Genomic DNA, 205152 nt, shown 5'->3' on the forward strand with positions numbered 1-205152 from the left:
TCATTCTACCGATCATAGCGGCGCTTCTCACGGCAGCGTGAAGAGCTACATGACAGGATTTATCCTGTCCATCATCCTGACGGCCATTCCGTTCGCCATGGTGATGAGTGGCTCCGCCTCGCATGCGGTTATTCTTGGCACCATTCTGGTGACTGCTGTGGTGCAGATCGTGGTACACCTCGTGTACTTCCTGCATATGAACAGCAAGTCCGATGAAGGCTGGAACCTGACCGCATTTATCTTCACCGTAATCATCATTGCGATCGTGGTTGTCGGCTCCATCTGGATTATGTGGAACCTGAACTACAACATGATGATGCACTAAGAGCGGCGAGTATGTTTAAGCAATACCTGCAAGTAACGAAACCAGGCATTATTTTTGGCAACCTGATCTCCGTGATCGGCGGTTTCCTGTTGGCCTCCAAAGGCCACATCGACTATCCGCTGTTCGTCTGGACGCTCCTTGGAGTATCCCTGGTGGTCGCCTCGGGTTGTGTATTCAACAACTATATCGACCGGGACATCGATCGTAAGATGGAACGGACGAAAAACCGGGTGCTGGTCAAAGGGCTGATCTCGCCAGAAGCTTCGCTGGTGTACGCCACCTTGCTGGGTATTGCTGGCTTCATGCTGCTGTGGTTCGGCGCAAATCCGCTGGCCTGCTGGCTGGGGGTGATGGGGTTCGTGGTTTATGTCGGCGTCTACAGCCTGTACATGAAGCGCCACTCCGTCTACGGCACGCTGATTGGCTCACTCTCCGGCGCCGCGCCGCCGGTGATTGGCTACTGCGCGGTCACCGGTGATTTCGACAGCGGTGCGGCGATCCTGCTGGCTATCTTTAGCCTGTGGCAGATGCCTCACTCCTATGCCATCGCGATTTTCCGCTTTAAGGATTATCAGGCGGCAAACATTCCGGTACTGCCGGTAGTGAAAGGCATTTCGGTCGCCAAAAACCATATTACGCTGTACATCGTCGCCTTTGCCGTGGCGACCCTGATGCTCTCGCTGGGCGGCTACGCCGGGTATAAATACCTGGTCGTGGCGGCAGCGGTCAGCGTCTGGTGGCTGGGCATGGCGCTGCGTGGCTATAAAGTGGCAGATGACAAAGTCTGGGCGCGTAAGCTGTTCGTCTTTTCCATCGTTGCCATCACCGCGCTGTCCGTGATGATGTCCGTTGACTTTATGGTGCCGGATTCACATAGTCTGCTGGCTTACGTGAGATAATCACCCACTCCAGTGCGATATAAAGCCCCGTTTTTACGGGGCTTTTTCTTTTCTGCTTCCTCACCGCTTTCTTTCTCAATTCATACTTCCCTCCCCTCCCCCAGGCCCTTCTCACTACCTTTTCGGCCAAAAAATGAGAAAAAATTGAGCCAGTACGCAGCGGACGTCACTCGCACCACACGGTATGGGGATGCTACCTTTCGCCTCGGGCTCATGCCCATTTGGGAAATAATCACAACAAGGAATTGCAATGAAAGAGTTAACACTGAACGAAATGGAGTACATCTCCGGTGGCTTTAACCTGTTCGGCGCGGCCAGCGGCTTTGCCAGTTTTGTTGCCAACTCGGGCGTCGGCTTCACCTCTTTTGTTCTCACCTCCGGCAGCGCGTTTGCCTCCTTCGTCGGCGACAGCGCGATGGCGTTTGGTTCCTTCCTGACCGGACAGTCAAACTGGGAAACCTTTGTGACCACCGGTAAGGAAAACTGGGGAAACTTTGTCCTCACCGCTGGCAAAAACTGGAACATCTTCGTGGATAACGCCGCCAGCGACTGGAATAGTTTCCTGAACAACGCGTCAGCGTAAGTAGCATCACTGAGGGCAGCGCATCGGCTGCCCTGTTTAGCTCACCAGCATCGCCTGCGCACTGTAGAGCAGATCGAGGTGGTCGCGACATAGCGCTTCCAGCGAGGTGCGCGATTGATGGCTGGTCAGACTCAGCGCTCCCCACCAGGTCCCTTCCCTGTCGGTTAACGGCACCGCCAGCACCAGCATGCCAATCTCAAACTCCTGTTCAATGATGGCATATCCCTGGCGCCGCACCTGCGCGATTTTCTCCATCAGCGACGCGACGTCGGTCACCGTATAGGGCGTGCGTTGTTCCCGGGTAATGCGCTGCAAGACCGCCTCGCACTCGGCTTCCGGCAGCGAAGCCAGCCACAATCGCCCCCCGGCGGTACAGAAAATGGGTACCCGCTCCCCGAGTCGCACCGACGTGGAGTTGAACGGCGTATGGCGGCTGCGGGCGATATAGACCAGTTCATCTTCATCCACCACGCCCACCGAGGCATGCTCCTCCGTCCGGCTGGCGATGTATTCGACAATCGGCCGCACCATGCGGGGAAACTGCGCCGAATCAACGTAAGCCTGACCAAGCCGCAGCGTTTTCGGAGTAAGCCAGTAATAGCGTCCGTCGGTTTGCAGATAGCGCTCATGCAGCAGCGTCAGTAGAAAACGCCGTGCGGCGCTTTGCGTCAGGCCGCTCATTTTCGCTGCCTGGGCGACGGTGAGCTTTGGGCAAGTTTTGGAAAAAAGCTGGATAAGCGCCAGCCCTTTTTGTAAACCGACGATCAGATCGCGTGGATGAATGGTGTTTTGCATATTCGCTCACATTTTTGCAACATCATTATCGATTTCCTGCGATTATCGCAGCGATCGTGCGATTAACAACCGACATGTCCGAATTCTGCGTTGTCGCTCTCAGCTTCTACTGAAATACTTTCACAACATTCATTTAACAAATGAGGTTTGAAATGGTCAGTGGAACTACCCAGGTTGTCGCCGTGATTGGTCATCCGATCGCCCAGGTGAAATCACCGGATAACTTCAACCGCTACTTTGCTGAACAGCACATGGACAGTGTCATGATCCCGGTGGATATCGCCCCGGAAGCGGTGGCCGCCTACCTCAACGCCTTGCGCGGCTGGCAGAACATGGCCGGCGTGCTGGTGACAGTGCCGCATAAGCAGCGCGCCGCCGCGCTGGTCGACGAGCTCACACCGCGCGCGCGCCGACTCAACGCCATCAATGTGATCCGCAAGCTGGCGGATGGCCGGTTACAGGGCGATATGCTGGACGGCGTCGGCTTTCAGCTCGCCGCCGAAGCGCAGGGTTTTCAGCCAGCAGGAAAACAGGCGCTACTCTCCGGGTGCGGCGGTGTCGGCAGCGCCATCGCCTGGGGACTGTGCGAGGCGGGGATCCGTCAGTTGGCCCTGCACGATCAAAACCCGGCCACCCGGCAACGCCTGCACGATCTCCTTGCCGAGGCCTTTCCGGCGGTGCAACTGAGCGCGCTGCCGGACACCCTTCATGGCGTCGATCTGCTGGTTAATGGCTCGCCGGCGGGCATGGCCGGATTTGATGAGCTGCCCCTGCCGCAGGCGCTGCTGGATACGCTCGACAGCGCTACCCACGTGGCTGACGTTGTCACCGCCCCGGTGATGACGCCGTTGCTCACTTTCGCCGCCGCTCGCGGCTGTCGGGTGCAGACCGGGCCGGAAATGGCGCTGGCGCAGATGACACTGATGGGCCAGTTTATCGGCGCCATCCCGCAGGCGCAGGGAGCGGCAGCATGAAGAGCTGGGATGTGATCGTCATCGGCAGCGGTGCCGCTGGCTTTGCCGCCGCGGTCACCGCCAGCTGCAAAGGGCTGTCGGTGCTGATGCTGGAGAAAGCCGGCCAGTTCGGCGGCACCTCGGCCATTTCCGGCGGCGCCGTGTGGCTGCACGATACCGATCAGGCTCGCGCCCTGGGCAAAAGCGGCAGCACCGAGGCGATCAAAACCTATCTGCGGACCATTATCGGCGAGGCCCACTATCGGGACGATATCGCCGAGGCGTTTGTCAGCGCCGGGCGGGAGGCGCTCTCCTTTCTGGAGCGCGAGGGGGCGGTGAAATACAGCCTGCGCCCGCTCTCACCTGATTACTATCCGGATGAACCCGGCGCGGTCGACGTCGGTCGGGCGCTGGAGGTGGTGGAGTATGACGGCCGTGAACTGGGTGACGCGTTTCGCGACCTGCGTTCGCCGCCGCCGGGGATGCTGCTCTTTGGCGGGATGATGGTCAACCGCGTCGATATTCAACATTTTCTCGACATGCGTCGCTCGCTGCGCTCCCTGGCCCATTGCACCCGGCTGCTGCTGCGCTACGCTCGCGACCGGGTGAAGTACCCTCGCGGCACCCGCCTGGCGATGGGCAATGCGCTGATAGCCCGCATGGCGACAACGGCGCTGCGTAAAGGCATGAACCTGCGGCTGAATGTCAATGTTCTGGCGCTGTGCGAAGCGCAAGGCGCGGTCACCGGGGTGGAGATTGAGTATCAGGGGCAAAAAGAGACGCTGCACGCCCGCCGCGGGGTGGTGCTGGCCGCTGGCGGCTTTGCCGCGGGCGCGCTGGCGGCGCGCTATCGGCCGCACACCCGCGAGCACTTCACCATGTCACCGCCGGCCAACGATGGCGCCGCGCTACGTCTCGCGGCGGCGCTTAACGCTCGCGAGGGAGCCGATCGGCAATCCAATTTTTTCTGGGCGCCTGTATCAGTGCTGACCCGTGCCGATGGCAGCGAGGAGCGCTTTCCCCATCTGGTGACCGACCGGGCCAAACCGGGCGTGATTGCCGTCAATCAGCGGGCGGTACGCTTCGTCAACGAGTCTAACTCCTATCACCATTTCGCCAGCGCGATGCAGCGCGCTGCGGAAAATGCCCCCTGCTTTTTACTCTGCGACGCCCAGGCGATGAAGCGTTACGGCCTCGGGCTGGCGCGCCCGGCGCCGGTCAACAATGACGCCCTGGTCGCCGCCGGCTATCTGTACAAAGCCGACACCCTGGAGACGCTGGCGCAACAGCTTGGTCTGGATGCCCAAACGCTGAGCGAGACGGTTGCCCGCTACAACCGCGACGCCGCGCAGGGCGTGGATCGGGAATTTGCTAAAGGCGGTAACAGCTATAACCGGGCGATGGGCGATCCAGGTCATCAGCCTGACGCCTGTAACGCCCCCCTGCTCAGCGCGCCGTTCTATGCCATCAAACTCTATACCGGCGATCTGGGGACGTCGCGGGGCCTGGTCACCACCGCCGATGCACAGGTCGTCAACGCGGAAGGAAACCCTATCGCGGGGCTGTACGCGGTGGGAAATGACATGGATTCGCTGATGGCCGGCACCTACCCGGGTCCCGGCATCACCCTCGGCCCGGGGCTGACGTTTGGCTACCTCGCCGGCTGCCATCTGGCACAACACTCCCCCCACTAATCAGGAAAACATCATGATCTACGAAAAACGCACGTACACCATCAATCCGCTGAAAATGGCCGACTGGCTGGCGCTGTACCAAAGCGATGCCCTGGCGGTGCAGACCGACCATCTCGGCAAACTGATCGGCTTCTTTTTTACCGAGATCGGCGTGGTCAATCAGGTGGTGCACATCTGGGCTTATGAAAGCCTGGACGATCGCCTGGTGCGCCGCGCGCGAATGGCGCAGGACGAACGCTGGCAGACCTTTTCGCGGAAAAATCGCGAACTGGCCGCCGTTGAACGCCTGGAGTCGGTGCTGATGCGCCCCACCGCTTTTTCACCATTGCAGTAAGGAGTCCATCATGAGCGGGCCTGTGAAGGTGGATGTGCTGGTGGTCGGCTCCGGCGCGGCGGGACTCTCTGCCGCGGTCACCGCGGCCATGCACGGCGCCAGCGTCATGCTGGCGGAGAAAGCGTCGGTGCTCGGCGGGACCAGCGCCTGGTCCGGCGGCTGGCTGTGGATCCCCCGCAACCCGCTGGCGCGGGCGGAGGGCATCGACGAAGCGGCCGACGCGCCGCTGACCTATCTGCAGCATGAGATGGGGGGCGAAGCCGCCGACGTTCGCCTGCAGACCTTCCTGCGCCACGGGCCGGAGATGGTGGATTTTTTCCATCACAGGACGGCGGTGCAGTTTCTCTCGGGCAGTACCATGCCGGACTTTCACGCGTCGCCGGGTGCGGCGAGCGGTGGGCGGTCGGTCACCGCTCAGCCCTACGATGGCCGTCAGCTCGGCGACTGGCTCCACCGACTGCGTCCGCCGCTGGAGACCATCAGCCTTGCCGGGATGGGCATCGCCGGCGGCGCGGATATGGCGCATTTTTTCAATGCCACCCGCTCGCCGCGCTCCGCGCTGTATGCCGTCCGCCGCCTGCTGCGCCACGGCTGGCAGCGGCTGCGCGCCGGACGAGGGCAGCATCTGGTCAATGGCAATGCGCTGGTCGCCCGTCTGCTGCGTTCCGCCCTCGACGCCGGGGTGCGTTTTCAGCTTAATGCCCCGGTGGTCCGGCTACTGCAGGGGCCGCAGGGCGTGTCCGGCGCGGTGCTGCGCAGCGACGGTGGGGAGATTCACGTCGAAGCAGGTGCCGTGGTGCTGGCCTGCGGCGGTTTTCCCCACGATCGGCAGCGGCTGGCGCAGGTGGTGCCCCACGCAGCGGAGGGTTACGGCCATTTTTCCGCCGCACCGCCGGACAATCAGGGCGAGGGGATCAGGCTTGGCGAATCCGTCGGCGGCCAGTTCGACACCCGCCTGCGTCACCCGCTGGCCTGGGCTCCAGTGTCCCGCGTCACCCTGGCCAGCGGTCAGCAGCTGATGTTTCCCCATCTGGTGGAACGCGCCAAGCCCGGGGTAATCGCCATCCTGCCCAACGGCAAACGCTTTGTTAACGAGGCCGACTCTTATCATGACTTTATCGCCGCCCTGCTGGCGGCCACACCCGCGGGCGACACGCCGCAGGCCTGGCTGCTGGCCGATCGTCGCGCGCTGCGTCGCTACGGCCTGGGCCATGCCAGACCGTTCCCCTTCCCCCCCACCGCCTGGCTGCGTACCGGTTATCTGCAGCGGGGAAACACGCTGGGTGAGCTGGCGAAGCAGTGCGCCATCGACGCCAATGCGCTGGCGGAAACCGTTGAACGCTTTAACCACTTCGCCAGCACTGGCGAAGACGTCGATTTTCACCGCGGGGCATCAGCCTATAACCGCGCCCAGGGTGACCATCAGGTGACGCTCGGACCGCTGCGCGAAGGGCCGTTCTACGCGGTGCGCATTCTGCCCGGCTCGCTGGGCACCTTCAGCGGATTGCAAACCGACGAACACGCCCGGGTGCTGGATGAACAGCAGCAGCCGATACCGGGCCTGTTCGCCATCGGCAACGACATGTCGAGCGTGATGCGCGGCTATTACCCCAGCGGAGGGATCACCCTCGGGCCGGCCATGACCTTCGGCTATCTGGTAGGCAAAAATCTGGCGGCAAACGTAATAAAAACAAAACAATAAAAAACAACCAGGGACGGCAATACCCATAACTATCCTCACCTGCAACTGTACCGGAGCCCTTTATGAACATGCGTACCCTATCGCTCGCCGCGCTGACCCTGCTCGATGTCCCTCCTCCCGAACAGGTGCGGATAGCGGCCAGAACCGGTTTTACCCACGTTGGTCTGCGGCTGCTTCCCGCCACACCGGCCGATCCGAACTACGACATGCTGGGCGATACCCCGGCCGTGCGCGCGACGCTGGCCGCGCTGATGGAAACCGGCATCCGCGTGTCGGACGTAGAGATCGTCCGCCTGACCCCCGGATTTACGCTCGACGATCGGCTGCAGCGGTTTATGGAGACTGCGGCGCGTCTTGGCGCCGGACAGGTGCTGGTCGCCGGCAATGACGACAACCTTCAGCGTAGCGCCGACAACCTGGCCATCCTCGCCGCGGCCAGTCGCCCCTATGGGCTGACCATGAACCTTGAGCCGATGCCCTGGACCCAGTTGCGCACTATCGCCGATGCGCAGGCGCTGATCGCCGCCAGCGGGCGGGAAGATATCGGTATCCTGGTGGACGCCCTTCATTTCTGGCGCGCAGGAGAATCGCTCGCCGCCCTCTCCAGCCTGCCCGCGCATCATCTCAACTATATGCAACTCTGCGATGGCGCGGCGCAGAGGCCGGAGAGCGAGCAGGAACTCATCCGCCAGGCCCGCTCGGCGCGCAACGTGCCAGGGGAAGGCGGTCTGGATCTGCACGGTCTGATGTCGGCACTGCCGGCAACGCTGCCGGTCTCCCTCGAAGTGCCGCTCGACGGTGAGCAGGGCGCCCTGCCGCCCCTCCAGCGGGCACAATTACTGTTCAATGCCGCGCAGCCCTACCTGCGCTCCTGCGCATAAGGAATACGCTATGACACAGACTCAACGCCTGGATGTCAGAGAGTTAATTAACCGTAACCCGCTGAGCCGCTTTCAAAAGCAGATCATTTTTCTCGGTTTTTGCGTTATCGCTCTTGATGGTTTTGATATCGCGATCATGGGGTTTATCGCCCCGACGCTAAAGCTGGAATGGGGAGTCAGCAACCACCAGTTGGGCCTGGTGATCAGCGCCGCGCTGATCGGCCTCGCGCTGGGGGCGATTTTCTCTGGCCCGCTCGCCGACTGGCTGGGGCGCAAGAAAATCATTATCAATAGCGTCTTTTTCTTCGGCTTCTGGACCATCGCCACCGCCTTCTCGCACAACATTGAGCAGATGATGTTCTTCCGCTTTATGACCGGACTCGGGCTGGGCGCCGCGATGCCGAACATCGGGACGCTGGTGTCGGAGTACGCCCCGGAACGCCAGCGTTCATTTATTATTACCGTCATCTTTTGCGGCTTCACCTTCGGTGCGGCGGCAGGAGGATTCTCGGCATCGTGGCTGATCCCGCAGTTTGGCTGGCACTCGCTGATGGCGCTCGGCGGCATTCTGCCGCTGCTGTTTGCCCCCCTGCTTATCTGGCGGTTGCCGGAGTCAGTTCGTTTTCTGGTGATCAAACAAGCGCCAGCGGCGCGCATCCGCGCCATTCTTAACCGTCTCTATCCCGGACAAATCAGCGACAACGTGACGTTTATCCTGCCGGCGCAGCCGGCGGCCGGCAACGCGATGCGTATTGTGCTCTCCCGCCAGTACGGCTTCGGCTCACTGATGCTATGGCTGGTCTACTTTATGGGGCTGTTCCTGGTCTATATCCTCGGTAGCTGGCTGCCAACGCTGGTTAAAGAGGTGGGAATGACCGTTAGCCAGGCGGCCATCATGACAGCGATCTACCAGGCGGGCGGCACCCTCGGCTCGCTGTTTGCCGGCTGGCTGATGGACAGGATCAACCCCCATCGCGCGCTGGGGATGATCTACGCCGTTGGCGGCCTGTTCACCATGGCGATGGGCTACGCCGCGGGCAGCTTTGCCCTGCTCTGTATGCTGGCGTTTATCAGCGGCGCCTGCCTGAATGGCGCCAATACCGGCATGAACGCGCTCTCCGCCCGCTACTATCCTACGCAGGCGCGAGCGACGGGATCCAGCTGGATGCATGGCGTCGGGCGCATCGGCGCCATTCTCAGCGCCTTTGCCGGCGCCGAGATGATGGCGCTCAACCTGCCCTTTGAAAGCGTCTTTTTGATCCTCGGTATTCCGGCAGCCCTCACCGTCGCAGGCCTGGCGGCGAAAGGCATCTTTGCGGCCGGTAGCCCCGCCGCCGCTTCACCTGCCCCTGCGTCTGCGCGCGGAGCGTAATGCTGTATTCTCCCTCCGGTGCAATCTGCGGATTGCACCGGGCTCAGCGGCTAAAAGAAGAAAATTTATTTCATATTTATCCAAAACGAAAAACCACCCACAACAACCTGGTCTGCCACGGGGGCGATAATCCCTCACTCACCTTTTCAATGAAGCCCAAAAGAAACTTTCGTTAATTCGATCCCCCTCGCATATATGGAAAATAAATTCCATATGGCAATTTAAACAGAACAAATATTTCCTTAAGTTTAAGTCAGTCTATCCGGATGCGCGTTGCCGCAGGCGTCGGCATTGAGCGCCTCAGAGTGTGAATGATTTCAAAAAGGAGAGCACCATGTTAAACGGCCTGAAACCCTTATCCCGCTCCCTGCGTTGGGGCATGGTCGGCGGCGGGGGCACCAGTCAGATCGGCTACAGCCACCGCTGTGCAGCGCTGCGTGACAATGTTTATACCCTGCTGGCCGGCGCGCTTGACGTCGATGCCGAACGCGGGCGCGCGTTCGGTGAGCAACTGGGCATCGCGCCGGAGCGCTGCTACGCCGACTACCAGACCCTGTTTCGTGAAGAGGCGCAGCGCCCTGACGGGATCGAGGTTGTCTCGGTCACCACCCCGAACAATACCCATTTCGCTATCACCAAAGCGGCACTGGAAGCGGGCCTCCACGTCATCTGTGAAAAGCCCCTCTGCTTTAGCGCCGAAGAAGCACGCGAGCTGGTGGACCTGAGCAAAAAACAGAACAAAATCGTCGGCGTCACCTACGGCTATGCTGGCTATCAGATGATCCAGCAGGCGCGGCAGATGATTGCCGATGGGCTGCTCGGCGAGATCCGCATCGTTAATATGCAGTTCGCTCACGGCTTTCATAACCAGGCCGTCGAGCTGCAGGCAGAATCCACCCGCTGGCGCGTGACGCCGAAGTTTGCCGGGCCCAGCTATGTGCTGGGCGATCTGGCCACCCATCCGCTGTTTGTCGCCGAAACCATGGCGCCGCAGCTTAATATCAAACGGCTGATGTGCTCCCGCCAGAGCTTTGTCCCCTCCCGCGCGCCGCTGGAAGATAACGCCTTTGTCCTGATGGAATATGACAACGGCGCGGTTGGCTCGATGTGGACCAGCGCCGTCAACAGCGGCGCCATGCACTCGCAAAAAGTGCGTATCGTCGGCGAAAAAGCGAGTATCGAATGGTGGGATGAGCATCCTAACCAGCTCAGTTATGAGGTGCAGGGCGAGCCGGCGCGGATTCTGGAGCGCGGGATGCCCTACCTGTCGCCGAACGCGCTGGCGGATGACCGCATCGGCGGCGGCCATCCGGAAGGGCTGTTCGAAGCCTGGGCCAACCTCTATCGCCGCTATGCGCAGGCGATTGACGCCACGGACCGTGACGATCGCGCCTTCCTGCAAGACTTCTGGTATCCGGACGTCGAAGCCGGGCTGCACGGCGTCTATTGGGTCGAACAGTGCGTCAAATCGGCTGACGCTGGCAGCCAGTGGGTTGACTTTACTTTACCTTAATTTTCCCCCTCGCCAGTGGAGTCCCCCTCCACTGGTTTATTGATTTTTACCAACTTGTCTCATCGCGCAACAGCCCCGTAATATCTGTTAAACAAACATTTATTTACGCTTCTTACCCCCCGCCGCTACACTAGGCGCAGTTTTTATATTGAGGTGGTAATGAACGATAACAAAATGACGCCAGGGGAACTGCGCGCGACCTGGGGTTTGGGGACGGTATTCTCCCTGCGCATGCTTGGCATGTTTATGGTCCTGCCGGTTCTGACCACGTATGGCATGGCGTTGCAGGGCGCCAGTGAAGCGCTGATTGGCCTGGCGATCGGTATCTACGGCCTGGCGCAGGCGGTTTTCCAAATCCCCTTCGGACTGTTATCTGACCGTATTGGCCGTAAGCCGCTGATCGTCGGCGGCCTGCTCATCTTTGTACTCGGCAGCGTCATCGCCGCGCTCACCGACTCTATCTGGGGCATCATTCTTGGCCGCGCCCTGCAGGGCTCCGGCGCTATCGCCGCCGCGGTCATGGCTTTGCTATCCGATCTCACTCGCGAACAGAACCGCACCAAAGCGATGGCCTTTATCGGCGTCAGCTTTGGCGTCACCTTCGCCATCGCCATGGTGCTGGGGCCGATTGTCACCCACCAGCTGGGTCTGCACGCGCTGTTCTGGATGATCGCCATTCTGGCGACCATCGGCATCCTGCTCACCCTGTGGGTGGTGCCCAACAGCCATAACCACGTGCTCAACCGCGAATCCGGGATGGTGAAGGGCTGCTTTAGCAAAGTACTGGTGGAACCACGCCTGCTGAAGCTCAACTTTGGCATCATGTGCCTGCACATCATGCTGATGTCGACCTTTGTCGCGCTGCCCGGCCAACTGGAGGCTGCTGGCTTTCCGGCCGCCGAGCACTGGAAGATTTACCTGGTCACCATGGTTATCTCGTTCATCTCGGTGGTGCCGTTTATCATCTATGCCGAAGTGAAGCGCAAAATGAAGCGCGTCTTCCTGCTCTGCGTCGCCATCCTGCTGATTGCGGAAATTGTCCTCTGGGGCGCTGGAGGCTACTTCTGGGAACTGGTGGCGGGCGTCCAGCTCTTCTTCCTGGCCTTTAACCTGCTGGAAGCGCTGCTGCCATCGTTAATTAGCAAGGAGTCGCCGGCGGGCTATAAAGGCACCGCAATGGGCGTCTACTCCACCAGCCAGTTCCTCGGCGTGGCGATTGGCGGCGCGCTTGGCGGCTGGGTCGATGGTTTCTTTGATTCGCAAACCGTGTTCTTGCTGGGCGCCCTGCTGGCAATGCTGTGGCTGCTGGTGGCCAGTACCATGAGCGAGCCGCCGTACGTCAGCAGCCTGCGGGTGGAGGTGCCGGACGGCGTGGTGGTCGACAGCGCGCTACAGACGCGTCTGCTGAACGCCAACGGGGTTCATCAGGCGCTGGTGGTGCCTGAGGAGCGCTCGGTGTATATCAAAATCGACAGCAAGGTCACCAACCGCTTCGAGATAGAGCAGCTCATCAAAGGGGTATAAAAAAAGCGGGGAAATCCCCGCTTTTTGCTGTCTGTCCGCCGCGTTAGTCGCGGAAGTTTTTGAACTGGAACGGCTGCCCCAGATCGCCACCGCGCACCAGCGCCATCACCGACTGCAGATCGTCGCGGGACTTACCGGTCACGCGGATCTCTTCGCCCTGAATCTGCGCCTGCACTTTCAGCTTGCTGTCTTTGATCAGTTTGACGAGCTTCTTCTGTACTGCGCTTTCAATGCCCTGCTTCAGCTTCGCTTCAACAAACCAGGTTTTACCGCTGTGCACGATATCTTCCGGCACGTCGAGGGAGGTGCCTTCAATGCCGCGCTTGAGCAGCTTGGCGCGCAGGATATCCAGCAGCTGGTTCACCTGGAAGTCAGACTCACTCAGTACTTTTATGGTTTTGTTGGCGTCGTTTAATTCAAAAGTGGCTTCAACGCCACGAAAATCAAAACGCGATTCGACTTCGCGGCTCGCGTTGTCCACCGCGTTACGGGCTTCCTGAAGATCAACTTCAGAGACAATATCGAAAGATGGCATCTTTTCCTCTCCTTCCGTTTCTTTTGCGTTGCATAATACCTGCAACGCGGCATAACTCAACTTGTTATCCCGGAAGCTTAGCTGATTACGCAACGCTCGCGCTATTTCCCCGTGCTGCCCGACGACGCCGAATCCCCCTTTCCGTCCGACAATGCGAAAAGCGACGAGATATACTTTAGCCATCAGCGCCTGGGGTAGCGGCAGATGAGGAGGAACAATGAAAGTAACCGTACTGGGATGCGGTGCACTGGGACAACTATGGCTGACCGCGTTGTGCAAACAGGGACATGAAGTCCAGGGCTGGCTACGCGTACCGCAGCCATTCTGTAGCGTCAATGTCATTGAAACCGACGGCTCGGTGTTCAACGAGTCGCTGACGGCCAACGACCCCGATTTTCTCGCCAGCAGCGAGCTGCTGATCGTCACCTTAAAGGCCTGGCAGGTGTCGAATGCAGTGAAGCACCTGGCCGGGATCCTGCCGGTCACCACGCCAATTGTGCTGGTGCATAACGGCATGGGCACCGTCGAGGAGCTGCGCGGCGTGAAACAGCCTTTGCTGCTGGCCTCCACCACCCAGGCAGCGCGTCGCGACGGGAACGTGATCATCCACGTCGCCCAGGGCACCACCCATATCGGTCCGGCGAAAAGCTACGAGGAGGACTACAGCTATCTCGCGGAAGTCCTGCAAAGCGTACTGCCGGATGTCGCCTGGCACAACCATATCTACTCGGCCACCTGGCGCAAGCTGGCGGTGAACTGCGTCATTAATCCCCTGACCGCCCTCAAAGGGTGTAAAAACGGCGATCTGCGCCACTCTCCGCAGGAGGTTGCCGCCATTTGTCAGGAAGTGGCGGCGGTGATGGAGCGCGAAGGTATTCATACCTCGGCGGAAAACCTGCTATTTTATGTCTGGCAGGTCGTTGAAAGTACAGCAGAAAACATCTCATCCATGCTGCAGGACATTCGCGCCCAGCGGCACACGGAGATCGACTACATCACCGGTTTTCTGCTCAACCGCGCCCGCGCCCACGGCGTTGCCGTACCGGAAAACGCCCGCTTATTTGAACTGATCAAGCGTAAGGAGAATGAATATGAGCGCGTCGGCACTGATTTGCCTCGCCCCTGGTAGCGAAGAGACCGAAGCGGTCACCACCATCGACCTGCTGGTCCGCGGCGGAGTGAAAGTGACCACCGCCAGCGTCGCCAGCGACGGCGGCCTGACCATCGTCTGCTCGCGCGGCGTCAAACTGCTGGCGGATGCGCCGCTGGTCGAGGTGGCCGATGGTGATTTCGATATCATCATCCTCCCGGGCGGTATCAAGGGCGCAGAGTGCTTCCGCGACAGCCCGTTGCTGGTGGAAACCGTCCGACAGTTCCATCTCTCTGGCCGCATTGTGGCCGCCATCTGTGCCGCTCCGGCGACTGTGCTGGTGCCCCATCAGCTATTCCCGATCGGTAACATGACCGGTTTTCCGGCGCTGAAGGAGCATATCCCCGCCGACCAGTGGCAGGATAAACGGGTGGTCTGGGATCCACGGGTGAATCTGTTAACCAGCCAGGGGCCGGGGACATCGATTGATTTCGCTCTGAAAATGATTGACCTGTTGGTGGGTCGCGAGAAAGCGTATGAAGTCGCCTCACAGCTGGTGATGGCCGCCGGCATCTATAATTACTACGAAGCCTGATAGCTGGTCCGCGCCGCGGACTGGTTCCCCTTTTTCCTGAGGAGTCGTAGCATGTCCCGTAGCGCAACCGATTCTCGCGATCTTGTCATCAGCCGCCTGCTCAGCGCGCCAGCCTCTGCCCTGTGGCGCGCGTGGGCCGACCCGGCATTACTCAAAACCTGGTGGTGCCCGAAGCCCTGGTATACTGAGGTTCTGGCCTTTGATTTTCGCTCTGGCGGGGCTTTTCACACCGTGATGCACGGCCCTGACGGTGAACGCAGCGATAACCCTGGCTGTTTTCTTGAGGTCATCCCGCAACAAAAAATCGTCATGACCTCGATGCTGACGGCGGATTATCGTCCTGCCGTGTCCCCTTTTGCCATGACGACCATCATCACCTTTGCCGACGAAAAAGACGGATGTCGCTATACGGCCACGGTGCTGCATGCGGATGATGAAACTCGCGAGCAGCATGAGCAGATGGGATTTTTTGAGGGCTGGAATATCGTCATCGATCAGCTGAATGACCTGGCGATGACCCTGCGCTAATGCGCTGACCCGGAGATGACAAAAAGGCCTTCCATCGGGGAAGGCCTTTTTCAATATGGATGGCAACCCGTTACGGGCGATAAACTTTCACGTTGCTAAAGCCCTGCTCGCGCAGATAGAGCGCCTGCAGACGGCTCATCACCCCGCGCTCGCACCACAGCAGCCAGGTTTTGCTCTGATCGAGATCGCCAAATTTGGTGCTCAGCTTGTAGAACGGCAGCGAAACGACCTCAACGCCCTCGACCTTCAGCGGCTTGTCTTCCTGCTCGTCAATGGAGCGAATGTCGAGGATCGCGTCGTTGGCGCCAAAGCCGGTCACGGTTTCCACTTCAACCACAGAGGCTTCCGTCTGCTGGGCGATATCGCGAATGTCGATATTGCTCGCCTCTTCCACCACTTTATCGAGGATGCTGAAATCGAAGTGTTCTTCTTCCGCTTCAATCTTCGCCTTCACCGCCTTCACGGTCGGGCTCTTCGAGATCACGCCGCAGTATTCCGGCATGGTGCGGGCGAAATCTTCCGTACCGATCTCACGCGCCAGGTCGATGATGTGCTCTTTATCATGTGAAATCAGCGGGCGCAGGATCAGAGTATCGGAGACATTGTCGATCAGGCGCAGGTTAGTGAGGGTCTGACTGGAGACCTGACCGAGCGCTTCGCCGGTGACCAGCGCCTGCACGCCGTAGCGTTCCGCGACTTTTGACGCGGCGCGGACCATCATACGTTTGAGCACGACGCCCATCTGGCCGTCGTCCACTTTTTCAAGGATTTCGCCGACCACGGGCTCAAAGTTAATCGCCACAAAGCGAACGCGGTGCGAGCTGCCGAAGCGGTTCCACAGGTAATGTGCGACCTGGCGGACGCCAATCTCATGGGCGGCGCCGCCAAGGTTAAAGAAGCAGTAGTGCACGCGGCAGCCGCGGCGCATCAGCATATAGCTGGAAACGCCGGAGTCAAAGCCGCCGGAAATCAGCGACAGCACATCTTCCTGGGTGCCGATCGGGAAGCCGCCGATGCCTTCATAGCGGCCTTTCACCAGCAGCAGGCGATCGTTTTCAATCTCGAGATTGACGGTGACGTCCGGGTCGGTCAGCTTCACGCGCGCCGTTTCAATATGCTGATTCAGACCGCCGCCGACGTAGCGTTCCACCTCAATTGAGGTGAATTCATGTTTACCGCGACGCTTCACACGCACGCAGAAGGTTTTGCCTTCCAACGCCTCGCGCCACAGCGGCAGCGTCTTTTCAAAAATATCGTGCAGCGAGGTGAACGGTACGTCTTCGACTTCCAGAATATGGTGGATGCCGGGGATACGGGTCAACGCATCGCGAATAGCCGGGCGCTGATTTTCATCTTTCGCGCGAACTTCGATATGATCCCAATGACGGACGACGGCCAGCGTCTCGTCATAGTTTTTGAGAACGTTACGAATGTTCCCGGTTAAGATTTTAATGAAGCGCAACCGCACAGATTGGCTTTTGATGGTGATTTCCGGGAACAATTTAATGATAAACTTCATAGCGACAATAGTTCGTTGGCAAGCCCGACAGGGCTATAAGCAAAAGTAGTAAAGCAGCGCACACCGGTGCCTGCATCCTGGGCGCGGAGTATATCACCATTGCGCGTTATTTGCTTACACGCGTGACTTCGTTACCATACCCGGTATTGCCGTCGCGACATAACAAGAGTCTACATTCACTATGCCAAAGAAAAATGAGGCCCCGGCCAGCTTTGAAACTGCTCTGGGCGAACTGGAGCAGATCGTTAACCGTCTGGAAAGCGGCGATTTGCCGTTAGAGGAAGCGCTAAGCGAATTTGAACGCGGCGTACAGCTGGCGCGCCAGGGGCAAAGTCAGTTGCAGAAAGCCGAACAGCGCGTGCAGATCCTGCTGGCGGATAGTGAAGATTCCCCGACCACGCCTTTTACGCCGGACGCTGAATAAAATGGATTTCCCGCAACAATTGCAGGCCTGTGTGGAACAGGCTAATGGGGCATTGCGCCGTTTTATCGCGCCGCAGCCCTTTCAGAACACTCCGCTGGTGGAAGCGATGCATTATGGCGCACTCTTAGGGGGTAAACGCCTGCGCCCCTTCCTTGTCTATGCCACCGGCGCGATGTTCGGCGTCAGCCGCACCACGCTCGATGCCCCCGCCGCTGCGGTCGAATGTATTCATGCTTATTCCCTGATGCATGATGATTTGCCGGCGATGGATGATGACGATCTGCGTCGCGGACTGCCGACCTGTCATATTAAATTTGGCGAAGCCAACGCAATTCTCGCGGGAGATGCCCTGCAAACGCTGGCGTTCTCTATACTCAGTGATGCGCCGATGGTCGACGTCTCTGACCGGGACCGGCTGGCGATGGTCTCCGAACTGGCGCAGGCCAGCGGCGTGGCGGGTATGTGCGGCGGCCAAGCGCTGGATCTGCAGGCGGAAGGACAGCAGGTGGATCTGCAGGCGCTGGAGCGTATCCATCGCCACAAAACGGGGGCGTTGATCCGCGCCGCCGTCCGGATGGGGGCGCTGAGTGCCGGCGAACGCGGCCGCGCCGCCCTGCCCGCGCTGGATCGCTATGCGGAAAATATCGGCCTGGCCTTCCAGGTCCAGGATGACATTCTCGACGTGGTAGGGGATACTGCGACCCTTGGCAAACGTCAGGGTGCCGACCAGCAATTGGGTAAAAGCACCTATCCCGCCCTCCTGGGTCTTGAGCAAGCCCGGAAGAAAGCGCACGACCTGATCGCTGATGCCCGCCGGTCGTTAGATGAGCTGGCCGCACAATCTCTGGATACTTCGGCACTGGAAGCGCTCGCGAATTACATTATTCAGCGCGATAAATAAACAATAAATGAGTCTCTGATGAGTTTTGATATTGCCAAATACCCGACCCTGGCGCTGGTAGATTCCACCCAGGAGTTGCGCCTGTTGCCAAAAGAGAGCCTGCCGAAGCTGTGTGATGAGCTGCGGCGCTATCTGCTGGACAGCGTCAGCCGCTCCAGCGGTCACTTTGCCTCTGGCCTCGGCACGGTGGAACTGACCGTGGCGCTGCACTACGTGTATAACACGCCGTTCGATCGCCTGATCTGGGACGTCGGCCACCAGGCCTACCCGCATAAAATTCTGACCGGCCGCCGGGACAAAATCGGCACCATTCGCCAGAAAGGCGGCCTGCATCCCTTCCCGTGGCGCGGTGAAAGCGAGTATGACGTGCTGAGCGTCGGCCACTCCTCCACCTCCATTTCCGCCGGTATCGGGGTGGCTATCGCCGCCGCGAAAGAGGATAAGCAGCGGCGCGCAGTGTGCGTGATTGGCGACGGGGCGATCACCGCCGGCATGGCGTTTGAAGCGATGAACCACGCCGGGGATATCAAACCCGACCTGCTGGTCGTGCTGAATGACAATGAAATGTCGATTTCCGAGAACGTCGGCGCGCTGAACAATCATCTGGCGCAGTTGCTCTCCGGTAAGCTCTACTCCACCCTGCGCGAAGGGGGCAAAAAGGTCTTCTCCGGGGTGCCGCCGATTAAAGAGCTGCTTAAACGAACCGAAGAACATATCAAAGGGATGGTGGTACCGGGGACGCTGTTTGAAGAGCTGGGCTTTAACTACATCGGGCCGGTCGATGGCCACGATGTGCTCGGTCTGGTCAGCACGCTGAAGAACATGCGCGACCTGAAAGGCCCGCAGTTCCTGCATATTATGACCAAAAAGGGCCGCGGCTATGAGCCCGCCGAGAAAGACCCGATCACCTTCCATGCGGTGCCAAAATTCGACCATACCAGCGGCGTACTGCCCAAAAGCAGCGGCGGTCTCCCTTCCTACTCGAAAATCTTCGGCGACTGGCTGTGCGAGACGGCGGCCAAAGACAGCAAGCTGATGGCGATCACCCCGGCGATGCGCGAAGGTTCAGGCATGGTGGAATTTTCGAAGAAATTCCCCGATCAGTACTTTGACGTCGCCATCGCCGAGCAGCATGCGGTCACCTTCGCCGCGGGGCTGGCGATTGGCGACTACAAGCCGGTAGTGGCGATCTACTCCACCTTCCTGCAGCGAGCCTACGATCAGGTGATCCACGATGTGGCTATCCAGAAACTGCCGGTGCTGTTTGCTATCGACCGCGCCGGGATTGTCGGCGCAGACGGCCAGACGCATCAGGGGGCGTTCGATCTCTCCTTCCTGCGCTGTATTCCGGATATGGTGGTGATGACCCCGAGCGATGAAAATGAATGTCGCCAGATGCTGTACACCGGCTACCACTACAGTGACGGCCCCTGCGCCGTGCGCTATCCGCGCGGCAGTGGCACCGGCGCGACGCTGGAGCCGCTGGCATCGCTGCCGATCGGCAAAGGGGTGGTGAAACGCCAGGGCGAGAAGCTGGCGATCCTCAACTTCGGCACCCTGCTGCCGGAAGCCGCGGCGGTAGCGGATAAACTCAACGCTACCCTCGTGGATATGCGCTTTGTGAAGCCGCTGGATACGGCGCTGATCCTGCAGTTGGCCGGCGAACACGACGCGCTGGTGACGCTGGAGGAAAACGCCATCATGGGCGGCGCCGGCAGCGGCGTGAACGAAGTGTTGATGGCCCATCGCCGGGTGGTACCGGTGCTCAATATTGGCCTGCCGGATTGCTTTATTCCTCAGGGCACTCAGGAAGAGATCCGCGCCGACCTTGGCCTCGATGCCGCCGGTATTGAAGCCAAAATCCGCGACTGGCTGGCATAATTGCCCCCCTGCTCCTGCTATGCTTAAGGGATACCCTTGATGAATAGCAGGAGCGCACTATGCACTATGTCCCCCTCGGTGATACTGCCTTACGTGTTTCCCGACTCTGCCTCGGCTGTATGACCTTCGGCGAGCCGGACCGCGGCAGACACGCCTGGACGCTTCCGGAAGAGAGCAGCCGCCCGCTTATCCAGCACGCCATTGAAGGCGGCATCAACTTCTTCGATACCGCAAACAGCTACTCTGACGGCAGCAGTGAAGAGATCGTCGGCCGCGCCCTGCGCGACTTTGCCCGCCGCGACGAGGTGGTTGTCGCCACCAAGGTGTATCACCAGGTCGGCGATCTGGCGGAAGGGCTTTCCCGGGCGCAGATCCTGCGCTCCATCGACGACAGCCTGCGCCGTCTCGGGATGGACTATGTCGACCTGCTGCAGATCCACCGCTGGGACTATACCACCCCGATTGAAGAGACCCTCGAAGCGCTGGACGAGGTGGTGAAGGCCGGCAAAGCGCGCTATATCGGCGCCTCGTCCATGCATGCCCGACAGTTTGCCCAGGCGCTGGCGCTCCAGCAGCAGAACGGCTGGGCGCGCTTCGTCACCATGCAGGATCACTACAATCTGATTTACCGGGAAGAAGAGAATGAGATGCTGCCGCTGTGTCAGCACAACGGCGTGGCGGTGATCCCGTGGAGCCCGCTGGCGCGCGGCAGACTGACCCGCCCCTGGGGAGAGACCACCGCCCGGCTGGTTTCGGATGAGTTCGGCAAAACGCTTTACAGCGCCAGTGAAGAAAACGACGCGCAGATCGCCGGGAATCTCGCGGACGTGGCGGAAGAACTCGACGCCAGCCGCGCCCAGGTCGCCCTCGCCTGGCTGTTAAGCAAACCCGGCGTTGCCGCGCCGATTATCGGTCCATCGCGTCAGGAACAGCTCGACGACCTGCTGCAGGCGGTGGATTTGACGCTTTCTCCGGAACAGATCGACAAGCTGGAGGCGCCGTATCAGCCGCATCCGGTGGTGGGATTTAAGTAACAGGTGTGGTTTCCCCGGCAGCAGGATGCTACCGGGGAGAGACGATTAAAGCAGACCGATGGGCCAGTGATGGCCAAGGACATACAGCACGCCGGCCGAGATCACGCCGGCGACGATATCGTCGACCATAATCCCCATTCCGCCGTGAATATTGCGGTCAAACCAGCGAATCGGCCACGGCTTCCACATATCGAAGATACGGAAAATCACGAAGCCGGCGGCCACCCACTGCCAGTCCAGCGTCGGCAGCGCCATCAGGGTGATCCACATCCCGACAAACTCATCCCAGACAATACTGCCGTGGTCATGAGTGCCCATATCTTTGGCCGTGCGATGGCACAGATAAACCCCAATACAGATGCTCATCATCACCACCAGCGAGTAGAGCTGCCAGGGGAGAAAGGTCATCAGATACCAGAACGGGATCGCCGCCAGCGACCCCATCGTTCCCGGGACCACCGGGCTTAAGCCGCTGCCAAAGCCAGTCGCCAGCAGATGCCACGGGTTACGCATGCTCAGGCGGCGTAGCGCCTCGTCTCGACTACGCAAAGTGATCGTATCCCTTTAAATCAAGCGCGACCGGCTTACCGTCGCGGATAAATTGCAGCCCTTCGCTCTCCGGCGCAATCTGTCCGATACAGGTAAAACGCGCGCCAAGATGGCCGAGCGCCACGTCCAGCGCCCCGCGGTTCAGCTCCGGTACGGTAAAGCACAGTTCGTAATCTTCCCCGCCGGCGAGCGCCCAGCGCAGCGCCTGCTCGGGCTCCACCTGGCGCAGCATCGCGTCGGAATACGGCATGGCATCGAGATCGATACGCGCGCCGCAGCCGCTGGCTTTAAGAACATGGGCCAGATCGGAAATCAGGCCGTCGGAAAGATCGATAGCCGATGTCGCCAGGTCACGCAGCGCCTGGCCCTGCAGCACGCGCGGCATCGGCCGCAGATGACGGGCCAGCAGGTAGTCGGCGTCAGACGGTTCATCCACCGTCAGCCGGTTCTGCAACACGGCCAGGCCGGCGGCGCTGTCTCCCGGAGTGCCGGTGACATAGATCCAGTCCCCTGGCTTCGCGCCAGCGCGTTTCATGGCGCGTCCCGGCGGCACAAAACCGTGGATACCCAGCGTCATGGAGAGCGGGCCACGGGTGGTGTCACCGCCAATCAGCTGCATATCGTAATAGTCCAGCTGGACAAACAGGCTGTCGCTGAAGGCTTCCAGCCAGGTTTCATCCACCTCCGGCAAGGTCAGCGCCAGCGTGAGCCACGCCGGTTCCGCGCCCATCGCCGCGAGGTCGCTCAGGTTCACCGCCAGCGCTTTATAAGCGAGGTCGGCAGGGTCGATATCGGGTAAAAAGTGATTGCCCGCCACCAGGGTGTCGGTGCTGATTGCCAGCGTTTTTTTCTCGGGGATATTCAGGAGCGCGCAGTCATCGCCGATGCCGGTTTCAACATCAAGGCGGGCGCTTTTAACGCGATCAAAATAACGGGCAATCAGGGAAAATTCGCCGCATGCCATACGTTATGCCTCAGCAAAGAAAAAAATAAGGCCGGGTTCGCTGGATGAGATCCTGCAAAGCCCGGCCTGGCGTTTACTTTTTGCGGGGACGAATTACCGGAGCCGCTTTGTCCAGCACGCCGTTGACGAACTTATGGCTATCTTCAGCGCCGAAGGTTTTCGCCAGTTCGATAGCTTCATTGATGGCCACTTTATACGGTACGTCATCACGTTTGGACAGCTCAAACAGCGCGATACGCAGCACCGCTTTTTCCACCTGGCCCAGCTCTTCCAGCTGACGGGACAGGTAGGGCTTCATCAGGCCGTCGAGGTACGCGCTGTTAGTCGCCACTCCGGACAGCAGTTCACGGAAATACAGAACATCAACATCTTTTACGTCCTGTTCCGCCAGGAACTGGTATTCGACATCAGCGATGTCGTTGTGGGACAACTGCCAGGAGTAGAGCGCCTGGACGGCACACTCACGGGCGCGGCGACGAGCAGCAGGTTTCACGGAATTCCCCTTACAAAAATCAGGCCTTGATGGCTTTCAATACGTTAATCATTTCCAGCGCGGTCAGCGCAGCTTCTGCGCCTTTGTTACCGGCTTTGGTGCCAGCGCGCTCGATGGCTTGTTCAATACTTTCAGTGGTCAGAACACCAAAGGCTACCGGGATTTCGCTCTCCTGAGCGACATGCGCCAGGCCATTGCTGGCACCGCCAGCCACATATTCGAAGTGGGCAGTACCGCCGCGAATCACCGTACCCAGCGCGATCACCGCGTCATATTTACCGGTTTTCGCCAGTGCGCCAGCCGCCAGCGGCAGCTCATACGCGCCTGGAACCCAAACAACGGTGATGTTTTCATCTTTTACCTGACCAATGCGTTTCAGGGCGTCAATCGCACCTTCCAGCAGGCTGTCATTGATAAAGTTGTTGAAACGCGCAATGGTGATGGCGACGCGAGCGTCCGGGGTAGCAACGTTAGCTTCAATAATGTTCATACTCTTCCTTCGGGTTCATGTGCCCCGCAAGGGGGGCGGATTTTATCATATTATTCTGAGCGCTGCTTCCTAATAATCAGGAAAGCCTCACGCAGTGGTTAAATGCAGGCAGACATCCGGGCCAACCTGACGTATCTCATTGAATTTGAAATGGGGGGCCTGGCTCAGTTCTTCAAGCCCCGGCAGCGCACATAATCCACGCGCCGCATTGCCTAACAGTTTAGGCGCAATATAGACGATAAGCTCGTCGACAAGGCCAGCCTGCAGCAGCGCCCCGGCGAGCGTCGCTCCCGCCTCCACCCAGACGCTGTTCACCTGCTGTTTGCCGAGCAGCATCATCAGCAGCACCAGATCGAGATGGCCGTTATGTTCCGGCACCAGCAGCGTACGAACGCTTTCCGGCCACTGGCGCTCATCTGCGCGCAGGCGGGCAAACAGCGTTTCTCCTGCCTGCTGCACAATACGGTGCTCAGGCGTGACGCGGTTCTGACTGTCGATGACGACGCGCAGCGGCTGGCGCAAATTCTCTTCGGGATAAAGCGCCTGGGTATCGGCGCTCAGCTCCTGCCAGCGCACGGTCAGCGCCGGATCGTCCGCCAGCACGGTGGCGCTGCTGGTGAGGATCGCATGACTCTGGGCGCGCAGACGCTGCACGTCGCGTCGTGCCTGCGGGGAGGTGATCCACTGGCTTTCACCGCTGGCCATCGCCGTGCGGCCGTCCAGCGAGGCCCCCAGCTTCAGCTGCACCCAGGGAAAACCGGTGCGCATCCGCTTTAGGAAGCCCTTATTCAGCGCTTCCGCTTCGTTCATCATCAGCCCGTGGCTGACGTCAATACCGGCCTGCTGCAAACGATACAGACCGCGCCCCGCCACCTGCGGGTTTGGGTCTTGCATCGCCGCCACCACGCGGCTGACGCCGGCGGCAATCAGCGCATCGCAGCATGGCGGCGTACGGCCATGGTGGCTGCAGGGCTCAAGGGTGACGTAGGCGGTGGCGCCCTGCGCCTTTTCGCCGGCCATTCGGAGCGCGTGCACTTCGGCGTGCGGCTCGCCGGCGCGATAGTGAAAGCCCTCGCCGACGATCTCGCCGTCTTTCACAATGACGCAGCCGACGTTAGGGTTAGGATGGGTGGTAAAGCGACCGCGCGCGGCAAGCTTAAGCGCACGCGCCATGTACATTTCGTCCTGCATGGCTTAGTCCTGTAAACGGGCGATCTCTTCGCCGAATTCTTTGATGTCTTCGAAGCTGCGATAGACGGAAGCGAAGCGAATATAGGCGACTTTATCGAGCTTCTTCAGCTGCTCCATCACCAGATTGCCAATCATTTTGCTGGCCACCTCGCGCTCACCGGTGCCACGCAGATGGGTTTTGATATGGTTGACCGCCATTTCCACGTCATCGGCGCTAACCGGGCGTTTCTCCAGCGCTTTCAGCATCCCGCTACGCAGTTTGTCTTCGTTGAAGGGTTCGCGCACATCGTTACTCTTCACCACCCGGGGCATCACCAGCTCCGCCACTTCGAAGGTAGTAAAGCGTTCGTTACAGACCAGACACTGCCGACGGCGACGCACAGAAGAGCCTTCCCCCACCAGACGAGAGTCGATCACTTTGGTATCCACGGCGAAACAGAAAGGGCAATGCATAGCGCGTCCTGACAGGTAGTTAAACTGAAGGGTAGTTTACCGCGAAGTGACCTGACTACAAAGAAAGAGCTTTTGAGACAAAGGATCTATGGGAGAGGCAGGCGGTTTGGCTACCATTAAGCATCCTCTGCAAACGGAATCCTGACCATGACAAGACGTTACCTGAAACTCGCCATCGTTGGCAGCCTGTTCACCCTGAGCGCCTGCGCCCAGCAAAGCGAAGTCCGCCAGATGCACCAGAGCGTGAGTACGCTGAGCCAGGAGATGACCCAGCTTAATCAGCAAACGATTAAAATCACCCAGCAAAATGCGCTGAACGCGAAATCCACCCGCGGCGTCTATCTGCTGCCGGATGCCAAAACCCCGGCGCGGCTGGAGAGCCAGATCGGCACCCTGCGCATGTCGGTGGGTAGCATTACGCCGGATGGCGACGGGTCACGCCTGACTTTACGCATTCAGGGTGAATCCAACGATCCGCTGCCGGCCTTTACCGCCACCGTCGCCTCCGGGCAGATCACCGGCACCACCCACAGCTATCAGGAAATCAATGTTCAGGATCAGCTGATTAGCGCCCCGGCCAGCATCCTCGCCCCCAGCGATGTGGATATCCCGCTGCGCCTGAACGTGACGCCGGACAAAGTTGGTTTTATTCGCGTCCACGATATCCAGCCAGCAGCCGCACAGTAAGCCTTCACGCCGGGCCAGCCCCTGCCCGGCGACGTCCTGCCCCCGTCGTTTTTATCCACTTACAACTTTTCACAAGAGTTCATTAGAAATCGTTCTGCCCCGCGATTTTCAGTAGCATTTTGTCAAGAAATGCATAGAATCGTGAACGCAATCGATTACGCATGTTCTGGTTATGTGAAACAACACGTATTTTTGTGAGCAATGATTCCTATAATAGACCCCCACAGAAAGACGAAATATTTAGAAACGCTTCGGCACTTCTTTTAACGCCTTCAGGCTCAAATTAAACAGTGGCATTACTATGAAAAAAATATTACTGGCAGCGGGTGCGGTTGTGGCGCTCTCCACTTCTTTTGCTGCGGGCGCGGCAGAAAACGATAAACCACAGTACCTGTCTGACTGGTGGCACCAGAGTGTTAACGTGGTGGGCAGCTATCACACCCGTTTTGGACCGCAGATCCGTAACGATACCTACCTGGAATATGAAGCGTTCGCCAAAAAAGACTGGTTTGATTTCTACGGTTATATCGATGCTCCGGTATTCTTCGGCGGCAACAGCACGGCAAAAGGTATCTGGAACAACGGCTCGCCGCTGTTTATGGAGATCGAACCGCGTTTCTCTATCGATAAGCTGACCAACACCGATCTGAGCTTCGGGCCGTTCAAAGAGTGGTACTTCGCGAACAACTATATCTACGATATGGGCCGCAACGATTCTCAGGAGCAGAGCACCTGGTATATGGGTCTGGGTACCGATATTGATACCGGCCTGCCGATGAGCCTGTCACTGAACGTCTACGCCAAATACCAGTGGCAGAACTACGGCGCGTCCAACGAAAATGAGTGGGACGGCTACCGCTTCAAAGTGAAATACTTCGTGCCGCTGACCGATCTGTGGGGCGGCTCGCTGAGCTACATCGGCTTCACCAACTTCGACTGGGGTTCTGACCTCGGCGATGACAACTTCTACGATCTGAACGGGAAGCACGCGCGCACCAGCAACTCCATCGCCTCCAGCCACATCCTGGCGCTGAACTACGCGCACTGGCACTACTCGGTGGTGGCCCGTTACTTCCATAACGGCGGCCAGTGGGCTGACGATGCCAAGCTGAACTTCGGCGATGGCGATTTCAGCGTCCGCTCGACCGGCTGGGGTGGTTACTTCGTGGTCGGTTACAACTTCTAATTGCTGATTCGGCAACACAGCGCCCGGGCCACCCGGGCGTTTTTATTTCTCCCACACGTCGCACCGCACCTTGCGCAGAAAATCGCTTAATGAGCGATCGGCACACTCGCTAAATCGACGCTCGGTCGCCCTGACCGCCAGACAACGGTCGAGGCGAAAGTTACGATAATCATTACGCAGCTCGCACCAGGCCACCAGCAGCCAGCGCTCCCCCCAGAAAAACAGCCCCAGCGGCAGCACGTCGCGCTCGGTCACCCGGCCAGACTCATCCTGATAGCGCAGCTGTAGCACCTGCTGGCCGGAGACCGCCTGATGAATGACGTCAAAATAGGTTTTGGCATAACGATGGGCGCCGAGATCGGGGGCAAACAGGCGGGTCTGCTCCGCCTGGCGCCGGCGCGCTTCCGGCAGGATCGCCAGCATCTTCTCCTGGGCGGATTCCAGTGATTGCGACAGCGCCTCACCACCCCAGGTTTTCAGCAGCCGAATCGCGGCGATCAGCGCTTCGGATTCTTTGGTGGTCAGCATCAGCGGCGGCAGATCGTAACCCGCCAGCAGGCGATAACCACTCCCCGCCTCGCCCTCCACCGGCACGCCGGAGAGGGAGAGATCGCGAATATCGCGATACACGGTGCGCTCCGACACGCCCAGCCGCTCCGCCAGCAGCGCGGCGGTAGTGAGCCGCCTGCCGCGCAGGATCTGCACAATCTGAAATAAACGGTCGGCGCGTCGGGTCATGTCTCACTTCACAAAACGTTTAGGTTAAGCCGGCTGGTGCAGGCCGACGCGGTTGCCCTCGCTGTCAGTAAACAGCGCGATGGTGCCAATATCATTCGGCAGCGTCAGCGGCCCGAAAACACACGCCCCACCCGCCGAGGCAACGCGGTCCAGCGTGGCGGCAAGATGGTCAGTATGCAGGTAAATAATAGCGCCCTGCGCTGAAGGCGCGATACCCTCAAATTTGGCCAGCGCGCCGCCAGGGGCCGGATCCTGATGCGGGAACACCGCCAGTTCGGCGCAGTCCATGGTTTCGCGACGCAGCGTCACCTGCATCACCGGCTCATAAAACGCGACGGCGCGATCCATATCGGCGACCGGAATTTCAAACCAGTTAATCACGTTATTCATACTTCCTCCTGCTCGTTAGTGAGTTCAGAAGTAGTGTATGGGAGGGCTCCTGACAGCATACTGTCAGCAGGTTTTATCGCGGACAAAAAAAATCCCGGCCACCTGGGCCGGGATTGCTTTATCTCAACTGAACCGTATTACGGCAGAATAGACGGCTGATCCGCCCCTTCTTTCTCGACCTTCTGCTGGATCAGATGCTCACGCTTCATACCCAGTTTCAACGCCAGCGCAGAGGCGACGTAGATAGAAGAAGCCGTACCGATGGAGACACCGATCAGCATGGTCAGCGAGAAGCCTTCCAGAATCGGGCCGCCGAACAGGAACAGCATCAGGATCACCATCAAGGTAGTCCCGGAGGTGATCAAGGTACGGTGCAGCGTCTGGGTCAACGACACGTTAAAGATCTCGTACGGCGTACCGCGGCGGATCTTACGGAAGTTTTCACGGATACGGTCCGATACCACGATACTGTCGTTCAGCGAGTAGCCGATAACCGACATCAACGAGGCCACGATGGTCAGGTCGATTTCGATATGGAACAGCGACAGTACGCCCATGGTGATCACCACATCGTGCGCCAGGGCGATAACCACCCCGGCGGCCAGACGCCATTCGAAGCGGAAGCCGACGTAGATCAGGATACAGACCAGCGCCGCAATCAGCGCCAGGGCGCCGGTTTGCGCGAGGTCCGCGCCGACGCTCGGGCCGACAAACTCAATTCGCTTCACCGCCGCATTCTGACTGGTCGATTCGTTAATCACCGTCACGACCTTGCTGCCCAGCTCCTGGCTGCCGTTGGCGTCATGCACCGGCGGCATACGTACCATGATGTCGCGGCTGCTGCCAAAGTTCTGCACCTGCGGCTCTTCAAAGCCCGCTTTCTGCAGGGAATCGCGCATCTGGTCCAGATCGACCGGCTTCTCAAGGGTAATTTCGATCACCGTACCACCGGTGAAATCGAGCCCCCAGTTAAAGCCGCGGACGCCAATGATGGCAATCGACACAATCAGCAGAAAACCTGAAATGCCGAAGGCCCAGTAGTCCCAGCGCATAAAGTCCCAGACTTTACGGCCGTGGTTCAATTGTTCAACAGTATATTCCTGTGCCACAACGCACTCCTCAGATAGACAGCTTTTTAACGCGCTTGCCGCCGTACAGCAGGTTCACGATGGCACGGGTGCCGACGATAGCGGTAAACATTGAGGTCGCGATACCGATACCGGTGGTAATCGCAAACCCTTTAATGGCACCGGTACCGACGGCGTACAGGATGATCACTTTGATTAGCGTCGTCACGTTGGCATCGAAGATCGAGCTGAACGCGCCGCGATAACCTTCGTCAATCGCCTGCTGAACGGAACGCCCGTTGCTCAGCTCTTCTTTGATACGTTCGTTGATAAGAACGTTAGCATCGACCGCCACCGCAAGGGTTAATACGATACCCGCGATGCCCGGCATGGTCAGCGTCGCCCCCGGGATCAGGGACATAATGCCGACAATCAGCACCAGGTTGGCAATCAGCGCCGAGGTCGCAATCAGACCGAACTTCTTGTAGAAGAAGATCATGAACAGGATAGAGACCACCAGACCGGCCAGACACGCTTCCAGGCCCTGCTTGATGTTCTGCATACCGAGGGTTGGGCCGATAGTCCGCTCTTCGACGATCTGAATCGGCGCAATCAGCGCACCGGCACGCAGCAGCAGCGACAGTTGACGTGCTTCGTTCGGGTTGCTGATACCGGTGATACGGAAGCTGTTACCCAGACGCGACTGGATGTTGGCGATGTTAATCACCTCTTCCTCTTTCGCCAGGATAGCGCGGCCGTTAGCATCTTTCTTACCGCTGTCTTTATACTCCACGAACAGGGTCGCCATCGGCTTGCCGATATTGTCCTTGGTGAAGTTAGACATGATATTACCACCCGCGCTGTCCAGCGAGATGTTGACCTGCGGCTGGTTGTACTCATCCATGCTGGAGGTGGAGTCGGTGATATGGTCACCGGTCAGGATCACCCGCTTGTACAGCACCACCGGCTGACCTTCACGCGTCTCTTTCACTTCCGAGTCGCCCGGCACGCGGCCAGAGGCGGCGGCGGACTGGTCCACGTTGGTATTGACCAGACGGAACTCGAGGGTCGCGGTTGCGCCAAGGATCTCTTTCGCCCGCGCGGTATCCTGGATACCCGGCAGCTCAACCACGATGCGGTCAGCACCCTGACGCTGAACCAGCGGTTCGGCGACGCCCAGTTGGTTCACACGGTTACGCAGAATGTTAATGTTCTGCTGAACCGCGTACTCACGGGCTTCTTTCAGGCGCTCATCGGTCATCACCGCTTTCAGGCTGTTGTCACCCTGAGAGGAAATCACCAGATCGCGATGGCGAGGGCTGAGATAAGAGATAGCCTGGTCGCGCGCCGCGCTGTCGCGGAAGACGATGCTCAGACCGTAGTTGTCTTCCTTGCGCACGGTCGCGTAAGGAATGCCTTTGTCACGCAGTTCGCTGCGCAGGCTGTCGATGTTCTGTTCCTGCAGTTTGCCTAACGCGGTGTCCATGTCGACTTCCATCAGGAAGTGCACGCCGCCGCGCAGATCAAGACCCAGCTTCATTGGCTCGGCATACATCGCCGCCAGCCAGCGTGGGGTTGCCGGAGCAAGGTTTAGCGCCACGACGTATTTGTCACCCAGCACGGTAAGCAGCGCTTCACGCGCACGCAGCTGGGTATCAGTGGTGTCGAAGCGCGCAAGAATAGCGCCCTCTTCCAGTGCCACAGACTTCGCGGTTATTTTTTCTTCTTGTAAAGTTTTCTGGACCTGGATCAGCGTTTGCTCACTGGCGGCGACGCCGCGCGCACCAGTGATTTGAACAGCCGGATCCTCACCATACAGGTTGGGAAGCGCATAGATCAGGCCGACGACAATGACGACGACCAGCATGACGTACTTCCACAAAGGATAACGGTTTAACACGGCAGTTCCCTTTGGGAAAAGTTAGATTACAGCGCCTTCATGGTGCCTTTCGGCAGAACGGCAGCAACGAAGTCACGTTTGATAACCACTTCAGTGGTATCGTTCAGCGCGATAGCAATGTAGCCAGTTTCCGCTACTTTGGTCACGCGACCGACCAGACCGCCGTTGGTCAGCACTTCATCCCCTTTGGCGATGGAGTTCATCAGGTTCTTGTGCTCTTTAGTACGCTTCTGCTGTGGACGCAGGATCATGAAGTAAAAAATCAGACCGAACACCACCAGCATCAGAATCAGAGACATCGGGCTGCCCTGCGCCGGTGCACCCGTTGCCGCTACCGCATCAGAAATAAAAAAGCTCATTGAAATTCCCTCATTATTAAAATTAATCAACGTTCAAAGGAGGCACGGTGCGCCCCTGACGTTGGTAAAAATCGGTCACGAAGCTCTCTAATTTACCCTCTTCGATAGCCTTGCGTAAACCAGCCATTAAACGCTGATAGTAGCGCAGGTTATGAATGGTATTGAGACGCGCGCCCAATATTTCGTTGCAACGGTCGAGGTGATGCAAGTAAGCGCGTGAATAATTGCGACATGTATAGCAATCACACTCGGCGTCCAGCGGTGCGGTATCGCTTTTGTGCTTCGCGTTGCGGATTTTCACCACGCCGTCGGTGACGAACAGGTGGCCGTTACGCGCGTTGCGCGTCGGCATGACGCAGTCGAACATATCGATACCGCGACGTACCCCTTCCACCAGATCTTCCGGCTTCCCGACGCCCATTAGGTATCGCGGCTTATCGGCCGGGATCTGCGGGCAGACGTGCTCCAGAATGCGATGCATGTCTTCCTTCGGCTCACCGACCGCCAAACCGCCGACAGCGTAGCCATCAAAGCCAATCTCTACCAGACCTTTCACCGAGATATCACGTAAATCTTCGTAAACGCTGCCCTGAATGATGCCAAACAGCGCGTTTTTATTGCCGAGGCCATCGAAACGGTCACGGCTGCGCTTGGCCCAGCGCAGAGACATCTCCATCGAGCGCTTGGCGTAATCCCAGTCCGCCGGGTACGGTGTACACTCGTCGAAGATCATCACGATATCGGAGCCGAGATCGTACTGAATCTCCATCGATTTTTCCGGATCGAGGAAAATCGGATCGCCGTTGATCGGGTTGCGGAAGTGGACGCCCTGCTCGGTGATCTTACGAATATCGCCAAGGCTGAATACCTGGAAGCCGCCGGAATCGGTAAGGATAGGTCCTTTCCACTGCATAAAATCGTGCAGATCGCCGTGCAGCTTCATGATCTCCTGACCTGGGCGCAGCCACAGGTGGAAGGTGTTGCCGAGAATAATCTGCGCGCCGGTGGCTTCCACCTCTTCCGGCGTCATCCCTTTGACGGTGCCGTAGGTGCCAACGGGCATAAAGGCCGGTGTTTCCACCACGCCGCGCTCAAACACCAGGCGACCGCGGCGGGCGCGACCGTCGGTGGTATCCAGTTCAAATTTCATGCTTGCTCCTGCGTCAGAAAAACAGTCCGACGTTTTCATACTCGCCACGGAATGATTCCGTGGCTAAAAAATGCGTCATGGCGTCCAAAAAGCCGGCGGGCCGGCCTTTTCAGGGACGCTCAGAAATAGCCTGCGGATTGTACGTGATAAACATCGCATCCCCGTAGCTAAAAAAGCGATATTTCTGCTCAACCGCCACCTGATAGGCGTTCATGGTGTGCTGATAACCCGCAAACGCCGACACCAGCATAATCAGTGTGGATTCAGGGAGATGGAAGTTGGTCACCAGCGCATCGATCACCTGGTACTGATAACCCGGGTAGATGAAAATCTGCGTATCGTCGAAGAACGGCGCGATCAGCGCGTCTTTCGCCGCCTGCGCCGCGCTCTCCAGCGAGCGTACCGAGGTGGTGCCAACCGCAATCACGCGGTTGCCGCGCGCTTTCGCCGCCAGCACCGCATCGACCACCTCCTGCGGCACTTCCGCATATTCAGAGTGCATGGTGTGCTCTTCAATACTATCGACGCGCACCGGCTGGAAGGTCCCCGCGCCCACGTGCAGGGTGACAAAGGCCATCTCAACGCCTTTGGCGCGCAGTTTGTCCAGCAGCGGTTCGTCGAAATGCAAACCGGCGGTCGGGGCGGCTACCGCGCCCGGCCTGGTGCCGTAAACGGTTTGATAGAGCTCGCGGTCGGCGTCTTCGTCAGGACGATCTATGTAGGGCGGCAGCGGCATATGGCCGATCCCGTTGAGGATCTCCAGCACTGGACGCTCGTCGTTAAATTCCACTTCAAACAGCGCGCCATGACGCGCCAGCATAGTGGCCTTAATGCTCTCGTCATCGCCCAGCAGCAGCTCGGCGCCCGGCTTCGGCGCTTTTGAGGCGCGAATATGGGCCAGGATGCGCTTATCATCCAGCATCCGCTCCACCAGCACTTCAATCTTGCCGCCGCTGGCCTTACGACCGAACAGACGCGCCGGGATCACCCGGGTGTTGTTAAACACCAGCAGGTCGCCGGGATTGAGCTTATCGAGGATATCGGTGAAGGTGCCATGCGTCAGCGCGCCCGTCGGCCCGTCCAGGGAGAGCAGGCGGCAGCTGCTGCGCTCAGGCATCGGATAGTGGGCAATCAGGGATTCGGGTAGTTCAAAAGCAAAATCGGTAACGCGCATGACGGTAACTCAGACTGAATAAAGAGGCGGGTAGTCTAGTGCCGGGGCGTTCCGCCTGCAACCTTTACCCCTCCGGATGAATGACATAATCTATATTCCAAATCATTCCGAATGCCGCCATGCGGCAGCCGAATGTCTTACCGGTGGCAAAGGTGCCGCGCGCGGCCAGACAGCATGCCATTCGGACACCGAAGCGCCGTTCAGCGCGACATCGGTGATTCCACCCGCCCGCTCGTATTTAAAGGATGTCGTTTTATGAATTTTCTCGCCCACCTGCACCTGGCCCATCTCGCCGACAGTTCGCTGCCCGGCAACCTGATGGCCGATTTTGTGCGCGGCAACCCGCAGGGCGACTATCCGGCGGAGATCATCGACGGCATCTATATGCATCGCCGGATTGACGTGATGACTGACAATCTGGCGGAAGTCAAAGAGGCGCGGGAGTGGTTTCGCCCGCAGACCCGTCGCGTCGCCCCCATCACCCTCGATGTCATGTGGGATCATTTCCTGTCGCAGCACTGGGCGCAGCTCTCCCCTGACCTGCCGCTGGACGAGTTCGTGCGCTACGCCGAGCAGCAGATCGTCCCCATCCTGCCCGACTCGCCGCCACGCTTCGTCAATCTGAATCAGTACCTGTGGTCGGAGCGCTGGCTGGAGCGCTATCAGGAGATGGATTTTATTCAGCGCGTGCTTAACGGCATGGCCAGCCGCCGTCCGCGTCTCGACGCCCTACGCGACTCCTGGCAGGATCTGGATACCCACTACGACCAGCTGGAGGGGCAGTTCTGGCGCTTTTATCCGCAGATGATGCGCCTGGCAGAAAACAAACAGCTGTAATCGTTGCGTCATTGATAGGTAAAAGCTGGCTGAACGATTGTTAGCGCCTCTTTGTGTTATTGCCGGGCAGGCTCTATACTTGCCCGCGTTGCGTTCCAAATAACCTTAGTAATTACAGGAGAATCAAATGGTTCTGGTCACTCGTCAAGCGCCGGATTTTACTGCAGCCGCTGTGCTGGGTAATGGTGAGATCGTTGAGAAATTCAATTTCAAACAGCACACCAACGGTAAACCTACCGTTCTGTTCTTCTGGCCGATGGACTTCACCTTCGTTTGCCCGTCTGAGCTGATCGCGTTCGACAAACGTTACGAAGAATTCCAGAAACGCGGCGTAGAAGTCGTTGGCGTATCCTTCGATTCCGAGTTCGTTCACAACGCATGGCGTAACACCCCAGTAGACCAGGGCGGTATCGGCCCGGTTAAATACGCGATGGTTGCTGACATCAAACGTGAAATCCAGAAAGCTTACGGTATCGAGCATCCGGACGAAGGCGTAGCGCTGCGCGGCTCCTTCCTGATCGACGCTAACGGCGTGGTACGCCACCAGGTGGTTAACGACCTGCCGCTGGGCCGTAACATCGACGAAATGCTGCGCATGGTCGACGCGCTGCAGTTCCACGAAGAGCACGGCGAAGTCTGCCCGGCGCAGTGGGAAAAAGGAAAAGAAGGTATGGCTGCCTCTCCGGAAGGCGTTGCAAAATACCTGACCGAAAACGTCTCCAGCCTGTAATCGGCACGCGTTTTTATAAAAGGCTCGCTCAGGCGGGCCTTTTTTGTTAACGGCGTCAAAATTTAAGAAAATGACCCGCCGATAATTGTGACCAGCAATACACTTCTGCCGAAAAAATTCGCCCTACCTCTCACTTTTTCTCTGTCAAATTTCAGCGTTTAAATACACAACCTGCATAATCTACTGAAAAATATATAAATTATTTATATCGTTTTCTGCCGGTACTTTCCTGCCGATGTGATCGCCATCAATATTTAAAACCCCGGATGTGATCTCATCCATCATTTTCATCAATGTATTTAGTCATGATTTTACTCAGGAACAGGAATACGTTCAGGAGCAGAGAATGGAGATTATTTTTGACCCGACGTTAATCGCCCTTAAGCAGAATATTTCCCGTGCGGAAGAGGCCATCGAACTGGCGGGTTCATTACTCGCCAGGCGCCAGATTTGCAGTGCCGAATATGTCAACGAGATGCTGACGGTATACGAAGATTTCGGCGCTGCCATCGTTATAGATGACGGGATTGCCATGCCGCATGCCCGACCGGAAAAAGGGGCATTGCAGACCGGATTTTCGCTTGTCACCACCGCCACGCCAGTGACTTTCGGCCATGATGAGTTCGATCCGGTTACCGTCATTATCGCTATCGCCGGCGCGGACGCTGACAGTCATATCAAAATGATCCAACTGATAGCCTCGCTGATCGAGTCAGATATTGTGACCTTCCTTCAGCAGGAAAATGACGTCAATTCAGTCTTACAATTCATCCAAAAACAAATGGAGTAGTCATTATGTTAGTTATCAGAACGGTTTGTGGTAACGGTATTGGCAGTTCATTGATGGCTGCGAATAATGTGAAAAAGATCTGTGAAGAATTAGGTATCAAAGCGGACGTCGCCTCGGTCGATTTTGCTAACGCCGTCGGGGAAAAAGCCGACCTTTACGTCACGATCAAAGAACTGGCAAATCAATTTCCGGCCCACTGTCATGTCGCCATCATTCGCAGCTACGTCCATAAAGCGAAGATCGCCGAGGATATTACCGACGCGCTGACCAAAATTGCGGCGACTCACTCTTAATCAACATAGAGGGAACGACCATGCAGGCTATTCTTAGTTTCTTAGCGGAAATATTCAGTCAACCTGCTTTTTTAATGGGGCTGATTGCTTTTGTCGGTTTAGTGGCGCTGCGCTCCCCCGGCAATAAACTCCTTACCGGCACATTAAAACCGATTCTAGGCTATTTAATGTTGAGCGCTGGCGCAGGCGTTATCGTTGCCAATCTCAACCCGCTGGGCGGTATTATCGAGGCCGGATTTAATATCCGCGGTGTTATTCCAAACAATGAAGCCATTGTCTCCGTCGCCCAGAAGATGCTGGGCGTGGAAACCATGAGTATTTTGCTGTTAGGTTTTATTTTCAACCTGATTATCGCCCGCTGTACCAAGTATAAATACATCTTTCTGACCGGCCATCACTCGTTCTTTCTCGCCTGCCTGTTTTCCGCCGTCCTGCAGGCGGCGGAGTTCCATGGCTGGATGTTGATCCTGATTGGCGGATTCCTGCTGGGATCATGGTCGGCCATCTCCCCCGCCATTGGTCAGCGTTACACCAAGCAGGTTACAGAAGACGGTGGGATCGCCATGGGTCATTTCGGCTCCCTCGGCTACTACCTCTCGGCCTGGATCGCCAGCCGGACCGGCAATCCGGCAAACTCCTTCGCGGATACCGAAATTTCAGAAAAGTGGGGCTTTCTGCGCGATACCACAGTCACCACCGGTATCGTGATGTTTGTTATCTACTTTGTCTGCAGCGCTGTCGCCGGGTCGGCATACCTGAGCACCATCACCGACCAAAACATGCTGATCTTCTCAGTGCTGACCGGCCTGCAGTTCGCCGTTGGCGTGGCCATTGTGTACAACGGTGTGCGGCTGATCCTCGGCGATCTGGTGCCGGCATTCCAGGGCATCAGCCAGAAGCTGATCCCGGACTCCATCCCGGCCGTTGACTGCGCGGTATTCTTCACCTTTAGCCCCACCGCCGTGGTGGTGGGATTCATCAGCTCCTTCGTGGGCGGGCTGGTCGGGATGCTCTTGCTCGGCGGGCTGGGCATGGCGCTGATTATTCCCGGCATGGTGCCGCACTTCTTCTGCGGCGGCACGTCCGGCGTCTTCGCCGACAAGCTGGGCGGTAAGCGCGGATGTATCATCGCCTCCTTTATCGGTGGGATCTTCCTCGCCTTCCTGCCGGCGATGCTGCTGCCGGCGCTCGGCAACCTCGGGTTTGAAAACAGCACCTTCGCCGATTTCGACTTCGCGGTATGGGGCATCATCATCGGCAATGCATTCACCCAGTTTGGCCAGGTCACTATCTATCTGATTTGTCTGGTGCTGCTCGTCGCGCTGCTGGCGCCTTTCTGTTTCCGTCAGGTACGGGTGGTGGGCGATACGCTCAGCTATGAGGAGCTCACGGCGAAGCAGAAAAATGAATAAGCGACGTCATTTTTCCCGGCGGGGAGGTCACGCTCCCCGCCGCTGACCAATAATCAGGAGTGGTTATGGCTATTTTGTCCATTGGATTTGCTTGTTTCGATCAGTTTTTCTTTCTCAATGAATGGCCCCAGGAGAATACCAAAAACTTTTGTCATGATTTTATAGAAAGCGGCGGCGGCCCAGCGGCCAATGCGGCCTGGCTGCTGGGATTATGGGGTGAGGAGGTCTATTACATTGGTCATCTGCATCAGGACCTTTACGGCCAGCGCATTATTGATGAGTTTGCCGAGGCGGGCGTGGATACCAGCCAGGTGGTTTTCTCCGATGACATGATCACCCCGCTGGCCTCGGTGCTGGTCAATCGCTTAACGGGTTCGCGGACGATTATTACCCGCAAGATGCAAACACCACCTTCCCTGACCTACGATCAAAAGCTCAAACTGGACGACCTCGCCGAGCGATTGATTGCCAGCGAGGAGCCGGTCACCATTTTAATTGACGGCCACGAGGCAGAAATCAGTGAATATTTAATTAAGAAACTTCCCACCGCCAGAGTCGTGATGGACGGGGGTTCACTGCGTGCCAGCAATATTAAACTGGCGGCCTGGACCGACTATTTTGTCGTAAGCGAACATTTCGCCCGCGATTATATGAGCTATCGTTCACTGAGCACCGAAGCAGAAATTAAAGCAGCCCTGATTGAGCTGAATAAAATTTGCCGCGGCGAGGCGTTTATCACCCTTGGTGAAAAAGGCTGTGCCTTCTTAAAGAGCGGTATGCTGCAGATCGTCCCTTCCTGGCTGTGCAATGCCGTTGATACCACCGGTGCCGGGGATGTTTTTCACGGCGCCTTTACCTATGGCGTCCATTATTCGTGGCATATTGATAATATTATTTTATTTGCCAGCCTGACCGCCGCTATTTCTATTGAGAAAAAAGGGGTACGGGAATCGATGCCGGATCTGGCGGTCGTCCACCACTCGCTAAATAGCTACGAGAGAAACTTAAAGCAATATTTTGAAGAATAACTGCGTTTAATACATATCAAGAGGTGAATATGTTAGTGTCGATGAAAGACATGCTTCAGCATGCCCTAAAGAACGGTTACGCCGTCGGTCAGTTCAACATTAATAATCTGGAATGGGTCGGCGCCGTATTAAGCACCGCCCAGCAGTGCCGCTCACCGGTTATTTTGGGCGTGTCCGGCGGCACGGTTAAGCATATGCTCGGGCTAAAATGTATTCATGATATTGTGGTTAATGCCATAGATTATTTACATATTGATATTCCGGTGGCCCTGCATCTGGATCACGGCACCACCCAGGAAGCCTGCGAAGCCGCGATCGCTGCCGGCTTCAGTTCCATTATGTTTGATGGTTCACATCTGCCGTTCAGGGAAAATCTGGCCATCACCCGCCACCTGGTGGCGCTGGCGCACAGCAAGGGCATCTCCGTGGAAGCCGAACTGGGGACCATCGCCGGCAGTGAAGACGGTATCGTTAACTCCGAGGTCATTTACGCCGATCCTGAAGAGTGCTACACCCTGGTGACAGAAACGCAGGTGGATTGCCTCGCCGCCGCGCTGGGGTCCACCCATGGTCTGTATAAAGGTAAAGCCCGGCTGGGATTTACTGAGATGAAAGCCATTGCCGATCGCGTGAAGGTCCCGCTGGTGCTGCATGGCGGCACCGGTATTGCCGATGAGGATATGCGCCGGGCGATTGCCTGCGGCACCGCCAAGATTAACGTCAATACCGAAAACATGTACGCCTGGTGTCAGCAGGTGAAAGCGATCTTTGCCGCCGATACCGGGCACGATGTGAACGATCCGCGGAAAGTCATCACCCAGGGACTGCAGCCAGTACGCGAGATGATTGCCCGCCGCATGGCGCTTTTTGGCTCACAGCAGCGCTATTGACGCCGGGCCTGCAGCTGAAACCTCCGCCCCGAAGCTGCCGGGGCGGAGGCGTCAGGTATCAGAAGGCAAAGCAGGAGCAGCCCAGCACGCCCCAGAAAGCTTGCTCATCGGAGACCGGAATCGACGACTTGCGCGCAATATCATGTTGGTGGCCGTGAACGCCGCAGCTGCCGCAGCACTGGTGCATCTGGACCATGGCGCCGATTTTAGCCGCCGCCGGCGGAGCGGAACGGTAATGACCCGGGACCTTCACCACCGGTGACCACTCCGGCAGCACCGGAATGGGCGGCGGCGCCAGCGGCGAGAAGTGACCGGCGGCGTACACCACTTTGCCATCAACCACCGTCAGCACGGACTCAATGCCTTTGATCTCCTCTTCCGCGACACTGAAGTAGTCTTTCGACAGCACCACCAGATCGGCAAGCTGACCGGCGGCCAGACGGCCTTTCTTGCCCTGCTCGCTGGAGAACCAGGCGCTGCCCGCCGTCCACAGCTCCAGCGCGACATCGCGCGGCAGGCGGTTGTCGTCGTCATACATCGCCATCCCGCCAACGGTGCGCCCGGAGACCAGCCAGTACAGCGCAGTCCACGGGTTATAGCTGGCGACGCGGGTCGCATCGGTGCCCAGCCCCACCGGCACGTCCAGTTCCAGCATTTTCGCTACCGGCGGAGTATGTTTCACCGCCTCTTTGCCGTAGCGATCGACAAAATATTCGCCCTGGAAGGCCATCCGATGCTGCACCGCAATACCGCCGCCCAGCGCCTTCACCCGCTCAATGTTACGCTCGGTAATGGTCTCGGCATGATCGAAGAACCAGTGCAGGCCATTAAACGGGATATCGCGGTTCACCTTCTCAAACACGTCCAGCATCCGGCTGATGGACTCGTCGTAGGTGGCATGCAGGCGGAACGGCCAGCGATGCTCCACCAGATGGCGCACCACCCGCTCCAGCTCATCCTCCATGCCTTGCGGCAGATCCGGCCGCGGCTGCAGGAAATCTTCAAAATCCGCCGCCGAGAACACCAGCATCTCGCCGGCGCCGTTGGCGCGATAGAAGTCGGTGCCCTGCCCCGGCTTCAGCATATCGGTCCAGCGTTCGAAGTCCTCCAGCTCCTGCTTCGGCCGCTGGGTAAACAGGTTGTAAGCGATGCGCACGGTCATCTGCTCTTTCGCATGCAGCTGTTCGATAATTTCGTAATCTTCCGGATAGTTCTGGAAACCGCCCCCGGCGTCGATGGCGCTGGTCAGCCCCAGTCGGTTCAGCTCGCGCATAAACTGGCGGGTAGAGTTCACCTGCAGATCCAGCGGCAGCTTCGGCCCTTTGGCCAGCGTAGCGTAGAGGATCATGGCGTTCGGCTTGGCGATCAGCATCCCGGTCGGGTTGCCGCGGCTATCGCGGACGATCTCTCCGCCCACCGGATCCGGCGTCTCTTTGGTATAACCCACGGCTTTCAGCGCCGCGCGGTTCAGCAGCGCGCGATCGTAGAGATGCAGCACAAACACCGGTGTATCGGGCGCCGCGTCGTTCAGCTCTTCCAGGGTTGGCATCCGCCGCTCGGCGAACTGGAATTCGCTCCAGCCGCCGACCACCCGCACCCACTGCGGGGAGGGTGTGCGATCGGCCTGATCCTTAAGCATTCGCAGGGCATCGGCCAGCGAGGGGACGCCCTCCCAGCGGAGCTCAAGGTTGTAGTTCAACCCGCCGCGGATCAGGTGCAGGTGAGAATCGTTGAGGCCCGGGATCACCGTATGCCCTTTGAGATCGACGATTTGCGTCCCCTCGGCGGCAAAGCTCATGATCCGATCGTGGCTTCCGGTAGCAACAATTTTTCCGTCGGCGATGGCCACGGCTTCCGCCAGGGGATTCGCGCGATCGAGGGTATGAATCTGACCGTGGGTCAGAATCAGTGTGGCAGTTTGCGACATAACGCACTCCTTGAGGAGGCTGACTCAGTTTTTCTTTAACCAGCCAGCAAACAGGCGGGTCACGATGGGCATCCAGAACCAGACCACCAGCGCAACCACGCAGGCATCATTGATCAGGTGCAGCAGCAGGCTCCCTTTGAGCGACGGCAACAGCATACCGGTGACCGCAGGCACCAGGTTGGTGCTGGGAAAAATCACCAGCAGGGTGATCAGAAACTGTTTCCAGCGCCGCGGCTGGCGCACGTTCGCCGTCGGCGGGGTAAACCAGAAGGCCGGCTCGGTCCGCACCTCCGTCCGATCGCCTTCCGTCAGCAACGGCGCAATCTCTGCCACCAGCTGCCGGCGGGTTTCCGACTGCGTCCAGGCGTAGAGGTGCTCCAGGGTATCGAAGCGGATTATGACACTCCACAGATTCTGCCCTGCGGCGGGCCGGATCACATTCGCGCCGAGATGGCCGGGAAACTCGGCCGCAATGGGCATAATTTTACCGAGCCACTCCTCGTAGCGCTGGCCGTGTTGCGGATCGAGCAGATGGCTGATGACCAGGGTCACCGATTTTTGCTGCGCCATAGAGAGTTCCTTGCTTCAGGGGAATGGCGGGATTGTTCCCGCCATTAGCCACAGATGACCATACACAACATCATTCATGCTACGTCGAGGCGGCAAGCCGGCACGTCCCCCTGAGCGGAGATAAGTCAGCGACCGGGGACGGGTAAACGCAGCCGAAGATCAGGCAGCCTGAAGGATGAAGTGATTTACGCTTTACGCTCCGGCGCGCCATGCACCATGGTATAAGCGTAATCCACGCCCATCCCGTAGGCGCCGCTGTGTTCGCGTACGAGGTCCATCACCGCATCGTAGGTCGCTTTGCGCGACCAGTCGCGCTGGTACTCCAGCAGCACCTGTTGCCAGGTCACCGGCACCGCCCCCGCCTGCACCATCCGATCAATAGACCGCTCATGGGCGTCGACAGAGGTGCCGCCGGAGGTATCCGTCACCACATAGACCTCGTAGCCCGCCTCCAGCGCCATCAACGCCGGGAAGGTCAGGCAGACTTCGGTCCACAGGGCGGAAATCACCAGCTTTTTACGGCCGGTCGCTTTCACCGCCGCCACAAACGCGTCGTCTTCCCAGGAGTTCATTGAGGTACGTTCAATCGGCTTGACGTCAGGATGCACGGCCAATAATTCCGGCCAGATATAACCGCTGAAGCTTTTGGTCTCTACGGAGGTATAAATCACCGGCACATTAAAAATTTTGCCCGCTTTCGCCAGCGCCACGGTGTTATTTTTCAGGGTCTGGCGATCGATATTCGCCACGCCAAATGACATCTGCGGCTGGTGGTCAATAAAGATAAGTGCGGAATTAGTGGGATCGAGCAGTTCACGAATAGACATTAAATACCTTCTTAATCAATGAGTTAAAAAGATGACATGATGGTTAATGCGTCGTGTGGATCCTGACTGATAAAGCATGGTGAGTATAGCCAGTTATTTCTAACAAGTTATTAAAGTTTTTTTGTGGTTTATTTTTTTGCCCGTAGCAAGGATTTGCTCGCATCCGCATTAATCAAATTTTTACGCCAAACTGTTCTGATTTATTCACTGGCATTGATTATTGCGCTTAGGTACAACAAGGGAAAATAAATTAATGGATAGCTCCCCCATGCGTGTGAATTTTGATGTACTCATGATCCTTGATGCCCTGGACAGACACGGGTCCTTCGCCACCGCCGCGGAGTCGCTGTATAAAACCCCCGCCGCCCTGAGCTATATGATCCAGAAGCTGGAGAGCGATCTGGATATTGTGCTGTTGGATCGCTCTGGCCACCGGGCGAAGTTTACCGATACCGGTAGGCTGATGCTGGAGAAGGGACGGCAGCTATTGAGCGCCGCCAGAGATCTGGAAAAGCAGGCGCAGCAGCTGAGCGCGGGCTGGGAGCGAGAGCTGGCGATCGCTCTCGATGCTTCGTTTCCCTTTTCTGCCCTGCTACCGCTGATCGCCGAATTTTATGCGCAAAACCCGCAGACGCGGCTGAACTTCAGTCATCACACCCTCGCTGGTTCGTGGGAAGAGCTGACCCACCATGGCGCGGATATTATCCTCGGCGCCATCAATGAGCCTCCGACCTCTGCAGAGTGGTCATGGCAAACCCTCGGCGCACTGGATAATATTTTCGTGGTTGCCCCCGCCCACCCGCTGGCTCAGGCGAAGGAGCCACTGACCAATAAACAGCTCAGCCAACATCGGGCCATCGTGATCCGCGACAGCGCCCGTTATTGCCATCCGCTAAACAGCAATCTCCTCGACGAGCAGCCGCAAATCGGCGTCGATGATTTCGCCAGTAAAGTCGAACTGCTGTGCGCCGGGTTGGGCTGCGGCTTTCTGCCGCGCCATATCGCTCGCCCGTGGCTGGAAAAAGGCAGTCTGGTGGAGAAAAGCGTCGCCTGCTGGCGGGAAAAAGATATCACCTACATGGCCTGGCGCAGCGGGAATGACGGGCTGGCTCAGCACTGGTGGCGGGAGGCGATCCTCCGCGACGACCTGCTGAGCCAGCTCTACCGTTAACGGCCGGACCAGACGCTGGCGGAGATGGCCGGGAGGGTCAGTACCCCGTGCTGGAAGGCGCCGGCGCCTTCCAGCAGCGTCCACCCGGCCACGTTCAGCAGTGGGGAATCCTCGATAACCACCTCGCAGGCTTCCCCGCGGTTAATTGCCACCAGCACCCGCTGCTGTTTGTAGACCCGGACAAACACCACTACGTTATCCTCGGCGTAAATCACCTGGCAGCCGCCGTAGCGCAGCGCCTGCTGGGCCTTACGCAGTTTTGCCATCCGCTGATACAGCGCCAGCAGTTGGGTATCCTGCAGCGCCGGATCCCACGGGAACGGTTTGCGGCAGAACGGATCGTTATTGCCATCCACACCCACCTCGTCGCCGTAGTAGATGCACGGTACGCCCGGCCAGCTAAACAGCCACACCACTGCCAGCGGCAGGCGTGCTACGTCTTTGCCAAGGAGAGATTTAAAGCGCGCCGTATCATGGCTGTCGAGCTGGTTGAACATCCGCAGCTGCTGCTGATGCGACAGCCCGGCGCGATAATTATCCATCCACGCCATACAGGTCTGGGCGTCTATCTTCTGCGGATCGTAGGAAATATCAGTATTGGCGAGGAATCCCCAGATCGGGAAGGTAAAGCCGCGATAGTTCATCGCCGAATCTTCGGCATCCGCCTGCAGCCACTGTCGCGCATCGCCAAAATGTTCGCCAAAGACAAAGGCTTCTGGCTGCGTTTGCTTTGCCGCCTGAGTGATGCCGGCGATATGCTGCAGGTTATTTCGCGCCCCGCCACCTTCGCCCAGCATATGGACCACGTCCAGACGCCAACCGTCCATGCTCCACGGCGCCTTCAGCCAGTGGCGTACGATGCTGTCCTCGCCGGCATAGATCTCGTTGACCAGGCTGGTCGACCGATAGTCGAGCTTCGGCAGACTGGCATAGCCCAGCCAGTTGTGCGCCTGCCCCTCCTCTGAGAAGGTGAACCAGTCGCGCCACGGGGAGTCCGGATAGTGGCCGGCGCCGCCGCTGCCCTGCTGGTGTCGGTCGAACCAGGGATGGGAATCGCCGGTATGGTTGAACACACCGTCGAGGATCATACGCATCCCCGCCCGCTGCGTATTGTGGCGCAGCCGGAGCAGCGCCGCGTCGCCGCCAAACTGCGGATCGACGCGCCGATAATCCTCGGTATCGTATTTATGCACGCTGGGGGCGGCGAAAACCGGGTTCAGATAGAGGGCGGTGACGCCGAGCTGCTTCAGATACGGAAGTTTTTCGCTGATGCCGTCGAGATCGCCGCCGTAGAACGTCGACCCGCCCGCTTCGCCGGTTAGCGGTTCGTCCCACGCCTTGCGCACAATCTCCCGTCCCGCCGCGTGATGGTAATAGACTGCATCCTGGCCAGCCTCACGTGCGGCGCTGCGGGCAAAGCGATCGGGGAAAATCTGATAGAAAACCTGATCGGCCACCCACTGCGGGCCGGCGTCCGGCAGGTCAATGGCAAACTGTTCCAGCCTGGCCGGCGGGAAACGGGTGAAACCTTGTGGCGTAAACCAGCGCTGATGGTCAGCCCACAGCAGCTTAAAGCTGTAGCGGCGGCGCGGCTGGCCGCTGGCGAGAGAGATTTCACCGCGCCATGCCACCACGCCGGGCTGCGGCGCCTGGCGGAGCCGCTGCATCGGCAGCGACAGCTCTTCGTTATCTTCTTCCGCGCGCAGCGTGATCCGCTGCGGCAGCGACTCACCGCTTAACCACAGGGTAATAAACAGTCGGTCCTGTTGCACCTTGATAAAGGGTGCAACCGGAAGGTGCCATGCCTTCAACATCGTGAATCCTCATTGTGCAGAATGGGCACACCTTGCCATAGCCGTCAGGCGCAGAACTCATCATCACAGGATTTTTTGGGGGAGGATAACGGGGGAGGACGCGGGACTGCAAGCCACCCCGGTCGCGTGATGCTGACCGGGGCGGTGTCATTTACTGAGCCTGCGCCAGGCGGCGATCGCGACGGGTCTTAAAGACCCAGCCCAGCAGCAGCAGGCCGATCCACGCCATACCGACATACAGCGAGATACGGGTATCCGGATGATAGCCGATCAGGGCGATAATAAAGGCCAGGAACACCAGGCCGACTACCGTGGTCACCACTCCGCCAGGGACTTTGAATTTCAGCGCCTTGACCTCTTCGGGCGACAGACGGCGGCGGAAGGCAATCTGTGACAACAGGATCATAATCCACACCCACACCGTAGCGAAGGTGGCCAGGGAGGCGATCACCAGGAAGACGTTTTCCGGCATGATGTAATTGAGATACACCGCAAACAGCAGCGCAATGGTCATCACCATCACCGTCACCCACGGAATACCGCGACGCGACGTTTTAGCGAACACCTTCGGCGCGCTGCCCTGCTCAGCCATACCATGCAGCATACGACCTACGCCGAACACGTCGGAGTTAATCGCCGACAGCGAAGCCGTCAGGACCACGAAGTTAAGAATACTGGCCGCGAAGGTAATGCCCAGATGCTGGAAGGTCAGAACAAAGGGGCTGCCGTCGGTTCCCACCTGGTTCCACGGATAGATGGACATAATGACGAACAGCGTGCCGACGTAGAACACCAGAATACGCATCGGCACCGAGTTGATCGCGCGCGGAATGGATTTCTCCGGGTCTTTCGCCTCACCGGCGGTAATACCGATGATTTCGATGCCGCCGTAGGCGAACATCACCATCTGCAGCGACATCACCATCCCCAGCCAGCCGTTGCTGAAGAAGCCACCGTTGCTCCACAGGTTATGAATGCCGGTCGGCTGGCCGCCGTTGCCGATCCCCCAGATAATAATGCCGAACCCGGCGAGGATCATGATGATAATGGTGGCCACTTTGAAGAACGAGAACCAGAACTCCAGCTCACCAAACACCTTGACGCTCATCAGGTTGACGGCGCAGATGATCAGTACCACGCTGAGCACCCAGATCCAGTGCGGCACCGTCGGGAACCAGACGCCCATGTAGATACCGAAGGCGGTGACGTCGGCGATGGCGACGATCAGGATTTCGAAGCAGTAGGTCCAGCCGGTGATATAGCCCGCCAGTCCGCCGAGGTTTTCCTGGGCATAGCGGGAGAATGAGCTGGCGGAAGGGTTATGGACCGACATCTCACCGAGCGCCCGCATAATGATATATGCCGCGACGCCACCGATAATGTAGGCCAACAGCACGCTGGGTCCGGCCATTTTAATGGCGTCGGCTGAGCCGTAAAAAAGCCCGGTGCCGATGGCGGAACCCAGGGCCATAAAGCGGATGTGCCGGGTGCTTAGCCCGCGCTTAAGCTTGTTACTACTTTCCATCGTGGTTTTTTCAATGCCGTTTAACACAAAAAATAAAAAACCACGGAACCCGAAGTCCCGTGGTTAAACGCTTTTCCTTAACGCCTGTTAATGGGCGCTGGAGGTCACCTGACGTCCGGCTGCGCGATCCCAGATCACCGCGAGGAACACCATCACGGCGGTGGGCATCAGCCAGGCCAGGCCCTGCTCCGCCAGCGGCAGACGCGCGGTCCAGGCCGGCAGGATCGCGGCAAACGCCGATGACTTAATCCCGTCAATGATACCAAACATCAGACTGATAAACATGGCCGGCGCGATAACGCGGGACGAATTATGCCACCAACTGCGGGTAAAGCTTAATACAACCAGTGCGATACACGGCGGATAGATAGCGGTCAGCACCGGAATTGACACCTGAATCAGATGGCTCAGGCCCAGATTGGAGACCGCCATCGAGAACAGGCCAAGGATAAAGACCAGCGTGCGGTAGGAGAACGGCAGATACTGGGCAAAGAACTCGGCGCAGGCGCAGGTCAGGCCCACCGCCGTCACCAGGCAAGCGATGAAAATCAGCGCCGCCAGCAGGAAGCTGCCTGCCCCGCCGAAGGTATGCTGCACGTAGGAGTGCAGAATGGTCGCGCCGTTGGCGGACTGGTCCACGAGAGTGGCGCTGTCAGAACCCAGACGGAACAACGCCAGGTACAGCAGCGTCAGGCCAACGCCTGCCATCAGGCCAGCCCAGACGGTGTAGCGGGTCAACAGACGCGCTTCGCTGACGCCGCGGGAGCGTGCCGCATTGACAATCACGATCCCGAACACCATCGCGCCGAGGGTATCCATGGTCAGGTAGCCGTTAACGAAGCCATTGGAGAATGGCGCCGTGCGATACGCTTCCAGCGCGTCGCTGATCGGGCCCGCTGGCCAGACAATGGCCGCTACCGCCAGCACAATCAGGGCGATAATTTTCAGCGGCGCAAGGAAATTGCCCACGGTGTCCAGCAGTTTGCCCGGATAGAGGGAGACCAGAATCACCAGCGCGAAGTAGATAACGCTGTAGATCAGCAGCGGCAGCGGGCCATCGCCGGTCAGCGGCGCAATCCCGACCTCAAAGGAGACGGTCGCGGTACGCGGGGTCGCGAACAGCGGCCCCACCGCAAGATAACACACCACCGCCAGCAGGATACCCGCCACTTTACCAATGGGGGTGCTCAGGCTTTCAACGCCGCCGCCGACTTTCGCCAGCGCCACCACCGTCAGCACCGGCAGACCCACCGCAGTGATCAGGAAGCCGATCGCCGCCGTCCAGACGTGCTCGCCCGCCTGTAAGCCAACCATCGGAGGGAAAATAATGTTGCCTGCGCCAACAAACAACGCGAAGGTCATAAAGCCCAACGCTATGATGTCGCGAGATTTTAACTGATGGGTCATAAATTCATTACTGCCTGTGGATGTGGTGTTGTAAAAAAATGGAAAAATACCGCGCTCCCCTCTCAGGGACGATACAGCGGCTATTGCCGGTAAACTCAGCGAGATATGCTCCCGAAGCGGCGTGGGAAAGAATTGTTTTTGGTATTACCACGCAAAAGCAGTCTGTCATCGACTACGCAGGCGCAATTTAAACGCTTATAACGTTTTAAAGCAAGGCACGATCGTAAAAGCAGATGATTATGCTGGTTATCAGTTACAGCCCGGAATCATTTACCATATTGTTGGAAAACCCGTGGCTTATCATGCGAACAAAAAAGCAGCATGCGTTCATTAAATAGGCGAGAAAAAAAGGATGCCAACGAAAATGACCAGCCGAAGCTGGTCATTGGCAAGATAAGCTGACAGCACGCCGTTCAGGCGTCGTTTCTGGCAATTAATCGTTCCGGGAGCAGGAAGCTAAAACGGGTTCCCTTGCCCACCGTGCTGGCGATCTCCAGCCGGCTGTCATGATGGTTGACCGCGTGTTTGACGATCGCCAGTCCCAGGCCGCTGCCCCCCGTTTGCCGTGAACGGGCTTTATCCACCCGATAAAAGCGCTCGGTCAGACGGGGAATGTGCTCCGGCGCAATACCCGGTCCATTATCCTCAACGCTGAACAGCGCCCCCTGCGGGGTCCGCTGCCAGCTGACGCGGATTTCGGTCCCCGGCGGGGTGTGGTTCACCGCGTTATAGACCAGATTAGAAATCGCGCTGCGCAGCTGTTCCTCGTTGCCAAGCACCTTGAGCTGCTCGTCAACGGTGAAGATCAGCGTCTGTTTCTCCTGGCTGAGGGTCTGCGCCTCGCGCTCCACCACCCGCAGCATCATCGGCACGTCAATGCGGTCATTCATCACCAGCGCCGGCGCGGCTTCAATGCGCGACAGTGTCAGTAGCTGCTTCACCAGCCCTTCCATACGCTGAGTTTGCTCCCGCATGGTGTGCAGGGCTTTTTCCCGCGTCGCCCCCTCCAGCACCTGCTCCTGCATCATCTCCAGATAGCCCTGCAGCACCGTCAGCGGGGTGCGCAGTTCATGGCTGACGTTGGCGAAAAAGTTCCGCCGCGCCCCTTCCAGTTGATGCATCTGCGTCACGTCACGCGCCACCATCAGCCACTGCTTGTCGGTGTAAGGCATCACGCGAATTTCCAGATGGCGAGCGTTATTCAGCACCAGGTTGAGTGGCTTAGAAAAATCACGCTGTTTCAGATAGTTGGCGAACTCGGGATAACGCAGAAGGTTGAGAATATTTTGGCCACTGTCGTCCGGCCAGCGCAGGTTTAAAATCTGCTGCGCCAGGCCATTACACCAGAAAATGGCCCCCTCTTCTGTGGTCAGTACGACCGCATCCGGCAGCGATTCCGCTCCGCTGCGAAAACGTTTAATCAGGCTTCCCAGCTCGCGTCGACGCTTTTTATTACGCATCTGCATCTGATGCAGACCATACAGCAGCGGCTCCCAGCTGCCACGGCCAGGCGGAGGAGTCATGCTCCGATCCACCCACAGCCACCACGACAGGCGCATCAAATTCCAGAAATGCCAGATCAGCAAACCGGTCACTGCCGCCAGTAAAAACCACGGCAAATGCCCCCAAAATGCCCCCAGAATCAGGGCCGGAATACACGCTAAAAAGAGCTCCAGCGCCAGCCTTTTCCATGACAGCCGTTCCAGCACGGGTCACACTCCTGTCAAAATTCAGAAACGGGCGGAGAAACGATACCCCGTGCCGCGAACCGTTTGCACCATACGATCATGGCCACTGTGTTCCAGCGCTTTGCGCAGGCGGCGAATATGGACGTCCACCGTGCGGTCTTCCACATAGACGTTGGTTCCCCAGACGTGGTTCAGCAGCTGCTCGCGGCTGTACACTCGCTCAGGATGGGTCATAAAGAAGTGCAATAACTTAAATTCCGTCGGCCCCATGTCCAGCGGACTGTCGCCGGTCATCACCCGGTGCGACGAAGGGTCGAGGCTCAGACCCTGCATTTCGATCACCTCTTCCACCGCCATCGGCGAAATACGGCGCATCACCGCCTTGATCCGCGCCACCAGCTCTTTCGGTGAGAAAGGCTTGGTAATGTAATCATCCGCCCCGGTCTCCAGGCCGCGAACGCGATCCTCTTCTTCTCCACGCGCGGTCAGCATCACGACCGGGATATCCCGCGTCATCGCCTCGCGCTTGAGCAACTTAATAAACTGCAGCCCCGAACCACCCGGCAGCATCCAGTCAAGGAGAATCAAATCAGGCCAGGGTTCATTGAGTTGATTCACCGCGCTGTCATAATCTTCCGCCTCGACAGGCTGAAAGCCATTTTGCTCCAGAACAAAGCAGACCATTTCGCGGATTGGAGCTTCATCTTCAACGACCAGAATTCTTCTCGCCATTATTTACCCTGTGTTTTTTAGCCATCAGTATAGAAGTGCGGCGTCATTATGCGTCACTTTTGTGACAGATTTATGAAAAAAATGACGGTCTGATGATCGGGTAATTTGAAGCATGACGCGGACTTACCCCCCGCCGACAAATGATATACTGCCGCCCATGCTTTTTTCGCTAGGGAAGATTTATGCGCCTCCTTCACACCTCCGACTGGCATTTGGGCCAGAATTTTTACAGCAAAAGCCGTGCGGCCGAACACGACGCTTTTCTTACCTGGCTGCTGGACCGCGCGCAGGAGCATGAAGTCGACGCCATTATCGTGGCTGGCGATATTTTTGATACCGGCTCGCCGCCGAGCTATGCCCGCGAGCTGTATAACCGTTTTGTCGTCCAGTTGCAGCAGACCGGCTGTCGCCTGGTGGTGCTGGCGGGCAATCACGATTCAGTGGCGATGCTCAATGAGTCCCGCGATATTCTCGCCTTTTTACACACCACCGTGGTGGCGAATGCCGGCTACGCGCCCATTGAGCTACCGTTGCGCGACGGCACCCCGGGCGCCATCTTCTGCCCGGTGCCGTTTTTACGCCCGCGCGAGCTGGTCACCAGTCAGGCCGGCCACTCCGGTCGGGAAAAACAGCAACAGCTCCTGCACGCTATTAGCGACTATTATCAGGAGCAGTATCAGCAAGCCTGCGCGCTGCGCGGCGATCGGCCGCTGCCCATCATTGCCAGCGGCCACCTGACCACCGTCGGCGCCAGCAAAAGCGATGCCGTCCGCGACATTTACATCGGCACGCTGGATGCCTTTCCGGCGCAACACTTCCCGCCTGCCGACTACATTGCGCTGGGCCATATTCACCGCGCGCAGGTGGTCGGCGGTTGCGAACACATCCGCTACAGCGGCTCGCCGCTGCCGCTGAGCTTCGATGAAACCGGCAAAGCGAAATCGGTGCACCTGGTGAGCTTTAACGACGGGCGACTCAGCGCCGTGGAAACCCTGGAGGTGCCCGTGACCCAGCCGCTGGCGGTGATCAAAGGCGATCTGGCCGCCATCACCGCCCAGCTGGAGCAGTGGCGCGGCGTCGAGCAGGACCCGCCGGTGTGGCTGGATATCGAAATCACCACCGAGGACTACCTGCACGATATTCAGCGTCATATTCAGGCGCTGACGGAGGATCTGCCGGTGGAAGTGCTGCTGGTGCGCCGCAGCCGTGAGCAGCGCGAGAAAATATTGCTCAACGCCCAGCGGGAGACCCTCAGCGAACTGAAGGTGGAAGAGGTGTTCGAGCGCCGGCTGGCGCTGACCGAGATTGACGATGACAAGCGCGCCCGGCTGCACGAGCTGTTCACCCATACGCTGCATACGCTTACCGCGGAGGACGAAAACGCATGAAAATCCTCAGCCTGCGTCTGAAAAATCTCAACTCCCTGAAGGGTGAATGGAAGATAGACTTTACCGCCGAGCCGTTCGCCAGCAACGGCCTGTTCGCCATTACCGGTGCTACCGGCGCCGGCAAAACCACCCTGCTCGATGCCATTTGCCTGGCGCTTTATCACGAGACGCCGCGCCTGAATAAAGTCTCCCAGTCGCAAAATGACCTGATGACCCGCGATACCGCCGAGTGTCTGGCGGAAGTCGAGTTTGAAGTAAAAGGCATCGCCTACCGCGCTTTCTGGAGCCAGAACCGGGCGCGCAACCAGCCGGATGGCAATCTGCAGGCGCCCCGCGTCGAGCTGGCGCGCTGCGCAGACGGCAAAATCCTCGCCGATAAGGTCTCGGACAAGCTGGAGCAAACCGCGACGCTCACCGGCCTCGACTATGGCCGCTTCACCCGCTCGATGCTGCTTTCCCAGGGGCAATTTGCCGCCTTCCTGAACGCGAAGCCGAGCGACCGCGCGGAGCTGCTGGAGGAGCTGACCGGCACGGAAATCTACGGCCAGATTTCGGCCATGGTCTACGAACAGCACAAAGCCGCTCGCCACGCGCTGGAGAAATTCGAAGCCCAGGCGGCGGGCATCGTCCTGCTGACGGAAGCGCAGCAGCAGGCGTTGCTGGAAAGTTTGCAGGTACTCACTGACGAAGAGAAAACCCTGCTGACGCAGCAGCAAAACCAGCAGCAGCTGCTTCAGTGGCTGACGCGCCGCGACGAGCTGACGCAACAGCACCAGCAGGCGGTCACCCGGCAGCAGCAGGCCCGCCAGGCGCTGACCGACGCCGCCCCGGCGCTGGCGAAGCTTGAGCTGGCTCAGCCCGCCGCCCAGCTGCGCCCCCTGTGGGAGCGTCAGCAGGAACAGGTGGCTGGTCTGGCGCAAACCCGGCAACGGATCAACGAAGTAAATGCTCGCTTACTTGCCTGCACCGCGCTGCGCGCGCGCATCCGCCGCAGCGCCCTGCATGCTCAGCAGCAGCGTCAGACAGAGCTGACGGAGCTGGCGCAGTGGCTGGCCGCCCATGATCGATTCCGCTTATGGGGTCAGGAGATTGCCGGCTGGCGAGCGCAGTTCTCGCAACTGACGCGGGATAAACAACAGCTAACGGCTCAGACCACCCGCCTGGCCGCGCTGCGCCAGAAACTGATCGCTCTGCCAGTCAGTTCCCTGTCGTTGTCCGCAGAAGAAGTCACGGCGGCGCTGGCGCAGCAAACGCAGTCGCGGCCGCTGCGCCAGCGGCTGATCTCCCTGCATGAACAGCATCAGCAGTTGCACAAACGCCTGCGTCAGCACGCCGAAAGCATCCAGCAGGCGCAGACGGAGCAGGCAAAACTCAACGCCACCCTGACGCAACGTCGGGAACAGTATAAAGACAAAAACCAGCACTATCTCGACCTGAAGGCGCTCTGCCAGCGGGAAGAAACGATTAAAGATCTGGAAGGTTACCGCACCCGGCTCGAGGCGGGTAAACCCTGCCCACTGTGCGGCTCCTGTGAACACCCGGCGATGGCGCAATACGCCTCGCTGACGGTCACGGATAACCAGCGTCGCCGCGATGCGCTGGAAAAAGAGGTCGCTGCACTGAAAGAAGAAGGCCTGCTGATCCTCGGGCAGGTCAACGCCCTGACGCAGCAGATCCAGCGTGAGACCGAAGAGACCCGGCAGCTCACAGAGGAAGAGCAAGCGCTCACTAAAGCGTGGCAGGAAACCTGCGCCTCGCTGCAGGTCACGCGGGATATTGCGCAAGAGATAAACGACTGGATGCAGGAGCAGGAGCGCTACGAGCAGCAGCTCTATCAGCTCAGTCAGCATCTGATGCTGCAGAGCCAGCTCAACGATCAGGAGGCGCTGGAACGCCAGGCTCACCAGCAGCTGGAGACCACGCGCCAGGGACTGGAGAACGCCCTGCAGACGCTGTCACTCAACCTGCCGGAAGAAGGCGCAGAAACCGCCTGGCTGCACGCTCGCGAAAGCGAATTTGCACAGTGGCAGGCGCAACAGACGCAGCATGGCATGATTCAGGAGCAGATCGCCGCCCTGAAACCGCTGCTCGATACGCTGCCGCCCGGCGACGAGGATGACGCGGAGGCTGAGCCGGTTATCCCGGACAACTGGCGCGAAATACACGAGGAATGCCTGTCGCTGCACAGCCAGCTCGTCGCCCAGCAGCAACTGGAGACTGAAGAAACGGCGCGCGTGCACCAGTCACAGACGCAATTCACGGCTGCCCTGGCCGCCAGCCGCTTTAACCATCGGGAGGCGTTCCTCGCCGCGCTGCTGGATGACGAGACCACCCAGCGGCTGACGCAGTTAAAACAGACGCTGGAGCAGCAGCTTCAGCAGGCGACGGCGCTTTGCGAGCAAGCGACCCAGCAACAACAGGCGCATCTGGCGCTGCGTCCGCAAGGATCAGACGCTGACGGCCCCACCCTGCAAACGCAGCTGCATGCCCTGGCCCAGCGGCTGCGGGACAATACCACCCGCCAGGGTGAGATCCGCCAGCAGCTCAGGCAGGACAATGAAAGCCGCCAGCATCAGCAGGCGCTGGGACAGCAGATTGCAGAGGCGACGCAGCTGGCGGACGACTGGGGCTATCTGAATTCGCTGATCGGATCCAGCACCGGCGACCGGTTCCGCAAATTCGCCCAGGGGCTGACCCTCGATAATCTGGTCTGGCTGGCAAACCAGCAGCTCAACCGCCTGCACGGCCGCTATCTGCTGCAACGCAAGGCCAGCGAGGCGCTGGAGCTGGAGGTTGTCGATACCTGGCAGGCCGACGCCGTGCGCGACACCCGCACCCTCTCTGGCGGCGAAAGTTTCCTCGTCAGCCTGGCGCTGGCCCTGGCGCTGTCTGACCTGGTGAGCCATAAAACGCGGATTGACTCCCTGTTTCTCGATGAAGGTTTCGGCACCCTCGACAGCGAAACGCTGGATACGGCGCTGGACGCCCTGGATGCCCTTAACGCCAGCGGCAAAATTATCGGGGTGATCAGCCACGTGGAGGCGATGAAGGAACGTATTCCGGTGCAGATCAAAGTGAAGAAGATAAATGGCCTGGGCTACAGTCGGCTGGACAGAGTGTTTGCGGTGGAGTGAGGTCTGAATTATTGCGATGTCCCCTCACCCTAACCCTCCCCCGGAGGGAGAGGGAACCGTCCGGCGCCGGTCTGTAATTTCGCATGCTATTGCGATTCCCCTCTCCCTGCAGGGTGAGGGGTTCCCGGCCACTGCCTCTACCACCCGCACCGTACCGCTTTTCTCCCTCTCCCTGCAGGGAGAGGGCCGGGGTGAGGGGGAGCGGTTCAGGTCCCCTGGAGCGGCCACAGCCAGGCCGCGCCGCGTACTCCGCTGGAGTCACCGTGCAACGCTTTGCGGATCGGTGTTTCACACTCGCCGCCGAAGACCCACTGCTTCACCAGGTCCGGTACCGTTTGATACAGACGCTCGACGTTGCTCATCCCGCCGCCCAGCACGATAACGTCCGGGTCGAGGATATTCACCACGTGGGCCAGCGATTTCGCCAGCCGCTGTTCATAGCGGCTCAGCGCCAGTTCGGCCTTTTCATCACCTTCACCCACCAGGCGCATAATCTCGCTGCCGGTTAACCCCTTGCCGCTCAGCCGCTGGTAGTCGGTGGCAAAGCCGGTGCCGGAGATAAAGGTTTCGATACACCCCTGTTTACCGCAGTAGCAGGGCACTTCCGTACGATAGCGCAGCTCATCGTCGTCCATCCACGGCAACGGGTTATGCCCCCACTCGCCGGCGTTACCGTTGCCGCCGATATGCGCCCTCCCGTTGAGCGCCACCCCGGCGCCGCAGCCGGTGCCGATAATCACCGCAAACACCGTTTGCGCCCCCGCCGCCGCGCCGTCCACCGCTTCCGACACCGCCAGACAGTTGGCGTCGTTGGCCAGCCGGACTTCACGCTCAAGGCGCAGGCTGAGATCCTTATCAAAGGGCTGGCCGTTGAGCCAGGTCGAATTGGCGTTTTTCACTACCCCGGTATAGGGCGAAATTGAGCCAGGGATGCCCATCCCCACGGTACCCTGCTGTCCGGTCGCCTGCTCGGCCATCGCCACCAGGGTGGCGATAGTCTCGATGGTTTGCCGGTAGTCCTCACGCGGCGTGGGTAACCGGTGGCGAAACAGCTGCTCTCCCTGGTCACTCAGGGCTATCACTTCGGTTTTTGTTCCACCTAAATCAATACCAATACGCACGCTCAGCTCCTCACCCCGATTAACAATGCAAGCATAGCGACAATTCGCTATCATGCCCGCCTGATTTAACGACAAAGCCGTGGAAATTATCATGCTGTGGTTCAAAAATTTAATGGTTTACCGTCTCAGCCGCGATATCGAATTGCGCGCCGAGGAGATGGAAAAACAGCTGGCCGAGCTGACATTTACCCCGTGTGGCAGCCAGGATATGGCGAAAACCGGTTGGGTGTCGCCGATGGGATCGCACAGCGACGCGCTGACGCATACGGCAAACGGCCAGATCGTTATCTGCGCGCGTAAAGAAGAAAAGATCCTGCCGTCGCCGGTGATTAAACAGGCGCTGGAGGCGAAGATCCAGAAGCTCGAAGCCGATCAGGGCCGCAAGCTGAAGAAGACCGAGAAAGATTCCCTGAAAGATGAAGTGCTGCATTCGCTGCTGCCGCGCGCCTTCAGCCGCTTCAGCCAGACGATGATGTGGATCGACACCGTTAACGGTCTGATCATGGTGGACTGCGCCAGCGCGAAGAAAGCGGAAGACACCCTGGCTCTGCTGCGTAAAACCCTCGGTTCGCTGCCGGTGGTGCCGCTGACCCTGGAGAATCCGATTGAGCTGACGCTGACCGAGTGGGTCCGCTCCGGCACCGTGGCGCAGGGCTTCCAGTTGCTGGATGAAGCCGAGCTGAAAGCGATGCTGGAAGATGGCGGCGTGATCCGCGCCAAGAAACAGGATCTGGTCAGCGACGAAATCGCCGTGCACATTGAGGCCGGGAAGGTCGTCACCAAGCTGGCGCTGGACTGGCAGCAGCGTATTCAGTTTGTGATCTGCGACGACGCATCGATTAAGCGTCTCAAGTTCTGCGATGAATTACGTGACCAAAACGAAGATATCGATCGGGAAGATTTCGCCCAGCGCTTTGACGCCGACTTTATCTTAATGACCGGCGAGCTGGCCGCCCTGATCCAAAGCCTGGTAGAAGGGCTCGGCGGCGAAGCACAGCGCTAAGCGCCGCTTTCCTTCCTGGCTGGCAGGAAGGAAAAAACAACCCGGCGGCAGGCGCCGGGTGTCACACTGGCTTACAGATAGCGGCACAGATAAGAGGTTGGCTCAGCCACCTGCAGATGAAATTCGCTGTTGCCTGGCACATTGAAAACTTCGCCGGCGGCGTAAACTTTCCACTCAGTCTCACCCGGCAGCAGGACATTCAGCGCCCCGCTGACCACCGTCATCTCTTCCGGCTGCGCCGTACCAAAGGTATATTCCCCTTCCGCCATCACGCCAACGCTGGCGCGACCGGTACTGCTGCTGTTGAAGCCAATGGATTTCACTTTTCCGTCAAAGTATTCATTGCTTTGAAGCATAAACAAGCCCTTCTGATCGTCGGTTAAAGGCTCAATATAGGGGGCGCTCCTTGCCCCTGTCACGTGAAATTAACACATTAGACCAATAGTTCTGCCGCCAGTCGGGAAACCAGCACATTCGACAGCAAAACCGGGACGTCCAGGGCTTTTTGTAACACATCGCGGTGATGTTGATAGTAACCGAGACAATCGAGCACCAGGACGTCGGCGCCCTGTTCCAGCAGCGCTTTACCGGCGCTTAATAGCTCACTGTCGCTGCCGGTAAAGGGGTTGGCCAGCGCGTAGTACGGCGACTTTTCCAGCGAGAGCCACTTTTGCCGCTGCATGGGCATGATCTCTTCCACCGGCACGATCACCCCCACCTGATGCCCATCGACGATCGACGCCACCAGCGGCGGGATGATCCGCTGCGGCTCAAGAAGGATCGCATGGTGGGTCGTAAAACCACTCAACTGTTCGGAGCTGAGCAACAGGATCACATCATAGTTCTGCCGATCCAGCATCGCGATCACACTGCGGATATCCCGTTCAATTTTCTGCCGCGATATCATCACCAGCTGGTTATCACTGAGCAAGGTCAGCAGGCCCTGCTCGCCGTCACCCACCGTGTACTCTTTGCTTACCTCAGCATGGGTCATATCGCCCAGCAGACTAATGTGGGTGATCTGTTCTTCCCTGATATGTTCGGTCAGGAGCGGCAACACTCCCGCCAGCGGCACAACGCCGATGGTCAAAATTGCCATCGTTGCACTACTCATATCATGTACCTTTTCACTACCACTGCTTCAAGACAGACTTACCACACACAGCATCCGCCCCCCTGTTGAGTAAAAATCAACCGTCGAGAAGCGTAGCAGCTCCGCGCCGCCGTTGAATGTAAAGATTGCCGGGCGACAGCGGCGTGCCTGAAAAATCCGTGTGTTAGATATTCATTAGTACGACTGATAAATAAAAAATGTGAGATACGCCCGATATTGCCAGTATGGCAGGCAATCCGGGCTCAGGGGTTACGACTTGTCAGGATCTTCATAGCGCCGCTTGGCATCCACGGCTTCCTGCTCGGTAGGATGTTCGCTGATCAGCGAATTGGGTTCAGGATAATCCGCGCGGAGTTGATACCAGGTGACGGTCTGACCCTGCGGGCCTTTCTCTACCGCCACAACGCGGGCTTCTCTCGGATAAGGGGGCCTGTTTGGCATAGTTCTTCCTTCTTCTGGCGTCAGAACTATCAAGTATAGGCGCCCCTCACCGTCTTAATGTAAGTAAATTCTTAACTTACCGGGGTCGCCGTCACGCCACACAGCATGGTCATAATCTGCTCCACCACCCGATCCGGGGAGGCCGTGGCATCCACGATGTGATGGGCGGCGTCACGGTATAAGGCTTCGCGCTGCGCCAGCACCTCGCCCACTTCTTCACGTACCGGTTTCCCGGTCAGCGTCGGCCGCTGCTCGGCTTTTGGGTAGGCCTCCAGACGATCAATCAGCGCCGACACCGAGGCCTGCAGATAGATCACCACGCCATTCTCCCGCATAAACTGGCGGTTACCTTCCGCCAGCACAATGCCGCCGCCGGTGGCGATCACCGTATTCGGCAGAGTCACGGCCTTCAGCGACAGGGTCTCCAGTTCGCGAAAACGCGCCCACCCTTCTGCCTGCACGATCTCTGCCACCGTCCGCTGCTCATGAGCCTGCAGCCGATGATCGGTATCGGAGAACTGAAAATGCCGCGCTCGCGCCAGCGCATGGCCGACGGTGGTTTTACCGCAGCCCCGTGGCCCGATGAGAAAGATTGGCTGTGTCATGACCGAAGACCCCCTGGTTCCGCCTGTCGTAAAAAATGAAAACGAAAGAACGTATTATCGCTGTTTGTTCCGCAACGCATGCGTAAATTAAACGTTACACAACTTCTTTACACCCCTATTACCACAGTGAGAAAAGGGGCTCTTGATGTAAACTTATCATTGCATTAAGTGTTTAACCAGCTTTACTTTCGGCTGGGCGTTATTTTTTATCCAACGCTGGCGTAAACGGTAACACATTTATGCATAGCTTTACGAAGCAACATATTTACAACATCGTGTTTCAGACGCACCCTGATGCCAATTCAACAGTGTGACAGAGGAATGTAACATGCAATCTGAAGAACAACGCCTTATTGATGGGCTGTTTTCCCGGCTGAAAGAGGCTGAGACACACAGTGCATCGCGCGATACCAGCGCCGAGGAGCGGATTGCCCAACATGTGAGCGCGCAGCCGGCGGCACCCTACTATATGGCGCAAACCATTCTTATCCAGGAAGCCGCGATTAAACAGCTTAACGATCGCATCCAGGCGCTGGAAAGCCAGGTCAGCCAGCTGCAGGCGGCGAAGCCCAGCAGCGGCGGATTCCTCTCCGGCTTGTTTGGCGGAGGCGGCTCGTCACGCGGTTCTGACCCCATCCCGGGCGCGGAGCAATACGGGCGCCCGCAGGCCAGCGCCCAGCCGCAGTATGCCCCGCCGCAACAGCAGCAGAACTATGCCCCGCAGGCAGCCGCACGCGGCGGCGGCTTTATGGCGGGCGCGCTGCAAACGGCCGCAGGCGTAGCAGGCGGCGTGGTACTGGGCAATATGCTGACCAATATGTTCAGCGGCTCGCACCCGCAGGAGATCGTCAATATCATCGAAGAGAAGCCGCAGCCTGATGCCACTCCCGCGCAGGACGCCACCGCAGGTGACGATCCGTTCCGCCAGGGAGACGATCAGTTCCTTGCCGACAACACCTGGAACGACGACTTCGACGCCGGCTTTGGCGACGATGATGTTGGCAGCGACGACGATAGCTGGGTTTAACCCTGCTGACGTTTAACCGCCAGCAACCACTTCTCCAGCTCGGCGGCAAACTGTTGCCGATCGCGCTGCGATAAACTATCCGGGCCGCCGGTCTGAACGCCGCTGGCCCGCAATGTCTCCATAAAATCCCGCATTGTCAGCCGCTCGCGGATCGTCGCCTCACTGTAGCGTTCCCCGCGCGGATTCAGCGCCGCACCGCCCTTCGCCAGCACTTCCGCCGCCAGCGGGATATCGGCGGTGATCACCAAATCCCCCGGCGCACACTGGCGGACGATTTCGTTATCCGCCACGTCAAAACCTTGCTCAACCCGCAGAGTGCGGATGAAACGCGACGGCGGTACGCGCAGCGGCTGATTCGCCACCAGCGTCACCGGGATCTGGGTTCGCTCTGCCGCGCGGAACAAAATCTCTTTAATCACGTTCGGACACGCGTCCGCATCTACCCAAATAGCCATGCCAGCTCCTGTTACCTGCAATAAGTGACGCCAATGTTACCTGCTTTTCTCCCCCATGAAAGCGCCAGGATGGTAAGCTAATCAGATCGTAACGAAAAAAGCAGAGGGGAATGGTGATGGATAAGAAAATTGGCTTTATCGGCTGCGGCAATATGGGTAAGGCCATTCTGGGTGGACTGATCGCCAGCGGCCAGGTACAGCCGGGACAAATCTGGGTCTACACCCCGTCGCCGGATAAGGTTGCGGCTCTGCGAGACCAGTATGGCATCAACGCCGCCGGGAGCGCTCAGGAAGTGGCGCAGATTGCCGATATCGTCTTCGGCGCGGTTAAGCCGGGGATCATGACCAAAGTGCTGGGCGACGTCGCCTCAAGCCTGAATAAAGAGTCGCTGGTGGTCTCCATCGCCGCCGGGGTCACGCTTGAGCAACTGGCGCGCGCCCTCGGTCACGATCGCAAAATTATTCGCGCGATGCCCAATACGCCGTCACTGGTCAACGCCGGTATGACCTCCGTCACGCCTAACGCGCTGGTGAGCAGCGAAGATGTGGCCGAAGTGCTGACCATTTTCCGCTGCTTTGGCCAGGCGGAACAAATTGCCGAGCCGATGATCCATCCGGTGGTGGGCGTGAGCGGCTCCGCGCCGGCCTATGTCTTTATGTTTATCGAAGCGATGGCCGATGCCGCCGTCCTCGGTGGAATGCCGCGCGCCCAGGCCTATAAATTCGCCGCCCAGGCGGTAATGGGCTCCGCCAAAATGGTGCTGGAGAGCGGCGAGCATCCGGGGGCGCTGAAAGATATGGTCTGCTCGCCTGGCGGGACCACTATCGAAGCCGTCCGCGTGCTGGAAGAGAAAGGGTTCCGCTCCGCCGTGATCGAAGCCATCACCCAGTGTATGGAGAAATCAGAGAAACTGAGCCGCTCCTGAGCCTGAGAGGGTAGGCAGCAATGCCCTGAGTGTTCAAAGAAGAAGGGAGCGGATAAGCGCTCCCTTTTTTTCAGGCTTTCTTCAGGCAGGTACTCATGAAGGTACTGCGTTCATCACCCTTCAACGCTTTTGCCGAGGCCGCTTTGTTGCAGTCGCTCATCTTCTGCTGCTGAGGGGTGAGCGCTTTTCCTTGCGACGTGGTGGTCTCTTTTTTCAGGCACTGGCTCATAAACGTTTTGCGCTCATCTCCTTTCAGCGCTTTGGCTGACGCTTGCTGATTGCAGTCCGTCATCTTTTGCTGCTGTGGAGTGGGCGTTTTTTCTGCCGCGCCAACCGCGCTGATAAAGATCAAGCCAAACAGTAGGGTCATTAGTAAGGTTATTTTCATCGCACCATCCTTCTGTGAGTGGATCGTTGTAAGTCTGGACGCAGATAGAAAAAAAACCAGCCGGTGACGCAATTTCGCCACCGGCAGCGACTTATTTCAGACTCAGGGCAGCTTTCATGGTCGAGAACAGGTCGGTCTGGTCGGTCAGGCCGACGACGTTAGCCGCGTGTGGACCGTAGGCCGCAATGCGCAGCTGGGTGCCGGTATGCTCCATCGACTCTTCCTCAGAGTTGCCGTAGCTCATGACCATCACTGCGCCATCGTGGGTATTCAGGGCCTGGGTCAGTCCCGGGGCTTTGCTGTCCGCCGGAATGATCTGGCTGGCGTGCGCATGGTCGGCGGTGACGATCACCAGGGTATTGCCATCTTTTCGCGCAAACTCCAGCGCCTTCTGCACCGCTTCGTCGAGGTCAACGGTTTCACCGATCTGGCCGCACGGATTCGCCGCATGATCCTGTTTATCGATGGAAGCGCCTTCCACCTGCAGGAAGAAACCTTTCTCGTTGCGGCTCAGCAGGTCAATCGCTTTCTCCGTCATCTGCGCCAGCGTCGGCACCGAGGCATCGCGTTTAGGGTTTGGCGTACAGGTCACCGGCGCCTTATCGATATTGCCGTGATAAGACGCCTTCGGCCCTTCCCAGCGTACCGGCATATTGCCGTCGGCGAAGAGTCCCAACAGCGGCTTAGCCTGACTGGCGTCAGTCGCGGCGGCAAGAGAAGCCGCATCGGTCACTATCTGGTAGCCGCGGGCTTCCGCCTGCTCGCGCAGGGTTTTGCCCTGCCACTCGCCCGCCGTCGCCGTTTCGGCAAAGGTCTTCGCCCCGCCGCCTAAGGTGACATCCGGCCGGGCGTTCAGCAGCTGTTCAGTAATGGAGCCTTTGCCCCCTTTCTCCAGCGCATTGCTGGGGCATTTTTCGCTGGTGACCGTGGGGCCGTAGCATTTACGCGATGTCACATGCGCTACCAGCGCCGCGGGGGTGGCATCCTGCAGCTCGGCGGTGGAAACGTTGCCGGTGGCCAGCCCCGCCGCTTTCGCCAGCTCGAGGAGGGTCTGATGCGCGTTCTCATGAATATCGACGCCCAGCGCGCCGTTATAGGTCTTGACGCCGGTGGTCCAGGCGGTGGCGGACGCCGCCGAGTCGGTCACGTAGTCCGGTTTACCGGTTTTTTTATCCAGCGAATAGTGCGTGTACTGCCCGGTTAGCGGCAAGGCGTCAATCCCTTTAAAGAAACCGCCCGCCCCTTCCGCATAATTTCGCGCGGCGGTAATTTCTGAATCACCCATGCCATCGCCAATCAGCAAAATAACGTTTTTAGCCGGCTTATTGATTAACGAGGCGCGCAGCGCTTCGGTTTGATCGCCTGTTAAACGACGCGCGCCGCCTGGAGTAGTGATATCTCCCTGCGCAGCGCGATTTTCCAGAACCGGCGCAGCAGTCGTTTCTGCATGAATAACCGGCGAGCCCAGCAGAGGAACCAGGGCAATAAACAGGGCGCTTAATTTCACTTTTGTCATCTCCATGTAAAAAATACTTAAAAAAAACAAAACGAGGGAGACTTTATAAAAGGGAGATGACAGAAAAATGACGGCATCCTTGTCGTGTCACAAAGACTAGCTACGAGGATGCCGCAACAGCTTCTTTAGATATTGCTGCAGCAGCATCGCATCCTGGTCGTTGACCGGCGGATAGGGCGTCACCTGGTCTATTGCCTGCTCAATATCCTGAATCAATGCCTGCTGGGCATCATGCTCCATATGGCGCAATAATGCGGTGACCACGATCTCCAGCGCTTCAACCTGCACCGTCAGTTCCTTTGCTTCTTCTTCCTTTTGCGCCAGTTTAACCAGTAACTCGGCAATGAGATTCTTCACAATGCGTTATCCTTAATGTGAGGTCCGTAGGCTGCTATTTATGTCATACATCAGCCATCGGACACCAGTATTATTTTAAAAATAATATCTCTTTCCATCCCATATTAAGCGAAACGTTTTGCTCCTTGAGTATTTCTACGATGGAATTTACTCAACAGCTGATTAATAAGCCTCATAACCAAATTTAATAGATAAGAATAAAATGGAATATTGCTATTCCATCGATAACTATAACGTATCACCATAATATATCTGGTAGGCCAGATTAACGCTGTCCGGCGCGTCTTTACCTGCCAATCGGGCAATCAGTATTTCACTTGCTGTTTTACCGATGTCATAACGTGGGGTAATGACGCTGGCTATTTTCTGCAAGCGTGCGCGGCCAATTTCCAGCCCATGAAAACCGGCTATGGCTATCTCTTTTGGTACCGCTTTGCCCTGTGACTGACATTCCAGCAATACCCCCACCGCCAGATCGTCATTGGTACAAAAAATGGCGTCGATATCCGGGCGCGACTGCTGCGTTTGCAGGAACATCTGCCGGCCAAGGGCGACCGAGGAGATGGTGCGCGGGGCCATGTGATACGCCTTCAGGCCATGAACCTCCAGCGCCAGCTCGGTGCCGCGAAAACGACTAAGATCGCGAGGGTCGTCCATTGAACCAAAAAAGGCAATTGACCGTTTGCCGCTTTCGAGAAAGGCGTTAGTCATATCCCACGCCGCCTTTTCGTTATCGAACCCCACCTGAATATCAAGCTGCTGGCCGCCGAAGTCCATCAGTTCCGCAACCGGAATACCGCTGGCGCGTACATATTGAATCATGCGATCGCTATGCTGCTTGCCGGTCAGGATCAGGCCATCAATATTATAGGAGAGCAAATTGAGCACTTCGCGCTCTTCGCGCTGCGGGTCATATTCGTAGTTGGCGATCAGGGTCTGGTACTGGTGCGCGGAGGTTACCGATTCAATACCGGCCAACACATCGGCGAAAATCTGATTGCGAAAAGAGGGGATCAGCACGCCTATCGTTTTGCTGCGCGCGTTGAGCAGAATTTCCGGCGCCCGATTAGGGATATAGTTATTCTCTTCCATGACCTTTGAAATCAGCTCACGGCTGCGCTGAGAAACCTGGCCAGGGTCGCGTAAATAACGGCTCACCGTCATCTTATTCAGCCCTGCCAGGTTGGCGATATCCTGTAATGTCATCCGGTTGTTTTTCATCGGGTTCTCTGCGACAAACGACTTATGTACTCGCAGAGAACCTTACCACAGCAGCTACGGTTTATGTTAACCCGCGACCTTTTTTGCCGTGACCGATGACGAGGAAGGTTCGTTATTGGCACGCACGTTGTACATCAGCACCACCGAAGCCAACAGCGCGATCGCCATAAATGTATAAGAAACGCCAGGCCCGCCCATAATCCCATTCAAATAACCTACCAGCCACGCGCCGAGGAAAGCACCGAGCGCGCCGAAGCTGTTAATCAAGCCCATCGACACGCCGGAGACGTTACGCGGCAGCAGTTCCGGGATCAGCGCGAAGAAAGGACCGTAAGGCGCATACATACAGGCAGCAGCGATCACCAGCAGCGCATAGGAGAACCAGAACGCCTGGTCACCCACCATCCAGGAACCAAAGAAGGCGATAGCGGCAATCAGCAACAACGGCCAAATAAACAGCTTACGATTCTGGAACTTATCTGACAGCCAGGAGACCGTCAGCATCAGACAGATCGCCGCCAGATATGGCACCGCCGCCAACCAACCTACCGCCACAATATCCATCTGCGCGGCGTTTTTCAGAATCGACGGCATCCACATCATGAAACCGTATACGCCAATACTCCACAACGCATGCACGGCGCACAGCATAATCACGTTGCGCGAGCGCAGCGCTTCGCCATAGTTACGTACCGGCTTGATATTGCTTTGTTCGCTATCCATCGCCTTCTGCAGGGTCTCTTTTTCCTGCTCATTCAGCCAGGAAACCTCGGAAGGTTTATCGCGGACCAGGATCCACCAGCATACTGCCCACAACACCGCCGGAATACCTTCGATGATGAACATCTCACGCCAGCCCCAGGACTGAATCAGGTAGCCGGATACGATAGACATCCACAGCACGGTCACCGGGTTTCCGAGGATCAAGAAAGTATTGGCGCGCGAACGCTCGGTTTTGGTAAACCAGTTGCTGATGTAAATCAGCATCGCGGGCATCACCGCCGCCTCAACCACGCCAAGAGTAAAGCGAATCACCATCAGCATCGGAATATTACTAACAAACCCGGTCGCCGCCGCGCAGAAGCCCCATAAAATAAGGCTGAAGAAAATCATTTTGCGCACGCTGCGTTTTACCGCATATATCGCACCGGGCACCTGGAAAAAGAAATAGCCGAGAAAAAAGAGTGCGCCAATCAGCGACGCGGTGCCTTTAGTAATGCCTAAATCACTTTCAATTCCCGCCGCAGCGGCAAAGCCATAATTCGCGCGATCAAGGTACGCCAGACTATAGGTAATAAAAATAATCGGCATTAAATACCACCAGCGACGCACTGGTAATTTCGCGAGCATTTGCATAAGCAATCCTCAGATAATGAATATCATCACACGGGTTTAATATATCGTCTTTCAGGTATCGCGAGCGTGCCAGTTTCCCGAAAGACGCAAAGTTATTTAAACGGCAGCAAGCATCCCACCATCCACAAACAACAAATGACCGTTAACGAAGTTTGCAGCAGGTGAAGCCAGATACACCGCCGCGCCAATCAACTCTTCCGGTTTTCCCCAGCGTGCTGCCGGGGTGCGCTGATATAGCCAAGCGGAAAACGCCTCGTCGTTCACCAGCGCGGTCGTCATCTCGGTGGCAAAATAGCCCGGCGCAATCCCGTTGACCTGAATATTATATTCCGCCAGCTCCACGCACATTCCGCGAGTCAGCATTTTAACTGCCCCTTTCGATGCGGCGTACGGAGTAATGGTTTTGCGACCTAATTCACTTTGCATTGAACAAATATTAATTATTTTTCCCGCACGGCGTGTCATCATATATTTCGCCACCTGCTGCGAGACCAGGAAAACGCCTTTCTGGTTAACTTCAATAACCCGATCCCACTCCTCTTCAGGGAATTCAGTGAAAGGGTAACGGCGCTGGATCCCGGCGTTATTAATTAAAATATCAATTGCACCGAATTCCTCTTCGATACGGGCAATCGCCTGCTCAACCTCCGCCGCCTGAGTCACGTCAAACGCATAACCTACTGCGCGGTGGCCCTGAGCCACCAACGCCTGCGCCGCCTGGTCTGCCCGCTCCTGAGTACGGTCGTTAATGATTATCTCTGCGCCATACTCTGCAAGGCCACCGGCCAGCAGATTGCCAATCCCCTGAGCAGAACCGGTGATGAGCGCACGTTTCCCTGATAAATCGAATAAATTTCTCATAAAACCTCTTTTTTCCATAACTGTTACGCGTAACTGTATACGCGTAACAGTTACAAATAGAAGGGGGTAAGAGGTGAAAATGATCGTTTTGTGATCGGTGATGCATTTACAGATGAGGAAGATCAAAAACCGGCATTGACGTAGTGACGTCAATGCCGGTCGAAGAGAAAGAAAGGGGTCAGGCGGCGGTACGGCGGCTACGACGCAGCATGATAGCCAGCTGCCAGATATTGATCAGCACAATAATCGCCGTAGCGATAAACACCCAGCGGAAGCCGGCCATGGCGGATACAGAGGCGCCAATCAGCGGCCCGGCGACATTGCCCAGATACATAAACGACTGGTTATAGCCAAAGATGCGCCCGGTGACGCTGTCGCTACTGTATTTCAGCAATAAGGTCTGCACCGCCGGGAGCATCGCGCCATCGGCAAAGCCAAGCAGGAAACGCAGCGTCCCCAGCTGCAGCGGGGTGGTGACAAAGGACATGGCGAAGAACATCACCACTGCGCAGCAGAGCGTCGCGAGCAGGATCCGCGAGGTACCGATGCGATCGCCTAACTTACCCAGCCGTGGTGCAGAAATCAGCGCCGACACGCCGGGCACCGCGGCGATCATCCCGGCCAGAAAGGCGATATTATTGCTGTCCGGCACCATCGACTTGATAAACAGCGCCAGAATTGGGCCAATTGAGCCGTTGCACAACTGGATCACCAGGGTGGTGAAAAAGAGGCTGATCACCAGCCCCGGGTAGGGCAAGGAGGCAAAGACTTGTTTCCCGGTGAGGCGCTCGCTTTTGCTGACCTGCGGGCGGGCGCCCTCTTTAATCAGAAACAGCGTCACCAGGAAGCTTACGGTCAGCAAAATCGCGGTGATGATAAATACGGCGCGCAAACCGACATGATCAGCCAGGAAGCCGCCGAGCAGTGGGCCGCCGATCACGCCGCTGATTTGCGCCGTTGATAGCGTGCTCAGCGCCCAGCCGCTACGCTCGCGCGGCACCTGAGAGGCCACCAGCGCCATGGCGTTGGGGATATAACCGGAGGTTAAGCCCATGATCGCCCGCAGGATAAACAGCTGCCAGACGTTAGTGGCGAAGGCCTGTAGTAAAATAGCAATCGCCATCCCCAGCGAGGCGCGCAGCAGCATCAGCTTGCGGCCTTTGCGGTCTGCCAGGCTCCCCCACATCGGCGAAACGATCGCCGAGACAAGAAAAGTCACGCTGAAGGTCAGCCCCGACCACATCGACAGCGCTTCATGCGAGGTGACGCCCAGCTGGGAGACGTAGAGGGGCAAAAAAGGGAGAATTTGACTGATCGCCAGGCCGGTAAAAAAGCAGCCAAACCAGACGGAGATGAGATTAACCTTCCAGGATTCCATAACTACGCGTATTCATTAATGATTTGCCAATTATTACCTAGCTTATCAATTTCATTCCACTGGTGTACTACCATAGATGCGCTGGCGGTGAGTTTGGTGTTTTATGAGTGCGGATGAGAACCTGACGAAGCATTTTCTGGTCATTTAGGCTGCTCACAGCGCTTTATGCTCAAAAGCAGAAGCCCTGTCCGCGCATCCCCAGATGAAAATGATTGGCGTGAGCCGCATTGTACTCTGGCCCCAGTGCGTTGCCGAAGTAATGGCAGCTGTTACTCAACAGCGCCGCCAGCCAGGGATGCGAGGTCTCGTTCCGCCAGCCCTGCAGGACGCTGACGCGTCGGCCATCCGCCAGACGGAAACCGCTGACGTCCAGCGCGTCCGCCGTGGCGTGTTCACTGCGCCGCGCCTGTTGCCGATGGTAGATATTGCGGCAGGCGAAGCTGCCGAGATGATCGATCTGGCGCAGGTCGCTCGCCATCAGCTGGCGGGTCAGCGGCTTCGCCTGCTGCTCGACATACAGCGCAGCGCTCAGCGCCAGCGGGCAGCTGGCGAGGAAGCTGCTGCTCAGCGTCACGCTGCCAAAATTCGCCACTCGCACCACGTTATGCAGCGGGCAGCTTCCCTCGCTGTCGGCCACCGGCCGGCTGGCGATAAGCCGCCGGCGATTGGCTTCCGCCAGCAGGGAGGCGCACTGATCTGCCGTCAGCCTGCGCAGCTTGAATGACGTCAGCCAGCCCGGGGGATCGTCCAGCGCCAGCGGTACCAGAGGATTCAGGTGCGGCGGCAGATAGCGGTATCCCAACAGGCCCGCGCCGAGCAGCCCGGCCAGCACCAGCAGCGTCTTTCCTCTCACGCCCACTCCCGTCAATTGATCAGGTAAATATTATGGCAGGCAGGCAGCGGTTTCACATGGTATGTTATGCCCTTTGATGTTATCTGGATGGAAGTTGAAATGGCAAAGATGAGGGTTGGGATCGTTTTTGGCGGCAAGTCGGCGGAGCATGAAGTGTCGCTGCAGTCAGCGAAGAATATCGTGGAAGCGATTGATAAATCGCGCTTCGATGTGGTTCTGTTGGGCATTGATAAACAGGGGCTATGGCACATCAACGACGCCGGCAACTACCTGCTCAATGCTCAGGATCCTGCCCGCATTGCCCTGCGCCCTTCCACGGTGACTCTGGCGCAGATCCCAGGCCGCGAAGCACAGCAGCTGATTAACGCCGACAGCGGCCAGCCGCTGGCGGCTATCGATGTGATTTTCCCCATCGTCCACGGCACGCTGGGCGAGGATGGCTCCCTGCAGGGGATGCTGCGCATGGCGAATCTGCCTTTCGTTGGTTCCGATGTGCTGGGCTCCGCGGCCTGTATGGACAAAGACGTGACCAAACGTCTGCTGCGCGATGCCGGGCTCGCCGTCGCCCCGTTTATCACCCTGACCCGCGCCAACCGCGCGCAGTTCAGCTTTGCCGATGTCGAAGCGAAGCTGGGCCTGCCGCTGTTCGTGAAGCCGGCCAATCAGGGCTCATCGGTTGGCGTCAGCAAAGTTAAAAATGAAGAGCAGTACCATCAGGCGGTGGCCCTGGCCTTTGAATTTGACCATAAAGTGGTGGTGGAACAAGGCATTAAAGGGCGGGAAATTGAGTGTGCCGTGCTGGGTAACGACCACCCGCAGGCCAGCACCTGCGGTGAAATTGTCCTCAACAGCGAGTTTTACGCCTACGACACCAAATATATCGATGACCAGGGCGCGCAGGTGGTGGTCCCGGCCGCCATCGCCCCTGAGATCAACGACAAAATCCGCGCTATTGCGGTGCAGGCCTACCAGACCCTGGGCTGCAGCGGCATGGCCCGCGTCGACGTCTTCCTCACCGCCGACAACGAGGTGGTGATCAACGAGATCAACACCCTGCCGGGCTTTACCAACATCAGCATGTATCCGAAGCTGTGGCAGGCCAGCGGCCTCGACTACACCAGCCTGATCACCCGGCTGATTGAGCTGGCGCTGGAGCGCCATGCCGCGGACCGGGCGCTGAAAACCTCCATGAACTAAAACGCGTTTATCGCGCCTGGCAGCAGGGGTCTCAGGCCTCTTCTGCCGGGCGGCGGCGGATCACCAGGCCCGCGGCCCAGAAGCTAATGACCCAGGTGACCAGACCGACGGCGTAGGATTGCCAGCCCTGCGTTTCAAACCCCAGCAGCCCCACCACCCCATTGAGAATAAAAATTAGCCCCAGCGCCACCGCGTAGTAGTGCCAGTCGCGGCGAATTTTATCAGTGAGCTTCATGCGACCTCCAACAGCAAAAAAACGCATCTTCGCATAGCCGCCCGCGGCGGTCTGTAGCGCCAGGGAGAATGTTGCTGGATTGCGACGCCGCTCTCCCTTTTGGATCCTGTGGCGCGGTTAACACACCAGCGAAAACAGGATTATTCCTGGACGGCAATTACCAGCAATCTGATACTGACAACGGCCCCTCACTGCCAGAATACCTGCCATAGAGCTGGAGAAAAAACCAGCAGCGCAGAGGTGGGAGGGCCTATGGCTGAATTCAGTTTTTCAAAATCGCTTTTGGGAAATAAAAAAAGAGGGGCGCTGACCGGCAGCCATGTCGCCTACGGGCTGTTCGTCCTGGTCTGCTGCTGGGCCGGCGCGCAGATGCTCAGCATGCTGATCCACGCCCCGGGGGTATTTGAACGCTTGATGCAAACGCAGGACGCCAGCCGTCCGCAAGTCGACATCAGCCTCGCCGTTGGCACTCTCTTTGGACTGATCCCTTTCGCGATCGGCTGCTCGTTCATCGGGCTGCTCGCGCTTATCGTGCGCTGGCGTCAACGCCGTTAACGCCGCGCCATACAGTTTGCCCGCCGCTCATCAACCCGTTTTGCAAACCACGCCGTCGTCAGATTTCGGGTAATTTTCGGACTCTCCAGCTGGATCCCTGGCAACATTTCCCGCGGCAGGGTCTTGCCCGCCTTTTTCTCGGCGAGGCGGAAAACCTGCTGATAAAGGTCGGTCTTCTCAAACGCCAGGCTGTCACCCTTTTTCAGCTGGCGGTGGATCTCGCTGTCGCTCATTCCCAACTGGCCCGCCAGGCGACGCACCGCCAGTTCGGTGCTGCCCGGTTCATCGCTGTCGTATCGGATAAGGTCGCCGTCGAGCGCTAGTTTTACCCCGCTGGCTTTCACCACCGCGTTCTGGAAGGCGGCGTTACGGCTGGCATACCAGCCGGCGTTGAAGTCGGCAAAGCGGTACAGCGGCGCACTGTAACTGGCCGGGTAGTTCAGCAGATGATAGGTGCCAAACCACAGGCCACCGCGCAGGCTGAAGACCTCCTGGCGCACCGTACCGCTCATTTTCCACGGGTAGCCGGAGGTGTGCTGCTCGGCAAAGGCAATGCTGACCTGCATTGGGCCTCCGGTATGCACCGGGTTAAGCGAACCGAACAGCTTCTGCCCCATCGGCACCATCCCGATAAAGTCATCAAAAATGGCGCTCAGCTGCTTTTCCGTCTTCACGTTGTCCAGACGGTCGCTGTAGCTTTTGCCGTTTGGCGAAGTGATCTTCAGCGCGGTATGGACCAGAAACGGCGGAATGTGCATTTTTTCCGCCCGGCGGTCAATTTCCTGCCAGGCGATTTTATTTAGCCCCGGCACCACCGGATCGGACTGATAGTTAGACTCCTGCTGCGCGACCGCCAGCACCGAACAGACGTTCTCTTCCGTCGGCGCCAGCTTCTGGCTGTCAAACGCGGTGGCGATGGCTTGCGCCCAGGCCTCCCGATCCTTGACGCTGGCCGGCATTTTCTGCCGCACCACCGACGCCACGTCAACGGGCTTCTCGCCCTCTTTCAGCGTCGGGGCCTGCTGGCTGGTACAGGCGCTCAGCACCATGGCCGCCAGCAGCGTCAATGAACCGGGAATAATGCGCGATAAACGTGCGGCCATCATGCTTCCTTGTCTTGATTAACGTAATGTCGGGATCGCTTCCTGCAGCGGCTTGCCGTCCAGCTCGCGTTCAAAACTGCGCAGACGTTTGTAGATGGACATCAGTTCCACCAGCGTCGTCCACGAGCTGATCAGGTACTGGAACGAGCCGCGCACCTGGCCGAAAACGTTGGTAATTTGCGTCATCAGCCCGAGGGTAATCGTACCGGCAACGATCGACGGAAACAGCAGGAAAAGGCCGAAAACGTTATCCACCTGCAGATAGAGAATGCGGGCGATGTTGAAATACATATAGTGGAAATAGAGACGGAAATAGTTGCGACGCACCGCGCTGAACAGCTCACGCACCGTCGGCGGCGTGGCGCGGGTTTCATCGTCCTCACCGTAGACCAGCTCTTTACGATAGGCGGCTTCCACGCGCTGGTTTTTAAACTCCAGGCCCGGCAGCTTAATCCCCACCACCGCCAGCAGGCCGGTTCCCATCAGCGACCAGACGATAGCGGCAATCACCAGGCCATACGGCAGATGACCGACGATGGGCAGGTCGGGAACGTGTTCGGAGAGTGTCACCAGCACCGGCAGGAAGGCGATCAGGGTCATCACCGCGTTGATAAAGCTCACCCCCATATCTTCCAGGGTGGAAGCAAAGCGCATGGTATCTTCCTGCACACGCTGCGCGGCGCCTTCTATATGGCGCAGATGCTGCCAGTGGGCCATATAGTGTTCGTTCATCGCCGTACGCCAGCGGAAGACATAGTGGCTGACGAAGAAGTTGTTCATCACGCCAATGATCACCGCGATGATCGCGATGCCGAGAAAGATACCGATCTCCTGATAAAACTGGTTGATACTGACCTTATGCGGGGTGGCCAGCGCGCTCTGGATCAGGTCGTAGAACGGCGCATACCAGGCGTTGATCGCCACCCCGACTTCCACCAGAAACCAGGTGACGAAAATGATGAGCGACGTGCCGAGAATCGACCAGTACTGCCAGCGGTGCGGGCAGTAGACAAACCAGAACAGTGCAAATACGCCGACGCAAAACAGATAGTAAGCGTAGAACACCAGATAGTTGAGCGACCAGAAGCGCGCCGCGCTGATCGCCACATTTTGCGATGCCCCGGTGACCCGCAGCAGCCAGTCGCCGCCGCCCGCCTGCCAAAAGATCACGGCCAGCAGCGACCAGATAAAGGCAGAAATAAAAAACGGCCCCGGTTTGGGGAAAAAAGATTTAAACATTATTGTCTCCTGCTAACTTCTTATCGTTCTGCTATTGCTGTGTACGACGCATACGTCGACCGCCGCGTGGATGCGCTCTCGCGGGGCAGACGAATGATGAGACCGGATATCAACAGCTTAGTTCTGCTGCCAGGCGTGCAGAATTGTTTCTGTGGGTTTCACCTGTAAAGGATTGCCAGGAACGGTCAGCGTACGCCACACCTCATTGTAGTGGGCGATAAGCGTCGCGGCCTGCGCGGCGGGGCGGTTGGCGGTGGTGTGGGCATCTTCCGCGATCACAATACCGTACCCGCGGCTGGCGCCGTTTTTAATGGTGGTGTCGAGGCAGTAGTCGGTGGCGCAGCCGCAGATGACGAACTGCTGAATGTCGTGTTCGTCCAGCACCTGCGCCAGCGAGGTGTGATAGAAGGCGTCGCAGGCGGTTTTGGTAACATACAGCGCGCCGGCTGGCTGTTCCAGCTCGGGAAGCAGGGCGAAGCCTTCGCTGCCAGCTTCGAGGCCCCCGGCTTCATCATGCTGAATGAAAATAACCTTGTCCGCCGCGCGCACCAGACGATTAATTTGCGCGACGCAGCGCTCGCGCGCCAGACGCGGCGTGGCGAACACGCCGTTTTGCATATCCACGACCATCACTACCCGTTGAGCCGTCATTGTTCTCTCCCACGAACTTTCAGCCAAACGGTCATCATACGCGGCAGCGGAAAAAGCCGATATCTGAAAGCGTAAAAAAGTCTTTTTTACGCACCGTTACCTTTTTCCTGCAGGAATGTCGTGAATCCCACTTTGTTCTGCGCCACTTCGTAGTATAAATACCCTCTTCTCTTTTATTTATTTAATGGATGATCTCCGTTGAAACGTAGTTTGCTCATTTTTGCTGCGCTGTGCGCGGCGTCGTGGACCTCGGTACAGGCCGCACAGCCCACCGTTGATCCGGTTTTCGCCTCGGATGTGGTCGATCGTTACGCCAATCATATCTACTACGGCAGCGGCGCCACCGGTATGGCGCTGGTGGTTATCGATGGCAATCAGCGCGTTTTTCGCAGCTTTGGCGAAACCCGCCCGGGGAATAATCAGCACCCGCAGCTCGACTCGGTGATCCGTATCGCCTCCCTCAGCAAACTGATGACCAGCGAGATGCTGGTGAAGCTGCTCGATCAGGGGGTGGTGAAACTCAACGATCCGCTAAGCAAATACGCCCCGCCGGGTACCCGGGTGCCTGACTGGCAGGGGACGCCGATCACGCTGGCGAACCTCGCGACCCATACCAGCGCCCTGCCCCGCGAGCAGCCTGGCGGCGCCGCTCATCGTGCGGTGTTTGTCTGGCCGACCCGCCAGCAGCGCTGGAACTGGCTCTCTACCGCGACCCTGAAGACGGCACCCGGCTCGCAGGCCGCCTACTCCAACCTGGCCTTCGATTTACTGGCGGACGCCCTCTCCAACGCCGCCGGCAAACCTTATCCGCAGCTGTTCGAAGAACAGATCACCCGGCCGCTGGGGATGAAGGACACCACCTTTACCCCGTCACCGGATCAGTGCCAGCGACTGATGATCCCGGAGAAAGGCGCCAGCCCATGCAACAACACCCTGGCGGCGATCGGTAGCGGCGGAGTCTACTCGACGCCGGGGGATATGATGCGCTGGATGCAGCAGTTCCTGTCATCCGATTTCTATACCCGCAGCCAGCAGGCCGACCGGATGCAGACGCTGATTTATCAGCGTAACCAGCTGACCCGGGTGATTGGCATGGACGTGCCGGGCCGCGCCGACGCGCTGGGACTTGGCTGGGTGTATATGAAGCCGAAGAATGGCCATCCGGGGATTATTCAGAAAACCGGCGGCGGCGGTGGGTTTATCACCTATATGGCGATGAATCCGCAGGCTAACGTCGGCGCTTTTGTGGTGGTGACCCGCTCGCCGTTAACCCGCTTCAACAATATGAGCGATGGCATCAACGACCTGGTCAGCGAGTTGAGCGGCGCGCAGCCCAACATGCAGACGGCCAGCCAGTAAGCTCGCGGGGGTTTCGCCGACACGACATAACGATCGTTTTGGCGAAACATCCCTATGCCATTTCAGTTACACTAACGTCTTTCATTTCACAAAATCAGGCAAACCATGACAGATTTAATCACTCGCCCCCGCCGCCTGCGTCAATCCGCTGCGCTGCGCGCCCTGTTTGAAGAGACAACACTGAGTTTGAACGACCTGGTGTTGCCGATCTTTGTTGAAGAAGAAATTGATGATTACAAAGCGATCGAGGCCATGCCCGGCGTGATGCGCATTCCGGAAAAATATCTGGCGCGTGAAATCGAACGCATCGCCAACGCCGGTATTCGCTCGGTGATGACCTTTGGCATTTCTCATCACACCGATGCCACCGGCAGCGATACCTGGAATGAAAATGGTCTGGTGGCGCGTATGTCGCGGATCTGCAAGTCAACGGTGCCGGAGATGATCGTCATGTCCGATACCTGCTTCTGCGAATACACCTCCCACGGCCACTGTGGCGTGCTGTGCGACCACGGGGTGGATAACGACGCGACCCTGGAAAACCTCGGCAAGCAGGCCGTTGTCGCCGCCGCCGCGGGGGCGGATTTCATCGCCCCTTCCGCCGCGATGGACGGTCAGGTACAGGCGATTCGCCGCTCGCTGGATGCCGCCGGTTTCACTAATACGGCGATTATGTCCTACTCCACCAAGTTCGCTTCTTCCTTCTACGGCCCGTTCCGCGAAGCGGCCGGTACCGCGCTGAAAGGCGATCGTAAAACCTATCAGATGAGCCCGATGAACCGCCGGGAAGCCATTCGCGAGTCGCTGCTCGATGAAGCCCAGGGCGCCGACTGCCTGATGGTGAAACCGGCTGGCGCCTATCTGGATATTCTGCGCGATATCCGTGAACGCAGCGATCTGCCGCTCGGCGCCTATCAGGTCAGCGGGGAGTACGCGATGATCAAATTCGCCGCCCAGGCGGGCGCTATCGATGAAGAGAAAGTGGTTCTGGAAAGCCTCGGCGCTATCAAACGTGCAGGCGCCGACCTGATCTTCAGCTATTTCGCCCTCGATCTGGCTGAGAAAAAAATCCTCCGTTAACCCCGCCCCTCCCCGGTGGCGCTTCGCTTACCGGGGCTACCAAACCTCATCCCCGGTGCGCTGTATTTATCGCGACCACCACACCGTAGCCCGGATAAGGGGCTTGCGCCGCTATCCGGGGACAGGCGCTAACCAATATCTGTAGCTAAAATTTTGCGCGCCGCTTTCCATCTTCTGCGCCTTCTCCTTGGCGTACCGGATTTCGCCTTCTAACGTGTTAAACCACATCATAAATACCGAATTCCAGGAGATCCTGTGGTTGCTTATCGACGTTATTACATTAAGGGGGGAACCTGGTTCTTCACCGTTAATCTTAAAGACCGTAGAAGCATGCACCTAACTGAAAACATAGAATTATTGCGCTACTCTGTCGCCGTTGTTAAACAACATCGACCCTTTACTATTGATGCCTGGGTGGTGTTGCCTGAACATCTCCATTGCATCTGGACACTACCTCATCATGATGACGATTTTTCTTCACGCTGGAGAGATATCAAAGGCTGTTTTACCAGAACGTTAAAACGACGACCCCTCTGGCAACCGCGCTTCTGGGAGCATGCCATACGCGATGAAGATGATTACCGCCGACACGTTGATTACATCCATATCAATCCACTTAAGCATGGCTGGGTCACCCGGGTGATCGATTGGCCATTTTCAACCTTTCATCGCGATGTCCAGCGCGGTCTATATCCCCCAAATTGGGCTGGCGATAGCTTTGATCTTATCTGTGGTGAACGCCGATAGCCTCTCCCCGGTGGCGCTGACGCTTACCGGGGCTACAAATCGGCGCCAACCGTAGCCCGGATGAGGCGTTAGCCGCTATCCGGGAAACCTCCCCCGCTGCGACCGAAACTTCACCCAACTGTAATCTGAACGACATCTCCACCTTCTACTGTCTGGGCAGGACGGAGGAGGAGCCACTATGTTTAGTCTCGACAACGTACTCGATGACCTGTGGCCTCAGGCGAGGCCCGCCCCCTGGCAAAAGAAACTGTTAAAAAAGCTGTTTCATGAGGAAGAGTTTCAACAATTTGCCGATCGTCATCGCCACCTGAAGGGGCTTGATACGGTCGAACAGGTACTGGAATACCTCAATATCCGTTGTGCCATCCCGGCGCACGATCTCGAACAAATCCCCGAATATGGCCCGCTGGTCATTATCGCCAACCACCCCACCGGCACCCTCGACGGCCTGGCGCTCCTGTATGCGGTATCCCGCGTGCGCCGCGACGTCAAAGTGGTCACCAACCGCATGCTCACCCACCTTGAGCCCCTGAGCTCGCTGTTTATCCCGGTGGATAACATTCATGGCCGCACCGCTAAAGCGGCGCTGCAGCAGATGGACCAGCAGCTGCAGGCCGGCGGGGTGCTGATCTTCTTCCCGGCGGGAGAAGTCTCCCGCCTCACCCGTCGCGGTATCCGCGATAGAAAATGGCACTCCGGTTTTATTAAGCTGGCGGCAAAATATCGCGCCCCGCTGCTGCCGGCGTGGATTAACGCCCACAACAGCGCCCTGTTTTATGCCAGCACGCTGATATCAGACAACCTGCCGCTGCTCCTGCTGATGCAGCAGATGTTTCGCCGGCGCAACAGCAGCCTGCCGGTGCGCATCGGCCAGCAGATCCCCTGGTCGAACTGGTTCGATGCGCAGTCCAGCGCTCGCGATCTTACCAGCCGCTGCTATCAGCATCTTGAACAGCTGCGCAAAGGACTGCCGGGGCAGTTCAAAACCGCAAGCGCCATCGCCCGCCCGGAAGATCGGGCGCGGCTCAAACGTGAGCTGAACAAGGCCGAATGCCTGGGCCGTACCGCCGACGGCAAAATGATTTACCTCTGGCAGCGCAACGGCCAGGAGGAAGCGCCGCTGCTGCGCGAGCTGGGACGCCTGCGGGAAATCGCCTTCCGCGCGGTCGGGGAAGGCAGCGGTAAACGGCGGGATATCGACGGGTATGACGATGACTATCTGCATCTGATCCTGTGGGATGAAGACGATCTGGAAATCGTCGGCGCTTACCGCTTTATGCCGACGGCCATCCAGCTGGCAAAGCGCGGCCTGGAAGGGATCTACAGTTACAGCCTGTTCCATTACGACGGGCGGATGGACGATGTCCTGCAGCACGGCATTGAGCTGGGGCGCAGCTTTATCCAGCCGCGCTACTGGGGGCGTCGCGGGCTGGATTATCTGTGGTCCGGCATCGGCGCTTATCTGGCGCGCTATCCGCACTATCGCTATCTGTTTGGTCCGGTGTCGATTTCTGGCGGGTTGCCGCCCGCCGCCCGCGATCTGCTGGTGGCGTTCTACCGGCTGTGGTTCCCGGCGACGCATCCGCTGGCGGAGTCGCGTCGACCTTATCCGGCGTCGCTGCCCGACGTGCTGGCGCAGTTTGGCGGGGAGGATTATAACGACGACCTGGCCCGGCTGAAGTCCCTGCTCGGCAATCTCGGCTGCGCGATCCCGCCGCTGTATAAGCAGTACTCGGAAGTGTGTGAGCCGGGCGGCGTGCAGTTTATCGATTTCGGCAGCGACCCGGATTTCAATAACTGCGTGGATGGTCTGGTGCTGGTGGATCTCACCTACCTGAAGGCCAATCGCTATCAGCGCTATATTGGCGCGCATCTGAGTGCGCAAAAATCGGCATAAACGCTTTTTCCCGGCTTGCGGCGCGTTGCGCCTTCGCCGGGCTACGGTTCACCGTTTCCGGCGGTTCGGTAGCCCGGAAAAGGCGCGTCAGGCGCCGCCTCCGGGAAGCAGCGGGCAATGCAGCATCCGCTTTTCTCCGCGGCTCACGGCTGATGCCTTAACCGGCTACAAGCATTACCCCGCCCGGTAATACGGTTTATCGCCGAGGATCGTCGCCCGGTGCATGATCCGCCGCTGTGGCAGATAGTCGGCGTTGGCGTAATGCTGGGTCACCCGGTTATCCCAGATAGCGACATCGTTCGGCTGCCAGCGCCAGCGCACCTGAAACTCCGGTTTAGTCACATGGGCAAACAGGAAGTTCAGCAGCGCCGCGCTCTCTTTCTCGCTCACCTCGACAATTCGCGTGGTAAACCCTTCATTAACGAACAGCGCCTGCTTGCCGGTCACCGGGTGGGTACGCACTACCGGATGCAGCAGCGGCGGATGCTTCGCCACCGCTTCCTGCCAGCGCCGATGCTCGGCTTCAGTCTTGTTGTACTTATACTCCTGGAACGATTTGCGGAAATCGTGTTCGGCATGCAGGCCGCTCAGCAGCTGCCGGAAAGGTTCTGACAGCGCTTCCCAGGCGGCGATGCCGCTGGTCCACAGGGTGTCCCCGCCGGTCGTCGGCAACTCTTTCGCCGCCAGAATGGCGCCAGCGGGCGGCGTATCGATAAAGGTGACATCGGTATGCCAGTTGTCATTGTCCGGGGGATTATCGTTGTGGGTATCGAGGACGATAATCTCTTCCACGCCAAGGGCGTGAGGGTAGACCGGATGGATATGCAGGTCGCCAAACCGCAGCGCCAGGTCGCGCTGTTGCGCCGGGGTGATATTCTGCTCGCGCAGGAACACCACCTGATGACGCAGTACCGCGTGATACAGCTGTTCAAACTGGTTGTCGCTCAGCGGACGGGTTAAATCCGCCCCGGTCACCTGCGCGCCAATATACGGCCCCAGCGGGGTAATGCTCAGACGTTCACTCATTGTACTTCTCCATGCCAGGGCGTCAGGCGGCGCTGCAGCGCGCGCAGACCCAGTTCCAGTAAAAAGGCGATAATGGCAATCACCGCGATCCCCGCCAGCACCACATCGGTCGCGAGAAACTCGCCAGCAGACTGCACCATAAACCCTAACCCGCGAGTGGCGGCGATCAGCTCAGCGGCCACCAGCGTTGACCAACCCACCCCGAGACCAATGCGCAACCCGGTGAGGATCTCCGGCAGCGCGCCGGGGAGGATCACCAGCCACAGCACCTGCGCCCGGCTGGCGCCCAGCGAACGGGCGGCGCGAATGCGCACCTGCTGTGCGCTTTTTACCCCTGCCAGCGCCGACATCGCTACCGGGGCGAAAATCGCCAGGTAGATCAGCAGGATCTTCGAGGTTTCACCGATGCCAAACCAGATCACCATCAGCGGTAGGTAGGCCAGCGGCGGCACCGGACGATAGAGTTCGATCAGCGGATCGAGGATCCCGCGCACCGTCGGGTTGAGCCCCATGGCGATCCCCACCGGTACGCCAATAAGCACTGCCGCCAGCAGGGCGATGACGATCCGCGTCAGGCTCGCCGCCAGATGCTGCCAGAGCGTCGCATCCATAAAGCCCTGCGGCCCGGCGATAGTGATAAGCTTCTGCAGCACCTGGCCCGGCGGCGGCAGAAACAGCGGGCTAATCAGCTGCAGCGCCGCGACCGCCCACCAGACGACCAGCAATACCGCCAGGGTCGCCACGCTGAGGGTGAGCTGACGGGAGAGCGGCCAGCGCCACTTCAGCGTCGACTGACGCGGTTTGTCGTTCAGTAGCACGCTCATGAGAAAGCCTCCCGTTGGTCAAACACCCGGCTCAGAATGTATTCCCGCTGTTCAATAAAGCGCGGGTCGGATTTGATGCTGCGGCAGGGTTCTCCTGCGACAAAACGACGGCTGAAATCAAGCGGCAGCCGCTCCACCACCCGACCCGGCCCCGGCGACAGCAGCACCAGCTCGGTCGCCATGAAAATGGCTTCTTCAATGTCATGAGTGATCAGCAGCACCTGTTTGCCGGTCTCATGCCAGAGCGTCAACAACAGCGTTTGCATCTGCTCGCGGGTAAAGGCGTCAAGCGCGCCGAAGGGCTCATCCAGCAGCAACAGCTGCGGGTTAGCCGCCAGCGCCCGGGCGATACCCACCCGCTGGCGTTGACCACCGGACAGCTGCCAGATAAAGCGCTTTTCCGCCCCTTCGAGGCCCACCTTCTTCAGCATCTGCGCCGCCGCTTGCCGGCGCTGCGCTTTATCCACGCCCGCCAGCTGGAGGCCCAGCGCCACGTTATCCTGCACATTGCGCCACGGCAGCAGGCCTTCATTCTGGAAGACCACGCCGCGCTCTGCGCCCGGCCCGGTCACCCGCTGACCTTCGAGGGTGATGCTGCCGTGCTGATAGGGCACGAATCCGGCAATCAGGTTCAGCAGGGTAGTTTTACCGCAGCCCGAGGGCCCCAGCACCACCAACAGCTCCCCACTCTCCAGCGTCAGGTTGATATCCGCCAGCGCCGGTTTACCGCCGTAGTCGGCGGAAAGATGCGAGATTTGCAGCATCGCCGCCTCCTTTACTTCACGAAACGGTCAGTGACGTACTGACGATAATCGGTTCCCGCCGCAGGCACTTTGCCCTGCTCTTTCAGGAAGCGCGCGGTATCGACGATGGCCTGATTGACCGGGCCGTTCAATGCCTGCGCCTGCTCAGCGGCGGTCAGATAGGTGTTCCCCTTCACCAGCCCCGGAACATCGGCTTCCGGCACGCCGCTCAGGCGCGCCAGCTTGCTGATGTTGTCCGGCTGTTTCAGCCATGTTTCCGGGTTGGCGATGTAGGGCTGCTGGGCGTCGATGGCGCTTTTAGCAAAGGCTTTGACGATCTCCGGATGCTGCTCGGCGAAGTCCTTACGGACCACCCAGACGTCGAGGGTTGGCGCGCCCCACTCCCCAACCTGCGCGGAATCGGTCAGCACCTTGCCCTCTTTTTCCAGTTCGTTAACCGCTGGCGCCCAGACGTAAGCGCCATCGATATCCCCGCGCTGCCAGGCGGCGATAATCGCTGGCGGCTGCAGGTTAATAATCTGCACCTGTCCCGGCTTGATGCCCCAGTGTTTGAGCGCCGACAGCAGGCTGTAGTGGGTGGTGGAGATAAACGGCACGGCAATGCGCTTGCCGATCAGATCTTCCGGTTTGGTAATGCTTTTTTTCACCACCAGCGCTTCGGAGTTGCCGAGCTTTGAAGCGAGCAGGAACACTTCAATCGGCACCTGCTGACTGGCAGCCACCGCCAGCGGGCTGGAGCCGATATTGCCGATCTGCACATCGCCGGAGGCCAGAGCACGCACCACGCTGGCGCCGCTGTCAAATTTCCGCCAGTCGACGGTCGCGCCGCTGGTTTTGGCGAAGGTGTTGTCCGCCTGGGCGACTTTCGCCGGCTCAGCGGAGGTTTGATACGCCACGGTCACGTTGACCGCCTGCGCCTGGAAGGCGGCGACGGCCAGCGCCGCCAGAAGAGTAATTCGCGATGTGAATGCCATAGTGTCTGCTTCCCCTGAGTTGTTATAGGTGCAGTATTTCCGGCATCAGGAGGGAGATGAAGTAATTAAAAATTCTGGCTAATAGCGAATCGTTTTTAGAACAAAAGCGGGAAAGGATAGTTGGTTTTGTGCGGTGGGTTGGTGCCGGGTGCCGGCGACGGATCGCGCAATGTGTAGGCCGGGTAAGCGCAGCGCCACCCGGCACAAAACTCAGCGCTTCGCGTTAAGCGCAGCGATGTCCTTCGGCGTGGTGCGGCAGCAGCCGCCAATCAGCTTCGCCCCGGCCGCCAGCCACTGCGGCAGATAATCCGCCAGGGTGGCGCAGGCTTCGCCATGATGGTGCCAGGTCTTGCTCACCGCATCATAATGTTCGCCAGAGTTAGGATAGACCACCAGCGGCAGGGCCGTCAGGCTGTGCAGATGCGCCAGCGCCGCGGGCGTATTTTCCAGGGCGATACAGTTGATGCCCACCGCCACCACCTGTGGGTTATCCGCCAGGGCAGCCATCACCTCGCGCAGCGGCGTGCCATCGCTGAGATGTTCGGCGTCGCGCAGCGTGAAAGAGTACCAGGCGCGGGCGCGGGGATAGTCTTGCAGCAGGGCCGTCAGCGCCTGGATCTCAGCGAAGGACGGCAGGGTTTCACAGGCCAGCAGGTCGGCGCCCGCATCCAGAAGGGCTTCGACGCGCGGGCGGTGGAAATCCTGGAACTCTGCCGCGCTGCGCTGATAATCGCCGCGATACTCCGAGCCGTCGGCGAGAAACGCGCCATACGGCCCTACCGAACCGGCCACCAGCAGCGTACCAGCCTGCGGGTTCTCAGCGAGGTACGCCTCGCGTGCTTTGCGCGCCAGTTCGACGCTTTTGCCGATCAGCGCCCGGGACTGCGCATCATCCAGTCCACGCGCGGCAAAACCCGCCGGGGTGGCCTGATAGCTGGCGGTGATCGCCACCTGCGCCCCGGCGCGAAAGTAGTCGAGATGCACATCGCGGATCAGCTGCGGGTTCTCCAGCAGCACTTTCGCCGACCACAGGCTGTCGGCCAGATCGCAACCGCGCGCCTCCAGCTCGGTGGCCATAGCGCCATCCAGCAGGACATAAGGCTGGGCGGCCAGAAGGGCAGTGAACGGATTAATCTGCGACATGTTGGGACTCCTGAGTCATATTCCGTGAACGAGTGAGATACCAGGCACCATAGCACAGGGCCACAAAGGGGATCCCGCACCACAGCGCAATTCTCTGGCTCGGGTCAAAGGCGAGGCCCACGCAGGCCACCAGGCACAGCACAAAGCCCAGAACGGGCACCACCGGATACCAGGGAGCGCGATACTGCAGATCGCTCAGGGCCTTACCCTGCTGCAGATGGCGGCGGCGGAACATAAAGTGCGAAGCGCAGATGCTCAACCACACCGCCACCACCGCAAAGCCGGAGATCGCCGACAGCGCCACAAACACCGTATCGGGCGCCACCACGCTGGAGAACAACGCCAGCACGCCACCCAGCATACTGACCGACAGCGCAGTCACCGGGACGCCCCGTTTATTGACTTTGGCAAAGCAGGTCGGAAGCGTCTTCTCGTTCGACAACGACCACAGCATCCGCCCGGAAGCGTACAGGCCGGAGTTTGCCGCCGACAGGATCGCCGTCAGGATCACGAAGTTGAAAATGTCCGCCGCGTAAGGGATGCCCACCTTTTCAAACACCAGCACGAAGGGGCTTTTCTCCACCCCCGCCTGCTGCATTGGGATCAGCGCCGCCAGCACAAACACGGTGCCGATAAAGAAAATGATCAGCCGGGCGATGGTAGTGCGGATGGCGACCGGAATGACCTTGTGCGGGTTTTCCGTCTCTCCGGCGGCAATGCCGATAAGCTCCGTTCCGGAGAAGGCGAAGTTCACCGCCACCATGGTCATCAGGATCGGCAGGCCGCCATGCGGGAACCAGCCTTCGGCGGTGATATTATGCAGGCCCGGCGCCGGGGAGCCATCCTGCATCGGAATGAAGCCGAAAATGGCCGCGCCGCCGAGAATAATAAACGCGATGATGGTGATCACTTTCACCAGCGAGAACCAGAACTCGCCTTCGGCGAAGAAGCGCGTCGAAATGATGTTAAGGCCGAAGATCACTGCGCAGAATACCACGCACCAGATCCAGACCGGCACCTGCGGGAACCAGTACTGCATGCAGAAGCCCGCCGCGGTAAAACTCGACCCCAACGCCACCGTCCACGTCAGCCAGTAGAGCCACGCCACGGTATAACCCGTCGCCGGGCCAAGATAGCGCGCCGCGTAGACGTGGAAGGCGCCGGTCTCCGGCATCGCCACCGACAGTTCACCGAGACACTGCATCACCAGCCAAACCACCAGAGCGCCAATCAGGTACGCCAGCAGCGTCCCGGCCGCGCCGGTGGTAGAGATGATATAGCCGGTATTAAAGAATAAGCCGGTGCCAATCACGCCGCCGAGCGACAGCATGATCAGATGGCGCGTTTTCATGGTGCGCTTCAGTTGCCCACCTTGTTGTTGTGTTGTGCTTTGCATTTTATTTTCTCACGCCAGCCCGCTTGCCCGGGTCATGATGCGTATAAACGTATAGACATCTAAACATCCAAAAGAAGAAGAGTTATACCGTGACGCCGCGGAAAAAGCAAAGCCGCTGCACCAGAGCACGCGCCGACAGCGTGCAGCCTGCCCCATTTTTGCGCAGCGCCGGCTGGCGCGCCACGGACTGACGCCTCATCGCGACAGACAACGTTCTGGCACTCTCTTTGCAGCCTGTCGTTCAGAACCTTTCTATCTGGCGAGGCAACACGTATGGCAGAGCAAACCACCACCTTAAAAAGAACGCTCGGCAGTTTTCGTTTATGGGGGATCGCCGTCGGACTGGTGATATCCGGGGAGTACTTCGGCTGGAGCTATGGCTGGTCACAGGCGGGCACGATGGGGTTTATGGTCGTCGCCCTGGCGGTCGCCGCGATGTACTGCGCCTTTATTTTCAGCTTTACCGAGCTGACCACCGCCATCCCGCACGCTGGCGGCCCTTTCGCCTACGCCTACCGCGCCTTCGGGCCCACTGGCGGCTTTATCGCTGGTTTTGCCACCCTGATTGAATTCGTCTTCGCCCCGCCGGCCATCGCCATGGCCATCGGCGCCTACCTCAACGTGCAGTTTCCGGCGCTGGATCCGAAATGGGTCGCCTGCGGCGCTTACGTGATCTTTATGACGCTCAATATTCTCGGCGTCGGCATTGCCGCCACCTTCGAGCTGATCGTCACCCTGCTGGCCATCTTCGAGTTGCTGGTGTTCATGGGCGTGGTCGCGCCCGGCTTCTCCTGGAGCCACTTCACCACTAACGGCTGGGCGGGCGCGGAAAGCTTCAGCGGCCTGGCGCTGCCGGGGATGTTCGCCGCCATTCCGTTCGCCATCTGGTTCTTCCTCGCCATTGAGGGGGCCTCCATGGCGGCCGAAGAGGCCAAAGATCCGCAGCGCACCATTCCGCGCGCCCTGGGCGGCGGCATTCTGACGCTGACGGTGCTGGCGATCGGCGTGATGGTCTTCGCCGGCGGCGTCGGCGACTGGCGCGCGCTGTCCAATATTAACGATCCGCTGCCCCAGGCGATGAAGACGGTCGTGGGCAATGGCAGCGGCTGGCTGCATATGCTGGTGTGGCTGGGGCTGTTTGGCCTCGTCGCCTCCTTCCACGGGATCATTATGGGCTATTCGCGGCAGATCTACTCCCTCGCCCGCGCCGGCTATCTGCCCGCCGGGCTGGCGACCCTCAACCGCCGCACCCGTACCCCGCATCTGGCGATCCTCGCCGGCGGCGTGGTCGGTATCGCCGCGATCTTCTCCGACTCGCTGATCACCATCAGCGGCATGCCGCTGACCGCCTGTATCGTCACCATGTCGGTATTTGGGGCTATTGTTATGTATATCACTTCCATGGCGGCGCTGTTCAAACTGCGCCGTAGCGAGCCGAAGCTGATCCGTCCGTTCCGCGCCCCGCTCTACCCGCTGGCGCCGGCCTTTGCCCTCGGCATGGCGGTGATCTGCCTGGTGGCGATGGTCTGGTATAACCTGCTGCTGGCGCTGATTTTCGCGGCGATGATGCTCGGCGGCTACCTGTGGTTCCGCAAAACCGCAGCAGCCCGTGAACGGGCGCCAGTGGATCCTCAACTGCGCACGGTCTCCTGAGGAGGCGGCATGTATAAAACCACGCTATCGGGCCAGGTATGGCGCTTTGATAGTCTGAAAACGTTGATGGCAAAAGCGTCGCCGGCTCGTTCCGGCGACGCCCTCGCGGGGGTTATCGCCACCTCAGCCGAAGAGCGGATGGCGGCGAAAATGGCCCTCGCCGAGGTGCCGCTGACCGACATTCTCGACAACCCGCTTATCCCTTACGAGCAGGATGAAGTGACCCGCCTGATCCTCGACACCCATGATGCGCAGGGCTTTGCCGCCCTGCGTCACCTGACGGTCGGCGATTTTCGCGACTGGCTGCTGGATGATGCCACCGATACCGCCACGCTGCAGCGGGTCGCTCGCGCCATCACCCCGGAGATGGCGGCGGCGGTCAGTAAGCTGATGCGCAATCAGGATCTGATCCTTGCCGCCAGCAAATGCCAGGTGGTGACGCGCTTTCGCAACACCATCGGCCTACCCGGCCACCTCAGCGTGCGCCTGCAGCCCAACCATCCCACCGACGATCTGAAAGGCATCGCCGCCAGTATGCTCGACGGGCTGCTGTACGGCGCTGGGGACGCGGTGATTGGCATCAACCCGGCCAGCGACAGCTTACCGGTGCTGGCGCAGCTGAACGTCATGCTGGACGATATTATTCAGCGCTTCGCCATCCCCACCCAGTCCTGCATTCTGACCCATGTCACCAATACGCTGCAGCTGATTGAGCGCGGCGCGCCGGTGGATCTGGTGTTTCAGTCGGTAGCCGGAACCGAAGCGGCCAACAGCGGCTTCGGCATCAATCTTGCCATGCTGCAGGAGGCCCGCGAGGCGGCCCTCAGCCTCAGGCGCGGTACCCTCGGCAACAATGTGATGTATTTTGAGACCGGCCAGGGAAGCTGCCTGTCGGCCAACGCCCACCACGGCGTCGACCAGCAGACCTGTGAGGCGCGGGCCTACGCGGTCGCCCGCCACTTTGAACCGCTACTGGTCAATACCGTGGTCGGCTTTATCGGTCCGGAGTATCTCTACGACGGCAAGCAGATTATTCGCGCCGGGCTGGAGGATCATTTCTGCGGCAAGCTGATGGGCCTGCCGATCGGCTGCGACGTCTGCTATACCAACCACGCGGAAGCGGATCAGGATGATATGGACACCCTGCTGACTCTGCTGTGCACCGCCGGGCTCACCTTCCTGATTGGCGTGCCTGGAGCGGACGATATCATGCTCAATTACCAGAGCACCTCGTTCCATGACGCGCTGTACGCCCGACGCCTGCTGGGCTTAAAGCATGCCCCGGAGTTCGCCGACTGGCTGGCGAAGATGCAGATTATCGATCCGCACGGCGCGCTGCGGCTCACCGACGCCCGCCATCCGCTGTTGTCCGTCCTGCCGCAAGGAGCCCCCGTATGAACCGTCCCGATGCCTGGAACCCGCTGCGTGAATTTACCGATGCGCGGATCGCCCTGGGGCGCAGCGGCGCCAGCCTGCCGACCCGCGAAGTCCTCAACTTTGGTCTGGCCCACGCCAGAGCGCGGGATGCTATTCATCAGCCGTTCGCCAGCCAGCAGCTGGTGGCGCCGCTGGCGGCGCTCGGCCTCGACGCCCTGACGGTGCACAGCGCCGCGCCGGACCGTCACACCTATCTGCGGCGTCCGGATCTCGGGCGGCAGCTCGCCGACGAGAGTCGCGCCGACCTCGCCGCCAGCGGCGTCCGCCCCGCCGATCTGCTGCTGGTGATCGGCGATGGCCTCTCTTCCTGGGCGGTAGAGCGCCAGGCGGTGCCATTGATCCGCGCCCTGCTGCCCTATCTGCAGACGCTGGGTATCGGCCTGGCGCCGGTAGTGCTGGCGCATCAGTCGCGGGTGGCGCTGGGGGATGATATTGGCGAAACCCTTAAAGCCCGCGCGGTGGCGATCCTGATTGGCGAACGACCGGGTCTCTCCTCGCCGGACAGCCTCGGCGTCTACCTCACCTGGCAGCCCCATCGTCAGCGTCTGGAATCTGAGCGAAACTGTATCTCCAATATTCGTCCGGAGGGATTAAGCCATGACGCCGCCGCCTTTAAACTGGCCTGGCTGCTGGAGCAGGCTTTTTTACGCCGCGTCACCGGCGTGCAGTTAAAAGATGAAAGTGATAATCCAGCGCTGCATGGGAAAATAAAACCGTTGACCCCTTTAAAATAATAAGTCACGTGAGCAGCAGAATAGATTTTCAATATGACCTGGCGCACCTGAATATTATATTCGGGTGCGCGCAAAAATTGCCCGGCGACGCTTCGCTTGCGCGGGCCTACGGAAACCGTTCAACCGGTTTATATGGCCTATTTCCCAGACTGGGTAAGGCGTCAGCCGCCCGCCGATAAAATCCAAAAACCGTGTTGTCGCCAGCCTTATGCCCTTCCCTGCAGGTAATAAGAATATTGCATGAGTAAAAACGAAACGGACGTTGTAAGGTAAATCAGCGCATTAAAAATATCCGTCATACTTCAAGTTGCATGTGCGTTGGCGGCGTTCTCTCCCCCCAGTCACTGACTTCTGTAAGCGCCTGGGGACTCGCTCACTTGCCGCCTTCATGCGACTCGAATTATTTAGGGTATATATCTCGTTATCTATTCAACATAACAGCCAATAATTCGCCGGACACGCTGGCGAATTATTCCTCAATGTTATGCAGTCATTGATGGTTAAAGATAAATAATCGACCGACGGAGAAATATCAATGAAATCGTTTTCCGGGAAAGCGTCTTTAATGGCCACGCTGGTTGCCGCGCTGGTCGGCGCCAGCAGCGCGCAGGCAGCGGAAATTAAAATCGGGGTGGTATTACCCCTGAGCGGCGCCCTCAGCGGCTACGGCCAGCCGTCGCAGAAAGGGCTGGACATTATTCAGGCCATCACCCCGACGTTAAAAAATGGCGATACCATTAAGCTTATCGTTATCGATGATAAAAGCGACAAAGTCGAAGCGGCCAACGCCATGCAGCGGCTGGTCTCCAGCGATAAAGTGGATGCCGTGATCGGTGAAGTCACCTCCTCCAACACCCTGGCGATGACCAAGATCGCCGACGACAGCAAAACGCCGCTGGTCTCCTCCACCGCCACTAACGACCGCGTCACCCGCAACCATCCGTACGTCAGCCGGGTCTGCTTCTCGGACAGCTTCCAGGGGGTGGTCGGGGCCAATCTGGCCTCCCGCGATCTGAAAGCCAAAACCGCCGCCATCGTGTTTGACAGCAGCAACGACTACTCCGTCGGCCTGGCAAAAGCGTTCCGCACCCAGTTCCTGAAAAACGGCGGTACCATTCCCATCGAGGTACAGGCCCCGGGCGGCAGCAAGGACTTTAAAGCCCAGCTGGCGAGCGTCAAGGCGAAGAATGTCGACATGATTTACATGCCGATCTACTACACCGAAGGGGCGCTGATTGCCGTGCAGTCTAAACAACTGGGGCTCAACAAACCGGTGGTGGGCGGCGACGGTCTGGCCGCGGATCAGGTCTTCTTCGATGTCGGTAAAGACGCGGTCAACGGCTATATGACCACCGATTATTACTCGCCGAACGCCAAAGAGCAGACCCCGGCCGGGGAAACCTTCATCAAAGCCTGGGAAACCAAATACCAGCAGCCGACCCATACCTGGGGCGCAATGGCGGCGGATGCCTATAACGTCATCGTCAACGCCATGAACCAGTGCAGCGATCCCCATGATCGGGTCTGCGTGAATGAAAAAATCCGCGCCACCAAAGGTTTCCAGGGCGTGACCGGCACGCTGACGTTACAGAACGGCGATGCCATTCGCAGCGCGGTCATCAACGAAGTGAAAGATGGCAAGCTGGCGTTTCGTACCGTGGTTAACCCTTAAGTTGCGACGAGGCTACAAAATGGACGGCGCCATTTTTCTCCAGCAAGTGGTCAATGGAATGAGTCTTGGGGGCATGTACGCCCTGATTGCCATCGGTTATACGATGGTTTATGGCGTGCTACGGCTGATCAACTTCGCCCATGCGGACGTCATGATGGTCGGCGCGTTTAGTACGCTGTTTTTATTTTCTTCAGTTGGGCTACCCTTCGGGGTAGCCGTTTTCCTGACCCTCGGGCTGTGCGGCCTGTTTGGTATGCTGATTGACCGGGTCGCCTATCGTCCGCTGCGCCAGGCCTCGAAAATCTCCATGCTGATCACCGCCATCGGCGTCAGCTTCTTCCTCGAAAACCTGTTTAACGTACTGTTCGGCGGCAGCTCACGCTTCTTCTCCGCCCCTGACTTTTTCAACCAGACCCGCGCCTTCGGCAGCGTCATCATTACCAACGTGGCGTGGATTGTGCCGCTGATCACCGTCCTGCTGCTGCTGGCGATCCTCTGGCTGCTGTACCGCACCCGCTATGGGATGGCGATCCGCGCGGTGGCCTTTGACGTCAACACCGTGCGCCTGATGGGCATTGACGCCAACCGGATCATCTCCCTGGTCTTCGCCCTCGGCAGTAGTCTCGCGGCGCTCGGCGGCGTGTTCTACTCCATCAGCTACCCCACTATCGATCCCCTGATGGGCGTGCTTATCGGCCTGAAGGCCTTTGCCGCCGCCGTACTGGGCGGGATCGGCAGCGTCACCGGCGCGGTGCTGGGCGGCTTTATCCTCGGTTTTACCGAGGTGGTCGCCGTGGCGATCTTCCCCGAACTGGGCGGCTATAAAGACGCTTTCGCCTTCCTGTTCTTGATTCTGGTCCTCTTGTTCCGCCCGGTCGGCATTATGGGCGACGAACGTCTGGAAAGGAGCCGTTTCTGATGCTCAACGCGACGACGACCGCCGGGGCGCAACTGCGCAACCTGGCCATTATTGTCATCTGTATCGCGCTGCTGGCCGGAATCAACGTGGTTTTCAATGACTACATTGTTCGCGTCATCAGCACCATTTTTATCTTTATGATCCTCGCGGTCAGCTACAACCTGATCAACGGCGTGACCGGCCAGCTGTCGCTGGAGCCGAACGGCTTCGTGGCGGTGGGCGCCTACGTGACCGCCCTGCTGATCCTCTCCAGCGACAGCAAGGTAGACATGTTTGAAATGGCCGCCCCCAGCCCGTGGATCCTCAACCTGCACGCGGGCTTTCTCCCCGCCCTGCTGATAAGCGGCCTGTGCGCAGCGGCGCTGGCGGTGTGCCTCGCCGTGCCGGTCTTCCGGGTACGTGGCGACTACCTGGCCATCGTCACCCTCGGCTTTGGGTTTATCATCAAGATCCTCGCCATTAACAACCCGCAAATCACCAACGGCGCCATCGGGCTGAACGATATTCCGCAGCAGCCGCATCTCCTGTTCTGGTGCGGGCTGTTCGCCCTGCTGGCCACCGGCATGATCCTCCAGCTGGTGTGGTCGAAGTATGGCCGGATGATGAAAGCCATTCGCGACGATGAAGATGCGGCGATCGCCATGGGGGTCAACACCTTCCGCATCAAAACCTGCGCCTTCGCCACCAGCGCCTTCTTCGAAGGGATCGGCGGTGGTCTGCTGGCTTCGCTGCTGACCACCATTTCCCCGGGGCTGTTCGACTTTATGCTCACCTTCCAGCTGCTGATTATTATCGTCCTCGGCGGACTCGGCAGCACCACCGGCGCCCTGCTCGGCACCGTACTGGTGGTCGGCAGCGGCGAATGGCTGCGCTTTCTCGACCAGCCGCTGCAGTTCTTCGGTCACGATCTCGGCGCGTATCCGGGCCTGCGAATGGTGGTTTTCTCCCTGCTGTTGCTGATCATCATGCTCTTCGCCCGCGAAGGGCTGCTGGGGAAAAAAGAGATTTGGCAGATGGGAAGAAGGAACAGCAGCTATGGCGGAAAATAACGTTATCCTGCAGGTGCAGGACGTCACCATGCAGTTTGGCGGCCTGCGGGCCATCGACAATGTCAGCTTCCATGTCGACGAGGCGGAGATCTTTGGCCTTATCGGCCCTAACGGCGCGGGCAAAACCACTTTGTTTAACGTCATCACCGCCAACTATAAACCCACCAGCGGCAACGTCACCCTGGCGGGTACGTCGCTGAAGGGGCTGAAGCCCAACCAGGTGGTGAACGCCGGGATCGCCCGTACCTTCCAGAATATCCGTCTGTTTAACTCCATGACGGTGCTGGAGAACGTGATGGTCGGACTCGACCGCGCCAGCCGCTACTCGCTTCTGGAGGCGGCGCTGCATATTGGCCGCTACTTTCCGGCCGAGCGGGCGGCGAAAGCCAAAGCCATGGCCATTCTGGAGGACATCGGCATCGCCCACTTCGCCCATATGCAGGCCACAAACCTGAGCTATGGCAACCAGCGCAAAGTGGAGATCGCCCGCGCGCTGGCCACCGCGCCGAAGCTGCTGCTGCTCGATGAGCCGGCCGCCGGGATGAACCCGAAGGAGACCGAGGATCTGGCGGAGCTTATCTTCCGCATGCGCCATGACTATCAGCTCAGCGTCCTGCTGATTGAGCACGATATGCCCTTCGTCAACCGCCTGTGCGAGCGGGTGATGGTTCTGGAGTACGGTAAGCCGCTGTTCAGCGGCCTGATGGCCGAGGCGATCCAGCATCCGGACGTCATTTCCGCTTATCTGGGAGAAGCCAATTATGCTTAACGCCCGGGGACTGAAGGTCTTTTACGGCGTGATCCAGGGGCTGAAAGGCGTTGATATCGACGTCTATGACCGGGAAATCGTCACCCTGATCGGCAGCAATGGCGCCGGTAAAACCTCCACCCTGAACGGGATCGTCAACCTGGTGCGCTCCAGTGGGCGCGTCAGCTTCCTCAACGACGATATCTCACGCAGCCAGACCCACCAGATTGTGCGCCGCGGGCTGGCGCTGGTGCCGGAGGGACGTCGGGTCTTTACCAACCTGACTATCGAAGAGAACCTGCGCATGGGCGCCTACAATAATCTCGCCGGCTACACCCGCCTGCGCGATCGCATGTATGCCCTCTTTCCACGGCTCAAGGAACGGCGCCATCAGATGGCGGGCACCATGAGCGGCGGCGAGCAGCAGATGCTGGCCATCGCCCGGGCGCTGATGAGCGAGCCGGTGTTATTGATGCTGGATGAACCGAGCCTCGGACTGGCGCCGAAAATTGTCGGCGAGCTGTTCGGCATCATTAAGCAACTGCGCGAAGAGAATATGACGGTGCTGCTGGTGGAGCAGAATGCGACGGCAGCGCTGGCTATCGCCGATCGGGCGTATGTCCTGGAGAATGGCCGGATCACCTTGTCAGGCGCGGCGCGGGAGATGCTGACTAACCCGGAAATTAAGCGGATGTATCTGGGGGGATAAGCGTGGTCAAAACTGCCTGGGCTGCGGCGGCGCATCCTGTGATGCCGCAACCTCAGGCAGTCTCTTGCTACACAAAGCACACCTCGTTCCAGTAGGCTTCTCGCGTCCTGCGTCGCTCAGTATGTCTTATCATGACGGAACCACCGGGTTTCCACGTTACCAATGTCCACGCCGTAGAGGCTGGCCACCGGCAGTATCGCCTCCATGACGCGCTGGGTATCCTGCTGTCCGGCTTCGCCGTTGGACATCAAAGCCAGCCAGCCCGTTAATCGTTGCCACAATGCCACTTTCATTTTCTCCTCTGTCGGGAAGCGAATCGCCTGGGTCTATTTCAACCACAGTTGGCCGGGCGCGGGAAATACTAATTCCGAATTTGCAATCCTGGCTGGCGCATATTACGCCCGCTCCTATCCCCTCACCCTAACCCTCTCCCTGAGGGAGAGGGAACCGCCCGGCAATCGTTGCAGCCCCGGTATACACCGCGGGGCTAACGCCCATGCGCACGATGAACGGAAAATTACCCCTATCCCCTCTCCCTCACCCTCTCTCCGGAGGGAGAGAGGGCCGCCCGGCAATCGTTGCCGCGCCGGTAAAACGCCAGCGCCGCATAAAGAATACCCACATGTTTGTTAAGTTCTTTTTCGTTATAGATAAGAATTTTTTCTTCTTTGCCGCCGACGGGGAATTTGTGGGAGCGTGATGTCCACAAAACAAAACAGGGATTCAGGGGAAAAAATATGCGCAATAAAACCACAAAAATTGCACTGGCGCTGGGTATGCTGCTGCTCGCGTCTCAGGCACAAGCAGACCAGCTGGCTGACATCAAAGCCGCCGGCGTCGTGAAAGTCGCCACCTTCGACGCCAACCCGCCGTTCGGCTCCGTGGATGCCAAAACCCACCATATCGTCGGCTACGATGTCGACTTTGCCCAGGCGCTGGCGAAAGCGCTCGGCGTCAAACTCGAGCTGGTGGCGACGAACCCGGCTAACCGTATTCCGCTGCTGCAGTCCGGCAAAGCCGACCTGATCGTCGCCGACATTACCATCACCCCGGAGCGTGCCCAGGTCATTGATTTCTCGACGCCGTATTTCGTCACCGGCCAGCAGTTCCTCGTGCCGGCCGGCTCTCCGGATAAGCTCGATGAGTACAGCAAAGCGCGCATCGGCGCGGTGAAAGGCACCACCGGCGAACAGGCCCTGCACCAGCGTTTCCCGCAGGCTCGCGTCCTCTCCTATGACGATATTCCGCTGGCCCTGACCGCCCTGCGCAACGGCAACGTCCAGGCCATCACCCAGGACAGCACCATCCTCGCCGGTCTGCTGGCGGAAGCGCCGGATAAAGCCAAGTTTAAAATTCTGCCCGACCTGCTCAGCAAAGAAGAGATTGGCGTGGGCGTGAAGAAAGGCGAACCGGCCCTGTTGAAAGCCGTTAACGATGAGCTGGTGAAGCTGGAGAAAACCGGCGAAGCCGCGAAAATCTATGATGTCTGGTTTGGCCCTGCCACTAAAACGCCGCAGCCGCGCGCCTTTACCATAGAAGCGAAATAATATGTTCTCGGGTTTACTCTCCCACTCCGCGGCCCCGGCCGCGGATTTTTCACGTCTGCAGCGCGCCAGCATTACGTTTCGTGATGTGGCCAAGCGCTACGGCGATCATCAGGTGCTAAACGCGATCAACCTGCAGGTCGAACCCGGCGAAGTGGTGGCGATCCTTGGCCCTTCCGGTTCGGGAAAATCGACGCTGATCCGCTTGATCAACCAGCTCGAATCCTTAAGCGGCGGCGAGATCCTGATCGACGATAAACCGACCAGCCGGCTGAGCGGCAGCGCCTTGCGCCAGCTGCGCAGCCGCGTCGGTTTTGTCTTCCAGCAGTTCAACCTTTACGCCCACCTGACGGCGCAGGAGAACATCACTCTGGCGCTGGAGCGCGTCCACGGCTGGGGGAAAAGTGCGGCTCAGGAGCGGGCGCTGGCGCTGCTGCGCCAGGTCGGACTGGAAGAAAAAGCGCAGCAGATGCCGGCGCAGCTCTCCGGCGGCCAGCAGCAGCGGGTGGCGATCGCCCGCGCCCTGGCCTCCTCGCCGCAGATTATCCTGTTCGATGAGCCCACCTCGGCGCTCGACCCGGAGATGATCGGCGAAGTGCTGCAGGTGATGAAAACCCTCGCCCACAGCGGGATCACCATGCTGGTGGTGACTCATGAGATGCAGTTTGCCCGCGAAATTGCCGACCGGGTGGTGTTTATCGACGGCGGCGACATTCTCGAGGTCGCCCCGCCGGCTGAGTTTTTCGCCCATCCGCAGCATGCCCGCGCACGGCGTTTTCTGCAGAAGGTGCTGGATCCGCTGCACCAGGAGAGCCTCGCGTGACGCCGATGCTTGACTGGCACGGCGTCCTGAGCGGGCAGCCGTTGCAATGGATCATCTCTGGTTTTCTCACCACCGTCTGGGTCAGCGTCGCCGGGATCCTGCTCGCCACCCTGCTGGCGGTCCTGCTGCTGGCCCTGCGCCTCGGCGGCGGCCGCGCGGGGCGCGGACTGGTGGCCGCGTGGGTCTCGTTGTTTCGCAATACCCCGCTGCTGGTCCAGCTGCTGTTCTGGTACTTTGCCGCCTGGAATCTGCTGCCGCTGGCGGTGAAGGAGGTGGTGAACGACGAACACGCCTGGTCCATTCTGCCGGGTAACGTCTGGTGGCTGACGCCGGAGTTCCTCTGCTCAATGTGGGGGCTGGGGGTCTTTACCTCCGCCTTTCTGGTGGAAGAGATCGCCGCCGGACTGCGCGCCGTCAGCCACGGGCAGCGGGAAGCCGCGCTGTCGCAGGGCTTTACGCCGTGGCAGGAGCTGCGCTTTATCCTCCTGCCGCAGGGGCTGGCCAACGCCTGGCAGCCGATTGTCGGCCAGTATCTTAACCTGATGAAACTCTCATCGCTGGCCAGCGGCATCGGCTTTGCGGAACTGACCTATCAGGTACGACAGATTGAGAGCTATAACGCGCACGCGCTGGAGGCGTTTGCCGTGGGTACCGCGCTGTACCTGGCGCTGGGGGTGGCGATGGGCGTGGCGCTAACGCGTCTCGGCCCGGGAAGAAAACTGCAACGGAGCGCCCAACATGAACGCTAATCTGGCGGTGATCGCCGATAACCTCGATTACCTGCTGTGGGGCCGACTGGCGGAGGGCCAGCCCGGCGGCGTGGCGCTGACCCTGCTGATGGCTATCGGCGCCACCCTGCTGGCGCTGCCGGGAGGCATTGCGCTGGCGGGCCTGGCCTGGCGCTACGGCGGGCTGGTGCGGCGTCTGTTGTTTCTGTGGGCGGAAATTATTCGCGGCATCCCGCTGATATTTGTCATCTTCTGGCTGTGGTATCTGTTGCCGATGCTGACCGGCGGCGATCTGCCCGGCGCGGTGACCGTGACCCTGGCGCTGGCGTGGTTTACCGCCGCCTCGGTGATGCACTCGGTGCTGGCCGGGCTGCAGTCGCTGCCGAAAGGACAGTATGAGGCGGCGCTGACCCAGGGGTTCGCCCCCGGGCAAACGCTGCGCCTGGTGCTGCTCCCGCAGGCGCTGCGCAATGTTCAGCCCTCGCTGGTGGGGATCTTTATCGGCCTGCTGAAAGACACGTCGCTGGCGTTTATCGTCAACGTCCCGGAGCTGACCACCGTGGCCGGCCAGGTCAACAACCGGGTGCAGATCTATCCACTGGCGATCTTCGTCTTCACCGGCGCGGTGTACTACCTGCTGTGCTGCGGTCTGAGCCTGCTGGCCAGCCGGCGTTTTACCCGCCGCGCGACCGCCGGATAAGGCTCACTCCGCGGGACGGGGCTTCACCGGGCAGGTATCGCTGATCTTAATAAATTTGTCGTTATAAACCAGATAGTGGTTCCCCGGCTGGCGCAATGCCGGCTGGCGAACCACGTCGCCAGGACGCAGATACCACGCGTCCCCCTCCTCTTCGGTCGAATCGCATCCGGGTTTAATCAGCAGCTTGAACCAGGTATTGCCGGTGTTGCTCACCGTCCCGGCCACCTTATCGAAAGACCATTTAAACTGCACCTCGCGTGGGCGCACCACCAGAATGGTATCCATCACCACCACCGGCTCCATGCTGACCTCGCCGCCGGTTGGGCTGCGCCTCGTCAGGTTACGCGTGGGGATTTCGCGAAACGAGACCCGATAGTAGCGCTCGCGGTTATCCCGCGGGCCATGATAGTAAAATTTGAAGTACTCGCTTTCACCTGCCTGCAACGCCAGCTGGCGGGGGGCGAACAGCAGCTCACCATCCACCGGCCGGGAGCGTACTTCGCTGCCGCCCGGGCGATCGATGGCGCTGATGGCGATGCGGTACAGCCGCGCGCTTTTATTGTTGTTGACCACCCGTTTGCTGGCGAAATCCGCTTCGGCCGGCAGGGAAAAGGTCAGGTTGCCGACCGAGATCGCCTGAGCCAGCGGCGCTGCCAGCAGGCAGCCCACCGTCAGCAGGGCCTTAGTTAATGTTGCGCCACGTCGCCTGGACATGAATCTCTCCTGAAGCGCTGACTTCGCCAAACCAGCCGTTATCGTCTACCGTCCGCAGCGAAATGGCGTTATCCATCGGAATCGAAAATTTCACCGTGGTCTTATCCATCTGCCCCACTTCGCCGGAGATATCGGTCCATGGCGTGGTCAGCCACAGCGCATCGGTCATATCCCGCCAGCTGTCATCGCACCCGGCATCGTAGGTCTGCGTCGTGCCGCTGCGGGTGATAAAAGAGAGCGTCGCCGGGAACGGCACTTTCGCCGTACCGTCATCAGAGCTGAAGAGACAGTAGGAACGCCCGCCAATCACCTGCGCCGGTCCGGTCACCTTGATCAGCACTTCATCGGCGGCCGTTTTACCGCTGGTGGTGACGATGTAGCCGAAATCGAGCGCCGGTTCGCCGCTGCCGACATATCCCTCGCGCGACGGCGCCGAGGTATATTCGTCGGAGATAATGCTGATGCTGAAATCACGGGGCTTGATAATCAGCGTGTTGGAGGTGGAAAACTCATACCAGCCTGACTCCGGCGAGGTGGTGTTCTGAAAGCGAAAGTTGAACAGATCCTTGGTGTTGATATCGCTGATCCCGAGATTCACCATCTGTTTAAAGAAGTTGCTGGAGAAGAAAACATAGATCGAGTCTGAGCTCTTCATCTCGTTGAAAGTGTAGTAATAAGCGGTATTGCTCACCGGCTTCCAGGAGCTGCCGTTGAGGCTGAACTGCATATCGTACGCCCCGACGGCCGAGGCCAGCGACGAGTTGGCGATCGCCGGGAAAATATGGATCGAGGTGTTGCTTAAGCCGTTGGTCTGTAAGGTATAGTTGACCATCTTACAGCTTAATCCTGCGCGGCTGCCGATGGTCTGCGTCTGGCAGTCGGCGTTCCCTTCTCCCAGGGTCGGCACGCCGTCGCTGTTGATAAACACCTCCGCCAGCGAGTGAGTATTAATCAACCGCAGGTTCGCGGCTTTGGTGTGGGTGACGTTGCGCACATACCAGTTACCGGAGGCCTGATCCTTACAGCGCGCACCGCTGCTGGCATCGTAGTTCACCGAGGTCTGACAGGCATTGATGGTCATTGTAAAGCTGCCGCCGACCGGCATCTGCTGCAGATATTGATAAAACGCGTCCGACATCATGCCGTGCATCCACTTCGCGCCGCCGCTGGTCACCGTCGCGCCATAAAACCCGCTTGCGTCGGTGGATTGCGGCAGGATCAGGCTGGTAGCCATATCGCAGCCGGCGTACCAGTTGATGCAGCGCAGGCCGGTTAAGGGGTGCGAAACCGGCGAGTTTTCCAGCCACATATCAAACTTCCAGTTGGCATTGAGCCCGGTGTTGTAGCCGTTATCGATATAGCCGAGGCTTTGCTGATAGATGGTGCCGGAGCCGGTGTATTTTAAGCCGGTCCAGCGGTTAGCCCCGGTCATACGCGGATCCAGCGCCCCACCGGGGGTGACGAAAAAGTTGTCGTCGGAGTTGTTTTCAACAAACACAAACTCGCGCGCCGGCGCATCCGACCAGGTGGTCTTGGACACCGCCGCCCTGAGCGCGGCTGCCGGCCAGAGCAGCGCGAGGATCGCCAGCGCCATCAGTGCATTAACTTTCATTCTCTTCTCCTGTCTGCTGCACCGCCGCCCACGACGAGAGGCCGCTGCAGACCACATCCCCGACCCAGACGGCGCCGCGCGCCTGGCTGAGCTCCAGCGCCACTTCGCAGGTTTTATTGCCGCCGTAGCTGAAATCGATAGTGGGGTATTTCTTATCCACGTCCATGACAAACTCGCCGTTTTCATCGGTGCGGGTACGGCCGATATGGTTGTTAATCCGCGCATTCGCCAGCAGCGTGCCGTCTTCCGCACGAATACGACCGGAGACGGTGACCATCTGCTTCACCTCTGGCTCAATCACCGCGACGTTGCCCGGATAGAGAGTCAGATGACTCTTGCGCCCACTGACGATGTCGTAACTGTCGAGCGAGTTTTTGCTGTTCTGCAGCTCCACCTCATAGCGGCCATAGGGAGAGAGCGGCAGGTAGTTACGCTTGCCGCTGAGCGGGAAAATCCGCCCGTTAACCCTGGCGCTGATCTGACCATCGTCCTCCAGCCCGGTGTTGAAAATCACCCCGGCGTTACCGTCGGTTCGTCCGCTGGCGGCGATATTTTTGCCCTGCCAGCCGACGCTGCCGCTGGCGGTAAGGTTGGTGTTGACGTAGCCGTCTGCCGCGCTGTTGACGTTCAGCGTGCCGCTGGCGTAGCGGGCGTCGAACTGGGCATACGCCCCGCCGCTGAGGGTTTTGTCATCCCCGGTATCGCCGGAGATGGCCCGCGACAGATTGGCGCCGATGGTGCGAATAGTGCCTTCATCAAACTGCTTGCGCGCTGAGAGGTTAGCCATGGTGTAGCCGTTCTGATGGGTCATCCCGGCACTGAACCAGTTGCCCAGCGGCAGCGAGAGATCGAGAGCGATATATTTCCCGGTGTTGGCGCTGCTGTCGCCATTGTTATAGCGCTGGATCCCCGCCCGCAGGCCGAGCGATCCAAAGGCGCCGCTGTAGACCGTCTGATAGTAATCCGCGGTGTAGTAATGACTGTTGTAGCGGCGGTCATCGTTGTAGCTGACGCTGAACGTCCCCAGCTTCGACCACAGCGCGTTGAGGTTGAGGGTGCCGCCGATCGCTCGGTTGTCGGCATCGCTGCGCCGCAATTGATCGCCAATGCGGGTTCTCTCCTGGTTGACCCACACTGAACTGAAGCCCCCCGGCAGCGTGGCGCTGATGCTGCCGACGCTGCTCCAGGAGCTGTCGCTGGCCAGCATATTCTGCAGGTTAACGTTGATCGACTCGCCCAGCGGCAGCGTCAGGCGGGTTTCCCCCACCGCCTGATTGTCGTAGCCATAGCCCGTTGCCGCCCAGCTCAGGGTGCTGAGCGACCCGGAGGTCGAGAGGCCTGCCAGCCAGCTCTCTTTTGCCGGCCGGGTCTTTTTGCCGCTTTCCGACCAGCGATCCATATGGAAACTGCCGCCCCATACCTGCCACGCCAGCGGCGCGCCGATGCCGCGACCGCGGCTGAACAGCTTATTGACACGCTGGGTGCGTTTGCTGACCACCCGACCGTTGACGATCACCTCCACCTCGACATCGTAAATACCGTACGGCAGGCCGCGGGTATCCACTTCGTGGTTGCCCATGGCGAAATTCTGGACGCTCAGCAGCCTCCCCTCACGGGAAAGATGCACTTCGCCCGCTGCCGGTAAAAAGGCAATCACCGGCGTGGCCGACTGGCTGCTGTCGAAGACGGTGGAGCTGGCCTGGTTCCCCCAGGAAAGGCCGTAAATCTTGCCGGCCGAAATGGCGGTCATCGGTCCCAGGGACTGCAGGTTCCAGGTGTCGAGCATCCCACCGGCAAAACGGTGGCCGGCGAAATCGCGCTCATACATGGCCTTATATAATTCGCTGTCCTGCTGACCGCTGCCGATCCCGTACAGCGAGCCGTCGAGCACCACGTGATGCTCCCGCAGCGCCGTGACGTTGTTCAGCGACAGGTAGCTGGAGGTGTTGCTCCCGCCATTGCGCATCTGGTTGTTATAGACGCCGAGGTTATAGCTCAGGTTGCTGCTAAGGGTGTTCACGCTGGACTGGCCGATATCTTCGCTGCGCGAGCGCAGGACGGTGCCCAGCGCCTCGCGCTTGACCACCAGCTGCAGCAGCAGTTGGCGCAGGCTGAGATCCAGCTGCGCGCTGTCGGTCAGGGGAATGGTGAGTGCCTCGCTGAACGGGGCATTGGCCAGGCCGATCAGCTGCTGTCGGGTCTGTTCGCTGACGCTGGCGTTACCCTCGCTCTCCTCCAGTTGGATCTGCCGGACGCGCAGCTGGCCGTCGTCCAGCCAGATAAAGGCGCTGCCGATCCGCTGATCGTCCCGGGTGTCCTGGCTGCCGGCAAGATGAATATAGAGCGGGACGCTCATACCGTCCTGCAGCGCCCGACTGAAGGCCTGCGGAATAATCACCCCACCAATCTGCTGAGCTCGTACGGCAGCAGCGCTGGCGTCGGGCTGAACGAACAAAAAGATCATGCCGAAGGCAAGCTGCGTTTTCAGTCCTGGGGAAATCCGTCGTAGAGGCATCGTCGTTATCCATCTGCACAACTGTCTATTTCACGGGAACAAACTGCTCACCCTGCCAAAGCGCAACCCGTCCTTTTTTATTCGCCGTGTCCACCTGCGTAAAACGGCGCGATTTACCCGGCATCAGGTAGTAATTCTCTTTACACTCCTTACCGTCGGCAGCCTTCAGGCAAGGGCCGTAGGCGAGGATCCGCAGCGTCGCATTCCCGGTGTTGGTCAGGGAGCCGTTGGCGTACTGAAAGCGGTAGTTCACCTGGCGTGGCGCCACCACCAGGATGGTGCCGATGCGGGCGGACGCCGTCGCTACCGCGCTGCGGTTGGCGTTATCGCGCTGGGCATCGCTGAGTGCCTGATCGAACCAGACAATGCGGTAGTAGCGCTCTTTGTCGTCCGCCGGGCCTTTATAAAAGAAGCGGATGACATCGCTGGCCTGGGCGGGTAGCAGCAGGCTGGCGGGGGTGAGCAGCACCTCATCCGGTTTATCCATCGGGATAACCTGCCCGTCGTCCAGCGGTGAAGAGAGCCGTTCGAGATGGATATTGATCAGTCGACCGCTGTCTGTGCTGTTCTTGATCGTTTTGCTCAGCGTGCTGCTGCCGCTGTTCATAAAGGATGAAATATCGCCGACATCCAGCGCCTGCGCCGGCGACACCCCGGCAAGCAGCAGCCCGAGGGCCAGAAGGTGCTTTTTCATAACAATTCCGTCCGTGAAAAAAGCAGGGGAAGCTCCCCCTGCTGGTGCATCAGAAGGATCAGCTGGTCCAGGTGGCGTCGAACTGGACGCTGACGTCGCCGCTCCAGATCCCTTCCGGCAGGGTGCTGTAATCGGTCACTGCGGTAGTGCCGTTAGTGGTGCCGCTGATGATGGAGAAGGTGAAACCATCCTGCGCGGTGGTACGGCCGCTGGCGTTGTAGCCATTTGCCAGCGCGCTGAGGTTGCCGCCCAGTACGCCGTTAGCGGTATCGATCATCACGGTATCTGCGGTTTTTTCGACCGCGGCGCCGTTATAATCCACACCCACGCTCAGCGTGGAGCCGGAGGTATCCAGCTGGGTTAAGGTGTTAGTGATAAGACGCGAGGTCAGCTTAAAGGCGGTCGCCGTTGCGTCACCTTGAATCGCCACGTCAAACAGACCTTTCTGCGAGTTAAAACCTTTAATGCCTTCGGCGTACTGGAACGCCAGGCTGCCGAGCGGGGTCACAACCAGCTTGCTGGTGGTGTCTTTTTTAGCGGTCGCCGACCAGGTCGCAACAGCCTGAGCCGTTACATCAGCAGCCTGCGCCACACCCATACCGGTAAACGCTGTTACCAGAGCTATTGCCAGAACCTTTTTTTTCATCGCTTTTTCATCCTGAGTTGAATTAAGGACATGATGTCCCGGTGAACCATTTGAAAAACAAATTTGCCTGGGTGTTACTGAACTAACTTATATATTTTGGAATACAGTTTGGCCTCAGCATTGCGCCGATGGGTATATACTGTCTTCACGCTACAATTTTCAATTCTGGCGATCGATTTCGGCTGCATGCCCTGGGCGGTCATGCGGATAATTTTCATTTCGCGGTCTGTAATTTTATCTTTCTTAATATCTTTACGGAGAAATCTGCCATTAATGACGTAAGCCAGTTCTTTTCGAATATCGCGGCTCAGGCCAACATATACCACGCCGCGAATATTGCTATTGTAATACCAGTAATTTGCTAAGGCTTCTGATTTCCTGGCCGCAATCAATACGACCTGTTTCCCCTTTACCGCGGATAGCCATTCGCTATCGCGCCTGATAAATTCGTTTAAAGAAGCCGTATTGAGATTGATAAAAACAAAATCTTTTCTGATTTTTTCCAACGACAGATAAATTAATTCGTCGATATCCATAATCAGTTCGGATAGCCCTTTATAGAAGTAGGAGTCATGGGCAGACCAAATGTACTTATCGGAACAGCATTTATATTCCATATAGTTTTTAACCTCATAGTCCTTGAAGTAATCATTTTTACAACTTCACTGTTTGCCAGGCCTACAAAGTTAACTGGCGTATTCGCTTCCTTTAATAAATCGCCATTAAATAAGACACACATTACTTATCAATATTTGATAAGCCGGGTTTAATTTTAATTATTTTCGGCATGGAGTTGAATTTAAGTTTTTTCCTATGGAGTGTCAACACGCGGGCAGACAATCAATTTCGTGCCTGGGTCAATATTTACAAAAACTGAAAATATCGGATTTTTGAGAAGATGAAAAAGACATTTATTTTCATGAGGTTATTGGCAATATAACCCTCAATTCTTACTTGTGCTTTATATTACCCAGGATCTTCGCCCTATTATGTTAGGAATATTCTTAATGATGCGCAGGATGAAGTTATCAAATAGGCTAAATTTATATAAAAATAAAGAATATAAATCTGGAAATTAGCAATAACCAGGATGATTCACCAATACATAAGACCGATGAATAGATTAACCTGCCGCACAAAATAGTTATACATATGTTAATTCTGCGGAATGATGAATGCTAAACAAAGGCAGACGCATTATCTATTCGATTAAACAGACCTCATTAGCAAGATAAAACGAGTTTTGCCGATGGGTTCCTGCCGTCACGGGTGCACCTGCCTCTGCGTCCCCCGAAAGCATAGCCGCTTTTCAAGGCTTCGCCAGCGGCCAGCGAGCCGCGCGGTCGGCCTGTCATCCCCGCCCTTTCCCGCCTGTTCACGGTTTGTTCGCAATACCGTCATCGAAATTTCATATAAAGACCTATTAATAGTGCCCAGTTAATGACGAACCTGGACACTCTTATGAACAGCTCTCTTGCCGCGGTGGCCGAAACTGATTTCCAGCCGTTCACCGATCTCGATGCAGGCCTGCAGCGGAAGGTCTTAAGCGTGCGTAACCTGACTAAAGCCTATCATGCCCAGCACAAGGTGCTGGACGGCATTAGCTTTGACCTGCACGCCGGCGAAATGGTCGGGGTCATTGGTCGCTCCGGCGCCGGCAAATCGACGCTCCTGCATGTCCTTAATGGCACGCACAGCGCCAGCGGCGGTGAAATTCTTAGCTATCCGGAAGTCGGTACGCCACACGATGTCTCAAAGTTGAAAGGCCGCTCACTCAACGCCTGGCGCAGTCAATGCGGAATGATCTTTCAGGACTTCTGTCTGGTACCGCGCCTCGACGTGCTCACCAACGTCCTGCTTGGCCGCCTCAGCCAGACCTCAACCCTGAAGTCGCTGTTTAAGATTTTCCCCGAAGCCGACCGGGCGCGCGCCATTGCGCTGCTTGAGTGGATGAACATGCTGCCGCATGCGCTGCAGCGGGCGGAGAACCTCTCCGGGGGACAGATGCAGCGGGTGGCAATCTGCCGGGCGCTGATGCAAAACCCCGGCATATTGCTGGCCGACGAACCTGTCGCCTCGCTGGATCCGAAGAACACCCAGCGCATCATGGATGTGCTGCGCGAGATTAGCGAGCAGGGCATCAGCGTGATGGTAAACCTGCATTCGGTAGAGCTGGTGAAGGCCTACTGCACCCGGGTTATCGGCGTCGCCAGCGGCCAGCTTATTTTTGACGATCACCCCTCCCGGCTGACGCAGGATGTGCTGCAGCAGCTGTACGGCGATGAAGTTAGCCAATTGCATTAATTTCACTCACACGGGCAACATAATGAAAAAATATATGACTGGCGCAGTTCGTTTATCCGCAGTGGTCGCGGGCATGATGATGGCATGGCAGGCGGCGGCAGCGCAGCCGAAAGAGCTGAATCTGGGCATTCTCGGTGGCCAGAACGCCACCCAGCAAATCGGCGATAACCAGTGTGTGAAGACCTTCCTCGATAAAGAGCTGAACGTGGATACCAAACTGCGTAACTCTTCCGACTATTCCGGGGTGATCCAGGGTCTGCTGGGGGGCAAAGTCGACGTGGTGCTGAGCATGTCCCCTTCCTCTTACGCCTCGGTTTATATCAATAATCCGAAAGCGGTGGATATCGTCGGCATTGCCGTGGACGATAAAGATCAGTCTCGCGGCTATCACTCCGTGGTGATCGTCAAAGCTGACTCCCCGTACAAAACGCTGGACGATTTAAAAGGTAAAGCGTTCGGCTTCGCCGATCCGGACTCCACTTCCGGTTATTTAATCCCTAACCATGCGTTTAAAGAAAAATTTGGCGGTAACGCCGACAACAAATACAACAATACCTTCTCCAGCGTTACCTTCTCCGGCGGCCACGAGCAGGACATCCTCGGCGTGCTGAACGGCCAGTTCGCGGGCGCGGTCACCTGGACCTCGATGGTCGGCGATTACAATACCGGCTACACCACCGGCGCGTTCAACCGCCTGATTCGCATGGATCATCCGGATCTGATGAAGCAGATCCGCATTATCTGGCAATCGCCGCTGATCCCGAACGGCCCGATCCTGGTGAGCAATGCGCTGCCGGCGGACTTTAAGGCGAAGGTCGTGGCGGCAGTGAAAAAACTGGACACCGAGGATCACGCCTGCTTTATCAAAGCGATGGGCGGTACCCAGCACATCGGTCCGGGCAGCGTGGCTGACTTCCAGCAGATTATCGACATGAAACGCGAGCTGGTGAGCGCGCGTTAATCCTGCCTCAACGCCGCCTGCTTGCCCCCAGGGTGAGCGGCGGCGCTACGTTGAAGATCCCCGACGCATGAAGACGACCCACACCGAATTTGAACGCTATTACCAGCAGGTACGCTCGCGGCAAAAGCGCGATACCGTCTGCTGGTCGTTACTCCTGCTGGCGCTCTATTTTGCCGCCGGCAGCGCCGCAGAATTTAATCTGCTGACCATCTGGCACTCGCTGCCCCACTTCTTTGACTATATGGCAGAGACCATTCCGCCTCTGAGTGCCGGCAACCTGTTCGCCGATGTGCAGACCAAAGGGTCGCTGGCCTGGTGGGGCTATCGCCTGCCGATCCAGCTGCCGCTCATCTGGGAAACCCTGCAGCTGGCGCTGGCCTCGACGCTGGTGGCGGTCGCCATTGCCACCGTCTTCGCGTTCCTCGCCGCCAACAACGCCTGGACCCCGGCGCCGGTGCGCTTTGCCATTCGCGTACTGGTGGCGTTTTTGCGCACCATGCCCGAGCTGGCGTGGGCGGTGATCTTTGTCATGGCGTTCGGCATCGGCGCGATCCCGGGCTTTCTGGCGCTGATGCTGCACACCGTCGGCAGCCTGACCAAACTGTTCTACGAGGCGGTGGAAAGCGCGCAAAACAAACCGGTACGCGGCCTGGCGGCCTGCGGCGCGTCGCCGCTGCAGAAAATCCGCTTCGCCCTGTGGCCGCAGGTGAAACCGCTGTTTCTCTCCTACGGCTTTATGCGGCTTGAAATCAACTTCCGTTCGTCGACGATTCTCGGCCTGGTGGGCGCGGGCGGCATCGGCCAGGAGCTGATGACCAATATCAAGCTCGACCGCTACGATCAGGTGAGCATCACCCTGCTGCTGATCATTCTGGTGGTGTCAGCGCTGGACATGCTGTCCGGTCGTCTGCGCCTGTGGGTACTGGAGGGAAAAAAATGAGTGTCTGGCACATACAACCGGATATCGCCGCCAGCCGTCGACAGCATAAGCAGCTCTATCAGGTCCAGGGGCGCTACCTGCGCTACGTCGGGCTGGTGGCGCTGGCCTGCGTGCTCTATTACGTCTGGTTTTTTCTGCAGTTTGGCATCAGCGGCGAGCAGCTGACCACCGGTCTGCAGCAGATTGGCCGCTACCTGGCGCGGATGTTCGTCTGGCACGACTTCTGGAACTGGCCCTTCGGCTATTACTTCACGCAAATCGGCATCACCCTGGCTATCGTCTTCGCCGGGACGCTGACCGCCACGGTGCTGGCGCTGCTGCTCTCCTTCTTTGCCGCCCGCAACATCATGCGCGGCATGGTGCTGGGGACCCTCGCCCTGCTGATGCGCCGCCTGTTTGATGTGCTGCGCGGGATCGACATGGCTATCTGGGGGTTGATTTTCGTGCGCGCGGTAGGCCTCGGGCCGCTGGCGGGGGTGCTGGCGATCATCATGCAGGACACCGGTCTGCTGGGACGGCTGTACGCGGAAGGACACGAAGCCGTGGACCGCTCCCCCGGGCGCGGGCTGACCGCCGTGGGCGCGAACGGCCTGCAAAAGCATCGCTTCGGCATTTTTACCCAGTCGTTCCCGACCTTCCTCGCCCTGAGCCTGTATCAGATTGAATCCAACACCCGCTCCGCGGCGGTGCTGGGCTTCGTCGGCGCCGGCGGTATTGGGCTTATCTATGCCGAGAACATGCGCCTGTGGAACTGGGATGTGGTGATGTTTATCACCCTGCTGCTGGTGGCGGTGGTGATGATCATGGACACCCTCTCCGCCTGGCTGCGCCGTCGTTATATCGGCGGCGCCGCGGTGCCGCTGTATCGGGGCGGACGCTAGCGCGCCTTTGCGCCGGATGGCGGCTTATAAGGCCTTTTATGCCGATATTTTGTCGGGTGGCGCTTCGCTTACCCGACCTACAACCCCAAATCACCGCCGGGCCTGGGGCAACTGAAACTGCCGGTGCTGGCGGCCTCAACATCGCTGAGACATTCCCGGAAGTCCGGGGGTACAGGGGGGGCGGCAACTGGCCGCCCCTGTGCGCTCCCTGCACCGTAAGGGACATAACGCAGAAAAAATATTGGGAGCGCAATCTGCCCGGAAATAACACAGGAGTGGTAGCCCTGCTAAGCGCAGCGCGAGCAGGGACATTTCCGGTTGCGCCGATATTTCGCCGGGTGGCGGCTGGCGCCTTACCCGGCCTACAGGGCTTATCTGGCCTGGAACGGCTGAACCCGCAGAAGCATTTATCCGCTCCGCTATTCCAGCCGCCAGGTCAGCACCGGCCAGCCGTATCCGGCACCCGCCGCCTGCAGCTGCGGACAAGGATTGACCAGCCGCACGCGATCCGCATGCAGGCACAGCGGCAGATCGTTAATGGAATCGGTATAGAACGTCACCTCGCCGTCATACTGCGGATGCGCCTCGCGCCACTGCGCCAGACGCGCCACCTTCCCCTGCTGATAGCTGGGGATCCCGGCAATGACCCCGCTGTAGCCGCCGTCGACCATCTCCACGTCAATGCCCAGCGCCTGATCAATCTCCAGCGCGGCGGCCACCGCCTGCACCAGCAGGCTGACCGAGGCTGAAATGATCAGCATCTGCTCCCCCTCGGCCCGCAGACGACGAATACATTCCCACGCCTGCGGATAGACCCGCGGCAGGATCGCCTCGCGCACGCAGCGGGCCACCATCGCGTCAACGTCCGATTTCGGTATTCCGGCCAGCGGCGCCTGGATCAGAGCCACATAATCGGCGATATTCATCTCCCCCCGGTCATAATCCGCCATTAGCCGCGCCTCGCGGGCAAGATACCCCTTCTGCGTCGCTAATCCTTCGCGAACCATAAACTGGCTCCAGACCGTACTGCTATCGCCCTGTATCAGGGTGTTGTCGAGATCGAAAATCGTCAGCGTGTTGCCCATCTGCTTTCCCTTGTTGATCAAAATAAGCTGCCGGGAGCATGCGTAAAAAACATGACAGGAAAATGAACCGGACGCCACAGCGCCCGGCTCGCCATCAGCCGGCGCGGACCTTCTCGGTGCGGAACACCAGCACGATCCCGCCGATGATCGCCACCATACCGACCATCGCCGCCGCCGGCAGCCGGTTGCCCAGCAGCAGATAATCCAGCAGCGCCGTGATCGCTGGCACCAGATAAAAGAGGCTGGTGACATTGACAATATTTCCCGCGCTCAGCAGACGATACAGCAGCAGCTGGGCGACCACCGAAATCAGCAGCCCGAGAAACAGCACCGGAATAATCAACCCGGCGTTAACGGTAAACTGGAAGCCGCTGACCGGGGCAATCAACAGGCACAGCCCCAGACTGACGGCGTACTGCAGCGGCAGGACATCCGCCGGCGCCTGACGGCTGCGCTTTTGCCACAGCGCGCCAAAGGTCATCAGCAGCAGAGCAGCCAGCGCAAACAGGATCCCCACCATCGCCATCGGCGAGGCCGCCAGACTGCGCCACACCAGCAGCACCAGCCCCGCCAGGGCAATCAGCAGTCCTGACAGCCGCCGCCCCTGCAGGCGACGCTCCACCACGCAAAGCGTAAGGATAGGCTGGATCCCCATGATGGTGGCGATAAGTCCCGGCGTCACACCGTTAGCCATCGCCTCGAAGTAACAGACCGAATAGCCGCCAATCAGCATCAGACCGGTAGCCGCTGTTTGCAGGCGGGTACCCGGCGCGGGCAGCCAGCGCCGACGGACGATGGCCAGCGGCGCCAGCGCGACCAGGGCAATCAGAAAACGAAAGACCAGCAGCGCCATCGGCGAAGCGTTGTCCAGTCCCCAGCGGGTGAAGATGGCCGCGCTGCCCCACAGCAGCACAAAAATGGCCGTTGTCGCCTGCGAGGCGAGCAGAGAATAGCGAACGTGCATAGCATGCTCCAGAACGTCAAACACAAGGTATCAAGCGTCATACCGGCAGGTAAGCGCCTGCTAAAGACGGCGTTAAGCGCCGAAAACAACCCGGTCTGGAGGGGGAGGCGGTGGGCAGAGCGTGGTGAAGCAATGATGAGGCGCAGACGTCATCCACCCCGCGTCGAAAGCGGCGCCAGGCAAAGTCTCACCAGAGATGGCGTAATGCGTCATGGAATGCCTCGTCAAATGTTTAATCAGAATCCTGGCACAGGCCGTTCGGAAGTGACAACTGCCTTTTATGGGTGTTCTCTCGCCTGATTGTTTATTTTTAATCGTAAATAAACGTAAAGGCGGCCTCGGCTTATTTAGCCGTTCTTTTTAATCGGCTATAAAACAAAGCAGTCTGCTTGCTACTTCGAAAATAACGATATGAAGCCAAAACTGACGCATGCTCTCTTTTTAATTCCTTTTTTGTTGTTGGCAGGATGCTCCTCCTCACCGAAACAGGCAAAGAACACAAAATCTCATGCGGATATGACCATTGACGGCGGATCGGACGATCTGATCCCGGTGGTGGCGGCCCTGCATGACCAGATGCACACCTGGCAGGGTACCCCCTATGAATGGGGCGGTACTGAACAAAGCGGCGTCGACTGCTCGGGTTTCGTCTGGCGCACGCTGAAGGATCGCTTTAACCTGCCGATGGAGCGGATCACCACCCGCGAGCTACTGCACATGGGCGTGCGGGTCAATAAGCGCGATTTACGTCCCGGCGATCTGGTTTTCTTCCGCACCCGGGCCGGGATGCACGTTGGCTTTTACGATACCGATCATAATTTCCTTCACGCCTCGAGCAGCCAGGGCGTGATGCGCTCTTCGCTGGACAACCCTTACTGGGAGTCGGCGTTCTACCAGGCGCGCCGTTTGCCGAAGGAGTATAACGCGCAGATCACCATGAACAGCGACACCCTGCATCTGGCGAAGAATCGCCGCTAAAAAAAAGCCGCAGCCAGGGCTGCGGCGGGTGGTTCTGCGGTTAATCAGAACTGGTAGGTCATGCCCAGCGCGACGATGTCGTCATCGTTGATGGCGAGTTTGTTATCGCTTTTCAGCTGGTTGATTTTGTAATCCACGAAGGCGTTCATGTTTTTGTTGAAGTAGTAGGTCAGGCCCACGTCAATGTAGTTAACCAGATCTTCGCTACCCACTCCTTCGATGTCTTTCCCTTTCGACAGCACATAGCCGAGGGACGGACGCAGACCGAAGTCGAACTGATACTGCGCCACCGCTTCAAAGTTCTGCGCTTTGTTGGCAAAGCCGCCGCTGATCGGGGTCATCTTGCGGGTTTCAGAGTACATGGTCGCCAGGTAGATATTGTTGGCGTCATATTTCAGGCCGGTCGCCCAGGCTTCCGCTTTGGAACCCTGACCGCGGGACAGCAAGTTCTGCGCGTCGGTACGGTCAGAGCTGGTGTAGGCCGCGCTGACGGCGAAGTCGCTGCCGCCGAAATCATAGCTTAATGAGGTACCAACGCCGTCGCCGTTCTGTTTCTTCGCTTCACGGCCTTCGTTTTTACCCTGGTACTGCAGGGTCATATCCAGACCATCCACCAGACCGAAGAAATCGGTGTTGCGGTAGGTCGCCAGGCCGCTGGCACGCTTGGTCATAAAGTTATCGGTCTGAGCAGATGAGTCGCCGCCGAATTCCGGGAACATATCGGTCCAGGCTTCCACGTCGTACAGGGCGCCAAGGTTACGACCGTAGTCAAAGGAGCCGTAGTTCTTCAGCTTCACCCCGGCGAATGCCAGACGGGTTTTCTGACTGGAGTCGCTCTCGGTTTTGTTACCGGAGAATTCAGATTCCCAACGGCCATAGCCGGTCAGGTCATCGTTAATCTGCGTTTCGCCTTTAATACCGAAACGCACGTAAGTCTGATCGCCATCTTTGCTGTCATAATCGCTGAAGTAGTGCATGGCTTTGATCTTACCGTACACATCCAGCTTGTTAGCATTCTTGTTATAAACTTCCGCTGCCTGCGTCGCCGTTGAAGCCACAAAGCCCATCATCATTAATGCCAGAGTACTCTTTTTCATTATTCAGTCCTGGTGATTTATTTATACGCGCTATTCAATTGCGGGCACTCGCCCATCAAAAACAGGAGTTTTTTTAACGCCGGGATATTAAATATTTATGACAATGTGGAACTTTTTATAAAAAAGAGTATTTAAATGTATCTGACATATTTTTGTCACATACCCTCTCCAGAATGCCCGATCCCGCGCAATAAAATGGCGCGCCCGCCGCCCCGGGTGTTGGCAAGCGGGCCGACTCCTGCTACAACATCAGCTCGATATCGATATTCCTTTTGAACGGCAGAGAATCATGAGTGAAAGCCAGACGCTGGTGGTAAAACTGGGCACCAGTGTTTTAACAGGCGGGTCCCGTCGCCTGAACCGCGCCCATATCGTCGAGCTCGTGCGCCAGTGCGCACAGCTGCACGCCATGGGACACCGTATTGTCATCGTGACCTCCGGGGCCATTGCCGCCGGGCGCGAGCACCTTGGTTACCCGGAACTGCCCGCCACCATCGCCTCCAAGCAGCTGCTGGCGGCGGTGGGACAAAGCCGTCTGATCCAACTGTGGGAACAGCTGTTTTCTATCTATGGCATTCACGTTGGCCAGATGCTGCTGACCCGCGCCGACATGGAAGACAGAGAACGGTTCCTCAACGCCCGCGACACCCTGCGCGCGCTGCTGGATAACAGCATCGTCCCGGTCATTAACGAAAACGACGCCGTCGCCACCGCGGAAATCAAAGTGGGCGATAACGACAATCTCTCCGCACTGGCCGCGATCCTCGCCGGGGCGGATAAGCTGCTGCTGTTAACCGACCAGCCAGGCCTGTTCACCGCCGACCCGCGTAGCAACCCGCAGGCGGAGCTGATTAAAGACGTCTACGGCATCGACGACGCGCTGCGCGCCATCGCCGGCGACAGCGTCTCCGGACTCGGCACCGGCGGCATGGGCACCAAGCTGCAGGCCGCGGACGTCGCCTGCCGCGCGGGGATTGATACCATCATCGCCGCCGGCAACCGTCCGGACGTCATCGGCCATGCGATGGAAGGCCTGCCGGTGGGCACCTGCTTCCACGCGCAGGAGTCTCCGCTGGAGAACCGTAAGCGCTGGATCTTCGGCGCGCCGCCGGCCGGTGAACTGACCGTCGATGCGGGCGCGACTCAGGCGATCCTCGAAAGAGGCAGCTCGCTGTTGCCAAAAGGCATCAAAATCGTCAGCGGCAACTTCTCCCGCGGCGAAGTGATCCGCATTCGCAATAGCGAAGGACGCGATATCGCTCACGGCGTCAGCCGCTACAACAGCGACGCGCTGCGCCTTATCGCCGGCCAGCACTCGCAGCAAATCGATGCCATTCTGGGCTATGAATACGGCCCGGTGGCCGTCCACCGCGATGATATGATCATCCGTTAAGGAGCTGAAAATGCTGGAACAAATGGGCATTGCCGCCAAAGCGGCCTCCTGGCAGCTGGCGTTACTCTCCAGCCGGGAAAAAAACCAGGTACTGGAAAAGATCGCCGATTATCTGGAAGCGCAGACCGACGATATTCTGCGCGCCAACGCGGAAGATTTAGCCGAAGCTCGCGCCAATGGCCTGAGTGAAGCGATGCTTGATCGCCTCGCGTTGACCCCGGCGCGTCTGAGCGGCATCGCCAACGATGTGCGCCAGGTGTGCAATCTGGCCGATCCGGTCGGCCAGGTGATCGACGGTGGACTGCTGGACAGCGGTCTGCGTATTGAACGTCGCCGCGTCCCGCTGGGGGTGATTGGCGTGATTTATGAAGCGCGACCCAACGTGACGGTCGACGTCGCCTCCCTGTGTCTGAAAACCGGCAACGCAGCGATCCTGCGCGGCGGGAAAGAGACCTGGCGCACCAACGCCGCCACGGTGAAGGTGATCCAGCAAGCGCTGCAGGAGTGCGGTCTGCCGGCCGCCGCGGTACAGGCCATTGAGAGCCCGGATCGCGCGCTGGTGGGCGAAATGCTGAAGATGGATAAATACATCGATATGCTGATCCCCCGCGGCGGCGCTGGCCTGCACAAGCTGTGCCGCGAGCAGTCAACGATCCCGGTGATCACCGGCGGGATTGGCGTATGCCATATCTTCGTTGATGAAACCGCCGAGATCGCCCCTGCGCTGAAGATCATCGTCAATGCCAAGACCCAGCGGCCGAGCACCTGCAATACCGTGGAAACGCTGCTGGTGCACCGTAACATCGCCGACACCTTCCTGCCGGCGTTAAGCAAGCAGATGGCCGAGAGCGGCGTCACCCTGCATGCCGCCCCTTCCGCCCTCCCCGCGCTACAAAACGGCCCGGCGAAGGTCGAGCCGGTGAAAGCGGAGCAGTATGACGACGAGTATCTGTCGCTGGATCTGAACGTCAAAGTGGTGGCTGATATGGATGAGGCTATCGCCCATATTCGCGAACATGGCACCCAGCATTCCGACGCCATCCTGACCCGCACCCTGCGTAACGCCAACCGCTTTATCAATGAAGTGGACTCTTCCGCCGTTTACGTGAACGCCTCCACGCGCTTCACCGACGGCGGCCAGTTCGGCCTCGGCGCGGAAGTGGCAGTCAGTACCCAGAAGCTGCACGCCCGCGGCCCGATGGGGCTGGAAGCGTTAACCACTTATAAGTGGATTGGTTTCGGCGACGATACCATTCGTGCGTAAATGAGAACGGGCGATGCAAAAATAGGCAGTTGATTCCACTGGCTATTGACGCATCGCCCGCTAAGTTCTAACCTTTTGCCTCGTGATTCACGCTCGTGAACACCTCTTGCAGGGCCGATATAGCTCAGTTGGTAGAGCAGCGCATTCGTAATGCGAAGGTCGTAGGTTCGACTCCTATTATCGGCACCATCAACAGAAAATCCCGTAAAAACAGCATTCTTTAGACTGTTTATCTAACGGTTTGTAACTTCTGTTCTAACGTCTGTTAGCACTGGTAAACGCCTTTGCGTTGTATCGGCTCAAGTATTGTACAACGTACTGGCGGGTAGTTACCAGGCTCAAGCCCGAACAGCATAAGAAATTATGCCACCCCTTGAAGCTGAAAGAGTTGCCGGACTCTCTAAACACATCACTTGAACCCTTAGCGATACGTTCCGCGCTTCGTGCGGCGCTCAATGATGCTACACCTTGTGAAAGGTTGCAGAGAATAAACAGGCGTAATGTTGGGAAGACTAACCGGATCGGGAAAGAATCCGGCTCTGCCACGGCTTCGATCACCGGACTATAACGATCACCTGATAAGAGAACGTACTAAGGCTTTATCACCCCTGCGAAGGGGGCCACATCCAGCGGAAGCGCTACGCGCCGCCTTTTCTTATGTGCCCAACACGGCACGTAATGGTCTTCTATTACCTGCATCTTTATAACTATCTTTGTAATGTTACTTTGCTATACGGTTTAACCCATTGAAGTTAGATGATTTATGCGAGGTGATACCATGTCAAAAGCCAAGAATACAGCAGCCACCAAGCGCAACAACCGTAAAATTCATGCCCGTAAATTCCTGGCTACGCCAGAGGGGAAAGCCTGGCTTGCGAAGAAGCAGGAAGAAGAGGCAGAGATCAAATTAGCCAGGGCAGCTAACATTATGTTTTAGCGGATGTGAGATAGTCCCCAAATGACCAGGCCAACCAATACGAGAGCGCCAATAATGTTAATCACGTTAATCGTGCTCTTCGTCGTTTGGGTGTAGCCTTTTCCCTTGCCAACATTGGCATGACACCAGTCATTGAAAGCCTGATGATGTTTTAGCTGTGTTTCAGAGGCTGTCTTTGTGAATTGTCCGTTGCGGGGTTTATAGAGCAAAACCATGTCTTCGACGATCACGGTAGCATCTGGCGGGAAGTCTTGCGGAATGTCATTCACCTTCTCAGGGTAGAGCTTACGAAACTCTTCGGCTAATAGCTTCCTTTCACCATAAGCGTAAATTTCGTGCTGGTTTCCATACCTTAACTCAATGTTGCTGAACCCACGGCGCACCATGTCATCAAGTTTCGGGGCTATCTTCTCGTAGGTTCTCGTGATGGTTGCCATTAAATGCACCCGCTTTACGTTAGCATAGTATTGATAAACTGGTTTTAAAAAATACGCTATTACTACAAAAGAGGGGATTCCCCTCTTTGTATTTTATTATTGATTTTCCGTGTGCTGTTCTACTATATTTATATGCTTTTCAAGAAACTTTGTGAATAGCTCTGTTGAGCCAAAGTAGTTAGGGTATGCGCGTTTGAGTGATTTACCATCTTCAGCAGATAATAACACGGAAATTATTATTTCGTCATTTGCTTCGCTTTCTGCCAAAGCATCCAGTGCAGCCGCCGCAGAAGCCATTTTAAAGGGCTTAACTCTAACTGGGAATTTATTGTCTGTGAATTTTCTGATCTCAACCAAATAATGACCCTTGAAGTATTTAGGTATTTTCACTCCAGGCATACCATTATTTGTAATGTGCAGGGCCAATGTATAACGCGCTAACTTAGGAATTAATTGTAATTCAGCATGTAATCCAGATAGTTCTTGCCTGTATGCTAATAAAGTGTCAGCAGGAAGTAGGCTGGCTCCTTCATCATGGGCAACTAAGCATCCTGCTAAATAAAATAATCTACGCCAGTCTTCATGCCCTTCCTGAGATGTTTTCAGCTTATAACCTTCGAGTGTATCAATGATCTCCAAGCTTGTAGCCCAAGCATGTTGTAGTTCTGTCCGAAGTTGAACCTCTATCTTCGTTTTTTTCCATGCGTTATTATCGTCACCTTCATGGAAACAACTATAAATTAGATGAACTCCACCGTATCCACTTGCTTTGGGTGTCAGATAATTTGCAGTATGAACAATGGTATGTATTGAACGACTCTTTTCGAGTCGAGTTTGTAATAATTTTAGATGCTCAAGATTTTTTACGATTGCTCTACAGCCACCAATGTCCTGCATACGTGTTAATTTTATCGAGTTTTCGTGTATTCCATCAAGGGTTGGGCGTTCAAGTTTATCTATAATAGTAGGGAGACGCTTTAAACGCCGAGCAACAATTATTTTCTTATTCACTTTTGCGGATGTTCTCGCTAAATGATTTTTCATTAACATTAACGGGTAAAGGTGTAATTCCCTAAAATTTTGGATCATCTCAATAGCAGCCTGACGTTCCTCATTAACACAACCATGTCTGATTGCTTGAGCGGATCTGTCGATAGCTTTTTTTGAGAAGCGCAAAGTGCATTTCTGGCTTTGATAAACGTCGTTAGCCATAGAGAAGTCCATTGTGAGTTTGAATAATAGTCAAGCATTATAACTGTATAACAGCTTTGCCTGAAATCATTTTCTCTGGTTGAAACTGTGATCTTAATGCACTTATTTAAGTTATCGACTTTGCTCATTCTTCAATCGTTATTCCTCCTCGAATGTCCGAGTGTATTTGCACGGCTCGGATGGTCAGATCGTCATTGTCTCCGTGTAATTGGCGTTGGAATAAACGCAGATTTTCGCGTTGTCTGTCTCCTGTTCGTCAGTCAAAGTTAATGTGATCGCTGCATGGGCGAGGGTAGGCAGTAGCGCCAGCGTCAGCGCAAGGTGTTTCATGTTGATCACCATTCTAAAGAAAACTCCTCTGTTAAATCGTCCTGCACGTCCTGACCATACCCGATGTAATACATGGTTGAGCGTGGATCTGTCTGTCCCAGGAAATGGGCGATTGTCTCTATAGCCACCCCTGCATCGAACATTACACGCCCACGGCTTTTACGTGGTGTATGGCATCCCACATTAGAGAATCCTGCTCTACGTCCCATCTTCCCAAATTCAGCAAACACGGTGTTACGTGTGACGGCGTGGCCTTTGCTACGGAGATCGCCCTTGCTAAAGATAAAAGCCGTCTTCACAGGCATAGCGGCTTGTTCTGCCTTGCGTTGTGCCACTACTGACAGCATCGCAGGTGTCACTTTTGGCCTTACCACGTTTCCGGTTTTCTCCTGCTTCACCTTGAGGTGAGACTGTCCCTCTACATCCTCATACTTGAGCTTGAGCACGTCAGAGATACGCAAGCCCGATTCATACATAAACACCCACAGACAATAGAACAGGTTGCTTCTGGCGTTCCGTTGTAGCTCTGCCGCCACTGCCTTAACATCGTCTGCACTCTTTAGCGCCTGGCTAATGCCTTTCATCTTTATCCCTCCTCATGTTCGTTTCGTTGAAATCATCATTGATCAGAAAATGATCATTTTCAACATGTTGCACGATACGTTTATTGATGAAGAGCACAAAATGATCAAAGTATGTGCGCGGTTGCTTGAGTTGCTGAACGGCGTGATCGAGGCCGCCCCAATTCCAGGCGTAGAAATGCCGAAATATCAATAATTGATTGAAAAATAAAGAAAATTTTAACAACTAAAAAGGTTCATGAAACGGTTGTTCTGTCAAGAGATTTATTTTCGATGACGGGGAGTTACCCCTGTTTGCACTGTGAAGTGATGGTAAAGTGTGCTGAGTTAGTTAAATCAACAGGTTACAGGATACACTTTGCTAAAGTGTATCGAATCGAGAGGGATTTGCACGGTAGATGATAGTTATTCTCATTTGTAGCGATGCGATTTGAAATGATGAGAATTATTATCATTTGCGGGTGTTTTGGCATGAAATAATCAGCGGCGTTTCATTTCGTGAAAACTCGTTCAACATTCTTGCATGTGACCAAAGTAGTTTGTCATGACAAACAGCCCTGTAAGCAGCATGGCGTAAGGATTCCGCAAAAGTGAGGGTAAAGTGTATTGATAGATTGAAAGATGATCATAGAGCGTTACAGGGGATTGTTTAGGGTGGATTAACCCAGGATTAAGCAGGGCTTTAATTATGGTTTGGCATGTATTTAACGTGGGATTTTTCCGGCGCTATGGAGTGTTGTTTCATCGTGAGCACTGCGAACATGAAAAGATTACTGCATGTGTAGCATGTAATGCGGAGCATGAAAGAGTTATACAGGAGATGATCACTGGATAAAGATAATTTGGTTAAATAATTTCTCCTGTAATAGTCATTTGTCATGCTCGCTACGCTCACCGACAATTAACACCTAACTACTAACCTTTAATTAAATTAAGGTTATTAATTATACCTTTATGTTCTCGTACTCCTCGAACATACATCTATTGTGCAAGATGGCTTTGTGCAATCACATTTCATGCAACATTCACCCGCTGATCGCTGGTTCATCGTGAGCCTACTATCTCAACACATCAAAATAAATGTAAAAGGCTTATCATTTAAAATGATGTGTTAACAGATTGATTGTGCAATGTAGCGTAGCTACAAAATCGGCTCACTTGCATGAAGAGCCGGAAATGATACCCTCGCTTGAGTTGCCGTCTTCTCTAATTCATAAAAAATGATTGACAGTAAATTTATTTCGTGGTAGGGGTTGACAAATAGGTAAGAAAAATGTTATAGTACCCGTGTAGCATAAAACTTTATCCACACAATCCAATCAATCAACGCACTTTGAGCCGTCAGGCTGCAAGGTGTCTTTTTTATATACGCAAACTACAGGAGACTGATATTGAGATACTTCGACATTGAAGACACACTTCAACAATTAAAAGACGGAACCACCACCCGTTACCACATCCGAGCATTACGAAACGCCTGCCGCGCTCGCGGATACCACGAAAGGGAAGCCTTTCTTACAGAAGTGTTGAAGCGTTGGGATGAAATCCGTGCTTCGACCACTGAATAAACTTTGAGGAATAGATAATGAAGATCAACTTTACCCCTGAGACTTATCAGGCACTGATCAAACGTGCAAATCGTGAAAATAAAGCCGCCGCCGCACTGGTGAGCGAATTATTAACAGAAATCCTTAACAAAGAGGAAACCAATGAGCCAAAGAAGAAAAGTAGTAGCCTACGTTGATGCAATTTGCGGATCTGGAAAATCCACCACATTACAGCACTACATCAAGTCAAATTTATTAACTAATTCTGATGCAATTCCCCCTCGTTATCTTCTGGTAATGCCAACACATGAATTATGTAAGCAAGTTAAGGAAGAACTTGAAGAGCGAAGGGTAAAGAGTTTTCATGTAGACACTGAAACGGAAGCGGTAAATCACCTTATTTCCACCCTGGAATACGATTTTCAGCATTCAGTGATTATCTGCACACATCAATGCTTCATTCATTACTGCTATCGTGCAGCGCTTGAAACGGAACTACAAAACCTTCTTCGTAATTTCAGCGTATTTGTTGATGAAATCCCTGATGCAATGTTTGGCGCTTACATCAAAGTGCAGCATACAGATCGGACAGCAGAGAATTTCCCGTTCCTGGAATGGCTGGAAGAGCAGGACGGATTGTTATTCCTGCGTGAAGATTGCCGGACAGAATTCTATAAATACTGGCACGAAAGACAGGCGAGCGGTGTGGAATTGAAGCGCCTACTCTGGGCGATAATGCAAGGTGCTGGACTTCTCTACGAAGAAAATAAACACCTGTTTGCATTTACTGCATCACCAATAATCAGATCGGTAGAATGGGCTGAACAATTTACACTCTTAGGTGCTGGCTCTTCTCGTAGTTTGTTTGTCTGGACTGCTGAACACTTGGCAGGGTATGCCGTAGAGGAAGTTGGTGAACATTTACAGCCACCACTTGAAAGACGTAAGCACAAGAGTGTGCCGATCTCTCTGGTAGCCGTATGTGAGAACAGATGCACTTTGACAGCATTACAGAAAGTGTTTCACGAACATCTACAGGAAATTATCCAGCGTGTTCCAGGTGAATTTATCTTCGCTACCAACAGGGATAAAGCCTTGTGCCAGTTTACGACTATTGGAGATGAAATTCTTTCAAATTCTGCCCGTGGTGAGCGTGTTTCAATGGCTTCCTACGGATTAAACCACTACCAACACATTCACAATGCTGTGTTTCTTGGATGCAGTAATCTTGACAGAGATTTCCAGGGTAAATGGCGGCAGTATGCAGAGCTTAACGGATGGGACGTTGAAGAATTTGAACAGAAACAACGAGCCGCAATGAATTACGAACGGTGCTACCAGTTTATTAGCCGTACATCTGTACGTAATGCTGACACTAATCACCCTCTGGTGTTCGTCGTGCCGGATCTGGCAACTGCTGAATACATCAAAGAGCATTATTTCCCAAGTGCAAAGATTGAATGTCTCAACTTTGGCAAAGTGAGGAAGAAGCGAGATACATCGAAGGGTGACAATACCCGCGCCGAAGTGCAGAAACATAAAGCCAGTGGGCTTACTCAGAAACAAACGGCTGAACTCATGAAGAAGGGGATCGCCACAATACAAAGAAACTGGAACTAAATAGGAGAAACAATTGATACAATACATAAAACTGAATAATACAAAACAGATTCAAATCAACGATAGCGGGAAGAGCGTTTATTACGCGCTTGTCTGGTTCTGGAAAGGTAAGAAAACAAAAATTAGCTACGGCGAATTATCTGATAAATCCGGTGTAAGTGATAACGGGATCAGATTCTGGCTTCGTGCTCTGCGCAACATTGGCGTAATTGAGATAGATGATGAAAGCAATTATTTATCTTTCACGCTAAAACAAATCGAGCGCGACAATGTAGAATTTATTTACACCAATTTCTAAAACACACTACGGGAAATTTTTATGATCATCGCTATCTATTGGCTATTTGCATTTTACGCAGTATGGACATTAACGAGAAAACAGGGAGTTTCCCCTCTACGAGGAATAAATGGGACGAAAAGAACGAAATCCGATTAAACGGATAGAACAAGCGACACGCGCCAGCAAACGTAAATACACCTGTTCTCTACAAGATCTCGCACGAGAGTCTATTCCTGGAGAATGGAACACCGAAGTAATAGAACACCCTCCAACGGTTCCAACCGGATCAGAGTTTGAATTATTGCAGGATGTTTTAGCCTCTTCTGAAACTGTCTTTTACAAACCACGCCGCCGCCGTGAATACCGTGTTGATTCATCCAATCTAAAAAAATGGCAACTATTCTCAGAAAATTACATTGACTACGTAGGCTATTCACAAACTAACGGCCTATCTAATCACACTCAAGATTTAGATTTTTTATTTCATGACGACAAGGAAAATTATAATGACTAATACATACAGCACTATCCAAACTAAAATTATCAGCTTTGAAGACAATTGGCATTTGCCAACATTATCTTTGGTCAATCAGGCGCATCGATCAGGAACGCCCTCCGCTCTCCTGGAGGCGGTGAAGCACACGGATCAGGCAATCACAGCGCTTGAGCACCTGCAAACGTCTGTAGCGCTACTGGTGCAGCGTGACGGCAGCACGATCACACCGCAAGAGGCCTGGCGCATTGCGAATGACCTCGAAGAGCTGGCTTGCTCCTTCCAATACATCACGCTTGAGCTTGGAGGGCTGGCGCAGGACATAGCCGAAGAATACGCAGCACTTGGAAGTGAATAAAAATTCATAATTGGTGAATAAAATGCTGTTTTGGTATTGACAAATTAACGGAAATGTTATAGAATAGGAAGTAGGAAATGAATAAACGTATCGAATCACGTTCCTCTCCCTTGTATGTCAATACGACTTGCAAACACTATCCCATAGTGTGAGCACTCCAGAGAATGCCGTCTCCCATAGCGGCGCTCTTTCCCTGCAATGTCTTTCCGTAAAGAATGGGTATGTTCTTTAGCTACGGTTGTTTTCTTTTTTGTCGTTCCGAAGGATGCGCGGGCGCTTCTGCTTTGTCGGGCAGTGGCGGCAATCTCCGCGCTCTCCTCTCTTTACGGAAAAGCATTGTGCTTTTTGCTCATTCGCTCCGTTAGGGTGAATGTTGTCAGACTTAACTACCTTGAATTGTTAGAGGTTCAGGAATTACGTTAAGGCTGGCAATCTCTTATTACTATTCCAGTGGTGATACTGAGATTCCATAGCCTATTATTGCCAGCGTGAAGGGCTTCACGTTTAATAGGCTGCAATGATAGGGCGATCCTACTTTGTAATAGCATCTGCTATCGCATTGCGCCCTTCATTTTTTAGATGATAGCTTTATGCCCGTTTCGGAATGTGCATACAGGTATTTTCTAACATACCTTGAGAATTATTTTCTCTCCTCCCAATGGGCTACTTAGGTAGCCCATGTTTTTTACGCTTTGCGTAACGAAATAGTTAATGCAAATAAGGAATCGAATAATGTTTCTTATGAACTATGACCGTGTAATAACTCACAAATCCTCTTCACTTGTCCTCACTGAAAAGATGATGCAACAAGCCGCTAACGCTTTCGGCGTAAGCATTGATGAAATTCGAGAGGCTACAGAGAAATTCTGGCCTACAGCCACGATCACAAAATCAAATACCCCTCACCCTTCATCAGGGCTTGAGGAACGATTAAAATTATTAGTTAAAGGAAAATAACCAATGCAATTTGGAACATTTCAGACATTAAACGGGAATAACAGCCACGCCCGTTACAAAGTGGTGGCTTACGTCTCTGATGCAATTATGCAAGACAAGCTAATTAAAACAACTTCCGCTATTCCTGCCGATCTTATTGTTGGCGATCTTGTTGACGCTACAGGCGCGAAAGCTACCGCCCCCGGTGACATTGCGTATGTTGTCGTAGAACCTGCAAGCGCTGGCGCTAAGGCGTTTATTGTGGCTTCTCCAGAGCATACTATTTTAGCCCTGATTGGCGTTGAATTTGGCGAATTGGATCAATCTCTGGCCCAGGCACAATTAGCAACTCTTGGCTTTACTTTCACTGACTACGACACAGTAGCTCTACGCACAACCTAATTAAGGATAATAATAAGAATGGCTTATTCAGATCTATTTTCTGGCAACATGTATGATTTTGCCAGCCCGTTTACATTCTCTACCCAGTTAAACCAGATTGTAACCAATCTTGGATTATTCAAAATTGAGAACCACGATGTTAACTCAATCGCCCTTGAGAAAATAACGGATGTGAAAAATCTCGTTGCACCTGAAAAGATGCCCTATGCACAAAGCGATTGGAACAGTGCAGAACGTCCAGAATTTACAAACGCTCTCTATCAACTTAAATACACTAACTCTTTAAACTCTGTCACCTCTCGTGATCTTGAGCAGTATAAAGCGCGTGGAACGGTTGACACTGCTGATCAAATTACCCTCGCTATTAGTGATTTCAGCGATGCGCAGTATTCACAGGTGAGTAACACGGTAGAGGTTGACCTTGTAGAGGCGCTGTTAGGGCTTCGTGTTAATTCTCAATTCGCCGGACAGGGCGATCTTGATTTCCTTGCTGGCGGTAGCAAAACCACATACACGATGGACATTAGCGCAGACGCTAACGTATTCCAGCAACTAAGCGAGATCGGACGCATTCAGAATGTGAAACTTGGCTCAGGACTGGCACAAGCCAAACAAGGCGCGGTGATCCTGGCTTCTGGCAAAGCCGCCGTAGCGCTACGCTATCACCCATCAGTGAAAGATTTCATGGTGTATACGCTGCCTCTGGAGTCCGGTGATAACTTCTACACCCGCACTAAAGGCGCTAACCCTGCTTTCGAAACCTGGACACTGAACGGCGTAACCGTGATCGATGTGACAGGCTACTCTCTGGTTACTGATCGTATTGGTGTTGATTCGTTCGTGAGTATTCCGGTAATGGCTCCTGAATCTAACGCTTACGTTCTTCACTCTGGTGTTGGTGTTCGCCACGTGACACAAGGCAAAGGCGCATCACTGTATCACCAGTATGTGATCGTAGATCAGCGTTGGGGCTTCCCAGAAGTAGCTACCGAGTGTAGTTACCTTCCTATCGTGGCGATCCCGCAAGCGATCATTTTCGGTAGAGTCTCAGAATAGTGAGCGATAGACGTTAGCTCTTCACGTCTGGAAATAACAGAAGAGCTTTTAATCAGGGGGCGTAGGGAACTGGAACACGCAAAGCAAATGCGCCAGCCCTTGCTCCTTTTTTATTTCCAGAGTGAGGAAAGAGTATGCAATTAATTTTAAAATCTAACAGAGGGCTGCATGTTCAATTATCGGCCTCTGATGCTGAAGGGCTATTAAATGTTGCTGCAATGTGCAGGTTATTAGATGTTGATTATAACAGCGTGAGGCAACGCATTTTTCGTGGTGAAACAGTGGAGCAAGCAATTCACCATTTTTTAGATCAGAAAGGCGGTGAATAATCATGCTTGAGATTAACACATCTAAAATTAATAACACGGTGACATTCACCGTTGATCGTAATTCAATGAAGCAAGCTATGGACTCTTTCGATCAAATTCAGAAAAAAGCGAAAGGTATGAAAGACCCCACTTTGAACATGAAAAAATTCAATCAGGGGTTAAAGTCTGCTGAAAGAGAATTAGATAAGCTGAATAAGAAAGCCTCTAAGCCACGTAATAGCGATGAACGAGAAAAGGCAAGGGCAGCTAAGGCCGCGCTTCGTGTAGAGCAACAGGCAGCGAAAGAGGCCCAAAGAACAGCGGTACGCAGAGAACGTGCTGAATTGAAGCTACTCGACACGGCAAGCAGCTTTAAGAGTATGCAGCACCTTACCAATGTTGAACTAACACAGGCAGCGCTACAGGCGAGCAAGATCACTAAGGCTTATGCCAGCGGCACGATCTCCCTACAGCGTCAGAACAGCGAGATTAAGCGCTTACAGCAGAGCTACAGACGCATTAACGCAGAGCGTAGAGCAGCAGCAAAGGCGGGAGGGGCTAACGCTCTTGCTGGCGGTGGTAAAGCTACAGGGGCGATCTCTGGCTCTCTGATGGGCTTAGGTGGCGGGGCGATTGCTGGCGCTGGTATCGGTGCAGCGGCTTATGGCGCTTATTCATGGGGCAAAGATGCAGTAACGGCACAGGAAGAGCGCAGCGAGGTTGTGCAGCGTGCGAAGTTGGGGAACGTTGATTACAACGTTTTACAGGCACTTTCGCAGTATGCCACGGCTAACGGTATTGATTCCGGTATGGGGCTGCAAGGGCAGCGTAAGCTACTGGATAACGGAAAAGACATTTCAGAAAAGCTGGCAGACAGCTACACCAACAGCACATTTGATAAGAAGTCTGGACAATGGAAAGGCGGATCAGCCCCTGTGGATGCAGCCCTGAACATGGGGTTCACTAAAGACGATCTGAAATCCTACCAATCCAATCCGTTTGGCTTCGTCTCTGCTTACACCAACACCATGCAGGGAAAAGGCTATTCACAAGAGCAAATCCTTCACAACCTGGAAGACCTTGCAGACGATTTGGGCTTGTATCACAAGGCATTTTCTAATCAGGGCAAAGCGATCACTGATCAGGTGGATGTGCTCAAGCGTAACGGGCAGTGGTTGAACCAGGAACAACAGGATCAGCTTGTTGCATACCGTAAGTTTAATCAGGAAATGGACATTCTCACTGATAGCCAGAAGTTGGCATTCTTTGAAGGGTTTATGGACTCTCTCGACCCTGAAACGGTGAAAGAGTGGAAACAAGCCATGCAGGACGCTTTACCCTTCTTTGAGGGTGTCGGACGAGCGGCGGGGGATGCTGCCGTAGGATTGCTGAAACTCTCCAACTGGATCACTGGAAAGCTGAACCTCCTGAACGGTGATAACACCACTAAAGAGGCGGTGAGCCAGCACTACGGCACGACCTCTGCACCTGCACAGCCTGGTGATAATGCCGTAGCTAACGCTTACGGAGCCAGCCAACCTAACCAGGACGGCACACATCCGCATAACGTGTTTGATACGCTTCGCGGTTGGTGGAACGGTACAAGCGGGGCGCAGGATGTTACCAGCTACGCACCGAGCGCTAACGGTGATTATTCTCCTGTTTCTATGTTGAAACAATCAGCAACCACTACAGCGACACCGCCAGCTAATAATACAGTGGTGCAGCCAGTGGTATTACAAAATAATCTACCGGAAGGAATGATCTCTCTCACTATTGCCCCTGATCCGACATTCGGAAACATGCTAAATGCGAGCGTAGATCAGCGTATTAATCAGAACAATCAGCGTATGGTGCTTGCTGTTTCCTCTGGACAATCATCAACGGGCGGGTAATACCGCCTATTCTCAAGGAATAAGGATAAATGGCAACACCAGGTAGTTTAACTATTGGTAATTCCTCGCAAGGAATTAATTCCACATCAAACAGTAATAACAGCAGTGCTACCCGTACCAAAGGTGAAAACGGATTCACTATCCTTGCATCTGTTTATAATTCAGCCTCAGATAACTACATTCAGAATTATCAGGCTATTGTGTTTGATGCTGTCACAGATACGGGAATACGTAGACAGGCAGACATTACAAGCTATCCCGTAGAAAGCGGGGCAGAGGTCAGCGATCACGTTCAGATTAAGAACAATACATTCAAGCTGACCGGTATTATTACCGAAACTCCGATAAGGTTAGAGGAAGACCTCTTATACAGTGCTGGTGTAAATGGTACTCGTATTTCTCAGGCTATCGAGTATCTTGATAAAATCTTTGACGGCAGACAACCTATTACATTAGTGACAGAGCATAAAGTGTATGAGAATGTCATTCTTTCCGGTATCAGTTACGATTATAAATCTGAATTTGCTATGCAATTTGATCTTGAATTTGAACAGATCAGGCTTGTCAGTAAAGCAGAGGTGAATGTAATAGCTACAAAGACGCAAAGTAATAGATCAGTTGGTGGTACGGTGAAGCAGAAAGTTGTTTCTAATTCTAAGAAAACTGAATCCGACACGGTGACAACTGAATTTAATAAAAAATAAGGGGCTTACGCCCCTTTTTTCATTTACGCCCTTTGTTCGATTGAGAGAGAACAGAGGCGGCAAGTTCTTTGGTCAATTCACTTGAGCGAGGGTTGTTGAGGGCAGCAGATGCTCTGTGTTCCATTGCACCGCTTGTTTGATTCGAAGAACCCTTTTGAGACAGTGCTGAACCAGCAAGGCTCTTTTGGATTCCAGATGCGTTAGGGTTGTTCAATGTTTGTGCTGCGACTGATGCGACTTTGCTTGAGGTCTGCTTCGAATTATTAGCCATTATCAACACCTATTCAGAAAGTGAATTTTTACACATGTTGTACTCGTTACGTCAATGAGTACAACATATAGTGTTTATGATAATCTTCACCGTTTCGCTGTGCAACAATGAATCAGCATTTAACTGGATAAATTCACAGTTGATAAAACGTGCGGTATTTTATGCTGCGAGACCTGTTTATTTAGTATCAGAATTGGTTGATAACACTGGTTTTATTGATCGCTATTTGTTCATAATTCACCATCTCCACATACCCAGCTAACACCTTCACGATACGCTCAGGGACGGACTTAGAATACGTCTTGAAAGACTCCGTTTCTCCAGAAGAGTGACCAACCAACAAGGCAATACGTCCTTCTTCAACTCCTGCGGCGTTCAGCTTAGAAATCACGGCATGTCTGAAACTGTGGAACACCTTATTTTCACTGTTTGGCAGAATGTCACGCTTCAACACTCCAAAGCGGTTAACGTGCCATCCTGATCGCTTCTGGTCTGCCCGTTTGGTGATGCTGGCACGGTAGAACAAAAAGCCGTTATGTGGAGTATTACGACGCTCTAACACCATCGGCAGGACGTGAGAATGTATAGGAATAATCCTGGCGGCGTTTGAGGTTTTCCCTTCCTGCACTTGGAAGCACATCACCCCGTTAACATTGACGATGTGATCCGGCTGCAAGTTGCAGATTTCCCCGATCCTCATCCCGCTATAGGCGGCAATGCTTGCCACGTCGAATAACTCCACCTCTCCAGCTTCCTGTAAGCCTCGTAACAGCGTTACAACTTCCTGATCGGTGAATGCCTCATAGCTTCGCCTGGAAGCGGCTGTGTGGAGCTTATGCCCTCTGAACGGGTTCCGCTCAAGCGGCGGGGCATCGTGGTAACGGGCTGCGGCAAGATCGAGGATACACGCCATTGAAGAGAGGAAATTAGCCTGTGTTTGAACGGCTCTACCATTCTCTTTCATAGCGTCGATCCATCCAGTGATGGTTGTCCTGGTTATGTCGTTTAACGCTATGTCAGAACGCTTTAGATAATCGAGAAACACCGTAACCGCTCGTTTATCCTTTGACAGTGTTCCGAGCTTCTTCACATCGGCATTCTGCAACAAATACACATCCAGCATCTTGACCAGTGAAGGGCAGGAGGGCGCGAGTTTATTAGCCTTATTATTGGGTGCTGTGGAAGGTTCCAGCCTGTTATCTCTTTGCGCCACTGGTGACGCTTTGGCATACTTCGCTACGCTCTGGAGGTAGCTGATCGTGTCCTGCAAGCTATCCGGTTTTGGCGGTTCAGCAATTTCTCTTACCCGGTGATACTCATCGGCTATAACATCGCGTTTCCTACGTGCCACACGTAGATCGGAAGTGTTCAGGCTACGAACAAGCGTTTTCTTTCCACCAAAGGCACTACGCAGCCATTCAGGAATGGCGATCCTGATGTAATAGACCCCGTAACTGTCAGAAGTAATGTACTGATCCGGCTTGTATTTCATTTTTCACCCCGTTAAAGTTAAGGGGCGTTTATCATGTGCATGATGAATGCCTGATTACGAGTGTGCGTAAAAAGCGCTAAATCAAGTAGTTGCGAAGGTCGTAGGTGAAGACCCGAACACAAGATTTATCGCGTGTTTCACTCCTATTATCGGCACCATCTAAATCAAATAGTTATATAAGCCACTGTCTTTAAAAAACTCTTTGGGGTTACGCCTGGGTTACTTTTTCCCCCGCAACCAACACACTTAAGCTCACTGTTCTTATCGCTGAACCAGGGCATCAAAACTGCCATACACTGTTCTGGATAGAGACCCCCACGATGCGATGTTTAAAAAGATTGTAGCTTCGATATGAAGTGTCTTATGGCATGCATACGCTTTTACATATCCAGTCTAAAAAAAATTCTTATTTATATCAATGTATTAATAGCTTAAAACCTTTTTAAAAAACCCGTTAAACATGTTAAGAATTATTAAGGTTAAATCGAGTTTTTATCGCAGATAACGCCCTCTATCGTATTTCTCACAAGAGAGTTTGGGAGTGCGTCAGCGGGATAAACGCCAGAATGGCGGCCAGTGCCGTGAGTAGCACTGGCATAGCCCGTTGTACCGCCGCCTCCACCACTGCATGGAAGGGTGCCCCCAGCACCAGCCCATGCTGAGAAAACAAACCACCATGACGGTAAGCAGGGCTGCAAAGAATTTCATCATGAACTCATCAACGGCGGAGCTGATGTTGACGGACTGATCGGTAACGTTGCGAGTTTCCCGCGGAAGCGGGTGGTCCGAAAAGATTAAAAAAAGCGCCGGTGATCGATATCAACCGGCGCAAAGAGGCATTAGTTTTTGACGGTATCTTCCAGGAAGAAGCGCCCCAGGGGATTTTGATAAAAACCGTCGATATTCTTGCGGCTGACGTTGCGGTATGGGCTGTAATACAAATCAACCCAGTTCACGTCGGCTTTGGCCATTTTTTGCAGGTCGATATACATCTGCTCACGCTTTTCACTGTCCATTTCGATGCGCGCCGAAGCCACGAGCGCTTTAACCTGCTCGTTATGATAGCGCGTCATATAGTTCATATTGGCGTCATGACCAAGCACAAAGGTGGTTTTCTGGTCAGGGTCAAGAATATCGTTCGTCCAGTACATCACCGAAATATCGTAATCCCCGGCTACCAGCATATCCCAACTCTGGCTCGGGTCGACTTTTTGTAAATTCACCGTCACCCCAACTTTTGCCAGCTGTTGCTGGAGCAAAATCGCGATTTGCTCATCCACTTCATCTCCGGCGTTAACCACATAGTTCAGCTTCAGATCGGCCGCCCCCGCCGCTTTCAGTATCTCTTTGGCCTTTTGCGGATCGTATGGCCTGCGAAGATTGTCCGCGTAGTGGTATAGCGCCCCGGCGGGGATATAGGAATTCGCCACCTGACCATAGCCAAAAGTCACGGTCTTCACGATCGCGTCTTTATCAATCGCAAAGTCCAGCGCCTGACGCACTTCCACCTTGCCCAGAGCACCGTGCGAATGGTTAATCAACAGATGGTCTTCACGAGTGGAAGGATCCAGTTCAACCTTTAGATTGGCGTCTTTCTGTAACGATGCAATGCGTGAGAAGGGCACGGTCAGCGCGGCGTCAAGCTCACCGGCCTGCACTTTCAGCATTCGGGTATTATCATCCGGAATGGTTAACCACTCCACGCCATCCAGGCTGACGTTCTTCGCTTGCCAGAAATTCGGGTTCTTAACCAGCACGATTTTTTCGCCACGCAGCCACTCTTTAACGCTGAACGCGCCGGAACCTACCGGTTTTTCGGCAAAGGCCTCTTCACCTTCCGCCTTCATCGCCTGCTGTGAAACCACCGAGGCGTTCGGCAGCGCCAGCTGAGATAAGAATGGCGCTGAGGGCGATTTCAGCGTGACCACCAAGGTGCGCGGGTCCGTGGCCTCAGCTTTGTCGATAATGCTGTAGGAATCGCGCCACAGCGAACCTTTATCATCACGGATACGCATCAGGCTAAACGCCGCATCGCTAGCGGTCAGAGGTGTGCCGTCAGAGAATTTGGTATCGCGAATTTTAAAGGTGTAGACCTTGCCGTCCGGGGAAATCGTCCAGCTTTCTGCCACACCAGGCTCCAGCTTAGTCCCGGTTTTATCCACCCGCACCAGCGGGTCGAAGACGTTCGAAAAAACCCAGTTATCGGCATTTTGCGCCGATTTTATCGGATCAAAAGTGGTGCTGTCCTCTCGCCGGCCAATGGTCAATACCCCTGCCGCCTGTGCTATTTCGCTCACCACGCTGAGCGCCAGAAAAACGCTTGCCGCCAGTAACTTAACATGCCTGTGCTTCATCAATAGATCCCCCTGTCAAAGGATAAAACGGTCTCATCGCCTTCGTGGTTCAATACGCAGGCATAAGCGTGGTCGGCAATCTGCCGGGTTGGTGGTGGTTCGCCGGTGCGGCACTGCACCTGCGCATGAGGGCAGCGCGGATGAAATGCACAACCTGGTGGAACAGCGACGGGGCTGGGCGGCTCGCCCCCCAGCAAATTTTTTGGCAGCGGTTTATCCGGGTCAATTTCCGGGATCGCGGATACCAGCGCGGCAGTATAGGGATGCAGGGGCCGTGTAAAGACCGTTTCCGTAGGCCCCTCCTCCACGATCCGCCCGAGATACATCACCGCGACGCGATCACAAAGCCGACGCACAATCGCCAGGTCGTGAGCAATAAACAGAATCGCCAGCCCCATTTTCTCCCGCAGATCCATCAATAAATTCACGATCTGCCCCTGAATAGAGACGTCCAACGCCGCGACACACTCATCCGCCACAATCAGCCGCGGTTCGATAGCCAGCGCTCTGGCAATACCGGCGCGCTGACACTGACCGCCGCTAAGCTGAGACGGTTTCGCGTTGGCCTGCTGCGTACGCAGGCCAACCTGGGTGAGCAGTTCCGCTACCCGCTGAGCAATTTGCGCGCGCGGTATCTTCTGATGAACGCGCAGTACCTCCGCAATACTTTCTCCCACGGTCTGTCGCGGATTTAATGACGCAAAAGGATCCTGGAAAATCATCGCGCTTTGCTGGCGCAGACGGACGATGTCGCTGGTTAAGCCATGTGTAATACGCTGACCATCGAACCGCACCTCTCCTGCCGCAACCCGTTCGAGCTGCAACAGCGCCCGTCCAAGGGTACTTTTACCGCTGCCGGACTCGCCGACCAGGCCCAGCGTCTCGCCGGGATAAATTTGCACCGTGACCTGGTTAACCGCATGCACCACTTTTTTCTCTCGCCAAAACCCGCCGGAAACCGGAAAGGTGACGGAAAGGTTATCGGCCTCAAGCAGCGGCCAGTTAGGGTAAGCCATTATCTCTCCCGCCGGATAGGTGTCGGCAATGTGTGATGGCAGGCTGCCGCATGGCTGCGGCTATCCTGCCTGTAGCGAAGCAACGGCTGGTGGAGGCAGGCCTCATCGGCGCATCGACAGCGCGGATGAAAACGGCAGCCCGATGGAAAATGGTCGGCAACTGGCGGCTGGCCGTCGATGGTCGTCAACCTCCCCTGCCCACCTTCGCTGACCGGCTGGCAATCAATAAGTCCGCGAGTGTAAGGGTGCAACGGGCTGGCCAGCACTTCTCGCTTGTCGCCCACCTCACACAGTCGACCGCCGTACATCACCGCAATCCGGTCACAGGTTTGCGCCACCACGCCGAGATCGTGAGTGATCATAATGACCGCCAGCCCCAGCTCAGCGCGCAGGTCACTCAGCAGGCGTAAAATCTGCATCTGCACGGTCACGTCCAGCGCGGTCGTCGGTTCATCGGCAATCAACAGCGTGGGCTCCGGTGCGAGGGCGACGGCAATCATCGCCCGCTGACGCATGCCACCGGAAAATTCATGTGGATAGTTATTGAGCCGATTCTGCGGGTCAGGGATCCCCACTTGTCGTAGCAGCGCCAGCGCATCCTCTCGTGCCTGACGACGGTTAGCGCCAAAATGAAGGCGGCGACTTTCTGCGATCTGTTCCCCTATAGTCATCACTGGATTCAAATGGCTGGAGGGGTTCTGGAAAATCATGCCGATTTCCCGTCCGCGCACCGCCGACATTTGCCCTTCACTGAGGGACAAAATATCGCGCCCTCCCAGCAAAACTTCGCCGCCAGTAATCCGCAGTCCAGCCCCCGGCAACAGGCGCATCAGCGCCCGGCAGGTTACGGTTTTTCCCGACCCGCTCTCACCGACCAGCCCGAGCATCTCACCAGCTTCCAGACTTAATGAGACGTTATCTACCAGCGCGATATCTTCACCACGCGTGACTGTCAGGTGATTCACCGTCAACAAACTCATACGCGCTCCCCTAACTTATCCCCCAACCCATCGGCCAGCAGGCTGAACCCCATTGCCAACAACACAATGGCGATCCCCGGAAAGGTCGTTATCCACCACGCAGTGGTGATAAAGCTCTGCCCTTCGGCAACCATCACGCCCCATTCCGCGGTTGGTGGCTGCACGCCGAGCCCGAGATAGCTCACCGAGGCCCCGTTAAGCAGTACCAGTACGCAGTCGGACATCGAAAAAACGATCGCGCCAGTTAATGCGTTCGGCAGCAAATGGCGGAACAAAATGCGCAGGTGTCCATAGCCCAGGCTGCGGGCCGCCAGAATAAAATCTCGCTGTTTCAGCGTCAGTACCTGAGCGCGCACCAGCCGAGCGTAGGAAACCCAGCCCACTATCGCCATCGCAATATAAAAGCTGCTCAGTCCTGGTCCGAGGATGGCAATAATCGCTAACATCAGTACCAGAAACGGAAAAGCCAGCACAATATCAATCACCCGCATCACCAGCGCGTCCACGACGCCGCCAAGATAGCTGGAGAGCGCACCCAGCGTGGTGCCAAGCATAAAGGGGAACAGGACTCCCAGTATGCAAATTTGCAGATCGACTCGTGCGCCCCATAGCACCCGGGAAAAAACATCGCGACCAAAGTTGTCAGTACCGAACGGGTGCGCGCCGCTCGGCGACAGCAGGCTGGAGGATACGTCCTGAGCAATCGGATCAAACGGCGCTATCCATGGTGCCAGGCAGGCCACCAACAGCCACAATCCGACAATGGTCAGCCCGGCATATAGCGCCTGCTGGCGCGGAATAATCCGCTGACGCAGACGGGAAAACGTCGCCGTTACCTTCATAGCTTTATCCTCGGGTCCAGAGCCACGGTCAGAATGTCCGCCAGCAGGCTGACCGCCACGGTGGCAAGGGCAAAGACCATGACTACGCCCTGAACCACCATGTAGTCGCGGCTAAAAATCGCCTTTACCAGTAGTTGTCCGAGGCCAGGGATGGCAAACACGCTTTCGATAACCACCGTACTGCCGATTAACCAACCGATATTCACGGCCAGAAGATTGATGGTTGGCACCAGCGAATTGGGCAGCACATGTCGCCAGAAGATGCGTCTTTCCCGTTGCCCGCGCGCTCGTGCCGCCACGACATAGTCACTATTCATCTCCATCAGCAGGCTGGCGCGCAGGTTACGAATCAATACCGCTGAAAGCGCCAGCGCCACGGTCAGGCACGGCAGAACCATATGGCGTAACTGGTCTAAAAAATCGCTGCCGTAGCCGGAAACCGGGAACCAGCCAAGCACAATGCTGAACAGCAGAATCAGCATGATACCGAGCCAGAACGCCGGAAACCCCAGCCCGGCGGTGGTAAAAAGACGAATCAGCCGATCGGCGAGACGTCCACGCTGGCGTGCAGCAATCGCCGCTAGCGGCACCGTCAAGGCAATGGCCAACAGGACACTGCCCAGTACCAGCCACAGCGTTGGCTCAAGACGCGAACCAATCAGCTTCAGAGTATCCACGCGATACACAATCGACTTCCCCAGTTCTCCTTGCAGCAGGTTGCGCAGAAAAAAGCCGTACTGTACCCATAGTGGCTCATCGAGACCAAACTGCGCGCGGATGCGGGCCAGCGCTGCCGGTGTGCTGCGGACTCCCAGCAGAATGCGCGCCGGATCGCCGGGGATCGCCCGCACCATCATGAAGGTGATCAAGCTAATGCCGAGCAGAACCGGCAGCAGCTGCAGCGGGCGAAAAAGCAGAAAGCGGTAACGATGCATCAACAGCCTCCCGTATCGCGCTGGCGTGCCAGAAAATCGAGCAGCACCGGGTAGTAAGCCTGCGGCTCTTCGTAAAACGGCATATGGCTGCTATTGGCAAAAACTGCTATTTCGGCATTCGCCAGTCCCTGCTTCATTTTCAGGGCACAGGCGGGTGTAAGTTCATCATGCTGTCCACTGACTATCAGGCACGGCACGCGGATCGAAGCTAGTTCCGCGCTGCGGTTCCACGTTTTTAAATTACCGGTATAAAGGAATTCGTTCGGCCCCTGCATTGTGATGTACGGCCCCATATTCCAGTCCTCAAGCGACCGCTTAACCGGTTCGGGCCACACATCAAGGCGGCAGACGTGGCGATAATTAAGCAGGGTAATCGCCGCTTGATAGGCCGGGTGATCCAGCCAGTCCAGCGCTTCATAGCGCTGCATCATGGCGACGGTCTCTGGTCCCAGCGCACCGCGCAGGCGGTTCAGTTCCTGCACCAGATGCGGCATATCGGCGACGGTGTTTTCAAGAATCAACGAGCGAATTGCGCCAGGATGGTGCAATGCCACTTCTATCGCCAGCCATCCGCCCCACGAATGACCAAGCAGATGCACCTTACCGAGCCCCAGCGCCTGGCGGACGGTTTCCACTTCACGTACGTAGCGCGCCATGGTCCACAGACTGGCGTCATCCGGTCGGTCCGATTTCCCGGTTCCCAGTTGATCAAAGGCAATCACCCGGTAGCCGTGCTGTTTCAGGCAGGAGTGAGCCTCACGCAAATAGTCGCTGGGCAGCCCGGGTCCGCCGTTGAGGCAGAGGACGGTCTCATCGCCGTCACCAAATTGATAAGCCACGACGTTATAACCATCCACAGCAATGTTATGGCACTGATCGGGCGCTACTTCACTCCACATGGTGTGTTCCTCGTCGTCGATGCTGCTGGTGTGTCGTTGCCTTAACGCTAACGACAACGTCGGAAGCTGAACAGTTAGCAAAAATACTAGTTTTGCGCTGCGCCGGAACGGCACCGGAATTGCATGCCTTGAAGCGAGCTATTGACGGTTTTGCACAAATCGTGCCCGTCTCAGGCCTCGTTTAACGTAAAGGGGGTTATATGCGACTGGAGTTTGAACGCCCCGAAAGCACCCGGGCAACCAGCCTGGATGACGCATTCAGTGGGCTTTTCCAGCACACCAGAACGCTGGGATTTGACGCGGTTATTTACGACTACACGCCAGTCCCGCGTTCGCTGGAGGGAGAGCTGATTACGCCGTCGCTGTTGAAAACGTACAATGTACCGGAGGATATGCGCCAGCTATGGTGCGAGCGAGGATATTACCAGGTTGATCCGGTCCAACACTGTGCGCTGGAGAGCTGCGCACCCTTTATCTGGTCTTATCAACGGCCGGACAGAAGCATGCTGCGCGGCAGGCTGGACGATCACGCTACCGCCGTCACCGACTATATGCGTGAACACAATATGCCCTGTGGAGCAACGGTTCCCCTGCATCTCCCAAACGGCGGATTCGTTACTCTCACCGGCATCCATACCGGCCAGCGTCAGGAACGGGAAATCAGCGCGACCCTGGCGCAACTGATGCTGATTGCCCACCAGTTCCAGGAGTCAGCCTTTCCACTATTCGACAGCACCATGCTGACCTGTCTCCACGTGAAGCTAAGCAATCGTGAACGCGAATGTCTGACGTGGTCTGCTGAAGGGCTTACCGCCAAAGAGATCGCCCGCAAACTGCACCGCTCGGTGGCGACGGTGACGTTGCACCTGAATACCGCGGCCAGAAAACTGGGCGCCAGCAATCGCGTACAGGCGGTGGTACGCGCCCTGCATTACCGTCTGCTCGACAGCTAAGAACTAGCATTTTTGCTAGTGTTCAGCGTTGGTTACGACCCTTTACCCTGAAAGCCGGTCCACTTAGCAGGATAAAGATCATTCATGTACACCATTAGCGAAGGCTACGCCCCGTTTCGGGAATACCAAACCTGGTTTCGTATTTGCGGCGATATCCATAGTGGACTGACGCCGCTGGTTATTGCCCACGGCGGGCCGGGATGTACGCACGATTATGTCGATGCGTTCCGTGATATCGCCCTCAGCGGGCGAGCGGTGATCCACTACGATCAGCTAGGTAACGGCCGCTCAACTCATCTACCGCAGCAGCCTGCCGACTTCTGGCAACCGGCATTGTTCCTCAACGAGCTGGATAACCTGCTGCAGTATCTCGATATTGCCGATAATTACGCCTTACTGGGTCAATCGTGGGGCGGCATGCTGGGCGCAGAACATGCCGTGACCCAGCCAACGGGCTTAAAAGCGCTGATTATCGCCAACTCTCCGGCCTCAATGGCGCTGTGGCTACAGGGCGCAGCAGAACTCCGGGCGCAGCTCCCTGCCGATGTCCAGAAGACGCTGCTGGAACATGAGGCGGCGGGTACACTGGATAGCGCAGAATATAAGGCGGCAAGCGCAATATTTTATCAACGCCACGTCTGTCGGCTTGATCCCTGGCCGCCGGAAGTACGGCGCACCTTTGATGCTATGGATGCCGATCCAACGGTCTATCACGCGATGAATGGCCCCACCGAATTCCACGTCATCGGCAGTATGAAAGAATGGACGATTATCGACCGCCTCGCGCAAATTCAGATTCCGGTGCTGCTGATTTCCGGGCGCTACGATGAAGCCACACCGGAAGTGGTACAGCCCTTTATGGACCATATCGTTGGCGCGAGGTGGGTCATTTTTGACGCCTCAAGCCATATGCCGCACGTGGAAGAGCGCGATCTATGCATGAAGACGGTGAGCGATTTTTTAAGCAGCGCGATCTCCTCAACATAATTTCTACCGTTCACCGAGGCAGCCCACAAAATTGGCCTCGGTAAACGGTGCTTTTTAAGCATCGAATTGCCTGCCCCACCGTCTGATGGCTGAGTTCACCATTATTCCAGGCCTGGCGGCGATTGACCTACGCCTTATCAATACTCTCTGCGGGGTTGCCTTGGGATTACACTCCTGGTCAAAAACAATACGACGATGAAAAACATCACAAAAGCAAAAAAATATTTTTATTTCATAAGGTTATAAAGATAAATTAAAGTTGATAGTAACGGATTTAATAATACCTTCTCTCATTCGTAATGCTAAGGCCGTAGGTTCAACTCCTATTATCGCCACCACGCTAAATCAAAGATAAAAGCCTCTCTAAGGTTACACCAGGGTTACTTTCCCCTGGCGTCGCCCCCTTAAACTCAACGCACTTATCGCTGAGTCAGGGCATCAAAACTGCCGTCACTGTTCAGAGTGAGAAGCCCAATGGTCTCAGAAATGCCGGGATTATCCGTGGCTCATAGCCCGTTAAGAAAGTGGCTCGTCTTTATAATATTTTGTATCCAGCCCTCCCTCTTCAAACCGTTAATCCAGTAATTTCATCTCCAGCGCCCGACTCATCGCTTGAGTGCGGCTATTCACTTTAAGCTTCGCGTAGATGTTTTTGATGTGCCATTTGACCGTCTCGGCAGAAATAGCGAGGGAGCGAGCAATTTCTTTATTCATCTGACCTTCAGCGATCAGTTGTAATATCTGCAACTCTCGCTCGCTCAGCTCGCCATGAATATCGGGGCTTCCACTATTAAACGGTGTTCCATCTGCAGGCGCGCGCTTGTCTGCCCAGGGACTATGGATTATCCCTTCCTCTGTACAAGCTGAAGAGGATTCATTCATACCGGCAAGCAAAGGTTGCAAGGTATCGCCAGCGTCAAGAAAGAGGCCCGTGAGATGCTGTTGTTCAGCCAGCTGCACGACTGGCTGAAATGTCGTGCGCGCTGCCGCAGTTTTGCCACTGTTCCACAAGGCTAATGACCAGAGCGTACGCAGACGCGCTGCGGTTAACCCGTCCCCCCGGCTTTCCTGATCAGAGACCATGTCAGCCAGGAGAATACAAGCTTGCGGCGCCTGGCCTCTGGCGAGAAGAAGGCGACAGTGGCTAAGGGATGCAGACAGAGCGATAGCGCGTTGACAGGGATGTTCGGCATCCATTCGGAAGCTGGCGGCCATTTGTTCAAGTTGTCGCTGCAGTTGCTCTGCGCCTGTGACATTGCCGTGCTGCAGTCGCACCCTCACCTGCTCGGCTAACATCATGGCCTGGAGCCGTTGCCAGCCGCGAGACACGGCAAGACGCTGCGCATGCTCCAGCAATCGCTCGGTCTCATACGGCATATCGCCATCCAGGGCCTGACGCGCGAGATAGGTATAACAGCGACTCAGCGCGTCGGGTGGACTGAATCGGTCGATGAATTCGAGCCGGTCGGCTAACAGATGATCGGGCGAGTCACCACTCTGACATTCATAGGCTATCTCCGCCAGCAGCGGCGCCAGCGTCGCGCCACTGGTCGACTGGGTACCGGTATAACATTCAGCCTGACGCAACGTTTTCTCTGCGTACCACCCGGCTTTCCCCAGATCGCCCTGACAAAGATGGCACTGGGCAATGATAAAAGCGCGATATACCGAGACAAACAGATTATCTAAAGGACTTTCCGGAGAGGGCATATGCTGTTGAACCTCCAGCGCGTCGTGATAGCGCTGGTTAACAACATGGCAATAGCTGAGAATATTGCATATCAGACCATCAACCCAGGTGTCGCCGCAGGGCACTTCGGCCAGCAACGGCTGAACAATAACCAGACTCTCCGGGATGTTTTCCGCAAAGGCTTCGCAAATTGCCCGCACAACGCGCAATTTACACCAGGTACTGCGGGTTAAATCCTCACGATGATGAAGTACCATCTGATCGAGGTTATCAAGCAGCTGCCTCGACTCATCAAAGTGGAAATAATGCGCCAGTGCCCAGGCCAGATTAATTTGCAGGTCAATGCGCGAAGGATCGGTGCTGGGTGGTAAATGATGCATCCATGAAATCAGGGTATCGATATCCCCTTCTTCCGCCAGTGACTGAGCGCTTGCGCCATCCTGCCCGGGGCTATGCACCGGCTTGCCTGCGCTGAGCGCATGGCGTACCGCCTCAGACCACAGCTTCTGTTCGACGAACCAATGACTGGCTAATTCATGTAGCTGTTTGCGATCAATATCGTTGTTCTGCTGCAGCATGGTCCGAAGATTTTCCTGCAACAGAGGATGGTAGCGGAACCAGTAGCCTTGTTCGTCAAGGGCTGACAAAAAAAGGTTGTGTCGCTCAATCCATGCCAGCATCGCTTTACTATCATCACGTCCAGTCACTGCGTTGCATAATTCGGCATTTAACCGACTGAGGAAGGACGTTTTCACCAGAAAATCGAGAACCTCTTCCGGCAGCGGATCCAGGACCACCTCTTTCAGATAGCGGGCAATAGACCGTGTTCCTCCATGCATATTGCGCAACAGATGCTCAGGATCATGCTGTAATTCTGCGGACAATGAAGCGATCTTCATCCCTGCAATCCAGCCCTCTGTCACGGACTGTAGCCGCTGTGCATGGTGGTTGCTGAGGGGTAGCGCAACCGTGCGGCTAAAATAGTGTTTTGTTTCTTCGAGCGTGAATTGCAGGTCTCGATCATAGATTTCCACCAGTTGGTCCTGGGCCTGCAGCTGGCTCAGCGCAAGATTCGGGTGGAAACGGCTGCCAATGATCAGATGCAAGGCGGCAGGCGCATGCTTGATTAAATACCCCAGCGCTTCATAGACCCCACGATCGTTAATCACGTGGAAGTCGTCGATAATCAGGTACACGTCATGCGGGCAATAGTGTAGCTGGTTAATGAGCCCGGCCAGCAGTTGCTCGGAGCTGGAGAGCTTCTGTTCTTCCATGTCACGCCAGAAATCGGCGTCCCAGTCAGCATAGAGAGGACGCAATGCTTGCAGCAGATAAGGAATAAACTGCCATACGTCATCATCATCCTCATCGAGGCTCAGCCAGGCGATACGTTCACCCTGGGCGACCATCTGCTGATGCCATTGTGCCAACAACGTGGTTTTGCCAAATCCAGCGCCGGCGCAGACGACGCCCAGCCGGCACTGCTGAACGGGACTGAGAAGCTGAAGAAGCCGGGGGCGCTCCAGCAATTGTATTGAAGAGCGAGGTGGGACGAATTTGGTCAGGATTAACGGCAAGCCTCGCGTCAGCCGCAATGGCCCGGAGACCAGTGAGGGTGATTGGCGACCTTCTAAATCCAATGGCTTCATCCGTGGTGTCTACTCGTTTTGTTTTTTTCAATTGTACGCCAGCCCCCGGGATGACATGGGGCGGCCAAACTTTATTGCTACACAAAATTTAGAAAGTTTGACCTCAAGCATGAAAACCCCCACCTACCCCCCCATGAAGGTGGCTTCGCACTCCCTTTAACCGCTCGTAGATTCATTGCATGGGTGTGGCCAGGGTTATCCGCCTTGTCTGTTGGCCCCGCCTGGGTGACCTTTATTGAGGAGAATTAAACGATGCTCAGCAAACAGGCGTTATTGCAGGCTTACCGCAAGATGCGGGAGATCAGGACCTTTGAAGAGCGGTTACATCAGGAAAATACCAGCGGTGATATTCCGGGCTTCATTCACCTTTATACCGGTGAGGAGGCCATCGCGGTGGGGGTCTGCGAAAATTTAACGAGCGCAGATTTCATTGGTTCAACACACCGTGGACATGGCCACTGTATTGCTAAAGGTTGTGACATTCACGGCATGATGGCCGAAATATTCGGTAAGGACAGCGGGTTATGTCGCGGTAAGGGTGGCTCGATGCACATTGCCGATCTGTCGAAAGGAATGCTGGGGGCGAACGCTATCGTTGGGGGAGCCCCTCCACTGGCCATCGGCGCCGCGCTAACGGCAAAAACGCTAAAAACCGGCAACGTCGGTGTCTCTTTTACGGGCGATGGTGGTTCTAATCAGGGCCTGGTCTTTGAAGCCATCAATATGGCCGTCGTGCTCCAGCTTCCAGCCGTCTTTATTTTCGAGAACAACGGTTACGGCGAAGGGACCGGCCATGACTACGCCGTGGGTGGGCGTGATATCGCCCGGCGCGCCGCTGGCTTCGGCCTGCCGGCAGTGACCGTCGATGGCACCGATTTCTTTGCCGTTTATGAGGCAACCTCAGAGGCGGTCAAGCGTGCGCGAGAAGGCGGTGGCCCAAGCGTCATTGAGGCCAAAGCCTTCCGCTGGCATGGTCATTTTGAGGGCGATCCCGCGCTATACCGCGCAGAAGGTGAAGTGCAACGCCTGCGTGAACAACATGATCCGCTGAAGATTTTCACCGCTAAGGTCAAACAGCATATCACCCAGGAAGAACTGGCGGCGATTGATGAGGAAGTAGAAACCCTGGTCAACGATGCCGTATTGAAGGCCCGCGCCGCTGCCTACCCGGCTCCGGAAGACCTGCTGACAGACGTGTACGTCTCATACTGAGGGTGATAACCATGACAATAAAAACCTATCGTGAAGCGGTCAAGGAAGCCCTGGCTCAGGAAATGGAACGCGATGAACGCGTGGTGCTCATCGGTGAAGACTTGCGTGGCGGTCATGGCGGAAATGCGCCCGAAGAGGCGAAGATTGAAGCCTTTGGCGGTGTGCTGGGTGTCACTAAAGGGCTGTGGACGCAGTTCGGCTCCGATCGGGTGATCGACACACCCATTACCGAGTCGGCCATCATCGGTATGGCGGCCGGCGCCGCAGCAACGGGTCTGCGGCCGGTCGCGGAACTGATGTTCATGGATTTTTTTGGTGTGAGTCACGATGCACTGTATAACCAGGCGGCTAAGTTCCGCTACATGTTTGGCGGCAAAGCCAGAGCTCCGCTGGTGATGCGAGGGATGATCGGCGCGGGGTTTTCCGCCGCGGCCCAGCATTCACAGTCACCCTATAATATCTTTGCCACCACGCCAGGACTGAAGGTGGTGGTGCCCTCGACGCCTTATGACGTCAAGGGTCTGTTAATCCAGTCCATTCGCGACGACGACCCGGTGGTATTCTGCGAGCATAAAATGCTGTACGACCTCAAGGGCGAGGTACCGGACGAGATCTATACCATCCCGCTAGGTGTAGCCAACTACACTCGCGAAGGGGAGGACGTCACCATCATTGCGTTGTCGGCAATGGTACATAAAGCAAACCAGGTGGCGGACAAACTGGCCAGAGAGGGGATCTCGGTCGAGGTGGTCGACCCGCGAACCATTTCGCCGCTGGATGAGGAAGGTATTCTGGAATCGGTGGCTTCCACGGGGCGGGTAGTGATTGTCGACGAATCCGCTGCACGCTTCGGTTTTGCTCATGATGTCGCGGCGCTGATTGCGTCCCAGGCATTCCATTTCCTCAAAGCGCCCGTTCTGCTGGTGACGCCGCCACACACGCCGGTCCCGTTCTCCCCTGCTCTCGAAAAACTCTGGATCCCTGGCGTTGAACGTATCGAAGCCGCCGTCCGTCAAGTGCTGGAGGATTAACCTATGAGCGAAATCAAGACGCTTGAAATGCCAAAGTGGGGGCTTTCCATGGAGGAAGGCTTGCTCGCTCGATGGGCAATCCAGGAGGGTGACGATTTCACCAGAGGGCAGGAAATCTGTGAGATTGAAACCAGTAAAATCGTCAATGTCCTGGAGGCACCTTTTGCCGGTACATTACGCCGGATAATCGCCCGGGAGGGTGAGACGCTTCAGGTTGGCGCCGTGCTGGCTCTGGCGGCTGACGCTTCGGTCAGCGATGCTGAACTGGACGAATTTGCTGCCAGTCTGGCGACGGTGAAACCCGCAGCGCCTGGCACGGAGGCTGCCGCGCCGGACGTAGCGGCACAGGCAGGCGCTAAGCCACCTTCCGTTGTTTCGCCCCCATCCAACAACCCCGTGGCCCCCATTGGGCAGATCGACATCCCCGCCAGTCTGCAAGGCGTGACCGATGTGACTCAGGTTAATGCCACGCCCCATGCGTTACGACTGTCCGCCCGCTGGGGTGTCGACCTGAAAAAGGTCCGCGGCAGCGGACGCGGGGAACGTATCTCTGTTTCTGATCTGGAAAGCGCGATCGTTGCCGCCGGCGGTCGCCTGGCCTCTCCGACGCCCCCCGTTCGTCCCAGCAAAGCGCCCCGCTCGCATGCCGATGATAGCCAGGTATCGGCCACCCCGCTGGCCCGCCGTCTGGCCGGCAAACTGGGTATCAACTTGCATGACTGCCGAAGCAGTGGTTCACGAGGTCGGGTGAGTCGCGATGATGTGCTGGCTGCGGCGTTGTTGCTCGACGGGCACCCGCCGGTCAGCCCTGTGCAGGAGAGTGCCCCGGCACCCTTTGAGAGCATCCCGATGTCCGGTATGCGGCGGGCTATCGCTTCTCGTCTGCAAACGTCCAAGCAACAGTCTCCCCATTTCCGTTTGAGTGTCGATCTCGATCTGGAACGACTGTTAGCGTTACGTCAGGAAATTAACCGCGAAGTACCCGGCGTCAAGATTTCGGTTAATGACCTGCTGGTGAAGGCTTGTGCCCTGGCGCTGGTGGCCGTGCCAGACGTCAACATCCAGTTTGATGAGGCGACACAAAGTATCCGCCGCTTTGCGGATGCCGACATTTCGGTGGCCGTTGCGCTGCCTGACGGGCTAATTACCCCTATTGTTCGCTCGGCGAACCGGAAATCGATCAGCGACATATCGGCCGAAATTCACACCCTGGTGACCAAAGCCAAAGCGGGCACGCTGAAGCCGGAAGAGTTCCAGGGGGGAACCTTTAGCGTGTCAAATCTGGGTATGCTCGGTGTACGGCAGTTTGACGCCATCATCAATCCACCGCAAAGCGCAATCCTCGCCATTGGCACCGGCGAGATGCGGGCGGTAGTACGCGACGGGCAAATCGTCGCGCGCCACCAACTGACGGTATCGCTATCCTGCGATCACCGGGTCATTGATGGGGCGGCAGGTGCAGCTTTTCTCCGGGAACTCAAGCGACTGACTGAAACCCCTACCCTGATGTTTATCCAGGAGACGAGCTATGCACGATAATTACGATGTGCTGATCATCGGCGGGGGTCCTGGGGGGTATGTTGCCGCCATCCGTGCCGGTCAGCTAGGACTTCGTACCGCCTTAGTGGAAAAACAACATCTGGGCGGCATCTGCCTGAACTGGGGATGCATTCCAACCAAGGCGCTGTTGCATGGCGCTGAGGTCGCGCACAGTATCACCCATGCCAGTCAGCTGGGCATCAGCGTGGGTGAGGTGAATGTCGATCTGCAGAAACTGGTGCAGTTTAGCCGTGCCGTTTCGCAACAGCTCACCGGCGGGGTTGAGTATCTGTTGAAGAAAAATGGCGTGAGGGTGATTGATGGTACCGCGCGGCTGCGCGGTAAGGGACAAATAACGGTAGCGGATGCCCAGGGGGAAGCGCACGATTACCGGGCCGATCACGTGATCCTGGCCACGGGCGCCCGACCACGCGCATTACCAGGCATAGAGCCAGATGGCGAACATATCTGGACCTATTTCGAGGCACTACAGCCTAAGCGATTGCCCAGGTCGCTATTAATCATCGGTTCAGGCGCGATTGGCGTCGAGTTCGCCAGCCTTTATAACGATCTGGGCTGTAAAGTGACGCTGGTCGAGCTAGCGTCGCAGATTTTGCCAGTGGAGGATGCCGAAGTGTCAGCGGCGGTGCGTAAGTCATTCGAAAAGCGCGGGATTCAGGTCCATACCCAGACCCAGATAACGCAAGTACAGCTCACCGATACCGGGGTGCGCTGTACAATGAAAAATACGAGTGCCGAATCTTTCCTGGAAGTCGAACGTGTGCTGCTGGCGGTTGGCGTACAGCCGAATATTGAAGATCTGGGGCTGGAAGCACTGGGCGTCGAGTTAGACCGCGGTTTTATCAAGACGGACGCGGCTTGTCGCACTAACGTATTTGGGCTTTATGCCATCGGCGATGTAGCCGGCCCGCCATGTCTGGCGCACAAGGCCAGCCACGAAGGCGTGATCTGCATTGAGACACTGGCTGGTGTCGAAGGCACCCACCCGCTTGATCGCGACTATGTGCCCGGTTGCACTTATGCCCGGCCCCAGGTTGCCAGTCTGGGCCTGACGGAATCGACGGCCCTGGCCAGGGGACGGCCCGTCAGGATCGGTAAGTTCTCTTATCAGAGCAATGGTAAGGCGCTGGCCAGCGGTGAGACAGAGGGTTTTGTGAAGACTATTTTCGATGCTGAAACGGGTGAATTGCTGGGCGCGCATATGGTTGGCGCACAGGTCACGGAACAGATCCAGGGGTTTGGTATCGCCCGTCACCTGGAGGCCACCGATGAAAGTCTCCTGTCGATGATCTTTGCGCATCCGACGCTTTCCGAAGCGATGCATGAATCCATACTCGCGGCCTGTGACCAACCGTTGCATCAATAAGAAAATGAAAATAAGGGAGGCGATAGCGTCGTGATACGGAGTAAGTTTCCCGTTATCCCTCCTGTATTTTCCTTGAAACGTTCGGTAAGGTAACACCCCGTCGTTAGGTAAGTATCTCGCATCATTGATCTCCAGCCTCTGGCAGTCATCTCACTTTATTGAAAGTGAGCAAGACTAAAGCAAGACAAATGGCGCTACCGACAGTGAGGCGTGTAATCAGCTACGACGAACTGAAGGTCTGAAGGTGGTCGGTAGCGCCTTACGACGCTACCGACATGCCGGTTAACGCGCCATCAGAACAAACACGCCCCAGCCGAGATATTCCCGGGCCCAGGTGACGTGGTGCAGCGGCGCAGTGGTCAACTGCTGGCGAACCTCCGGCGCGAAGTCATCGTGCGGATTGGCCTCCAGCCAGCGGCGCATCGTCAACCATTTCGCCGCTTCATAACGATCCCAGCCCTCCTGGTCGGCCAGCACCATCTCCACCACGTCATAGCCCAGTTCACCAAAGTGGGCGACCAGCGCCCGCAGCGTCAGGAAGTCATCAGGCGACTGCGCGCCGCAGGCAACCGCCTCTTCCGCCGTGGCCGGACGTTTACGCCACCATGGCTCGCCGATCAGCAACATGCCGCCGGGCCGCAGGCTCTGCTTCAGCAACTCAATCGTGCCGGCCACCCCGCCGCCGATCCACGTGGCCCCCACGCAGGCGGCAATATCGCACGGCTGGCTGGTGACATATCCGCTGGCATCCTGATGCACAAAGGTTACCCGGTCGCTTACCCCGAGTGCTTCTGCACGGGCGGTCGCCTGCTGGCTGAACAGCAGGCTCATGTCCACTCCGGTGCCGACGATCTGATGATCGCGCGCCCAGCTACAGAGCATCTCGCCGGAGCCGCTGCCGAGGTCAAGAATAGCGGTGCCCGGCGCCATCCGCAGCGCCCGTCCCAGGGTGGCGTACTTTTCAGGGGTAAAAGGGTTATGAATACGGTGTTCGCTTTCACTGATAGTAAAAATGCGAGGGATATCGATCATGGGTGTTTCTCCTTGAGAGCCATACGCCCGGGCAGCGACCCTGCCCGGGTCGCTGTATCAGCGGTTGTCCGCCTGCGCGCGAACGTTATTCAAACCAGTGGTGTTGATCCGGTACGGCTGGCCATTCACCGACTTAATCAGCTTTTTGGTTTTGAGCTTTTTGAAGACCGCGAGGGTGCAGTCGTTCAGCAACAGCCCTTCCCGGGTGTAGCATTCGACGGCGGTAATGCGGCCGGAGGTATCGCGGACGTGCGCAATACGGCCACCTTTGGCGAGAACGTGTAAGGTACGTTGTTCCTGACGGGATAAATTCATACTGAAACCTGTTCATTATCATGTGCGAAAACATGCCTACACCCGCAGGTGTGTGCGTAAGGTTTAAGCGCAGCGATAATCAGTCCGGCCTGGGCAGGTCGGGAAACTGATTATCTGATAATGACATTCTCCAGCATCGAAGCCTCGGTAAGCATTGAAAGGTATTAACGCGCTGAATACTAACACCCTCACTTCATAAGGGTATGGCGCAGATTAAAAACTGTGACCGGTATTACGATTTACCCTCAGCCTTCCCCGCATTTTGCGCTTTCCGCCACCCGCTCTGTCCCTCAAGGTTAACCACCACCTTATCTCCCCCCCATGTTGTTAAATAATTGTTGTCAGATCACAAAATAGAAACAAAAAGGCCATTTCGTACGCATTTTATAAAAATGTAGATATTTTTAATTTATGGCTACGAAATGAACATCACCCTGACCTGACAGCGAGGAACGATCCTGATGAACGCCCTGACCGCAGTAAAACCGACACCCGCGCCATTAGCCCAGCAATACCCTGGCTTTTCCTTCGCCCCTTCCTCCCAGTCGCCGCGCCTGCTGGAACTCACCTTTTCCGCCGAAACAACCTCCCGGTTCCTGCAGCAGGTCGCGCAGTGGCCAGTGCAGGCGCTGGAGTACAAATCTTTCTTACGCTTCCAGGTCGGCAAGATCCTCGACGATCTGTGCGACAACCAGCTGCAGCCGCTGCTGATCAAAACATTGCTCGATCGCGCGGAAGGCGCGCTGCTGATCAACGGCGAAGGCATCGATAACGTCAGTCAGGCCGATGAGATGGTCAAGCTGGCCACCGCCGTCGCGCACTTGATTGGCCGTTCCAACTTCGACGCCATGAGCGGCCAGTATTACGCCCGCTTTGTGGTGAAAAATGTCGATAACTCAGACAGCTACCTGCGCCAGCCGCACCGCGTGATGGAGCTGCACAATGACGGTACCTATGTCGAAGAAATTACCGACTACGTGCTGATGATGAAGATCGACGAGCAGAACATGCAGGGCGGCAATTCCCTGCTGCTGCATCTCGACGACTGGGAGCATCTCGACGAATTTTTCCGCGACCCGCTGGCTCGCCGCCCGATGCGCTGGGCCGCGCCGCCGAGCAAAAACGTCAGCAAGGATGTTTTCCACCCGGTGTTCGACGTCGATTCGCTGGGCCGCCCGGTCATGCGCTATATCGACCAGTTCGTCCAGCCGAAAGATTTCGAAGAAGGCACCTGGCTGAGCCGCCTTTCCGACGCGCTGGAGACCAGTAAAAACATTCTTTCCGTGCCGGTGCCGGTGGGCAAATTCCTGCTGATTAACAACCTGTTCTGGCTGCATGGCCGCGACCGGTTTACGCCGCACCCGGACCTGCGCCGCGAACTGATGCGCCAGCGCGGCTACTTTGCGTATTCCACGAATCATTACCAGACTCATCAATAAGGGTTCTCAGGCGAAGGAATTGAGCGGATGTATGATTTCGTGATTATCGGCGGCGGCATCATCGGCATGTCGACCGCCATGCAGTTAATTGAGATTTACCCGGACGCGCGCATTGCGCTGCTGGAAAAAGAGACCGGTCCGGCCTGCCATCAGACTGGCCACAACAGCGGCGTGATCCACGCCGGGGTGTACTACACCCCCGGCAGCCTTAAGGCGCAGTTTTGCCTCGCCGGCAACCGCGCCACCAAAGCCTTTTGCGAGCAGAACGGCATCCGCTATGACGTCTGCGGCAAAATGCTGGTCGCCACCTCGCCGCTGGAAATGGAGCGGATGCGCGCCCTGTGGGATCGCACCGCCGCCAACGGCCTGCAACGCGAGTGGCTAAGCGCCGGGGAGCTACGCGAGCGCGAACCGAACATTACCGGGCTCGGCGGGATCTTCGTCCCTTCCAGCGGCATCGTCAGCTACCGCGACGTGGCGGCGGCAATGGCGAAGATCTTCGAATCGAAAGGCGGAACGATCGTCTACGACGCCGAAGTCAGCGCCCTGAAAGAACATGCCAGCGGCGTGGTGATCCGCACCCGCCAGGGCGGCGAATATGAGGCCTCCACGCTGATCGCCTGTTCGGGCTTGATGGCCGATCGGCTGGTGAAAATGATCGGCGTCGATCCCGGCTTTATCATCTGCCCGTTCCGCGGCGAATATTTTCAACTGGCGCCGCAGCACAACCAGATCGTCAATCATCTGATCTATCCGATCCCCGATCCAACGATGCCGTTCCTCGGCGTCCACCTGACCCGCATGATCGACGGCAGCGTCACCGTCGGCCCCAATGCGGTGCTGGCCCTCAAGCGCGAAGGCTACCGCAAGCGCGATATCTCGCTGGCCGATACCCTGGAGATCCTCACCTCGCCCGGCATTCGCCGGGTACTGCAAAACAACCTGCGCTCCGGACTGGGCGAAATGAAGAATTCGCTGTGCAGAAGCGGCTATCTGCGGCTGGTGCAAAAATATTGCCCGAGCCTGACGCTGAGCGATTTACGCCCGTGGCCCGCCGGCGTGCGGGCGCAGGCCGTGTCGCCGCAGGGCAAGCTGATCGACGATTTTCTCTTCGTCACCACCGCGCGTTCGATACATACCTGCAATGCGCCATCGCCAGCGGCCACCTCCGCTATCCCGATCGGCGCGCACATCGTCAGCAAGGTACAGACCCTGCTGGCCAGCCAGAGCAACCCCGGACGCACGCTGCGTGCGGCACGTAGCGTGGAGACACTACACGCCGCTTTTACCCGTTAACCCCCTTAAGACAGGAAGCGATTATGCAACTCAACGATATGACACTGTTTCGCCAGCAGGCGCTGATCGATGGTCAGTGGCGCGATGCCCCCAATGGCGACGTGATTGTGGTGACCAACCCGGCCAACGGCGAGCAGCTCGGCAGCGTACCGAAAATGGGCGCCGATGAAACCCGCGAAGCAATTGAAGCCGCCAATCGCGCCCTTCCCGCCTGGCGAGCCCTCACCGCCAAAGAGCGGGCGAACATTCTGCGCCGCTGGTTCGATCTTATGATGGAGAACCAGGACGATCTCGCCCGCCTGATGACCCTCGAGCAGGGAAAACCGCTGGCGGAAGCCAAAGGCGAAATCAGCTACGCCGCCTCCTTTATTGAGTGGTTCGCCGAAGAAGGTAAGCGCATTTACGGCGATACCATTCCCGGCCATCAGGCCGACAAACGCCTGCTGGTGATTAAGCAGCCGATCGGCGTTACCGCCGCCATCACCCCGTGGAACTTCCCGGCGGCGATGATCACCCGTAAAGCGGGCCCGGCGCTGGCCGCCGGCTGCACCATGGTCCTGAAACCGGCCAGCCAGACGCCGTTTTCCGCGCTGGCGCTGGCCGAACTGGCGAATCGCGCCGGGATCCCCGCCGGGGTGTTTAACGTGGTTACCGGCTCCGCCGGCGCGGTCGGCGGCGAACTGACCAGCAATCCGCTGGTGCGCAAGCTCTCCTTCACCGGCTCGACCGAGATTGGCCGCCAGCTGATGGAGCAGTGTGCGAAAGACATCAAAAAAGTCTCCCTGGAACTCGGCGGCAACGCGCCGTTTATCGTCTTTGACGACGCCGACCTCGATAAAGCCGTCGAGGGCGCGCTGGCGTCGAAGTTCCGCAACGCCGGGCAGACCTGCGTCTGCGCCAACCGACTGTATGTGCAGGACGGGGTGTATGACCGTTTCGCTGAAAAACTACAGCAGGCGGTGGAAAAACTGCGCATCGGCGATGGCCTGCAGGATGGCGTCACGACCGGCCCGCTGATCGACGAGAAAGCCGTCGCCAAAGTTGAAGAACATATTGCCGACGCCATCGCCAAAGGCGCGAAGGTCGTCACCGGCGGCAAACCGCATGCCCTGGGCGGCAACTTCTTCCAGCCGACCATCCTGGTCAATGTTCCCGACAGCGCCAAAGTGGCGAAAGAGGAGACCTTCGGCCCGCTGGCGCCGCTGTTCCGCTTTAAAGATGAAGCCGACGTCATTGCCCAGGCCAACGATACCGAATTCGGCCTCGCCGCCTATTTCTATGCCCGCGATCTGAGCCGCGTCTTCCGCGTCGGCGAAGCGCTGGAGTACGGCATCATCGGCATCAACACCGGCATTATCTCGACCGAAGTCGCCCCGTTCGGCGGCGTCAAGGCCTCCGGCCTTGGCCGCGAAGGGTCGAAGTACGGTATCGAAGATTACTTAGAAATCAAATATATGTGTATTGGCCTTTAACAGGAGCGATGGATGAACAGCAATAAAGCAATGATGGCGCGTCGCAGCGATGCGGTGCCGCGCGGCGTCGGCCAGATCCACCCTATCTTCGCCGAACGCGCGGAGAACTGCCGGGTGTGGGACGTCGAAGGGCGGGAATATCTCGATTTTGCCGGCGGTATCGCGGTGCTGAACACCGGCCATCTGCACCCGCAGGTTGTCGCCGCCGTCGAAGACCAGTTGAAAAAGCTGTCGCATACCTGCTTTCAGGTACTGGCCTACGAGCCCTATCTGGCGCTGTGCGAAAAGATGAACCAGAAGGTGCCTGGTGATTTTGCCAAGAAAACCCTGCTGGTCACCACCGGGTCGGAAGCGGTGGAGAACGCGGTGAAAATCGCCCGCGCGGCAACCGGGCGCAGCGGCGCCATCGCCTTCACCGGCGCTTATCACGGCCGTACCCATTACACCCTGTCGCTGACCGGAAAAGTGAACCCGTACTCCGCCGGTATGGGGTTAATGCCGGGCCACGTCTATCGCGCCCTCTACCCGTGCGCGCTGCACGGCGTCAGTGATGATGAGGCGATCGCCAGCATCCATCGCATCTTCAAAAATGACGCCGCGCCGGAAGATATCGCCGCCATCATTATTGAGCCGGTGCAGGGTGAAGGCGGGTTTTATGCCGCTTCCCCGGCTTTTATGCAGCGCCTGCGCGCCCTGTGCGACGAACACGGCATCATGCTGATCGCCGATGAGGTCCAGAGCGGTGCGGGCCGTACCGGCACGCTGTTCGCCATGGAGCAGATGGGCGTGGCGGCAGATATCACCACCTTCGCCAAATCCATCGCCGGCGGTTTCCCGCTGGCGGGCGTCACCGGACGGGCGGAAGTCATGGACGCTATTGCGCCGGGCGGATTGGGCGGCACTTACGCTGGTAACCCCATCGCCTGCGCCGCCGCCCTGGCGGTATTGCAGATTTTCGAGCAGGAGAACCTGCTGGAAAAAGCCAACCAGCTCGGCGACACCCTGCGCCAGGGCCTGCTGGCGATTGCGGAAGATCATCCGGAGATCGGCGACGTTCGCGGCCTCGGGGCGATGATCGCTATTGAGCTGTTTGAAGAGGGCGACCACAGCAAACCTAACGCCAGGCTGACGGCGGATATCGTTGCCCGCGCCCGCGACAAAGGCCTGATCCTGCTCTCCTGCGGGCCGTACTACAACGTGCTGCGCATCCTGGTGCCGCTGACCATCGAAGAGGCGCAGATCGAGCAGGGTCTCAAGATCATCGCCGACTGCTTTACCGAGGCGAAACAGGCATAGAACAGAACACATGCGGAAGCGAAGTACGTTCGTAAAGGAATGAAGACGAGACCTGCAAAACAACAATAATACGCGTGCCCCGGCGCGGGAATGTCGGGGCGCTCTCCCAGGTGACACACTTCGAGAGGGTAAATGATGGGGCAACTGTCGCAATCACAGGATTTAGGGGCGGGGCTGAAGTCGCGCCACGTCACGATGTTATCTATCGCCGGGGTGATCGGCGCGAGTTTATTTGTCGGTTCCAGCGTCGCCATTGCCGAAGCGGGCCCGGCGGTGCTGCTGGCCTATCTGTTTGCCGGGCTGCTGGTGGTGATGATTATGCGTATGCTGGCCGAAATGGCCGTCGCCACGCCGGATACTGGCTCCTTTTCCACCTACGCCGATAAAGCTATCGGCCGCTGGGCGGGGTATACCATCGGCTGGCTGTACTGGTGGTTCTGGGTACTGGTTATTCCGCTGGAAGCCAATATCGCGGCGATTATTCTGCATTCGTGGGTGCCGGGCGTCCCGGTGTGGTTGTTCTCACTGGTCATCACTCTCACCCTCACCGGCAGTAACCTGCTGAGCGTCAAGAACTACGGTGAATTCGAGTTCTGGCTCGCTATCTGTAAAGTCATCGCCATTCTGGCCTTTATCGTGCTGGGTGCCATCGCCATCACGGGCTTCTACCCCTATGCCGAAGTGAGTGGGATTTCGCGTCTGTGGGATCACGGCGGCTTTATGCCGAACGGCTTCGGCGCGGTACTCAGCGCGATGCTGATCACCATGTTCTCGTTTATGGGCGCGGAGATCGTCACCATTGCCGCCGCCGAATCGGATACCCCGGATAAACACATCGTCCGTGCCACCAATTCCGTTATCTGGCGTATCTCTATCTTCTACCTGTGCTCCATTTTCGTGGTGGTCGCCCTGATCCCGTGGAACATGCCGGGACTGAAGAGCGTGGGGTCCTACCGCTCGGTGCTCGAGCTGCTGCATATTCCCTACGCGAAGCTGATTATGGACGGTGTGATCCTCCTGTCGGTCACCAGCTGTCTGAACTCGGCGCTGTATACCGCCTCGCGGATGCTCTACTCCCTGAGCCGCCGCGGTGATGCGCCGGCCATCATGGGCCGAACCAACCGCAGTAAAACCCCGTACGTGGCGGTGCTGCTCTCCACCGGCGCAGCCTTCTTAACCGTGGTGGTGAACTACTACGCCCCCGCCAAGGTATTTAAATTCCTCATCGACAGCTCCGGCGCCATCGCCCTGCTGGTTTATCTGGTGATCGCCATTTCTCAGCTGCGGATGCGCAAAATCCTGCTGGCGAAAGGGGGGGAAATTCGTCTTAAGATGTGGCTCTACCCGTACCTGACCTGGCTGGTTATCGCCTTTATCACCTTCGTGTTGGTGGTGATGCTGTTCCGCCCGGCGCAGCAGCTGGAAGTGATCTCTACCGGGCTGTTAGCATTAGGAATTATTTGTACAGTACCGATTATGTCACGCTGGAAAAAGCTGGTATTGTGGCAAAAACTGCCGCTGCAAAATACGCGTTAACCCTGTTCCCGGCACCCGCCGGGAAGAGTATTCAGGAGTAAGAACATGACCGCCATTCCCCAGGCGACGGCCATTGACGGGTACCGTTGGTTGAAAAACGACATCATCCGCGGGGTCTACCAACCCGATGAGAAGCTGCGGATGAGCCTGTTGACGTCGCGCTATGAGCTCGGCGTCGGGCCGCTGCGGGAGGCGCTCTCGCAGCTGGTGGCGGAAAGGCTGGTGACGGTGGTTAATCAGAAAGGCTATCGGGTAGCGCCCATGTCCGAACAGGAGCTTCTCGATATCTTCGATGCGCGCGCCAACATGGAAGCCATGCTGGTGCGCCTCGCCATCGAACGCGGCGGCGACGAGTGGGAAGCCGAGCTGCTGGCCCGCGCCCATCTGCTCAACAAACTGGAGTCCTGCGACGCCAGCGAGCGCTTACTCGATGAATGGGACCAGCGCCATCAGGCGTTTCACACCGCCATTGTTGCCGGCTGCGGCTCCCAGTACCTGCTGCAGATGCGTGAACGGCTGTTCGATCTGGCGGCGCGCTACCGTTTTATCTGGCTGCGCACCACCGTGCTGTCGGTGGAGATGCTGGAGGACAAGCATGTCCAGCACCAGACCCTGCTGGACGCCATTCTGGCGCGCGATGCCGAGCAGGCCAGCGCATTGATGCGCGAGCACTTACTGACCCCTATCCCGATTATTCAACAGGCGATGGCCGGCAAGCTGTCGTCATCCTGAGTCAGGCGGCCGTATTTTATAATCCGGCTGCGGCCTGCCAAGGCGTGTCTTTCTCCCCTAACTTCCCCGGCACGCTCAAACGCTGAATTAAGTATCATGAATCGCGCAAAACATCGCAATATTCATGGTTATTTTATTCATTGATAAATCTATATATTTTTTAACTGTCAAGTCGACATCTTATAACCTATCATCTATAGTTATAGATAGTTTATTCAAAATCACGTTAATAAATAATTTTTCCTTTCCCCTCTACTGAATGATAAGAAAACATTATTTAATTGACGATAAAATGAGCGAAAAATGACAGATAGCAAAATTAAAATTTATAGCACCCGCTATAGCAACATAATGAAATTGCTTGATTTTTTCTCTGTAAACATTTTTATCTATGTCTACCTTATCGTTCTTGATCTTGTCCCCACCCCTTCGTCTATATTACTTGGGATTATTTATTCATTAATATTTATACGTACCAATGAGTATTTTCAGCTCTATTCGGGGCAAATGAAAGGAAGATACTTATCCACTTTCGCTAAACTGCTTATTAGTGCCGGCGTGGGGGGGGTGTTATCTTTTCTGTTGATTGTCATCGCTGAACAGCTGGCCAGCCGCCCCCTCTCGCTTCATCACCTGGCATTAGCCAAAACGATCGCCCTGTGCTCCGTTGCCGTTTTCATCAGTATGTTTCTGATCCGTGTCGTAACCAGTCGCTATTTCTTTAAGAGCAAACGCAGAGTCGCCATTCTGGGGATAACGCCTGCGGGGCTGGCGATCCTTCAGGAACTGCATAAAGAATTCTCAGCTGAGGGTATCGATATTCGTTTCTTCGAAGACCGCACCGTGCAACGCGACAGCCGCCTTATCAATATCGAGAAGTCGGGTAACTCAAGAGATCTACTGGCGCTGGCGAAGAAAGGCGAGGTAGATGAAGTGTATATTGCACTACCGATGGTTGCCCAACAGCGTATTCGCCAGTTCCTGAACGAATTTTCCGATACCACAGTGGATGTCTTTCTGGTACCCGATCTCTTCTCGTATAGCGCACATATTTCCCAGTTACGCATGTTTGGCAACATCCAAACCATCAGTATTTTCACCTCGCCGTTTGATGGGGAAGGCGCGGTACTCAAACGTATTGAAGACATCATTCTTGGCCTCTTTTTTACCTTACTCAGCCTACCGGCGATGCTGATTGTGGCCATAGGGATTAAACTCACCTCGCCTGGTCCCGTGTTGTTTAAACAAAACCGCTACGGTCTGAACGGTAAACAGATACAAGTGTGGAAATTTCGAACCATGCGCGTGATGGAGAACAGCGCCGTGGTCACGCAAGCCACGCGTAACGATCCACGAATCACCAAATTCGGCGCTTTTTTGCGTAAAACCTCACTGGATGAGTTGCCACAATTTATTAATGTCCTGCAGGGACGAATGTCTATTGTCGGCCCACGTCCGCATGCCGTCGCACATAATGAGCAATATCGCGTACTCGTCGAAAACTACATGATTCGTCATAAGGTGAAGCCTGGTATCACCGGGCTGGCGCAAATCAATGGTTTTCGCGGCGAAACGGATACGCTTGATAAGATGGAAAAACGTATCCAGTTTGATCTGCAATATATTCAGTCATGGTCACTGTTACTGGATTTAAAAATTATTTTTCTGACTTTCTTCCGCGGTTTTGTGAGCAAAAATGCGTTCTAAAGGGATGGCTCTGACGATGCTGCTTTATATCCCCTGGGTCCATGCTGACCTGCAGGGGAAACCGCATACCGGTATTGCCGGCATCGATTTCGAGAGCCAACTGGGTTATGACATTGGTTACAACGACAACGTGACCTGGCAGCGGTATGACCAGAATAAAATCGGCTCCAGCTACCAGAACATTAAACCGATCGTCAAAGCCATCGGTGAACGCTATGAAGACCGCTACCTGCTGATGTACTCCGGCGATTATCGCAACTATGCCAACGATAGCGCGGACAATCGTAATAATCATTTTTTCATGTTCAATGGTAAATGGCGCTTCGGCAGCATGCACGGGCTCTCGCTGGACCTTGATGAGACGCTGGGTCACGAAGAACGCGGTCAGGACACAACCGAAGGTTTTTTACCTGAGCAGTTTAAAGAGTTTGGTATTAATAAACCTATCGGCACCCGTTTTTTCAACAGCGAGCTACGCTACAGCTATGGTGCCCCGGAGGGACGCGGTAAAGTTGAAGTCGCGTTGCTGCATAAGCAGTTGCGCTTTCGCGACCTCGATAGCATTAAAGCCGCCAGCGATGACTTTGACTACTACATGCACGACCAGGAGTGGAATGAAAACAGCCTGGTGGCCGAGCTGTTCGATCAGAAAGCTAAAACGCTGCGCTACCGCTATAGCTTTATCACCAACCAGCGCCGTTACGAGCTGAATCCGCTAAAAGACAGCAATGAGTATTATCTGCTGTTTGGGATGAAAAACCGATTGTCGGGCAAAACCGAGATTAATGGTAACGTTGCCTGGCTGTACAAAGACTTTATCCATAACCCGAACTCACAGGGTTTCAACGGTCTGAACTGGGATATCACCGCCGACTGGAAACCGCTGGAGCAGATGAAGTTTAACTTACACAGCTCCCAGCGCATCAAAGATCCTACCGACTCCGGCGGCTATATCCTGGTTTCTAATTTTGGCGTTGGCTATGAGCATCACTGGCTGGTGGATCGATTCTCAACCCTGGTCGATTATTCATATATCACTGAAGACTATAAGCATCAGAGCAATAAGCGCAAAGACCAGAGCAATCTACTGTCACTGACGCTTAACTACGATTTCCGACCATCGATTAACTTTAAGCTGAAGCTGCAATGGAACACTATGCACTCGAATAAAGACACGGACACATTTTATATTGGCCCGGACTACTCGCATGCGGTTGACCGCACCCTGGGCTACGACGATTCGGCCATTATTTTTATGACGCAGGTACAGATATGATCCTTTTCAACAGAAAACTGGCGATGCTTTCGCTGTTGGCGTTGTTGCTGGCGGGTTGTTCCACTCCGCCGCAGACGATCAAAACGCCGCCGGACGCGGTTTATCTTCTGGACCAGGGCGATGAAGTGAATATTGCCGTCTCCGGGGAACAGGATCTTACTATGCGGGTAAAAATCGATAACAGTGGCAGCATTGATTATCCCTACATCGGTTCGCTGTTGTTGAAGGGCAAAACCCCCGAACAAGTGAGTAATGAAATCGCCGATAAGCTGCGCGGTAACTACCTGCAGGCACCGATGGTCACGGTGAGCATTGCCGAATACCGCAAAGTTTACCTGCTCGGCGAAGTGAAAAAACCGGATGGATATGCCTGGGAGCCGGGATTAACGGCGGAAAAAGCCATCGCCCTGGCTGGCGGTTTCACCGACCGCGCCGACCGTCGTGATATTCAAATTCGACAGGCCCGCGGCGGTAGGCTGCTGGAAAATGTCGCCGCCGACTCCTCCGTGCAGGCTGGAGATACCATCATTATTGGCATGAGTTTCTTCTGATATGGCAATTTCATTGGTCGAAAATGGAAAAAAGAAAGAAGGTTTTATCGACTTCACGCCTTATTTCAACAAAATTAAGCACAAGCTTATCTGGTGCCTGGCGGTAGTGATTGTCGCCGCGGTGGCATCATTTATTCTGACGCGCTTTATGTCCTCAAGCTACACAGCGACGGCCACCGTGCTGTTTAAAGCGCAGTCGCAGGACATCTCTCCCCTGCCGCGGCTGGAAAACTACGACTCCACGCGCAGCGATTATTACGAGACCAAGTACGCATTAATGGGTTCTCGCGTGGTGCTTGATGCCGCGGTGCGCAAATTAAAGCTGTATCAGGATAGCGAATTTAACGGCGGTGATAATCTCGACGAAGCCACGCGCATCCACAATGCCATTCAGGCGCTGGAAAGAGGTCTGACAATTTCTGGGGTGCGTACCACCCAGCTGGTTTCCGTATCAATGGAAGCCAAATCACCGCAAAAAGCCGCTGATATCGCCAACGGCGTCGCCCAGGCTTTCATTGACTACAGCCTGCAGCAGAAGCAAAACACCTTGCTTCAGGCACAGGGCTGGAATGAAAAAATGATGGCCGACCTGAAGAGCAAAATGGAGCAGCAAAAGGCGGACATCGACCATTTTCTCAAAGAGAATGGGCTACTGACCTTCCGCAGCATGGATGGTTATGAAACCGAACGCCTGGGGATTGTGATAAACCACCTCGCCGACGCCACCCAGCGCCGCCTGAAAGCGCAGACGGTGTGGGACAAAGTCCGCCGCCAGCAGGGTAAACCGGTAGAACAAATTATCTCACTGCCGGAAATCTCCGGACATCCGCAAATTCAGGACTTACGCATTGCGCTCATCCAGACCCGGCGTAATCTCTCTGAAGCCGCTAAGCATTACGGGCCACAGCATCCGAAATATCTGCAAGCCCAGGCGCAGTTGCAGGCCGTTAACGTGCAGCTCGGCCAGGTACTGGGCGAGCTATTTAACGGTTTGCGTCAGCAGTATCAAATCGCTCTCGACGATGAGCAGCACTATCAGAAAATGCTCAACGATCAGAAGGCTGATTTCCAGGCGCTCGGCGCCAAACGCGACCAGTACAACACCATGACCACCGCGCTGAACAAAACCGAAGAGTTGTATAAGTCGCTGTACCAGCGCGCCAACGAGCAAAAATTGTCGGAGAGCTTCTCAGTTCCGGATGAGGTCATTTACGACGCTGCGGTACCGCCGGATCGGCCGTCTAAACCGCAGCGCGGCCTGCTAATTATCATGGTTACGATGCTGGCGCTGGCGCTCTATATCATGTACCTGATCGTCAGCACCGCGCTGGATAAAACGGTGAATAGCCTCAGCGAGCTGAAAGCGAAAACCGCCCTCGATGGCAGCGGTGAATTTCCGCAGCTGACGCATCTGGAGAATGTCAGGCAGATTTTCCATAACGTGCTGTATGCCGATATGATCCACAGTCTACGGCTGGCATTACTTAATCAGCGCGATAAGCCCGCTACCATTCTGGTCACCTCGGTACAATCCCGTTCCGGCAGTTCACTTATTGCTGAACTTCTGGCCTGGTCCGCCAGCAAATCGCGCAAAACCCTGCTCATTGACCTCGATTATCTGGCGTCTCAGGGATTGTCGGCAAAATTTCCTCAGCATAAGCAAGGCTTTAATCAGTTGTTGAACGGCAACTGTACGCAGGAACAGGCGATCGTCAAACTGGATGAGAAACTGGATTTTATGCCACGCGGCAAACTTCAGGACTCATCACTACTGCTGCTGACTGCCGAACGTTTACCCACCCTGCTGGCGGATCTGCATCAGACTTACGATACGCTGATCATCGACACCCCGGCGCTCAGTCAGGCGCAGGATAGCTTACTCCTGGCGGCGCAAAGCGATATCAGTCTGCTGGTGGTGAAAGCGGGCGAGCAGGCGGCACACATCCGTGAGGCAGAACGTCGCCTGCAAGGCGCTGGCAAGGTCCAGGTGGCGAACGTGCTCAACCTGGTACAAGAAGAGCACCTGGAAACGCAGGAAGGTAAACGCCTGCTCGATCGCCAGATGCGCGAACTCATTGCCCCGAAATAGCGCCTATGAATCTGATTAAGAGTATTTCATCCATCGCCAGTTCATCCGTGCTTTCGCAGCTGATCGGCGCCTTTTCGGTCTGGCTTATCTCCCATCGCTACGGGATGGCTGAGGTCGGCCATTACGCGATGATTTACAGCAATGTGCTGATCGGCGCGCAGGTCTGCACCTTTGCCTCGCAATTGCTGCTACCCCGCCAGGAGGATCACGAACTGGGGCAAAACGTGGTGTTTTGCCTGCTGCAGAGCCTGCTGATGGCAATCCCCTGGGCGGTGATCACCGGGCTTATCTTCGGGCTTAATATTGCGTTTCTCTATTTGCTGACCTTCGGCTATGCGCTGGTGCTGGTGGCGGAAAACCTTTCCCTGCGTGGCGGCAACTATCCTTTCCTCACCTTCCAGCGCATTGCGGTGTCGCTGGTGGTCGCCATCGCGCTGCTGGTGATGCCCAACCCGACGCAGTTCTATCTGGCGTGGATGGTCGGGATCCTGCTACTGCTGCTCGTCTGCCTGATTCGTCTGTTTAACTTCAAGAGCTTAACGTTGCACCACTTTTCCCCTGCGGCAAATCTGCGTTTTCTACGCGAACACTGGCAGCATATCAGTCGCGTCGGCAGCGCCGAGGTGCTGGCGATGGCCAGTAATAACCTGCCGACGATGCTGATTAACGTCTGGTTTTCGCCGCTGGTCGCCGGCTACTTTTCGGTGGTCAGCCGCTTCTGCCTGTCGCCGGTGATGATTATCGGTAACGCCGTGCGCAACTCTATTTTTTCTAAATGGTCGATGGATTTTCGCAACCACACCTTTAACTATCCGGAATATAAAAAGGTTCGCCTGCTGCTGCTGGGCGCCGCCGCGGTGTGCATCCTTGGCATCTGGATTTTCTATCCGCTGGTGATGCGCCTGGGTTTTAGCGAGGAGTGGCTGAATTCGATCCCCACCTCGCGCTACATGCTGCCTTATCTGTTCGCCGCGCTGGCGGTCAGTCCGTTGACGGTGATCGAACTGATCTTCGGCTCCCGGCGCTACTTCCTGCGCATTCAGATTGAGCAGTTGATGATTATCGTCATCACCTTCATCGCCTTGCCGTACTTTGGCGTCAATTATGAAATCGCCCTGCTGGCCTTCTCATTCCTGACCTTCGCGCGTTACCTGTTCATTCTGCTCAAAATGAATCAGCGGGCGAAAACGCTTTCGCTGCAGGAGCAGAAAATATGCAGCTAAATACCGGCCGCTATCTCGAAGCCTATGCCCTAATGACGCTGGTGTTCTGCGGTACGGTCCAGTATTTCACCGGTGTCGCGGCCGTGCTGTGGCTGCCATTTTTTATGGTGCTGGCGATGGCGGTGCTGCTCCTGATGCAGAGCCGCCCGCAGCCACTGGCACTCACCGGGCGTGAAAAGCTGATACTGGCGCTGTATCTGACGTTTATCGCTCTCGGACTAGTCTCCACCGTTCTACAGTCGGGTATTGTCACCGCCATCGTCGGTTTTAAAAACGAGCTGGCGCTCTCGCTGCTGATGTTGTGCATGCTACTGGGGATGTTTAGTGAATCGCAGCTGTACCGTCTTACCCGGCTTTTCTACTGGATCTACTATGTGCAGATCCCGGTCGCTATTTATCAGGTGATTTTCGTGGTGCCTAAACGGGTGGCGTTTCGCGGCGAAGATGAGAAGTGGGACTCGGTGGTCGGCACTTTTGGCGGCGATCCGATGGGTGGGGGCAACACCGCGGCGATGGGGATGTTCTGCCTGCTGATCATGCTCATGAAGGTGTCGGAGTTTAAGCACGGTATCTGTTCATTCAAATCATTGGTGATACATATCGCGCTGGGCTTCTTCCTCTGCGTAGTCGGCGAAGTGAAGTTTGTCATTCTTCTGTCGCCGTTCCTGCTGGCGCTACTGTGGATCCTGCCCGGCTATGTGAGCGGCGTAAGTAAAGTCAGCCTGCGATCGCTGCTGATCATCGCCGCCGGCATGGCGCTATTAATTTTTGTCGCCATTACCGTGCTGGCCTCCAACTATTCCTCGGCCTTCGGCGGCGACCCGACGAAAAGCGCACTGTCGGTATTTATCGATTCGCTGGGCTATATTTTTGATACCAACTACATTATGCCCAGCGGTGAACTGGGACGCTTTACCACCGTCTTCTTCTGGTTGCAGCATAACGAACTGTTTGGTCCGGGCGGCATGCTGTTTGGTTACGGCCTTAACGCCACCAACAGCGGCAGTACGGTCTCACCGGGCTATATCGGCGCCTGGTATCACCTGATCCTCGATTCTACCGCCTTGAGCATGCTGCTGTGGGAAGTGGGTATTATCGGCATCATTCTGTTTATCGGCACCATTGCCTCGGTACTGGTCGCCATGCGCCCCAAAGAAACCTTTTCGCGTCACGATCTCAAGCTTGAGGATCTCCAGCTTCTCAGCTCAGCGCCGGCATTCTATGTTTTTGTCATCGGCTGTCTGCTGAGCCTGCCGTACAGCCAGATCCTGATGATCATTCCCATGCTACAGTTTTTATTATGGTTATCCCTTGGGGCGCTGATTATCATCCACCGCGCTGTCCGTCTTAACTCCGGTACCCACTATGAATAAAACACCATCAATTACCGTCAGCATCAAGACTCTGAACGAAGCGCAGGGCATCGAGAAAACGATCGATAGCGTGCGCAAACAGCTGCAACCGTACCCGCATCAAATCATCGTCGCCGATAGCTTATCGACCGATAACACCCGCGAACTGGCTATCGCGAAAGGCGCGATGGTGGTGTGCCTGGATAACGCCGCCGACCGCTGCTGCGGTATCGGCCACCAGCTGGGCTGGCTGTATAGTGAAGGCGATTATCTGCTGTTGCTGGATGGCGATATGGAACTGGAGCCGGGCTTTCTGGATACCGCCATTGAGTTTCTGCAGACCCACCCGGAGTATGCGGGTGTGGCCGGTAGCGTCGAGATGGATGATGCCTCCAACTACGAGTTCAAATCGCGCAAACAGCGCCTGCATCTGATCTATCCGCAGGGAGATACCGATCACCTGGGCGGCGGCGGCCTGTATCGCCGCGAGGCGATCGAGAAAATCGGCTATCTGACTAACCTCAACCTGCACGGTTACGAAGAAGCGGAACTCGGCATTCGCTTGCAGGCGGCGGGTTACAAGCTGCATCGCCTGACGGCGCCCTACTTCAGCCACGCCTCTTACACTATGCCGACCTTTAAAATGCTGACCTACCGCTGGAAGAATGGTTTCCTGTGGGCGCCGGGCGAGTTGCTCCGAAACTGCTGGGGGAAAGCCCATTTTCCGGCGGCGCTGCGGATTGTGCGTAATGAGCTGATCTTCACCCTCTATCTTCTGGTTTTACTGATCTGCCTGCTGACCTTCAACGGTAAAGTTATCGCCATTGCCCTGCTGCCGCTGCTGGCGTTTATCGCCCTGAAGGCCATTAAAAATAAATCGCTGCGCGATGGGGTGCAGAGCGCCATTAACTTATCGCTATTTTCAGCAGGGCTTGTGCGCGGCGTGATTAATTCAGTGCGCGATCCGATGAAACGCCCGGCGGTGACCGTCTCGAATCCACAGCATATTGATACTGAAAATGAAAATTCTCTTCGTTAACAAATTCTTCTTTATCAAAGGCGGCGCGGAAACCGTTTATTTTCAGGAGCGCGACGCGATGCTGCAAGCCGGCTACCAGGTCGTCGACTTCAGCATGCAGCATGCGGAAAATAAACCGTCGCCGTGGGAGGAGTTTTTCGTTCATAACGTCGATTACCACGACAGCCACGGCCTGATGAGCAAAATCAAAGCCGGGGTGGACTTTATTTATAATGCCGAGGCCTGCGGGAAGCTCAACACGCTTTTGTTGCGCGAGCGGCCGGACATTGTTCATTTTCATAATATCTATCATCAACTTACGCCTGCCGTTATCGGCGTAGCTAAGCGCTTTGGCTGCAAAACGGTACTCACCGCCCACGATTACAAAATCGTCTGCCCTTCCTACACCATGCTGCGCGATGGCCATGTCTGCGAAGAGTGTCTGACCGGGTCGGTGATCAACGCTTTTCGTCACCGCTGCCAGCAGGGCGATACTTTCAAAAGCCTGCTGCTGTCGCTGGAAGCCTACTGGCAGAAGTTCGCCAAAAATTACGCCATGCTCGACTGTATCATCGCCCCGAGCGAGTTTATGCGCCAGACCTTGCTGCGTAAGCTGCCCAACGCCCGCATTGAGGTGATTGTCAACGGTATTGATGCCAACAGCACCGTGCCCGGCGAAACCGCGGGCGACTATTTTCTCTATATTGGCCGCCTGAGCCGGGAAAAAGGCGTACCGACGCTGGCGCAGGCGCAGCAAAAAATGCGGGAGACGATGCCGCTTAAAATTGTCGGCGACGGCCCATTAGGCGCAGACCTGCGCGCACGTTTCAGCGGCCCGCAGTTCCTCGGCTACATGAAACACGGCGAGGAGCTGAATAACCTGATCCGCGGGGCCCGCGCGGTGGTCGTCCCCTCCGAATATTATGAAAACTGCTCGATGTCGGTGCTCGAAGCCATGGCATTTGGCCGCCCGGTGATCGGTGGCAACATTGGTGGCATCCCGGAACAGATCCGCGACGGCGTCGATGGCTATCTGGTTGAGCCCGGCAATAGCGACGCGCTGGCGCAACTGATGGACAAACTGGCTGCAGACCCTGAGCTGGCACGCACTATGGGCATTAACGCCCGCCAGCGGCTGGAAGAAAAATACGATCTTGCCCGCCACATGCAGGTGCTGCAGGCGCTTTATCAGCAACTTGTCGGGGAGAAAAAATGACCACCAACGTCACGGTATTAGGCACTCGCGGGATCCCCGATGTGCAGGGCGGTGTCGAAACGCACTGCCAGAATTTATACCCGGAAATCTATCGCCAGGGCAGCGCGGAAGTCTGCGTGATCGCCCGCTCGCCGTATGTGAACTACCAACGCGGCGAATATCAGGGCGTTAAACTCAAAAGCCTGTGGGCGCCGAAAAGCCGTAAATTCGAGGCCATTATTCACTCGACGCTGGCGGCATTTAGTACCTTATTCGACGGCTCAAACGTGGTTCACGTTCACGCCGTCGGCCCCGGTCTGGTGGTGCCGTTGCTGCGTCTGCTGGGAAAACGCGTCGTCTTTACCCATCATGGCCCGGATTACGATCGGCAGAAATGGGGCCGGATGGCCAAAGAGATGCTGCGCCTTGGCGAAAAATGGGCGGTGAAATACGCCAATGAAGTGATCGTCATCTCCGAGGTCATCAATAATCTGATTAAGCATAAACATGGCCGACATAACGCCCACGTTATCTACAACGGCGTGCGCCAGGCCGACCTGCCGCCTGCGGAGCAACAGGCGGCGATCCTCGATAAATACGGTCTAAAACCGGGTCAGTATATCGTTGCCGTGGCCCGTTTTGTCGAAGAGAAAGGGCTGCACGATCTCGTTGCCGCCTATGCCGCCGCCGGATGTTCGGTACCGCTGGTACTCATTGGCGATGCCGACCACGCCGATGAATATAGCGAGCGCCTGAAGCAACAGGCGACCGCCACGCCAAACGTCATCCTCACCGGCTTTATCAGCGGCGCGCCGCTGCATACCCTTTTCTCTCAGGCCGGGCTATTCGTGCTGCCCTCTTATCATGAGGGATTGCCGATCGCGCTGCTGGAGGCCATGTCGTGGTCGCTGCCGGTGGTGGTCAGCGACATTCCGGCCAACCTTGAAATTGGCCTGCCGCCAGCGGACTACTTTCCCGTCGGCAACGTCCCGGCCCTGACGCAGAAACTGCAGCAATGGGCCGCAGGTGAAAAAGCGGATTACAGTGAGTTTATGCCGAAGTACCGATGGCCGGAAATTGCCGCGCAAACCGCGCAAGTCTATCAGCGCTTAACGTAAGCAGGTTACTCGTGCCGAAATCTACAGCTGAACTGGTGGTCGAGCGCTTTTATGCCGCGCTTGACCAGGAGGTCGAAACCTCATTAACCGCGGAGCAGAAACGGGGAATCGAGCAGGCGCTGGTGCGCGCCAACCTGGCGTCACGCCATCGCATCGATTTTCGCCACAGCTTTCCGTTCCTGCATCGCCGCTATTTCGTGGTATTTCTTTTTGGTCGGGATCTGCGCAAAGTTTCGCGTGAAAGCACCCTGTTCGGACGCATATTCGCGACGCTGCTGATTACGCTTGGCGTGGTGTTCGCCCTGCTGTCGATCCTGCTGGCGCTCTATATGTTGAAATCAGCGTTAGGCATTGATGTATTTAAAAATTTCCACGTCGGTATCTGGACGTGGTTTGTTAATCTTCATGACCATATGACAAAGTGAATTGAGTATGGCGATATCATCTCTGCGTAGAGTCCCCCTGTTTCGCTCTCTGTTGCTGGCCAGCGCGCTGGTATCAGCATCCATTGGCGCGGAAACCATGGTCATCACCCCGCCCCCCTTCGACGGCCTGCTCACCAATCCGGGCATCGGCGTCGCCAGCTTTCATGATGGCTATGGTGAAAAACCGACCCGCGCCGAGTATCCCGATACCGGTTTTGAGTACGACCGCTTCTACTGGAGTGAGCTGGAACCACAGGAAGGGGTCTACAATTTCGCGCCGATCGATAACGCCTTTAGCGTCGCCGCCAACCATCAGCCAGCCATGAACGTCGGCCTGCGGGTAATGGCGCTCGACGAGCCGCAAACGGGATCGAAAATTCCCGACTGGCTGATCGCCAAAGGGATCAAAGGCCAGTGGGTCGCCGACGGCAAAACCTTCGTTCCGGATCTCAGCGATCCAACTTTTATCGCCTATGCGCAGAAACTGCTGAATGCCCTCGGTCAGCGCTATGACGGCAATCCGGAACTGGCCTTCATCGATATAGGTATGGTCGGCTCCTGGGGCGAATGGCACAACTCCAACTTTAGCGACATTCCGCCGCTAATGGAGAAGTACACGCCGGAGCAGCTCAATCGCTATGTTGATATGCATTTCGATAGCTTCCCTAAAACGCCGAAAATCATGCTGATTAGCGGCGGCGATTCACTGGCCTGGGCCAGCCGCCGCGGCGCGGGCTGGCGGGCGGATTGCTGGGGCGACTGGCATAACTTCTCCAGCGAGTGGAGCCATATGCGCGATGATTATCCGCAGCGTCTGGCCGCCGCCCAGGCCGCAGCGCCAGGTTTTGTCGATAGCTGGAAACGGGCGCCCGTCAGCCTTGAGATCTGCGGCTATATGAGCGAATGGCAGAGCGTACAGCACTACACGCGTGAAGAAGTGCAGGCCACCTTCGACTGGGCGCTGCAGCAACACGCCAGCAGCCTGAACCTGAAATCGCGACCGATTCCGGCGGAATACCGCGATATTGTTGATAAAGCCTTACTGCGAATCGGCTACCGTTTCCGGGTCAACAAACTCGCCTTCGAGACGCCGGTTAAGGCTGGTAAGCCGCTAGCGGTCAGTGTCACCTGGCGTAATGATGGCGTCGCCCCAGCCTACCTGTTCTACCCGGTACAATGGCGAGTGGTCAACGCCGCCGGCGCCACGGTTGCCCAGCTGAAAACCCAGGATGACGTGCGCCGCTGGCTGCCGGGGGATATGCAAAGCACTGTCACTCTGGCGCTACCCGCCTCGCTACCTGCCGGGGATTACGCGCTGCAGACCGCCATTACCGATGCCCAGGGCAAGCCGCGGCTCCTGCTGGCCAACCAGGGCAAAACTGCCGACGGCTGGTATCAACTGACCACCTTTTCCCTTAAGTAAACGGAGAATTCATGCCTAATGCCATCAGTCAGGTCCGCCGCGAGATCAAACATACCGGCAGTATGAAGGCGAAAATCGCGATTCTGCTCTATCGCCTTGCGACGCTGTATCGCAGCCGCAACCCGTTTTACAAGCTGCTCGGCATTCCATTCGTTATTCTCAATAAACTGATTAACGAGTGCCTGTTTTGCGTCGAACTCCCCTGGCAGACGCAGATCGGCTACGGGCTGAAGCTGTTCCATCCACACTGCATCGTCCTCAACCGTGGTACCGTCATCGGTGAAAACTGTATCCTGCGCCAGGGAGCCACCATCGGCAGCCTGACGGATAGCGAAGGCCGTGAAGGGGCAAGCCCGGTGATTGGCAATAACGTCGAATTCGGCGCCCATGTGGTGGTCATCGGCCCGGTGACGTTGGGTGATAATGTCAAAATTGGCGCGGGTACCGTGGTGACGAAAGATCTTGCCGCCGGTCAGGTAGTGGTCGGCCAGCCATTCCGGGTGTTGCATACTCATCGCGAGATGCAAGAATAAAGGTACGTAAAGCGTAACAGCAGTGTATCGTTCGGAGAGTCATCCGCTTCCCGGTACAGGAAGCGGATACCAGAGTATGGTTTACGCGCGCAGGCGAACCGGTTCGCTGAAATCGTCGGCCGGTTCCAGCTTCAGATTAAAGGTGGTCAGCAGCGCCGCTGCGCGCTCGTGGAACTCGCGTAGCGTTTTTTCCAGTCTCTCGCTCACTTCCGGGTCGTCAATGTCGACCGCCTGCCATGAACCTTCTTTATTGAACAGGCCAAACTGGTAGCTGTAAGTGAAACGTGACTCTTGTGCTTCCATTTCCATCCACCAGCCCCAGAATTCACGCTTCTCCGGCGCGGGCTTAACATTGACGCAAACTGCCAGGCAATCGAAAAAGAAACGGTTGTCATGGCACTGCTCTTCGCGAATGTAAGGCCCTAGCGCCGTGAATTTCTTGATCAACTTACTTTTCAGGTGTCCACTCGGTAACGTCATTGCGATCTCCTTTAGTGATGCAACTGTTTTACCAAACCAATAGAATTTAGCAATAAATTAACCAAATCTATGATTGATCCAGCGGGCGATCTGTCGCAATGCGTGATCAAAATTGCGATACACCGGGTTAAACGGGATCTCCAGCAGTTTGCCATCGGCAGATGACGAAGTGATTAACCGCGACTCCTCTTCGGGGCTGAACGGATCGTCCTTCCAGAAGCCCGAGAGCATCGGCGTCGGGCAACGGCGCCCCAGCAGTCCCTGAGTTTTTAACGAGTAGCGGTTGAGCTCCACGCGTAGTGCTTCATCGGATGCGTCATGCATGCCCAGCCGCGAGGCCAGCACGTCAAGATACATCTCCGGCACGCGCCCCTGATGCAGAGGATCCACCAGCAGACCATGAACGACCGGGCCCAGACAGGCCACGGCCTTCAGCCGCTGCGGCTCCAGGTAACCCAGACGGACCGCGATATTGGCGCCAAAGCGGAAGCCAAAGGCCGCGACCCGGGTGTGATCGACCCACGGTACATTTTCCAGATGGCGCAGCGCATGCTGGTGCAGCAGGCTGGTGTCCTGATTCAGCGTCCATTTTGACGAGAAGCCGATGGAAGGCATATCGATCGTCAGCATGGCAATGCCGAGCGGTGAGAAGTAATTCTCATACAGGTTGTAATAATCCGTCTGCAGCGAGTCCAGGCCTCCGCACATCAGCACCGTCGGAAACGGCCCATCGCCTTTTGGCGTATGCAAAAAGCCGGTTATTGGCGAACCGCCAGGGATGGTGAACTCCAGCTCGCGCAGCGAGCCCGGCAGCCGCTGGGCGGCTTCTTCATACGCCCGGTTGGCTAAAGCCTGCGCCTGTTCGGCCAGCTCATCGCCTTTAATATGCGGATAAGCGGCAATGCTATACAGGTTCGATGCATGCAACCAGTGGCGGCCGCTCAGCAAAGGATCGGCTTCCTGCCCGGCCTTTTGCTGCCACTGCATGGCCTCTTTCGCCCACTCGAAGATCCAGTTGCCGCCGCGATAGCCGATGACGGTATCGAACAGCTCTGGATCCGTTCGTTCGGCCTCGCTCATCACAATGCGCGCTTGCACATCGAGGATCTCCTGCGGGGTCACGCCGCGCCAGATCCACATCAAACGGTTGATCAGACGGTACCAGTGATCGACGTGATTGCCGCTTAGCGCCGACTGCATCGCCGGGGGTTTTCCGGCAGAAAACCGACGCACCAGCGTAGAGGTTTCGGGATGTTTGAAGCGAGGTTTAAACAGCGTTTCGCTGAGGTTAGCCTGTGACATGTGCAGTCTCCGTCGTAGTGCCACTCCTGTTATTGTAACCTGCTAAAGGATAAAAAAAACCACGCCCGGCAAGCCGGGCGTGGTAAATAGCACTGTCCTGAAGAATTAACGACCTGCGATAGGCGGTACAAAGACCACGCCCATATCCCACGGCTGTTCAATCCAGGTATCCTGAGGAATATCAACAACGTAATCATCCACCAGCGGGCGGCCTGCCGGCTTGGCGAAAATGGTGACAAAGTGCGCTTTTGGATACATTTCGCGGATCGCCACGGCGGTACCGCCGGTATCCACCAGATCGTCGATGACGATAAAGCCTTCGCCATCGCCTTCCGCACGTTTCAGCACTTTCAGCTCGCGCTGGTTATCATGGTCGTAGCTGGAGATGCATACGGTATCAACATGACGAATGCCCAGTTCACGCGCCAGTAAGGCTCCCGGTACCAGTCCACCGCGGCTGACGGCAATAATGCCTTTCCATTGCTCAACCGGCAGCAGACGGCTGGCCAGTTTGCGGGCGTGAATCTGCAACATGTCCCAGGTGACGACGTATTTTTCGCTCATGTGAAGTGTCCCAGCCTGTGTAATACGGCTTAAATAATGTTCGAGGGGGAAAATGGTTGCGCGAGATTATAGAGATCTGACGCACTAAAAACCAGTGTTAAGCGGTTTGCGCAACGCTTTTTGCGTTGTTTACACTACCTGCGGCGGTGGAAAGTGGTATTCTCAACCTCATCGCGCAAGCCCAGGCTTGTTGTGTATTTTATTGCTAACCCTCGTCCTGCAACCGCTGTATGCAGGAGTTTGTAAGGAGACTTACCGTGTCTGAACTGTCTCAACTATCCCCGCAGCCGCTTTGGGATATTTTTGCCAAGATTTGCTCCATCCCGCACCCGTCCTATCACGAAGAACAGCTCGCCGAGCACATTATGGGTTGGGCAAAAGAAAAAGGCTTACACGCGGAACGTGACCAGGTTGGCAACATTCTGATTCGTAAAGGCGCGACTGCCGGTATGGAAAACCGCAAGCCGGTAGCGCTGCAGGCGCACCTCGATATGGTGCCGCAGAAAAACAACGACACCGTCCACGACTTCGCCAAAGATCCGATCCAGCCGTACATTGACGGCGAATGGGTGAAAGCGCGCGGCACCACGCTGGGCGCGGATAACGGCATCGGGATGGCGTCCGCACTGGCGGTGCTGGCCGATGACAGCGTCGCTCACGGCCCGCTGGAAGTGCTGCTGACCATGACCGAAGAAGCCGGTATGGACGGCGCGTTCGGTCTGCAGGCCAACTGGCTGCAGGCCGATATCCTGATCAATACCGACTCCGAAGAAGAAGGCGAAATCTACATGGGTTGCGCCGGCGGGATCGATTTCACCTCTAACCTGGCGCTGAGCCGCGAAGCGATTCCGGCCGGGTTCCAGAGCTTTAAACTGACCTTAAAAGGGCTGAAGGGCGGCCACTCCGGCGGTGACATTCACCTTGGTCTGGGCAACGCCAACAAACTGCTGTCGCGCTTTCTCGCCGGCCACGCCGATGAGCTGGATCTGCGTCTGGTCGATTTCAACGGCGGTACGTTGCGCAACGCCATCCCGCGTGAAGCATACGCCACCGTCGCCGTCGCCGCGGATAAAACCGATGCGCTGAAAGCGCTGGTGAATACTTACCAGGCGCTGCTGAAAAACGAGCTGGAGGCCAAAGAGAAGAACCTGGTGGTACTCCTGGAAGCGGTCGATAACGACAAAGCGGCGCTGACTCAGGCTTCCCGCGACGGTTTCATCCGCCTGCTGAACGCCACGCCGAACGGGGTTATCCGCAACTCTGACGTGGCGAAAGGCGTGGTGGAAACCTCGCTGAACGTCGGCGTCGTCACCATGACCGATGACAACGTGCAGATCCACTGCCTGATCCGCTCACTCCTCGACAGTGGCAAAGACTACGTGGTCAGCATGCTGGATTCTCTGGGTAAACTGGCGGGGGCGAAAACCGAAGCCAAAGGCGCTTATCCAGGCTGGCAGCCGGACGCCAACTCGCCGGTGATGCATCTGGTGCGCGAAACCTATCAGCGTCTGTTCAACAAGACGCCGAACATCCAGATCATCCACGCCGGTCTGGAATGCGGACTGTTCAAAAAACCGTATCCGGAGATGGACATGGTCTCCATCGGGCCAACCATTACCGGTCCGCACTCCCCGGATGAGCAGGTACATATCGAGAGCGTCGGCCAGTACTGGACGCTGCTGACCGAGCTGCTGAAAGCCATTCCGGCTAAATAAGCACCACAACCGGCGGCAGTCTGCCGCCGGTTTTCCCCCGTATCACCTTAGCGCCACGCGTTTTTCCATCCGGTAGTTAATAAACCACTCCCCACGCGCCGCCACCCGCTGCTCCGCCACCACGTCAAAACCATGGGCTGTAAAACAGGGCTTTGCGGTAATGCTCGCGTCCACCGTCAGGATTTGCTCAGGATACTGAGCGCAGAGCGCTTCGATAAGCGCGCCGCCGATACCCTGCCTGGCGTGATCCGGCGAGACAAAGAGCAAATCGATATGCGTCCCGATAGCGGTGATAAAGCCAACCGGTTGATTGTTGACCACGGCCACCCGCCCGATTGAGTCAGCCAGCTTTTGTCGCCAGCGCGTCTCATCCACCTGTGCCCAGGCCGCAATCTGCCCCGGGGTATAGTCCTGGCTCGCCGTTTCCCGCACCGCGCGCAGGAAGACCTCGCAGAGCATGGGCAAATCGCTGTCGCGGTAAGCACGAATGTGCATGGTTAAATCCCTAATAAAAGCTGCCTTTCCAGCTGCGGATCGAGCAGCGTCACGTGGAGCCCAACCAGACGCACGCCCCGTCCGCCGCGACGCTCATCCCAGGCTTTGTGGGCGGTGGCAATCAGATCCTCTTTGTTCAGCCGCGGCCAGACGTGCTCCTGGGTGGTCTGCTGGAAGTCATTGAATTTCAGTTTAATGCCCTGGCGGGCGATCAACAGGTCCGGTTTGACCTTTGCCAGCCGGCGCTCCAGCTCGGGATAGAGGTTTTCGATAATCGCTTCGCACGCTGACCATTCGTGGATATCTTCCACTAACGTCCGCTCCACGCCCACCGATTTACGTTGCCGGTCGTTATGGATTTCGCGCTCATCAATCCCGTGGCTGCGCTCCCACAGAATACGCCCGAATTTACCGAAACGCTTGAGCAACATGACCAGATCGCTGTTCTGCACATCGCCACAGGTACGCAGGCCCATATTTTCCAGCTTCGCCGCCGACACCTTTCCGACACCGGGTATTTTCGCCAGCGGTAGCGCCCGCACAAACTCAGCCACCTGATGGGGAGCGATAACGAACTGGCCGTTGGGTTTATTCATATCGGAGGCGATTTTGGCGAGAAACTTCACCGGCGCCACGCCCGCCGAGGCGGTGAGATGTAGCTCCCGTTCAATGGTCTCGCGGATCTCCTGAGCTATCAGAGTGGCCGACCCGTGACAATGCACGCTGTCGCTGACGTCAAGGTAGGCTTCATCCAGCGACAGCGGCTCAATGCGCGAGGTATAGCGGGAGAAAATTTCGCGGATATGGTTCGAGGCTTCTTTGTAAGCATCAAAGCGGCCGGGAAGCAGCGTGAGATGCGGGCACAGCTTGAGCGCCGTCGCCGTCGGCATGGCGCTGCGCACGCCAAACTTGCGCGCAGGATAGTTCGCGGTACTAATCACGCCACGCTGTACCCGACTGCCGCCTATCGCAATGGGAATATCGCGCAACGCCGGGTTGTCGCGCATCTCCACCGCCGCAAAGAAACAGTCCATATCGACATGGATAATTTTACGCATCGTCAGACTCAACACTGTATACCCATACAGCATAGCAAAAACTGCGCGCCAGTTTGATGCTTTTTTTACTGCGGTAGTCAAAAAAACGCTGACAACATAAAAATGCAATAAATCATGTTTATTTTCATGATGTTAATCAACAAACCTGAAAGATACCATCATGAAGAAACGACTCACCGCACTTTGCCTGCTGGCCACCAGCAGCGCTTTAGCTAACCCACAGCTGATTGCCCACCGCGGCGGTACCGGCGATGCGCCGGAAAATACCCTGCCGGCCATTAAACTGGCGCTGGAGAATAACGCTGAGGCCATTTGGGTCACGGTGCAGTTAAGCCGCGACGGCGTACCGGTACTCTACCGTTCAAGCGATCTCTCCGCCCTGACCAACGCCGAGGGTAAGGTCTCCAGCTTAAACGCCGCCGAGCTGGCGAAAGTCGACGCCGGCTGGAAATGGGGGGATGACAGCCATCCGTGGCGCGGTAAGCAGGCCACGATCCCGACCTTGCAAAGCGTGCTGCAACAATGGCCGCACACTTTTTTCTATATCGATATCAAATCTCCGGATGCCGATCCGGCGGTGATGGGCGAACGCCTGCTGGCGGTGTTAAAAGCCACCGACAGCCTCGATCGCGTGCGGGTCTATTCCACCGATGACCGCTATATCGCCGCCCTGCCATCGGCTATTCCCCGCTTCGTCACCCGCAGCGAGACTCGCACTAAACTTGCTACTATTTCACTCAGCCACCAGTGTCAACAGAGCAGCCAGAGCAATGGCGATAAGTGGTATGGGCTGGAGCTGAAGCGCAAGGTGGAGGTGGTGGAGAAGTTTACCCTTGGCGAAGGGATCTCTCCGGCAACGCTCACCTGGGATAAAGAGGCGATGGATTGCTTCCGCTCACAGGGCAAAGCGCACATTATTTTCTTCGGTATCAACAGTGCGGAAGACTACCGCACGGCGAAGGAGCTGGGCGCCGACGGGGTGATGGTGGATTCCCCCGCGCAGGCGAAAAGCTGGCAGTAAGGGAGTCAACGGCTAAAAAGGGCCGCGAAAGCGGCCTCACATAGCTGGCATGCTATTGCCGGGTGGCGGCTGGCGCCTTACCTGGCCTACGGTCCCAAATCACCACCGGGCCAGAAGCTGCTGAAACTGCCGGTGCTGGCGGCCTCAACATCGCTGAGACGTTCCCGGAAGGCCGGGGCAGCCCGCATGGATGCGGGCTGAGGGCCGTGTTTTGCACGGACGCTGCCTCGGCCCGACCCGAAGCCTGCAGGGATAAGTCGAAGGCACCGCGCAGTGGCGATGTTGCTGGCCGGAGCCCGGGGGTACAGGGGGCGGCGGCGACTGGCCGCCCCCTGTGCGCTCCCTGCGCCATGAGTGACATAACGCAGAAGAAATATTGGGAGCGCAATCTGCCCGGAAATAACACAGAAGTGGTAGCCCTGCTAAGCGCAGCGCGAGCAGGGACATCTCCGGTTGCGCTGTTATTTCGCCGGGTGGCGGCTGGCGCCTTACCCGGCCTACAAAACCGAAGCAGCAGATCCGGCAAGCGCAGCGCCACCGGGCACGGAGCCGCTTTATGCCCGGCGGCGCTGCGCATGCCGGGCATTACAAAATACGCCGCTGCTGACGCTGCGCCTCGCGAGCGAGACGTTTCTTACGCGCGTCGCACGGTTCCGGACAGTCGCAGACTTTCTCCAGCCCCAGCGAGGAGATCCCGCCGCAGCTGCCCTGAATGCTCTTACGCTTCACCAGGTAGCCCAGCGACATACCGAGGATCACCAGCGCAAAAATCACAAAGGTCGCGACAAATACCGTCAACATCGTCAGCCTCCAAAGTCGTCGAGCATGATGTTCTCATCTTCGACGCCCAGGTCTTTGAGCATTTTAATCACCGCGGCGTTCATCACCGGCGGCCCGCACATATAGAATTCGCAGTCTTCCGGCGCCGGGTGATCGCGCAGATAGTTTTCATACAGAACATTATGGATAAAGCCCGTATGCCCGGTCCAGTTATCTTCCGGCAGCGGATCGGAGAGCGCGACGTGGAAGGTAAAGTTTGGGTTGTCGCGCGCCAGCTGCTCGAACTCATCATCGTAGAACATCTCGCGCAGCGAACGGGCGCCGTACCAGAAGCTGATTTTGCGCGTGCTGTGCAGCCGCTTGAGCTGATCAAAGATATGCGAGCGCATCGGCGCCATGCCGGCGCCGCCGCCGATAAACACCATCTCGGCGTCGGTCTCTTTAGCAAAGAACTCGCCAAACGGCCCGGAAATCGTCACCTTATCGCCAGGCTTCAGCGACCAAATATAGGACGACATGATCCCTGGCGGCGCATCCGGTACTTTCGGCGGCGGCGTCGCGATGCGCACGTTGAGCATAATGATGCCCTTCTCTTCCGGATAGTTAGCCATCGAGTAGGCGCGCAGGGTCGGCTCTTTCACCTCAGAGACGTAGCGGAACAGGTTGAACTTATCCCAGTCTGAACGGTATTCATCGGGAACATCGAAGTCAGCATAAGCCACTTTATGCGGCGGGCATTCAATCTGAATAAAGCCACCGGCGCGGAACGGCACCACCTCCCCCTCCGGGATCCGCAGCTTGAGCTCTTTAATGAAAGTGGCTTTGTTATCGTTAGAGATAACTTCGCACTCCCATTTTTTGACGCCAAAAATCTCTTCCGGCAGCTCAATCTTCATGTTCTGCTTCACCGCGACCTGGCAGGCCAGACGGCAACCGGCTTTGGCATCCCGCTTGGTAATATGCGAAAGCTCGGTCGGCAGGATATCGCCGCCGCCCTCTTTAATTGTCACCCGACACTGGCCGCAGGAGCCGCCGCCGCCGCAGGCAGAAGAGACGAAGATCCCATTGCTGGACAGCGTGTTCAGCAGTTTGTCACCCGCCGGGGTACGGATCTGTTTATCCGCTTCGTTATTGATCTCAATAACCACGTCGCCCGCGTTCACCAGCTTCGAGCGCGCTGCCAGGATAAGCCCCGACAGCACCAGCACAATTAGCGTGAACATCACAACGCCAAGAATAATTTCCATACTTTTCCGCCCTTATAGCTGCACACCGGAGAAGGACATAAAGCCCAGCGCCATCAGGCCAGTGGTAATAAAGGTGATCCCTAACCCGCGCAGACCGGCGGGCACATTGGCGTACTTCATTTTTTCGCGGATCCCCGCCATCGCCACGATCGCCAGCATCCAGCCAATGCCGGAGCCGAAGCCGTAGACGATGGATTCCGTGAAGTTGTAATCGCGCTGCACCATGAACGACACGCCGCCGAAAATCGCGCAGTTGACCGCAATCAGCGGCAGGAAGATCCCCAGCGCGTTGTACAGCGCCGGGAAGTATTTATCGAGGATCATCTCGAGGATCTGCACCAGCGCGGCAATCACCCCGATAAAGGTGATGAAGTTAAGGAAGCTGAGATCAACGCCTTCCACCAATGCGCCGTCGCGCAGCACCAGGTTATAGACCAGGTTGTTGATTGGCACGGCAAGACCCAGCACCACCGTCACTGCGACGCCGAGGCCGAAGGCGGTGGAGACCTTTTTCGACACCGCGAGGAAGGTACACATCCCGAGGAAGAAGGCCAGCGCCATGTTCTCAACGAACACCGCGCGGACAAACAGGCTGATGTAATGAGCCATCACCGATTACTCCTTTTCCTGCTGCTCAGGCTTCCAGCTACGCAGGGCCCAGATCAGCAAACCGATAATGAAGAACGCGCTCGGCGCCAGCAGGAACAGGCCGTTCGGCTGATACCAGCCGCCGTTCTGCACCGTCTCCAGCACCGTGATACCGAACAGCTTGCCGCTGCCGATAAGCTCGCGCAGGAAGCCGACGATAATCAGGATCGCGCCATAGCCGAGACCGTTGCCGATACCGTCCATAAAGCTCGCCAGCGGTGGCGATTTCATGGCGTAGGCTTCGGCGCGACCCATCACAATACAGTTGGTGATGATAAGCCCGACGAATACCGACAGCTGCTTAGAGGTCTCATAGGCGAAAGCCCGCAGTAGCTGATCCACCACGATAACCAGCGAGGCGATGATCGCCATCTGCACGATGATGCGCACGCTATTGGGGATATGGTGGCGAATCATCGAGATAAACATGCTGGAGAACGCCGTCACCAGCGTCACCGCGATGGTCATCACGAAGGCGGTTTCCAGTTTAGTGGTCACCGCCAGCGCGGAGCAGACGCCCAGCACCTGCAGGGCGATGGGGTTGTTGGCGATGAGCGGCCCCACCAGCACGCGCTTCACCTCTTTCATATCGCTCTGTTCAGCCATTATTCAGCCCTCCCTCGCGCACCTTTTTCAGGAACGGACCAAAGCCCAGTTCGCCCATCCAGAAATCAAAGCTGTGCTGCACGCCGTTAGACGTCAGCGTGGCGCCGGATAGACCGTCTACCGCGTGCAGGTCACCGGCGCGCGCGCCGCCTTTTACCACGCGGAGTGCCGGCATGCCGTTGTCATCCAGCACCTGCTTGCCAATAAACTGCTGGCGCCAGTTCGGGTTTTCCACTTCGCCGCCCAGCCCCGGGGTTTCCCCCTGATCGTAGTAAGTGATGCCTTTCACCGTGCGGGCATCGACGTCCAGCGCCACGAAGGCGTACATCATCGACCACAGGCCATTGCCGTAGATCGGCAGCACCATCTGCTCAATCTGTTGCTGCGCGTCGCGCACCAGATAAATTTCCGCCAGGTTGCTACGGCGTTTAATGCCGGCCGGATCCTGGCTGGCGTCCAGCGCGATGCTCTGCTGCGGATCCTTCAGCGCCTGGGCTTGGTTGAATTTCCCCGGGTCTTTCTCCAACAGCTCGCCGGTCGACAGGTTCACCAGCCGCGGGGTAATGCGTGCCGCGAAGGTATCGGCTACCGCATCGGCATCCATCCCGGGCTGCATCAGGCCGGCGACGGCCAGAATATTGCGCTGCTTATCCAGCGCCCGCTGCGCCTGCTGGCGGGATTTCAGCCCCACAGCCGAGCCCGCCACCACGATGGAGCAGACCAGACAAAGCACCAGCACCACCAGCAGCGTTTTGCCGATGCTATCGTTACTTTTCTTCTCAGCCACGCGACTTCCTCCGCTTAATATTGGCCTGCACCACCAGGTAATCGAACAGCGGTGCGAAGAGGTTGGCGAAGAGGATCGCCAGCATCATCCCTTCCGGATAGGCCGGGTTCACCACGCGGATCAGCACGCACATCACGCCGATCAGCACGCCGTAACTCCATTTCCCTTTATCAGTAAACGAGGCGGATACCGGGTCCGTCGCCATAAACATCATGCCGAAGGCAAAGCCGCCGAGCACCAGATGCCAGTACCACGGCATGGCGAACATCGGGTTGGTTGCGGAACCGATGAAATTAAACAGGGTGGCGATGGCGATCATGCCGATCATCACCCCGGCGACGATGCGCCAGGATGCGACGCGGCCAAAGAGAATGATCGCGCCGCCAATCAGGATCATCAGCGTGGAGACTTCGCCAATTGAGCCGGGAATGTTGCCGAGAAAGGCGTCCATCCAGCTCACCGGGATGCCGGTAGCGACGTTAACCAGCGCTTCACCGCCGCCGCTGGCCCACTGGGAGAGCGGCGTGGCGCCGGAGAAACCGTCCGCCGCCGTCCATACCAGGTCGCCGGAGATTTGCGCCGGATAGGCGAAGAACAGGAACGCGCGCCCCGCCAGTGCCGGGTTGAGGAAGTTGCGCCCGGTACCGCCGAAAATCTCTTTAGCGATCACCACTCCGAAGGAGATCCCCAGCGCCGCCTGCCATAGCGGCAGCGTAGGCGGCACAATAAGCGCGAAGAGAATTGAGGTAACGAAAAAGCCTTCGTTGATCTCATGTTTGCGCACAATCGCGAACAGAACTTCCCAGAAGCCGCCGACGATAAAGACGGTGAGGTAAATAGGCAGGAAGAAGACCGCGCCCAGGGTCATCATGCTTAGCCAGCCGGCGTCAGTACTGAAGCTGACCCCTAACCACTGGGCGACGCTGTAATGCCAGTTGTTGGCGATCACCTGCTGCAGCTGTTCGGCGCCGTACAGTTTGTGCAGCGCCGGAATGGTCTGCAGCCCAACGTTGTACATGCCCCAGAACATCGCCGGGAATACGGCAAACCACACGAGGATCATCATCCGCTTGAGGTCGATGGCGTCGCGCACGTGCGCCGCGCCGCGGGTGACCTGCCCCGGCGTGTAGAAGATGGTCGCCGCCGCTTCATACAGCGGGTAATATTTTTCCAGCTTGCCGCCATGCGTGAAATGCGGCTCAAGTTTCTCAATCAGGTGCTTTAAGCCCATCTCTTATCCTTCCTGCTCAATCTGGGTTAACACGCTGCGCAGCGCCGGACCGTATTCATATTTGCCCGGACAAACGTAGGTGCAGAGCGCCAGATCTTCTTCATCCAGCTCCAGACAGCCCAGCGCCTGGGCGCTATCGCTATCGCCGGCCAGCAGATCGCGCAGCAATATGGTTGGCAGAATATCCAGCGGCATCACCCGCTCATAGTTGCCGATCGGCACCATCGCCCGTTCGCCGCCGTGGGTATCGGTGGAAAAATGAAAGCGCTTGCGCTTGAAGAAATGGCCTAGCGTAGTGCGGGTAATCGAGAACTTCTCTTTGCCCGGCATTACCCAGCCAAACAGCTCTTTTTCCCGACCTTCCCGAACCACGCTCACCTGCAGATGGAAACGCCCGAGGAAAGCGTGAGGGCCATGGGCACGGGTACCGCTAAGCACCGAGCCGGAAATGACGCGGTTTTCGCCCTCCTCCAGCTCGCCTGCCAGCAGATCGTCCAGACTGGCGCCCAGCGTCGTTTTGACCAGCCGCGGCGACTTCACCTGCGGGCCGCCGAGCGCAATCACCCGTTCGCAGTACAACTCACCTTCAAGGAAAAGCTGACCAATAGCGATCGCATCCTGATAATTGAGGTGCCAGACCTGCTTATTCAGACTCACCGGCTCCAGAAAGTGAATATGCGTTCCCGGCAGCCCCGCCGGGTGCGGCCCGGCAAATTGATTAAAACAGACCTGGCCGGCAGGATGGCCGCCCAGCTTGCCGCCACTGGGCTGGCAGACGTGCACTTTCCCGTCGGTTAGACGCGTGAGCACGGTAAGACCGGCGTCGAAGGCGGCACGCTCGGCCAGAATAATCGGCTGCGGCTCTGCCGCCAGCGGATTGGTGTCCATGGCGTTGACAAAAATAGCGGCGGGCACGCTGCCCGGGCGCGGCGTTTTACTGAATGGCCGGGTGCGTAGCGCGGTCCACAGGCCCGACGCCAGCAGCTGCTGCTGTACGGTGTCGCGCGGCAGCTCAGCCAGTGCGTCCGCAGCGTAACGCGTAAAGGCCACCGCCTCATTGCCCTCGATATCAATGACCACCGACTGCAAAACGCGCCGTTCACCGCGGTGGATCGCGCTGACAACCCCGCTTACCGGGGCGGTAAAGCAGACACCGGGGATCTTTTTATCTTCAAACAGGATCTGACCTTTTTTGACCCGATCGCCTTCTTTGACCGCCATGGCGGGACGCATTCCGATGTATTCTTCGCCGAGCAGCGCGACGCGCTTCACCGCTGGCGCGGGAGAAATCTGCTGTAATGGCATGCCAGCTATGGGCAAATCCAGCCCTTTCGTGATTTTAATCATATCGTTAGCAGGTATCCGTAACCTCAACCCCGACGCAGGCCGGGGCCAGCCTATTGATAGAATGGCAGAGAAGAAAGGGCGAAACGGCGCCAGTGACGCTCATGACGGAAGAGAAGCCTCCTTTCTTACTCTGGTGATGAACCGGCGCAAGTGTAACATTTCGTGAGCGGCGGCTGTAGCGCGAGGGGCAATAAGTGCTTCTAAAATGCGAGCTATTGCGCAAAGTTCTGACTGTGTTTTCGCCGTAAGCAGGTTATAAAGTGAGGCTGAATTGTAAACGCCGCCACGTCGCCCTTGCGAAAAAATGCCGTGATGCTAATGTGAGCGCTCTAAATCCAGAAAACTCTGATTTCGGGTCTCTCTTGCCGTCCTGGCAATGTGGCTATTTTGTTTTATCAAGGAACAAGCAGTATGCGCAAAATCGCATTATTTATTGCGATGCTTCTGTTGCCGTGCGTGTCATTTGCCGGGCTGCTCAGCAGCAATAGCCCGACGACGCCGGTTAGCAAAGAATACAAGCAGCAATTAATGGGTTCACCGGTTTATATTGAGATCTTTAAAGAAGAGCGCATGCTCGACCTTTACGTCAAAATGGGTGAGACCTACCAGCTCCTCGACAGCTATCGGATCTGCAACTACTCCGGTGGTCTTGGGCCGAAACAGCGCCAGGGCGATTTCAAGAGTCCGGAAGGATTCTACAACGTCACCCGCGGCCAGCTCAAACCCGACAGCCGCTTCTATAAAGCCATTAACATCGGCTTCCCGAACGCCTACGATCGCGCCCATGGTTATGAAGGGAAATACCTGATGATCCATGGCGACTGCGTCTCTATCGGCTGCTACGCCATGACCGACAGCGGGATCGATGAGATCTTCCAGTTCGTGACCGGCGCCTTAGTCTTCGGCCAGGCAAGCGTGCAGGTGAGTATCTATCCGTTCCGCATGACCAATGCCAATATGGAACGCCACAAATACTCCTACTATGCGGATTTCTGGAAACAGCTCAAGCCTGGCTATGACTATTTCCAGCAGACCCACAAACCGCCGATTGTGTCAGTGACCGACGGCCGCTATGTGGTAAGCAAGCCGCTCAGCCACGAGGTTGTTCAGCCGCAGCTGGCCTCAAACTACACGCTCCCCGAGACAAAATAACGCCCACTCGCCTGGCATGATCTTGTGCCAGGTTTCATTGGCCGTCAGCGGCTGCGTGGCGATAACCGTGACCACATCGTTGGGTGTGGTCTCGCGTTGAAAGTCGATCTCCACATCCTGGTCCAGCAGTTTTGCCACGCCGAACGGCGCCCGCCGGGTGATCCAGTGCAGATTGGTCGAGCAGAACGCCATCACGTAGCGCCCGTCCGACAGCAGCATGTTGAACACCCCTTTCTCACGCAGTTCACCCGCCAGGGTGGCGATAAACTTGAATACCCCCAGCATATTGCCCGGCGTGCGCGGATAGCGCTCGGTTAAGCGGTGCAGCAACCAGCAAAACGCCTTTTCACTGTCGGTTTCACCCACCGGATGGAAATTCCCGGTTTTCAGCGATTTATAGCCTTTGAGTTGCCCGTTGTGCGCGTAGGTCCAGTGGCGCCCCCACAGCTCGCGAGTAAACGGATGGGTGTTTTCCAGCGCCACCATACCGCGATTGGCCTGACGAATATGGGCGACAACGGAACAGGATTTAATCGGGTAATCCTGGACCAGCTTCGCGATAGGTGACTGAAAGCTTGGCTGCGGATCTTTGAATGTGCGACAGCCTTTACCTTCATAGAAGGTGATACCCCAACCGTCTTTATGCGGCCCCGTCCCGCCTCCGCGCTGTACCAGCCCGGTAAAGCTAAAACAGATATCTGTTGGCACATTGGCGCTCATCCCGAGCAGTTCGCACATAGATCACCTCACCCTCACAAATCACGACGGCGCCAAAGCGAAGCCGCCGTCAACAGTACATACTCGCCTGCCTGTTAGCCTTTCACCATCTCTTTTTCGATCAGCATGATCAGGATATGGATCACTTTGATATGGATCTCCTGGATGCGGTCGGCGTAGCCAAAGTGCGGCACGCGAATTTCAACATCGGCGGAACCTGCCATTTTGCCGCCGTCTTTGCCGGTCAGGGTGATCACTTTCATCCCCTGCGCCCGCGCGGCTTCAATGGCTTTGATCACGTTGCCGGAATTGCCAGAAGTGGAGATACCAAGCAGCACATCGCCCGCGCGGCCAACGGATTCAACGTAGCGGGAAAACACATACTCATAGCCAAAATCATTGCTCACGCAGGAGAGATGGCTGACGTCGGAGATCGCGATGGCCGGGTAACCCGGGCGGTTTTCGCGATAACGTCCTGTCAGCTCTTCCGCAAAATGCATCGCATCGCAATGGGAACCGCCGTTGCCACAGGACAGCACTTTACCACCCGCCTTAAAGCTATCCGCCAGCAGGACAGCGGCACGCTGGATAGCATGGATATTGGCTTCGTCCTGCAGAAAGTTAGCCAGCGTTTCCGCGGCTTCGTTCAGTTCGTTACGAATAAGATCCTGGTACATGAGGATAATCCTTCAGTATGAGTGGAATAACCCTGGCAGTGTACCGGATAGCCGCGGAAGCGAGAAGCAGCAGGCTGCGTTATCCCCCGCCCTTTTGATTTTATGTGCCGCTTTTGCATACAACAATGTGAGCGAGGTTGTAATTATTTTGTAAACACATTGCTAAATAAAAACGCATGCACTACAACCAATACATCACAAGTGGTCAGACCTCCTACAAGCTCAGGGAGCATTTCTCTATGATGATTTTGAGTATTGTTGCAACCGTCGTTTTACTCGGTGCGCTCTTCTATCACCGGGTCAGCCTGCTGCTCAGCAGTGTGATTTTGCTCGCCTGGACCGCGGCGCTCGGCGCGGCCGGACTGTGGAATATCTGGCTGCTGCTACCGCTGGCCATTATTCTGTTGCCGTTCAACTTTGCCCCAATGCGTAAATCCATGATTTCCGCACCGGCATTTCGCGCTTTCCGCAAGGTGATGCCGCCGATGTCGCGTACGGAAAAAGAAGCCATCGACGCCGGCACCACCTGGTGGGAAGGCGATCTGTTCCGCGGCAACCCGGACTGGCACAAGCTGCATAACTATCCGCAGCCGCGCCTGACCGCCGAAGAGCAGGCATTCATTGATGGCCCGGTGGAAGAAGCCTGCCGGATGGCTAACGACTTCGCCATCACCCACGAAATGGCCGATCTGCCGCCAGAGCTGTGGGCCTATCTGAAAGAGCACCGCTTCTTCGCGATGATCATTAAGAAAGAGTATGGCGGGCTTGAGTTCTCGGCTTACGCTCAGGCACGGGTACTGCAGAAACTCTCTGGCGTCTCCGGCATCCTGGCGATCACCGTCGGCGTCCCGAACTCACTGGGCCCGGGCGAGCTGCTGCAGCATTACGGTACCGAAGAACAGAAGAACCATTACCTGCCGCGTCTGGCACGCGGCCTGGAAATCCCCTGCTTCGCACTGACCAGTCCGGAAGCGGGCTCTGACGCCGGCGCTATTCCGGATACCGGCGTGGTGTGCATGGGCGACTGGCAGGGTCAGCAGGTGCTGGGGATGCGCCTGACCTGGAACAAACGCTATATCACGCTGGCGCCAATCGCCACCGTGCTGGGCCTGGCCTTCAAACTCTCTGACCCGGATCGTCTTCTGGGTGGTGAGGAAGAACTGGGCATCACCTGCGCGCTGATCCCAACCTCAACGCCTGGTGTGGAAATTGGCCGCCGCCACTTCCCACTGAACGTCCCGTTCCAGAACGGCCCAACCCGCGGCAAGGATATCTTCGTGCCGATCGATTACATCATCGGCGGCCCGAGCATGGCCGGTCAGGGCTGGCGCATGCTGGTTGAATGTCTGTCGGTCGGCCGCGGCATTACCCTGCCGTCCAACGCCACCGGCGGTCTGAAATCAGTCGCCATGGCAACCGGTGCCTACGCCCATATTCGCCGCCAGTTCAAGATTTCGATCGGCAAAATGGAAGGGATTGAAGAGGCGCTGGCGCGCATCGCGGGTAACGCCTATGTGATGGACGCCGCGGCATCGCTGATCACCTACGGCATTATGCTCGGCGAGAAACCGGCAGTGCTGTCCGCGATTGTGAAATATCACTGTACCCACCGCGGCCAGCGCTCCATTATCGACGCGATGGATATTACCGGCGGGAAAGGCATTATGCTTGGCGAAGGCAACTTCCTCGCCCGGGCTTATCAGGGCGCGCCTATCGCCATCACCGTTGAAGGTGCAAACATTCTGACCCGCAGCATGATGATCTTCGGTCAGGGGGCTATTCGCTGCCACCCTTACGTGCTGGAAGAGATGGCCGCCGCGCAGAGTAACGACCTGAACGCCTACGACAAGCTGCTGTTCAAACACATTGGCCATGTCGGTAGTAATAAAGTACGGAGTTTCTGGCTGGGCCTGACCGGCGGGCGCACCAGCAGTGCGCCGACCCGTGACGCTACCCGTCGCTACTATCAGCAAATGAATCGCCTGAGCGCTAACCTGGCGCTGCTGTCAGACGTATCAATGGCGGTACTGGGCGGCAGTCTCAAGCGTCGCGAACGTATCTCCGCGCGTCTGGGCGATGTGTTAAGCCAGCTGTACCTGGCCTCGGCGGTGCTGAAACGCTATGACGATGAAGGACGCAATGAAGCCGATCTGCCGCTGGTTCACTGGGGAGTGCAGGATGCGCTGCACCAGGCTGAACAAGCTATCGACGATCTGCTGAAAAACTTCCCGAACCGTCTGGTAGCAGGTGCGATGCGCGTGGCCATCTTCCCGACCGGGCGTCATCATCATGCGCCGTCGGATAAGCTGGACCATAAAGTCGCTAAAATTCTGCAGGTGCCCAGCGCCACCCGCTCCCGCATCGGTCGCGGTCAGTACCTGACGCCGAGCGAGCATAACCCGGTTGGTCTGCTGGAAGAAGCGCTGCTGGAAGTGATGGCGGCCGATCCTATCCACCAGCGGATCTGCAAAGAGTTGGGTAAAAATCTGCCGTTCACCCGTCTGGATGAGCTGGCACACAACGCGCTGGCCAAAGGATTAATTAATCAGGAAGAAGCCGCTATTCTGACCCGTGCAGAGCACAGTCGCCTGCGCAGCATCAACGTCGACGACTTTGCACCAGAGGAGCTGGCAACGCAGCCGGTAAAGCTGCCGGAAAAAGTTCGCAAGGTTGAAGCCGCATAATAAAACAATCACCACATCACACGCCGGGCGGGGAACTTTCCCCGCCTTTTTTTCGTCATCCCCTCCTCCGTGGCTTCTGTCAGTAGCATTTTTTTAACAAAATATTCCGCTGACCGCCGCGAGGCTGATATGGTGTTACAGTTAACCTAACCCCCTCATGAGAATGGAGTTGACCATTGTGCCTGGCCTGAAAATTACGCTGTTGCAACAACCGCTGGTCTGGATGGACGGCCCTGCTAACCTGCGCCATTTTGATCGCCAACTGGAAGGGATTATCGGGCGCGATGTCATTGTTTTACCGGAGATGTTCACCACCGGCTTTGCCATGGAGGCGGCAAAACAGTCTTTGCCACAGGCCGATGTTGTGGAGTGGATGTATGCCAAGGCTGCGCAAACTCAGGCGCTGATCGCTGGCAGCGCTGCGCTGCAAACCGAACACGGCGCCGTTAACCGCTTCCTGCTGGTCGAGCCTGACGGTACGGTGCACCATTATGATAAACGGCACCTGTTCCGTATGGCCGATGAACACCATCACTATGAGGCTGGTGACCGGCGCGTGGTCTTTGAATGGCGCGGATGGCGGATCCTGCCGCTGGTCTGTTACGACCTGCGCTTTCCGGTATGGTCACGTAATCTGAACGACTATGATTTGGCACTGTATGTCGCCAACTGGCCGGCACCGCGATCGCTGCACTGGCAGTCGCTGCTGGTCGCTCGCGCCATCGAGAACCAGGCCTATGTCGCCGGCTGTAACCGGGTCGGTACTGACGGCAACGGCCATCATTACCGCGGCGATAGCCGGATTATCAGCCCCCAGGGGGAGATTGTCGCTACTGCCGATCCGCATCAGGCCACCCGTCTTGACGCCGAATTGTCGCTGACGGCCCTCCAGGAATATCGTGAAAAATTTCCCGCCTGGCGCGATGCCGATCCTTTTACCCTCGATTAATATCCCTCCGCTTTCTTCCCCATTCAGCGGGTAAAGAAAGCGGGATTTCGCCCGCCAACGCGCCACAGAATATTTGCCGGGCGCCATTCATTTCTGTTCTACACTCATTAAAAGACTCCACAATCAAATGGACGGAGATCACCTTCAACTCACTTCTGCGTTGTAAATCATGAATTTTCTGTTGCTGGCGTGTTTTGTTAAATAACGCTGAGCGTTGGCGTAAGAATATTATGTGAGCGTAATAGACAATGGATAATAATAATCTGCTGTTGATTGAAAAACGGCTGGTCACCCGCTTTCTCGATATGTTTATTCGGTTCGGGCTTATTCTGGCGCTGGCCTCATTCTGTTTTACCGTCTTTTCTCCCTTTATCAATATGATGCTCTGGGCGCTGATCCTCGCCGTGGCGCTCTATCCCTTACATCAATATTTTGCCGGACTGTTAGCGGGCAAACAGGGACTGGCATCAGTGGTGCTGGTGTTGTTAGGTATTTTACTGATCGTCATCCCCACGGTGCTGATGATCACCTCGCTGGCGGAAAGCGCCAGCGCCATGATTGACAAGATGGGGAACCAGAGCTTTACCATTCCCCCGCCCTCTTCGCGCATTGCCGCGTTACCGATCATTGGCGAACGGCTTAGCGCCCTGTGGATGAGGGCTTCCGTGGATCTCCCGGGGCTGCTCAGTAATTACCGCTCGCAAATCGGCGACATTGCCAAACAGTTTCTCAGCATTTTGGCCAGCATGGGCGGCGGGCTGATTGGCTTTATTATTTCGTTTATCGTCTCGGGAATTATGATGGCCTGGGGCGCAGCAGGCGCCATCAGCGCGCAGCGTATTGCCATTCGTATTACCGATGAAAATAAAGGCGTGACCCTCACCCGCCTGTGCACCAGCACCATCCGCGCGGTCGCCCAGGGCGTCATCGGGGTGGCATTGATCCAGGCGCTGCTGGTCGGCGTGATCATGCTGATGGCCAGCATTCCCGCCGTTGGGATCTTCTTTATTCTGGCCCTGATCCTCGGCATTGCGCAGGTGCCGGTGATCCTGGTGACGGCCCCGGCCATTGCGCTAATGTGGAGTCTCGGTACTCACAGTACCGGAATGGATATCTTCTACACCCTCCTGCTGATCGTCGCCGGTATGGCCGATAACGTCCTCAAACCTCTGCTGCTGGGGCGCGGAGTCGATGCGCCGATGCCGGTGGTGCTGCTGGGCGCCCTCGGCGGAATGGCCTCTAACGGCATTCTCGGTATGTTCCTCGGCGCCACTCTGCTGGCCATCGGTTACCGGATCTTCATGACCTGGGTAAATGAAGGGCAACCCGCCCTGCCACAGGATAAATAACCTCAAGGGAGCGTTACGCTCCCTTGATTCATTCCATAAACATTCGCACCGCGCACCAGACCAGCAGCAGCGCCAGCAGCAGATTTAACCCTCTTCCATGGCGTTCGAACACCGGCTGAAACAGCTGACCGGCCAGCGCCCAGCAAAGATTGCCGGCAACGCCTATTACTGACAGCAACAGGCTTATCATCACCAGCCAGAATGGCTCGCGAGTCACCGGCAGAACAAAGGTCGACAGGGCCGTGATGCCGTACAGGATAATTTTTACATTCACAAACTGCAGCCCCAGGCTGGCCCAGAAGCTGACAGGCCGCTCCTCCTGCCCACCGCTGGCAGGATCGCTACGGGCAATGTGCCAGGCCAGCCACAGAATATAACCCGCGCCGATCCAGCGGAGCAGGGAGGTAATTCCCGCATCCAGCGTAACAAGGGTTAACGTCAGCCCGGCGCAAATCAGCATGATAATCACGAATCCGAGGCTCATACCGACCAGTACCCGTGTGCTGCGTCGAAAGCCGTGCGCGGTGACGCTGCTCAGCGCCAGAATATTATTCGGCCCGGGCGTCAGGGCGGTGATCAGGGTGTAAGTTAAAAAGGCGCTAATCAGGGTAGGTGTCACGTGTTTTCTCCTCTTGACTGGCAGACAGTACCCGAAGCTGATAATTTAAAAAAATGAATGTTTTTTCATTCTGACTTCGAGAATGTCGATATAAAGAGGAAATATGGATCTGCGACGCTTTATCACCTTCAAAACGGTTGTCGAAGAAGGATCCTTTCTGCGCGCCTCGCAGAAACTGTGCTGCACCCAGTCCACCGTAACCTTTCATATCCAGCAGCTTGAGCAGGAGCTTGCCATCCCGCTGTTTGAGAAAATTGGCCGGCGGATGTGTCTCACCGCCGCGGGTAAGAATGTCCTGCCACATGTCTACGATCTGACCAAAGTGATGGCGTCGATTCGTCAGGCAGCCCGCCAGGACGATGAACCCGGCGGTGAACTTCGCGTCGCCACTGGTGAAACCCTGCTGGCGTATAAAATGCCGCCGGTGCTGCAGCGTTTTAAGCAACGCGCCCCGAAGGTCCGCCTGTCACTACAGTCGCTCAATTGCTACAGCATCCGTGATGCGCTGCTCGCTGACGAAGTCGACCTGGGGGTGTTTTACCGGGTTGGCAACGATGATGCACTCACCATGATGGAACTTGGCCCGCAGCCGCTGGCGCTGGTCGCGTCAGTCGATCAGGCGCCGGTCGACTTCCTGCGCCCGCGGCAGCATATCCCATTGAGCTTTATCATCAACGAGCCCCAATGCGTGTTCCGGCAGATTTTTGAAAGTACCCTGCGCCAGCGCGGCATGACCATGGAGAACACCATCGAACTGTGGAGTATTGAAAGCATCAAGCAGTGCGTCGCGGGCAATCTTGGGGTGAGCTTCCTGCCGCGCTTTGCGGTAGAGGAGGAACTCAAACGCGGGACGCTGGTCGAGCTGCCGTTCAGCGAGACGCCGCTGACGATCCATGCGCTCTGCGCCCATCACGCCGGGAAAGCAATCAGTCCGGCGATGCGGGTATTCATGCAGTGTATGCAGGAGGAACAAGAGGCGCGCTGAAATTCGGCGACGAAAACGACGAAAGCCTGAATCATTGCTGATTCAGGCTTTCTGAATAGTGGCGGAACGGACGGGACTCGAACCCGCGACCCCCTGCGTGACAGGCAGGTATTCTAACCGACTGAACTACCGCTCCGCGTTGTTGTTCCGTTGGGAACGAGGCGAATATTACGGATTCCCCTCTACCCCGTCAACGCTTTTTCTACCGTTTTGAATCGTTTGCTGCAAAAATCGCCCAACCGCCTACTTTTAATCCATTTCAGGGGTTATCAGGCACGCCACAGGCAGCTTCCGCCTTTCTTTTGTACCAGGTCGAGGCGGGATTCATGGTTCACCAGTTCTTCATCAGAGGCATAAACCACCCGTAACTGGCTGGCGGCGCGGACGACGCGCTGAATGCCCATCTCTCCCGCCTGCTGCTGGCTTTCGCCTTCCATAGAGAACGCCATCGAAGTCTGGCCGCCGGTCATCATCAAATAGACATCGGCCAGAATCTGGGCATCGAGTAATGCCCCGTGCAGCGTACGCTTGCTGTTATCTATTTCGTAGCGCGAACATAACGCATCCAGGCTGTTGCGCTTGCCGGGGAACATTTTCCGCGCCAGTGCCAGACTGTCGGTGATTTTACAAAAGGTCTCGGTTTTCCCGATGCCGCGGTTCAGCTTCCCGAATTCATAGTCCATAAAGCCGATATCGAACGAGGCGTTATGGATCACCAGCTCCGCGCCGCGGATGTAATCCATAAACTCATCAGCCACGTCGGCAAAGGTGGGTTTATCCAGCAGGAACTCATCGGCGATCCCGTGCACGCCGAATGCTTCAGGATCCACCAGCCGGTCGGGTTTCAGATAGACGTGGAAATTGTTACCGGTCAGGCGGCGGTTAATCACCTCCACGGCGCCGATCTCAATAATCTTGTGTCCTTCGTAGTGCGCCCCGATCTGGTTCATACCGGTGGTTTCGGTATCGAGAACAATCTGGCGCGTAATTGCAGTGCTCATAGCGGTCATTTATGTCAGACTTATCGTTTACAAATCGATTTCAATTACAGGAAGTCTACCAGAGATGCTCAAACAGGTAGAAATTTTCACCGACGGCTCTTGCCTGGGAAATCCAGGACCCGGCGGTTACGGCGCCATCATGCGCTACCGCCAGCACGAAAAAACCTTTAGCGCCGGCTACCGTCTGACCACCAATAATCGCATGGAACTGATGGCGGCAATCGTCGCCCTGGAAGCGTTAAAAGAACATTGCGAGGTCGTACTCAGCACCGACAGCCAGTATGTCCGCCAGGGGATCACCCAGTGGATCCACAACTGGAAAAAGCGCGGCTGGAAAACGGCAGATAAAAAACCGGTGAAGAATGTCGACCTCTGGCAGCGCCTGGACGCTGCACTTGGCCAGCATAAGATTAAATGGGAATGGGTGAAGGGCCACGCTGGCCATCCTGAAAACGAACGCTGCGACGAACTGGCCCGCGCGGCAGCCACTCATCCCACTCAGGACGATATCGGCTACCAGCCTGAGAGCTAATTCTGCCCCTTGCGCCACTGCCGGGTGGCGCCGACCGCCGGCCGCAGCTGCGTTTTCGCTTTACCGGATTTCATCGGATTGAGCGTCAGCGGAATGGTCCGTTTGCGGGCGACAATCAATTGTAAACAGCCCAGCGCTGGCAGATGAGTGCTCAATAGTTTGCCACCGTGGCGCGACCAGGGCAAAACCTGGTAACGCCCATAGTGCAGCACTTCAAAGTTGAGTAGCGACAGCCAGTCCAGCTGGCGCATCAGCGTAAACATACGGCTATTATAAGGCGTACCTTTGCGCAGGACCGGCACCAGCTTACTCACTCCCATCAGGCTGACCGGATTAAACCCGGTCAGGATCATCCAGCCATCATCAATCAGCACGCGATCGGCTTCCCGCAGCAGACGATGCGGATCGCCACACCACGGCAGAGTGTGCGCCAGCAGACAGGCGTCGACGGACTTTTCGGCAAAGGGTAAATGCAGCGGGTCGGCCCGGACCTGCATCGGGTTTCCCGCCAGCGAGACATTGACCTGATGCGAGATGGCGCAAGCTTCGGTATTGATTTCCGCGCTCAGATTGCCAATCTTAAGCAGATGAAAGCCATATAATTTAGCCAGCCACGGTTTCATCTGCTGTTCCAGCGTTTCGCGATAGTATTCGCCCCACGGCATACTGGACCAATGCTCAGGCGCTGTCACTGTGTGAGGTATCCTTGCCGGCTTCATTGCCACCTTCCGCTACGCTTTAGAGGTAATTTATGAATCTTATCAGTATTCCCGCGTTTCAGGACAACTACATCTGGGTTCTCAGTGAGAATAACGGCCGCTGCATCATCGTTGACCCAGGCGAAGCCGCGCCGGTTCTGGCGGCCATTGAGGAAAACCAGTGGCAGCCCGAAGCCATTTTACTGACCCATCACCATCAGGATCACGTCGGCGGCGTAAAACAATTACGGGAGAAATTCCCTTCTATAGCGGTTTACGGGCCGGCGGAAACCCAGGATAAGGGAGTCACTCAGGTGGTAGGCGATGGCGATCGGCTGTCAATTCTCGGGCACGATTTTCCCATTTTCTCTACGCCAGGTCACACATTAGGACATATCTGTTACTACAGCGAACCTTATCTGTTCTGTGGCGACACTATGTTTTCCGGCGGCTGCGGAAGGCTGTTCGAAGGTACTGCTGAGCAGATGTATCAATCATTTATGAAAATTAACACCCTTCCTGAAGAAACCCTCATATGTTGCGCACATGAATATACGTTAGCGAATATGAAGTTTGCATTGAGTATCCTGCCAGATGATAGGGACATAAACGATTACTATCATAAAGTTAATGAGTTACGTGCAAAAAAACAAAAAACACTACCCGTAATTCTGAAAAATGAGCGTCGTATAAATTTATTTTTACGCGTAAATGATGTTGATTTAATTGATAAAATTAACAAAGAAACAAATTTGCAACACTCTGTGGCGCGATTTGCATGGTTAAGGTCAAAGAAAGACGACTTCTGATATTTAATTCTTGTCATCGGACAACTTCGCCGTTATCCTTGGTCGTCTTTTAAGCAACTATTGACACACACATGAAGGCACGAGCGATATTACTCGCCTCTGTCCTGCTGGTGGGGTGCCAGGCGTCTAAGCACGATGGCACCGTCGAACAGCGAGCACAGAGCCTTTCTGCGGCTGGTCAAGGGGAAGCAGGTAAGTTCACAAGTCAAGCGCGCTGGTTAGATGATGGAACCTTCTACGCGCAAGACCAGGATCTGTGGACTTCCATAGGCGACGAGCTAAAGATGGGAATACCGGATAATCCCCGGATTCGCGAACAGAAACAGAAGTACTTAAGAAATAAGAGCTATCTCCACGATGTAACTTTACGGGCAGAGCCGTATATGTACTGGATAGCCGGGCAGGTTAAGAAACGTAACATGCCAATGGAACTGGTATTACTACCCATAGTGGAGAGCGCTTTTGACCCACACGCGACGTCTGGCGCCAATGCCGCAGGCATTTGGCAGATCATTCCGAGCACAGGGCGCAATTATGGTTTAAAACAGACCCGCAGTTACGATGCGCGTCGTGACGTCGTCGCATCTACTACCGCGGCGCTGGACATGATGCAACGTCTGAACAAAATGTTCGACGGCGACTGGTTATTAACGGTCGCAGCCTATAACAGCGGCGAAGGTCGGGTCATGAAGGCAGTAAAAGCGAACCGTTCGCGTGGTAAACCCACCGATTTCTGGTCGCTGTCTCTGCCGCATGAAACGAAAATCTACGTACCGAAAATGCTGGCATTGAGCGACATTCTCAAAAACAGCAAGCGTTACGGCGTAAAGCTGCCTACGGCCGATGAAAGCCGTGCGCTGGCGCGCGTTCGCCTCGACAGCCCGGTTGATATTTCTCAGCTCGCGGACATGGCAGGAATGCCGGTCAGCAAACTGAAAACCTTCAACGCTGGCGTAAAGGGATCAACGCTGGGCGCGAGTGGGCCAAAGTACGTCATGGTGCCGCAGAAGCACGCTGCTCAGCTGCGTGAATCGCTGGCCTCTGGCGACATTGCCGCCGTGCAGCCAACGCAGCTCGCGGACAATACGCCGCTGACCAGCCGTAGCTATAAGGTACGCTCTGGCGACACGATTTCCGGGATTGCTTCGCGTCTCGGCGTCACGACCCGGGATTTGCAGCAGTGGAACAACCTGCGCGGTTCAGGGTTAAAAGTCGGGCAGAATCTGGTTGTCGGCGCAGGTAGCAGCGCACAGCGCCTGGCGAATAACAGCGATAGCATCACCTATCGTGTTCGCAAAGGTGATTCGTTGTCGAGCATCGCTAAACGTCACGGTGTTAACATTCGCGACGTGATGCGCTGGAACAGCGATACCGACAATTTGCGGCCCGGCGATCAGTTGACGCTGTTCGTGAAAAACAGCGATCGACCAGAGTCCTGATACTCTCAGGGTTCGATAAAAAGGCACCGACTTCCCCCGGTGCCTTTTTTATTGCCCGCTTTAGACGGCCTTATGCGCTTCGAACAGGATGGTATCGCTGGTAAACGACCCGTCCTGCTGTAATTCGAAGTAGGCTTTAATCTCCGCCGAAGCGCTCTGCTGATATAAGCGAATCGCTTCTACCAGCACCTCTGGGGTACGCATCCGCGCCACCCAGGAGCTGAACTCCAGCGGCAGGCGATCGGTCGATAAATGATTAATCACCAGGCCTGCGTCATTGGCCAGCGCCAGCCACTCGCCGCTGGAATAATTACGCACGTGCGAGGTATCGCGCAGCGCTTCCACGGTCTGCAACCAGACATCACGCACCGGATGGCCCGGCGACATCACGTCCATCATGATCATCACCCCGCCCGGCTTCAGCACCCGTTTCACCTCACGCAGCGCCTGGCCGACATCATGCCAGTGGTGCGCGGAGTAGCGGCTAATCACCACATCAAAACTGGCATCAGCGAACGGCAGCGTTTCAGCATATCCCTGCTGGGTCACGATATTGGTAAAGCCTTTCTCTTTTGCCGCCGCGGTAACCACTTCCAGCATCTGGCTTGATAAATCATAGGCGGTCACCTCGGCAACCTGTCCCGCCGCGGTAAAGCTGGCGTGCCCTGCCCCGCAGCCCATATCCAGCACTTTCGCCTGAGGGAAATCGGCCAGCCGTTCCGCCAGCCGCTGCAGATCGCGCCCGGAGGCGTGCACGGCGCTGGTCAAATAGGCGCTGGCCTGGGAGCCGAACTGCTTTTCGACATTGTCATGGTGAGAGCGTGTTGTCATTGTGTTGTCCTTCGGTTGTGTGAGTAATTTAGGGCAGCATCGTGCTGAACGCAGACCTGCCCGATGGCAGGCCTGACATACCTTAAATTAATCAGGCTTGCCGGGACTGAATTCGACTAGTAGCGGGTTGTGATCGGAGGCGCGGGTCACCAGCACGGAAGCATCGTGTACGCTTAACCCACGATAGAACACAAAATCGAGCGGACGACCAAACGCGCGGCGGCGCTGATCGTCAGAGAAACGAACTTCGCGTAACGACATCTCACGCGCAAAGCGGTACAGCGCGTTCATCCGCGGGCGGCTCCAGGCATTGAAGTCTCCGGCCATGATCACCGGCCCGCTGTGATGGGCAATCTGATCGCCTATCGGCAGCAGCTGTTTACTGTAGACGTCAACGCCAAGACTAAAGTTAACGGCATGGATGTTCACCACCATCAACAATCGCGCATCGGGCAGCGGATAGACGGTCACTAAGGCCGATTTCGGCAATCGCAAAATAGGCTCGCGCTCGCGCAGCGGACAGCAATAGATGGGGTGAGCAGAGGCCAGCGTCATCACGCCGGAAGGATGCTGCGGCAATACCAGCGCCGGCACCTGATCGGCGGCCAGATAGTTTGAAGTCGCGAACCTGACCAGTTCTGGGGTGGTTTGCGCCTCCTGCAACAGGACCAAATGCGCATCTTTGCCGAAATTTTTGAGGACCGACTGCCACTCTGCACGCTGCTGCTTGAAGATATTCCATACCAGCACGCGGATCTTTTCATCGCTGCTTAACGGCGTGCCGGCAGGATAAACCGGACTCACGCCCGCAAACGCCCCCGGAGGCAATATCCTCTCCGCAGGTTGTCCGGCGACGTAGCGCATGGCATAGGTATTCTTTCGCAATTTGGGCATCAATCCTCAATAACAGAAACCAGCCCAACAACGACTGGTTCTTCTGTTATAGGGATTTTCCCATCCACTTTCAATGCAATTTGCGATAAACCCTTAGCCTTCGAGAGAAACCGCTGCCGAACGGTGTGGCGATTTATCTAAACGACCGCTCAGCACCACCAACAGCAAGGCGACCAGCACAATCACCGCACCAATCCACGGCGTCTGCGCCAGACCATACCGTTCAACCGTCTGCCCGCCGACGATGGACCCCAGCGCGATACCAATATTGAAGGCGGCAATATTCAGGCCGGAAGCGACGTCGACGGCGCCAGGCGTGTACTGTTCGGCTTTTTGCACCACGTACACCTGCAGACCCGGAACGTTGCCGAAGGCGAAAATACCCATCACCAGAACCGTTGCCAGCGCGGCATAGTGGATGCTGGCGGTCAACTGGAAGACCAGCAGCAGCACAACCAGCGCGGCGAAGATAAACTTCAGCGCGGAGACGGCGCCATGCTTATCGGCCAGTTTGCCTCCCCACACATTGCCGATAGCAACCGAGACACCATAGCCCAACAGGATCCAGCTAACCGCTGACGGGCTGAAACCGGCCAGTTCCTGCATCATCGGTGCAAGAAAAGTAAAGGCGGTAAACACGCCGCCGTAGCCCAGCGCGGTAATGGCGTAGATCATCAGCAGGCGAGGATGAGTTAATACTTTCATCTGATCGCGCAGGCTGGCACTGGCACGGCCCGGAATATTATTCGGTACCAGAATCAGGCTGCTGATAAGCGCAATAACGCCCAGAATCGATACCGCGAGGAACGTTTCCCGCCAGCCAAAATGCTGACCGATGAAAGTCCCGAACGGCACCCCGGTGACCAGCGCGACCGTCAGGCCGCCGAACATAATAGCGATAGCTGAGGCGGCTTTCTCTTTTGCCACCAGGCTGGTGGCGATTGTCGAGCCAATAGAGAAGAACACGCCGTGTGCCAGTCCGGTCAGCAATCGCGCCAGGATCAGCGTTTCATAGCCCGGGGCCTGCCAGGCCAGCACATTACCCGCCGTAAACAGGACCATCAACGCCAGCAGCAGCTGTTTACGCGGCATACGACCTGTTAGTGCCGTCAATACCGGGGCGCCGATCGCCACACCCAGCGCGTAGATAGAGACCAGTAGTCCCGCAGAAGGCAGAGAGATAGAGAGTTGTTGCGCGATGGTCGGGACCAGGCCGACAATCACAAATTCAGTGGTGCCAATTGCGAAGGCACCGATAGTTAAGGCAAATAGCGCCAGTGGCATAATTTACTCCGTAGCATCAGGATTAAGATGACACGTAGTATGAAGGGTTGTATAAATAACAAAAACCATCAAAGTATCAATAGAATTTTGCTACAGGTGCAATAATGAGAGCCACATCAGAGGAGATCGCCATCTTTGTGGCGGTGGTGGAAAGCGGGAGTTTCAGCCGGGCGGCCGAGCAGCTCGGACAGGCCAACTCTGCCGTCAGCAGGGCGGTCAAGAAGCTGGAATCAAAGCTGGGCGTAAGCCTGCTCAATCGGACCACCCGCCAGCTTAGTCTGACGGAGGAAGGCGAGCGCTATTTTCGTCGGATGCAGGTGGTCTTGCAGGAAATGGCGGCGGCAGAGAATGACCTGCTGGAGACGCGCACGACGCCGCGAGGCCTGCTGCGGGTGGATGCCGCGACGCCGGTGATGCTGCATTTTCTCATGCCGCTGGTGAAGCCATTTCGTGAGCGCTACCCGGAAATGACGCTGTCGCTCGTCTCGTCTGAGACGTTTATCAATCTGATTGAACGAAAAGTGGATGTAGCCATTCGGGCCGGGACCTTATCGGATTCCAGCCTGCGCGCCCGGCCGCTGTTTACCAGCTATCGTAAGATCGTCGCCTCGCCCGACTATGTCGCGCGCTACGGTATGCCGCAGGATCCGTCCGATCTGAAACAGCATCACTGCCTCGGGTTCACCGAGCCGGTATCACTGAATACCTGGCCGGTCTCCTGTTGCGATGGTCAGCTGTTAGAGATCGAGTCGGCGGTGTCATCCAACAGCGGCGAAACGCTCAAGCAGCTGTGCCTGACCGGTAACGGCATTGCCTGTTTGTCGGATTACATGGTGGATAAAGAGATTGCCAGCGGAGAGTTTGTCGAACTACTGGCCGATAAGCGCTTACCGGTGGAGATGCCCTTCAGTGCCGTCTATTACAGCGACCGGGCGGTCAGTACCCGCATCAGAGCATTTATTGATTTTCTGAGCGAGCATGTAAAACAGCTCCCGAAGGAGCTGTCGTAATACAATCTCAGGCGGCAATGCGAGCGGCATCCCGGTATCGGGAGATTAATCCCACTGCGGAGCCAGACCTTCCGGACTCACCAGACGATCGTTGCAGTCCAGTGCGGCGATCGCTTTACGATCTTCATCATCCAGCTGCAGATCCTGCGCTTTCAGGTTGCTGGCCAGGTTGTCACGCTTGGTGGACGATGGGATAACCGCATAGCCTTCGCCCATTGCCCATGCCAGAATAACCTGCGCTGGGGTCGCACCATGTTTCGCCGCGATGCGGGCAATCACTTCATCTTTCAGTGCCTTACCGTAGGCCAGCGTCATGTAAGAGGTGATATGGATGCCGTGCTCACGCGCCCAGTCGACCACTTTACGGTTTTGCAGGTACGGCGAGAGCTCAATCTGGTTAGTCGCTATATTCTCAGCGCCAACGGCGGCAATCGCGCGCTCCATCAGCGGAATAGTAAAGTTGGAGATACCGATCTGACGGGTCAGACCCAGCTTCTTCGCTTCCATCAGGGCTGCCATAAACTCTTCAACGGCAACAGCGTCATTCGGCGACGGCCAGTGGATCAGCGTCAGGTCAACATAGTCAGTGCGCAGCTTCTGCAGGCTCTCTTTCAGGCTGGCGATGAGTTTGTCTTTGCTCAGGTTTTCGATCCAGATTTTGGTGGTGATGAACAGCTCATCACGCGGCACGCCGCTTTCGGCGATGGCCTGACCCACCGCGGCTTCGTTGTCATAGATTTGCGCGGTGTCGATAGTACGATAGCCCAGCTCCAGCGCGGTTTTTACGGATGCGATAACAACATCATCTTTCAGACGGAAGGTGCCAAGACCAAATGCAGGGATTGCCATGATTTTCCTCGTTATTTCTTCATTTCGGTTAACGGATAGAATTATGGCTGAGGGAGAAGTGGAGAAAAAGAGCGATTAATGCAGAGGATTTTTGCTGATTTAGCAATAATAGGGAATAGAGCAAACAAAAAAGCCCTGAGCAAATGCTCAGGGCTCTTAATAAGTGGCGGAACGGACGGGACTCGAACCCGCGACCCCCTGCGTGACAGGCAGGTATTCTAACCGACTGAACTACCGCTCCACCGAATTTCTTCGCTTTATTACCACCGGTTGTCACCCCGGCTTACTGCAATTTGATGCCTGGCAGTTCCCTACTCTCACATGGGGAGACCCCACACTACCATCGGCGCTACGGCGTTTCACTTCTGAGTTCGGCATGGGGTCAGGTGGGACCACCGCGCTATCGCCGCCAGGCAAAT

General features: G+C 56.7%; 202 protein-coding genes, 3 tRNA genes, 1 rRNA gene and 2 pseudogenes (1 of these 208 cut by a window edge). 106 read left to right on the forward strand and 102 right to left on the reverse strand.

The window, feature by feature from the left end:
* The 3 genes from CWM58_RS16135 to CWM58_RS16145 form a co-directional block, all read left to right on the forward strand.
* Nucleotides 1–325: the 3' portion of a cytochrome o ubiquinol oxidase subunit IV gene (locus CWM58_RS16135; protein ID WP_032732610.1), read on the forward strand. Its footprint begins 5 nt before the window's first position; 325 of the gene's 330 nt are visible here — the last part of the coding sequence; its start codon lies off the left edge, out of view; the stop codon is at nucleotides 323–325.
* A gap of 11 nt (nucleotides 326–336) precedes the next feature.
* Nucleotides 337–1224, forward strand: a complete 888-nt coding sequence (gene cyoE / locus CWM58_RS16140) for a heme o synthase (protein WP_002891629.1) — start codon at nucleotides 337–339, stop codon at nucleotides 1222–1224.
* Nucleotides 1225–1474: 250 nt separating this feature from the next.
* Entirely contained in the window at nucleotides 1475–1807 is a 333-nt protein-coding gene (locus tag CWM58_RS16145; RefSeq protein ID WP_061155559.1) for a hypothetical protein, read from the forward strand.
* Between the two features lie 36 nt (nucleotides 1808–1843).
* On the opposite strand, the gene CWM58_RS16150 is transcribed toward CWM58_RS16145, so the two are convergent.
* Entirely contained in the window at nucleotides 1844–2602 is a 759-nt protein-coding gene (locus tag CWM58_RS16150) for an IclR family transcriptional regulator C-terminal domain-containing protein (protein ID WP_100681332.1), read from the reverse strand.
* Between the two features lie 152 nt (nucleotides 2603–2754).
* Here CWM58_RS16150 and CWM58_RS16155 point away from each other — a divergent pair, with 152 nt between their 5' ends.
* The 8 genes from CWM58_RS16155 (at nucleotide 2755) to CWM58_RS16190 (ending at nucleotide 12575) form a co-directional block, all read left to right on the forward strand.
* On the forward strand, nucleotides 2755–3576 hold the full coding sequence (locus CWM58_RS16155; protein ID WP_100681333.1) for a shikimate dehydrogenase family protein: 822 nt from the start codon (nucleotides 2755–2757) through the stop codon (nucleotides 3574–3576).
* Nucleotides 3573–5249 (forward strand): FAD-dependent oxidoreductase, encoded by a 1677-nt coding sequence (locus CWM58_RS16160; RefSeq protein ID WP_100681334.1) that lies wholly within the window; start codon nucleotides 3573–3575, stop codon nucleotides 5247–5249. The genes CWM58_RS16155 and CWM58_RS16160 overlap by 4 nt, the downstream gene beginning before the upstream one ends.
* 13 nt (nucleotides 5250–5262) lie before the next feature.
* Nucleotides 5263–5583, forward strand: a complete 321-nt coding sequence (locus tag CWM58_RS16165) for an NIPSNAP family protein (RefSeq protein WP_004204812.1) — start codon at nucleotides 5263–5265, stop codon at nucleotides 5581–5583.
* A 10-nt stretch (nucleotides 5584–5593) separates the two neighbouring features.
* Nucleotides 5594–7285, forward strand: a complete 1692-nt coding sequence (locus CWM58_RS16170; RefSeq protein ID WP_100681335.1) for an FAD-dependent oxidoreductase — start codon at nucleotides 5594–5596, stop codon at nucleotides 7283–7285.
* Between the two features lie 62 nt (nucleotides 7286–7347).
* Complete coding sequence (locus CWM58_RS16175; RefSeq protein ID WP_100681336.1) at nucleotides 7348–8166, forward strand: sugar phosphate isomerase/epimerase family protein; 819 nt, start codon at nucleotides 7348–7350, stop codon at nucleotides 8164–8166.
* A gap of 10 nt (nucleotides 8167–8176) precedes the next feature.
* Nucleotides 8177–9538, forward strand: coding sequence for an MFS transporter (locus CWM58_RS16180; RefSeq protein ID WP_100681337.1), 1362 nt, complete (start codon nucleotides 8177–8179; stop codon nucleotides 9536–9538).
* Between the two features lie 334 nt (nucleotides 9539–9872).
* Nucleotides 9873–11051 (forward strand): Gfo/Idh/MocA family protein, encoded by a 1179-nt coding sequence (locus tag CWM58_RS16185; protein ID WP_008805388.1) that lies wholly within the window; start codon nucleotides 9873–9875, stop codon nucleotides 11049–11051.
* A 159-nt stretch (nucleotides 11052–11210) separates the two neighbouring features.
* Nucleotides 11211–12575: an MFS transporter gene (locus tag CWM58_RS16190; protein ID WP_100681338.1), complete on the forward strand. Its 1365-nt coding sequence runs from the start codon at nucleotides 11211–11213 to the stop codon at nucleotides 12573–12575.
* Nucleotides 12576–12618: 43 nt separating this feature from the next.
* On the opposite strand, the gene CWM58_RS16195 is transcribed toward CWM58_RS16190, so the two are convergent.
* Nucleotides 12619–13110 carry a YajQ family cyclic di-GMP-binding protein gene (locus CWM58_RS16195; RefSeq protein WP_061155568.1) on the reverse strand — a complete coding sequence of 164 codons (492 nt, stop codon included), beginning with the start codon at nucleotides 13108–13110 and terminating at the stop codon, nucleotides 12619–12621.
* A 217-nt stretch (nucleotides 13111–13327) separates the two neighbouring features.
* On the opposite strand from CWM58_RS16195, the gene panE reads away from it, so the two are divergent.
* The 3 genes from panE to CWM58_RS16210 are packed head-to-tail and all read left to right on the forward strand — an operon-like array spanning nucleotide 13328 to nucleotide 15323.
* Complete coding sequence (gene panE / locus CWM58_RS16200; protein ID WP_061155569.1) at nucleotides 13328–14239, forward strand: 2-dehydropantoate 2-reductase; 912 nt, start codon at nucleotides 13328–13330, stop codon at nucleotides 14237–14239.
* Nucleotides 14202–14795: a protein deglycase YajL gene (yajL, locus tag CWM58_RS16205; RefSeq protein ID WP_100681339.1), complete on the forward strand. Its 594-nt coding sequence runs from the start codon at nucleotides 14202–14204 to the stop codon at nucleotides 14793–14795. The genes panE and yajL overlap by 38 nt, the downstream gene beginning before the upstream one ends.
* 51 nt (nucleotides 14796–14846) lie before the next feature.
* A complete protein-coding gene (locus CWM58_RS16210) occupies nucleotides 14847–15323 on the forward strand; it encodes an SRPBCC family protein (RefSeq protein ID WP_100681340.1) in 477 nt (158 codons plus the stop codon).
* Nucleotides 15324–15393: 70 nt separating this feature from the next.
* Here the strand turns inward: CWM58_RS16210 and thiI are convergent, their stop codons facing one another.
* Complete coding sequence (gene thiI, locus CWM58_RS16215; RefSeq protein WP_061155572.1) at nucleotides 15394–16842, reverse strand: tRNA uracil 4-sulfurtransferase ThiI; 1449 nt, start codon at nucleotides 16840–16842, stop codon at nucleotides 15394–15396.
* 181 nt (nucleotides 16843–17023) lie between these two features.
* On the opposite strand from thiI, the gene xseB reads away from it, so the two are divergent.
* Genes xseB through CWM58_RS16235 form a run of 4 tightly spaced genes read left to right on the forward strand, consistent with a single transcriptional unit; the run spans nucleotide 17024 to nucleotide 21082 of the window.
* Nucleotides 17024–17266 carry an exodeoxyribonuclease VII small subunit gene (xseB, locus tag CWM58_RS16220; protein ID WP_002891398.1) on the forward strand — a complete coding sequence of 81 codons (243 nt, stop codon included), beginning with the start codon at nucleotides 17024–17026 and terminating at the stop codon, nucleotides 17264–17266.
* Between the two features lies 1 nt (nucleotide 17267).
* The gene (gene ispA / locus CWM58_RS16225) at nucleotides 17268–18167 is read left to right on the forward strand and encodes a (2E,6E)-farnesyl diphosphate synthase (RefSeq protein ID WP_061155573.1); all 900 of its coding nucleotides are present in this window, start codon (nucleotides 17268–17270) and stop codon (nucleotides 18165–18167) included.
* Between the two features lie 18 nt (nucleotides 18168–18185).
* Nucleotides 18186–20048 carry a 1-deoxy-D-xylulose-5-phosphate synthase gene (gene dxs / locus CWM58_RS16230; protein ID WP_061155574.1) on the forward strand — a complete coding sequence of 621 codons (1863 nt, stop codon included), beginning with the start codon at nucleotides 18186–18188 and terminating at the stop codon, nucleotides 20046–20048.
* A gap of 59 nt (nucleotides 20049–20107) precedes the next feature.
* On the forward strand, nucleotides 20108–21082 hold the full coding sequence (locus tag CWM58_RS16235) for an aldo/keto reductase (protein WP_100681341.1): 975 nt from the start codon (nucleotides 20108–20110) through the stop codon (nucleotides 21080–21082).
* Nucleotides 21083–21127: 45 nt separating this feature from the next.
* Here CWM58_RS16235 and pgpA read toward each other — a convergent pair whose 3' ends face one another.
* The 6 genes from pgpA to nrdR all read right to left on the reverse strand — a co-directional run bounded on the left by pgpA (nucleotide 21128) and on the right by nrdR (nucleotide 25222).
* Nucleotides 21128–21631 carry a phosphatidylglycerophosphatase A gene (gene pgpA, locus CWM58_RS16240; protein WP_100681342.1) on the reverse strand — a complete coding sequence of 168 codons (504 nt, stop codon included), beginning with the start codon at nucleotides 21629–21631 and terminating at the stop codon, nucleotides 21128–21130.
* Nucleotides 21624–22595, reverse strand: coding sequence for a thiamine-phosphate kinase (gene thiL / locus CWM58_RS16245; protein WP_100631427.1), 972 nt, complete (start codon nucleotides 22593–22595; stop codon nucleotides 21624–21626). Before thiL ends, pgpA begins: the two co-directional genes overlap by 8 nt.
* A 73-nt stretch (nucleotides 22596–22668) precedes the next feature.
* Complete coding sequence (nusB, locus tag CWM58_RS16250; protein ID WP_008805376.1) at nucleotides 22669–23088, reverse strand: transcription antitermination factor NusB; 420 nt, start codon at nucleotides 23086–23088, stop codon at nucleotides 22669–22671.
* A 19-nt stretch (nucleotides 23089–23107) separates the two neighbouring features.
* A complete protein-coding gene (gene ribE, locus CWM58_RS16255; RefSeq protein ID WP_046476205.1) occupies nucleotides 23108–23578 on the reverse strand; it encodes a 6,7-dimethyl-8-ribityllumazine synthase in 471 nt (156 codons plus the stop codon).
* A gap of 87 nt (nucleotides 23579–23665) precedes the next feature.
* Complete coding sequence (gene ribD, locus CWM58_RS16260) at nucleotides 23666–24769, reverse strand: bifunctional diaminohydroxyphosphoribosylaminopyrimidine deaminase/5-amino-6-(5-phosphoribosylamino)uracil reductase RibD (protein WP_016160372.1); 1104 nt, start codon at nucleotides 24767–24769, stop codon at nucleotides 23666–23668.
* 3 nt (nucleotides 24770–24772) lie between these two features.
* Nucleotides 24773–25222 carry a transcriptional regulator NrdR gene (nrdR, locus tag CWM58_RS16265; RefSeq protein ID WP_002890417.1) on the reverse strand — a complete coding sequence of 150 codons (450 nt, stop codon included), beginning with the start codon at nucleotides 25220–25222 and terminating at the stop codon, nucleotides 24773–24775.
* 147 nt (nucleotides 25223–25369) lie between these two features.
* On the opposite strand from nrdR, the gene CWM58_RS16270 reads away from it, so the two are divergent.
* Nucleotides 25370–25909, forward strand: coding sequence for a DUF3251 domain-containing protein (locus tag CWM58_RS16270; RefSeq protein ID WP_061155578.1), 540 nt, complete (start codon nucleotides 25370–25372; stop codon nucleotides 25907–25909).
* Nucleotides 25910–26210: 301 nt separating this feature from the next.
* Nucleotides 26211–27095: a nucleoside-specific channel-forming protein Tsx gene (locus CWM58_RS16275; protein ID WP_061155579.1), complete on the forward strand. Its 885-nt coding sequence runs from the start codon at nucleotides 26211–26213 to the stop codon at nucleotides 27093–27095.
* A gap of 42 nt (nucleotides 27096–27137) precedes the next feature.
* Here CWM58_RS16275 and CWM58_RS16280 read toward each other — a convergent pair whose 3' ends face one another.
* From CWM58_RS16280 to CWM58_RS28685, 8 genes are all read right to left on the reverse strand, one after another.
* Nucleotides 27138–27833 carry a helix-turn-helix transcriptional regulator gene (locus CWM58_RS16280; protein ID WP_008805373.1) on the reverse strand — a complete coding sequence of 232 codons (696 nt, stop codon included), beginning with the start codon at nucleotides 27831–27833 and terminating at the stop codon, nucleotides 27138–27140.
* A gap of 24 nt (nucleotides 27834–27857) precedes the next feature.
* A complete protein-coding gene (locus CWM58_RS16285; protein ID WP_016160371.1) occupies nucleotides 27858–28223 on the reverse strand; it encodes a VOC family protein in 366 nt (121 codons plus the stop codon).
* Nucleotides 28224–28360: 137 nt separating this feature from the next.
* Nucleotides 28361–29332, reverse strand: coding sequence for a protein translocase subunit SecF (gene secF, locus CWM58_RS16290; protein ID WP_002890403.1), 972 nt, complete (start codon nucleotides 29330–29332; stop codon nucleotides 28361–28363).
* A 10-nt stretch (nucleotides 29333–29342) separates the two neighbouring features.
* Entirely contained in the window at nucleotides 29343–31190 is a 1848-nt protein-coding gene (secD, locus tag CWM58_RS16295) for a protein translocase subunit SecD (RefSeq protein ID WP_074386752.1), read from the reverse strand.
* A 26-nt stretch (nucleotides 31191–31216) separates the two neighbouring features.
* The gene (gene yajC, locus CWM58_RS16300) at nucleotides 31217–31549 is read right to left on the reverse strand and encodes a preprotein translocase subunit YajC (protein ID WP_002890398.1); all 333 of its coding nucleotides are present in this window, start codon (nucleotides 31547–31549) and stop codon (nucleotides 31217–31219) included.
* A gap of 22 nt (nucleotides 31550–31571) precedes the next feature.
* Complete coding sequence (tgt, locus tag CWM58_RS16305; protein ID WP_032732595.1) at nucleotides 31572–32699, reverse strand: tRNA guanosine(34) transglycosylase Tgt; 1128 nt, start codon at nucleotides 32697–32699, stop codon at nucleotides 31572–31574.
* A gap of 109 nt (nucleotides 32700–32808) precedes the next feature.
* Nucleotides 32809–33873 (reverse strand): tRNA preQ1(34) S-adenosylmethionine ribosyltransferase-isomerase QueA, encoded by a 1065-nt coding sequence (gene queA / locus CWM58_RS16310; RefSeq protein ID WP_074386753.1) that lies wholly within the window; start codon nucleotides 33871–33873, stop codon nucleotides 32809–32811.
* A gap of 64 nt (nucleotides 33874–33937) precedes the next feature.
* On the reverse strand, nucleotides 33938–34054 hold the full coding sequence (locus tag CWM58_RS28685) for a hypothetical protein (RefSeq protein WP_032423947.1): 117 nt from the start codon (nucleotides 34052–34054) through the stop codon (nucleotides 33938–33940).
* A 74-nt stretch (nucleotides 34055–34128) separates the two neighbouring features.
* On the opposite strand from CWM58_RS28685, the gene acpH reads away from it, so the two are divergent.
* Nucleotides 34129–34710, forward strand: coding sequence for an ACP phosphodiesterase (acpH, locus tag CWM58_RS16315; RefSeq protein ID WP_008805369.1), 582 nt, complete (start codon nucleotides 34129–34131; stop codon nucleotides 34708–34710).
* Between the two features lie 127 nt (nucleotides 34711–34837).
* Nucleotides 34838–35440, forward strand: coding sequence for a peroxiredoxin (locus CWM58_RS16320; protein WP_004178733.1), 603 nt, complete (start codon nucleotides 34838–34840; stop codon nucleotides 35438–35440).
* A gap of 180 nt (nucleotides 35441–35620) precedes the next feature.
* Here CWM58_RS16320 and CWM58_RS29310 read toward each other — a convergent pair whose 3' ends face one another.
* Nucleotides 35621–35731 carry a hypothetical protein gene (locus CWM58_RS29310; RefSeq protein ID WP_227509568.1) on the reverse strand — a complete coding sequence of 37 codons (111 nt, stop codon included), beginning with the start codon at nucleotides 35729–35731 and terminating at the stop codon, nucleotides 35621–35623.
* 55 nt (nucleotides 35732–35786) lie between these two features.
* Between CWM58_RS29310 and CWM58_RS16325 the strand changes: the two genes are divergently transcribed.
* The 5 genes from CWM58_RS16325 to fba all read left to right on the forward strand — a co-directional run bounded on the left by CWM58_RS16325 (nucleotide 35787) and on the right by fba (nucleotide 39853).
* A complete protein-coding gene (locus tag CWM58_RS16325; protein ID WP_061155584.1) occupies nucleotides 35787–36230 on the forward strand; it encodes a PTS sugar transporter subunit IIA in 444 nt (147 codons plus the stop codon).
* Nucleotides 36231–36235: 5 nt separating this feature from the next.
* Nucleotides 36236–36523 carry a PTS sugar transporter subunit IIB gene (locus CWM58_RS16330; protein ID WP_061155585.1) on the forward strand — a complete coding sequence of 96 codons (288 nt, stop codon included), beginning with the start codon at nucleotides 36236–36238 and terminating at the stop codon, nucleotides 36521–36523.
* Nucleotides 36524–36543: 20 nt separating this feature from the next.
* On the forward strand, nucleotides 36544–37935 hold the full coding sequence (locus tag CWM58_RS16335; protein ID WP_061155586.1) for a PTS ascorbate transporter subunit IIC: 1392 nt from the start codon (nucleotides 36544–36546) through the stop codon (nucleotides 37933–37935).
* A gap of 65 nt (nucleotides 37936–38000) precedes the next feature.
* Nucleotides 38001–38963 (forward strand): carbohydrate kinase family protein, encoded by a 963-nt coding sequence (locus tag CWM58_RS16340; protein ID WP_061155587.1) that lies wholly within the window; start codon nucleotides 38001–38003, stop codon nucleotides 38961–38963.
* 35 nt (nucleotides 38964–38998) lie between these two features.
* Complete coding sequence (gene fba / locus CWM58_RS16345; protein ID WP_165785814.1) at nucleotides 38999–39853, forward strand: class II fructose-1,6-bisphosphate aldolase; 855 nt, start codon at nucleotides 38999–39001, stop codon at nucleotides 39851–39853.
* A 58-nt stretch (nucleotides 39854–39911) separates the two neighbouring features.
* On the opposite strand, the gene CWM58_RS16350 is transcribed toward fba, so the two are convergent.
* The 3 genes from CWM58_RS16350 to CWM58_RS16360 form a co-directional block, all read right to left on the reverse strand.
* Complete coding sequence (locus CWM58_RS16350; RefSeq protein WP_100681344.1) at nucleotides 39912–41780, reverse strand: amidohydrolase; 1869 nt, start codon at nucleotides 41778–41780, stop codon at nucleotides 39912–39914.
* Nucleotides 41781–41804: 24 nt separating this feature from the next.
* Nucleotides 41805–42350 (reverse strand): antibiotic biosynthesis monooxygenase, encoded by a 546-nt coding sequence (locus CWM58_RS16355; protein ID WP_008805362.1) that lies wholly within the window; start codon nucleotides 42348–42350, stop codon nucleotides 41805–41807.
* A 185-nt stretch (nucleotides 42351–42535) separates the two neighbouring features.
* Complete coding sequence (locus CWM58_RS16360) at nucleotides 42536–43177, reverse strand: hydrolase (protein ID WP_002890357.1); 642 nt, start codon at nucleotides 43175–43177, stop codon at nucleotides 42536–42538.
* A gap of 268 nt (nucleotides 43178–43445) precedes the next feature.
* Between CWM58_RS16360 and CWM58_RS16365 the strand changes: the two genes are divergently transcribed.
* Nucleotides 43446–44348, forward strand: a complete 903-nt coding sequence (locus CWM58_RS16365) for a LysR substrate-binding domain-containing protein (RefSeq protein WP_061155590.1) — start codon at nucleotides 43446–43448, stop codon at nucleotides 44346–44348.
* Here the strand turns inward: CWM58_RS16365 and malZ are convergent.
* The 5 genes from malZ to phoB all read right to left on the reverse strand — a co-directional run bounded on the left by malZ (nucleotide 44345) and on the right by phoB (nucleotide 51514).
* Nucleotides 44345–46162 carry a maltodextrin glucosidase gene (gene malZ, locus CWM58_RS16370; protein ID WP_061155591.1) on the reverse strand — a complete coding sequence of 606 codons (1818 nt, stop codon included), beginning with the start codon at nucleotides 46160–46162 and terminating at the stop codon, nucleotides 44345–44347. The two genes, CWM58_RS16365 and malZ, sit on opposite strands and share 4 nt — an antisense overlap.
* Nucleotides 46163–46313: 151 nt before the next feature.
* Complete coding sequence (gene proY, locus CWM58_RS16375; protein WP_061156408.1) at nucleotides 46314–47687, reverse strand: proline-specific permease ProY; 1374 nt, start codon at nucleotides 47685–47687, stop codon at nucleotides 46314–46316.
* Between the two features lie 87 nt (nucleotides 47688–47774).
* Nucleotides 47775–49094 carry a branched-chain amino acid transporter carrier protein BrnQ gene (brnQ, locus tag CWM58_RS16380; RefSeq protein ID WP_100681345.1) on the reverse strand — a complete coding sequence of 440 codons (1320 nt, stop codon included), beginning with the start codon at nucleotides 49092–49094 and terminating at the stop codon, nucleotides 47775–47777.
* 413 nt (nucleotides 49095–49507) lie between these two features.
* Complete coding sequence (phoR, locus tag CWM58_RS16385) at nucleotides 49508–50803, reverse strand: phosphate regulon sensor histidine kinase PhoR (RefSeq protein ID WP_100631421.1); 1296 nt, start codon at nucleotides 50801–50803, stop codon at nucleotides 49508–49510.
* A 21-nt stretch (nucleotides 50804–50824) separates the two neighbouring features.
* Nucleotides 50825–51514 (reverse strand): phosphate response regulator transcription factor PhoB, encoded by a 690-nt coding sequence (gene phoB, locus CWM58_RS16390; RefSeq protein WP_002890343.1) that lies wholly within the window; start codon nucleotides 51512–51514, stop codon nucleotides 50825–50827.
* Nucleotides 51515–51696: 182 nt separating this feature from the next.
* Between phoB and sbcD the strand changes: the two genes are divergently transcribed.
* Together sbcD and sbcC are read left to right on the forward strand one after the other, a co-directional pair.
* Complete coding sequence (gene sbcD, locus CWM58_RS16395; protein WP_061155594.1) at nucleotides 51697–52902, forward strand: exonuclease subunit SbcD; 1206 nt, start codon at nucleotides 51697–51699, stop codon at nucleotides 52900–52902.
* Entirely contained in the window at nucleotides 52899–56036 is a 3138-nt protein-coding gene (sbcC, locus tag CWM58_RS16400) for an exonuclease subunit SbcC (RefSeq protein ID WP_100681346.1), read from the forward strand. The genes sbcD and sbcC overlap by 4 nt, the downstream gene beginning before the upstream one ends.
* Before the next feature lie 206 nt (nucleotides 56037–56242).
* On the opposite strand, the gene mak is transcribed toward sbcC, so the two are convergent.
* Complete coding sequence (gene mak, locus CWM58_RS16405; RefSeq protein ID WP_100681347.1) at nucleotides 56243–57157, reverse strand: fructokinase; 915 nt, start codon at nucleotides 57155–57157, stop codon at nucleotides 56243–56245.
* A 91-nt stretch (nucleotides 57158–57248) separates the two neighbouring features.
* On the opposite strand from mak, the gene rdgC reads away from it, so the two are divergent.
* Complete coding sequence (gene rdgC, locus CWM58_RS16410; RefSeq protein WP_100676212.1) at nucleotides 57249–58160, forward strand: recombination-associated protein RdgC; 912 nt, start codon at nucleotides 57249–57251, stop codon at nucleotides 58158–58160.
* Between the two features lie 71 nt (nucleotides 58161–58231).
* On the opposite strand, the gene ppnP is transcribed toward rdgC, so the two are convergent.
* From ppnP to aroL, 4 genes are all read right to left on the reverse strand, one after another.
* Nucleotides 58232–58516 carry a pyrimidine/purine nucleoside phosphorylase gene (gene ppnP / locus CWM58_RS16415; protein ID WP_100681348.1) on the reverse strand — a complete coding sequence of 95 codons (285 nt, stop codon included), beginning with the start codon at nucleotides 58514–58516 and terminating at the stop codon, nucleotides 58232–58234.
* Between the two features lie 77 nt (nucleotides 58517–58593).
* Nucleotides 58594–59274 (reverse strand): AroM family protein, encoded by a 681-nt coding sequence (locus tag CWM58_RS16420; protein ID WP_100681349.1) that lies wholly within the window; start codon nucleotides 59272–59274, stop codon nucleotides 58594–58596.
* A gap of 249 nt (nucleotides 59275–59523) precedes the next feature.
* Nucleotides 59524–59715 carry a YaiA family protein gene (locus tag CWM58_RS16425; protein WP_008805350.1) on the reverse strand — a complete coding sequence of 64 codons (192 nt, stop codon included), beginning with the start codon at nucleotides 59713–59715 and terminating at the stop codon, nucleotides 59524–59526.
* Nucleotides 59716–59786: 71 nt separating this feature from the next.
* Complete coding sequence (gene aroL, locus CWM58_RS16430) at nucleotides 59787–60320, reverse strand: shikimate kinase AroL (RefSeq protein ID WP_061155599.1); 534 nt, start codon at nucleotides 60318–60320, stop codon at nucleotides 59787–59789.
* Nucleotides 60321–60648: 328 nt separating this feature from the next.
* Between aroL and CWM58_RS16435 the strand changes: the two genes are divergently transcribed.
* A complete protein-coding gene (locus CWM58_RS16435; RefSeq protein WP_061155600.1) occupies nucleotides 60649–61347 on the forward strand; it encodes a DUF2076 domain-containing protein in 699 nt (232 codons plus the stop codon).
* Here the strand turns inward: CWM58_RS16435 and CWM58_RS16440 are convergent.
* Nucleotides 61344–61802, reverse strand: coding sequence for a YaiI/YqxD family protein (locus tag CWM58_RS16440; protein ID WP_061155601.1), 459 nt, complete (start codon nucleotides 61800–61802; stop codon nucleotides 61344–61346). The two genes, CWM58_RS16435 and CWM58_RS16440, sit on opposite strands and share 4 nt — an antisense overlap.
* Before the next feature lie 116 nt (nucleotides 61803–61918).
* Here CWM58_RS16440 and proC point away from each other — a divergent pair, with 116 nt between their 5' ends.
* On the forward strand, nucleotides 61919–62728 hold the full coding sequence (proC, locus tag CWM58_RS16445) for a pyrroline-5-carboxylate reductase (protein ID WP_008805346.1): 810 nt from the start codon (nucleotides 61919–61921) through the stop codon (nucleotides 62726–62728).
* Between the two features lie 70 nt (nucleotides 62729–62798).
* Here proC and CWM58_RS16450 read toward each other — a convergent pair whose 3' ends face one another.
* From CWM58_RS16450 to CWM58_RS16485, 8 genes are all read right to left on the reverse strand, one after another.
* Nucleotides 62799–63116, reverse strand: a complete 318-nt coding sequence (locus tag CWM58_RS16450; RefSeq protein ID WP_061155602.1) for a PsiF family protein — start codon at nucleotides 63114–63116, stop codon at nucleotides 62799–62801.
* Between the two features lie 91 nt (nucleotides 63117–63207).
* A complete protein-coding gene (phoA, locus tag CWM58_RS16455) occupies nucleotides 63208–64638 on the reverse strand; it encodes an alkaline phosphatase (RefSeq protein ID WP_162677942.1) in 1431 nt (476 codons plus the stop codon).
* Between the two features lie 90 nt (nucleotides 64639–64728).
* Nucleotides 64729–64989: an anti-adapter protein IraP gene (gene iraP, locus CWM58_RS16460; protein WP_061155603.1), complete on the reverse strand. Its 261-nt coding sequence runs from the start codon at nucleotides 64987–64989 to the stop codon at nucleotides 64729–64731.
* 228 nt (nucleotides 64990–65217) lie between these two features.
* Nucleotides 65218–66210: a DNA-binding transcriptional regulator IdnR gene (gene idnR, locus CWM58_RS16465; protein ID WP_061155604.1), complete on the reverse strand. Its 993-nt coding sequence runs from the start codon at nucleotides 66208–66210 to the stop codon at nucleotides 65218–65220.
* A gap of 66 nt (nucleotides 66211–66276) precedes the next feature.
* Entirely contained in the window at nucleotides 66277–67566 is a 1290-nt protein-coding gene (locus CWM58_RS16470; protein ID WP_061155605.1) for an MFS transporter, read from the reverse strand.
* A gap of 96 nt (nucleotides 67567–67662) precedes the next feature.
* On the reverse strand, nucleotides 67663–68427 hold the full coding sequence (gene idnO / locus CWM58_RS16475; protein ID WP_061155606.1) for a gluconate 5-dehydrogenase: 765 nt from the start codon (nucleotides 68425–68427) through the stop codon (nucleotides 67663–67665).
* A gap of 178 nt (nucleotides 68428–68605) precedes the next feature.
* A complete protein-coding gene (locus CWM58_RS16480; RefSeq protein ID WP_061155607.1) occupies nucleotides 68606–69805 on the reverse strand; it encodes a multidrug efflux MFS transporter in 1200 nt (399 codons plus the stop codon).
* A gap of 169 nt (nucleotides 69806–69974) precedes the next feature.
* On the reverse strand, nucleotides 69975–70658 hold the full coding sequence (locus CWM58_RS16485) for an extensin family protein (RefSeq protein ID WP_100681350.1): 684 nt from the start codon (nucleotides 70656–70658) through the stop codon (nucleotides 69975–69977).
* A 99-nt stretch (nucleotides 70659–70757) separates the two neighbouring features.
* Between CWM58_RS16485 and ddlA the strand changes: the two genes are divergently transcribed.
* Nucleotides 70758–71855 carry a D-alanine--D-alanine ligase gene (gene ddlA, locus CWM58_RS16490; RefSeq protein WP_012542722.1) on the forward strand — a complete coding sequence of 366 codons (1098 nt, stop codon included), beginning with the start codon at nucleotides 70758–70760 and terminating at the stop codon, nucleotides 71853–71855.
* 31 nt (nucleotides 71856–71886) lie between these two features.
* On the opposite strand, the gene CWM58_RS16495 is transcribed toward ddlA, so the two are convergent.
* A complete protein-coding gene (locus tag CWM58_RS16495) occupies nucleotides 71887–72090 on the reverse strand; it encodes a DUF2754 family protein (protein ID WP_012968852.1) in 204 nt (67 codons plus the stop codon).
* A gap of 252 nt (nucleotides 72091–72342) precedes the next feature.
* On the opposite strand from CWM58_RS16495, the gene CWM58_RS16500 reads away from it, so the two are divergent.
* Nucleotides 72343–72645 carry a YaiY family protein gene (locus tag CWM58_RS16500; RefSeq protein WP_061155609.1) on the forward strand — a complete coding sequence of 101 codons (303 nt, stop codon included), beginning with the start codon at nucleotides 72343–72345 and terminating at the stop codon, nucleotides 72643–72645.
* On the opposite strand, the gene CWM58_RS16505 is transcribed toward CWM58_RS16500, so the two are convergent.
* The 3 genes from CWM58_RS16505 to CWM58_RS16515 all read right to left on the reverse strand — a co-directional run bounded on the left by CWM58_RS16505 (nucleotide 72642) and on the right by CWM58_RS16515 (nucleotide 75617).
* On the reverse strand, nucleotides 72642–73748 hold the full coding sequence (locus tag CWM58_RS16505; RefSeq protein WP_100676214.1) for a DUF1615 domain-containing protein: 1107 nt from the start codon (nucleotides 73746–73748) through the stop codon (nucleotides 72642–72644). The two genes, CWM58_RS16500 and CWM58_RS16505, sit on opposite strands and share 4 nt — an antisense overlap.
* Nucleotides 73749–73766: 18 nt before the next feature.
* Nucleotides 73767–74987, reverse strand: coding sequence for a peptide antibiotic transporter SbmA (gene sbmA / locus CWM58_RS16510; RefSeq protein ID WP_100681351.1), 1221 nt, complete (start codon nucleotides 74985–74987; stop codon nucleotides 73767–73769).
* A 117-nt stretch (nucleotides 74988–75104) separates the two neighbouring features.
* Nucleotides 75105–75617 (reverse strand): isochorismatase family protein, encoded by a 513-nt coding sequence (locus CWM58_RS16515; protein ID WP_074194103.1) that lies wholly within the window; start codon nucleotides 75615–75617, stop codon nucleotides 75105–75107.
* A 219-nt stretch (nucleotides 75618–75836) separates the two neighbouring features.
* Here CWM58_RS16515 and ampH point away from each other — a divergent pair, with 219 nt between their 5' ends.
* From ampH to CWM58_RS16535, 4 genes are all read left to right on the forward strand, one after another.
* Nucleotides 75837–76997 carry a D-alanyl-D-alanine-carboxypeptidase/endopeptidase AmpH gene (ampH, locus tag CWM58_RS16520; RefSeq protein WP_061155613.1) on the forward strand — a complete coding sequence of 387 codons (1161 nt, stop codon included), beginning with the start codon at nucleotides 75837–75839 and terminating at the stop codon, nucleotides 76995–76997.
* Nucleotides 76998–77102: 105 nt separating this feature from the next.
* On the forward strand, nucleotides 77103–78077 hold the full coding sequence (hemB, locus tag CWM58_RS16525) for a porphobilinogen synthase (RefSeq protein WP_002890201.1): 975 nt from the start codon (nucleotides 77103–77105) through the stop codon (nucleotides 78075–78077).
* A 255-nt stretch (nucleotides 78078–78332) separates the two neighbouring features.
* A complete protein-coding gene (locus CWM58_RS16530; RefSeq protein WP_100681352.1) occupies nucleotides 78333–78824 on the forward strand; it encodes an REP-associated tyrosine transposase in 492 nt (163 codons plus the stop codon).
* Between the two features lie 178 nt (nucleotides 78825–79002).
* On the forward strand, nucleotides 79003–80721 hold the full coding sequence (locus CWM58_RS16535) for a lysophospholipid acyltransferase family protein (protein ID WP_100681353.1): 1719 nt from the start codon (nucleotides 79003–79005) through the stop codon (nucleotides 80719–80721).
* Between the two features lie 174 nt (nucleotides 80722–80895).
* On the opposite strand, the gene tauD is transcribed toward CWM58_RS16535, so the two are convergent.
* The 7 genes from tauD to CWM58_RS28690 form a co-directional block, all read right to left on the reverse strand.
* Nucleotides 80896–81747, reverse strand: a complete 852-nt coding sequence (gene tauD / locus CWM58_RS16540) for a taurine dioxygenase (protein WP_100681354.1) — start codon at nucleotides 81745–81747, stop codon at nucleotides 80896–80898.
* Nucleotides 81744–82571, reverse strand: a complete 828-nt coding sequence (gene tauC, locus CWM58_RS16545; protein ID WP_100681355.1) for a taurine ABC transporter permease TauC — start codon at nucleotides 82569–82571, stop codon at nucleotides 81744–81746. Before tauC ends, tauD begins: the two co-directional genes overlap by 4 nt.
* Nucleotides 82568–83335, reverse strand: coding sequence for a taurine ABC transporter ATP-binding subunit (tauB, locus tag CWM58_RS16550; protein WP_023288561.1), 768 nt, complete (start codon nucleotides 83333–83335; stop codon nucleotides 82568–82570). Before tauB ends, tauC begins: the two co-directional genes overlap by 4 nt.
* Nucleotides 83336–83346: 11 nt before the next feature.
* Nucleotides 83347–84309, reverse strand: coding sequence for a taurine ABC transporter substrate-binding protein (gene tauA, locus CWM58_RS16555; protein WP_008805331.1), 963 nt, complete (start codon nucleotides 84307–84309; stop codon nucleotides 83347–83349).
* A 210-nt stretch (nucleotides 84310–84519) separates the two neighbouring features.
* Nucleotides 84520–85452, reverse strand: coding sequence for a homocysteine S-methyltransferase (gene mmuM, locus CWM58_RS16560; RefSeq protein WP_100681356.1), 933 nt, complete (start codon nucleotides 85450–85452; stop codon nucleotides 84520–84522).
* Nucleotides 85439–86848, reverse strand: coding sequence for an S-methylmethionine permease (gene mmuP, locus CWM58_RS16565; protein WP_100681357.1), 1410 nt, complete (start codon nucleotides 86846–86848; stop codon nucleotides 85439–85441). The genes mmuM and mmuP overlap by 14 nt, the downstream gene beginning before the upstream one ends.
* Before the next feature lie 82 nt (nucleotides 86849–86930).
* Nucleotides 86931–87059 (reverse strand): hypothetical protein, encoded by a 129-nt coding sequence (locus tag CWM58_RS28690; protein WP_165785806.1) that lies wholly within the window; start codon nucleotides 87057–87059, stop codon nucleotides 86931–86933.
* Nucleotides 87060–87121: 62 nt separating this feature from the next.
* Between CWM58_RS28690 and eat the strand changes: the two genes are divergently transcribed.
* Genes eat through eutC form a run of 3 tightly spaced genes read left to right on the forward strand, consistent with a single transcriptional unit; the run spans nucleotide 87122 to nucleotide 90672 of the window.
* Nucleotides 87122–88501: an ethanolamine permease gene (gene eat / locus CWM58_RS16570; protein ID WP_100681358.1), complete on the forward strand. Its 1380-nt coding sequence runs from the start codon at nucleotides 87122–87124 to the stop codon at nucleotides 88499–88501.
* Between the two features lie 9 nt (nucleotides 88502–88510).
* Nucleotides 88511–89899 (forward strand): ethanolamine ammonia-lyase subunit EutB, encoded by a 1389-nt coding sequence (locus CWM58_RS16575; RefSeq protein ID WP_025713481.1) that lies wholly within the window; start codon nucleotides 88511–88513, stop codon nucleotides 89897–89899.
* Nucleotides 89896–90672: an ethanolamine ammonia-lyase subunit EutC gene (gene eutC, locus CWM58_RS16580; protein ID WP_064166043.1), complete on the forward strand. Its 777-nt coding sequence runs from the start codon at nucleotides 89896–89898 to the stop codon at nucleotides 90670–90672. The genes CWM58_RS16575 and eutC overlap by 4 nt, the downstream gene beginning before the upstream one ends.
* A gap of 429 nt (nucleotides 90673–91101) precedes the next feature.
* On the opposite strand, the gene CWM58_RS28695 is transcribed toward eutC, so the two are convergent.
* Nucleotides 91102–91245 (reverse strand): hypothetical protein, encoded by a 144-nt coding sequence (locus CWM58_RS28695; RefSeq protein ID WP_165785807.1) that lies wholly within the window; start codon nucleotides 91243–91245, stop codon nucleotides 91102–91104.
* Between CWM58_RS28695 and CWM58_RS16590 the strand changes: the two genes are divergently transcribed.
* Genes CWM58_RS16590 through CWM58_RS16610 form a run of 5 tightly spaced genes read left to right on the forward strand, consistent with a single transcriptional unit; the run spans nucleotide 91238 to nucleotide 95769 of the window.
* On the forward strand, nucleotides 91238–92344 hold the full coding sequence (locus CWM58_RS16590; protein ID WP_162677948.1) for an ABC transporter substrate-binding protein: 1107 nt from the start codon (nucleotides 91238–91240) through the stop codon (nucleotides 92342–92344). The genes CWM58_RS28695 and CWM58_RS16590 overlap by 8 nt on opposite strands.
* A gap of 19 nt (nucleotides 92345–92363) precedes the next feature.
* Nucleotides 92364–93263 carry a branched-chain amino acid ABC transporter permease gene (locus CWM58_RS16595; protein ID WP_002890128.1) on the forward strand — a complete coding sequence of 300 codons (900 nt, stop codon included), beginning with the start codon at nucleotides 92364–92366 and terminating at the stop codon, nucleotides 93261–93263.
* Nucleotides 93263–94312, forward strand: coding sequence for a branched-chain amino acid ABC transporter permease (locus CWM58_RS16600; protein ID WP_061155620.1), 1050 nt, complete (start codon nucleotides 93263–93265; stop codon nucleotides 94310–94312). The genes CWM58_RS16595 and CWM58_RS16600 overlap by 1 nt, the downstream gene beginning before the upstream one ends.
* Nucleotides 94299–95081: an ABC transporter ATP-binding protein gene (locus tag CWM58_RS16605; RefSeq protein WP_008805323.1), complete on the forward strand. Its 783-nt coding sequence runs from the start codon at nucleotides 94299–94301 to the stop codon at nucleotides 95079–95081. Before CWM58_RS16600 ends, CWM58_RS16605 begins: the two co-directional genes overlap by 14 nt.
* On the forward strand, nucleotides 95074–95769 hold the full coding sequence (locus tag CWM58_RS16610; RefSeq protein WP_100681360.1) for an ABC transporter ATP-binding protein: 696 nt from the start codon (nucleotides 95074–95076) through the stop codon (nucleotides 95767–95769). Before CWM58_RS16605 ends, CWM58_RS16610 begins: the two co-directional genes overlap by 8 nt.
* Nucleotides 95770–95885: 116 nt before the next feature.
* Here the strand turns inward: CWM58_RS16610 and CWM58_RS16615 are convergent, their stop codons facing one another.
* Nucleotides 95886–96062: a hypothetical protein gene (locus tag CWM58_RS16615; protein ID WP_077274703.1), complete on the reverse strand. Its 177-nt coding sequence runs from the start codon at nucleotides 96060–96062 to the stop codon at nucleotides 95886–95888.
* Between the two features lie 444 nt (nucleotides 96063–96506).
* Here CWM58_RS16615 and CWM58_RS16625 point away from each other — a divergent pair, with 444 nt between their 5' ends.
* Genes CWM58_RS16625 through CWM58_RS16640 form a run of 4 tightly spaced genes read left to right on the forward strand, consistent with a single transcriptional unit; the run spans nucleotide 96507 to nucleotide 99564 of the window.
* The gene (locus CWM58_RS16625) at nucleotides 96507–97316 is read left to right on the forward strand and encodes an ABC transporter substrate-binding protein (RefSeq protein ID WP_002890106.1); all 810 of its coding nucleotides are present in this window, start codon (nucleotides 96507–96509) and stop codon (nucleotides 97314–97316) included.
* 1 nt (nucleotide 97317) lies between these two features.
* A complete protein-coding gene (locus tag CWM58_RS16630) occupies nucleotides 97318–98136 on the forward strand; it encodes an amino acid ABC transporter ATP-binding protein (protein ID WP_077268421.1) in 819 nt (272 codons plus the stop codon).
* Nucleotides 98133–98885: an amino acid ABC transporter permease gene (locus tag CWM58_RS16635; protein WP_165785808.1), complete on the forward strand. Its 753-nt coding sequence runs from the start codon at nucleotides 98133–98135 to the stop codon at nucleotides 98883–98885. Before CWM58_RS16630 ends, CWM58_RS16635 begins: the two co-directional genes overlap by 4 nt.
* Entirely contained in the window at nucleotides 98875–99564 is a 690-nt protein-coding gene (locus CWM58_RS16640; RefSeq protein ID WP_008805320.1) for an amino acid ABC transporter permease, read from the forward strand. The genes CWM58_RS16635 and CWM58_RS16640 overlap by 11 nt, the downstream gene beginning before the upstream one ends.
* Before the next feature lie 3 nt (nucleotides 99565–99567).
* Here CWM58_RS16640 and CWM58_RS16645 read toward each other — a convergent pair whose 3' ends face one another.
* From CWM58_RS16645 to ecpR, 6 genes are all read right to left on the reverse strand, one after another.
* On the reverse strand, nucleotides 99568–100278 hold the full coding sequence (locus CWM58_RS16645) for a fimbria/pilus periplasmic chaperone (RefSeq protein ID WP_061155623.1): 711 nt from the start codon (nucleotides 100276–100278) through the stop codon (nucleotides 99568–99570).
* Nucleotides 100247–101890, reverse strand: a complete 1644-nt coding sequence (gene ecpD / locus CWM58_RS16650; RefSeq protein WP_100681361.1) for a fimbrial adhesin EcpD — start codon at nucleotides 101888–101890, stop codon at nucleotides 100247–100249. The genes CWM58_RS16645 and ecpD overlap by 32 nt, the downstream gene beginning before the upstream one ends.
* A complete protein-coding gene (gene ecpC, locus CWM58_RS16655; protein WP_100681362.1) occupies nucleotides 101880–104405 on the reverse strand; it encodes a fimbrial usher EcpC in 2526 nt (841 codons plus the stop codon). Before ecpC ends, ecpD begins: the two co-directional genes overlap by 11 nt.
* Nucleotides 104406–104430: 25 nt before the next feature.
* On the reverse strand, nucleotides 104431–105099 hold the full coding sequence (locus tag CWM58_RS16660) for a hypothetical protein (RefSeq protein ID WP_061155626.1): 669 nt from the start codon (nucleotides 105097–105099) through the stop codon (nucleotides 104431–104433).
* A 58-nt stretch (nucleotides 105100–105157) separates the two neighbouring features.
* A complete protein-coding gene (ecpA, locus tag CWM58_RS16665; protein ID WP_061155627.1) occupies nucleotides 105158–105745 on the reverse strand; it encodes a common pilus major fimbrillin subunit EcpA in 588 nt (195 codons plus the stop codon).
* Nucleotides 105746–105819: 74 nt separating this feature from the next.
* Entirely contained in the window at nucleotides 105820–106362 is a 543-nt protein-coding gene (ecpR, locus tag CWM58_RS16670) for an ECP biosynthesis operon DNA-binding transcriptional regulator EcpR (RefSeq protein ID WP_061155628.1), read from the reverse strand.
* Between the two features lie 844 nt (nucleotides 106363–107206).
* Between ecpR and phnC the strand changes: the two genes are divergently transcribed.
* From phnC to phnE (CWM58_RS16690), 4 genes are all read left to right on the forward strand, one after another.
* Nucleotides 107207–108049 (forward strand): phosphonate ABC transporter ATP-binding protein, encoded by an 843-nt coding sequence (gene phnC / locus CWM58_RS16675; RefSeq protein ID WP_061155629.1) that lies wholly within the window; start codon nucleotides 107207–107209, stop codon nucleotides 108047–108049.
* Between the two features lie 22 nt (nucleotides 108050–108071).
* Nucleotides 108072–109010 carry a phosphonate ABC transporter substrate-binding protein gene (gene phnD / locus CWM58_RS16680; RefSeq protein ID WP_032691132.1) on the forward strand — a complete coding sequence of 313 codons (939 nt, stop codon included), beginning with the start codon at nucleotides 108072–108074 and terminating at the stop codon, nucleotides 109008–109010.
* A gap of 67 nt (nucleotides 109011–109077) precedes the next feature.
* Nucleotides 109078–109950 carry a phosphonate ABC transporter, permease protein PhnE gene (gene phnE / locus CWM58_RS16685; protein WP_038422156.1) on the forward strand — a complete coding sequence of 291 codons (873 nt, stop codon included), beginning with the start codon at nucleotides 109078–109080 and terminating at the stop codon, nucleotides 109948–109950.
* Nucleotides 109947–110831 carry a phosphonate ABC transporter, permease protein PhnE gene (phnE, locus tag CWM58_RS16690; protein ID WP_100681363.1) on the forward strand — a complete coding sequence of 295 codons (885 nt, stop codon included), beginning with the start codon at nucleotides 109947–109949 and terminating at the stop codon, nucleotides 110829–110831. The genes phnE (CWM58_RS16685) and phnE (CWM58_RS16690) overlap by 4 nt, the downstream gene beginning before the upstream one ends.
* A 419-nt stretch (nucleotides 110832–111250) precedes the next feature.
* Here the strand turns inward: phnE (CWM58_RS16690) and CWM58_RS16700 are convergent, their stop codons facing one another.
* Nucleotides 111251–111916: an HAD family hydrolase gene (locus CWM58_RS16700; protein WP_100681364.1), complete on the reverse strand. Its 666-nt coding sequence runs from the start codon at nucleotides 111914–111916 to the stop codon at nucleotides 111251–111253.
* Nucleotides 111917–112010: 94 nt separating this feature from the next.
* Nucleotides 112011–112880, reverse strand: a complete 870-nt coding sequence (locus CWM58_RS16705; RefSeq protein WP_100681365.1) for a DMT family transporter — start codon at nucleotides 112878–112880, stop codon at nucleotides 112011–112013.
* 411 nt (nucleotides 112881–113291) lie between these two features.
* Here CWM58_RS16705 and CWM58_RS16715 point away from each other — a divergent pair, with 411 nt between their 5' ends.
* Entirely contained in the window at nucleotides 113292–113858 is a 567-nt protein-coding gene (locus CWM58_RS16715; protein ID WP_004222859.1) for an NlpC/P60 family protein, read from the forward strand.
* Nucleotides 113859–113902: 44 nt separating this feature from the next.
* Here the strand turns inward: CWM58_RS16715 and phoE are convergent, their stop codons facing one another.
* Nucleotides 113903–114955, reverse strand: a complete 1053-nt coding sequence (gene phoE, locus CWM58_RS16720; RefSeq protein ID WP_049163779.1) for a phosphoporin PhoE — start codon at nucleotides 114953–114955, stop codon at nucleotides 113903–113905.
* Nucleotides 114956–115244: 289 nt separating this feature from the next.
* On the opposite strand from phoE, the gene proB reads away from it, so the two are divergent.
* From proB to CWM58_RS28700, 4 genes are all read left to right on the forward strand, one after another.
* Nucleotides 115245–116348, forward strand: a complete 1104-nt coding sequence (proB, locus tag CWM58_RS16725) for a glutamate 5-kinase (RefSeq protein ID WP_008805306.1) — start codon at nucleotides 115245–115247, stop codon at nucleotides 116346–116348.
* 10 nt (nucleotides 116349–116358) lie between these two features.
* Nucleotides 116359–117612, forward strand: coding sequence for a glutamate-5-semialdehyde dehydrogenase (proA, locus tag CWM58_RS16730; RefSeq protein ID WP_008805305.1), 1254 nt, complete (start codon nucleotides 116359–116361; stop codon nucleotides 117610–117612).
* A 113-nt stretch (nucleotides 117613–117725) separates the two neighbouring features.
* Nucleotides 117726–117801 (forward strand) — tRNA-Thr (locus CWM58_RS16735).
* A 589-nt stretch (nucleotides 117802–118390) separates the two neighbouring features.
* Nucleotides 118391–118549, forward strand: a complete 159-nt coding sequence (locus CWM58_RS28700) for a hypothetical protein (RefSeq protein WP_165785809.1) — start codon at nucleotides 118391–118393, stop codon at nucleotides 118547–118549.
* Here the strand turns inward: CWM58_RS28700 and CWM58_RS16745 are convergent.
* The 4 genes from CWM58_RS16745 to CWM58_RS16755 form a co-directional block, all read right to left on the reverse strand.
* Nucleotides 118546–118986, reverse strand: a complete 441-nt coding sequence (locus CWM58_RS16745; protein ID WP_100681366.1) for a hypothetical protein — start codon at nucleotides 118984–118986, stop codon at nucleotides 118546–118548. The genes CWM58_RS28700 and CWM58_RS16745 overlap by 4 nt on opposite strands.
* A gap of 96 nt (nucleotides 118987–119082) precedes the next feature.
* Complete coding sequence (locus CWM58_RS16750) at nucleotides 119083–120198, reverse strand: RelA/SpoT domain-containing protein (RefSeq protein ID WP_100681367.1); 1116 nt, start codon at nucleotides 120196–120198, stop codon at nucleotides 119083–119085.
* 183 nt (nucleotides 120199–120381) lie between these two features.
* Nucleotides 120382–120540 carry a hypothetical protein gene (locus CWM58_RS28705; protein ID WP_165785810.1) on the reverse strand — a complete coding sequence of 53 codons (159 nt, stop codon included), beginning with the start codon at nucleotides 120538–120540 and terminating at the stop codon, nucleotides 120382–120384.
* Nucleotides 120534–121112 (reverse strand): tyrosine-type recombinase/integrase, encoded by a 579-nt coding sequence (locus CWM58_RS16755; RefSeq protein ID WP_100681368.1) that lies wholly within the window; start codon nucleotides 121110–121112, stop codon nucleotides 120534–120536. Before CWM58_RS16755 ends, CWM58_RS28705 begins: the two co-directional genes overlap by 7 nt.
* Before the next feature lie 49 nt (nucleotides 121113–121161).
* Between CWM58_RS16755 and CWM58_RS28710 the strand changes: the two genes are divergently transcribed.
* The 11 genes from CWM58_RS28710 to CWM58_RS16810 all read left to right on the forward strand — a co-directional run bounded on the left by CWM58_RS28710 (nucleotide 121162) and on the right by CWM58_RS16810 (nucleotide 130708).
* Nucleotides 121162–121305 carry a hypothetical protein gene (locus CWM58_RS28710; protein WP_165785811.1) on the forward strand — a complete coding sequence of 48 codons (144 nt, stop codon included), beginning with the start codon at nucleotides 121162–121164 and terminating at the stop codon, nucleotides 121303–121305.
* Nucleotides 121306–122694: 1389 nt separating this feature from the next.
* Entirely contained in the window at nucleotides 122695–122853 is a 159-nt protein-coding gene (locus CWM58_RS28715; protein WP_165785812.1) for a hypothetical protein, read from the forward strand.
* A complete protein-coding gene (locus CWM58_RS16765; RefSeq protein WP_133122427.1) occupies nucleotides 122819–124276 on the forward strand; it encodes a DEAD/DEAH box helicase in 1458 nt (485 codons plus the stop codon). Before CWM58_RS28715 ends, CWM58_RS16765 begins: the two co-directional genes overlap by 35 nt.
* Nucleotides 124277–124683: 407 nt before the next feature.
* Nucleotides 124684–125070, forward strand: a complete 387-nt coding sequence (locus tag CWM58_RS16775; protein WP_227520717.1) for a hypothetical protein — start codon at nucleotides 124684–124686, stop codon at nucleotides 125068–125070.
* Nucleotides 125063–125407 carry a hypothetical protein gene (locus CWM58_RS16780; protein ID WP_100681371.1) on the forward strand — a complete coding sequence of 115 codons (345 nt, stop codon included), beginning with the start codon at nucleotides 125063–125065 and terminating at the stop codon, nucleotides 125405–125407. Before CWM58_RS16775 ends, CWM58_RS16780 begins: the two co-directional genes overlap by 8 nt.
* A gap of 732 nt (nucleotides 125408–126139) precedes the next feature.
* A complete protein-coding gene (locus CWM58_RS16785) occupies nucleotides 126140–126364 on the forward strand; it encodes a hypothetical protein (protein ID WP_100681372.1) in 225 nt (74 codons plus the stop codon).
* A 3-nt stretch (nucleotides 126365–126367) separates the two neighbouring features.
* Complete coding sequence (locus CWM58_RS16790; protein WP_100681373.1) at nucleotides 126368–126745, forward strand: hypothetical protein; 378 nt, start codon at nucleotides 126368–126370, stop codon at nucleotides 126743–126745.
* A gap of 18 nt (nucleotides 126746–126763) precedes the next feature.
* Nucleotides 126764–127801 (forward strand): major capsid protein, encoded by a 1038-nt coding sequence (locus CWM58_RS16795; protein WP_100681374.1) that lies wholly within the window; start codon nucleotides 126764–126766, stop codon nucleotides 127799–127801.
* A 134-nt stretch (nucleotides 127802–127935) separates the two neighbouring features.
* On the forward strand, nucleotides 127936–128130 hold the full coding sequence (locus CWM58_RS16800) for a hypothetical protein (protein ID WP_100681375.1): 195 nt from the start codon (nucleotides 127936–127938) through the stop codon (nucleotides 128128–128130).
* 2 nt (nucleotides 128131–128132) lie between these two features.
* Nucleotides 128133–130004 (forward strand): hypothetical protein, encoded by a 1872-nt coding sequence (locus tag CWM58_RS16805; protein ID WP_100681376.1) that lies wholly within the window; start codon nucleotides 128133–128135, stop codon nucleotides 130002–130004.
* A gap of 29 nt (nucleotides 130005–130033) precedes the next feature.
* Nucleotides 130034–130708, forward strand: a complete 675-nt coding sequence (locus CWM58_RS16810) for a phage baseplate protein (protein ID WP_100681377.1) — start codon at nucleotides 130034–130036, stop codon at nucleotides 130706–130708.
* 19 nt (nucleotides 130709–130727) lie between these two features.
* On the opposite strand, the gene CWM58_RS16815 is transcribed toward CWM58_RS16810, so the two are convergent.
* From CWM58_RS16815 to CWM58_RS16850, 9 genes and pseudogenes are all read right to left on the reverse strand, one after another.
* On the reverse strand, nucleotides 130728–130979 hold the full coding sequence (locus CWM58_RS16815; protein WP_081355006.1) for a hypothetical protein: 252 nt from the start codon (nucleotides 130977–130979) through the stop codon (nucleotides 130728–130730).
* 187 nt (nucleotides 130980–131166) lie between these two features.
* Nucleotides 131167–132471: a tyrosine-type recombinase/integrase gene (locus CWM58_RS16820; protein ID WP_100681378.1), complete on the reverse strand. Its 1305-nt coding sequence runs from the start codon at nucleotides 132469–132471 to the stop codon at nucleotides 131167–131169.
* Nucleotides 132472–133009: 538 nt separating this feature from the next.
* Nucleotides 133010–133108, reverse strand: a pseudogene (locus CWM58_RS29560) (hypothetical protein); the annotation flags it as partial.
* Between the two features lie 202 nt (nucleotides 133109–133310).
* Nucleotides 133311–134825 carry an ABC transporter substrate-binding protein gene (locus CWM58_RS16825; RefSeq protein WP_061155642.1) on the reverse strand — a complete coding sequence of 505 codons (1515 nt, stop codon included), beginning with the start codon at nucleotides 134823–134825 and terminating at the stop codon, nucleotides 133311–133313.
* Nucleotides 134806–135841: pseudogene (locus CWM58_RS16830) on the reverse strand (ABC transporter ATP-binding protein). Before CWM58_RS16830 ends, CWM58_RS16825 begins: the two are co-directional and overlap by 20 nt.
* On the reverse strand, nucleotides 135841–136821 hold the full coding sequence (locus tag CWM58_RS16835) for an ABC transporter ATP-binding protein (protein ID WP_061155644.1): 981 nt from the start codon (nucleotides 136819–136821) through the stop codon (nucleotides 135841–135843). Before CWM58_RS16835 ends, CWM58_RS16830 begins: the two are co-directional and overlap by 1 nt.
* On the reverse strand, nucleotides 136818–137663 hold the full coding sequence (locus tag CWM58_RS16840) for an ABC transporter permease (protein ID WP_080929266.1): 846 nt from the start codon (nucleotides 137661–137663) through the stop codon (nucleotides 136818–136820). Before CWM58_RS16840 ends, CWM58_RS16835 begins: the two co-directional genes overlap by 4 nt.
* A complete protein-coding gene (locus CWM58_RS16845; RefSeq protein ID WP_061155646.1) occupies nucleotides 137660–138598 on the reverse strand; it encodes an ABC transporter permease in 939 nt (312 codons plus the stop codon). Before CWM58_RS16845 ends, CWM58_RS16840 begins: the two co-directional genes overlap by 4 nt.
* A complete protein-coding gene (locus CWM58_RS16850; protein ID WP_061155647.1) occupies nucleotides 138598–139497 on the reverse strand; it encodes a proline iminopeptidase-family hydrolase in 900 nt (299 codons plus the stop codon). The genes CWM58_RS16845 and CWM58_RS16850 overlap by 1 nt, the downstream gene beginning before the upstream one ends.
* Nucleotides 139498–139697: 200 nt before the next feature.
* On the opposite strand from CWM58_RS16850, the gene CWM58_RS16855 reads away from it, so the two are divergent.
* Both CWM58_RS16855 and CWM58_RS16860 read left to right on the forward strand, forming a co-directional pair.
* A complete protein-coding gene (locus CWM58_RS16855; RefSeq protein ID WP_061155648.1) occupies nucleotides 139698–140450 on the forward strand; it encodes a helix-turn-helix transcriptional regulator in 753 nt (250 codons plus the stop codon).
* Nucleotides 140451–140534: 84 nt separating this feature from the next.
* Nucleotides 140535–141437 (forward strand): proline iminopeptidase-family hydrolase, encoded by a 903-nt coding sequence (locus CWM58_RS16860; protein ID WP_061155649.1) that lies wholly within the window; start codon nucleotides 140535–140537, stop codon nucleotides 141435–141437.
* A gap of 573 nt (nucleotides 141438–142010) precedes the next feature.
* On the opposite strand, the gene CWM58_RS16865 is transcribed toward CWM58_RS16860, so the two are convergent.
* Nucleotides 142011–144776 carry a LuxR C-terminal-related transcriptional regulator gene (locus CWM58_RS16865; protein ID WP_100681379.1) on the reverse strand — a complete coding sequence of 922 codons (2766 nt, stop codon included), beginning with the start codon at nucleotides 144774–144776 and terminating at the stop codon, nucleotides 142011–142013.
* Between the two features lie 252 nt (nucleotides 144777–145028).
* Between CWM58_RS16865 and CWM58_RS16870 the strand changes: the two genes are divergently transcribed.
* Genes CWM58_RS16870 through lpdA form a run of 4 tightly spaced genes read left to right on the forward strand, consistent with a single transcriptional unit; the run spans nucleotide 145029 to nucleotide 149945 of the window.
* Nucleotides 145029–145988: a thiamine pyrophosphate-dependent dehydrogenase E1 component subunit alpha gene (locus tag CWM58_RS16870; RefSeq protein ID WP_100681380.1), complete on the forward strand. Its 960-nt coding sequence runs from the start codon at nucleotides 145029–145031 to the stop codon at nucleotides 145986–145988.
* Between the two features lie 11 nt (nucleotides 145989–145999).
* Nucleotides 146000–147019: an alpha-ketoacid dehydrogenase subunit beta gene (locus tag CWM58_RS16875; protein WP_002889881.1), complete on the forward strand. Its 1020-nt coding sequence runs from the start codon at nucleotides 146000–146002 to the stop codon at nucleotides 147017–147019.
* 3 nt (nucleotides 147020–147022) lie between these two features.
* Nucleotides 147023–148558, forward strand: a complete 1536-nt coding sequence (locus CWM58_RS16880; protein WP_100681381.1) for a 2-oxo acid dehydrogenase subunit E2 — start codon at nucleotides 147023–147025, stop codon at nucleotides 148556–148558.
* Nucleotides 148548–149945: a dihydrolipoyl dehydrogenase gene (gene lpdA / locus CWM58_RS16885; RefSeq protein ID WP_100681382.1), complete on the forward strand. Its 1398-nt coding sequence runs from the start codon at nucleotides 148548–148550 to the stop codon at nucleotides 149943–149945. The genes CWM58_RS16880 and lpdA overlap by 11 nt, the downstream gene beginning before the upstream one ends.
* Nucleotides 149946–150227: 282 nt before the next feature.
* Here lpdA and CWM58_RS16890 read toward each other — a convergent pair whose 3' ends face one another.
* Both CWM58_RS16890 and CWM58_RS16895 read right to left on the reverse strand, forming a co-directional pair.
* Nucleotides 150228–150977, reverse strand: coding sequence for an SAM-dependent methyltransferase (locus tag CWM58_RS16890; protein ID WP_165785813.1), 750 nt, complete (start codon nucleotides 150975–150977; stop codon nucleotides 150228–150230).
* A 57-nt stretch (nucleotides 150978–151034) separates the two neighbouring features.
* Nucleotides 151035–151292, reverse strand: a complete 258-nt coding sequence (locus CWM58_RS16895) for a YjhX family toxin (protein WP_008805277.1) — start codon at nucleotides 151290–151292, stop codon at nucleotides 151035–151037.
* Between the two features lie 461 nt (nucleotides 151293–151753).
* Here CWM58_RS16895 and glaH point away from each other — a divergent pair, with 461 nt between their 5' ends.
* The 18 genes from glaH (at nucleotide 151754) to CWM58_RS16985 (ending at nucleotide 172973) form a co-directional block, all read left to right on the forward strand.
* Complete coding sequence (glaH, locus tag CWM58_RS16900; protein WP_100681383.1) at nucleotides 151754–152731, forward strand: glutarate dioxygenase GlaH; 978 nt, start codon at nucleotides 151754–151756, stop codon at nucleotides 152729–152731.
* Nucleotides 152732–152758: 27 nt separating this feature from the next.
* Nucleotides 152759–154027 (forward strand): L-2-hydroxyglutarate oxidase, encoded by a 1269-nt coding sequence (gene lhgO, locus CWM58_RS16905; RefSeq protein ID WP_100681384.1) that lies wholly within the window; start codon nucleotides 152759–152761, stop codon nucleotides 154025–154027.
* Between the two features lie 23 nt (nucleotides 154028–154050).
* Nucleotides 154051–155499, forward strand: coding sequence for an NADP-dependent succinate-semialdehyde dehydrogenase (gene gabD, locus CWM58_RS16910; protein WP_061155657.1), 1449 nt, complete (start codon nucleotides 154051–154053; stop codon nucleotides 155497–155499).
* A gap of 12 nt (nucleotides 155500–155511) precedes the next feature.
* Nucleotides 155512–156795: a 4-aminobutyrate--2-oxoglutarate transaminase gene (gabT, locus tag CWM58_RS16915; RefSeq protein WP_065907911.1), complete on the forward strand. Its 1284-nt coding sequence runs from the start codon at nucleotides 155512–155514 to the stop codon at nucleotides 156793–156795.
* 135 nt (nucleotides 156796–156930) lie between these two features.
* Nucleotides 156931–158331 carry a GABA permease gene (gabP, locus tag CWM58_RS16920; RefSeq protein ID WP_100681385.1) on the forward strand — a complete coding sequence of 467 codons (1401 nt, stop codon included), beginning with the start codon at nucleotides 156931–156933 and terminating at the stop codon, nucleotides 158329–158331.
* Between the two features lie 45 nt (nucleotides 158332–158376).
* Nucleotides 158377–159063, forward strand: coding sequence for a DNA-binding transcriptional regulator CsiR (gene csiR, locus CWM58_RS16925; RefSeq protein WP_100681386.1), 687 nt, complete (start codon nucleotides 158377–158379; stop codon nucleotides 159061–159063).
* 303 nt (nucleotides 159064–159366) lie between these two features.
* Entirely contained in the window at nucleotides 159367–160770 is a 1404-nt protein-coding gene (locus tag CWM58_RS16930) for an undecaprenyl-phosphate glucose phosphotransferase (RefSeq protein WP_100681387.1), read from the forward strand.
* Nucleotides 160760–162046 (forward strand): outer membrane beta-barrel protein, encoded by a 1287-nt coding sequence (locus CWM58_RS16935; RefSeq protein ID WP_100681388.1) that lies wholly within the window; start codon nucleotides 160760–160762, stop codon nucleotides 162044–162046. Before CWM58_RS16930 ends, CWM58_RS16935 begins: the two co-directional genes overlap by 11 nt.
* Nucleotides 162043–162597 carry a polysaccharide biosynthesis/export family protein gene (locus tag CWM58_RS16940; protein WP_162677961.1) on the forward strand — a complete coding sequence of 185 codons (555 nt, stop codon included), beginning with the start codon at nucleotides 162043–162045 and terminating at the stop codon, nucleotides 162595–162597. Before CWM58_RS16935 ends, CWM58_RS16940 begins: the two co-directional genes overlap by 4 nt.
* Nucleotide 162598: 1 nt before the next feature.
* On the forward strand, nucleotides 162599–164686 hold the full coding sequence (locus tag CWM58_RS16945; RefSeq protein WP_100681389.1) for a GumC family protein: 2088 nt from the start codon (nucleotides 162599–162601) through the stop codon (nucleotides 164684–164686).
* A 5-nt stretch (nucleotides 164687–164691) separates the two neighbouring features.
* A complete protein-coding gene (locus tag CWM58_RS16950) occupies nucleotides 164692–165909 on the forward strand; it encodes a lipopolysaccharide biosynthesis protein (protein WP_100681390.1) in 1218 nt (405 codons plus the stop codon).
* Nucleotides 165900–167282, forward strand: coding sequence for a capsular biosynthesis protein (locus CWM58_RS16955; protein WP_100681391.1), 1383 nt, complete (start codon nucleotides 165900–165902; stop codon nucleotides 167280–167282). Before CWM58_RS16950 ends, CWM58_RS16955 begins: the two co-directional genes overlap by 10 nt.
* Nucleotides 167275–168300: a glycosyltransferase family 2 protein gene (locus tag CWM58_RS16960; RefSeq protein WP_100676231.1), complete on the forward strand. Its 1026-nt coding sequence runs from the start codon at nucleotides 167275–167277 to the stop codon at nucleotides 168298–168300. Before CWM58_RS16955 ends, CWM58_RS16960 begins: the two co-directional genes overlap by 8 nt.
* The gene (locus CWM58_RS16965; protein ID WP_100681392.1) at nucleotides 168281–169495 is read left to right on the forward strand and encodes a glycosyltransferase family 4 protein; all 1215 of its coding nucleotides are present in this window, start codon (nucleotides 168281–168283) and stop codon (nucleotides 169493–169495) included. Before CWM58_RS16960 ends, CWM58_RS16965 begins: the two co-directional genes overlap by 20 nt.
* Nucleotides 169492–170592 (forward strand): glycosyltransferase family 4 protein, encoded by a 1101-nt coding sequence (locus CWM58_RS16970; RefSeq protein ID WP_100681393.1) that lies wholly within the window; start codon nucleotides 169492–169494, stop codon nucleotides 170590–170592. Before CWM58_RS16965 ends, CWM58_RS16970 begins: the two co-directional genes overlap by 4 nt.
* Before the next feature lie 11 nt (nucleotides 170593–170603).
* Nucleotides 170604–171017 (forward strand): hypothetical protein, encoded by a 414-nt coding sequence (locus tag CWM58_RS16975; protein ID WP_015704480.1) that lies wholly within the window; start codon nucleotides 170604–170606, stop codon nucleotides 171015–171017.
* Nucleotides 171018–171024: 7 nt separating this feature from the next.
* Nucleotides 171025–172440 carry a DUF4832 domain-containing protein gene (locus CWM58_RS16980; protein WP_100681394.1) on the forward strand — a complete coding sequence of 472 codons (1416 nt, stop codon included), beginning with the start codon at nucleotides 171025–171027 and terminating at the stop codon, nucleotides 172438–172440.
* An 11-nt stretch (nucleotides 172441–172451) separates the two neighbouring features.
* Complete coding sequence (locus CWM58_RS16985; RefSeq protein WP_100681395.1) at nucleotides 172452–172973, forward strand: serine acetyltransferase; 522 nt, start codon at nucleotides 172452–172454, stop codon at nucleotides 172971–172973.
* An 81-nt stretch (nucleotides 172974–173054) separates the two neighbouring features.
* Here the strand turns inward: CWM58_RS16985 and crl are convergent, their stop codons facing one another.
* The 3 genes from crl to gpt all read right to left on the reverse strand — a co-directional run bounded on the left by crl (nucleotide 173055) and on the right by gpt (nucleotide 175319).
* A complete protein-coding gene (crl, locus tag CWM58_RS16990) occupies nucleotides 173055–173453 on the reverse strand; it encodes a sigma factor-binding protein Crl (RefSeq protein ID WP_004178681.1) in 399 nt (132 codons plus the stop codon).
* Between the two features lie 57 nt (nucleotides 173454–173510).
* Complete coding sequence (frsA, locus tag CWM58_RS16995; protein WP_061155661.1) at nucleotides 173511–174755, reverse strand: esterase FrsA; 1245 nt, start codon at nucleotides 174753–174755, stop codon at nucleotides 173511–173513.
* 105 nt (nucleotides 174756–174860) lie between these two features.
* A complete protein-coding gene (gene gpt / locus CWM58_RS17000) occupies nucleotides 174861–175319 on the reverse strand; it encodes a xanthine phosphoribosyltransferase (RefSeq protein ID WP_002889733.1) in 459 nt (152 codons plus the stop codon).
* A 257-nt stretch (nucleotides 175320–175576) separates the two neighbouring features.
* On the opposite strand from gpt, the gene pepD reads away from it, so the two are divergent.
* The gene (gene pepD, locus CWM58_RS17005) at nucleotides 175577–177034 is read left to right on the forward strand and encodes a cytosol nonspecific dipeptidase (RefSeq protein WP_061155662.1); all 1458 of its coding nucleotides are present in this window, start codon (nucleotides 175577–175579) and stop codon (nucleotides 177032–177034) included.
* Nucleotides 177035–177076: 42 nt separating this feature from the next.
* Here the strand turns inward: pepD and CWM58_RS17010 are convergent, their stop codons facing one another.
* Entirely contained in the window at nucleotides 177077–177529 is a 453-nt protein-coding gene (locus CWM58_RS17010) for a GNAT family N-acetyltransferase (RefSeq protein ID WP_061155663.1), read from the reverse strand.
* Nucleotides 177530–177531: 2 nt separating this feature from the next.
* Nucleotides 177532–178587, reverse strand: coding sequence for a DNA polymerase IV (gene dinB / locus CWM58_RS17015; protein WP_100681396.1), 1056 nt, complete (start codon nucleotides 178585–178587; stop codon nucleotides 177532–177534).
* A 160-nt stretch (nucleotides 178588–178747) separates the two neighbouring features.
* Between dinB and CWM58_RS17020 the strand changes: the two genes are divergently transcribed.
* Entirely contained in the window at nucleotides 178748–179608 is an 861-nt protein-coding gene (locus tag CWM58_RS17020) for a glycerophosphodiester phosphodiesterase family protein (protein ID WP_100681397.1), read from the forward strand.
* Between the two features lie 585 nt (nucleotides 179609–180193).
* Here the strand turns inward: CWM58_RS17020 and nqrM are convergent.
* From nqrM to CWM58_RS17060, 7 genes are read right to left on the reverse strand one after another with little or no spacing between them, the layout of a single operon-like run.
* Nucleotides 180194–180409, reverse strand: coding sequence for a (Na+)-NQR maturation NqrM (gene nqrM, locus CWM58_RS17030; protein WP_004204638.1), 216 nt, complete (start codon nucleotides 180407–180409; stop codon nucleotides 180194–180196).
* Between the two features lie 2 nt (nucleotides 180410–180411).
* Nucleotides 180412–181635 carry an NADH:ubiquinone reductase (Na(+)-transporting) subunit F gene (gene nqrF / locus CWM58_RS17035; RefSeq protein ID WP_100676587.1) on the reverse strand — a complete coding sequence of 408 codons (1224 nt, stop codon included), beginning with the start codon at nucleotides 181633–181635 and terminating at the stop codon, nucleotides 180412–180414.
* Nucleotides 181636–181647: 12 nt separating this feature from the next.
* Nucleotides 181648–182244 carry an NADH:ubiquinone reductase (Na(+)-transporting) subunit E gene (gene nqrE, locus CWM58_RS17040; protein WP_061156411.1) on the reverse strand — a complete coding sequence of 199 codons (597 nt, stop codon included), beginning with the start codon at nucleotides 182242–182244 and terminating at the stop codon, nucleotides 181648–181650.
* Nucleotides 182245–182250: 6 nt separating this feature from the next.
* Complete coding sequence (locus tag CWM58_RS17045; RefSeq protein ID WP_002889716.1) at nucleotides 182251–182889, reverse strand: NADH:ubiquinone reductase (Na(+)-transporting) subunit D; 639 nt, start codon at nucleotides 182887–182889, stop codon at nucleotides 182251–182253.
* Complete coding sequence (locus CWM58_RS17050) at nucleotides 182882–183676, reverse strand: Na(+)-translocating NADH-quinone reductase subunit C (RefSeq protein ID WP_100681398.1); 795 nt, start codon at nucleotides 183674–183676, stop codon at nucleotides 182882–182884. The genes CWM58_RS17045 and CWM58_RS17050 overlap by 8 nt, the downstream gene beginning before the upstream one ends.
* Entirely contained in the window at nucleotides 183669–184907 is a 1239-nt protein-coding gene (locus CWM58_RS17055) for an NADH:ubiquinone reductase (Na(+)-transporting) subunit B (RefSeq protein WP_100681399.1), read from the reverse strand. Before CWM58_RS17055 ends, CWM58_RS17050 begins: the two co-directional genes overlap by 8 nt.
* A 3-nt stretch (nucleotides 184908–184910) precedes the next feature.
* A complete protein-coding gene (locus CWM58_RS17060; RefSeq protein WP_100681400.1) occupies nucleotides 184911–186254 on the reverse strand; it encodes a Na(+)-translocating NADH-quinone reductase subunit A in 1344 nt (447 codons plus the stop codon).
* A gap of 411 nt (nucleotides 186255–186665) precedes the next feature.
* On the opposite strand from CWM58_RS17060, the gene dpaA reads away from it, so the two are divergent.
* Nucleotides 186666–187406: a peptidoglycan meso-diaminopimelic acid protein amidase gene (dpaA, locus tag CWM58_RS17070; protein ID WP_061155670.1), complete on the forward strand. Its 741-nt coding sequence runs from the start codon at nucleotides 186666–186668 to the stop codon at nucleotides 187404–187406.
* On the opposite strand, the gene CWM58_RS17075 is transcribed toward dpaA, so the two are convergent.
* On the reverse strand, nucleotides 187377–188144 hold the full coding sequence (locus CWM58_RS17075) for a class II glutamine amidotransferase (RefSeq protein WP_061155671.1): 768 nt from the start codon (nucleotides 188142–188144) through the stop codon (nucleotides 187377–187379). The genes dpaA and CWM58_RS17075 overlap by 30 nt on opposite strands.
* Before the next feature lie 74 nt (nucleotides 188145–188218).
* The gene (gene lpcA, locus CWM58_RS17080; protein WP_008805261.1) at nucleotides 188219–188800 is read right to left on the reverse strand and encodes a D-sedoheptulose 7-phosphate isomerase; all 582 of its coding nucleotides are present in this window, start codon (nucleotides 188798–188800) and stop codon (nucleotides 188219–188221) included.
* 239 nt (nucleotides 188801–189039) lie between these two features.
* Between lpcA and fadE the strand changes: the two genes are divergently transcribed.
* From fadE to CWM58_RS17095, 3 genes are all read left to right on the forward strand, one after another.
* Nucleotides 189040–191484, forward strand: coding sequence for an acyl-CoA dehydrogenase FadE (fadE, locus tag CWM58_RS17085; protein WP_100681402.1), 2445 nt, complete (start codon nucleotides 189040–189042; stop codon nucleotides 191482–191484).
* Nucleotides 191485–191662: 178 nt separating this feature from the next.
* Nucleotides 191663–192433, forward strand: coding sequence for an amidohydrolase (locus tag CWM58_RS17090; RefSeq protein ID WP_061156412.1), 771 nt, complete (start codon nucleotides 191663–191665; stop codon nucleotides 192431–192433).
* A 248-nt stretch (nucleotides 192434–192681) separates the two neighbouring features.
* Nucleotides 192682–193782: an AI-2E family transporter gene (locus CWM58_RS17095; RefSeq protein ID WP_100681403.1), complete on the forward strand. Its 1101-nt coding sequence runs from the start codon at nucleotides 192682–192684 to the stop codon at nucleotides 193780–193782.
* Between the two features lie 28 nt (nucleotides 193783–193810).
* Here the strand turns inward: CWM58_RS17095 and eamB are convergent, their stop codons facing one another.
* On the reverse strand, nucleotides 193811–194401 hold the full coding sequence (gene eamB, locus CWM58_RS17100; RefSeq protein WP_100681404.1) for a cysteine/O-acetylserine transporter: 591 nt from the start codon (nucleotides 194399–194401) through the stop codon (nucleotides 193811–193813).
* A 103-nt stretch (nucleotides 194402–194504) separates the two neighbouring features.
* Here eamB and CWM58_RS17105 point away from each other — a divergent pair, with 103 nt between their 5' ends.
* Complete coding sequence (locus tag CWM58_RS17105) at nucleotides 194505–195386, forward strand: LysR family transcriptional regulator (RefSeq protein ID WP_100681405.1); 882 nt, start codon at nucleotides 194505–194507, stop codon at nucleotides 195384–195386.
* 59 nt (nucleotides 195387–195445) lie between these two features.
* Here the strand turns inward: CWM58_RS17105 and CWM58_RS17110 are convergent.
* A tRNA-Asp gene (locus tag CWM58_RS17110) sits at nucleotides 195446–195522 on the reverse strand.
* A gap of 133 nt (nucleotides 195523–195655) precedes the next feature.
* Nucleotides 195656–196387 (reverse strand): DNA polymerase III subunit epsilon, encoded by a 732-nt coding sequence (dnaQ, locus tag CWM58_RS17115; protein WP_004204621.1) that lies wholly within the window; start codon nucleotides 196385–196387, stop codon nucleotides 195656–195658.
* Nucleotides 196388–196451: 64 nt separating this feature from the next.
* Here dnaQ and rnhA point away from each other — a divergent pair, with 64 nt between their 5' ends.
* Entirely contained in the window at nucleotides 196452–196919 is a 468-nt protein-coding gene (gene rnhA, locus CWM58_RS17120; RefSeq protein ID WP_061155675.1) for a ribonuclease HI, read from the forward strand.
* Here the strand turns inward: rnhA and CWM58_RS17125 are convergent.
* Nucleotides 196916–197638, reverse strand: coding sequence for a class I SAM-dependent methyltransferase (locus CWM58_RS17125; protein WP_100681406.1), 723 nt, complete (start codon nucleotides 197636–197638; stop codon nucleotides 196916–196918). The genes rnhA and CWM58_RS17125 overlap by 4 nt on opposite strands.
* A gap of 32 nt (nucleotides 197639–197670) precedes the next feature.
* On the opposite strand from CWM58_RS17125, the gene gloB reads away from it, so the two are divergent.
* Both gloB and mltD read left to right on the forward strand, forming a co-directional pair.
* Nucleotides 197671–198426: a hydroxyacylglutathione hydrolase gene (gene gloB, locus CWM58_RS17130; protein ID WP_100681407.1), complete on the forward strand. Its 756-nt coding sequence runs from the start codon at nucleotides 197671–197673 to the stop codon at nucleotides 198424–198426.
* A 71-nt stretch (nucleotides 198427–198497) separates the two neighbouring features.
* Nucleotides 198498–199865, forward strand: coding sequence for a murein transglycosylase D (mltD, locus tag CWM58_RS17135; RefSeq protein ID WP_032737077.1), 1368 nt, complete (start codon nucleotides 198498–198500; stop codon nucleotides 199863–199865).
* 60 nt (nucleotides 199866–199925) lie between these two features.
* On the opposite strand, the gene CWM58_RS17140 is transcribed toward mltD, so the two are convergent.
* The 3 genes from CWM58_RS17140 to CWM58_RS17150 all read right to left on the reverse strand — a co-directional run bounded on the left by CWM58_RS17140 (nucleotide 199926) and on the right by CWM58_RS17150 (nucleotide 202874).
* Entirely contained in the window at nucleotides 199926–200696 is a 771-nt protein-coding gene (locus CWM58_RS17140) for a class I SAM-dependent methyltransferase (protein ID WP_100681408.1), read from the reverse strand.
* An 87-nt stretch (nucleotides 200697–200783) separates the two neighbouring features.
* Entirely contained in the window at nucleotides 200784–201581 is a 798-nt protein-coding gene (locus CWM58_RS17145) for an endonuclease/exonuclease/phosphatase family protein (protein WP_002889629.1), read from the reverse strand.
* 102 nt (nucleotides 201582–201683) lie between these two features.
* A complete protein-coding gene (locus CWM58_RS17150; RefSeq protein ID WP_061155679.1) occupies nucleotides 201684–202874 on the reverse strand; it encodes an MFS transporter in 1191 nt (396 codons plus the stop codon).
* A 104-nt stretch (nucleotides 202875–202978) separates the two neighbouring features.
* On the opposite strand from CWM58_RS17150, the gene yafC reads away from it, so the two are divergent.
* Nucleotides 202979–203884, forward strand: a complete 906-nt coding sequence (gene yafC / locus CWM58_RS17155; protein ID WP_100681409.1) for a DNA-binding transcriptional regulator YafC — start codon at nucleotides 202979–202981, stop codon at nucleotides 203882–203884.
* A gap of 45 nt (nucleotides 203885–203929) precedes the next feature.
* Here the strand turns inward: yafC and dkgB are convergent, their stop codons facing one another.
* The 3 genes from dkgB to rrf all read right to left on the reverse strand — a co-directional run bounded on the left by dkgB (nucleotide 203930) and on the right by rrf (nucleotide 205147).
* On the reverse strand, nucleotides 203930–204733 hold the full coding sequence (gene dkgB, locus CWM58_RS17160; protein ID WP_061155681.1) for a 2,5-didehydrogluconate reductase DkgB: 804 nt from the start codon (nucleotides 204731–204733) through the stop codon (nucleotides 203930–203932).
* Between the two features lie 164 nt (nucleotides 204734–204897).
* Nucleotides 204898–204974 (reverse strand) — tRNA-Asp (locus CWM58_RS17165).
* 57 nt (nucleotides 204975–205031) lie between these two features.
* A 5S ribosomal RNA gene (gene rrf, locus CWM58_RS17170) occupies nucleotides 205032–205147 on the reverse strand.
* Nucleotides 205148–205152 lie beyond the last annotated feature (5 nt).

This window comes from Klebsiella sp. H-Nf2, from assembly GCF_002806645.1.
Lineage (GTDB): Bacteria > Pseudomonadota > Gammaproteobacteria > Enterobacterales > Enterobacteriaceae > Klebsiella > Klebsiella variicola.

What these genes read in the sequence shown, in the direction of transcription:
- cyoE (WP_002891629.1), top strand. Translation starts at nt 337, where the DNA reads ATGTTTAAGCAATACCTGCAAGTAACGAAACCAGGCATTATTTTTGGC.
- CWM58_RS16145 (WP_061155559.1), top strand. Translation starts at nt 1,475, where the DNA reads ATGAAAGAGTTAACACTGAACGAAATGGAGTACATCTCCGGTGGCTTT.
- CWM58_RS16150 (WP_100681332.1), bottom strand. Translation starts at nt 2,602, where the DNA reads ATGCAAAACACCATTCATCCACGCGATCTGATCGTCGGTTTACAAAAA.
- CWM58_RS16155 (WP_100681333.1), top strand. Translation starts at nt 2,755, where the DNA reads ATGGTCAGTGGAACTACCCAGGTTGTCGCCGTGATTGGTCATCCGATC.
- CWM58_RS16160 (WP_100681334.1), top strand. Translation starts at nt 3,573, where the DNA reads ATGAAGAGCTGGGATGTGATCGTCATCGGCAGCGGTGCCGCTGGCTTT.
- CWM58_RS16165 (WP_004204812.1), top strand. Translation starts at nt 5,263, where the DNA reads ATGATCTACGAAAAACGCACGTACACCATCAATCCGCTGAAAATGGCC.
- CWM58_RS16170 (WP_100681335.1), top strand. Translation starts at nt 5,594, where the DNA reads ATGAGCGGGCCTGTGAAGGTGGATGTGCTGGTGGTCGGCTCCGGCGCG.
- CWM58_RS16175 (WP_100681336.1), top strand. Translation starts at nt 7,348, where the DNA reads ATGAACATGCGTACCCTATCGCTCGCCGCGCTGACCCTGCTCGATGTC.
- CWM58_RS16180 (WP_100681337.1), top strand. Translation starts at nt 8,177, where the DNA reads ATGACACAGACTCAACGCCTGGATGTCAGAGAGTTAATTAACCGTAAC.
- CWM58_RS16185 (WP_008805388.1), top strand. Translation starts at nt 9,873, where the DNA reads ATGTTAAACGGCCTGAAACCCTTATCCCGCTCCCTGCGTTGGGGCATG.
- CWM58_RS16190 (WP_100681338.1), top strand. Translation starts at nt 11,211, where the DNA reads ATGAACGATAACAAAATGACGCCAGGGGAACTGCGCGCGACCTGGGGT.
- CWM58_RS16195 (WP_061155568.1), bottom strand. Translation starts at nt 13,110, where the DNA reads ATGCCATCTTTCGATATTGTCTCTGAAGTTGATCTTCAGGAAGCCCGT.
- panE (WP_061155569.1), top strand. Translation starts at nt 13,328, where the DNA reads ATGAAAGTAACCGTACTGGGATGCGGTGCACTGGGACAACTATGGCTG.
- yajL (WP_100681339.1), top strand. Translation starts at nt 14,202, where the DNA reads ATGAGCGCGTCGGCACTGATTTGCCTCGCCCCTGGTAGCGAAGAGACC.
- CWM58_RS16210 (WP_100681340.1), top strand. Translation starts at nt 14,847, where the DNA reads ATGTCCCGTAGCGCAACCGATTCTCGCGATCTTGTCATCAGCCGCCTG.
- thiI (WP_061155572.1), bottom strand. Translation starts at nt 16,842, where the DNA reads ATGAAGTTTATCATTAAATTGTTCCCGGAAATCACCATCAAAAGCCAA.
- xseB (WP_002891398.1), top strand. Translation starts at nt 17,024, where the DNA reads ATGCCAAAGAAAAATGAGGCCCCGGCCAGCTTTGAAACTGCTCTGGGC.
- ispA (WP_061155573.1), top strand. Translation starts at nt 17,268, where the DNA reads ATGGATTTCCCGCAACAATTGCAGGCCTGTGTGGAACAGGCTAATGGG.
- dxs (WP_061155574.1), top strand. Translation starts at nt 18,186, where the DNA reads ATGAGTTTTGATATTGCCAAATACCCGACCCTGGCGCTGGTAGATTCC.
- CWM58_RS16235 (WP_100681341.1), top strand. Translation starts at nt 20,108, where the DNA reads ATGCACTATGTCCCCCTCGGTGATACTGCCTTACGTGTTTCCCGACTC.
- thiL (WP_100631427.1), bottom strand. Translation starts at nt 22,595, where the DNA reads ATGGCATGCGGCGAATTTTCCCTGATTGCCCGTTATTTTGATCGCGTT.
- ribE (WP_046476205.1), bottom strand. Translation starts at nt 23,578, where the DNA reads ATGAACATTATTGAAGCTAACGTTGCTACCCCGGACGCTCGCGTCGCC.
- ribD (WP_016160372.1), bottom strand. Translation starts at nt 24,769, where the DNA reads ATGCAGGACGAAATGTACATGGCGCGTGCGCTTAAGCTTGCCGCGCGC.
- nrdR (WP_002890417.1), bottom strand. Translation starts at nt 25,222, where the DNA reads ATGCATTGCCCTTTCTGTTTCGCCGTGGATACCAAAGTGATCGACTCT.
- CWM58_RS16270 (WP_061155578.1), top strand. Translation starts at nt 25,370, where the DNA reads ATGACAAGACGTTACCTGAAACTCGCCATCGTTGGCAGCCTGTTCACC.
- CWM58_RS16275 (WP_061155579.1), top strand. Translation starts at nt 26,211, where the DNA reads ATGAAAAAAATATTACTGGCAGCGGGTGCGGTTGTGGCGCTCTCCACT.
- CWM58_RS16280 (WP_008805373.1), bottom strand. Translation starts at nt 27,833, where the DNA reads ATGACCCGACGCGCCGACCGTTTATTTCAGATTGTGCAGATCCTGCGC.
- CWM58_RS16285 (WP_016160371.1), bottom strand. Translation starts at nt 28,223, where the DNA reads ATGAATAACGTGATTAACTGGTTTGAAATTCCGGTCGCCGATATGGAT.
- yajC (WP_002890398.1), bottom strand. Translation starts at nt 31,549, where the DNA reads ATGAGCTTTTTTATTTCTGATGCGGTAGCGGCAACGGGTGCACCGGCG.
- tgt (WP_032732595.1), bottom strand. Translation starts at nt 32,699, where the DNA reads ATGAAATTTGAACTGGATACCACCGACGGTCGCGCCCGCCGCGGTCGC.
- queA (WP_074386753.1), bottom strand. Translation starts at nt 33,873, where the DNA reads ATGCGCGTTACCGATTTTGCTTTTGAACTACCCGAATCCCTGATTGCC.
- CWM58_RS28685 (WP_032423947.1), bottom strand. Translation starts at nt 34,054, where the DNA reads ATGGCATGCTGTCTGGCCGCGCGCGGCACCTTTGCCACCGGTAAGACA.
- acpH (WP_008805369.1), top strand. Translation starts at nt 34,129, where the DNA reads ATGAATTTTCTCGCCCACCTGCACCTGGCCCATCTCGCCGACAGTTCG.
- CWM58_RS16320 (WP_004178733.1), top strand. Translation starts at nt 34,838, where the DNA reads ATGGTTCTGGTCACTCGTCAAGCGCCGGATTTTACTGCAGCCGCTGTG.
- CWM58_RS29310 (WP_227509568.1), bottom strand. Translation starts at nt 35,731, where the DNA reads ATGAAAATGATGGATGAGATCACATCCGGGGTTTTAAATATTGATGGC.
- CWM58_RS16325 (WP_061155584.1), top strand. Translation starts at nt 35,787, where the DNA reads ATGGAGATTATTTTTGACCCGACGTTAATCGCCCTTAAGCAGAATATT.
- CWM58_RS16330 (WP_061155585.1), top strand. Translation starts at nt 36,236, where the DNA reads ATGTTAGTTATCAGAACGGTTTGTGGTAACGGTATTGGCAGTTCATTG.
- CWM58_RS16335 (WP_061155586.1), top strand. Translation starts at nt 36,544, where the DNA reads ATGCAGGCTATTCTTAGTTTCTTAGCGGAAATATTCAGTCAACCTGCT.
- CWM58_RS16340 (WP_061155587.1), top strand. Translation starts at nt 38,001, where the DNA reads ATGGCTATTTTGTCCATTGGATTTGCTTGTTTCGATCAGTTTTTCTTT.
- CWM58_RS16350 (WP_100681344.1), bottom strand. Translation starts at nt 41,780, where the DNA reads ATGTCGCAAACTGCCACACTGATTCTGACCCACGGTCAGATTCATACC.
- CWM58_RS16355 (WP_008805362.1), bottom strand. Translation starts at nt 42,350, where the DNA reads ATGGCGCAGCAAAAATCGGTGACCCTGGTCATCAGCCATCTGCTCGAT.
- CWM58_RS16360 (WP_002890357.1), bottom strand. Translation starts at nt 43,177, where the DNA reads ATGTCTATTCGTGAACTGCTCGATCCCACTAATTCCGCACTTATCTTT.
- CWM58_RS16365 (WP_061155590.1), top strand. Translation starts at nt 43,446, where the DNA reads ATGCGTGTGAATTTTGATGTACTCATGATCCTTGATGCCCTGGACAGA.
- malZ (WP_061155591.1), bottom strand. Translation starts at nt 46,162, where the DNA reads ATGTTGAAGGCATGGCACCTTCCGGTTGCACCCTTTATCAAGGTGCAA.
- proY (WP_061156408.1), bottom strand. Translation starts at nt 47,687, where the DNA reads ATGGAAAGTAGTAACAAGCTTAAGCGCGGGCTAAGCACCCGGCACATC.
- brnQ (WP_100681345.1), bottom strand. Translation starts at nt 49,094, where the DNA reads ATGACCCATCAGTTAAAATCTCGCGACATCATAGCGTTGGGCTTTATG.
- phoB (WP_002890343.1), bottom strand. Translation starts at nt 51,514, where the DNA reads ATGGCGAGAAGAATTCTGGTCGTTGAAGATGAAGCTCCAATCCGCGAA.
- sbcD (WP_061155594.1), top strand. Translation starts at nt 51,697, where the DNA reads ATGCGCCTCCTTCACACCTCCGACTGGCATTTGGGCCAGAATTTTTAC.
- sbcC (WP_100681346.1), top strand. Translation starts at nt 52,899, where the DNA reads ATGAAAATCCTCAGCCTGCGTCTGAAAAATCTCAACTCCCTGAAGGGT.
- rdgC (WP_100676212.1), top strand. Translation starts at nt 57,249, where the DNA reads ATGCTGTGGTTCAAAAATTTAATGGTTTACCGTCTCAGCCGCGATATC.
- ppnP (WP_100681348.1), bottom strand. Translation starts at nt 58,516, where the DNA reads ATGCTTCAAAGCAATGAATACTTTGACGGAAAAGTGAAATCCATTGGC.
- CWM58_RS16420 (WP_100681349.1), bottom strand. Translation starts at nt 59,274, where the DNA reads ATGAGTAGTGCAACGATGGCAATTTTGACCATCGGCGTTGTGCCGCTG.
- CWM58_RS16425 (WP_008805350.1), bottom strand. Translation starts at nt 59,715, where the DNA reads ATGCCAAACAGGCCCCCTTATCCGAGAGAAGCCCGCGTTGTGGCGGTA.
- aroL (WP_061155599.1), bottom strand. Translation starts at nt 60,320, where the DNA reads ATGACACAGCCAATCTTTCTCATCGGGCCACGGGGCTGCGGTAAAACC.
- CWM58_RS16435 (WP_061155600.1), top strand. Translation starts at nt 60,649, where the DNA reads ATGCAATCTGAAGAACAACGCCTTATTGATGGGCTGTTTTCCCGGCTG.
- CWM58_RS16440 (WP_061155601.1), bottom strand. Translation starts at nt 61,802, where the DNA reads ATGGCTATTTGGGTAGATGCGGACGCGTGTCCGAACGTGATTAAAGAG.
- proC (WP_008805346.1), top strand. Translation starts at nt 61,919, where the DNA reads ATGGATAAGAAAATTGGCTTTATCGGCTGCGGCAATATGGGTAAGGCC.
- CWM58_RS16450 (WP_061155602.1), bottom strand. Translation starts at nt 63,116, where the DNA reads ATGAAAATAACCTTACTAATGACCCTACTGTTTGGCTTGATCTTTATC.
- phoA (WP_162677942.1), bottom strand. Translation starts at nt 64,638, where the DNA reads ATGGAGATGACAAAAGTGAAATTAAGCGCCCTGTTTATTGCCCTGGTT.
- idnR (WP_061155604.1), bottom strand. Translation starts at nt 66,210, where the DNA reads ATGAAAAACAACCGGATGACATTACAGGATATCGCCAACCTGGCAGGG.
- CWM58_RS16470 (WP_061155605.1), bottom strand. Translation starts at nt 67,566, where the DNA reads ATGCAAATGCTCGCGAAATTACCAGTGCGTCGCTGGTGGTATTTAATG.
- idnO (WP_061155606.1), bottom strand. Translation starts at nt 68,427, where the DNA reads ATGAGAAATTTATTCGATTTATCAGGGAAACGTGCGCTCATCACCGGT.
- CWM58_RS16480 (WP_061155607.1), bottom strand. Translation starts at nt 69,805, where the DNA reads ATGGAATCCTGGAAGGTTAATCTCATCTCCGTCTGGTTTGGCTGCTTT.
- ddlA (WP_012542722.1), top strand. Translation starts at nt 70,758, where the DNA reads ATGGCAAAGATGAGGGTTGGGATCGTTTTTGGCGGCAAGTCGGCGGAG.
- CWM58_RS16495 (WP_012968852.1), bottom strand. Translation starts at nt 72,090, where the DNA reads ATGAAGCTCACTGATAAAATTCGCCGCGACTGGCACTACTACGCGGTG.
- CWM58_RS16500 (WP_061155609.1), top strand. Translation starts at nt 72,343, where the DNA reads ATGGCTGAATTCAGTTTTTCAAAATCGCTTTTGGGAAATAAAAAAAGA.
- CWM58_RS16505 (WP_100676214.1), bottom strand. Translation starts at nt 73,748, where the DNA reads ATGGCCGCACGTTTATCGCGCATTATTCCCGGTTCATTGACGCTGCTG.
- sbmA (WP_100681351.1), bottom strand. Translation starts at nt 74,987, where the DNA reads ATGTTTAAATCTTTTTTCCCCAAACCGGGGCCGTTTTTTATTTCTGCC.
- CWM58_RS16515 (WP_074194103.1), bottom strand. Translation starts at nt 75,617, where the DNA reads ATGGTCGTGGATATGCAAAACGGCGTGTTCGCCACGCCGCGTCTGGCG.
- hemB (WP_002890201.1), top strand. Translation starts at nt 77,103, where the DNA reads ATGACAGATTTAATCACTCGCCCCCGCCGCCTGCGTCAATCCGCTGCG.
- CWM58_RS16535 (WP_100681353.1), top strand. Translation starts at nt 79,003, where the DNA reads ATGTTTAGTCTCGACAACGTACTCGATGACCTGTGGCCTCAGGCGAGG.
- tauD (WP_100681354.1), bottom strand. Translation starts at nt 81,747, where the DNA reads ATGAGTGAACGTCTGAGCATTACCCCGCTGGGGCCGTATATTGGCGCG.
- tauC (WP_100681355.1), bottom strand. Translation starts at nt 82,571, where the DNA reads ATGAGCGTGCTACTGAACGACAAACCGCGTCAGTCGACGCTGAAGTGG.
- tauB (WP_023288561.1), bottom strand. Translation starts at nt 83,335, where the DNA reads ATGCTGCAAATCTCGCATCTTTCCGCCGACTACGGCGGTAAACCGGCG.
- tauA (WP_008805331.1), bottom strand. Translation starts at nt 84,309, where the DNA reads ATGGCATTCACATCGCGAATTACTCTTCTGGCGGCGCTGGCCGTCGCC.
- mmuM (WP_100681356.1), bottom strand. Translation starts at nt 85,452, where the DNA reads ATGTCGCAGATTAATCCGTTCACTGCCCTTCTGGCCGCCCAGCCTTAT.
- mmuP (WP_100681357.1), bottom strand. Translation starts at nt 86,848, where the DNA reads ATGCAAAGCACAACACAACAACAAGGTGGGCAACTGAAGCGCACCATG.
- eat (WP_100681358.1), top strand. Translation starts at nt 87,122, where the DNA reads ATGGCAGAGCAAACCACCACCTTAAAAAGAACGCTCGGCAGTTTTCGT.
- CWM58_RS16575 (WP_025713481.1), top strand. Translation starts at nt 88,511, where the DNA reads ATGTATAAAACCACGCTATCGGGCCAGGTATGGCGCTTTGATAGTCTG.
- eutC (WP_064166043.1), top strand. Translation starts at nt 89,896, where the DNA reads ATGAACCGTCCCGATGCCTGGAACCCGCTGCGTGAATTTACCGATGCG.
- CWM58_RS16590 (WP_162677948.1), top strand. Translation starts at nt 91,238, where the DNA reads ATGGCCACGCTGGTTGCCGCGCTGGTCGGCGCCAGCAGCGCGCAGGCA.
- CWM58_RS16595 (WP_002890128.1), top strand. Translation starts at nt 92,364, where the DNA reads ATGGACGGCGCCATTTTTCTCCAGCAAGTGGTCAATGGAATGAGTCTT.
- CWM58_RS16600 (WP_061155620.1), top strand. Translation starts at nt 93,263, where the DNA reads ATGCTCAACGCGACGACGACCGCCGGGGCGCAACTGCGCAACCTGGCC.
- CWM58_RS16605 (WP_008805323.1), top strand. Translation starts at nt 94,299, where the DNA reads ATGGCGGAAAATAACGTTATCCTGCAGGTGCAGGACGTCACCATGCAG.
- CWM58_RS16610 (WP_100681360.1), top strand. Translation starts at nt 95,074, where the DNA reads ATGCTTAACGCCCGGGGACTGAAGGTCTTTTACGGCGTGATCCAGGGG.
- CWM58_RS16615 (WP_077274703.1), bottom strand. Translation starts at nt 96,062, where the DNA reads ATGAAAGTGGCATTGTGGCAACGATTAACGGGCTGGCTGGCTTTGATG.
- CWM58_RS16625 (WP_002890106.1), top strand. Translation starts at nt 96,507, where the DNA reads ATGCGCAATAAAACCACAAAAATTGCACTGGCGCTGGGTATGCTGCTG.
- CWM58_RS16630 (WP_077268421.1), top strand. Translation starts at nt 97,318, where the DNA reads ATGTTCTCGGGTTTACTCTCCCACTCCGCGGCCCCGGCCGCGGATTTT.
- CWM58_RS16640 (WP_008805320.1), top strand. Translation starts at nt 98,875, where the DNA reads ATGAACGCTAATCTGGCGGTGATCGCCGATAACCTCGATTACCTGCTG.
- CWM58_RS16645 (WP_061155623.1), bottom strand. Translation starts at nt 100,278, where the DNA reads ATGTCCAGGCGACGTGGCGCAACATTAACTAAGGCCCTGCTGACGGTG.
- ecpD (WP_100681361.1), bottom strand. Translation starts at nt 101,890, where the DNA reads ATGAAAGTTAATGCACTGATGGCGCTGGCGATCCTCGCGCTGCTCTGG.
- ecpC (WP_100681362.1), bottom strand. Translation starts at nt 104,405, where the DNA reads ATGCCTCTACGACGGATTTCCCCAGGACTGAAAACGCAGCTTGCCTTC.
- CWM58_RS16660 (WP_061155626.1), bottom strand. Translation starts at nt 105,099, where the DNA reads ATGAAAAAGCACCTTCTGGCCCTCGGGCTGCTGCTTGCCGGGGTGTCG.
- ecpA (WP_061155627.1), bottom strand. Translation starts at nt 105,745, where the DNA reads ATGAAAAAAAAGGTTCTGGCAATAGCTCTGGTAACAGCGTTTACCGGT.
- ecpR (WP_061155628.1), bottom strand. Translation starts at nt 106,362, where the DNA reads ATGGAATATAAATGCTGTTCCGATAAGTACATTTGGTCTGCCCATGAC.
- phnC (WP_061155629.1), top strand. Translation starts at nt 107,207, where the DNA reads ATGAACAGCTCTCTTGCCGCGGTGGCCGAAACTGATTTCCAGCCGTTC.
- phnD (WP_032691132.1), top strand. Translation starts at nt 108,072, where the DNA reads ATGAAAAAATATATGACTGGCGCAGTTCGTTTATCCGCAGTGGTCGCG.
- phnE (WP_038422156.1), top strand. Translation starts at nt 109,078, where the DNA reads ATGAAGACGACCCACACCGAATTTGAACGCTATTACCAGCAGGTACGC.
- phnE (WP_100681363.1), top strand. Translation starts at nt 109,947, where the DNA reads ATGAGTGTCTGGCACATACAACCGGATATCGCCGCCAGCCGTCGACAG.
- CWM58_RS16700 (WP_100681364.1), bottom strand. Translation starts at nt 111,916, where the DNA reads ATGGGCAACACGCTGACGATTTTCGATCTCGACAACACCCTGATACAG.
- CWM58_RS16705 (WP_100681365.1), bottom strand. Translation starts at nt 112,880, where the DNA reads ATGCACGTTCGCTATTCTCTGCTCGCCTCGCAGGCGACAACGGCCATT.
- CWM58_RS16715 (WP_004222859.1), top strand. Translation starts at nt 113,292, where the DNA reads ATGAAGCCAAAACTGACGCATGCTCTCTTTTTAATTCCTTTTTTGTTG.
- phoE (WP_049163779.1), bottom strand. Translation starts at nt 114,955, where the DNA reads ATGAAAAAGAGTACTCTGGCATTAATGATGATGGGCTTTGTGGCTTCA.
- proB (WP_008805306.1), top strand. Translation starts at nt 115,245, where the DNA reads ATGAGTGAAAGCCAGACGCTGGTGGTAAAACTGGGCACCAGTGTTTTA.
- proA (WP_008805305.1), top strand. Translation starts at nt 116,359, where the DNA reads ATGCTGGAACAAATGGGCATTGCCGCCAAAGCGGCCTCCTGGCAGCTG.
- CWM58_RS28700 (WP_165785809.1), top strand. Translation starts at nt 118,391, where the DNA reads ATGTCAAAAGCCAAGAATACAGCAGCCACCAAGCGCAACAACCGTAAA.
- CWM58_RS16745 (WP_100681366.1), bottom strand. Translation starts at nt 118,986, where the DNA reads ATGGCAACCATCACGAGAACCTACGAGAAGATAGCCCCGAAACTTGAT.
- CWM58_RS16750 (WP_100681367.1), bottom strand. Translation starts at nt 120,198, where the DNA reads ATGGCTAACGACGTTTATCAAAGCCAGAAATGCACTTTGCGCTTCTCA.
- CWM58_RS28705 (WP_165785810.1), bottom strand. Translation starts at nt 120,540, where the DNA reads ATGGTGATCAACATGAAACACCTTGCGCTGACGCTGGCGCTACTGCCT.
- CWM58_RS16755 (WP_100681368.1), bottom strand. Translation starts at nt 121,112, where the DNA reads ATGAAAGGCATTAGCCAGGCGCTAAAGAGTGCAGACGATGTTAAGGCA.
- CWM58_RS28710 (WP_165785811.1), top strand. Translation starts at nt 121,162, where the DNA reads ATGATCATTTTCAACATGTTGCACGATACGTTTATTGATGAAGAGCAC.
- CWM58_RS28715 (WP_165785812.1), top strand. Translation starts at nt 122,695, where the DNA reads ATGAAGATCAACTTTACCCCTGAGACTTATCAGGCACTGATCAAACGT.
- CWM58_RS16765 (WP_133122427.1), top strand. Translation starts at nt 122,819, where the DNA reads ATGAGCCAAAGAAGAAAAGTAGTAGCCTACGTTGATGCAATTTGCGGA.
- CWM58_RS16775 (WP_227520717.1), top strand. Translation starts at nt 124,684, where the DNA reads ATGGGACGAAAAGAACGAAATCCGATTAAACGGATAGAACAAGCGACA.
- CWM58_RS16780 (WP_100681371.1), top strand. Translation starts at nt 125,063, where the DNA reads ATGACTAATACATACAGCACTATCCAAACTAAAATTATCAGCTTTGAA.
- CWM58_RS16785 (WP_100681372.1), top strand. Translation starts at nt 126,140, where the DNA reads ATGTTTCTTATGAACTATGACCGTGTAATAACTCACAAATCCTCTTCA.
- CWM58_RS16790 (WP_100681373.1), top strand. Translation starts at nt 126,368, where the DNA reads ATGCAATTTGGAACATTTCAGACATTAAACGGGAATAACAGCCACGCC.
- CWM58_RS16795 (WP_100681374.1), top strand. Translation starts at nt 126,764, where the DNA reads ATGGCTTATTCAGATCTATTTTCTGGCAACATGTATGATTTTGCCAGC.
- CWM58_RS16800 (WP_100681375.1), top strand. Translation starts at nt 127,936, where the DNA reads ATGCAATTAATTTTAAAATCTAACAGAGGGCTGCATGTTCAATTATCG.
- CWM58_RS16805 (WP_100681376.1), top strand. Translation starts at nt 128,133, where the DNA reads ATGCTTGAGATTAACACATCTAAAATTAATAACACGGTGACATTCACC.
- CWM58_RS16810 (WP_100681377.1), top strand. Translation starts at nt 130,034, where the DNA reads ATGGCAACACCAGGTAGTTTAACTATTGGTAATTCCTCGCAAGGAATT.
- CWM58_RS16815 (WP_081355006.1), bottom strand. Translation starts at nt 130,979, where the DNA reads ATGGCTAATAATTCGAAGCAGACCTCAAGCAAAGTCGCATCAGTCGCA.
- CWM58_RS16820 (WP_100681378.1), bottom strand. Translation starts at nt 132,471, where the DNA reads ATGAAATACAAGCCGGATCAGTACATTACTTCTGACAGTTACGGGGTC.
- CWM58_RS16825 (WP_061155642.1), bottom strand. Translation starts at nt 134,825, where the DNA reads ATGAAGCACAGGCATGTTAAGTTACTGGCGGCAAGCGTTTTTCTGGCG.
- CWM58_RS16835 (WP_061155644.1), bottom strand. Translation starts at nt 136,821, where the DNA reads ATGAGTTTGTTGACGGTGAATCACCTGACAGTCACGCGTGGTGAAGAT.
- CWM58_RS16840 (WP_080929266.1), bottom strand. Translation starts at nt 137,663, where the DNA reads ATGAAGGTAACGGCGACGTTTTCCCGTCTGCGTCAGCGGATTATTCCG.
- CWM58_RS16845 (WP_061155646.1), bottom strand. Translation starts at nt 138,598, where the DNA reads ATGCATCGTTACCGCTTTCTGCTTTTTCGCCCGCTGCAGCTGCTGCCG.
- CWM58_RS16850 (WP_061155647.1), bottom strand. Translation starts at nt 139,497, where the DNA reads ATGTGGAGTGAAGTAGCGCCCGATCAGTGCCATAACATTGCTGTGGAT.
- CWM58_RS16855 (WP_061155648.1), top strand. Translation starts at nt 139,698, where the DNA reads ATGCGACTGGAGTTTGAACGCCCCGAAAGCACCCGGGCAACCAGCCTG.
- CWM58_RS16860 (WP_061155649.1), top strand. Translation starts at nt 140,535, where the DNA reads ATGTACACCATTAGCGAAGGCTACGCCCCGTTTCGGGAATACCAAACC.
- CWM58_RS16865 (WP_100681379.1), bottom strand. Translation starts at nt 144,776, where the DNA reads ATGAAGCCATTGGATTTAGAAGGTCGCCAATCACCCTCACTGGTCTCC.
- CWM58_RS16870 (WP_100681380.1), top strand. Translation starts at nt 145,029, where the DNA reads ATGCTCAGCAAACAGGCGTTATTGCAGGCTTACCGCAAGATGCGGGAG.
- CWM58_RS16875 (WP_002889881.1), top strand. Translation starts at nt 146,000, where the DNA reads ATGACAATAAAAACCTATCGTGAAGCGGTCAAGGAAGCCCTGGCTCAG.
- CWM58_RS16880 (WP_100681381.1), top strand. Translation starts at nt 147,023, where the DNA reads ATGAGCGAAATCAAGACGCTTGAAATGCCAAAGTGGGGGCTTTCCATG.
- lpdA (WP_100681382.1), top strand. Translation starts at nt 148,548, where the DNA reads ATGCACGATAATTACGATGTGCTGATCATCGGCGGGGGTCCTGGGGGG.
- CWM58_RS16890 (WP_165785813.1), bottom strand. Translation starts at nt 150,977, where the DNA reads ATGATCGATATCCCTCGCATTTTTACTATCAGTGAAAGCGAACACCGT.
- CWM58_RS16895 (WP_008805277.1), bottom strand. Translation starts at nt 151,292, where the DNA reads ATGAATTTATCCCGTCAGGAACAACGTACCTTACACGTTCTCGCCAAA.
- glaH (WP_100681383.1), top strand. Translation starts at nt 151,754, where the DNA reads ATGAACGCCCTGACCGCAGTAAAACCGACACCCGCGCCATTAGCCCAG.
- lhgO (WP_100681384.1), top strand. Translation starts at nt 152,759, where the DNA reads ATGTATGATTTCGTGATTATCGGCGGCGGCATCATCGGCATGTCGACC.
- gabD (WP_061155657.1), top strand. Translation starts at nt 154,051, where the DNA reads ATGCAACTCAACGATATGACACTGTTTCGCCAGCAGGCGCTGATCGAT.
- gabT (WP_065907911.1), top strand. Translation starts at nt 155,512, where the DNA reads ATGAACAGCAATAAAGCAATGATGGCGCGTCGCAGCGATGCGGTGCCG.
- gabP (WP_100681385.1), top strand. Translation starts at nt 156,931, where the DNA reads ATGGGGCAACTGTCGCAATCACAGGATTTAGGGGCGGGGCTGAAGTCG.
- csiR (WP_100681386.1), top strand. Translation starts at nt 158,377, where the DNA reads ATGACCGCCATTCCCCAGGCGACGGCCATTGACGGGTACCGTTGGTTG.
- CWM58_RS16930 (WP_100681387.1), top strand. Translation starts at nt 159,367, where the DNA reads ATGACAGATAGCAAAATTAAAATTTATAGCACCCGCTATAGCAACATA.
- CWM58_RS16935 (WP_100681388.1), top strand. Translation starts at nt 160,760, where the DNA reads ATGCGTTCTAAAGGGATGGCTCTGACGATGCTGCTTTATATCCCCTGG.
- CWM58_RS16940 (WP_162677961.1), top strand. Translation starts at nt 162,043, where the DNA reads ATGATCCTTTTCAACAGAAAACTGGCGATGCTTTCGCTGTTGGCGTTG.
- CWM58_RS16945 (WP_100681389.1), top strand. Translation starts at nt 162,599, where the DNA reads ATGGCAATTTCATTGGTCGAAAATGGAAAAAAGAAAGAAGGTTTTATC.
- CWM58_RS16950 (WP_100681390.1), top strand. Translation starts at nt 164,692, where the DNA reads ATGAATCTGATTAAGAGTATTTCATCCATCGCCAGTTCATCCGTGCTT.
- CWM58_RS16955 (WP_100681391.1), top strand. Translation starts at nt 165,900, where the DNA reads ATGCAGCTAAATACCGGCCGCTATCTCGAAGCCTATGCCCTAATGACG.
- CWM58_RS16960 (WP_100676231.1), top strand. Translation starts at nt 167,275, where the DNA reads ATGAATAAAACACCATCAATTACCGTCAGCATCAAGACTCTGAACGAA.
- CWM58_RS16965 (WP_100681392.1), top strand. Translation starts at nt 168,281, where the DNA reads ATGAAAATTCTCTTCGTTAACAAATTCTTCTTTATCAAAGGCGGCGCG.
- CWM58_RS16970 (WP_100681393.1), top strand. Translation starts at nt 169,492, where the DNA reads ATGACCACCAACGTCACGGTATTAGGCACTCGCGGGATCCCCGATGTG.
- CWM58_RS16980 (WP_100681394.1), top strand. Translation starts at nt 171,025, where the DNA reads ATGGCGATATCATCTCTGCGTAGAGTCCCCCTGTTTCGCTCTCTGTTG.
- CWM58_RS16985 (WP_100681395.1), top strand. Translation starts at nt 172,452, where the DNA reads ATGCCTAATGCCATCAGTCAGGTCCGCCGCGAGATCAAACATACCGGC.
- crl (WP_004178681.1), bottom strand. Translation starts at nt 173,453, where the DNA reads ATGACGTTACCGAGTGGACACCTGAAAAGTAAGTTGATCAAGAAATTC.
- frsA (WP_061155661.1), bottom strand. Translation starts at nt 174,755, where the DNA reads ATGTCACAGGCTAACCTCAGCGAAACGCTGTTTAAACCTCGCTTCAAA.
- gpt (WP_002889733.1), bottom strand. Translation starts at nt 175,319, where the DNA reads ATGAGCGAAAAATACGTCGTCACCTGGGACATGTTGCAGATTCACGCC.
- CWM58_RS17010 (WP_061155663.1), bottom strand. Translation starts at nt 177,529, where the DNA reads ATGCACATTCGTGCTTACCGCGACAGCGATTTGCCCATGCTCTGCGAG.
- dinB (WP_100681396.1), bottom strand. Translation starts at nt 178,587, where the DNA reads ATGCGTAAAATTATCCATGTCGATATGGACTGTTTCTTTGCGGCGGTG.
- CWM58_RS17020 (WP_100681397.1), top strand. Translation starts at nt 178,748, where the DNA reads ATGAAGAAACGACTCACCGCACTTTGCCTGCTGGCCACCAGCAGCGCT.
- nqrM (WP_004204638.1), bottom strand. Translation starts at nt 180,409, where the DNA reads ATGTTGACGGTATTTGTCGCGACCTTTGTGATTTTTGCGCTGGTGATC.
- nqrF (WP_100676587.1), bottom strand. Translation starts at nt 181,635, where the DNA reads ATGGAAATTATTCTTGGCGTTGTGATGTTCACGCTAATTGTGCTGGTG.
- nqrE (WP_061156411.1), bottom strand. Translation starts at nt 182,244, where the DNA reads ATGGCTCATTACATCAGCCTGTTTGTCCGCGCGGTGTTCGTTGAGAAC.
- CWM58_RS17045 (WP_002889716.1), bottom strand. Translation starts at nt 182,889, where the DNA reads ATGGCTGAACAGAGCGATATGAAAGAGGTGAAGCGCGTGCTGGTGGGG.
- CWM58_RS17055 (WP_100681399.1), bottom strand. Translation starts at nt 184,907, where the DNA reads ATGGGCTTAAAGCACCTGATTGAGAAACTTGAGCCGCATTTCACGCAT.
- CWM58_RS17060 (WP_100681400.1), bottom strand. Translation starts at nt 186,254, where the DNA reads ATGATTAAAATCACGAAAGGGCTGGATTTGCCCATAGCTGGCATGCCA.
- dpaA (WP_061155670.1), top strand. Translation starts at nt 186,666, where the DNA reads ATGCGCAAAATCGCATTATTTATTGCGATGCTTCTGTTGCCGTGCGTG.
- CWM58_RS17075 (WP_061155671.1), bottom strand. Translation starts at nt 188,144, where the DNA reads ATGTGCGAACTGCTCGGGATGAGCGCCAATGTGCCAACAGATATCTGT.
- lpcA (WP_008805261.1), bottom strand. Translation starts at nt 188,800, where the DNA reads ATGTACCAGGATCTTATTCGTAACGAACTGAACGAAGCCGCGGAAACG.
- fadE (WP_100681402.1), top strand. Translation starts at nt 189,040, where the DNA reads ATGATGATTTTGAGTATTGTTGCAACCGTCGTTTTACTCGGTGCGCTC.
- CWM58_RS17095 (WP_100681403.1), top strand. Translation starts at nt 192,682, where the DNA reads ATGGATAATAATAATCTGCTGTTGATTGAAAAACGGCTGGTCACCCGC.
- CWM58_RS17105 (WP_100681405.1), top strand. Translation starts at nt 194,505, where the DNA reads ATGGATCTGCGACGCTTTATCACCTTCAAAACGGTTGTCGAAGAAGGA.
- dnaQ (WP_004204621.1), bottom strand. Translation starts at nt 196,387, where the DNA reads ATGAGCACTGCAATTACGCGCCAGATTGTTCTCGATACCGAAACCACC.
- rnhA (WP_061155675.1), top strand. Translation starts at nt 196,452, where the DNA reads ATGCTCAAACAGGTAGAAATTTTCACCGACGGCTCTTGCCTGGGAAAT.
- CWM58_RS17125 (WP_100681406.1), bottom strand. Translation starts at nt 197,638, where the DNA reads ATGAAGCCGGCAAGGATACCTCACACAGTGACAGCGCCTGAGCATTGG.
- gloB (WP_100681407.1), top strand. Translation starts at nt 197,671, where the DNA reads ATGAATCTTATCAGTATTCCCGCGTTTCAGGACAACTACATCTGGGTT.
- mltD (WP_032737077.1), top strand. Translation starts at nt 198,498, where the DNA reads ATGAAGGCACGAGCGATATTACTCGCCTCTGTCCTGCTGGTGGGGTGC.
- CWM58_RS17140 (WP_100681408.1), bottom strand. Translation starts at nt 200,696, where the DNA reads ATGACAACACGCTCTCACCATGACAATGTCGAAAAGCAGTTCGGCTCC.
- CWM58_RS17150 (WP_061155679.1), bottom strand. Translation starts at nt 202,874, where the DNA reads ATGCCACTGGCGCTATTTGCCTTAACTATCGGTGCCTTCGCAATTGGC.
- yafC (WP_100681409.1), top strand. Translation starts at nt 202,979, where the DNA reads ATGAGAGCCACATCAGAGGAGATCGCCATCTTTGTGGCGGTGGTGGAA.
- dkgB (WP_061155681.1), bottom strand. Translation starts at nt 204,733, where the DNA reads ATGGCAATCCCTGCATTTGGTCTTGGCACCTTCCGTCTGAAAGATGAT.